The 230,686-nt window shown below is 35.5% G+C and carries 176 protein-coding genes and 2 other RNA genes (2 of these 178 only partly in view); 103 read left to right on the top strand and 75 right to left on the bottom strand.

The genetic code is table 11. The features are described from left to right. The 15 genes from CJ739_RS17855 to CJ739_RS17785 form a co-directional block, all read left to right on the top strand. A protein-coding gene (locus CJ739_RS17855) for an efflux RND transporter permease subunit (protein ID WP_117177787.1) crosses the window boundary here: on the top strand, nt 1-2,387 show its 3' portion. Its footprint begins 1,429 nt before the window's first position; the window shows 2,387 of its 3,816 coding nt (coding positions 1,430-3,816); the start codon falls outside the window, past its left edge; it ends in the stop codon at nt 2,385-2,387. Further along, on the top strand, nt 2,384-3,640 hold the full coding sequence (locus tag CJ739_RS17850) for a TolC family protein (protein WP_117177785.1): 1,257 nt from the start codon (nt 2,384-2,386) through the stop codon (nt 3,638-3,640). Before CJ739_RS17855 ends, CJ739_RS17850 begins: the two co-directional genes overlap by 4 nt. 1 nt (nt 3,641) lies before the next feature. Continuing rightward, a complete protein-coding gene (locus tag CJ739_RS17845; protein WP_117177783.1) occupies nt 3,642-4,949 on the top strand; it encodes an efflux RND transporter periplasmic adaptor subunit in 1,308 nt (435 codons plus the stop codon). Between the two features lie 150 nt (nt 4,950-5,099). After that, nucleotides 5,100-5,702 (top strand): DUF3347 domain-containing protein, encoded by a 603-nt coding sequence (locus tag CJ739_RS17840; protein WP_117177781.1) that lies wholly within the window; start codon nt 5,100-5,102, stop codon nt 5,700-5,702. Between the two features lie 227 nt (nt 5,703-5,929). Next, nucleotides 5,930-6,487: a helix-turn-helix domain-containing protein gene (locus CJ739_RS17835; protein WP_117177779.1), complete on the top strand. Its 558-nt coding sequence runs from the start codon at nt 5,930-5,932 to the stop codon at nt 6,485-6,487. A 166-nt stretch (nt 6,488-6,653) separates the two neighbouring features. After that, nucleotides 6,654-9,185 (top strand): heavy metal translocating P-type ATPase, encoded by a 2,532-nt coding sequence (locus tag CJ739_RS17830; protein ID WP_117177777.1) that lies wholly within the window; start codon nt 6,654-6,656, stop codon nt 9,183-9,185. A gap of 820 nt (nt 9,186-10,005) precedes the next feature. Beyond that, nucleotides 10,006-10,452: a hypothetical protein gene (locus CJ739_RS17825; RefSeq protein WP_117177775.1), complete on the top strand. Its 447-nt coding sequence runs from the start codon at nt 10,006-10,008 to the stop codon at nt 10,450-10,452. A 322-nt stretch (nt 10,453-10,774) separates the two neighbouring features. Continuing rightward, a complete protein-coding gene (locus tag CJ739_RS17820; protein ID WP_117177773.1) occupies nt 10,775-12,112 on the top strand; it encodes a beta-helix domain-containing protein in 1,338 nt (445 codons plus the stop codon). 213 nt (nt 12,113-12,325) lie between these two features. Further along, nucleotides 12,326-13,711 (top strand): T9SS type B sorting domain-containing protein, encoded by a 1,386-nt coding sequence (locus CJ739_RS17815; RefSeq protein ID WP_236951545.1) that lies wholly within the window; start codon nt 12,326-12,328, stop codon nt 13,709-13,711. A 1-nt stretch (nt 13,712) separates the two neighbouring features. Continuing rightward, nucleotides 13,713-16,403, top strand: a complete 2,691-nt coding sequence (locus CJ739_RS17810; RefSeq protein ID WP_117177770.1) for a PorP/SprF family type IX secretion system membrane protein — start codon at nt 13,713-13,715, stop codon at nt 16,401-16,403. A gap of 594 nt (nt 16,404-16,997) precedes the next feature. Continuing rightward, nucleotides 16,998-25,262 (top strand): T9SS type B sorting domain-containing protein, encoded by an 8,265-nt coding sequence (locus tag CJ739_RS17805; protein WP_236951544.1) that lies wholly within the window; start codon nt 16,998-17,000, stop codon nt 25,260-25,262. Between the two features lie 53 nt (nt 25,263-25,315). Next, complete coding sequence (locus CJ739_RS17800; protein ID WP_117177766.1) at nt 25,316-26,293, top strand: PorP/SprF family type IX secretion system membrane protein; 978 nt, start codon at nt 25,316-25,318, stop codon at nt 26,291-26,293. Nucleotides 26,294-26,906: 613 nt separating this feature from the next. Next, entirely contained in the window at nt 26,907-40,649 is a 13,743-nt protein-coding gene (locus CJ739_RS17795) for a T9SS type B sorting domain-containing protein (protein ID WP_117177768.1), read from the top strand. Nucleotides 40,650-40,702: 53 nt separating this feature from the next. Beyond that, nucleotides 40,703-41,680, top strand: coding sequence for a PorP/SprF family type IX secretion system membrane protein (locus CJ739_RS17790; protein ID WP_117177766.1), 978 nt, complete (start codon nt 40,703-40,705; stop codon nt 41,678-41,680). A 116-nt stretch (nt 41,681-41,796) separates the two neighbouring features. Continuing rightward, a complete protein-coding gene (locus tag CJ739_RS17785; RefSeq protein ID WP_117177764.1) occupies nt 41,797-42,939 on the top strand; it encodes an MFS transporter in 1,143 nt (380 codons plus the stop codon). Between the two features lie 91 nt (nt 42,940-43,030). Here the strand turns inward: CJ739_RS17785 and CJ739_RS17780 are convergent, their stop codons facing one another. From CJ739_RS17780 to CJ739_RS17770, 3 genes are all read right to left on the bottom strand, one after another. After that, nucleotides 43,031-43,336, bottom strand: a complete 306-nt coding sequence (locus CJ739_RS17780) for a type II toxin-antitoxin system RelE/ParE family toxin (protein WP_117177762.1) — start codon at nt 43,334-43,336, stop codon at nt 43,031-43,033. A gap of 3 nt (nt 43,337-43,339) precedes the next feature. Further along, complete coding sequence (locus tag CJ739_RS17775) at nt 43,340-43,558, bottom strand: hypothetical protein (RefSeq protein WP_117177760.1); 219 nt, start codon at nt 43,556-43,558, stop codon at nt 43,340-43,342. Between the two features lie 91 nt (nt 43,559-43,649). Continuing rightward, nucleotides 43,650-44,693 (bottom strand): glutaminyl-peptide cyclotransferase, encoded by a 1,044-nt coding sequence (locus tag CJ739_RS17770; RefSeq protein WP_117177758.1) that lies wholly within the window; start codon nt 44,691-44,693, stop codon nt 43,650-43,652. An 88-nt stretch (nt 44,694-44,781) separates the two neighbouring features. On the opposite strand from CJ739_RS17770, the gene ffs reads away from it, so the two are divergent. From ffs to CJ739_RS17755, 3 genes are all read left to right on the top strand, one after another. Beyond that, an RNA gene (gene ffs / locus CJ739_RS17765) (signal recognition particle sRNA small type) lies at nt 44,782-44,880 on the top strand. 243 nt (nt 44,881-45,123) lie between these two features. Next, complete coding sequence (locus CJ739_RS17760; protein WP_117177756.1) at nt 45,124-45,915, top strand: 3-keto-disaccharide hydrolase; 792 nt, start codon at nt 45,124-45,126, stop codon at nt 45,913-45,915. A 128-nt stretch (nt 45,916-46,043) separates the two neighbouring features. Beyond that, entirely contained in the window at nt 46,044-46,847 is an 804-nt protein-coding gene (locus CJ739_RS17755; RefSeq protein WP_117177754.1) for an SDR family oxidoreductase, read from the top strand. A gap of 2 nt (nt 46,848-46,849) precedes the next feature. Here the strand turns inward: CJ739_RS17755 and CJ739_RS17750 are convergent, their stop codons facing one another. Next, entirely contained in the window at nt 46,850-48,274 is a 1,425-nt protein-coding gene (locus tag CJ739_RS17750) for a TlpA family protein disulfide reductase (protein WP_117177752.1), read from the bottom strand. A gap of 223 nt (nt 48,275-48,497) precedes the next feature. Between CJ739_RS17750 and CJ739_RS17745 the strand changes: the two genes are divergently transcribed. Beyond that, nucleotides 48,498-50,129 carry an ABC-F family ATP-binding cassette domain-containing protein gene (locus CJ739_RS17745; RefSeq protein ID WP_117177750.1) on the top strand — a complete coding sequence of 544 codons (1,632 nt, stop codon included), beginning with the start codon at nt 48,498-48,500 and terminating at the stop codon, nt 50,127-50,129. Nucleotides 50,130-50,202: 73 nt separating this feature from the next. Here the strand turns inward: CJ739_RS17745 and CJ739_RS17740 are convergent, their stop codons facing one another. From CJ739_RS17740 to CJ739_RS17685, 13 genes are all read right to left on the bottom strand, one after another. Further along, nucleotides 50,203-50,442, bottom strand: coding sequence for a putative signal transducing protein (locus CJ739_RS17740; protein WP_117177748.1), 240 nt, complete (start codon nt 50,440-50,442; stop codon nt 50,203-50,205). Between the two features lie 181 nt (nt 50,443-50,623). Next, nucleotides 50,624-53,050 carry a phenylalanine--tRNA ligase subunit beta gene (gene pheT, locus CJ739_RS17735; protein ID WP_117177746.1) on the bottom strand — a complete coding sequence of 809 codons (2,427 nt, stop codon included), beginning with the start codon at nt 53,048-53,050 and terminating at the stop codon, nt 50,624-50,626. A 453-nt stretch (nt 53,051-53,503) separates the two neighbouring features. Next, nucleotides 53,504-54,055 (bottom strand): DinB family protein, encoded by a 552-nt coding sequence (locus CJ739_RS17730; RefSeq protein WP_117177744.1) that lies wholly within the window; start codon nt 54,053-54,055, stop codon nt 53,504-53,506. A gap of 58 nt (nt 54,056-54,113) precedes the next feature. Next, complete coding sequence (locus CJ739_RS17725) at nt 54,114-54,620, bottom strand: Crp/Fnr family transcriptional regulator (protein ID WP_117177742.1); 507 nt, start codon at nt 54,618-54,620, stop codon at nt 54,114-54,116. 30 nt (nt 54,621-54,650) lie between these two features. Further along, nucleotides 54,651-54,761, bottom strand: a complete 111-nt coding sequence (locus CJ739_RS20800; protein ID WP_503553229.1) for a lipoprotein — start codon at nt 54,759-54,761, stop codon at nt 54,651-54,653. A gap of 31 nt (nt 54,762-54,792) precedes the next feature. Further along, the gene (locus CJ739_RS17720; protein WP_117177740.1) at nt 54,793-55,263 is read right to left on the bottom strand and encodes a hypothetical protein; all 471 of its coding nucleotides are present in this window, start codon (nt 55,261-55,263) and stop codon (nt 54,793-54,795) included. Nucleotides 55,264-55,269: 6 nt separating this feature from the next. Then, nucleotides 55,270-55,650, bottom strand: coding sequence for a DoxX family protein (locus CJ739_RS17715; RefSeq protein ID WP_117177738.1), 381 nt, complete (start codon nt 55,648-55,650; stop codon nt 55,270-55,272). A gap of 26 nt (nt 55,651-55,676) precedes the next feature. Continuing rightward, complete coding sequence (locus CJ739_RS17710; RefSeq protein WP_117177736.1) at nt 55,677-58,088, bottom strand: alpha-ketoacid dehydrogenase subunit alpha/beta; 2,412 nt, start codon at nt 58,086-58,088, stop codon at nt 55,677-55,679. A 172-nt stretch (nt 58,089-58,260) separates the two neighbouring features. After that, entirely contained in the window at nt 58,261-61,092 is a 2,832-nt protein-coding gene (locus CJ739_RS17705; RefSeq protein ID WP_117177734.1) for a gluzincin family metallopeptidase, read from the bottom strand. A gap of 100 nt (nt 61,093-61,192) precedes the next feature. Next, nucleotides 61,193-61,882 (bottom strand): LOG family protein, encoded by a 690-nt coding sequence (locus tag CJ739_RS17700; protein ID WP_117177732.1) that lies wholly within the window; start codon nt 61,880-61,882, stop codon nt 61,193-61,195. Nucleotides 61,883-61,948: 66 nt separating this feature from the next. Then, a complete protein-coding gene (gene uvrA / locus CJ739_RS17695; protein ID WP_117177729.1) occupies nt 61,949-64,798 on the bottom strand; it encodes an excinuclease ABC subunit UvrA in 2,850 nt (949 codons plus the stop codon). Nucleotides 64,799-65,017: 219 nt separating this feature from the next. Further along, entirely contained in the window at nt 65,018-65,491 is a 474-nt protein-coding gene (locus CJ739_RS17690; protein ID WP_117177727.1) for a septal ring lytic transglycosylase RlpA family protein, read from the bottom strand. Between the two features lie 143 nt (nt 65,492-65,634). Then, a complete protein-coding gene (locus tag CJ739_RS17685; protein ID WP_117177725.1) occupies nt 65,635-66,009 on the bottom strand; it encodes a hypothetical protein in 375 nt (124 codons plus the stop codon). 429 nt (nt 66,010-66,438) lie between these two features. On the opposite strand from CJ739_RS17685, the gene CJ739_RS17680 reads away from it, so the two are divergent. Then, a complete protein-coding gene (locus tag CJ739_RS17680) occupies nt 66,439-66,963 on the top strand; it encodes a DUF8685 domain-containing protein (RefSeq protein ID WP_117179105.1) in 525 nt (174 codons plus the stop codon). Here CJ739_RS17680 and CJ739_RS17675 read toward each other — a convergent pair. Together CJ739_RS17675 and CJ739_RS17670 are read right to left on the bottom strand one after the other, a co-directional pair. After that, complete coding sequence (locus tag CJ739_RS17675) at nt 66,960-67,682, bottom strand: hypothetical protein (RefSeq protein WP_117177723.1); 723 nt, start codon at nt 67,680-67,682, stop codon at nt 66,960-66,962. The genes CJ739_RS17680 and CJ739_RS17675 overlap by 4 nt on opposite strands. A gap of 243 nt (nt 67,683-67,925) precedes the next feature. After that, entirely contained in the window at nt 67,926-68,525 is a 600-nt protein-coding gene (locus tag CJ739_RS17670) for an acyl carrier protein phosphodiesterase (protein ID WP_117177721.1), read from the bottom strand. Nucleotides 68,526-68,618: 93 nt separating this feature from the next. On the opposite strand from CJ739_RS17670, the gene glmM reads away from it, so the two are divergent. From glmM to CJ739_RS17655, 3 genes are all read left to right on the top strand, one after another. Further along, entirely contained in the window at nt 68,619-70,010 is a 1,392-nt protein-coding gene (glmM, locus tag CJ739_RS17665; protein WP_117177719.1) for a phosphoglucosamine mutase, read from the top strand. A gap of 47 nt (nt 70,011-70,057) precedes the next feature. Then, nucleotides 70,058-70,567, top strand: a complete 510-nt coding sequence (locus CJ739_RS17660; RefSeq protein ID WP_117177717.1) for a DUF3124 domain-containing protein — start codon at nt 70,058-70,060, stop codon at nt 70,565-70,567. Between the two features lie 103 nt (nt 70,568-70,670). Further along, the gene (locus CJ739_RS17655; RefSeq protein ID WP_117177715.1) at nt 70,671-71,234 is read left to right on the top strand and encodes a DUF4256 domain-containing protein; all 564 of its coding nucleotides are present in this window, start codon (nt 70,671-70,673) and stop codon (nt 71,232-71,234) included. A 24-nt stretch (nt 71,235-71,258) separates the two neighbouring features. Here the strand turns inward: CJ739_RS17655 and CJ739_RS17650 are convergent, their stop codons facing one another. Continuing rightward, nucleotides 71,259-72,146 (bottom strand): lysophospholipid acyltransferase family protein, encoded by an 888-nt coding sequence (locus tag CJ739_RS17650; protein WP_117177713.1) that lies wholly within the window; start codon nt 72,144-72,146, stop codon nt 71,259-71,261. A 63-nt stretch (nt 72,147-72,209) separates the two neighbouring features. Between CJ739_RS17650 and CJ739_RS17645 the strand changes: the two genes are divergently transcribed. Further along, the gene (locus CJ739_RS17645) at nt 72,210-72,860 is read left to right on the top strand and encodes a rhomboid family intramembrane serine protease (protein WP_117177711.1); all 651 of its coding nucleotides are present in this window, start codon (nt 72,210-72,212) and stop codon (nt 72,858-72,860) included. Nucleotides 72,861-72,935: 75 nt separating this feature from the next. On the opposite strand, the gene CJ739_RS17640 is transcribed toward CJ739_RS17645, so the two are convergent. Further along, nucleotides 72,936-73,871, bottom strand: a complete 936-nt coding sequence (locus tag CJ739_RS17640) for a hypothetical protein (protein WP_117177709.1) — start codon at nt 73,869-73,871, stop codon at nt 72,936-72,938. Nucleotides 73,872-74,122: 251 nt separating this feature from the next. Here CJ739_RS17640 and lon point away from each other — a divergent pair, with 251 nt between their 5' ends. The 8 genes from lon to CJ739_RS17600 all read left to right on the top strand — a co-directional run bounded on the left by lon (nt 74,123) and on the right by CJ739_RS17600 (nt 84,124). Then, a complete protein-coding gene (gene lon / locus CJ739_RS17635; RefSeq protein WP_117177706.1) occupies nt 74,123-76,573 on the top strand; it encodes an endopeptidase La in 2,451 nt (816 codons plus the stop codon). Between the two features lie 182 nt (nt 76,574-76,755). After that, nucleotides 76,756-77,775, top strand: a complete 1,020-nt coding sequence (porQ, locus tag CJ739_RS17630; RefSeq protein WP_117177704.1) for a type IX secretion system protein PorQ — start codon at nt 76,756-76,758, stop codon at nt 77,773-77,775. A gap of 128 nt (nt 77,776-77,903) precedes the next feature. Then, complete coding sequence (gene cmk, locus CJ739_RS17625; protein WP_117177702.1) at nt 77,904-78,596, top strand: (d)CMP kinase; 693 nt, start codon at nt 77,904-77,906, stop codon at nt 78,594-78,596. A 370-nt stretch (nt 78,597-78,966) separates the two neighbouring features. Next, nucleotides 78,967-80,835 (top strand): 30S ribosomal protein S1, encoded by a 1,869-nt coding sequence (gene rpsA / locus CJ739_RS17620; RefSeq protein ID WP_117177700.1) that lies wholly within the window; start codon nt 78,967-78,969, stop codon nt 80,833-80,835. 374 nt (nt 80,836-81,209) lie between these two features. Continuing rightward, complete coding sequence (gene pyrR / locus CJ739_RS17615) at nt 81,210-81,749, top strand: bifunctional pyr operon transcriptional regulator/uracil phosphoribosyltransferase PyrR (protein WP_117177698.1); 540 nt, start codon at nt 81,210-81,212, stop codon at nt 81,747-81,749. Between the two features lie 118 nt (nt 81,750-81,867). Further along, the gene (locus CJ739_RS17610; RefSeq protein ID WP_117177696.1) at nt 81,868-82,797 is read left to right on the top strand and encodes an aspartate carbamoyltransferase catalytic subunit; all 930 of its coding nucleotides are present in this window, start codon (nt 81,868-81,870) and stop codon (nt 82,795-82,797) included. A 3-nt stretch (nt 82,798-82,800) separates the two neighbouring features. After that, the gene (locus CJ739_RS17605; RefSeq protein WP_117177694.1) at nt 82,801-83,133 is read left to right on the top strand and encodes a ribonuclease Z; all 333 of its coding nucleotides are present in this window, start codon (nt 82,801-82,803) and stop codon (nt 83,131-83,133) included. Nucleotides 83,134-83,218: 85 nt separating this feature from the next. After that, a complete protein-coding gene (locus tag CJ739_RS17600; RefSeq protein ID WP_117177692.1) occupies nt 83,219-84,124 on the top strand; it encodes a ribonuclease Z in 906 nt (301 codons plus the stop codon). Here CJ739_RS17600 and CJ739_RS17595 read toward each other — a convergent pair. Together CJ739_RS17595 and CJ739_RS17590 are read right to left on the bottom strand one after the other, a co-directional pair. Further along, entirely contained in the window at nt 84,114-84,530 is a 417-nt protein-coding gene (locus tag CJ739_RS17595) for a hypothetical protein (protein ID WP_117177690.1), read from the bottom strand. The two genes, CJ739_RS17600 and CJ739_RS17595, sit on opposite strands and share 11 nt — an antisense overlap. Before the next feature lie 373 nt (nt 84,531-84,903). Beyond that, nucleotides 84,904-85,320 carry a hypothetical protein gene (locus CJ739_RS17590; protein ID WP_117177688.1) on the bottom strand — a complete coding sequence of 139 codons (417 nt, stop codon included), beginning with the start codon at nt 85,318-85,320 and terminating at the stop codon, nt 84,904-84,906. A gap of 89 nt (nt 85,321-85,409) precedes the next feature. Between CJ739_RS17590 and pdxH the strand changes: the two genes are divergently transcribed. Together pdxH and CJ739_RS17580 are read left to right on the top strand one after the other, a co-directional pair. Next, entirely contained in the window at nt 85,410-86,057 is a 648-nt protein-coding gene (pdxH, locus tag CJ739_RS17585; RefSeq protein ID WP_117177686.1) for a pyridoxamine 5'-phosphate oxidase, read from the top strand. 166 nt (nt 86,058-86,223) lie between these two features. Continuing rightward, a complete protein-coding gene (locus CJ739_RS17580) occupies nt 86,224-86,718 on the top strand; it encodes a CAP domain-containing protein (RefSeq protein ID WP_117177684.1) in 495 nt (164 codons plus the stop codon). Nucleotides 86,719-87,033: 315 nt separating this feature from the next. On the opposite strand, the gene CJ739_RS17575 is transcribed toward CJ739_RS17580, so the two are convergent. The 5 genes from CJ739_RS17575 to CJ739_RS17555 all read right to left on the bottom strand — a co-directional run bounded on the left by CJ739_RS17575 (nt 87,034) and on the right by CJ739_RS17555 (nt 104,440). After that, on the bottom strand, nt 87,034-87,933 hold the full coding sequence (locus tag CJ739_RS17575; RefSeq protein ID WP_117177682.1) for a thioredoxin family protein: 900 nt from the start codon (nt 87,931-87,933) through the stop codon (nt 87,034-87,036). Nucleotides 87,934-88,282: 349 nt separating this feature from the next. Then, the gene (locus CJ739_RS17570) at nt 88,283-90,196 is read right to left on the bottom strand and encodes an OmpA family protein (RefSeq protein WP_117177680.1); all 1,914 of its coding nucleotides are present in this window, start codon (nt 90,194-90,196) and stop codon (nt 88,283-88,285) included. Between the two features lie 74 nt (nt 90,197-90,270). Continuing rightward, complete coding sequence (locus CJ739_RS17565) at nt 90,271-92,187, bottom strand: OmpA family protein (protein WP_236951543.1); 1,917 nt, start codon at nt 92,185-92,187, stop codon at nt 90,271-90,273. 102 nt (nt 92,188-92,289) lie between these two features. Then, a complete protein-coding gene (locus CJ739_RS17560) occupies nt 92,290-93,210 on the bottom strand; it encodes a PorP/SprF family type IX secretion system membrane protein (protein ID WP_117177676.1) in 921 nt (306 codons plus the stop codon). A gap of 10 nt (nt 93,211-93,220) precedes the next feature. Continuing rightward, nucleotides 93,221-104,440 (bottom strand): T9SS type B sorting domain-containing protein, encoded by an 11,220-nt coding sequence (locus CJ739_RS17555; protein ID WP_117177674.1) that lies wholly within the window; start codon nt 104,438-104,440, stop codon nt 93,221-93,223. Nucleotides 104,441-105,294: 854 nt separating this feature from the next. Between CJ739_RS17555 and CJ739_RS17550 the strand changes: the two genes are divergently transcribed. The 4 genes from CJ739_RS17550 (at nt 105,295) to CJ739_RS17535 (ending at nt 109,769) form a co-directional block, all read left to right on the top strand. Beyond that, nucleotides 105,295-105,783, top strand: coding sequence for a SixA phosphatase family protein (locus tag CJ739_RS17550; RefSeq protein ID WP_117177672.1), 489 nt, complete (start codon nt 105,295-105,297; stop codon nt 105,781-105,783). A 285-nt stretch (nt 105,784-106,068) separates the two neighbouring features. Then, entirely contained in the window at nt 106,069-108,132 is a 2,064-nt protein-coding gene (ppk1, locus tag CJ739_RS17545; RefSeq protein WP_117179103.1) for a polyphosphate kinase 1, read from the top strand. Between the two features lies 1 nt (nt 108,133). Continuing rightward, nucleotides 108,134-109,039: a Ppx/GppA phosphatase family protein gene (locus CJ739_RS17540; protein ID WP_117177670.1), complete on the top strand. Its 906-nt coding sequence runs from the start codon at nt 108,134-108,136 to the stop codon at nt 109,037-109,039. A 205-nt stretch (nt 109,040-109,244) separates the two neighbouring features. Next, nucleotides 109,245-109,769 carry a porin family protein gene (locus tag CJ739_RS17535; protein ID WP_117177668.1) on the top strand — a complete coding sequence of 175 codons (525 nt, stop codon included), beginning with the start codon at nt 109,245-109,247 and terminating at the stop codon, nt 109,767-109,769. Between the two features lie 45 nt (nt 109,770-109,814). Here CJ739_RS17535 and CJ739_RS17530 read toward each other — a convergent pair whose 3' ends face one another. The 3 genes from CJ739_RS17530 to dnaX form a co-directional block, all read right to left on the bottom strand. Next, nucleotides 109,815-110,396, bottom strand: a complete 582-nt coding sequence (locus CJ739_RS17530; protein ID WP_117177666.1) for a MiaE family protein — start codon at nt 110,394-110,396, stop codon at nt 109,815-109,817. A 6-nt stretch (nt 110,397-110,402) separates the two neighbouring features. Beyond that, complete coding sequence (locus CJ739_RS17525; RefSeq protein WP_117177664.1) at nt 110,403-110,966, bottom strand: hypothetical protein; 564 nt, start codon at nt 110,964-110,966, stop codon at nt 110,403-110,405. Between the two features lie 65 nt (nt 110,967-111,031). Further along, nucleotides 111,032-112,777 carry a DNA polymerase III subunit gamma/tau gene (dnaX, locus tag CJ739_RS17520; protein WP_117177661.1) on the bottom strand — a complete coding sequence of 582 codons (1,746 nt, stop codon included), beginning with the start codon at nt 112,775-112,777 and terminating at the stop codon, nt 111,032-111,034. 311 nt (nt 112,778-113,088) lie between these two features. Between dnaX and CJ739_RS17515 the strand changes: the two genes are divergently transcribed. Both CJ739_RS17515 and rnpB read left to right on the top strand, forming a co-directional pair. After that, a complete protein-coding gene (locus CJ739_RS17515) occupies nt 113,089-114,270 on the top strand; it encodes a baeRF7 domain-containing protein (RefSeq protein WP_236951542.1) in 1,182 nt (393 codons plus the stop codon). Between the two features lie 129 nt (nt 114,271-114,399). Next, an RNA gene (gene rnpB, locus CJ739_RS17510) (RNase P RNA component class A) lies at nt 114,400-114,742 on the top strand. Nucleotides 114,743-114,802: 60 nt separating this feature from the next. On the opposite strand, the gene CJ739_RS17505 is transcribed toward rnpB, so the two are convergent. From CJ739_RS17505 to CJ739_RS17485, 5 genes are all read right to left on the bottom strand, one after another. Continuing rightward, nucleotides 114,803-115,549: a hypothetical protein gene (locus CJ739_RS17505; protein WP_117177659.1), complete on the bottom strand. Its 747-nt coding sequence runs from the start codon at nt 115,547-115,549 to the stop codon at nt 114,803-114,805. Nucleotides 115,550-115,579: 30 nt separating this feature from the next. Continuing rightward, nucleotides 115,580-116,098 (bottom strand): nuclear transport factor 2 family protein, encoded by a 519-nt coding sequence (locus CJ739_RS17500; RefSeq protein ID WP_117177657.1) that lies wholly within the window; start codon nt 116,096-116,098, stop codon nt 115,580-115,582. A gap of 441 nt (nt 116,099-116,539) precedes the next feature. After that, nucleotides 116,540-117,085 carry a 16S rRNA (guanine(966)-N(2))-methyltransferase RsmD gene (gene rsmD, locus CJ739_RS17495; protein ID WP_117177655.1) on the bottom strand — a complete coding sequence of 182 codons (546 nt, stop codon included), beginning with the start codon at nt 117,083-117,085 and terminating at the stop codon, nt 116,540-116,542. Next, nucleotides 117,085-117,906: a DUF3822 family protein gene (locus CJ739_RS17490; RefSeq protein WP_117177653.1), complete on the bottom strand. Its 822-nt coding sequence runs from the start codon at nt 117,904-117,906 to the stop codon at nt 117,085-117,087. The genes rsmD and CJ739_RS17490 overlap by 1 nt, the downstream gene beginning before the upstream one ends. Continuing rightward, entirely contained in the window at nt 117,890-118,630 is a 741-nt protein-coding gene (locus CJ739_RS17485; protein WP_117177651.1) for a hypothetical protein, read from the bottom strand. The genes CJ739_RS17490 and CJ739_RS17485 overlap by 17 nt, the downstream gene beginning before the upstream one ends. A 128-nt stretch (nt 118,631-118,758) precedes the next feature. Between CJ739_RS17485 and CJ739_RS17480 the strand changes: the two genes are divergently transcribed. The 4 genes from CJ739_RS17480 (at nt 118,759) to CJ739_RS17465 (ending at nt 122,999) form a co-directional block, all read left to right on the top strand. After that, complete coding sequence (locus CJ739_RS17480) at nt 118,759-120,186, top strand: ATP-dependent DNA helicase (protein WP_117177649.1); 1,428 nt, start codon at nt 118,759-118,761, stop codon at nt 120,184-120,186. Between the two features lie 249 nt (nt 120,187-120,435). Beyond that, nucleotides 120,436-121,164 (top strand): 3-deoxy-manno-octulosonate cytidylyltransferase, encoded by a 729-nt coding sequence (gene kdsB / locus CJ739_RS17475; protein ID WP_117177647.1) that lies wholly within the window; start codon nt 120,436-120,438, stop codon nt 121,162-121,164. Beyond that, on the top strand, nt 121,155-121,859 hold the full coding sequence (locus CJ739_RS17470; RefSeq protein ID WP_117177645.1) for an HAD family hydrolase: 705 nt from the start codon (nt 121,155-121,157) through the stop codon (nt 121,857-121,859). Before kdsB ends, CJ739_RS17470 begins: the two co-directional genes overlap by 10 nt. Nucleotides 121,860-121,916: 57 nt before the next feature. Beyond that, nucleotides 121,917-122,999, top strand: a complete 1,083-nt coding sequence (locus CJ739_RS17465) for an iron-containing alcohol dehydrogenase family protein (protein WP_236951541.1) — start codon at nt 121,917-121,919, stop codon at nt 122,997-122,999. A gap of 384 nt (nt 123,000-123,383) precedes the next feature. Here the strand turns inward: CJ739_RS17465 and CJ739_RS17460 are convergent, their stop codons facing one another. The 10 genes from CJ739_RS17460 to thrA all read right to left on the bottom strand — a co-directional run bounded on the left by CJ739_RS17460 (nt 123,384) and on the right by thrA (nt 136,053). Next, on the bottom strand, nt 123,384-125,978 hold the full coding sequence (locus CJ739_RS17460; RefSeq protein WP_117177643.1) for a zinc-dependent metalloprotease: 2,595 nt from the start codon (nt 125,976-125,978) through the stop codon (nt 123,384-123,386). Between the two features lie 170 nt (nt 125,979-126,148). Beyond that, nucleotides 126,149-127,132: a Gfo/Idh/MocA family protein gene (locus CJ739_RS17455; RefSeq protein ID WP_117177641.1), complete on the bottom strand. Its 984-nt coding sequence runs from the start codon at nt 127,130-127,132 to the stop codon at nt 126,149-126,151. A 58-nt stretch (nt 127,133-127,190) separates the two neighbouring features. Continuing rightward, complete coding sequence (locus tag CJ739_RS17450) at nt 127,191-127,910, bottom strand: YebC/PmpR family DNA-binding transcriptional regulator (RefSeq protein WP_117177639.1); 720 nt, start codon at nt 127,908-127,910, stop codon at nt 127,191-127,193. A gap of 144 nt (nt 127,911-128,054) precedes the next feature. Further along, nucleotides 128,055-128,351 carry a 4a-hydroxytetrahydrobiopterin dehydratase gene (locus CJ739_RS17445; RefSeq protein ID WP_117177637.1) on the bottom strand — a complete coding sequence of 99 codons (297 nt, stop codon included), beginning with the start codon at nt 128,349-128,351 and terminating at the stop codon, nt 128,055-128,057. 207 nt (nt 128,352-128,558) lie between these two features. Next, a complete protein-coding gene (locus CJ739_RS17440; RefSeq protein ID WP_117177635.1) occupies nt 128,559-129,395 on the bottom strand; it encodes a sugar nucleotide-binding protein in 837 nt (278 codons plus the stop codon). A 9-nt stretch (nt 129,396-129,404) separates the two neighbouring features. Further along, nucleotides 129,405-130,493 carry a glycine cleavage system aminomethyltransferase GcvT gene (gene gcvT / locus CJ739_RS17435; protein ID WP_117177633.1) on the bottom strand — a complete coding sequence of 363 codons (1,089 nt, stop codon included), beginning with the start codon at nt 130,491-130,493 and terminating at the stop codon, nt 129,405-129,407. Nucleotides 130,494-130,763: 270 nt separating this feature from the next. Beyond that, nucleotides 130,764-132,056 (bottom strand): threonine synthase, encoded by a 1,293-nt coding sequence (gene thrC, locus CJ739_RS17430; protein WP_117177631.1) that lies wholly within the window; start codon nt 132,054-132,056, stop codon nt 130,764-130,766. Between the two features lie 174 nt (nt 132,057-132,230). After that, nucleotides 132,231-132,587 (bottom strand): four helix bundle protein, encoded by a 357-nt coding sequence (locus CJ739_RS17425; RefSeq protein WP_117177629.1) that lies wholly within the window; start codon nt 132,585-132,587, stop codon nt 132,231-132,233. 50 nt (nt 132,588-132,637) lie between these two features. Next, entirely contained in the window at nt 132,638-133,558 is a 921-nt protein-coding gene (locus tag CJ739_RS17420) for a homoserine kinase (protein ID WP_117179096.1), read from the bottom strand. Nucleotides 133,559-133,608: 50 nt separating this feature from the next. Continuing rightward, entirely contained in the window at nt 133,609-136,053 is a 2,445-nt protein-coding gene (gene thrA, locus CJ739_RS17415) for a bifunctional aspartate kinase/homoserine dehydrogenase I (protein WP_117177627.1), read from the bottom strand. A gap of 664 nt (nt 136,054-136,717) precedes the next feature. Here thrA and CJ739_RS17410 point away from each other — a divergent pair. The 6 genes from CJ739_RS17410 (at nt 136,718) to CJ739_RS17385 (ending at nt 143,142) form a co-directional block, all read left to right on the top strand. Next, entirely contained in the window at nt 136,718-137,377 is a 660-nt protein-coding gene (locus CJ739_RS17410; protein WP_117177625.1) for a T9SS type A sorting domain-containing protein, read from the top strand. A gap of 420 nt (nt 137,378-137,797) precedes the next feature. Further along, the gene (locus CJ739_RS17405) at nt 137,798-139,354 is read left to right on the top strand and encodes an NAD(P)H-hydrate dehydratase (protein WP_117177623.1); all 1,557 of its coding nucleotides are present in this window, start codon (nt 137,798-137,800) and stop codon (nt 139,352-139,354) included. A 174-nt stretch (nt 139,355-139,528) separates the two neighbouring features. Then, on the top strand, nt 139,529-139,822 hold the full coding sequence (locus CJ739_RS17400; protein ID WP_162880260.1) for a DUF418 domain-containing protein: 294 nt from the start codon (nt 139,529-139,531) through the stop codon (nt 139,820-139,822). 8 nt (nt 139,823-139,830) lie between these two features. Further along, nucleotides 139,831-140,550 carry a CPBP family intramembrane glutamic endopeptidase gene (locus CJ739_RS17395; protein WP_117177619.1) on the top strand — a complete coding sequence of 240 codons (720 nt, stop codon included), beginning with the start codon at nt 139,831-139,833 and terminating at the stop codon, nt 140,548-140,550. Nucleotides 140,551-140,699: 149 nt separating this feature from the next. Continuing rightward, the gene (locus tag CJ739_RS17390; RefSeq protein ID WP_236951540.1) at nt 140,700-142,037 is read left to right on the top strand and encodes a serine hydrolase domain-containing protein; all 1,338 of its coding nucleotides are present in this window, start codon (nt 140,700-140,702) and stop codon (nt 142,035-142,037) included. Between the two features lie 10 nt (nt 142,038-142,047). After that, nucleotides 142,048-143,142 (top strand): serine hydrolase domain-containing protein, encoded by a 1,095-nt coding sequence (locus tag CJ739_RS17385; protein ID WP_236951539.1) that lies wholly within the window; start codon nt 142,048-142,050, stop codon nt 143,140-143,142. A 100-nt stretch (nt 143,143-143,242) separates the two neighbouring features. Here CJ739_RS17385 and CJ739_RS17380 read toward each other — a convergent pair whose 3' ends face one another. From CJ739_RS17380 to CJ739_RS17355, 6 genes are all read right to left on the bottom strand, one after another. Further along, nucleotides 143,243-144,274, bottom strand: coding sequence for a TlpA family protein disulfide reductase (locus CJ739_RS17380; RefSeq protein WP_117177614.1), 1,032 nt, complete (start codon nt 144,272-144,274; stop codon nt 143,243-143,245). 134 nt (nt 144,275-144,408) lie between these two features. Further along, the gene (locus CJ739_RS17375) at nt 144,409-145,263 is read right to left on the bottom strand and encodes a substrate-binding domain-containing protein (protein ID WP_117177612.1); all 855 of its coding nucleotides are present in this window, start codon (nt 145,261-145,263) and stop codon (nt 144,409-144,411) included. A 15-nt stretch (nt 145,264-145,278) separates the two neighbouring features. Further along, a complete protein-coding gene (locus tag CJ739_RS17370; protein WP_117177609.1) occupies nt 145,279-146,145 on the bottom strand; it encodes a nucleoside phosphorylase in 867 nt (288 codons plus the stop codon). Beyond that, the gene (locus CJ739_RS17365; protein WP_117177607.1) at nt 146,135-147,076 is read right to left on the bottom strand and encodes a DUF1835 domain-containing protein; all 942 of its coding nucleotides are present in this window, start codon (nt 147,074-147,076) and stop codon (nt 146,135-146,137) included. Before CJ739_RS17365 ends, CJ739_RS17370 begins: the two co-directional genes overlap by 11 nt. A 3-nt stretch (nt 147,077-147,079) precedes the next feature. Next, a complete protein-coding gene (locus tag CJ739_RS17360) occupies nt 147,080-147,409 on the bottom strand; it encodes a translation initiation factor (RefSeq protein WP_117177605.1) in 330 nt (109 codons plus the stop codon). Between the two features lie 78 nt (nt 147,410-147,487). Further along, nucleotides 147,488-148,438: an isopenicillin N synthase family dioxygenase gene (locus tag CJ739_RS17355; RefSeq protein WP_117177603.1), complete on the bottom strand. Its 951-nt coding sequence runs from the start codon at nt 148,436-148,438 to the stop codon at nt 147,488-147,490. Between the two features lie 503 nt (nt 148,439-148,941). Here CJ739_RS17355 and CJ739_RS17345 point away from each other — a divergent pair. The 3 genes from CJ739_RS17345 to CJ739_RS17335 all read left to right on the top strand — a co-directional run bounded on the left by CJ739_RS17345 (nt 148,942) and on the right by CJ739_RS17335 (nt 152,094). Further along, complete coding sequence (locus CJ739_RS17345; RefSeq protein ID WP_117177599.1) at nt 148,942-150,945, top strand: alpha-ketoacid dehydrogenase subunit alpha/beta; 2,004 nt, start codon at nt 148,942-148,944, stop codon at nt 150,943-150,945. Between the two features lie 155 nt (nt 150,946-151,100). Next, entirely contained in the window at nt 151,101-151,580 is a 480-nt protein-coding gene (locus tag CJ739_RS17340) for an Hsp20/alpha crystallin family protein (protein WP_117177597.1), read from the top strand. Between the two features lie 85 nt (nt 151,581-151,665). Further along, the gene (locus CJ739_RS17335; protein ID WP_236951538.1) at nt 151,666-152,094 is read left to right on the top strand and encodes a 3D domain-containing protein; all 429 of its coding nucleotides are present in this window, start codon (nt 151,666-151,668) and stop codon (nt 152,092-152,094) included. 157 nt (nt 152,095-152,251) lie between these two features. Here the strand turns inward: CJ739_RS17335 and CJ739_RS17330 are convergent, their stop codons facing one another. The 4 genes from CJ739_RS17330 to CJ739_RS17315 form a co-directional block, all read right to left on the bottom strand. Next, a complete protein-coding gene (locus CJ739_RS17330) occupies nt 152,252-152,809 on the bottom strand; it encodes an ExbD/TolR family protein (protein WP_117179092.1) in 558 nt (185 codons plus the stop codon). Nucleotides 152,810-153,078: 269 nt separating this feature from the next. Next, complete coding sequence (locus tag CJ739_RS17325; RefSeq protein ID WP_117177595.1) at nt 153,079-155,115, bottom strand: outer membrane beta-barrel protein; 2,037 nt, start codon at nt 155,113-155,115, stop codon at nt 153,079-153,081. 14 nt (nt 155,116-155,129) lie between these two features. Further along, a complete protein-coding gene (locus CJ739_RS17320; RefSeq protein ID WP_117177593.1) occupies nt 155,130-156,854 on the bottom strand; it encodes an Ig-like domain-containing protein in 1,725 nt (574 codons plus the stop codon). Between the two features lie 301 nt (nt 156,855-157,155). After that, complete coding sequence (locus CJ739_RS17315; protein ID WP_117177591.1) at nt 157,156-157,716, bottom strand: helix-turn-helix domain-containing protein; 561 nt, start codon at nt 157,714-157,716, stop codon at nt 157,156-157,158. A 445-nt stretch (nt 157,717-158,161) separates the two neighbouring features. Here CJ739_RS17315 and CJ739_RS17310 point away from each other — a divergent pair, with 445 nt between their 5' ends. Beyond that, the gene (locus tag CJ739_RS17310; RefSeq protein WP_236951537.1) at nt 158,162-158,842 is read left to right on the top strand and encodes a hypothetical protein; all 681 of its coding nucleotides are present in this window, start codon (nt 158,162-158,164) and stop codon (nt 158,840-158,842) included. Nucleotides 158,843-158,995: 153 nt separating this feature from the next. Here the strand turns inward: CJ739_RS17310 and mgrA are convergent, their stop codons facing one another. Then, nucleotides 158,996-160,009, bottom strand: a complete 1,014-nt coding sequence (gene mgrA / locus CJ739_RS17305) for an L-glyceraldehyde 3-phosphate reductase (RefSeq protein ID WP_117177587.1) — start codon at nt 160,007-160,009, stop codon at nt 158,996-158,998. Nucleotides 160,010-160,117: 108 nt separating this feature from the next. After that, nucleotides 160,118-162,424 (bottom strand): S9 family peptidase, encoded by a 2,307-nt coding sequence (locus tag CJ739_RS17300; RefSeq protein ID WP_117177585.1) that lies wholly within the window; start codon nt 162,422-162,424, stop codon nt 160,118-160,120. Nucleotides 162,425-162,640: 216 nt separating this feature from the next. Between CJ739_RS17300 and CJ739_RS17295 the strand changes: the two genes are divergently transcribed. The 7 genes from CJ739_RS17295 to CJ739_RS17265 all read left to right on the top strand — a co-directional run bounded on the left by CJ739_RS17295 (nt 162,641) and on the right by CJ739_RS17265 (nt 170,879). After that, nucleotides 162,641-164,194 carry a DEAD/DEAH box helicase gene (locus tag CJ739_RS17295; protein ID WP_117179090.1) on the top strand — a complete coding sequence of 518 codons (1,554 nt, stop codon included), beginning with the start codon at nt 162,641-162,643 and terminating at the stop codon, nt 164,192-164,194. A 501-nt stretch (nt 164,195-164,695) separates the two neighbouring features. Continuing rightward, on the top strand, nt 164,696-165,814 hold the full coding sequence (locus CJ739_RS17290; RefSeq protein WP_117177583.1) for a DEAD/DEAH box helicase: 1,119 nt from the start codon (nt 164,696-164,698) through the stop codon (nt 165,812-165,814). 26 nt (nt 165,815-165,840) lie between these two features. Further along, nucleotides 165,841-166,293, top strand: coding sequence for a cold-shock protein (locus CJ739_RS17285; protein WP_117177581.1), 453 nt, complete (start codon nt 165,841-165,843; stop codon nt 166,291-166,293). 36 nt (nt 166,294-166,329) lie between these two features. After that, nucleotides 166,330-167,244 carry a DMT family transporter gene (locus tag CJ739_RS17280; RefSeq protein WP_117177578.1) on the top strand — a complete coding sequence of 305 codons (915 nt, stop codon included), beginning with the start codon at nt 166,330-166,332 and terminating at the stop codon, nt 167,242-167,244. Continuing rightward, entirely contained in the window at nt 167,234-168,079 is an 846-nt protein-coding gene (locus CJ739_RS17275) for a DMT family transporter (protein WP_117177576.1), read from the top strand. The genes CJ739_RS17280 and CJ739_RS17275 overlap by 11 nt, the downstream gene beginning before the upstream one ends. A gap of 490 nt (nt 168,080-168,569) precedes the next feature. Beyond that, a complete protein-coding gene (locus tag CJ739_RS17270) occupies nt 168,570-169,619 on the top strand; it encodes a glycosyltransferase family 9 protein (protein WP_117177574.1) in 1,050 nt (349 codons plus the stop codon). Between the two features lie 708 nt (nt 169,620-170,327). Then, nucleotides 170,328-170,879 carry a DUF4251 domain-containing protein gene (locus tag CJ739_RS17265; protein ID WP_117177572.1) on the top strand — a complete coding sequence of 184 codons (552 nt, stop codon included), beginning with the start codon at nt 170,328-170,330 and terminating at the stop codon, nt 170,877-170,879. A 636-nt stretch (nt 170,880-171,515) separates the two neighbouring features. Here CJ739_RS17265 and CJ739_RS17260 read toward each other — a convergent pair. Then, complete coding sequence (locus CJ739_RS17260) at nt 171,516-173,489, bottom strand: T9SS type A sorting domain-containing protein (RefSeq protein ID WP_162880259.1); 1,974 nt, start codon at nt 173,487-173,489, stop codon at nt 171,516-171,518. A 233-nt stretch (nt 173,490-173,722) separates the two neighbouring features. Here CJ739_RS17260 and CJ739_RS17255 point away from each other — a divergent pair, with 233 nt between their 5' ends. Continuing rightward, nucleotides 173,723-174,352 (top strand): dioxygenase family protein, encoded by a 630-nt coding sequence (locus tag CJ739_RS17255; protein ID WP_117177570.1) that lies wholly within the window; start codon nt 173,723-173,725, stop codon nt 174,350-174,352. 785 nt (nt 174,353-175,137) lie between these two features. Here the strand turns inward: CJ739_RS17255 and CJ739_RS17250 are convergent. Next, nucleotides 175,138-176,535, bottom strand: a complete 1,398-nt coding sequence (locus tag CJ739_RS17250) for a right-handed parallel beta-helix repeat-containing protein (RefSeq protein ID WP_117177568.1) — start codon at nt 176,533-176,535, stop codon at nt 175,138-175,140. A gap of 437 nt (nt 176,536-176,972) precedes the next feature. Next, nucleotides 176,973-179,345 carry a TonB-dependent receptor gene (locus CJ739_RS17245; protein ID WP_117177566.1) on the bottom strand — a complete coding sequence of 791 codons (2,373 nt, stop codon included), beginning with the start codon at nt 179,343-179,345 and terminating at the stop codon, nt 176,973-176,975. Between the two features lie 251 nt (nt 179,346-179,596). Here CJ739_RS17245 and CJ739_RS17240 point away from each other — a divergent pair, with 251 nt between their 5' ends. The 6 genes from CJ739_RS17240 to CJ739_RS17215 all read left to right on the top strand — a co-directional run bounded on the left by CJ739_RS17240 (nt 179,597) and on the right by CJ739_RS17215 (nt 184,402). Beyond that, nucleotides 179,597-180,193 (top strand): Crp/Fnr family transcriptional regulator, encoded by a 597-nt coding sequence (locus tag CJ739_RS17240; RefSeq protein ID WP_117177564.1) that lies wholly within the window; start codon nt 179,597-179,599, stop codon nt 180,191-180,193. 194 nt (nt 180,194-180,387) lie between these two features. Next, nucleotides 180,388-180,861 carry a hypothetical protein gene (locus CJ739_RS17235; RefSeq protein WP_162880258.1) on the top strand — a complete coding sequence of 158 codons (474 nt, stop codon included), beginning with the start codon at nt 180,388-180,390 and terminating at the stop codon, nt 180,859-180,861. Between the two features lie 104 nt (nt 180,862-180,965). After that, nucleotides 180,966-181,838: a pirin family protein gene (locus CJ739_RS17230; protein ID WP_117177560.1), complete on the top strand. Its 873-nt coding sequence runs from the start codon at nt 180,966-180,968 to the stop codon at nt 181,836-181,838. A 55-nt stretch (nt 181,839-181,893) separates the two neighbouring features. After that, nucleotides 181,894-182,211 carry a GNAT family N-acetyltransferase gene (locus CJ739_RS17225; RefSeq protein WP_117177558.1) on the top strand — a complete coding sequence of 106 codons (318 nt, stop codon included), beginning with the start codon at nt 181,894-181,896 and terminating at the stop codon, nt 182,209-182,211. A gap of 3 nt (nt 182,212-182,214) precedes the next feature. Further along, on the top strand, nt 182,215-183,102 hold the full coding sequence (locus CJ739_RS17220) for a pirin family protein (protein WP_117177556.1): 888 nt from the start codon (nt 182,215-182,217) through the stop codon (nt 183,100-183,102). 295 nt (nt 183,103-183,397) lie between these two features. Next, a complete protein-coding gene (locus tag CJ739_RS17215; RefSeq protein WP_117177554.1) occupies nt 183,398-184,402 on the top strand; it encodes an LLM class flavin-dependent oxidoreductase in 1,005 nt (334 codons plus the stop codon). Between the two features lie 268 nt (nt 184,403-184,670). Here CJ739_RS17215 and CJ739_RS17210 read toward each other — a convergent pair whose 3' ends face one another. The 4 genes from CJ739_RS17210 to CJ739_RS17195 all read right to left on the bottom strand — a co-directional run bounded on the left by CJ739_RS17210 (nt 184,671) and on the right by CJ739_RS17195 (nt 189,136). Then, nucleotides 184,671-184,931: a hypothetical protein gene (locus tag CJ739_RS17210; RefSeq protein WP_117177553.1), complete on the bottom strand. Its 261-nt coding sequence runs from the start codon at nt 184,929-184,931 to the stop codon at nt 184,671-184,673. Nucleotides 184,932-185,193: 262 nt separating this feature from the next. Next, the gene (locus CJ739_RS17205) at nt 185,194-185,994 is read right to left on the bottom strand and encodes an HNH endonuclease (RefSeq protein ID WP_117177551.1); all 801 of its coding nucleotides are present in this window, start codon (nt 185,992-185,994) and stop codon (nt 185,194-185,196) included. Between the two features lies 1 nt (nt 185,995). Continuing rightward, the gene (locus tag CJ739_RS17200; RefSeq protein WP_117177549.1) at nt 185,996-188,329 is read right to left on the bottom strand and encodes an AAA family ATPase; all 2,334 of its coding nucleotides are present in this window, start codon (nt 188,327-188,329) and stop codon (nt 185,996-185,998) included. Nucleotides 188,330-188,944: 615 nt separating this feature from the next. Beyond that, a complete protein-coding gene (locus CJ739_RS17195) occupies nt 188,945-189,136 on the bottom strand; it encodes a hypothetical protein (protein ID WP_117177547.1) in 192 nt (63 codons plus the stop codon). 193 nt (nt 189,137-189,329) lie between these two features. Between CJ739_RS17195 and CJ739_RS17190 the strand changes: the two genes are divergently transcribed. The 5 genes from CJ739_RS17190 (at nt 189,330) to CJ739_RS17170 (ending at nt 193,476) form a co-directional block, all read left to right on the top strand. Beyond that, on the top strand, nt 189,330-189,539 hold the full coding sequence (locus tag CJ739_RS17190; protein WP_117177545.1) for a helix-turn-helix transcriptional regulator: 210 nt from the start codon (nt 189,330-189,332) through the stop codon (nt 189,537-189,539). A gap of 231 nt (nt 189,540-189,770) precedes the next feature. Further along, the gene (locus CJ739_RS17185; protein ID WP_117177543.1) at nt 189,771-190,247 is read left to right on the top strand and encodes a hypothetical protein; all 477 of its coding nucleotides are present in this window, start codon (nt 189,771-189,773) and stop codon (nt 190,245-190,247) included. A 310-nt stretch (nt 190,248-190,557) separates the two neighbouring features. After that, complete coding sequence (locus CJ739_RS17180) at nt 190,558-192,342, top strand: patatin-like phospholipase family protein (protein ID WP_117177542.1); 1,785 nt, start codon at nt 190,558-190,560, stop codon at nt 192,340-192,342. Nucleotides 192,343-192,558: 216 nt separating this feature from the next. Beyond that, nucleotides 192,559-193,122 (top strand): hypothetical protein, encoded by a 564-nt coding sequence (locus CJ739_RS17175; RefSeq protein ID WP_117177540.1) that lies wholly within the window; start codon nt 192,559-192,561, stop codon nt 193,120-193,122. A gap of 84 nt (nt 193,123-193,206) precedes the next feature. Further along, nucleotides 193,207-193,476 (top strand): hypothetical protein, encoded by a 270-nt coding sequence (locus CJ739_RS17170; RefSeq protein ID WP_117177538.1) that lies wholly within the window; start codon nt 193,207-193,209, stop codon nt 193,474-193,476. Nucleotides 193,477-193,570: 94 nt separating this feature from the next. Here CJ739_RS17170 and CJ739_RS17165 read toward each other — a convergent pair whose 3' ends face one another. The 3 genes from CJ739_RS17165 to CJ739_RS17155 form a co-directional block, all read right to left on the bottom strand. Beyond that, complete coding sequence (locus CJ739_RS17165; RefSeq protein WP_162880257.1) at nt 193,571-194,167, bottom strand: sugar transferase; 597 nt, start codon at nt 194,165-194,167, stop codon at nt 193,571-193,573. Beyond that, nucleotides 194,167-194,541: a hypothetical protein gene (locus CJ739_RS17160; RefSeq protein WP_117177536.1), complete on the bottom strand. Its 375-nt coding sequence runs from the start codon at nt 194,539-194,541 to the stop codon at nt 194,167-194,169. The genes CJ739_RS17165 and CJ739_RS17160 overlap by 1 nt, the downstream gene beginning before the upstream one ends. A gap of 198 nt (nt 194,542-194,739) precedes the next feature. Beyond that, a complete protein-coding gene (locus CJ739_RS17155; protein WP_117177534.1) occupies nt 194,740-195,939 on the bottom strand; it encodes an alanine dehydrogenase in 1,200 nt (399 codons plus the stop codon). A gap of 592 nt (nt 195,940-196,531) precedes the next feature. On the opposite strand from CJ739_RS17155, the gene CJ739_RS17150 reads away from it, so the two are divergent. Further along, nucleotides 196,532-198,964: an outer membrane beta-barrel family protein gene (locus tag CJ739_RS17150; protein WP_117177532.1), complete on the top strand. Its 2,433-nt coding sequence runs from the start codon at nt 196,532-196,534 to the stop codon at nt 198,962-198,964. On the opposite strand, the gene CJ739_RS17145 is transcribed toward CJ739_RS17150, so the two are convergent. The 4 genes from CJ739_RS17145 to porX form a co-directional block, all read right to left on the bottom strand. After that, nucleotides 198,961-199,494: a hypothetical protein gene (locus CJ739_RS17145; RefSeq protein ID WP_117177530.1), complete on the bottom strand. Its 534-nt coding sequence runs from the start codon at nt 199,492-199,494 to the stop codon at nt 198,961-198,963. The genes CJ739_RS17150 and CJ739_RS17145 overlap by 4 nt on opposite strands. After that, nucleotides 199,457-199,600, bottom strand: a complete 144-nt coding sequence (locus CJ739_RS20415) for a hypothetical protein (RefSeq protein ID WP_162880256.1) — start codon at nt 199,598-199,600, stop codon at nt 199,457-199,459. The genes CJ739_RS17145 and CJ739_RS20415 overlap by 38 nt, the downstream gene beginning before the upstream one ends. Nucleotides 199,601-199,795: 195 nt before the next feature. Next, nucleotides 199,796-200,209: a tRNA (adenosine(37)-N6)-threonylcarbamoyltransferase complex ATPase subunit type 1 TsaE gene (tsaE, locus tag CJ739_RS17140; RefSeq protein ID WP_442914936.1), complete on the bottom strand. Its 414-nt coding sequence runs from the start codon at nt 200,207-200,209 to the stop codon at nt 199,796-199,798. Nucleotides 200,210-200,294: 85 nt separating this feature from the next. Further along, entirely contained in the window at nt 200,295-201,848 is a 1,554-nt protein-coding gene (porX, locus tag CJ739_RS17135; protein ID WP_117177526.1) for a T9SS response regulator signal transducer PorX, read from the bottom strand. A 97-nt stretch (nt 201,849-201,945) separates the two neighbouring features. Here porX and CJ739_RS17130 point away from each other — a divergent pair, with 97 nt between their 5' ends. From CJ739_RS17130 to hisIE, 21 genes are all read left to right on the top strand, one after another. Next, nucleotides 201,946-203,172, top strand: coding sequence for an HD domain-containing protein (locus CJ739_RS17130; RefSeq protein ID WP_117177524.1), 1,227 nt, complete (start codon nt 201,946-201,948; stop codon nt 203,170-203,172). 301 nt (nt 203,173-203,473) lie between these two features. Further along, nucleotides 203,474-204,496: a UDP-3-O-(3-hydroxymyristoyl)glucosamine N-acyltransferase gene (gene lpxD, locus CJ739_RS17125; protein WP_117177522.1), complete on the top strand. Its 1,023-nt coding sequence runs from the start codon at nt 203,474-203,476 to the stop codon at nt 204,494-204,496. After that, nucleotides 204,487-205,893 (top strand): bifunctional UDP-3-O-[3-hydroxymyristoyl] N-acetylglucosamine deacetylase/3-hydroxyacyl-ACP dehydratase, encoded by a 1,407-nt coding sequence (locus CJ739_RS17120; protein ID WP_117177520.1) that lies wholly within the window; start codon nt 204,487-204,489, stop codon nt 205,891-205,893. Before lpxD ends, CJ739_RS17120 begins: the two co-directional genes overlap by 10 nt. A 38-nt stretch (nt 205,894-205,931) precedes the next feature. Beyond that, on the top strand, nt 205,932-206,717 hold the full coding sequence (gene lpxA, locus CJ739_RS17115) for an acyl-ACP--UDP-N-acetylglucosamine O-acyltransferase (RefSeq protein ID WP_117177518.1): 786 nt from the start codon (nt 205,932-205,934) through the stop codon (nt 206,715-206,717). 128 nt (nt 206,718-206,845) lie between these two features. Continuing rightward, nucleotides 206,846-207,412 carry an elongation factor P gene (efp, locus tag CJ739_RS17110; protein ID WP_117177516.1) on the top strand — a complete coding sequence of 189 codons (567 nt, stop codon included), beginning with the start codon at nt 206,846-206,848 and terminating at the stop codon, nt 207,410-207,412. Between the two features lie 66 nt (nt 207,413-207,478). Beyond that, nucleotides 207,479-208,417 carry a UDP-3-O-(3-hydroxymyristoyl)glucosamine N-acyltransferase gene (locus CJ739_RS17105; protein WP_117177514.1) on the top strand — a complete coding sequence of 313 codons (939 nt, stop codon included), beginning with the start codon at nt 207,479-207,481 and terminating at the stop codon, nt 208,415-208,417. 73 nt (nt 208,418-208,490) lie between these two features. Continuing rightward, nucleotides 208,491-209,363, top strand: coding sequence for a succinate--CoA ligase subunit alpha (gene sucD, locus CJ739_RS17100; protein ID WP_117177513.1), 873 nt, complete (start codon nt 208,491-208,493; stop codon nt 209,361-209,363). 151 nt (nt 209,364-209,514) lie between these two features. Continuing rightward, the gene (fabG, locus tag CJ739_RS17095; RefSeq protein ID WP_117177511.1) at nt 209,515-210,261 is read left to right on the top strand and encodes a 3-oxoacyl-[acyl-carrier-protein] reductase; all 747 of its coding nucleotides are present in this window, start codon (nt 209,515-209,517) and stop codon (nt 210,259-210,261) included. A gap of 51 nt (nt 210,262-210,312) precedes the next feature. Beyond that, nucleotides 210,313-212,346: a VWA domain-containing protein gene (locus CJ739_RS17090; protein WP_117177509.1), complete on the top strand. Its 2,034-nt coding sequence runs from the start codon at nt 210,313-210,315 to the stop codon at nt 212,344-212,346. After that, nucleotides 212,347-213,117 carry an SDR family NAD(P)-dependent oxidoreductase gene (locus CJ739_RS17085; RefSeq protein WP_117177507.1) on the top strand — a complete coding sequence of 257 codons (771 nt, stop codon included), beginning with the start codon at nt 212,347-212,349 and terminating at the stop codon, nt 213,115-213,117. It abuts the gene before it with no gap. 78 nt (nt 213,118-213,195) lie between these two features. Then, nucleotides 213,196-214,011, top strand: a complete 816-nt coding sequence (locus tag CJ739_RS17080) for a prohibitin family protein (protein WP_117177505.1) — start codon at nt 213,196-213,198, stop codon at nt 214,009-214,011. Between the two features lie 326 nt (nt 214,012-214,337). Further along, nucleotides 214,338-215,195 (top strand): ATP phosphoribosyltransferase, encoded by an 858-nt coding sequence (hisG, locus tag CJ739_RS17075; protein WP_117177503.1) that lies wholly within the window; start codon nt 214,338-214,340, stop codon nt 215,193-215,195. A gap of 70 nt (nt 215,196-215,265) precedes the next feature. Continuing rightward, nucleotides 215,266-216,549: a histidinol dehydrogenase gene (hisD, locus tag CJ739_RS17070; RefSeq protein WP_117177501.1), complete on the top strand. Its 1,284-nt coding sequence runs from the start codon at nt 215,266-215,268 to the stop codon at nt 216,547-216,549. 51 nt (nt 216,550-216,600) lie between these two features. Further along, nucleotides 216,601-217,656 (top strand): histidinol-phosphate transaminase, encoded by a 1,056-nt coding sequence (hisC, locus tag CJ739_RS17065; RefSeq protein ID WP_117177499.1) that lies wholly within the window; start codon nt 216,601-216,603, stop codon nt 217,654-217,656. A gap of 24 nt (nt 217,657-217,680) precedes the next feature. Beyond that, the gene (locus CJ739_RS17060) at nt 217,681-217,962 is read left to right on the top strand and encodes a GIY-YIG nuclease family protein (protein ID WP_117177497.1); all 282 of its coding nucleotides are present in this window, start codon (nt 217,681-217,683) and stop codon (nt 217,960-217,962) included. A 124-nt stretch (nt 217,963-218,086) separates the two neighbouring features. After that, entirely contained in the window at nt 218,087-219,223 is a 1,137-nt protein-coding gene (gene hisB / locus CJ739_RS17055) for a bifunctional histidinol-phosphatase/imidazoleglycerol-phosphate dehydratase HisB (RefSeq protein WP_117177494.1), read from the top strand. Between the two features lie 72 nt (nt 219,224-219,295). After that, nucleotides 219,296-219,892 carry an imidazole glycerol phosphate synthase subunit HisH gene (gene hisH / locus CJ739_RS17050; RefSeq protein ID WP_117177492.1) on the top strand — a complete coding sequence of 199 codons (597 nt, stop codon included), beginning with the start codon at nt 219,296-219,298 and terminating at the stop codon, nt 219,890-219,892. Beyond that, nucleotides 219,892-220,248 carry a four helix bundle protein gene (locus CJ739_RS17045; protein ID WP_117177490.1) on the top strand — a complete coding sequence of 119 codons (357 nt, stop codon included), beginning with the start codon at nt 219,892-219,894 and terminating at the stop codon, nt 220,246-220,248. The genes hisH and CJ739_RS17045 overlap by 1 nt, the downstream gene beginning before the upstream one ends. A gap of 126 nt (nt 220,249-220,374) precedes the next feature. After that, nucleotides 220,375-221,109, top strand: a complete 735-nt coding sequence (gene hisA / locus CJ739_RS17040; protein WP_117177488.1) for a 1-(5-phosphoribosyl)-5-[(5-phosphoribosylamino)methylideneamino]imidazole-4-carboxamide isomerase — start codon at nt 220,375-220,377, stop codon at nt 221,107-221,109. A gap of 90 nt (nt 221,110-221,199) precedes the next feature. After that, nucleotides 221,200-221,955, top strand: coding sequence for an imidazole glycerol phosphate synthase subunit HisF (hisF, locus tag CJ739_RS17035; RefSeq protein WP_117177486.1), 756 nt, complete (start codon nt 221,200-221,202; stop codon nt 221,953-221,955). 41 nt (nt 221,956-221,996) lie between these two features. After that, nucleotides 221,997-222,623, top strand: a complete 627-nt coding sequence (hisIE, locus tag CJ739_RS17030) for a bifunctional phosphoribosyl-AMP cyclohydrolase/phosphoribosyl-ATP diphosphatase HisIE (RefSeq protein ID WP_117177484.1) — start codon at nt 221,997-221,999, stop codon at nt 222,621-222,623. A gap of 402 nt (nt 222,624-223,025) precedes the next feature. On the opposite strand, the gene CJ739_RS17025 is transcribed toward hisIE, so the two are convergent. Beyond that, the gene (locus tag CJ739_RS17025; protein ID WP_117177482.1) at nt 223,026-223,442 is read right to left on the bottom strand and encodes a hypothetical protein; all 417 of its coding nucleotides are present in this window, start codon (nt 223,440-223,442) and stop codon (nt 223,026-223,028) included. A gap of 94 nt (nt 223,443-223,536) precedes the next feature. Between CJ739_RS17025 and CJ739_RS17020 the strand changes: the two genes are divergently transcribed. From CJ739_RS17020 to CJ739_RS17005, 4 genes are all read left to right on the top strand, one after another. After that, nucleotides 223,537-224,313, top strand: coding sequence for a tRNA pseudouridine synthase A (locus CJ739_RS17020; protein ID WP_117177480.1), 777 nt, complete (start codon nt 223,537-223,539; stop codon nt 224,311-224,313). A gap of 316 nt (nt 224,314-224,629) precedes the next feature. Next, the gene (locus CJ739_RS17015; protein WP_117177478.1) at nt 224,630-224,794 is read left to right on the top strand and encodes a DUF1328 domain-containing protein; all 165 of its coding nucleotides are present in this window, start codon (nt 224,630-224,632) and stop codon (nt 224,792-224,794) included. Between the two features lie 57 nt (nt 224,795-224,851). Then, nucleotides 224,852-225,403 carry a hypothetical protein gene (locus tag CJ739_RS17010; RefSeq protein ID WP_117177476.1) on the top strand — a complete coding sequence of 184 codons (552 nt, stop codon included), beginning with the start codon at nt 224,852-224,854 and terminating at the stop codon, nt 225,401-225,403. A 90-nt stretch (nt 225,404-225,493) separates the two neighbouring features. Continuing rightward, the gene (locus CJ739_RS17005) at nt 225,494-226,171 is read left to right on the top strand and encodes a DUF2461 domain-containing protein (RefSeq protein WP_117177474.1); all 678 of its coding nucleotides are present in this window, start codon (nt 225,494-225,496) and stop codon (nt 226,169-226,171) included. Here CJ739_RS17005 and CJ739_RS17000 read toward each other — a convergent pair. Both CJ739_RS17000 and CJ739_RS16995 read right to left on the bottom strand, forming a co-directional pair. Then, nucleotides 226,164-226,610: a hypothetical protein gene (locus CJ739_RS17000; protein ID WP_117177472.1), complete on the bottom strand. Its 447-nt coding sequence runs from the start codon at nt 226,608-226,610 to the stop codon at nt 226,164-226,166. The two genes, CJ739_RS17005 and CJ739_RS17000, sit on opposite strands and share 8 nt — an antisense overlap. Nucleotides 226,611-226,618: 8 nt before the next feature. Then, the gene (locus tag CJ739_RS16995; RefSeq protein WP_117177470.1) at nt 226,619-227,035 is read right to left on the bottom strand and encodes a glyoxalase; all 417 of its coding nucleotides are present in this window, start codon (nt 227,033-227,035) and stop codon (nt 226,619-226,621) included. Between the two features lie 121 nt (nt 227,036-227,156). On the opposite strand from CJ739_RS16995, the gene CJ739_RS16990 reads away from it, so the two are divergent. The 4 genes from CJ739_RS16990 to leuD all read left to right on the top strand — a co-directional run. Then, nucleotides 227,157-228,050, top strand: coding sequence for a DUF72 domain-containing protein (locus tag CJ739_RS16990; protein ID WP_117177468.1), 894 nt, complete (start codon nt 227,157-227,159; stop codon nt 228,048-228,050). A gap of 8 nt (nt 228,051-228,058) precedes the next feature. Continuing rightward, nucleotides 228,059-228,445: an acyl-CoA thioesterase gene (locus CJ739_RS16985; protein WP_117177466.1), complete on the top strand. Its 387-nt coding sequence runs from the start codon at nt 228,059-228,061 to the stop codon at nt 228,443-228,445. 232 nt (nt 228,446-228,677) lie between these two features. After that, nucleotides 228,678-230,072: a 3-isopropylmalate dehydratase large subunit gene (gene leuC, locus CJ739_RS16980; RefSeq protein ID WP_117177464.1), complete on the top strand. Its 1,395-nt coding sequence runs from the start codon at nt 228,678-228,680 to the stop codon at nt 230,070-230,072. An 86-nt stretch (nt 230,073-230,158) separates the two neighbouring features. Then, nucleotides 230,159-230,686, top strand: the 5' portion of a protein-coding gene (gene leuD / locus CJ739_RS16975) for a 3-isopropylmalate dehydratase small subunit (RefSeq protein ID WP_117177462.1). The gene runs 69 nt beyond the window's last position; only the first 528 of its 597 coding nucleotides appear in the window; it begins with the start codon at nt 230,159-230,161; its stop codon lies beyond the right edge, outside the window.

Below are 230,686 nucleotides of genomic sequence, written 5' to 3'. Positions count from 1 at the left end.
CAACAGTAGTAAGTTTTATTCCTGTTTTCGCCATGATTGGGGCCGAGGGAAAATTATTCAGACCGCTAGCGTTTACAAAAACATTTGCCTTATTGGGATCTTTCGTTTTAGGCATTGTTGTATTACCAGCTTTAGCGCATTTTGTTTTTGGTATCAATTACGATAAAAAGAAGGTTAAAAGAACTTGGGGTATTATATTAATTGTTGGTGGATTGCTATTGGCAATTTATATGCACATTTGGCTACCATTGGTATTGTGTGTTTTAGGGTTCAATTCACTATTTGAACATAAACTGCCACTTAAATTTAACAAGTATTCTAACTACATTAATGTTGGGTTGGTCTTATTTATTGCCACATTTTTCTTGGCTGAAGAATGGATGCCATTAGGACCACAAAATCACCTCATTGTAAATTATGTGTTTGTACTGGTATTACTTGGAGTCATTTTAGGAATGCTGTTAGCCATTGTCCATTTTTATGAACCTGTTCTAAAATGGTGTTTGAACAATAAAGGCAAGTTCATGTTGATTCCGCTTTTTACCCTGTTGTTTGGCGTTTTTATTTGGCTGGGATTTGATAACATTTTCGGATTCGCTTCCAAAGGATTTGAAAAAATGGGATGGAACATCAAGGAAACAAAAGTCTGGTCTTCAATTTCCAAAACATTTCCAGGTATTGGATCCGAATTTATGCCAACCTTGAACGAAGGGTCATTTTTGTTAATGCCTTCCGCCATGCCACATACCGGATTGGAAGAAAGTAAGAACACCGTTCAGAAATTGGATATGTTGTTGGCCAATATTCCAGAGGTTGACATTGCTGTTGGTAAGTTGGGAAGAGTGGAAAGTGCCATTGATCCTGCGCCTATTTCCATGTTTGAAAATATTATCAATTATAAACCGGAATTTATAGAAACCTATAATGGAAAACCTATTCGTTTTAGAATAAATAAAGATGATAAGTTTATTCTAAAAAACGGAAAAGAATTAACAAACGATGAAGCACTACTTCAAAGTGTCACTGAAAAAGATCTAGTTCTTGATGATAATGGTGAATTTTTTAGAAACTGGCGTTCTCACATAAAAAGCTCTGATGATATTTGGAAAGAAATAATCAAGGTTTCAAATCTCCCAGGAGTAACATCAGCACCCAAATTACAGCCGATAGAAACACGTTTGGTCATGTTGCAAACCGGTATGCGTGCTCCAATGGGAATTAAGGTGTATGGCCCCGATTTGAAGACCATTCAAGATTTTGGTTTGGAGTTGGAAGGTATATTAAAACACGTACCTTCCGTAAAATCCGAAGCCGTTTTTGCTGATAGAATTGTGGGGAAACCCTATTTACAAATAAATATCAATCGTTCTGCCATTGCCCGTTACGGCCTAAGTATAGAAAAGGTTCAGCAAGTTATAGAAACAGCTGTTGGAGGTATGAAAATCACATCAACGGTTGAAGGCAGGGAACGTTACCCTGTTAGGGTGAGATATCCAAGGGAATTGCGGGATGACCCAGAGAAAATCAAAAAAATATTGGTACCAACACCCACGGGTGTGCAAGTGCCGTTAGGTGAACTGGTTAGTTTGGAATTTGTTCGCGGTCCCCAAATGATAAAGAGTGAAGAAACCTTTTTGGTGGGTTATGTATTATTCGACAAAAAAGAAACATTCGCCGAAGTTGATGTGGTGAATGATGCCCAAAAGTTGATTGAAGATAAGATTGATGCTGGAGAATTGTTAGTTCCAAAAGGCGTGAGTTATAAGTTTTCTGGTAGTTATGAAAATCAAATTCGAGCAGTTAAAAAACTGTCTATTGTTATCCCAATAAGTTTGGTCATCATATTTCTGCTATTGTACTTTCAGTTTAAAACGGTCATTGCATCATCCATCCATTTTTCTGGCGTATTTGTTGCTTTTGCGGGTGGTTTTATTATGTTATGGCTCTACGGACAAGACTGGTTCTTGAATTTCTCCATAGCCGATGTCAACATGCGGCATTTATTTCAGATTCATCCAATCAATTTAAGTGTTGCCGTTTGGGTCGGGTTTATCGCTCTATTCGGAATAGCAACGGATGATGGCGTTATTATGGGAACCTACATCCATCAAGTTTTTGAAGAGCGACAACCTGAAACAATAGTAGGTGTGAGAGAAGCCGTTTTAGTTGCTGGTAAAAAACGGGTGAGACCCGCAATGATGACCGCTGCCGTTACCATTATCGCTTTACTTCCTATACTCACCTCAACAGGTAAAGGCTCAGATATTATGATCCCAATGGCCATACCTGTATTTGGAGGGATGATTATTCAGCTCATGACCATGTTTGTCGTACCCGTTTTACAGGCTTTTTGGAGAGAATCAGTAATTAAACGCAATCAACAATGAAGATAATTGGTGAATATAAGGTATTGAAATTAAGATATTTAGCTTTTGTTGTAGTTCTTTATTCAATAAGTAGTAATGGTCAAACATTAACGGATTATTTAAGCATAGCGTCTCAAAATAATCCTGAGATACAATCTGCTTATAAAGAATTTGAAGCTGCTTTGCAAAAAGCACCACAGGTGAGTTCGTTGCCAGATCCAAGTTTGACCATGAGTGCTTTTGGCCGCATGATTGAAACTAGGGTAGGAGCCCAAGAAGCCCGATTTAGTCTGATGCAAATGTTTCCTTGGTTTGGCACGCTTGAAGCTAAAAAACATGCTGCCAATTTAATGGCTGAAGCTACTTTTCAAAAGTATTTGGATTCAAAAAATGACGTCTATTTAAAGATTAAAAAATCCTATGCAGAACTTTATGAAATCAATACAATGATTCAGCTCGAAGAGGAAAACCTTCAAATATTGAATAGCTATAGAGAGTTGGCCTTGAGTAAATTTAAAAGTGGTAAAGGCGCCATGGTGAACGTTGTGAGAATTGATATAAAAAGAAACGAAAGTGAAACCAAAATCCAATTATTGAAGGATCAAAACCTACCACTACAAATCGAATTTAATAGTTTGTTGAATAGGGATTTGGATGAAATGATTACGATTCCGGATTCCTTACCACTGGTTGAAAATGATGTGCCCTTAGAAAGAGATAGTTTATTTGTTTCCAACCCTAAATTAATGGGATTGGACAAAAAGATAGCATCTTTTGAAGCACAAAAAAAGGTGGTCAAAAAAGAAGGGTATCCCATGATAGGACTCGGTTTGGATTATTCCATTATTTCAAAACGGGATGTTCCTGATCTGGAAATGAACGGACAAGATGCCATTATGCCCATGCTTTCGGTGACACTGCCCATTTTCAGAAAAAAATACAGTGCGGAGCAAAAAGAAGTCGACTTCATGTTACAAGCAACTCATTATGAAAAACAAGCAGTAAAAAACAATTTGCAAACGTCGTATAGTATGGCCAATTATAATGTTTCGAAAGCTAAAACTTTAAAAGAACTATATAAAAAGCAAACTGAAAGTATAAAGCAGGCCATTTCGTTATTAATAGCGGCTTATAGTAATTCAGGAACTGATTTTGAGGAAATTTTAAGGATGAACCAAGATTTGTTAATGCTTCAAACGGCAATGGTTTCAGCAAATAAAGATCAATTTATATCACAATCAACAAGAGATTATTTAATTTCTAAACAGGAATAAGATGAACACAAAAAATAAAAATATATTAAAAATGGTAGGTATCCTATTTGTTGGGGTTCTACTTGGATGGTTGGTTTTTGGAGGAAATGATGCTCCAAAATCTGAAAATGAACATAATCACGTAGAAGGCACGGAAACCATTTGGACCTGTTCTATGCATCCGCAAATACAGATGAAAGAACCCGGTCAGTGCCCATTATGCGGTATGGATTTAATCCCTTTGGAATCGAACGATTCTGCAATAGACCCCAATGCGCTTCAGATGACCGAGGATGCTATGAAATTGGCCAATATTCAAACGATGGTCGTAGGAGGAAGTAAGAAAACCAACAAAAAGCTGACACTGAATGGTAAAGTGCAAATTGATGAGCGTAAACTATACACGCAATCATCCCATATTCCGGGGAGAATTGAAAAATTGAACATTAATTTTACTGGGGAAAAGGTAAATCGAGGGCAAACATTGGCGATGGTCTATTCTCCTGATTTGGTGACAGCCCAAGAAGAATTACTGCAAGCTTATCGCATCAAAGAGACACAACCAGAATTATTTGAAGCTGCTAAACAAAAACTAAATAATTGGAAAATAGGCGAGGGCACAATAAATAAAATAATAAGCACCAATAAGCCCATCCAACAATTTCCAATTACTGCAGATGTTTCAGGTATTATCACTGCTAAAAAAGTCGATTTAGGAGATTATGTGAGTCAAGGCATGCCCATCTATGAGATAGCAGATCTATCATCACTTTGGGTGCTTTTTGATGTCTATGAAAGCGATATGCCTTGGGTAAAGGTTGGTGACAAAATAAATTATACCATCCAATCGTTGCCAGGAGAATCCTTTGAAGGGGTCATTACCTTTATAGATCCTTTGATAAACCCAGAAACAAGGGTCGCATCGGCACGAGTTGAGGTGAAAAACCCTGAAAATAAACTAAAACCTGAAATGTTTGTATCTGGTGTTGTAAGTAGGAATGTTAATACTTCAGCGTCCAAAGACATCGTGATTCCAAAATCGGCAGTGATGTGGACTGGGGAGCGTTCGGTTGTTTACATCAAAAGTATCGTTTCCAATAAGGTAAACTTCAAATTTAGAGAAGTCACATTGGGCGCTTCCCTTGGCGATGCTTATATTATAAAAGAAGGACTTTCAGAAGGAGAAGACATTGTAGTTAATGGTACATTTACAGTAGATGCAGCTTCACAATTGGCAGGTAAACCAAGTATGATGAATCCGGAGGGCGAAAAAGAAGTAACAGGACATGAAGGCATGGATATGGGAGAGGACGACATGAAACGACCATGACTTTGTACACCCAAGGAAATGATTATTAGGGATATGGAATAGAGTAATAGAAAATAGAATCAAGAATCAAGAGCCAAGAATCATCCTTTACAACTTTGAAACTTTACAATCAATAAATAGAACATAATTAATAATTTAAAAACAAAAACGATGAAAAATTTAAAAACGACCATGGGAATTTTAGCAATGGCTTTTATAGCTTTTACAACACTTTCGTGTAAGAACGAAACAAAAAAGACAGACACAGATGAAAATATGCACGTTACGGATGTAAATCATCATGATGATGGATCTATGAATCATGAATCGGAGGACTATCAAAAAAATCCAGCAACAACACCCATTATAGAAGCTTATATTCAAATTAAAAACGGGTTGGTTGATGATAGTAAAGAGAAAGCTTCCAATGGAGCAGAGGCATTGTTAAAAGCTTTTGCGGCATTTGACATGTCCCAATTAACTACAGAAACCCATAAAGAGTACATGGGAATATTGGAAAGTGCCAAAGAGCATACAGAGCATATTGTTAAAGGTACAATTGATAACCAAAGAGAACATTTTGAGCCTTTAAGCACAAACATAAGTGACATGATAGCTTTGCTTGGGACTGAAAAAACGCTTTACAAAGATTTTTGTCCGATGGCAAACAACAATAAAGGTGCCTATTGGTTAAGTGAAGTTAAAGACATTAAAAACCCATATTTCGGGTCAAAAATGTTGAAATGTGGTAGTGTAAAAGAACAAATAAATTAGTTGAAAACATCCGTGATTAATTTTTAAACACTCAGGGGCATGATTATTTAGATGTCCTATGTGACCTCTGAAAATAATAAAAATGACACATGAAAATTATAAAATTCATAGTGATGATTTAGTGCATTGTGTTTGTTGGTATTCAATTTATACCCACAAACACAACTAAATTAATGTGATTATGGATTGGTTTCAAAAACTAATGGATAGTATATAAAACGGTAAAAATGAAAAAAAAGATTCTCATAAAAAACATGGTTTGTAACCGTTGTAAATCCACCATCTATACCGAACTGAAAAAAGCAGGTTTTGATATAGACTCCATTGAATTGGGTCAAGTCATATTAAATGCCTATACGTCTGATGATGATCCGATTGTGGAATCCCTTTTGAAGCACCATGGCTTTGAAATCATAAAAGATGAAACCGATGCGTTGATAGAACATCTAAAAATGTCACTCATCAAAAAAATAGAATCAAACGAAATCAATAATTTATCGACTTTTCTGAGCAAACATTTTAACAAATCATATTCTGCCTTAAGTAAGCTATTCAGTAAAAAAGAAGGGATAACTATAGAGAAATACTTGATCAATCTTAAAATAGAACGTGTTAAGGAACTTATTCAATTAGGACAATTAAACTTTTCAGAAATAGCTTATGCTCTCAATTACAATAACAGCAGTCATTTATCCCGTCAATTTAAAACCGTAACAGGTATGTCCATGAGTTCATACAGATTATTACAAAATTGGGATAGAAAAACGTTGGACCAAATTATATAAATTTTTTCCAAAATTGTGTACATCGCACGTAACTTTAGATGGTAATTTTGGTCAATAAATTAAAATCTTAATGCCATGAAACACCCTTGAGAATAGTATTCATACATATGAGGATGGTTATTCAGGGTGTTCCATCTGACAGTTAAAAAACAATAAAAATAAACAGATGACACACACATATCATATACACGGAATGACTTGCATGGGTTGCCGCAGCCATGTGGAGGAAACGCTTTCAAAAGTTAAAGGTGTTTTAAATGCAACGGTCAATTTAGAAAAAGCAGAAGCCGTTATAGAAATGGAGACTCATATTCCCATTGAAACATTTCAAAAGGCTTTAAAAAGTGAGGGATCTAGATATAGTATCCATAATTTAGGAGAAAAGCCCCACCTAACCTCCCCAAAGGGGAAGAATTCATTGAAACACAATAAAGAAGACGCACAAATCTCCAATAATGGAAGGGAGCAAGGGGGAGTCTATTATTGTCCCATGCATTGTGAAGGGGATAAGACCTATGATAAACCTGGAGATTGTCCTGTTTGTGGGATGGACTTGGTAGAAGAAAGGACGGTTGCATCAACAGGCACGCAGTTCACTTGCCCTATGCACCCTGAAATTGTAAAAGACGAACCAGGTTCGTGCCCTATTTGTGGAATGGATTTAGTACCCATGGAAGCAGATACTTCCGAAGAAGACAAAACCTATAAAAAGCTATTGAAAAAGTTCTGGATTTCAGTAGCATTTACAATTCCTATTTTTCTATTGGCCATGTCTGAAATGTTAGACCATAATCCTATGTATGACCTTTTAGAGCAAAAATATTGGAACTGGATTCAGTTTGCATTGTCAATTCCCGTGGTGTTTTATGCTACTTGGATGTTTTTTGAACGGGCTTACAAATCTATTGTCACTTGGAATCTCAATATGTTTACACTCATAGGGATTGGGTCTGGTATTGCTTGGGTATTTAGTGTATTTGCCTTGTTGTTCCCTAATATATTTCCAGACGACTTTAAAACTGCAGATGGAAACGTATTTGTCTATTTTGAAGCGACCACGGTCATTTTAACTCTGGTGTTGTTGGGACAATTATTGGAAGCCAAGGCGCATAGTCAAACAAGCGGTGCCATTAAGGAATTATTAAAATTAGTTCCGTCAACAGCTACTTTAGTTGAAGATGGTCAAGATAAGGTCATAGCCATTGATAAAATTCAACAAGGTAATTTACTACGGGTAAAACCCGGAGAAAAAATTCCCGTAGACGGTATTATTGTAGAAGGCCATAGTAGTATAGATGAATCGATGATTACAGGAGAACCAATTCCCGTTGATAAGGAGGTTGATGATAATGTAAGTTCAGGAACAATTAATGGGACAAAATCATTCATTATGAAAGCTGAAAAAGTGGGTTCAGAAACCTTGCTTTCCCAAATCATCCATATGGTGAACACTGCAAGCCGGTCTAAAGCACCTATTCAAAAGTTAGCGGATAGAATCTCTAAATACTTTGTGCCCATTGTTATTGGCGTTTCGGTGATTACGTTTGTAGCTTGGGCTATTTATGGTCCAGAACCCGCTTATGTATTCGCACTTGTAAATGCCATAGCTGTATTAATCATAGCATGTCCATGTGCATTAGGTTTGGCAACACCTATGTCTGTAATGGTTGGTGTTGGCAGAGGCGCGCAATCTGGAGTATTGATAAAAAATGCGGAAGCTTTAGAGAAAATGGATAAAGTGAATACATTAATTATTGATAAAACGGGAACGATTACCGAAGGAAAGCCATCTGTTGAAAAAGTCATTTCCACAAGTGAACTCAAAGAAGAAACTTTAGTTGAGTTTATGACGTCATTAAATCAATATAGTGAGCACCCTTTAGCAGAAGCTGTTGTGAGCTATGGCAAATTGAAAAATGTTTCGGTTATTAAAGTGAATGATTTTGAAGCTGTTGCTGGAAAAGGCGTTATAGGAACCGTTGGAATGAAAAAAATAGCTTTAGGGAATGCAAAACTTTTAGAGCAATTATCAATTTCTATCCCAGAAGATTTAACAAATAAAGTAGTGAGCGAACAAGAACAAGGAAAAACAGTATCATATATTGCAGTGGCTGATGAAGCCGTTGGCTATATAACCATTTTTGATGCTATTAAACCAACCAGTAAAAATGCCATTAAAGAACTCCAACATTTAGGAGTGGATGTGATCATGCTTACTGGAGACAATAAAAATACTGCTAAAGCGGTGGCAGAACAGTTAAATTTAAAACACTACAAAGCAGAATGTCTTCCAGAGGATAAGTTAAACGAAATTAAAGTACTTCAAGAACAAGGAAAAATAGTCGCTATGGCAGGCGATGGAATTAATGATGCACCTGCATTAGCACAATCTGATGTTGGTGTAGCGATGGGAACTGGAACCGATGTAGCTATTGAAAGTGCTTCAATGACGCTTGTAAAGGGAGATTTGCAAGGTATTGTTAAAGCTAAAAAGCTTAGCCACGGCGTTGTTAAAAATATTAAGCAGAACCTGTTTTTCGCATTTGTTTACAATGTGTTAGGTGTACCTATTGCTGCGGGCGTTTTATATCCATTTTTTGGATTGTTATTATCACCCATGATTGCGGCATTAGCAATGAGTTTTAGCTCTGTATCGGTTATAGCGAATGCTTTACGGTTAAGGAAAATTAACATATAAACGAGTTCATTGTTTTTTAAATGCTTTTGTTACGGATTTTCAGTATCTATTGGTGTCTCAATTTTTTTGTCATTTTGACAGCGTAAGGTACGTGCAACCTTTAGGTTCTGCGTAAGCTAAATCTTGTACTTATGGGATTCATCCTCATTCTTCATTCGGGATGACAACAATTTTTATTATTAAAACTTAACTAACTGATGAGAGTGATTATTATGTCAAACTCACGTTAATAATTAACTCGATTTATCCTTATCTGAAAATCAATCATTTGTATTAACACTGTCTGGTCGAGCCTTTCGTCTTCGCTCAAGATAAACTAAAGTCGAGACCTTATTTAAAGGTATCAAAGTCTAAAAACCTCTCGTAAGCTGCGCTTTTATCTTCAAATAAAAATGTATTTTCATTTTCAATAATGCTCGAGGTGACAGAAATACTATTTTTTAATCATATAATAATCAAAAATTTGCATATCGTTTTATATCGAACTTACGTTAATTAATTGTTTAATGATTATTAAAACAGACATACAAAAAGACATTTGAATACCAATTTGTTGTCATTTAGTCTATTTTCGTATGTCTATATTCTTTATTCTATTTTCTTTTAAAGAGTCTTAAATCTTTAATCGAACGCCAATGACATCAAAACTATCTCATGCTAATAAATTCAATGATTAGCACAACTTATTGCATCTAAAAACTAGCTGTTTATATCAGCTAAAATCATAAAATGTAAAAAACATAATAAAAAATTCGATAAAACGCTTGTTTTTAACGATTAATTACATAGATTTGTTTTTTTTAATCCCTAAATCGTAGATATGAAAACAAAAATTATTCTATTTAGTGTCGTTTTATTTTTAATGGCAGGTGTAAGTTTTGCACAAAGTAAGAACGAACCAAAAAGTATTATTAGTGCAAAAGTAGCTATAAAGAAGTATCATAAAAAGGAAGAATTAGAACGTATGCATAAAGGCGAGTTATTGGACCTTTATATAGAACGCATAGAAGTTTTAACAAAAACATTACCTTATATAGCCTTTGCTACCAAGCCAGGTGTCACAATGGTTACTTTAGGAATCCCTAATGATAATGATAACAGAAAGATATTGGATAATCAGTTTACTTCTACAGATGAGTATATGGAGGCTACCACTGTATTTCATAGAAAAATATTGCCGTATTCAGATACTAGTAAATTGATTTCTGCTATCATATTCTATGAAGAGATTATGAAATCGTTGCATGAGTATAGTGCCTATCATTAAAAATTTCAACACAACTATCTAAATTATATAAAACTAATAATTAATTACCGTATACAAGTGAATCTTGGTTTTCAAGATTCGCTTTTTATCAACTTATAATAAAAATTTCAATTAAACTGGTTTTAATAAACAATATAACTATTTTGCAAGAAAATCTGTTTTTAGTCTATAATATGTGTATTTCATCGATTATTTTAAAAATAAATTTATTTATTTTGTGTATTTCAACGAAATATTTGGTATTTCGTGGAATATTTTATAGATTTGATCATTAATTCGTCGAAAAATCTTATTTAGTTTTTGTAATATAAAAAATGTAACTATGAAAAACTTCACTAAAATAACATTTATATTTCTTCTTATGTTAGGGAATATTTATGCTCAACAGGAAAAAGGGATTATAGGATCCAATAATTGGTTGTACAACTGGACGGAGTTTAAGCCTAGCCAAAAACAGTATGACGAACCCACGCAAATATTGGCGGGAAATATTGATAAAGACACAAAACTACTTAAAAGAGAGACCTACATGTTGTTAGGAAGTGTTTTTGTTACAAACAATGCAACACTTACTATAGAACCAGGAACGGTTATTATTGGCGATTTTGCATCAAAGGCATCTTTAACAATTACTAAAGGAGCAAAAATTATTGCAGATGGTCTGGAAACTGACCCTATTATTTTTACTTCTAATAGAGGTATTAAAAGATCGGGTGATTGGGGCGGATTAGTTATTTTAGGGGATGCTCCAACAAATAAATTTGGTAATGGTTCGGTGGCATCTTTATATAGCGATTTGTCTCAATCTGCATACAGTAGCACCAATTATGGAGGCGAAAATGTAGAAAGTAATTCAGGGATTTTAAGATATGTTAGAATTGAATTTGCAGGAAAAAGAATTAGAAACGATGATTATTTTAGTGGTTTGTTGTTAGCCTGTGTTGGAAATAAAACCATTGTAGAAAATATCATGGTAAGCTATTCGGCAGGTAACTCTTTTGAAGCATGGGGAGGCGATATTTGTTTAAATAAATTAGTATCATACAGATCGAACAGTAATGATTTTAAATTTAATTATGGCGTGCAATGTAAAATAGATAATTCTTTAGCTATTAGATCTCCTTATGTATCTAGCAGTACTGCTGCCAGATGTTTACAAGTGGCATCTTATAATAATAGGGAAGAAGTAGATTTTGCTAAAAAAGCAACCGTAGTAAATGCAAATAATTTGACATTTTTAAATGATAGCGAAAATTTAAAATCGGATATAGAAAAAGGCTTGGTTAAAGAAGCTGTTTATATAGGTCAGAACGCTAAGTTAGATATGAATAAAAGCGTTATTTCTGGTTTTAATCCAGCAGTTATATTAGAAAGTACCATTAATATTAATCAAGAAAGTTTAGAGAAAATCAAGTTTGCCAATATGTATTTCAATAATTGTAAAGGAAATATTTTTGTTGAAAACGATTCTAATAATGAAGATTTAGAAAATTGGTATGGTAATAGCGCCTTTTTTAATGTGTATTCCAGAAGCAATAATGCCGAAACATTTATTGATTTTTCAAATGAGAAAAGACCAGACTTTAGATTGCGTATCAATAAAATAATTGCATCAAAAGATGCTGTCTATGCAAAAGAAGATTTAGGAATAGGTAATTGAATTAATAACTAAATTATAATGAAGTTGATAAAACGCTAGTTCTTTATCTTTCCTGTTACGCTTTGAATTATTTAAAAAAATCTTTTCTAGCCAAGGTTTGCTAGAACGATTAAAGTTTCTAGGAGTTTTATTTACAAAAGAAAACAATATAACATGAAGAACTTTACTTTTATTAACATTCTTGTTTTTTTTGTATTCTTTTTAACTGAAACTATGAGTGCACAAGTAATAATAGGCAAACCCAGTTTGGGTTTTAGTCAAGCTTGTGCGAGTACTTCATTTAATACCTATAACACCACCTTTACTTTTTCACCAGATACAGCCTTAGGAGCAACCAATCAGTTTATTGTAGAACTATCAGATAATACCGGTAGTTTTACAAATGCTACTGTTATTTACACATCAACTCAAGGAGCCGTTACAACTTCACCGGCAACTTTAAGTTTTTCTTTGCCAGATACAACGGCAGGAGAATCCTATAAAATTAGAATTAAAAGCACTGCTCCGGCAGCAACCAGTACGGGTTCAGATGCTTTTGCAGCATATTATAAAATACAGGATACCCCATTTACTATTAATGATTTGATTTCAACAGGTGCTTATTGTGCCGGAGGAAGCTATTTATTAACTATCGACAATCCTGGAACTGGTGATAATGATTCCCCTTTAAAATATCCATCGTTAACTTTCAATTGGTATAAAGTTAATGAAGCTAATCCAACAACATCGATATTTGTAACTTCTGGAGAAACATTATCTGTAAATACTCCAGGAACTTATTTTGCTAGAACAAATTATGGCACTTGTACATCTGAGTCCTATTCAAATCGTGTCACAATTAGTGAAGCAACTTCAGGCGGAACTTCAACAATCACTTCTAGTTTAGGAAATCCATATTGCTCAAGTGAAGGTGCCACAACATTAAGCGCTATTAATGGAAATAGTTATAAATGGTTTAAAGATGGTACCGAAATACAAGGAGCGACCAATCAAACGTATGTAACTAATGAGACTGGAACTTATACTGTATCTGTTAATTTGGGCAATTGTACAACAACAGCAACAATAGATTTAGATAATAGTGGATTCACAAGTAACATAAATGTTCCGGAATTTAATACTTTAGGAACAGACGGAACCTTAGTTGTTACTGTAACAACAGATGCAAGCAATCCAGAATTTGAATGGTATTTTAATGAAACTATTATACCAACTGCTACCAGTAGTAGTTATGAAGCGTCTCAACCGGGTAATTATAAAGTAGCTGTTACACAAACAGATGGTTGTGTGGCGACAAGAGAACACCACTTTTCAATATCTGAGCCATTTCCAGATGTGGAAAACATTCCTAATTTAATTAGCCCGAATAATGATGGCATTAATGACACTTGGGTGATTCCTCAAGTATATGTGGCAGGCACCAATACACAAGTGGTCATATTAAGTTCTCAAGGAAAAGTGATGCTTCAAACCAATAATTATCAAAACAATTGGCCAGAAAACCAAATAGACTTCAATGCTGTAAATCCTGTTTACTACTACATTATTACAACAGCGACCAACAAAACTAAAAAAGGCTCTATAACGGTTGTAAAATAACATGCAAAAACACCTACTGTATATAGTCATTTTTTTGTGTTTATCACAAACGCTTCATGCGCAAGAAAACGGTGTTGTTGCTTTTGCATTGCCTGTTAGAAACTCTTTAAAGTTTAACAAATACACCATAAATCCCACATTTAGTTTTGTCAGGGAACAAAATAAATACCTTAGTTTTACCAATAAACGCCAATGGGTTCAGTTTGATAATGCGCCTCAAGCGTATCTGTTTAGTTATTCAGGAAGGTTTGCCGAAAATTCAGGAGCTAGTATTGGCTTGTTTCAACAAAATTATGGTGTGTTAACCACTTTTGGAGGTGTGTTAAATTATGCCTACAATGTTGTTTTGGATAGAGATAGCAATTTAACTTTTGGTTTGAATTTGGGCTTTTATAAAAGTGGCATCAATGAAGGCAACGTTATTACAAATTTCTCAGATCCCTCGTTAGAAAATGTACCTTCAAACATGCTTGGTACGATCAATCCAGGTATAAACTATGGTACTGCTTTTTTTGATTTTGGCGTGTCTCTAAACAATCTTGTTTCCTATAATTTCAAAACATCTCAAGTTATCGAAGAAAACCCTGAGCAAAGCGTTCAAGCACATGTAATGTACACGGGCTATGTAGATAGTCGCGGTTTTTTTGATAGTAGCAAATTTTCAAGTTTAGTGCGGTCGGAATTCAAAAAAGACCAAACCGTCCTTTCAGGAATTATGATGCTAACAACAGCAAAAGGCATTTGGGGGCAAGCGGGTTATAATACTTTATATGGATTATCCGCAGGAATTGGACTTAATATAACCAGTCAAATTGCCATAGAGTATAATTATGAAAAGGAAATGGGCGACATGGCCACTTTTGGAAATTCACACGAAGTTACTTTGGCATATAAATTCACAAAACGGGAACGCTACAATTATAGTGATGATGATGAAGAAGGCGCATTAATTTCTCCAGTGAAAAAATCAAGAAACGCTTTAGCAAAACGTCATACGACAACAGGAGGTAAAGTAGATAGAAAAGCCATTGCAGAAGCCAAAGCACAGGCTAGGGCAGAGGCACTGGCCAAATTAGAAGAGAAAAAAGCCGCCCGACTTAAATTGATTGAAGAATCTAAACAAGCACAAGAAGCCAAGGCAGAAGAATCAGCTAGGGTTAAACTAGCCCAGGAAGCTCAAGCCAAAGCCGAAGAAGCAGCTAGAATTAAACTAGCTCAGGAAGCTCAAGCCAAAGCCGAAGAAGCAGCTAGGGTTAAACTAGCTCAGGAAGCCAAAGCCAAGGCAGAAGAATCAGCTAGGGTTAAACTAGCCCAGGAAGCTCAAACTAAAGCTGAAGAAGCAGCTAGAATTAAACTAGCTCAGGAAGCTCAAGCCAAAGCCGAAGAAGCAGCTAGTAAACTAGCCCAGGAAGCCAAAGCCAAGGCAGAAGAAGCGGCTAGGATTAAACTAGCCCAGGAAGCCAAAGCCAAGGCAGAAGAAGCGGCTAGGATTAAACTAGCCAAGGAAGCCAAAGCCAAGGCAGAAGAAGCAGCTAGGATTAAACTAGACCAGGAAGCCAAAGCCAAGGCAGAAGAAGCAGCTAGGATTAAACTAGCCCAGGAAGCCAAAGCCAAAGCAGAAGAAGCAGCTAGGGTTAAACTAGCCCAGGAAGCCAAAGCCAAGGCAGAAGAAGCAGCTAGGGTTAAACTAGCTCAGGAAGCTCAAGCCAAAGCCGAAGAAGCAGCTAGGATTAAACAAGCACAGGAAGCTCAAGCTAAAGCCGAAGAAGAAGCTAGGATTAAACAAGAAGAATTAGATGCTGCTTTAATCTCAGTTCCAAAAGATGCCACTGGTATAGCTATGCAAAATTTAACAAAATTAGCTTCAGATTCTAAAATCGAACAAGCCGAATTAATAATCAAATTGAACGAAACCGTAGCTAGTAGGAAAAAAGATCTTCAAGATTTAAAACAAGAAAATGATTTAAGCGAACAAGGTATTTATACAGAACCTAAACCTTTTAAAAGTGTATCAGCTGAAAATGCTGCTTTAGAATCTTTAAAAGTTCAGATTGATGATGTTATAAAAGCCCAAGATATAAAAATCAAGGAATTGGAAGACCTGTATAAAGAGAGACTTAAAAAGGTTCCTAATGCACAGGATAAAATTAACATGATTTATCTGAATGAAATTTCAGTACTAAAAGAAGCCCAAGCGAAAGCGAAACGCTCAAAAGAAACTTTAGTCTCAGAATTGGAAAGTATTAAAATAGCAACCGAAATAGAGCGCAAACGACGTATAAAACGTGCCGCGTATGATAATGAACAAGATCGATATAACAAAGACCGAGAAACACTGAATCAAATAAAACAATTTACAGAAGCAAGTGCTGTGCCGCTTAAGGAGTCAGATTTCGATTTTGGAGAAGAACGGAGCGATAATATTCAAATTATTAAGGGTGTTAGAAATGTAGAAAGCGGGTATTATCTTGTAATTGCAGTGCATAGTGATGTTGCTAAGAGAGATGAATTTTTAAGAAAAGCAGTAGCGGCAGGTCAAAACAATATCAACTTCTTTTACGATGCAGCTACCAGTAAATATTATATTTATTATGATAAATTTGATTATATTGAAGGCGCTAGAAATGCCATGAAATCAAAAGGAAGCACGCCTTATAATGGTAAAATGTCTATGGTGAAGATTGAAAACTAATTAAAAAACTACCAAATTAATCTAATCTAAGTAATTCCCCGATGGCTCTGCCTCGGGGTTTTTGCTTCGCCAGTTTGTTTCACTCATGCCTAATTCACCTTTCCTTTAGAGTGGTCTGAACCATCCAAAAAGGCAGTTCTAGGTGAGGTAAATTAACCCCCTGATCAAAATGAAATAGGCTAAGTACTTGTGTGGCTCTGCCTCGATAGTCTGTTTTAAGAAATTTTTTATTTGTATATTCATAAAAATTAATGTTGACTTCCTGTATATGAATGTTTTGGTTGCTTGTTGATTTTCTCTAATAACATTTTTTGTAATAAATATATTGTTACATTTCAATAATGTGTTTTATATTTAAAATACTACAAAAATAATCATTAATCGAGTTTAAAGTATTATTTAATCGATAAAATGCGTTATTTATGATTTTAATCTACTATTGTTTCAAAATAATTTACGATATTTATATCGTTTAAAAACAATTAATTAGGACAAAATGTTTCAATTGTAGGAATAAAATTGTTCTTAAGTAATTGTTAGCAGTGATTAACATTTCTTTTTACCCCAAAAAAGAGAAATAATAAAAAGTTGTCTATGAAAAAAACTACTTTAACTAACCTACTTGTTTTATTTTTTTTAGCATGCTTTAGCAGTATGTTTGGTCAAAACCTTGTTCCGTTTAATCCAAGATATGATGAAGCCATTAAAGGAGATATGCTTTTAATTGGTAATAGTAACATGGGAGTTCATAGAACAAACCCTTATTCTGGAACCAATAATAATGAAAGTAGTACTAATAGAGACAATATGGTGTATGTTGACATTGATAATGATAACAATACCTTTAACTCTAGTAGTGCTGATTTAGATGTACCCAACGATGTTAGTTGTTATAAAATTGTTTATGCTGGATTGTACTGGAGTTCCGTAGTAAAAGGGGATACACCAATGGCAAATATTAAATTTCAAACTCCGGAAAGTGGGGGGTATATAGATATTACAGGAACAGAGGTTTATTATCAAAACTCTTCGGATAATAGAAACTCCAATACCTATGCTTACTATAGAGATGTAACAAATATATTAACAGCTTTAAGTAATCCTGAAGGAACGTATACAGTCGCTAATATATCATCCACAACATCTGCAATGATGAATAGTGGTACTGGACGTAATACAGAAGGTCTATCAGCTGGATGGTCACTTTTTGTAATTTATGAAGACCCATTGCTGCCAAGTAAATATATCACATCTTTTGATGGGTTTACAAAAATAGATAATCAAGCCCCTAACGATGAGCAAACCTTTCCTATAGATGGATTTCAAACGATACCAATAGGTCCCGTTCGAGCAAAATACGCATTTAGTGCTTTGGAAGGCGATAGAGGATGGACAGAAGATTATTTAGAAATTAATGGCACAAAAATTAGTGCTACAAATGCAAGCGGTACAACCATACGTCCGAATAATAACTTTTTTAATAGTACCGTATCTATTATAGACCCTAATACGAATTCTCCAATGACTTTCACTGACAGAAATCCTACTAGTTCAAATACGTTGGGTTTTGATGCAGGTATTATAAACATTCCCAATGCGGGAAATAGTTTAATAGCAAATGGTGATACCTCAGCCACTATTAGATTAGGTACAAATACAGATATTTATTATTTCTATTTTAGTGCGTTTGCTATTGAAATTATCGCACCAAATATTGTATTGACCAAAATTGTTGAAGATGTGTTTGGAAATGATATAGGTGGGCAAGTTGTAGATTTAGGCGATGAATTATACTATACCATCGGTTTTCAGAATACAGGAAACGATGATGCAACCGATTTAACCATTAGGGATATTCTTCCAACAAATGTTGTTTTTAATTATCCAGCAGATATTGGGGTTTTGCCAACAGGAGTTAGCGTTCAAAGTTATAACCCAACTACCAGAGAACTTATTTTTAGTATCGACCCATCGGTGGTGGAAGAAAACGACCCCGTTTCCGAAATTCAATTTAAGGTAACAGTTGTTGCAACCTGTAGTTTATTAAGCGATGCTTGTTCTAATAATATTGACAACCAAGCCTATGCAACGTATAAAGGAACAATAAATCCTGATTTTACTATTTCTGACGACCCCAGTTTTAGTAGTAATACAGGTTGTTTATTAACTCCGGGTGCTACTAATTTTTTAGCCGATTTAAACGATTGTATTTTTGAAGAGGAAGTCATACTTTGTGGAGCTAGTACGGAATTAACTGCCGGTAGCGGTTATGATGCTTATTCTTGGACAAATGATTCAGGTACTGTAATAGGAACAACCCAATCTATTACAGTTACAGCACCTGGCACCTACTATGTACATAATACAGCAATAGCGCCTTGTCAATCAACCGACCAAGTATTCAATGTGGTTACTTTTGGAGTAGGAGTTACAAATCCTGTTATTCCTTTTGCAGATGAAGTGGTCACTTGTCCGAACGATGGTAAACAATTGCCTAATATTTTCCTTTGTGGTGCTAATGATTCTAGATTTATTCAAACCAATATCACCGATACGTCATCCATTATTTGGGAAAAGTTAGATGAAACTAGTTGTACAGCAGTAACCGAAGAAGATTGTGCTAACGAAAACCCGGACTGTACTTGGAATCAAGTAGGGACTGGACCCAATTTTATGGTGGATACTCATGGGCAATATCGATTGACATTAAACTATACTGGTGGATGTTTTAATCAGTTTTATTTCAACGTATATGAAAACTTATTAGTTCCAACAGTTACTTCAAGAGATATTTATTGTACTACACCTGGTGAAATCACCGTTGGCGGTGTACCAAGTGGTTATGAGTTTAGTATTGATGGTACAAACTACCAAACAAGCAATGTGTTTTCAATTAACACTCCTAATCTTTATTCCGTTTATATAAGACAAATTGGCGTAACACCAAATCCGTGTATATTTACAGTACCCGATGTTCAAATAAGACAAAGGGATTTTACTGTTTCAACAATTATCACGCAACCCTATTGTAATGGAGAAAAAGGAAGCGTCGTATTGGCGGCTAACGATGTACGACCACAGTATTTCTATTCCATTTACCAAGGTGGCACATTAATAAATAGTGTAGGGCCTATAAACGCTAGTGATTACACATTTACTAATCTAAATCCTGGAATATATACTGCAACGGTATCTACAGAGGATGGTTGTACGGAAACTGTGGATATCGAAATTATTGATCCGCCATTGTTAACAGCCACTTCGGCACTTACAACCCCATTAACCTGTACCGATGGTGAAATTACAGTGTACCCAATAGGAGGGACGCCACCGTATTATTATTTTGTAAACAGTACAACGGAATTCCAATCTACACCACAAATTGCGGTAACAGCTCCAGGTGTATATGATATAATCGTTATGGATTCCAATAACTGTCCAGCAGAAACTTCAATAACGGTAGATGCCACTCCTGCACCAGATTTCAATGTTACAAAAACAGATATTTTATGTTCTGATGCAGATGATGCAGGTGCTATTGCTGTTAATGTCACCAATGCCAATGGAAACAGTTTAATGTACAGTATAGACAATGGCGTGACGTTCTTCAACTCGCCAGTATTTACAGGGTTGGCAGCAGGTAATTACGATGTCGTAGTTCAATATGCCATAGGAACAGATGTGTGTGTGACGACACCAGAACCCATAACTATTACAACGGCAACTGCCATTAACGGAACAGCAACATTAACAACACCTTATACTTGTACTACCAATGGTGTTATTACTGTTTCAGATGTTTCGGGAGGGACAGCTCCTTATACCTATAGTATCGATGGGGTAAATTTCCAAACAGGACTTACCTTTTCAGGTCTGGTAAATGGAACCTACACTGTAACCATAAAAGATGCTAATGATTGTACATTTGCAACAGCGCCAATAACCATCGATCCACTAAACCCTCCAACAGATTTAAGTTTTAGCAATACACCTTTAAGCTGTCCGTCAATGACTTCCGATGTAACGGTAACAGCAACAGGTGGTGTTGGTACTTTAGAATATCAAATTATTGCACCAGCAGCATCTGCAACGGCTTATCAAACTTCAAATGTGTTTTCAGGTTTAGTACCAAATACCTATACCTTTAGAGTAAGGGATGCTAATGAATGTGTTTACACGGAATCCTTCACCATTGCTCCCTTGGTTCCAATAACAATGAATACTGTTTTAACTAAAGACTTAGATTGTACGGCTTCACCTGATGCTATCATAACTGGTACATTTTCAGGAGGCGTTGCACCCTTTACTTATGCGGTTTCCATAAATGGAACTGCGTATAGTTTTTTAGGTACAACAGGGTCACCATTCAATTACTCAACTCCAAATAATGGCACATACCAATTCCAAGTAACGGATGCGAATGGTTGTACTGCTGAATCTAGTGTGCAAACCGTTAATGCTATTTCGCTTCCTAATATCATTTCTGTGGTTCAAACACAACAAATTTTGTGTAATGGCGATGATTCAGCTGCTATTCAAATTACAATAGACAATACAGTAGGGACACCACCTTTTGTTATTAATGTGAATAATGATACCACAGGGACTAATTATGGTACACAAACATCTGGTTTAACAGCAGGTACTTATACTATTACTCTAACCGATTCAAAATCCTGTACAGATACAGAAACTATTGTAATAGGAGAACCAGCACCAATTGATGTACTGCATCATCCCGTAGATATTAGCTGTGATCCCATTTTTGGGGTTTCAAAAGGATCCGTTATTATAGATGCTGTTACAGGTGGCACAGCCCCTTACAATTATTACGTAACAGGAACTAATGGATACTCAGCTTCAGAACTTAATTCATCTGGTACAACCTCTGTGACATTTGATGTGGTCGATTTTGGACTGTATCAAATAAACGTCGTTGATGCCAACGGGTGCTCTATGTTAGTTCAAGACGTTTTAGTGGCATCTCCTCCAAATAATTTAGATATTTCGATAAACACAACGGCAGACTGTCTCAACGGTGGAGAAGCAGAGGTAAGTATTGGTACAGCGTTAGCTAGTGCAGGCCCTTTCTTTTTCAGTATTTATCACGGCCCTACTTCTGTATATCCTAATCCACTAGGAACCTGGTTACCAGAAGATGCATTAGGCAGTAAAAAAGCAACGTTTACGGGGTTGGTTCCTGGGGTTACCTATACGTTTATTGTTTATGATGATGCGACTAATTGTAGTTATTACCAAACAGCAACAGCCCCCATTCCAACAAACTCAACATTAACAACCACCGCTTTAACTTCTAATAATATTACTTGTGTTGGAAGTGCCGATGGCAATGTGTCATTTACAATCAATAGTGTCTATGGCGTATCTACTACTGTAAATTATGAAATATGGAATTCCTTATCAACAACAGCAACGGGAATAAATGGGGTTGGTGTGGTACCTGCTGGTGGATCATTGCCCATAACTAATTTGGGATCATTGCCTTTTGGAACTTATTTTGTGTTGATAAGAGAAACTACAGGCCCTAACGCAGGATGTAGTATAGCAACAGTTCCTTTTAATATTACAGAATCGACAATTGATTTAAGTATCAGTGCTACGGTTAATAAAAACGCCAATTGTAATGCCAACTCAGGAGTTATAAGTGCCATTGCCAAAGATGGAACAGCACCCTATGTATATCAATTAACCACATCAGCTACACCGCCTTTAGCAACCGATCCATCATGGGCGTCTACTAATACATTCAACAGGGATGCGGGTAATTATTATGTACATGTTAAAGATGCGTATGGTTGTATAAAAACGACTTCGGTATTAGTATTGCCATCAGACCCAACTCCAGTGATTTCAGCCACATTAAACAATCAATGTACGGCGGTAGAAGGAAGTTTTGTTATAGATGTTGCATTAACAACAGCAGGTATTGCCCCTTATGCTTATAGTATTGATGGTGGTGCTTTTCAAACTAAAACAGCGCCATTTACCATATCAAATTTAGCTTCAGGAAGTCATACGGTAGAGATAAGGGATGCCAATGGTTGTGGTAATTTAGTAACTGTAGATATCATAGAACCGGTAAATTTATCACCAACTGTTACCACTTTACCAACATGTAACGATGATGATGGCGTATTGACCATAACAGGTTCTGGAGGTACAGGTTCTTACACATATAGTATAAGTCCAAGTCCAGCATCTGCCAGCATTAGTGGTAATGTTATTTCAGGATTGCCTTCGGGAAGTTACACCGTTACTATAACAGATGCCATTACTTTATGTACCGAAGATGTTGAGGTATTTTTACCATCAACAACACTTCCAACAATAACTTTAAGTACGCCAACGGCAATTACTTGTTTTGGCGAGACAAATGGTACTTTTGAAATTAATGTAAGTGGGTATACAGGTTCTTATACTTTTGAAGTTTTTAATAGTTCCGGAGCCTCTATAAATGGTGTTGTATCGGCTAATACATCAACCAATCCGTTATTAGTAACAGGCATTCCAGCAGGGAATTACACGGTTGTAATTACGGAAACAGCAAGTCCGTTTTGTTCGGCGACTTCAAATGTGGTTACAATTAACTCACCTTTAAATCCGTTAGCATTAGTAGTGTCTGAAACATCAAATGTTACTTGTGATGATGATAAAGGCACCATTACTGCCATAGCTACTGGAGGTTATGGTACATATGTATACGAATTGACAGGTTCGGCTTCCGTAGCTTACTCACCTAATGGAATTTTTAGAGATTTATCGGCAGGAATGTATACGGTTAACGTAAGAGATGCAGGAGGATGTATTGTATCAGATGATGTAACGTTAACCATTCCTACTCCAATAAATGCCACGGTAACGGCAACACCAACTTTATTGTCTTGCTTTGGAGATAAAAACGCAACAATAACCGTAGGCAATGTAACGGGCGGACAGGGCAGTAATTACACGTACACCCTTAATATGGTGCTGCCAACGGTAACATCGTCGGGTCCACAGACAACGCCGATATTTAGCGGACTGGGAGCGGGAACGTACAATGTTACAGTTACCGATGGCTATAATTGCGAGTTTACAACAACCGATGTGACCATATCAGAGCCATCACAAATTGTTGCCAGTTTAGTAAAGGCAACGTCCCAAACCTGTGAGATACAAGCAACGCTAACATTAAGTGCTACGGGAGGCACGGGAACTTATGAGTACAGCGATGATGCAGCGTTTGGTTCGGTCATCGGTTCGTTTACATCAGAAATAACATTCTCCGTACCGGAAGGTGCTTATAGATATTATGTAAGAGACGCCAATGGTTGTATAGCCGTGGTTTCAAACGATATCATTATAGATCCGCTACCGGAATTAGTTGTGAATTTAGATATTACCAATGCCACTATTAACTGTGCAGGAGATACCACAGGTGTTATCATAGCCGAAGCTGAAGGTGGTTTAGGTAATTATGTGTACACCTTGCAAGACGGTTCTGGAACTAATATACCGGGGGCAACCCAAAACAGCCCCGGAGTATTTACGGAGCTATCAATAGGCACCTACCAAGTACGTGTGGACAGTGGAGATTGTTTGACCACAAGCGCCCAAGTAACAATTACGGAACCGACAGCAGCATTAACGGCCAGTTTTGTTGCGACCGACATCACATGTCCTGGTACTAACAACGGCCGTTTGGAAATTACGGCATCGGGCGGGACCGGTACCATAAAATATGCCATTTCTCCACGATTGGACCAATTCTTTGAAACACCAATATTTGAAGACCTGTCCCCGGGAACCTATCAGGCCATTGCACAGGACGAGCTGGGATGTTATGTGGTTCATGATTTTGTTATAGAAGAACCATTGCCAGTGGTACTTACCATTGTGCCCAACTCCATCATTCCCGAGGCTTGCCAGGGCGATATGGACGGCGAGTTCAGTATTGAAATTTCTGGAGGGACTGCACCTTACAGTGTTGTTTTGGATGATATTAACGGAAGCTATGTTCAGGGCGACCCAGCACAGACACAATTCACGTTCTCTAATTTAGGAGGAGGCGACCATATCGTGTATGTGCGCGATGCCCAGGGCTGCGAGACCGAATGGAACATCACCTTCCCGGAATCGGTACTTATTGAACCCGAGGTTACCGTAGAGTTTGGCTGTACTAATAACACATCAACAAATACGGTTACCGTTACCGTTGACGAAACATTGGTAGACCCGGCCGATCTGGATTACTCATTGAACAACGGCCCTTACCAACCTGGTAATGTGTTCGTTGATGTACCCGCAGGAACGGGCCATACCGTTACGGTCAGGCATACCAATGGCTGTGAAAAACAAACACTGCCATTTGATATCCAGCAGTACGATCCGCTGGCGCTGACAATAGACATGCCCTCGGGAGGAATGTTGAACGAGATCGTGGCCACAGCTACGGGCGGTTCCGGTGATTATGAGTTCACTCTTAATGGCGAATCTTATGGAAGCGACAATACGTTCCTGATTTACGAATCGGGCACCTATACGGTCACGGTGACCGACAGTTACGGCTGTTTTGCAACGGCTTCCGGATACTTTGAGTACGTGGACGTGTGCATCCCGAACTATTTTACGCCGGCCACCGAGGGCTGGGGCCCTGGGTGCGCTTCCCAGTACGGCCGTTTAACGGTGGATATCTTTGACAGGTACGGCCGTAAGGTAGCGACCCTCCGGGTAGGCGATAAGTGGGACGGGAACTATAACGGCAAAGAGCTTCCGACCGGGGATTACTGGTACGTGGTGAGGCTGAACGACCCCAAGGACGACCGTGACTTTGTGGGGCACTTTACACTCTATAGATAATGGAATGGGCCATAGCGGAGTGGCCCTCTAAAACAACAAGAACAATAAGATAGATGCGAAAATTAATTATATACCTACTGTTAGCGGTCCTGGGCAAAAGCCATGGTCAGGAGCTCAACCTGCCCGTCTTTACGCAATACCTGGCGGACAACAATTTTGTGGTCTCACCGACCTATGCGGGCATAGGTGACAACCTCAAGCTGAGGGCCAACGGTCTGACGCAGTGGGTCGGCATCAAGGACGCCCCGGACAACCAATCGTTCTATGCGGACTTCAGGATCGCTGACCGCAGCGGGGTTGGGCTGTCGTTCTACAACGACAAGAACGGGAACACCCTGCAGAAAGGGGCCAAGTTCTCTTTTGCGCACCACCTTATCCTGGACTACTATTCCAAGCAGTACCTATCGCTTGGGATCTCCTATAACATAAACAACTTTAGGATCGATACCAGTCAGTTCACGGACGGCACCGACCAGCCACCGGTCTCAAATCCGGTGATAACGGACGATAGGTCCACGACCAACAACAATTTCGATGTGGGCGTACTGTACAGGAACAAAGGGTTCTTTGCCAGTTTCAACGCCAACAACATCCTGGAAAAGAAGATCGACGAGGACATTCGGGTCTCCGAGCCCAACCTGCTGCTGAACTACCAGATCTATTCCGGTTATACCTTTAGGGGCCCGAAGAAGAGCGGCCTGGAGTTTGAGCCATCGGTGTATTACCAGATGTTCAGCAGTGACAAGCGGAGCAGTACCGACATTAACTTCAAGTTCAGGAAATACAACAGGAAGGAGGACTATTATTGGGCGGGGATCTCGTACCGCTATCTGAACGACCAGTTCCTGAAGCCCCTGAACATCGGCCCGATGGTAGGCTTCAAAAAGGACATATTCTATTTTGGGTATGCCTACCAGGTGACCATGAACGACCTGTCGGGCTATAATTCCGGTACGCACGTCATTACCATAGGGCTGGAGTTTCTGCAGGGCATCAGCAATTGCCCCTGTACGCAGAGCCCCGTGCATTAATTTGTTTTTAATCTAAAGAATTCCTCGGGGCTTGCCCCGGGGTTTGCTTCTCCAGTTCGCTTTGCTCGTATCTGCTTCAACCTCACCTTGAGGAGAGGTCAAAACTGTCAGGCAATTTTGGGAGAGGTGTCATAACTAAATTTTGGTTTTTGTGTCTTTAGGACATAATGAAACGAGCAAAAATACCCCTATGGTTTTGTCTCTGAGATTGTTCGTTTCAAGAAATTTGTTTATTCAAAAAGAATTTTCCGAGGCTCTACTCTGTGAGTAAAAAGGAAAATTTAAAAACCTAAGGTTTTCATCAAACTAAAAATAAACTCTTTTCTGTTGAATACTCCGGTGGCTCTGTCGGGGATTATTTTTTGTATAAAAATACTACATAATTAATTAACATTTAAGGTCTAAAGCATTATTTTGTCGATAAAATACTTTATTTATAGGATTGATTTATTAATGTTCCAAAATAATTTACGATATTTATGCCGTTTAAAAACGATTATTTAAGATAAAATGTTTCAAGTGTAGGAATAAAATTTATGAAGTGGTTTGAAACACTTTTCTAAGTAATTTTTTAACATCCCAACCAAAAACAACCAACCAAAATTACCTGCTTATGAAAAAAATTACATATCTAAAAACAGGATTGCGTATTTTATTATTTTTACTAAGTATGCAGCTGTTTGCACAAACTTACAAGCCTTTTACCGTAAGGGAAAATGTAGAAGTTAAGGGTAGTATGCTTGTAATTGGAAATAATATTCTTGGTAAAGATAATCTGCCTTTTAATGATACATCAAAGGATAACCAAGATATATCAATGCAATATATAGATGTTGACTCTGATGCTTCAACATTTAGTTCCAGTGCTGCAGACCTTTTATTATCCGATCATGAAGATGGAAGTGCAACAACATGTTACAGAGTTGCTTATGCAGCCTTGTATTGGGGTGCAGTACTTCAAAGTGGTAGTAGAACAAATATCAATCAAGTAAAGTTTAAGTTACCCGGTAGCTCAACCTATAATGATATAACAGGTGAAGTTATTTATGATGCAATTGTTAGTCCTATTATTGCAGCAACCAATGAACAAGGAAATACACCTTATGCATGTTATGCAGATGTCACTAATTTGTTATCTGGTTTATCGGATATTGAAGGAACCTATACAGTGGCAAATGTAACGTCTAGTTTGGGTTTTAATAATTCAACAGGATTATCTGCAGGTTGGACACTTTTTGTGATTTATGAAGATCCAAGCCTTCATACTAAATCATTTACCACATTTGATGGATTTAGTCATATTTATGATGGCCATCAAGAAACAGTTCCAGTTACAGGGTTTACAACGCCTCCAAGTCCATCCCACATAGATTTACAATTTGCTTATGCAACATTAGATGGTGATAGAACACGACGGGCTACAAAATTAGAGATTAATGGAAAAGAAGTAACAACACCATTAAGATCTGCCAATAAATTTTTTGGTTCTGTAATAGAAAACACAAATGGTGTTTCAAACCCAAGAAACCCCATGAGTAGTAACACATTGGGTTATGATACTGGTTTTTTGGAACTATTAGATGCTGAACCAGAGTTTATTAAGAACAATGAGTCTTCTGCTGATTTCAGGTTACAAGTAGCTCAAGGTCAGGCAGATCCCATTTTTGCTTTTTTTAGTGCCTTTGCTGTTGATATTATTGCGCCGGATATTGACCTCACTAAAGTCGTATTAGACACTTCTGGAAATGATATTGATGGAGCAGATGTAACCTTAGGGCAAAATTTATTTTATGAAATTACCTATCAAAGTGTAGGCAATGATAATGTTACGCAATTCACCATAAAGGATGTGCTTCCTGATAACATTGTTTTTGATCCTAATACTGATATCGATTACAGTAATGCAGGAGGTGCTACATTGCAATCTTACGATCCAGTTACCAGAACGCTTATTTTTAATATTCCGGATACTTCTGTAGAGGTTAATGACCCGAGTTTTGTAATACGTATAGCTGTTCAAGTGGTACCTAATTGTTATGACCTGAGCCAGGCTTGTTCTAATGAAATAAAAAATCAGGCTTTTGCAACTTATAGAGGTGTAGTTAATCCTACTGTAATTCAAGACGAAGGAAGTTTTGCAACAACAGAATGTTTAGGTGTTCCAGGCTCCACTAATTTTCTGGTAAACATTTCAAATTGTAGCTTCGAAAGAAATGAAGTGCTTTGTGGCACCAGTGTCCTTTTAACAGCGGCTGCTGGTTATGATAGTTATTCTTGGTCTACAAGTCCAACTGGTTCACCAGTCATAGGTACAGGTCAGACCTATACTGCAACAGATACAGGTACTTATTATGTAACCGATACAACATCTTCAACTTGTACATCTATTCAAGAAGAGATAACGGTTATTCCCTATGGAAATACCATTAACAATCCAATAATTCCTTATGCAGATCTACTACCAATCTGTCCTAATGATGGTAAGGTATTGCCATATATTTTCTTGTGTGGTGCCAATGATACTAGAGCTATTACCACAGGTATTAGTGATGCTGTATCAATTATTTGGGAAAAGTTAGATGAAACCAGTTGTGCCGCAATGACAATTGATGATTGTGCCAATGAAAATCCAGCATGTACATGGAATCAAGTAGCTACAGGACCTAATTATGTAGCTGATACTTCTGGGCAGTTCAGGATTGTTATAAATTATCCTGGTGGATGTTTTAGTATTTTCTATTTTAATGTTTATAAAAACTTATTAAGCCCTACTGTTACAGCTAAAGACATTATTTGTACAACACCAGGTGAAATAACAGTTGGAGGCGTTCCTAGTGGATATGAATATAGTTTAGACCCTACGGGTCCATATCAATTATCTAATGTGTTTACTATCAATACACCTAATTATTATACTGTATATATAAGACAAATAGAGGTAGATTCTAACCCATGTATTTTTGAAACACCAAGTATTTATGTTAGACAAAGGGATGTTAGTGTTTCGGAATTTGTTACCCAACCAAATTGTAATGGTGATACTGGAAGTATAAAATTAGCAGTCAATGATGCGCTTCCACAATATTACTATAGCATCTCCCAGGGTGGAACATTAGTTAATAGTGTTGGTCCCATTTTAGAAAGTGATTATACGTTTCCTAATCTTAATCCAGGAATTTACACATATACGGTATCAACGGATGATGGCTGTACTTTTACAGATGATATTGAAATCATCAACCCACCAGTGTTAACAGCGACCTCTGCAGTTACAAAACCGATAACCTGTACTGATGGTGAAATAACAGTTTATCCTAATGGAGGCACACCACCTTATTTATATTATGTAAATGGTTCCACAGATTTTCAAGACACTCCTGTAATAATAGCACCTACCTCTGGAGACTACACCATTTTGGTTGTAGATTCCAATAACTGTAGTGCAACAACAACCCAATATATCGAAAGCATACCAGAGCCAGTTTATACGATGGGCTCTACAGATATATTATGTTATGGAGATAATATAGGAGTCATACAGTTTGATGTAACCAATGCTAATGGATATGCTATCACATATAGTATCGATGGTGGAACGACTTATAGTGCCAACCCAACGTTCTTAAACCTTAGTGCAGGTACTTATTCTACAAGTATTAAATATTCACTAGATGGAATGGATTGTTTTACTGAAACCCAAGAAATCACTATAACACAGCCTGATACAGCTTTAACAGCTTCGGCAGGTGTGTCGGAATTAGCTGGATGTGGTCCTAATGGTGAAGGTAAAGTACGCATTACAAATCCGCAAGGTGGCACACCTCCTTACGAATATAGTTTTGATAATCAAGCGACTTGGATAACCTCCAATGAAGCTTATGTGTTTCCAGGAACTTATACACTGTATATAAGAGATGCCAACGCTTGTATTTATCCTATGCCAGGTGTTGTATTAGACCCTGAACCGGTTGCGCCCACTATAGATGTTTCGGATCCTGATTATAATTGTGATGGCACTGCTGATGCTACTGTAACCGTAACAAATTCAGGAAGCAATACCTATAGCTATACCTATTTATTAGATGGTGTAGAAAATACGAATACTGCCGACCCCCAAACATTTTTAGATGTTCCAGAAGGAAACCATACCATAAGTGTTACTTATAAATTGGAAACTGTACCAACTTTTAGTAATTTATTGTTTGAGGATTTTGGTTATGGAGGCGATGTGACATCACCAGGAGTGAATCCTAATTTTTGTTTTGAAAGACAGGTTGAAGCTACAAAATGTAATGGCAACAGACTTTTTGGTAATGGAGAATATACCGTTACCAATGAACTTAGAAATAATCCTTATAATGGTTGGTGGAGTCCGAGAGACCATACCTCTGGTAGTATTCCCGGTAGGTTTTTAGCCGTTGATGCCGGATATGCCATACCAAACAATGCGGTAGTTTATAGAAAACAGATTAATGATATTATTCCAAACCAACCTATTCAAGTACGCTTTTTTGCTACTAATTTACTACGAGTAGGGAATACACAACCTGATGCTTCACTTACTGTAGAGTTACAGGATAGTAATGGTGTCGCTTTATCTTCGGAATCTACTGGTGGGATACCAAAAACCAATGGTTGGGTAGAGTATAACAAAACGATTAATCCAGGAAACAATACGACTTTGGACTTTGTTTTAAGGTTAGAAATAGCACAAGTAAATGGAATTGATTTTGCAGTTGATGATATTGAGGTATATCAACTTCCAACAACGTGTATATCTCAAGAAGACTTTCCTTTTATTATACCATCGGGTCAAGCGTTTACGGCAGATATAACGGGAGCTTCCAACGTAAACTGCTCTGGGGGAGCCGATGGAACCATAACCATTGCCGTTCAAAATTTCGATGCCACAAATGGGTTCCAGTATTCTATGGATAATGGTACAACCTGGAACACTCAAATAACATCACCTTACACGATTACTGGATTGGCAGCGGGTAGCTATACCATTCAAGTACGTTATGAAGATGCAGCAGATACCTGTAGTTTTACGCTAGCTCAAGACATTACGGAACCAACTCCTTTGACTGTATCAGCCTCTGGAACACCGGTAACCTGTCTTGACGGATCGACTGTTACGGCAACAGCAACAGGAGGTTCTCCAGCTTATGCTTATGAATTGTTGGATGCCTCATTAAATTTAGTGGCTAATTTTCCTAGTAATGGTATTTTAACCAACGTAGCTGCGGGAGATTATACTATTAGAGCGACTGATGCTAATGGATGTCCAGCGACTACCACACTTAGCTTAGTAGCACCGAATGCACCAACTGCTTTAATGATCAATACCGATTATTGCTATGATGCTATGAATGGCGCAACCTTGGAAGTTACTGCGTCAGATGGTCAAGCACCTTATGAATACAGTATTAACGGTGGTGCATTCCAATCGAATAATGTTTTTTCTAATTTAACACCAGGAACTTATAATATAACTGTAAGGGACGCTTATGGATGTGAGGTTGTTTTACCTACTGAAACCATAGCTAATCAAGTAACGGTAAGTGCCGTGTTAACTAAAGAATTGGATTGTACAACATCACCAGATGCTGTTATTTCAGGAAGCATTTCAGAAGGATATCCACCTTATACAGTAAGTTTAATTCAAGGAACAGGAACAGTTAACCTGTCAGGAAGCACCTTTACTTTAACAACAGGAACAGATGGCGCTTACCAATTTCAGGTAACAGATGCCAATGGTTGTCAGGCGGTTTCAAATGTCATTACAGTAAACCCCATTATAGATCCAACAGCCACTACAACAACGGTAAACCCAAGTTGTAATGGGGGTACGGATGGCTCGGTACAAATAATTCCAGCCGATGGCGTTGGTCCTTATATTTATAGTTTTAATGGAAGTTCTTTTTCTTCAACATCATTGTACACAGGGTTAGGAGCAGGTATTTATACTTATGAAGTACAAGACGCCAACGCATGTATTTTCAGCGATACCGTAACTTTAACAGAGCCAACAGCTTTAGTTGTTACGGCAGATGCAACAGCATTCAGTTGTAGTGCTACCAATACAAAACAATCAGCGGTCGTGACCATTGATGTTCCAACAACAGGAACGGCTCCGTATTTGTACAGTTTCAACGGATCTGGTTATAGCTCAAATAATACATTAACAGTAAATGATAATGGTACAGACCAAGTTATTACGTTTTCTGTACAAGATGCCAATGGTTGTACGGATAGTGGTTCTATTACCATATTACAATTAGACCCACCAACAGATTTATCTTTTTCAGCTACACCAATAACTTGTATCGATACAACTTCTGATGTAACACTAACGGCTACAGATGGAGTAGGTGCATTAACTTACCAAATTATTTCACCAGCAAGTGCTATTGGAAACACAACAGGCACTACAACAGGTATATTTACAGGTTTAGCACCAGATACTTATGTGTTTAGAGTTACTGATGCCAATGGTTGTTACTATACAGAGTCTTTCCCAATTAATCCCGTTACGCCTATTGTAGTAACAGGATTGAAATTAAGTGATGTGTTATGTAATGGTGGTACTACGGGAGCCATTCAATTTACGGTTTCCGGTAATTCTGGAACCTATACAAGTTCTTTGTCCCCTAATACAGGAACTTTAAGTCAATCTGGAAATACTATAGATGTAACAGGTTTAGTAGCGGGAAGTTATACTTTAGAAGTAACCGATACAACAACAGGATGTACTGCCAATGAAACAATTACCATTGAAGAGCCTGCAGCACTTAGTATTGAATCTGCTACAGCTACTAATGTACATTGTAATAATTACGAATCTCAAATTACAGTGACAGCAACAGGAGGCACGCCAAATTATACTTATGCAGCAGTTGTAACGGGTGCACCAGCACCAACGGCACTTGATTATAATAGTAGTAATGTCATAACTGTAGACACCAATAGTGCATCGGATTTAGTTTGGGATGTATATGTAAAAGATGCTAATGGCTGTCCTGAGATGACTACTGTTACTATTATTGAAGATGCCTTGCCAACGGTAACCGCACCAACGGTATCAAACCAGTGTACTGCTACTTCTGGATTTACTTTTACCGTTTCGGGATCAGGCACTGCGCCACTTTCATATAGTATAAATGGTGGGGCATCATACCAAACAAGTCCAACCTTTACAGTAAACGCAGCAGGAAGTTATACGATTACTATAAGAGATGGAAATGGTTGTACAGCAACTAGTGCCACACAAACAGAGGTTTTTGCACCCATTACAGCTAGTGCTGTTTTAACAAAGGATTTAACATGTTCCCTACCAACTGATGCAGCCATCGATGTAACGGTTTCTGGAGGAAATGCACCTTATACTTATAGAGTTAAAATAGGAGCAGGAGCTTATGGTACTTCAACAGCATTTGCAGGAACGTCATTTACTTATAATACGTCTGCTGCAGATACTTATCAATTTGAAATTATCGATGCGAATGGGTGTACTCAAGAAACGAATGTGATAACAACAAATGCTATTGTTTCTGTAACAGTATCAACATCAACTGTCGACCCAACTTGTAATGGAAGTTCTGATGGCTCCATTAGATTAACTCCATTAACAGGGGAGTCTCCTTTTACTTATAGTATGGATGGAGGTTCTACTTTTACGTCTTCAAATATATTTGGAGGATTGGTTGCCGGCAATTATGATTATGTAGTAAGGGATAGTAAGGGATGTGAAGTATCAGGAACTATTAATTTAACAGATCCATTGCCTATAGATGTATCAATAGTTAGAAACGCCATACAATGTAATGCCAATGTACCTGGTAGTTTAGATATTACCATTAATTCTGGAGGAATTTCTCCTTTTACATATACGCTATATGATAACACCTATACTCAAATAGGTGCTAGTGTTAGCACAGCATCAACAGCACACACATTTTCAGGTTTGTCATTTGGGGATTATTATGTTACCATTGTTGATTCAAAAGGGTGCGAATACCGCAGTGGTAAACTAAGAATAGAAACGCCACCAAATATTCAATTAGATGCTGTTACCTCTACAGGATCTTGTGCTACAGGAGCTACTGTAGACATTTCTGTTATTACTGGAGCTGCCCCATTTACGTATTCAATATATGGACAGCCAGCAACTTCTTTTGGACCTACAGCAGCAAGTTCTCATACATTTACGGGGTTAAATCATGGTGTAACGTATTTATTTCAAGTTATTGATGCAGGTGGATGTTATTCTATTATAGAAGTTACAACCCCAGTTTTATCAGCTATTGATATTAACCCTATTACTACAACTAATGTAAATTGTAATGGCGATAATGACGGTAGTGTAAGTTTTACTATTTTAGATTATGACCCATCTGTGACATCACTATATTATGAAGTTCAAGATGAATTAACAAATTTACCTATAATTCCAGCACAAAATGGCACATTCCTAGGTCTAACAGGCTCTCCAGTTAATGGTGTTATTAATGGATTGCCAGCAGGTAATTACACATTATTTGTTCAAGAAGTAGATGGAACTTTATGTACCGTTTCAAAACCATTCCAAATTACACAACCAATTCAGCCACTTTTATCAGCAATTACAGATGAAGTTAATGCAAATTGTAATACAGGAGCGCAAATAACAGTTACTACAACAGGTGGTACTGGACCTTACCAGTATGCAGCTGGAGCACCAGGTTTTATACCTGCTGTTGGTGATTTTGGATCAAGCAACGTGCTAAATTTAGATCCTTCAATAAGAACAAATTGGGATATAGTTGTAGTAGATTCTAATGGATGTTCTATTACTCTTAACGAGACAATAGCATCAGACCCAGACCCAACTATAAACCCAGTTGCTGAACAATGTTTTGATGGCACACCGTTCAATATAACATTAACAGGAACTGGTACGGCACCTTTAACCTATAGTATAGGTGGTACATATCAATCAAGTCCTAACTTTACAATTAATGCATCAGGAACTTATACCATAAGTATAAAAGATGCTAATGGCTGTATAGCATCAGATACTTTTGTGGTGCAACCACCATTGTTATTAGATGCCGATTTGACCCAAGATTTGACATGTACTGTGGATGCAAGTATTACCATAACACCAACAGGGGGAACAGGAAGTTATACTACCTATGAAGTTAGTTTTAATGGAGGTGTTTATACTGCTATTGTCGGAACAACTTATACGACTACTTTAGATGGAACTTATCAGTTTAGGGTAACAGATTCTCAAGGATGTCAAGCAGAATCAAATACCATTACAGTAACACCTAATACAACACCAACATTTACACCTACACCAACTCATGTAAGTTGTAACGGTGGAGCAGACGGTCGTATCGTTATTACTGCTGCAAATGGTATTGCACCATATCAATATAGTATTGATAATGGCGTAACGTTCCAAGCATCCAATCTCTTTACAGGATTATCTGCTGGACCATATGATGTGGTTGTAAGAGATAGTAAGAATTGTGATTCTGCACCAACAACAGTAACCATTACTGATCCAACACCGGTAGATGGAACTGGAACCTTAACACAAGGGCTTACTTGTGGCACAGGAAATGCAACCCAACCAGCTATAGTAACCATTACAGGTGGTGGAGGTACAGCACCTTATACCTATAGTTTTAATGCTGGTGTAAATTATACATCAACCAATACCTATACAACATATAATGCAGGAACTGTAACGGCTTATATTAAAGATGCTAATGGCTGTATTATTGTAACGCCAATAGATGTTATTATACCAGCTTTAGATGAACCAACAGATTTGGATTTTGTTTCTACACCAGTAACATGTTTAGCTGTGACAAGTGATGTCACATTAACGGCAACAGATGGTGTTGGCCCATTAACGTATGAAATCATTTCGCCTGCAAGTGCAATAGGAAATACTACGGGAGCTTCAAATGGTATATTTACTGGTTTAGCACCAGACACCTATGTGTTTACCGTTACCGATGCTAATGGTTGTTATTATACAGAATCTTATTCAGTTGCTCCTGTAACCAATATTACCGTTTCAGGACAATTGGTCAGCGATGTTAATTGTAGCACTGAAGCCAATGGTGAGGTAGTCTTTACCGTATCAAATTTCGCATCTACTTATAGCTACACAATTAATGGCAGTCCAGCGATAGTTGGGCAAACAAACCCAACAATTTCGTTACCAGGATTAACGTTTGGAGATCAAACCATTGTAGTAACAGATGAAACCACAGACTGTACAGCGACTGCTACGGTAACTGTCAGTGAGCCTCCAGTATTAACACTTGCTGAAGCAAGTAATGTGAATGCGAATTGTAATTTCGGAGCCCAAGTAACGGTTGGAGCTACAGGAGGCACATCGCCTTATCAATATGCATTTATTGTATCTGGGGCAGCAGTTGATTCTGATTATTCAAATAGTAATTCAGCTGTTTTAGATCCAGCAATAAGTACAACTTGGGTAGCTTGGGTACGAGATGCGAATGGTTGTATCGATGATATTAATATAACTATTGATACAGATCCACTACCAACAGTAACGGTTCCAAGTATTTCTGATAATCAATGTAATTTAAATGGAGATCCATTTACATTTACTGTGACAAATCCAACAGGAATAGCACCATTTAGTTATTCTATTGGAGGTGGATTCCAAACCAGTTCTACATTTACGGTTTCTACTCCAGGAACCTATACAGTAACTATAAAAGATGGCAACGGGTGTACTGCTGATAGTACAACACCTATAACTATCTATCCTGCTTTAGACTTAAATGCAGTCATAACTACTTTACCAAGCTGTACCGATGATGACGGCGTAATTACAGTAGCAGGTTCTGGTGGCTCAGGAAACTATGCTTATGCTATTAGTCCGAATGTAGGGTCTATATCAGGAAACGTGATTTCAGGTGTGCCTTCAGGTACATATACCGTTACCATAACCGATACAACAACAAATTGTACAAAAGATATAGATGTCACATTGGAAGCTCCAACACCGGTAACTTTTACAACGATGCCAACAGATGTTAGCTGTAATGGTGGTAGTGATGGCAGTATTACAGTAAACTTACCTGCAAGTAATGATAATCCGATTTATACTTATAGCTTAGACAACGGTGTAACTACACAAACGTCCAATGTATTTACAGGATTAGCACCAGGAACTTATAATATAACAGTGACTTCTGGAAGAAACTGTAGTTTAACACAGCAAGAAACGGTAAGGGAACCAGATCTTATAGATGTTCCAGCTCCAGTTGTTGATGATTACGACTGTACTTCAGGTACCAATGCCACAAATTTTGCAACAATAACGGTAGGTGGTGTTATAGGTGGTTCAGGTAATTATACCATTTATGAGTTTATAAGAGGGACCTCAGTTGTTCAATCGGGTTCAAATAATGTATATACTGAAGCTGATTTATTAGGTGGAGCATACACTATCAATGTGTATGATGATAATGGGTGTCAAGGAACAACTTCAGCAACTATAAATCCATTTATAGGTTTAGAAGATATTAATGTAAATATTGATAATGCCATCACCTGTACCAATGATGAAGATATAACCGTTTTGGTAACCAGTTCTGGAGGCACGCCAACCAATCTGCAATTTACAGTAGAAGATGTTGATGGCAGCGTAACAGGAGGTATTTACAGTCAGACAAATGCTACCGGTGTTTTCACTGGATTACCAATTGGTAATTACATAATAACCGTTACCAATTTAGATACAGATTGTAGTTTGCAAACGGCTCATTATGTTAATGATCCTAATACGTTTGATCTTACTATTGATTCTGTTGTTGATGTCACGTGTTTTAGTGATTCTGATGGTAGTGTGAATGTGACGTTTATAGATAGAGTCCCTACACCTACAGATGAGTCCGGTGCTTTTAGTTACAATGTTGTTGATGCTTTAGGAACACCTATAACTTCAGGAACAATAGCCAATGCTGGTCCGATAACAATTCCAGGCTTAGCTTCAGGGACCTATACAATAACCGCTACGTTAACTAATGCACCGTATTGTACAGTAAGTAAAAACTTTACCATTACGGCACCAACGGCTGCTTTAGACATCACTGAAACCCATACGGAAATCACCTGTGTAAGTGGTAATAATGATGGTTCTATTTCTGCTAGCGCTACAGGTGGATGGCCAGGTGGTTATGAATATCAATTGGAAATCACTGGAGGTACAGTAGTTGTTCCTTACAGTTCAGTATCAAATTTCACAGGATTAACTGCTGGTGATTATATTGTAAAAGTTAAGGATAGCAAAGATTGCGAAGCATCAGTGCCCGTAACACTGGTAGTACCAACCCCAATAAATGCCACGGTAACGGGAACACCAACTTTATTGTCTTGCTTTGGAGATAAAAACGCAACAATAACCGTAAGCAATGTAACGGGCGGACAGGGCAGTAATTACACGTACACCCTTAATATGGTGCTGCCAACGGTAACATCGTCGGGTCCACAGACATCGCCGGTATTTAGCGGACTGGGAGCGGGAACGTACAATGTTACGGTTACCGATGGCTATAATTGTGAGTTTACAACAACCGATGTTATTATATCGGAACCAGAGCAAATAGTAGCCAGTTTAGTAAAGGCAACGTCCCAAACCTGTGAGACACAAGCAACGCTAACATTAAGTGCTACGGGAGGAACAGGGATTTATGAATATAGTGATGATGTATCTTTTACTAACGTTATAGGATCCTTTACTTCAAATGTTACTTTTTCTGTAGCACCAGGAACTTATGCATATTATGTTAGAGATGCCAATGCCTGTACAGCCAATGTATCCAACGGGATAACCATTGATCCATTGCCAATATTGGCGGTTACTTTGGATACGACCAATGCCACCATTAACTGTGCAGGAGATGCCACAGGTGTTATCATAGCCGAAGCTGAAGGAGGTTTAGGTAATTATGTGTACACCTTACAGGACGGTTCGGGAACCGATATACCGGGGGCAACCCAAAACAGCCCCGGAGTATTTACGGAGCTACCGATAGGCACCTACCAAGTACGTGTGGACAGTGGAGATTGTTTGACCACAAGCGCCCAAGTAACAATTACGGAACCTGATTTGCCATTAGAGGTTCAACATACGGTAACTAATGTGCTGTGTAATGGAAATAACGATGGTGTCATAGAGATTGTTGCTACTGGTGGTACTGGTATTATTAAGTATGCTATTTCACCACAGTTAAACCAATTCTTTGATGAACCAATTTTTGATAATTTGGCTCCTGGCGATTACCAAGCCATCGCACAGGATGAGCTGGGATGTTATGTGCTAATCGATTTTACAGTAGAGCAACCAGACCCACAATTTATAACTATTGTACCAAATTCACTTATCCCTGAGATGTGTGAGGGCGATATGGACGGCGAGTTCAGTATTGAAGTTTCTGGAGGGACTGCACCTTACAGTGTTGCTTTGGATGATATTAACGGAAGCTATGTTCAGGGCGACCCAGCGCAGACACAATTCACGTTCTCTAATTTAGGAGGAGGCGACCATATCGTGTATGTGCGCGATGCCCAGGGCTGCGAGACCGAATGGAACATCACCTTCCCGGAATCGGTAACGATAAACCCCGAAGCCGTAGTGGTATTTGGCTGTACCAACAACGTATCGACCAACACGGTTACGGTTACCGTAGATACCAGTACAGATCCTGCCGACCTGGACTATTCACTGGACAATGGTCCGTACCAAACAAGCAATCAGTTTGAGAACGTACCGGCAGGTCTGGGACATTATATAGACGTAAGACATACCAATGGGTGTATCCAAAGAACGGAAGCGTTTGATATTGAAGAGTACGGTCCACTGGCACTCGTGCTGGAAGAAGGCGGGTTTAACGAGATCGTGGCCACAGCTACTGGCGGTTCCGGCGATTATGAGTTCACCCTGAACGGCGAACCGTATGGCAGCACCAATACCTTCCTGATCTACGAATCGGGCACCTATACGGTCACGGTGACCGACAGTTACGGCTGTTTTGCAACGGCTTCCGGATACTTTGAGTACGTGGACGTGTGCATCCCGAACTATTTTACGCCGGCCACCGAGGGCTGGGGCCCTGGGTGCGCTTCCCAGTACGGCCGTTTAACGGTGGATATCTTTGACAGGTACGGCCGTAAGGTAGCGACCCTCCGGGTAGGCGATAAGTGGGACGGGAACTATAACGGCAAAGAGCTTCCGACCGGGGATTACTGGTACGTGGTGAGGCTGAACGACCCCAAGGACGACCGTGACTTTGTGGGGCACTTTACACTCTATAGATAATGGAATGGGCCATATCGGAGTGGCCCTCTAAAACAACAAGAACAATAAGATAGATGCGAAAATTAATTATATACCTACTGTTAGCGGTCCTGGGCAAAAGCCATGGTCAGGAGCTCAACCTGCCCGTCTTTACGCAATACCTGGCGGACAACAATTTTGTGGTCTCACCGACCTATGCGGGCATAGGTGACAACCTCAAGCTGAGGGCCAACGGTCTGACGCAGTGGGTCGGCATCAAGGACGCCCCGGACAACCAATCGTTCTATGCCGATTTCAGGATCGCTGACCGCAGCGGGGTTGGGCTGTCGTTCTACAACGACAAGAACGGGAACACCCTGCAGAAAGGGGCCAAGTTCTCTTTTGCGCACCACCTTATCCTGGACTACTATTCCAAGCAGTACCTATCGCTTGGGATCTCCTATAACATAAACAACTTTAGGATCGATACCAGTCAGTTCACGGACGGCACCGACCAGCCACCGGTCTCAAATCCGGTGATAACGGACGATAGGTCCACGACCAACAACAATTTCGATGTGGGCGTACTGTACAGGAACAAGGGGTTCTTTGCCAGTTTCAACGCCAACAACATCCTGGAAAAGAAGATCGACGAGGACATTCGGGTCTCCGAGCCCAACCTGCTGCTGAACTACCAGATCTATTCCGGTTATACCTTTAGGGGCCCGAAGAAGAGCGGCCTGGAGTTTGAGCCATCGGTGTATTACCAGATGTTCAGCAGTGACAAGCGGAGCAGTACCGACATTAACTTCAAGTTCAGGAAATACAACAGGAAGGAGGACTATTATTGGGCGGGGATCTCGTACCGCTATCTGAACGACCAGTTCCTGAAGCCCCTGAACATCGGCCCGATGGTAGGCTTCAAAAAGGACATATTCTATTTTGGGTATGCCTACCAGGTGACCATGAACGACCTGTCGGGCTATAATTCCGGTACGCACGTCATTACCATAGGGCTGGAGTTTCTGCAGGGCATCAGCAATTGCCCCTGTACGCAGAGCCCCGTGCATTAATTTGTTTTATATTAGAAAAACCAAAATGTTATGCTATTTTTGCAGCTTGAAAGACCAAGCTAGTTGAGTCTTTCGGAAAGTTATGCCATAGGTATTAAATTATATAGCTAACAATAATGGAATTAAAGAGCAAACAACGCATAGCGCTAAGTGTCTATTTTTTCTTGTCGGGTATTTGCTTTGCATCGTGGGCATCTCGTATTCCTACCATAAAAGATTTTTTTAATTTGAATGAAGCCGAACTTGGTACCATTCTTTTGGCAATGCCTATAAGTTCTTTAATTGGGCTACCTATTTCTGGTTGGTTGGTATCAAAATTTGATAGTCGTGTACCGCTTATTGTATCGTTTGTTTTCTTTTCTATTGCTTTAACGTGTATTGGTTTTGCAACAACACCATTATTGTTAGTATTATCGGTTTGTTTGTTTTCGTTTTGTATGCGAATTTTAAATATATCGGTAAACACACAATCTATAACCTTGCAAAGAAAGTTTGAAAAACGTGTAGTGGGTGCTTTTCATGGGCTGTGGAGTACGGGTGGTTTAGTAGGTGTTGCCTTTTCCACTTTAATGGTAAAAATGGGAATTTCAATTCAAATTCACTTGTTAAGTATCTCCATAATTGGATTGATAATTGCTTTAGTAACCTATCGATTTACTATAAAAGGGGATAAATCGCCTACCGGAAATAAACTAATAATAGGAAAACCAGACCCGTTTATTTTGTACTTGGGTGTGTTGATATTTTTTGGAGCTATTTGTGAAGGCGGTATGTTCGATTGGAGTGGGGTTTATTTTAAAGATGTTGTAAAAGAAGAAATTTTCACCTATGGTTACCTCATGTTTATGACCACTATGGCTCTTTCAAGGTTTTTTTGCGATAGGCTAGTCAATGAATTTGGCTTGCAAAAAATGTACATTTTAAGTTCGGTATTGATAGCCTTGGGGATTGCAATAGCTGTGATATTCCCATTTTTTTGGCCTGCGTTATTAGGCTTCTGTTTTGTAGGTTTTGGTACGGCAGCTATTTTCCCTGTAACATTATCGCTGGCTGGAACCTCAAAAAAATATTCACCAGGCATGGCAATATCCATAATTACTACTTATGCTATTTTTGGGATGCTAATTGGGCCACCGCTAATAGGCTATTTGGCACAGGCATTTAACTTAAAAAATGCTTTTATTGTTTTTATAATCATTGGGTTGATGTTTATTCCTGTGTCGCATGCATTTTTTAAGTTTCAGGCAAAAAATCAATAGATATCTTTCAGGGTGTTATTTAAAGTACGTTTTCTTAGCTAGTATTTTTGTGGATTTTAGTAATTTGGGATTACACAGCTTTCGTGCTTTTTTATTTTATATCCTTCTTTAGTTTTTCAGGATGTTGCCTTGTGTCAAAAATCGTTATTATCTCTATTTCTTGTTGTTCAGCCAATATTCTATAATAAAAAGTAGTATGTTTTGTCACGACACATTTGTAAAGACCTTCAATTTCAGATGATTTTGTGCAGCTTTTTGGTTGGGAAGATACTAGGTTAACCTTTTCAGTCAGTTTTGCAATGAATTTATCTCTTGTTTTTAAGTCCCAATTTTCTAATAGATATTCGGAAAGTTTTAAAAGTTTAGATTCAGCAAGTTCAGATAAAAAGATTTTCATTCACTAAGAGATTTTCTTCAAAAAAGATTCATAAGAAACCCTCTTTCCGTTATCTAATTCCTCAATACCTTTTTTAATTTCTTTTTGTTCGGAAGGGCGTAATTCATTCCAAAAATCAGTTTTTTCTCTTTTGACAAAATCAGCTACTCGTTGGATAAATTCAGAATTTTCATTTTCCAAGATGGTTTTTAGTAATTCGAGTTTTGTTGTTTGAATATCCATTTTTTAAATTCTTTACGATTAAACAAATTTACAAAAAATATCGTTCATTTTAATATTTCCTAAAAACAACACTCATTGTAAACAGGTTGATTTAATTAAACTTACTTTCAACAATTTCAACCTCAAACAATTTGTCCCAACGTTTTCCTGTAACAAAAATGGTTTTGGTTTCAGGGTTATAGGCAATACCGTTTAATACATCCAACCCTTGATGTTGTGTTACTAACTTTTTTAATGGAGAAAAATCAATTACGCCAATAACAGCACCGTTTGTAGGGTTTATTAAAGCAACTCCATCTTTTTGATAGCGGTTGGCATATATAACACCATGAATCCACTCCATTTCATTAATCCCAATAATTTTCCCTTTGTTGGTATATACTTGAATGTGGTCTTCTTCAATCAAGGTCTCGGGGTTTAAAAGCCAAATATTCTCGGTGCCGTCGCTTTTATAAAGTTTATTAGAATCGTTACATATGCCCCAACCTTCCTTACTATTTCCGTATTTAAAGCTATTTATTTTTTCAAATGTATTGACATCGTACACAAAACCAGTACCCGATTGCCATGTAAGCTGGTAAATTTTATCGTTAAGTATGGTTAGTCCTTCTCCAAAATAAGCATCTGCTAAATTGATGTTTTTCACAACTTCACCAGTTTTATAATCAACCTGTCTTAATTTCGATTCTTTGAGTTGCCCAGTACTTTCATATAAATTGCCATTATAAAATTCAAGCCCTTGGGTGTATGAGGTAATATCGTGTGGATATTCATTAATAATTTTATAAGTATATACTTTTGGCGCTTCACTATTTAAAATGGTAATAGTTGTAGCGGCTGTTTGTTTTTCATTATTAAAATATATTGTGGCATTGATCGTATGTTTTCCTAATTTAAAGGTTTTTAAATCGGACTTATCACTGATCTTTTTATCATTGAGTATATAGCTTACAGAATCGATCGGATGGTTTTTTTTGTTTTCAATAGAAAGATTTAAGGTCTCATTATTAGAAATATCGCCCTTTACGGCATTGGTTTTTATGCTGAAATCATTTTTATTTTGACCTGTATTGGAACCACAAGAAATAATTATGGTGTTTAACGAAATGATTAATAAGTATTTAAGAGTATTCATTTGAAAAATTAAATTTTGGGCAAGATATTTATTTAAAATCAGTTTAAAAAATCATTGTGAAAATTTTAAAAGGTTGTATCTTTGCAGCGGGCAAGTCCTACACAACCAGCTCCTGTTGAATCCTCCAGGGCGGGAACGCAGCAAAGGTAAATGGTCGTAGCGGTGTGATGTAGGTAGCTTGCCTTTTTTTTATTCATTCCCACGAAAGTGGGAATCTCATAAAAGAAGCCTAAAATATCATCTTTTTCTGAGTTGCCCGTTTGCTGGCTACCGATTTTGTTTGCACCAATTCGCTTCACCCATGCCCTTCGGAAAATCCTCCCTCACAAAACCGCAGTATTATATATAAACGTTGGTTTCTATTCAATAGAATATTATTTTTATTCTTTTTAAATACAAAAAGTAGAAATTTTAATTAATTCACCAAACTATGGAATCAAAAACAATTTATCTCTGCGCCATATTAATGGGGTATTTTGCTTTTCATGCTAAAGCGCAAGAAGGTTACCAGAGCTTACCTCCCAAAACATCTCCTATGCCCATGAAACCAGAAATGACAGAAATATGGGAACCGGAAGTGAAAGTAGTAACCCCAGCAAATAAGCAGGGTGATGCCCCTTCAGATGCGATTATTTTGTTTGATGGTAAAAATCTTGACCAATGGGTTAGTCAAAATGATGTTACGAAACCGGCTCCATGGAAAATTATTGGCACTACTTACATGGAAGTAGTGCCCGGTTCAGGTAACATTCAAACTAAAATGCCATTTGGGGATTGCCAGTTGCATCTTGAATTCAGTGCACCTGACGAGGTAGAAAGTGGAGGACAAGGTCGAGGTAATAGTGGTGTCTTTTTTCAGAACAGGTATGAACTTCAAATATTAGATTCTTATAATAATCGCACTTATCGTAACGGACAGGCAGCAAGCATTTATAAAGATCATGCTCCTTTGGTTAATGTTATGAAGAATCCGATGGAGTGGAACTCCTATGATGTAATCTATACAGCTCCTCGATTTAAAGCAGATGGTTCATTAGATGCTCCAGCAAGAATCACTGTACTGCATAACGGTGTACTTGTTCAAAATAATGTTACTATTAGTGGGATCACATATTACATTGGATTACATAATTACCCTGAAGCCCATGGTGATGATGTGATTTCTCTTCAAGATCATGGCAATAAAACCCAGTTCAGGAATATTTGGATTCGAAAACTTTAAAATGAGTTCATTATTCACACAAGTTTTTCTTCTCAAATCCACTCAATTTTTTTCTTTTTAACCGCCATTGTCAAATTCATTGTTAATTTTACATTATCAATTATCAATTATCAATTATCAATTGAACTATGTCTAAAGTTGTATTAATTACAGGAGGTTCTTCTGGAATAGGAAAATCGGTAGGCGAATATCTAACCGAAAAGGGGTTTATAGTATATGGGACCAGTAGAAATCCAAAAAAATATAAAGAAAGCAGGTTTCCTATTTTAGAGTTAGATGTTAAGAATATTGAAACCATTCAACAAACCATAAAAGTAATTATTGATAAAGAGGGTAGGATAGATGTCGTTATAAACAATGCAGGAGCGGGTATTACAGGAGCTATTGAAGAAATACCTGAAGCTGAGATTAAAGCAAATTTTGATACTAATTTTTTTGGACCTATTAACGTTATTAAAACGGTTTTACCACAAATGCGCCAACAACATTCTGGATTAATAATTAATATTACATCTATCGCAGGATACATGGGTTTACCGTACCGAGGTATTTATAGTGCCAGTAAAGGTGCTCTAGAACTTGTTACGGAGGCTTTTAGGATGGAATTGAAGGATTTCAACATAAAAATGACCAACATAGCACCTGGCGATTTTGCAACCAATATTGCTTCAGGAAGATACCATGCACCACTTTTAGATAATTCGCCATACAAAAAACCGTATGGTGATACTTTAAACTTAATGAATGCACATGTTGATAATGGCAGCGACCCTAATATGATGGCGCAAGCGGTTTTAAAAGTTATAAATACTAAAAACCCAAAAGGACATTACAAAGTAGGTGAGTTTATGCAGAAATTCTCAATTGTTTTAAAACGTATCTTACCAGACAGGGTTTATGAAAAAATGTTGATGAAGCATTATAAATTATAGGCTTACTTCCTATTAATAGCCCCCAAAAGTTGCTCTTCAAAATTCATTGAAAAAATATTGGCATTACTATACACTATTTTTTGATGCTTATCTACAACAATCGTTTTTGTCATAGGTTGGATGGCCAATACTTCTATAGATTCTTTTGGATTTTTAAACTGGTATTCATCTTTAAAATTAAATCTGTTTTCTTTTAATGAAGTTTTAGGTTTATCCGACCCGAAATCGTCAATATTAATGACTATAAATCTTACCTCAGGATATTTAACTTTAAGTTCGTTAAGTTTATAATGACTTTCTCTAAAATGATTGTAGAATGCGTTAGACCAAAAACATATTACAGTGGGCGTTTTAATTAATGAGTTGATATCAAATTCAGCATTTTTATAATCAACAATTTTGATATTAGGAAAATGACCACCTTCTTTTAAATTATTTAAAGATGTAGCAAAACGTTTTATTTCGTTTTTATCTGTTTCGTCACTGCTTTTACTTAAATAAGCACTTAAAAGGGCATCACTCTTTTCGGTATTGGTACTTTTTGATAAATAGTTTGCCGTAAAGTAATAAAGGAGTTTGTTTTTAAGAGTTTCATTGTCAATTAAGCTGTCTATAAGCTTAAGTCTATCTAAATTGTAGCACAACGAGCTTCTTCTAAACGTGTCATTGTCACTGTGGACTGTATGGTTTTCTAGAGCTAAATTATTAAGGCTATATTTTAAAAAAGAGTTGTAGGAGTAATGCTCTTTTAAGAAACTGTCATTGTAATTGATGGTTTTTCTATAGTTGTAAAAATCTTCAGGAAGCGATTTTAAAATGTTTCCTTTGTTGTTTCCATGATGTACAAACGGGTAAACTTCTTTACTGGAGAAATAACTATAATCTATATTGGCTTTTGCTATTTTATTAAATAAAGGAGACGGGTTGTATCTGGCTTTAAATGTGTTTAATTTATTTGTTTTAAATGCTTTTAAAGAGTCTATTCTGTTTTCGTAAGCCTCTGGTTTTAATTGACAGAACTTAAAAATCTTTTTTTCTTGAATTTCATTTTCAAGAAATTCATTGATTAGATAATTGTTCTTTTTATCGCCTGTACCGGTAAAAACCAACGACTCATCAAACTCAAGTGTATTCAATCTAAATAGTAAACTGTCCTTAGGTTCTAGTAAAACCATTTGTATCTCACCACCATGGTAAAATGTATATAAGCCTTCTTTTAGGTCGTTGACTTTATAAAGAAACCTGTTTTTGTTATCGAGTTTTATGGTATCGATTACCACATCATGTTTTAATAAGACAACAAAATCACTATTAGGATTAATAATCTCACCTCCTAAATACGCATAATTACCTTCTGAATTATTGCCATCGTTTTTGCAATTAAACAGTAGTAAAATAATTAACAAATTTATAAAGTGTAATTTCATAATCCCTCCTCAAAGTGTTTAAAGTAAACACAATTATAAGTACAAATGTATGTGTTGTGTTTATAAACTGCTGTTAATGCGTTGTTAAATGTTATGAGGTACTAATTCATTCAAAAATGCACATTTTTTTTGAATCTCCAAGTATTACTTTTAAAATTAAGCAACTAAGTTTCGACTTACGGTTTGAATTTTTTACTTTTGCAGCAAAAATAAAATACCCACTATGTTATCAGTATCAAACCTTTCGGTTCAATTTGGCAAACGCATTCTTTTTGATGAAGTAAACACAACGTTTAATACAGGAAATTGCTACGGGATTATTGGTGCAAATGGTGCTGGAAAATCAACTTTTTTAAAGATAATTTCTGGTAAACAAGACCCAACTTCTGGACATGTCCATTTAGAAGCAGGAAAGCGTATGTCTGTTTTAGAACAAGACCATAATTTATATGATGCACATACCGTTTTAGACACTATTTTAATGGGAAATAAACCATTATATAAAATTAAGACGGAAATGGATGCACTTTATGCTGATTATTCAGATAAAAATGCCGACAGAATAGGAGAACTTCAAGTACTTTTTGAAGAAATGAATGGTTGGAATGCCGATAGTGATGCCGCTGCCATGTTATCGAATTTAGGAATAAAGGAAGAGTTTCATTATACATTGATGGGCGATTTGGATGGAAAACAAAAAGTACGTGTGCTTTTGGCGCAGGCATTATTTGGAAATCCAGATGTGTTAATCATGGATGAGCCTACCAACGATTTGGATTATGAAACCATCTCTTGGCTCGAAAACTTTTTAGCTAATTACGAAAACTGTGTGATTGTGGTATCTCACGACCGACACTTTTTAGATGCCGTTTGTACACATATTTCAGATATCGACTTTGGAAAAATCAATCATTATTCAGGTAATTATACTTTTTGGTATGAGTCGTCTCAATTAGCAGCACGCCAACGTTCACAGCAGAACAAAAAAGCCGAAGAAAAGAAAAAGGAATTAGAAGAATTTATCCGTCGTTTCTCTGCCAATGTTGCTAAAAGTAAACAAGCAACCAGTAGAAAAAAGATGATTGATAAACTTAATATTTCAGATATAAGACCCACCAGTCGTCGTTACCCTGCCATTATTTTTGAACGCGATAGGGAAGCAGGTGATCAAATTTTAAATATCCAAGGGTTAACCGCATCAAGTAATGAAGATGGTGATATTTTATTCAAGAACATTGATTTAAACCTTGCTAAAGGCGATAAAGTAGTTGTGTTTTCAAAAGATTCTAGGGCAACCACCGCTTTTTACCAAATACTAAATAATAAGGAAAAGGCAGATGCAGGTACGTTTGATTGGGGTGTAACAACAACACAAGCATACTTGCCATTAGATAATAGCGAGTTTTTTAATAACGATTTAACGTTGGTTGATTGGTTACGCCAATGGGCACAAACCGAAGAAGAACGCGAAGAAGTAAACATTCGTGGGTTTTTAGGGAAAATGATTTTTAGTGGCGAAGAAGCTTTAAAAAAATCGAATGTGCTTTCTGGAGGTGAAAAAGTACGCTGTATGTTAAGTAGAATGATGATGGTAAGAGCCAATGTATTGATGCTGGACGAACCGACAAACCATTTAGATTTAGAAAGTATAACAGCGTTTAACAACTCGCTTACCAATTTTAAAGGCACCATGTTGTTTACAACGCACGATCACGAGTTTGCACAAACAATTGCCAATAGAGTCGTAGAGCTAACGCCTAATGGTGTTATCGATAGATATACCACGTTCGATGAGTATATGCAAGATCCAAAAATTAAAGAGTTGCGTAATAAAATGTATGCAGTTACAGCATAAATAAACACCAAATTCAATAAAAAAGAGCAATTTTAATTTAAAAACCGCTCTTTTTTATTGGGATAATTTTTAATTAGGATTTTAATTCTTTTGTTACCTTATTAATAATTTCAGTAGCTCTTTCAAGTTCATCTTCATGTACAAACACTTCTTGAAAGTCGGGAGCTAATGTTCCACCAAAACCACCTAATATAGCAGATTCCGATTGATCCTTAATGATGGGATTAATGTCCAAAGCATTTAATTCTATTGCAATTCGCTTAACGACAGCAAAATTTCCTGTGTATACCTTTATAAAATTAGAATCTGTCATAATTTCAAGTTATTGAGTTTACTTAAAGATACAAAATATATGTTGAAAGTTTAAAAGTTTAAAAGTTTAAAGTTTCAACCCAACAACCATCAACCAACAACCATCAACCATCAACCAACAACCATCAACCATTAACCATTAACCATCAACCATTAACCAACAACCAAGAACCATCAACCAACTATCTCAGCTCAGCACCCAATTGTGTTTCAAATTGTGTTTGTAGCGTTTTCATGATTTTATCAATTTGCTTATCGGTAAGTGTTTTGTTTTCGTCTTGTAATGTAAAACTAACGGCATAACTTTTTTTACCTGCTGGTAAGTTTTTGCCTTGATACACATCAAAAAGATTCACATCTTTTAATAATTGCTTTTCACTTTGTTTGGCTATTTTGTGAATCGACTCGAAAGTAACGCTATCATCTAACAACAACGCAAAATCACGACGCACCTCAGGATATTTAGGGATTGCCTTAAATGAAATGTTGTTGCGCTTAACAATATTTAGGATGGTATCCCAATAAAAATTGGCATACAGCACATCTTGCGAAATATCAAAATGCTTTAAAATAGGTTTTTTTATCAATCCGAAATCAATCAATTTCATTTTACCTAAACTAAAACTTAAACCCTCACTAAACAAATCGCTTTCAATAGGTAATTCGTTATACCTTGAAATTCCCAAACGTTCCAATAGGCTTATAATATTTCCTTTAAGGAAAAAGAAATCACTTTTTTTATTGGTGGAATTCCAATTTTCAGCATTTTGATTGCCCGTTACAAATACCGATAAATGCTTAAATTCTTCATGCTTGCCGTTGTAACCATGATAGGTTTTTCCAAATTCAAACAGTTTTAAATCGGAACGTCTTCTGTTAATGTTAAACGAAATAGCTTCCAGTCCGGAAAATAGTAATGACTGTCTTAAAACAGATAAATCACCACTTAAAGGATTCAAAATACTGATATTATGTTCCTCTTTTAATTGGTCGCTTAACGCCGCATAATTAGGCGTGGTAAGTGAGTTTGAAAGTATTTCGAAAAAGCCTTGGGATGCCAATTGATTTCCAACCAAGTTCTGTATCTTATGATCTTCAAAACGTGTTGAATTAGAAATAGATGCATTTAGCTTTTCAGTCGTTTTAATATTGTTATAACCGTAAACACGCAGTATTTCTTCAATAATATCGGCTTCACGGGTTACATCGTTTCTGTAAGCAGGTACCATCAAGCCTAAACCTGTTTCGGTAACACTGTTTACCTTAATTTCCAATGAGGTTAAAATACGTTTAATAATTTCCTTCGGGATTTCCTCACCAATTAACTTCTTCGCATTTTCAAAACTTAATCGTACCTGAAAATCCTCAATTTTATTAGGATAAATATCAACAATATCGCTTGTAATTTCGCCACCAGCAACTTCTTGAATTAACAAAGCAGCACGTTTTAAAGCATATTCAGTAATGTTAGGGTCGATACCTCGTTCAAATCTAAATGATGCATCTGTATTTAAACCATGGCGTTTAGCTGATTTACGAACGCTCACTGGGTCAAAATAAGCACTTTCTAAGAAAATACTGGTTGTTCCTTCTGTAACTCCCGAATGTATTCCGCCAAAAACACCTGCAATACACATTGGTTTTTCGGCATCACAAATCATTAAATCGTCTTCATGTAAAGTACGTTCTACACCATCTAAGGTTACAAATTTAGTACCAGCGGCTAAGGTTTTAACGGCCACTTTATTACCGGAAATTTTAGCAGCATCAAACGCATGTAGCGGTTGCCCCAAATCGTGAAGTACATAATTGGTAGCATCCACGATATTGTTAATCGGATTTAAACCAATGGCTTTTAGGCGGTGCTGCAACCAAACAGGCGATTCTTTTACCTTAATGCCACTTATGGTAAGTCCGCAGTAGCGCGGTGCCAATTCTTTATTTTTAACATCCACATCAATTCGCAATGTGCGGTTATCTACATGAAACGCACTTACCGATGGGGTTATAAACTCTAAAGTTGTTTCCTTTTGTATCAATCCAGCTTTTAGGTCGCGGGCAGTACCCAAATGACTCATGGCATCGGCACGGTTTGGTGTTAAGCCAATTTCAAAAACATGATCGTTTTCAACCTCAAAAATAGCAGCAGCAGGTGTTCCCACTTTAATATCGGCATCTAAGACCATAATACCATCGTGTGATTTTCCTAAACCAAGTTCGTCTTCGGCGCAAATCATGCCATGGCTTTCTTCACCACGAATTTTACCTTTTTTAATGGTCCACGCTTCGCCAGTTTCGGTGTATAAAGTCGTACCAATCGTAGCCACAGGTACTTTTTGTCCAGCAGCCACGTTGGGTGCGCCACACACAATTTGCAAAGGGGCATCGTCGCCAATATTTACAGTGGTAATCTTTAATTTATCGGCATTTGGGTGTTGCACACAAGTTAAAACTTCGCCAACAACCACGCCTTCCAATCCGCCCTTAACTGATTGATAGGCCTCAATGCCTTCTACTTCCAAACCTAAATCTGTTAGTAATTCGCTGGTTTGTTCTGGTGTCCAATCAATTTTAATAAATTGTTTTAACCAATTGTATGAAATTTTCATCTGTAATTTTTTATTTTTTTAGTGACCATGCTTCGACAACGCTCAGCACGGGGTTGCAATGCCTTTTTAAGAGTGCAAACCTACATATTTTTTTTCATTTTTCCTTTGAAAATAGCTCCCGAAAGTCGACAAACGACCACTAATTTATAAACAATAAAGAGCGTATGTAAACAGAATGGATTGCTTTTATTTTAGGCGTTACCTAAAGGTTGGGTTAGGAGTTTATCTTGAGCCTTTCGGCTGTGCTCAAGATAAACTAAAGTCGAAAGGTTACAAGTTCTCTCTCCTGCGTCGCTGTGGGCTTTTCACTGCAAATGTGAAACATTCACGATTTCTAATTGATAAAATAGAGTGCATGAATAATCCCTAACGCTGGTTTAATTTGGGAGGAAGTTTTCTAGTTTGTTAGAGTTCGTTATTATAGCTCGAAATTACAAATTTCGTAGCGTGCTGTCAGTCCTTTTTTGTCAGGGCCTTAATTCTATCAATTTGGTTTAAATGTCTAATATTATGGTTTATATAAAACTGATACGTGTCCCCCAATTTAAGTCTAATCAAGCTTGAAATTGAAATCGCTATTTTTATTTTGTTCAAACTCACGTTTCTTGATTGATTCAGTAGGTCTATAAGGTTTATTTGTTGGTTTATAAATTTACCAAGTACACTTTTATCAAGTTTGGCATGCAATGGATTTTTGTCTTTAAAAGTTTTCATTTTATTCAGTTTTTCTTTCGGCAACATACTTTTTGCAAAATAACCTCCCAAAAATCCACTTTTGAATTCTGCTTCACTGTAAGCGGTAGAATTTTTGATTTTCCTTTCAATTTCAGGTAAATAAAAGTCGCCATACAAATTCAAGTGTTCTATACATTCTAAAATATTCCATGAAGTTTTATTTTCTCTCCATGTCAAAGTATTCAAATCATAATTCTTCAGTTTTTCAACTTGGTTAATGATTTGTCGGGTCTGTTCAATAAGCGAGTGTATTAAATTTTCTGATTGCATATCATTTGATATTTTATGCAAAGGTCAAAAATGTATTTTTCATAAACCTTGATTGAGGTCAAGATTTTTTTAGTCGGGACAAAGTTTCGGCACTCATTCTTAAATAGTTAGCAATATACTTGTTAGGAATTTCCTGAAAAAGTTGAGGGCTTCTCTTTAAAACCCTTTGGTACCTTTCTTTTGGCGAATTAGTAAGAATATCAATCTCACGTTCCATCTGTTGAATAACTAGGTTTTCTAAAATTTTCGTCCACAAAACTCGGTTGGTTTCGGTTTTTAAGAAATGGTCAATTTGTGGCTTAGTTATAACTTTTATTACGGTCTTTTTAATAGCCTGAATAAATAGATCGGAAGGTTGGCCTGTTAAAAATGAATCTAAGGAGGCAATCAAATTTTCTTTGTAGCCAAATCTAATGGTTTGTTCTTCATAGTTGTCCAAAACGAAAACCCTTAAACTGCCACTTTCAACATAATATACATTGGTGTCAATACTTCCTTTGACTTTCAGAAATTCGTTTCTGTCTATTGTGATTGTCTTGTCTGAAAGATCGATAATTTCTCTCATTGTTGTTATGTGTCGTTATGATAACTAGTACTAAAACGGCTGGGGCAAACTTTTAGATTTAAAATCTTTAAAGGCTTGTTTTTTTGATATGCAACCAGTAAGCATAATTAAGATTGCCCATAAAATGAATATTCTTTTCATTGCGGTGATTTCGATTTGCTATTTCAGCAAATTACAAATCTTCCAGCATTAAATTATAATCATACTGCAAATCTTCGTGAAGTGTCGAAATTATCTTTTTGATTAATAGCGTCTGGCGATTGTACATATTTAGCAATTGTGTGCTATATTTTATACTAGGAGAGAAATTTTTTAGTTTTTGACAAAAATAGAGAAGGAGTGCCACTTCGGTTTCTTTGTTTTGTGAATACCGAATAAACTTTTTGGTGTTAGTTAAAATTTTACGCGCACTTTTACGAATGTAGAAATAGCTGGCCGTATTTATCAATTCGAATTGCTCGTCTATATAACTTTTAACCGATTCTATATAGCCTTCTTCGTTATGGGATTCGAAAAGTAAATAGGTAAGGAGCTCTTTGTTTTCTTTCTTGAATTTTGCAAGGCGTAAACAAAGCTCTGCCAATTCGTCGTAAGATTTATGACTTAATTCTTTTTTGATCTCAACAATGGAAGCACCTTTCAATTATTTTTATTTTTTATACCCATCTATGGAATATTTACCTGCACCTGTTAAGAAAATAACCAAAAAGGCAACTAAATATAGTATGGCTTTTTCTTTAACATCCATGGGGTCGCTAGCATGTATAACAAAGACAGCAACAAACATGGTGATGATACTCGGTATGGTGGCTAATTTAGTTTTAAATCCTATCAAAATTAAAATAGGGGCAACCACTTCACCTATTAATGCCAAAATTAAAGTGGTGGTTTCACCAACACCAATGGGGTCGGCAAACTTAATAGGGCTTTCAAACAATAAATTTATTTTTGGAATACCGTGCGTAAGCAACATACCAGCAAAACCAATTCTTAGAATTAATAAGCCTAAATCTGTAACGTTTTTATTCATTTTAAATATGGGTTATTTAGTTAAATCTATCGTAATTTTGGAAAAATACTTGGGTTTACTTCGTGCATCACCCCGTAAACAGCTTCAAAAATATCATCTGCTGATGGTTTTGAAAAATAATCACCATCATTACCATACGCAGGTCTATGGGCTTTTGCGGTGAGTGTTTTTGGCTGACTATCTAAATACTGATAGGCATTTTGGACATTTAAAATTTCATTCAAAATATATGCTGACGCCCCGCCCGGAACATCTTCATCAATCACCATAAGTCGGTTGGTTTTTTTGATGCTTTTAACGATGTCGTGATTCAAATCGAAAGGTAATAAGGATTGGACGTCAATTACTTCGGCATCAATACCGAGAGCCATTAAATCCTTAGCTACTTGTTCTACAATACGCAAGGTAGAACCGTAAGATACTAAGGTAATATCTGCACCTTCCTTTACAGTTTCAACAACACCTATGGGCGTTTGGATAGCATTTAGATTGTTTGGTTTTCTTTCTTTTAGTCGATACCCGTTAAGACATTCTACCACAATGGCAGGATCATCACCTTTTAAAAGGGTGTTATAAAAACCTGCGGCTTTGGTCATGCTCCTTGGTACTAACACATTTACACCTCTAACTAAATTCAAAATACCACCCATTTGTGAACCTGAATGCCAAATACCTTCTAAACGGTGGCCTCGTGTTCTAATAATTAATGGGGCTTTTTGTTTTCCTTTGGTTCTGTAGTGTGTTGTAGCTAGGTCGTCACTGATAATTTGAATCGCATAAAGTATGTAGTCTAAATACTGAATTTCGGCAATAGGCCTTAATCCGCGTAAGGACATGCCAATACCTTGGCCAACAATGGTGGCTTCTCTTATGCCTACATCGGCAACCCTTAGTTCACCGTATTTTTCTTGTAAACCTTCCAAACCTTGATTAACATCGCCTATATTTCCGGTGTCCTCACCAAAAATAAGTGCTTCAGGATAGTTGCTAAAAATACTATCGAAATTATCTCGAAGAATAATACGACCATCAACTAATTCTGCATTCTCATCATAAGTAGGTTTTACTTCTTTTATAAGGATATTAGATCGATTGGTTTCAGAATATAAATGGGAACTAAAATTAGGTTGAATGTTTTCGAAGGCTTTGTTAATCCAATTGCTAAGTAATTCTTTTTCTGGAAAAGATTCTTTAATAATATGTACTAAGGTTTTTCTTGCGCTTGATAAAATATCTTTTCGCGTAGGTTCATCAATGGCAGCTAAATTATCTTTTATTTTTTCTATAAAAATACCGTTAGCGCTTTGAGGTGCTACTTGTTTTAAAATGGAAACTAATTCGCCTTGTTCTTTTAGTACGGGTTTTAAAAAGGTATTCCAAGCATTTTTTTTAGCCTCTCGTACCTCGCGCTTTATGGTTCTTTCAATTTCTAAAAGGGATTCGTTGGTTGCAATGCCGCTTTCAATAATCCATTCACGCATTTTGGCGTTGCAATCGTGGTTGGCTTCCCAAGCTAATCGCTCAGCATTTTTATAACGCTCGTGCGAACCAGACGTAGAGTGCCCTTGGGGTTGTGTTAATTCTAGAACATGTATTAAAACGGGCACATGTTCTTCTCGAGCTATAACAGCAGCTTCTTGGTAGGTTTCTACTAGATTGGCATAATTCCAACCTTTAACCCGTAATATTTCAAAACCTTTTTGTTTATCATTTCTTTGAAAACCTTTTAGAATTTCTGAAATATTTTCTTTAGTTGTTTGATGCTTGGCATGTACCGAAATACCGTATTCATCGTCCCAAATACTAATAATTAAAGGGACTTGTAAAACACCTGCTGCATTTATGGTTTCAAAAAACAATCCTTCGCTAGTACTTGCATTTCCGATGGTACCCCAAGCGACTTCGTTTCCATTAATTGAAAAGTTAGAAGCATTAATACCTTCTACTTGCCTGAAAACTTTAGAAGCTTGTGCCAGCCCTAATAAACGAGGCATTTGAGCAGAAGTAGGGGATATATCGGCACTAGAGTTGTATTGTTTTGCTAAGTTTTTCCAACTACCATCGCTGTTTAGACTATGGGTTGCAAAATGTCCGCCCATTTGCCTGCCAGCAGACATAGGCTCTAATTCTAAATCTGTATTGGCATATAAACCAGCAAAAAACTGTTCGATAGTAAGTTCGCCTAAAGCCATCATAAATGTTTGGTCTCGGTAATATCCCGAGCGCCAATCACCTTTTTTAAAGGCTTTTGCCATGGCTAATTGAGGCACTTCTTTTCCGTCTCCAAAAATCCCAAATTTAGCCTTACCTGTTAATACTTCACGGCGACCTAATAAACTACATTCACGACTTTTTACAGCGATTTCATAATCGTTTAAAACTTCTGTTTTAAAATCTTCAAATGATATATTGTTTTTTAAGTCTGGAATAGTGTGCATAAGTGAAATGCTTTAACTTCTGCAAAAGTAGTTAAAGTTTGCGGGTTTTACAATTAAAATATCAAAGCAATTAATTATGAAATTCTTAAAAATTTTAAATTTTCAAATTTTAAATCATCAATTATTCAATAGAATTTCAAATAAACTAATTATTATATAATGGTTTTAACATTTAGTACCAACGACGTCTAAATAAACCTAAAAGTGATTGAGGGTCTACGGTAAATTTAAATCGTATTTTCTGGTCGTAATTTGGTTGACCTATTTCCCAACCTAAGTTTGAGTATAGTGGTAGGTAAATTTCAAAATAATCGGTCACTAAATTAATCCTAATGCCAGAGTCATAAACAAAACGTGTATTATCAAATTTGTTTTTAACCAATCCCACATCGCCATATAGTAAAACATATTTCCATAAGGTGGTGCTTGTGTTTAAGGATGTCATCCATTGATTGGCAAAAGGTGTATTTAATTTTGATTTAAAGCCCCCTTCGGCATCAATATATTGCTGGCTGAAGATACCTGAAGCTTCCGATCTTCCTAAATAGGGGTATTCAAATAAATAATCGGTTGGCCTATCTAATGCAAAACTAAAATAGTTGGAATTAGGGTCGTTATTGTTTTTTAAAAATGTACCGGCAAAGAAGCGCAGGTTTAATTGTCGATTGCTTTCAAACAAGCGGCGGTATTCATAATTAAAAGAAACTTTGCTAAAGTTTTTTGCAATTTGTAAATCGGTATACCACTTATTAAAATTAATTAAATTGTCATTTGAATCAATATAACGTGCATTAAACACTCCGTAATTAGGTTCGTTTGATGTTAAAATATTATTGACATCTTTATCTCTGTGAATGTCCACATACCTTAGTGTGAGGGATTCCTTTTTGTTTGAACGGAAATCGTCTTTTCTTCTGAACAAGAACATTAATGAAGGTGATAGTTGCCTAACGAATAAATTTTCGGCATAAGATACATAGCCACCACTCATGCCATAACTAATGGCATACAAATCGGTGTTTTCCAAATAATGCGTCATAGACACAAACGCCGACCCGGTAACTGTTCTGGATTTTAAAGAATATTGAGGTTCAATACGGTAATTGAATAGTTTTCTTAAAACAGTTTTATTATAAATTCTTAAACCAAGTGTAAAACCGTCGTAAATATTATTAAATTCCGCTATGGGCATAAAAAATACTTGGTTGTAGTATGGATCTTCAATGTCTTGGAAAAGCCTAAACTGTAATGGTTTATTATTAAAAAAGAAGCCTTTTAATGATTTCCAATTATTACGTGCATTAATTTCAGGAATTATACTGTTGTAATTTAAAACCAGTTTGTTTGCGTCGTTTCTAGGAATGGTAATAGTTTTATTTTCTTTAATATTTTCTATCCATGTTTTTGATATGATGCTATCATTGTTTAGAGCGTATAGCGAAACAGGCATGCTGTTATCTTGCTTGTTTGTAATGGTTAATGTAATGGAATCTTCAGTTTTGAGAACCTTTTTTATTTTGAAATCTAATTTTTTTCGAGTCTTTAAATAATCGGTAAAAAACCAATCGATGTCTTTATCGGTTTTAGATTTTATATAAGCTTCAAAATCTTTTGTGGTTACAGGTTTTAACTTATTTTTAATAACAAAAGAAGACAAGCTGTTTTCGACAATATCATGATTTATAAAATCGTCTAAATATTTCAAACCTACACCAGCTTTGTATTTATTGGCAATACTATTATTAAACTTTAGCAAGGAGTCTTTTGGCATTGTTAGGGGCTGATCTCTATTGGTTCGAGCCATTAACATGTATGCTAAATTATATTTATCATTAAATTTCATGTCGGCTGCATGAAATGATCGAATTCCCCAAAAGTCTGCTAAACTTCCTAAAAATTTCATGTTTGGGTAATGCGTATCCACATAATCCATTAAATAATAAATTTGAATACCATCGAGCAACCACTGGTCGGTTCTTGGGTTTATCAAAAGGGTGTTTTCCAAGTAATTGCGTAGAGCAACTTTTAAGAGCTTTAGTTCATACTGAAAGTGGGTGGGATATGGCTTAATAAAGCCTGGTAAAAAATTTAAACCATAAATAGGATCCTTATTATAGTCAATCTTAGTTAAAAGAAGTTGTTTGTGCGGATAATCTTTAAGTTTTTCTTGAATAAAGGTTGTTACTCTTTCAGTAATTAAAACTTTGTCAATTATTTCTAAACCTTCATCATCGATATTTGTGATAAGGGAAAAATCACCTTTTTGTATCGTGTTGAATGTTGAAGTTTTATTTAAGAATAATTTATTACTTACTATATTTGTTCCTTCTAGTATAATTGATTGTTTGTTAGGTAATTGAGTCCAGTTTCCTGCATTTAATTCTGAAGTTAATTTGTACCCCAAAGGATATTCTATTTCAAGACGTACATCAGCAGCGGGAATGTATAAGTCGTCTAAATCCTTATTGCTATAATACTGCCATTGCCCGTTGTAAATCGCGGGTGTAATATACCAATATCTTAAGTTTACATCGCCCGTACTTGTTATGCCGTAGCTAGTAAATTTATCGCTTGGTATTTGCACTAAATATTCCAATTGGATATTATAGAATTCATTAGGCTTTAATGGGGTTTTCAATTCAACTTTAACAATGTCTATTTGATTTTTTAATTGCTGAAAAACCAAATCTTCATTATTCTGTTTGATGGAAGTGATGACCGAATAACCTCTTTCTTCATTTTTAGCTAAATGGAATACGTTTTTGTACTCGTCTGCTATTCTCTGTGCAAGTGGTGTTTTTTTTGTTGAATAACTATTGTTCCAATCGTTTAAATAAATGGTTTGAAGCTCGTCTTGTGTTGTGTTTTGGTACTGAATAGTTTGTGATATTTTTATTTGCTTTTTTTCAATATCAAAAGCAGCTTTCAAGTCAATTTTGTTTTGACCAAAGCTTGCATTACATACTAAAGCAAATAGAACACAACTGAAAAGGCGTAATTTCAATTTAATTTTAAACGTTTTAAGGTTAATAAATCATAAGGCGCTGCAAGATAGTAAAATATACGTGCCAAGTAAGTTTATATGCAGATTCGTTATTAAAGAATTAGAAATTAGGACTTAATCCCGATTCATTATAGAAAGCATCGAGAATGGCTACTACTTCGTCTTCGTTATCAACAAGATGAACTAAATCTAAATCTTTAGCACTTATATTTTCAAAAGATTCTAAAAGTGTGGTTTTTATCCATGCTAATAACCCTTCCCAGAATGTCGTTCCTACTAAAATAATAGGAAACTTTTCAATCTTATGCGTCTGAATTAAAGTAATAGCTTCAAAAAGCTCATCTAAAGTACCAAAACCACCTGGCATGACAACAAAGCCCTGTGAGTACTTTACAAACATTACTTTACGTACAAAAAAGTAGTCGAAATCCAAACTTTTATCGGCATCGATATATGGGTTGTCGTGCTGTTCAAAAGGAAGTTCTATGTTTAAACCCACCGAAGTACCGCCACCTAAATGCGCGCCTTTATTACCTGCTTCCATAATACCGGGACCACCACCTGTAATGACACCATAACCAGATTCCACAATACGTTTTGCTATTTTTTCTGCAAGTAGATAATAGGGTTTTTCCGGTTTTGTTCTAGCAGAACCAAATATGGACACACACGGACCGATTTTACTAAGTTTTTCATAACCATTAACAAACTCTCCCATGATTTTAAAAATGGCCCACGAATCGTTTGTTTTTATTTCGTTCCAAGCTTTACTGTGTTTTTCTAATCGCATAGTATGTTGATGTATTTATTCGTTGATTTCTTTAACTCATAACTCATAACTCATAACCCATAACTCTTAACTTTTAATCGTCAATTGTGCCAGTTCTTTTTTAAGAAATTTAGCAGTGTAGCTCTTTTTGTGGTTCGCTACCTCTTCGGGTGTGCCTTCAACTATTATTTCTCCGCCATCTTTTCCGCCTTCGTACCCAATATCAATAATATGGTCTACGGTTTTAATAACGTCTAAATTATGCTCAATAATTAATACCGTATTGCCCTTATCTGCCAGTTTGTTTAACACAATCATTAACACTCGAATATCTTCAAAATGCAGTCCTGTTGTGGGTTCATCTAAAATATAAAAAGTATTTCCTGTATCGCGTTTACTTAATTCTGTAGCTAGTTTTATGCGTTGCGCTTCACCACCAGAAAGCGTGGTACTTTGTTGTCCTAAGGTTATATAGCCCAAACCGACATCTTTAATGGTTTTGAGTTTATTATGAATTTTAGGAATGTGCTCAAAAAAAGGAACTGCTTCGTTAATAGTCATATTCAACACATCGCTAATACTTTTTCCTTTATAGCGAATTTCTAAAGTTTCACGATTAAAACGCTTGCCTTGGCAAGTTTCGCACTCCACATATACATCGGGAAGAAAATTCATTTCAATAACCCTTAAACCACCACCTTGACAGGTTTCACAGCGTCCGCCTGCAACATTAAAGCTAAAACGACCTGCTTTATAGCCACGAATCATAGCTTCTGGGATTTTAGCAAATAAGCTACGGATTTCGTCGAAGGTTTTAGTATAAGTTGCTGGGTTGCTTCGTGGTGTCCTTCCTATCGGCGATTGGTTAATATCAATGACTTTATCGATGTGTTCCAAGCCTTTAATGCTTTTATAAGGCATTGCTTTTTTTACACCATTAAAATAATAGGCGTTAAGAATAGGGTATAGGGTTTCGTTGATTAAAGTCGATTTTCCGCTGCCTGAAACACCTGTAACACCAATCATTTTTCCTAAAGGAAATTTAACCGAAACGTTTTTTAGATTATTACCGGTACAGCCCTTAAGCTCCAGAAAATGCCCATTGCCTTCGCGACGTTTTTTTGGGATTTCAATTTGTTTAGTGCCGTTTAAATAATCGGCCGTTAAGGTATGGTGCGTTAAAAGTTCTTTAGGTGATCCAATGCTGATTATTTCACCACCATATTTTCCTGCTTTGGGACCAATATCAATCACATAATCAGCCCGTTCTATCATGTCTTTATCGTGTTCAACCACAATGACCGAATTTCCAATATCACGAAGTGAAATTAACGAATTTATTAGTTTTTCGTTATCGCGCTGATGCAACCCAATGCTTGGTTCATCTAAAATATAAAGCACACCCACCAATTGCGAGCCAATTTGAGTAGCTAACCGAATGCGTTGCGCTTCCCCGCCCGATAAGGATTTTGAGCTTCTGTTTAGCGCTAAATAGTCTAAGCCCACATCCAATAAAAACTGTAACCTGGCTTTTATTTCTTTAAGAACTTCTTCAGCAATTTTAAATTGTTTTTCAGAGAGGTGGTTAGGTAAATCATTAAACCAAGTGGTTAATTCTACAATATCGGCATTGGCAAGCTCTGCGATGTTTTTATTGTTTATTTTGAAATAAAGGGATTCTTTTTTAAGACGCGACCCTTCACAATCTGGACATGTCACTTTATCCATATAGTCTTTTGCCCAACGTTTTAACGATGTAGATTCGGCAGTTTTGTATTGGTTTTCAATAAAATTTGCTACGCCTTCAAAATCTATTTTATAATCGCGGGTAACACCCAACGTTTTGCTTTCAACCGAAAATTTTTCATTCCCTCCATATAAAATCATCTGTTTTGCTTCTTCGGGAATATCTTTGTAAGCATCGGTTAATTTAAAGTTAAAGCGTTGTGCAATGGTTTCAAACTGTTTAAAAATCCAACTGTTTTTTTCGGGTCCGTGCGGTGCTAAGGCGCCTGCTTTGATAGAAATACTATTGTCTGGAACGATCTTTTTTTCATTTACTTGGTACAATGTTCCAATCCCGTTGCAGGTTTCGCAAGCTCCTTTTGGCGAGTTGAATGAAAAATTATTAGGTTCGGGGTTGGGATATGAAATTCCTGAAGTCGGACACATTAAATTTCGACTAAAATAGCGTGTTTCATTGGTGTCTTGATCTAAAATCATCAACACATCATCGCCATGGTGCATGGCTGTGTTTATGGTTTCTGTAAGGCGTTTATCGTTGTCAACAGAATCATCAATCACCAATCTGTCTATAACAATTTCAATATCGTGCATTTTATAACGGTCTAGCATCATGCCTTTGGTCAGATCTTTTATTTCGCCATCGGCTCTAACCTTTACAAAACCTTGCTTTGCTATTTGTTCAAATAGTTCGCGGTAATGTCCTTTACGCGAGCGAATTACCGGCGCTAAAATATTAATACGCTTTCCTTTAAAATCGCTGACAATGAGTTCTTTAATTTGCTCATCACTATAACTAACCATTTTTTCGCCTGTATTGTAACTATAAGCGTCACTGGCACGGGCATACAATAGGCGTAGAAAATCGTAAATTTCGGTAATGGTACCAACCGTAGAACGGGGTGATTTACTAGTTGTTTTTTGCTCGATGGCAATTACGGGACTCAAACCATCAATTTTATCAACATCAGGGCGTTCCAATCCACCTAAAAACTGCCGTGCATATGCCGAAAATGTTTCGATATAGCGGCGTTGGCCTTCAGCATAAATAGTGTCAAAAGCTAAAGATGATTTTCCGCTACCAGACAAGCCCGTAATAACTACAAGTTTCTCTCGAGGAATGGATACATCTATGTTTTTAAGATTGTGAACTCTAGCTCCTTTAACTTCAATAAAATCGTTGAATTGGCTCATATATTGACAAAAGCGCAAAGGTACTGATTCTATAATGAAAAAAGAAGTGAAGTTTATTTAGAGTTTTGTTAAAAAATAAGGTTGTAAACTTGATTTTGAAGTGGGTTAAGTATAAGCTTAAGGGGTGATTTATACAATGTAACAGTCTTCGACAAGTTCAAACTGGCGAATGCTGGATGTTTATTTTAGGTTCTTAGAGACTGTTTAAGTTTTTGAAATTTATAGAGGTTCTTCCAGTATTTCAATATTAACAATTAAAAAGCCCCGGTGTTTGTATTTAGCAATTTCCATAAACGCTTTTTTTGATAGATCAATTTCTCTACCCTTTACAAATGGTCCTCTATCGTTAATGGTTACTATAACAGACGAGTCGTTTACGATATTTGTAACTTTAACTTTTGTACCAAATTTTAGGGTTTTATGAGCTGCAGTATATAAATCATTATTAAATTTATCGCCACTTGCAGTTTTCCTACCATTAAACTTATCGTGGTAATACGAGGCATGTACACTTTCTTTATACGGTATGTAGGTTGTTAAAGAAGAATCTAAATGAATGGTGTCGCTTAAAATAGAATCTTTATATTTATTATTTAAAATGACTGTTTTACAAGCTGCTTTTTTTGAAGTGGTAAAACTACTTATTAAAATCAGTAGTGCTATAAAACTTGTAATTTTGGTGGCTAAACTCATATAATAATCTATTCTGTTGCTTAATAACGAAACAATTTACCTTTAATTATACGTATAATATAATTGTTTGGTCTTTTTTGTATAATAGAAAAGGAGCTATCTAAAAAATAGTAGCTCCCATCAAAATGATCATTTAAGCAATATTAAGATTTTACTTTAGATATTTCACCCGATGAAAGTGACTGATCATAATTGGCTTCAACCTGTTTTAAAAATCCAAAAAATTTGCTGTTATCTTTACTTTCTAAAATAATGCGCTTACTGCCATCTTCATTGATAATAACTTCTTTAATAACAACGTGTTTTCCATATACACTTTTATAGTTGGCAATACCACCACGTTTTACAATAAAATTTAATCTAGGAAAGTCTATATGATTGTATGTGTTTCCTTTTGGTGAATTGATGATTAAAACATCTCCAACTTTTGGATCACTTTGTTGTAATTCTAAAGGTTGCTGGTTATTGGCGAAAGTTAAACCGAATACAAATAACAATAAAAAGGGAATTTTTTTCATAACTAAAATTTTAAAGGTCTATTAATGTTCCGCACGAAAATAGTAACTAGAAAAAAGAGGTGACGAATGCTTTTGGAAACATTTAACTTTTAGAAAATTTGAATTAAAAAACACCAACCTATGCTTTAAAGGGGGTGATTGGAAGCGTAGGTGGTAGTTGATTTTTTGAAGGTATTCTTTTTGACGCTAAAACTCTTTATGGAGGTGTTTTTTATGTTAATAGCCCTGTTTTAATATGGGGTAAATAAAACAGTTCATTTTTTTGACTTTAACAAAACTTTAAGATTTATATGTATTTGAATAGTCCTTAAAAATTTAAACGCGTTCAGTAATTAATTCTTAAGGATATTGGGTTTAATGTTTGTTAAGTTTTATTATAATTGCATAACAGATTTAATAATACGTATAAATAACAACAAAATTTGTTTTATGAAATTATTAGGAATAGGCTCAAGAATCAATCATTCTGAATACGGAAAAGGTGTAATAACCAACGTAACATCGCAGCATTATTGGGTTACGTTTATAGAAAATGGATTGGAAACCATTGATTTGGATAGTGAATTTGAAGTTATTGAAGCAGCTGATGGCGATGTGGATACCGTTAGCTTTTTTGATGTTGAAAGTAGCCTTGTAAATATTTTAAAAAAATGGAGTGATGCAAGCGAAATTGTACCTATAGCCGATAAATACAAAGGCGGTAAGCTTATTTTAGAACCGGGAGATACCAGTTTAAAGTCGTACGAATTACCAATTGACACCTTTTTTCATAAAATAACCATGGTGCGTGACCGCTTACGTGTTATGGAACAACGCATCAATGCCAGTGAATTAGACGAACAAGGAAAAATAGATTTGCAACAATATATTACCAGAATTTATGGCAGCTTAACCAGTTTTAATATTTTGTTTAAATCGAAAAGCCACCATTTTGTGGGGCAGAAGGGGAGTTAGTATTTAGTTCCTTTAATATGAGTAATTTCTAAACCAAATACACCAAATTTGTGAAAGTTTGGTAGTTGCGCACCACTTTCGGTGGTAACCCAATCGCTCCAGGTAGCTTTTAAACCATCAATTGGCAAAATATCAACCCACATTTGAAAACTTGTGGGTTTTCCATCATTATCTAAATGCCATAAATAGGAATCTCCAGGCGTAGTGCCACCAGATGTATAGGTTACTAAAAGTGCTTTTTTGTTGTTTTCTAAATTCACCAATCGACGTTCTGTCCCTTTGTCAAATACTTTGTAGGGTGCTACCAACCAAAACGAATCGTTGTTAAAGTATTTAGTGGCTTTTTCAATAAGCTGGTTAGATAACTTAGTATCCATTACTTTAAAACTGTGCACAAACGCTTTGTTTTGCGAAGCATCATTTAAATCGAGACTTACTTTATATTCTTTCCAGTAAACATCACAAGTATTTTTATTTTTTCTCCATTTATAGTAATGTTTTTTTTTAAAAGTCCACTCTATATAATTTGTGTTTTCAAAAGCTTCATAGTTTAAGGCTTCCAGCATTTTATAAGCTAGTTCATCGGCTTCTTTTCCTTTAATACCTTTGGGCAATTCTTCGTTATATTTAAAGTATAAAAAACCAAAAAGCAGTAAACTGGGTAGTGTTAAAAATACTAGAATACCAGTTGTTATTTTTGCTATTTTTTTTGATTTCATCTGTTTACATTTATTATTTTAGTTTGGTCAGATGGAACACCCTAAATAATCATCTTCATGTGTGAATGCCGTTTTCTTGTGCGTTTCATTTAAAAATACTTTAATGAATTTATGGCTAATTTATTAATTGCGAATATATTAATCAAAGAAAATGTTTTAAATCCGACAGCGGTATGGTCTATTCGATAACATGTAGTGCTTATTACACTTAATCTTTAAAATTAGAGTTCTATCGACTTCACTTTATTTTAAATTGATAGAATGCTCTTCAAGTTTTATTTTAGAATAGCGAATAAGTTCCTCAAAGAAAGTAGAAAATTCGGTTTCAAAATCAGAATAAAACAGCTCCAACTCGGTTACAGCTTCATTCATGCCAGAACGGTTTTTAGTGCGCCTGTTCATGCCTTCTAAAGCTTTTGAAATGCCATCAATAGACGCATAATTTACTAGCCAATTGTCGGTCATCATATAAGGCATCATTTTTTGAATTCTTAACGGCAATAATTCGTAGTGGGTCTCCAATAAATCATAAAAATGTTCAACATAACTATTTAAAGGCACATCGCAATAGTTGCTCCAGTTTTTAGCTAAAAAATGGTCATAAAGAATATCGACAATGATACCAGAATAATGCCCGTATTTTTCGTGTAAACGCTTCGTGCTTTGTCTAACAACCTCGTGTGCATCGGTAAACGCATCAATATTTCTATGAAGCAAAATGCCTATTTGGATCTCTTTAGGGTATTCTTTATATGATTTACCTTTGATGCCATCGGCAATAAAATTCCCTATGGTAACCAAATCGTTATCTCCAGAAAGGTAAATATGTGCTAAATAATTCATTTGTGAAATTTACGAATTACGAATTTAGAATTGCAGTTTTGAAATAGTATATTTGCTAATTAACTTGAAAAAACAAAACTTGAAAAAAATAATATGACACTTATAAAATCAATTTCAGGAATTAGAGGAACTATTGGCGGAAACGTTGGCGATAATTTAACACCAATAGATGCCGTAAAATTTGCAGCAGCTTACGGGGTTTGGTTAAAACAACAACGTGATAAAGATAATCACAAAGTAGTTGTTGGTAGAGATGCGCGCATTTCGGGAGCCATGATTCAAAATTTGGTAATGAATACGCTGGTTGGTTTAGGTATCGATGTGGTCGATTTAGGCTTGTCCACAACCCCAACAGTTGAAATGGCTGTACCTATGGAGCATGCTGATGGCGGCATTATTTTAACGGCAAGCCATAACCCAAAACAATGGAATGCCTTAAAATTGTTAAATGCAAAAGGGGAGTTTCTTGATGATGTCGAAGGCGCCAAAATTTTAGAAATAGCAGAAAGTGACACGATGCGTTTTGCAGACGTTGATAGTTTGGGTAAAATCACAAAAAACAAAGCTTATATCGATTTACACATTATTGAGGTTTTAGATTTACCACTGGTAACGGTGCCTGCCATTGAAGAAGCCCGATTTAAAGTCGTGGTAGATGGTGTGAATTCTACCGGAGGTATTGCTGTCCCATTACTTTTAGAACGTTTAGGTGTAGAGGTGGTTAAATTGTATTGTGAACCAAACGGACAGTTTCCGCACAATCCAGAACCATTAAAGGAACATTTAACCGATTTATCTGAAGCCGTAAGAAAACATCATGCTGATTTTGGCATTGTAGTCGATCCAGATGTAGATAGGTTAGCGTTTATGGACGAAAATGGTGAGATGTTTGGAGAAGAATACACTTTAGTTGCTTGTGCCGATTATGTGTTGAGCAAAACTCCTGGAAATACGGTAAGCAATATGAGTTCTACCAGGGCATTGCGCGATGTGACCGAAAAACATGGCGGTACTTATGAAGCTAGCGCCGTAGGTGAGGTGAATGTGGTAAAATTAATGAAGAAAAATAAGGTTGTTATTGGTGGTGAAGGTAATGGAGGTATTATATATCCAGAATCGCATTATGGTCGTGATGCTTTAGTTGGAATCGCATTATTTTTAAGTTTATTGGCTGAAAAAGGTATTTCGGTAAGTAAACTTAGAAATACCTATCCAAACTACTTTATGAGTAAAAAGAAAATAGAATTAACACCTGGTTTGGATGTTGATGGCATTTTAAAAACGATAGAAAACCGTTACCAAAACGAACAATTAACCACTATTGATGGGGTTAAAATAGATTTCCCTGAAAGTTGGGTACATTTGCGTAAAAGCAATACAGAGCCTATTATAAGAATTTACACGGAAGCTAAATCACAACAAGAAGCGGATACCTTAGCAGATAAGTTTATTGAAGAAATTGGTGCGATTGCAAAGTTGAAGTAATTTTAGAAAATAGAAAAAGTCAAGATGAGTTCAATAAATATAAACAGATGAAAAGGCTATTATTGGTATTTATTACAGTTATATTTATTCTGTCATGCAAAAACAAGAAGGTTGAACATTCTCCCCATCGTGAAAATTGGGGAAAAAGAACGGTTGACAAAATGCTGCTTGATTCTTTAATAAATGGGAAAACCTATTTATCTGTTTATTCGCAAATTTACAGTCAAACCGAACATCGCGTACATAATTTAACGGCAACAGTAAGTATTAGAAATATAAATACAAACGATACTATTTATATAGGTAAAGCAACGTATTATAATACTCATGGTGAAGCTATAAGAACTTATTTTGATAAGCCAATATATGTAGCACCTATGGAAACCGTAGAAATTGTCATTGATGAATTTGATGAAGAAGGTGGTACAGGCGCTAATTTTTTATTTAATTGGCACATAAAACCAAATTCAAACGCTCCTTATTTTGAGAGTGTGATGATTTCTACATCTGGTCAGCAGGGTATTTCATTTACAACTCAAGGGAAAAATATACATTAAGACACCTGAAATTATAAGTAAAATTCTTTGAACTCATCTTGATTTTTTTGTTTTTAACCATTTTCAGGAAATAGAAAAAGTCAAAAAGAGCTCTTTTATAGCAATGAAAATTAAAATGGAATTGTTACCTGAACAACAAGAGGAACTACTTAAAGTATTAAAGGCTAGGTTTGATAAAAACAGTAAACGACATAAAGACATTAAGTGGACAGATGTACAAACAAAGTTAGAAGCTAATTCGGAAAAACTATGGTCGCTTAATGAAATGGAAACAACTGGAGGCGAACCAGATGTTGTTGGTTATGATACAAGTGCAAATGAGTTCATATTTTACGATTGTTCTACAGAAAGCCCAGCGGGCAGAAGAAGTGTATGTTTTGATCCAGAAGCTTTAGAATCTCGAAAGCAACATAAACCCAAAGATAGTGCGATTGGTATGGCCGCTATGATGGGAGTTGAACTTTTAACGGAGTCACAATACAGAGAATTACAAAAACTAGGGGATTTTGACAAGAAAACCTCTAGTTGGATACAAACACCAGCTGAAATTAGAAAACTAGGAGGCGCTCTTTTTGCCGATTTTCGTTACAATAATGTATTTATTTATCACAATGGAGCAGAATCGTATTATGCAGCCAGAGGATTTCGTAGTTCGTTAAGAGTATAAAATTAAAAGATACTAAGTATAAAATTAAAAGATACTATTCGTTTTCTTCCTATGCTTCCAGCGTTTATGCGTCCAGAAATAGTATTCTGGTGCTTCATGAATTTGCTTTTCAACTTCACGCAGAAACATATCGGTTAATTCGTAATCTTTGTAAGCATTAGGTGTTTCGGTTAGTGTCTTAATCTCAGCTTCATAATGCCCCCGTTTTACTTTGCTTACTTTTAAATACGCAATGGTTAAATTTAGTTTTTTAGCTAATCGTTCAGCTCCTGTAAAACATGGGGTCTCTATACCCATAAACTCACCCCAATACACATCTTTTGAGAGTCGTGGCGATTGGTCACTTAAAAAACCAATAATGCTTTTAATGCCTTTGGTTTCATTTTCATTTATGACTTGAATGGTTTCTTTAGTGCTAATTAAGTCGGTATTGAATTTAGACCGAATGTCTCTAATCAACTTATCAAAATATCTATTTGCCAATTTTTTATAAACAGCCAATCCTTTAAAATTGATATAGTTTTGTAAAACAATAGACCATTCCCAACTGGCGTAATGTCCAAAAATCAAAATAATACTTTTGTTTAAATGTTCTAAACGTTGAAACTCCTCTGGATTAATAATGTGAAAACGCTTTTTCAATTCTTTTTCAGAAATGGTCATGGTTTTAGCCATTTCCAAAAACATATCACATAAATGTTTGTAGAATTTTTTTTGTATTTGCGTTAGTTCCTTTTCAGGTTTTTCAGGAAAAACAAGTTTTAAATTGTTGTAAACTACCTTTTTGCGATAACCAATGATATAATAAAGCAATATATATAAACCATCGGAAACCAAGTATAGCAATCTAAACGGAAGTATGGAAATTATCCATAGAAGTGGATAAATAAGAATATATGCTAAAAGTTGCATGAATTAATTTTAGATTTGTAGCAGCAAATATATGCTAATTTTGAACTTAAACCTTTACACTTTATGAGCAATTTGGATTTAGTGACTATCATTATCATAGCAGCAAATATTATTATATCTTATAAAGGCTTTGGGGATTATGCGTTCTTTGAAAGGTATAAATTTAATGTAGGTGGCGTGCAAAGAGGCGAAAAAATACGCATGTTCAGTAGTGGATTTTTACATATAGATACCCAGCATTTATTGTTTAACATGCTAACATTATACTTTTTCGCAGGTACAGTCATTGATTATGTTGCCCCCATTGGTTTTATCATTATATATATTGTAAGTCTTGTTGCAGGAAGTTTGCTGTCATTATATTTTCATAAAAACGAGTACCACTACAGTGCCGTTGGTGCAAGTGGTGCTGTAACAGGTATTTTATACGCCGCTATATTATTACAACCCGGTATGAAGCTTATATTTTTTTTCATACCAATTCCCATTCCTGCATATTTATTTGGTATCGGGTATTTGCTGTATTCTATTTACGGGATGAAAACCCGAATAGGCAACATTGGTCATGACGCCCATTTTGGTGGTGCTATAGGTGGTTTTGTGACAGCACTTATTTTAGCGCCTTATTTATTCCAAACCAATTTGCTTATGATTGGGTTGTTGGCAATCCCTATTGTATTGTTGTTTGTTTTGAAGAAAATGGGGAAGATGTAGAGGATTTTATAAAAAACAGAAAAGAGCTGCTTCATAAATTAAAAACAGCTCTTTTGCTTAACGTTTAATAAGAATTTAAAACTTCAAATATGGATTTGGTGTTTGATATGAAATAGATTCAGGATAGAGTAATATAAAGCTATTACCAATACCTTCTTCGTATGTGTAAGTTATTTTATCTGTGTCAGTTTCAAAAAAATAGTCATCATACAAATGACTTTCGGAAGTTTTATTCCCAAAATCTATATAAGATTCTTCGATAAGATAACCATCAGAATCATATAAATAGCTAAATTCACTAGCCTTTTCCCAGTCATTTAAATTATTATCACTTATACTTAATATAGATTTTGATATTAAATTATTAGAATACTGATGCTCTACCTTTTCGTCTTGGTACTCTATAATTTCATATATCCAGCCTGTTAATAAATCCCCTGTATAATTAAAATTAGTTGAAGTATATTCTGTGTAAGTGGTGTCAAAATAGTTGTTGTGTTCCTCATTAATTGTTACAACTTTGCCATTTTCGTTAATACAGTTCGATTTATAATTATAAAGTTCAGTCGAGCTTGAACCTTCGTAAAAAGTATAAGTGCTTATTTTATCATTAGTAAATGTTATATCCTTATAACCTGACGAATTATCATTTTCATAAAATTCAGAAATTGATATAATGTTGCCATTGTTAGTAGCATATAAATTATATGACCCTGAGTCACTCCCTATATAGTTTCCTGTAATTGAATTTCCATTATATGCTAATTGATATGTGCTTACTTCAACCCAATTACCATTTTCTTTTTTGTATTCAACAACGCTAACTAATTTATCGTCTGAATAATTATAAATCATTTTAGCAATTTCAATATTGTTGCTATATCCAATTGCTTCTTTTACCCTTTTAGATGTTGTGGAGATTTCTTCTTCATCAGGATTATTGGTAGGTTCTGTGCTGCAAGAAAAAAAGGCAATAAAAATTCCAAATAGTAAAATGTGTTTTAAATTCATATATTTATATAATAAGTTAATAAGTGCAAACTTAATGTTTTAATATGAAAAAACTTATAGAAGTTATGGGTTTATTATAAATTAAGAATTTTGGATGATTACATTTTATGGCACAACTATTGAAAATATAATACTAATAAAAGTTCTATTGTCATTATAACTTTCTGATAATTAATACTTTTATGTTTTTATATTAATTAACATTATAAATAGATTGGTTTGTTTTAATGACAGATTGACTTAAATATTATATGAAAAAATCTAATTTTATATCACTAGACAGTTTGTCATTACAGGATTTTGATGAGAATTCAGAATTAATCCCGTTAATGACACCTGAAGATGAAGCAGAAATAAATAATGAAAAACTACCTGAAACACTACCAATTCTGTCTTTGCGGAATACAGTATTATTTCCGGGTGTGGTTATTCCTATTACAGCGGGTCGCGATAAATCCATTCGCCTAATAAACGATGCCAATAAAGGTAATAAAGTGATTGGCGTGGTGGCACAAAAAGACGAATCGGTCGAAAACCCTACGGCAAAAGAAATTCACGAAATTGGTACTGTTGCTAAAATTTTACGTGTTTTAAAAATGCCCGATGGTAATGTTACTGTTATCATTCAAGGAAAAAAACGTTTTAAAGTCGCCGAGGTTCTTACGGAAGACCCGTATATGAACGCAACTGTTAGGGAAATTCCAGAAGCAAGACCTGCTAAAAAGAATAAGGAGTTTTTGGCTATTATTGAGTCGATTAAAGATTTGGCACTTAACATCATTAAGGAAAGTCCAAACATTCCAAGCGAAGCATCTTTTGCCATTAAAAATATTGAAAGCGATTCATTTTTAATCAATTTTGTGTCGTCAAACATGAATCTAACAGTTGCCGAAAAACAAGCACTTTTAGAAATTGATGACCTAAAAAAACGTGCGCTTGCAACACTTAGGTTTATGAGTGTTGAGTTTCAGAAATTGGAACTTAAAAACGATATCCAATCTAAAGTGCAGATGGATATGAGTCAGCAACAACGTGAATATTTCCTGCATCAACAAATGAAAACCATTCAAGAGGAGTTGGGTGGTGTCAATCATGAAGAAGAGATTGATGAAATGCGTCTGCGTGCCGATGAAAAAATTTGGGACGAAAAAGTAGAAAAGCATTTTGAAAAAGAACTTGCCAAAATGCAACGCATGAATCCGCAAGTGGCTGAATATTCCATACAACGTAATTATCTAGAATTGTTTTTAGATTTACCTTGGAACGAGTATAGTAAAGATAAATTCGATTTAAAGCGTGCTATGAGGATTCTAGACCGCGACCATTTTGGTTTAGAAGATGTAAAACGTCGTATTATTGAATATCTAGCGGTTTTAAAATTACGTAATGATATGAAATCGCCTATTTTATGTTTGTACGGGCCTCCAGGTGTTGGTAAAACATCTTTAGGAAAATCGATAGCCGAAGCTTTAGGTAGAGAATATGTGCGTATTTCGTTAGGCGGTTTACGTGATGAAGCCGAAATACGCGGACATAGAAAAACCTATATTGGAGCGATGCCTGGGCGTATTATTCAAAGTTTAAAAAAAGCTGGCACGTCAAATCCTGTATTTGTTTTAGATGAAATTGATAAGCTTTCAAATTCGAATCAAGGTGATCCGTCATCTGCCATGTTGGAAGTATTGGATCCAGAACAAAACAGCGAATTCTACGATAACTTTTTAGAAATGGGTTACGACCTTTCTAAAGTCATGTTTATTGCAACTTCAAATAGCTTGTCAACCATTCAGCCAGCATTGAGGGACCGTATGGAAATCATTAATGTAACAGGCTATACTATTGAAGAAAAGGTAGAAATTGGCAAACGTCATTTACTTCCAAAACAACTAAAAGAACATGGTTTAACCGATGCGCATCTTAAAATAGGGAAAGCCCAACTTGAAAAAATTGTAGAGGGCTATACACGTGAATCTGGCGTTCGTGGATTGGAAAAGCAAATCGCAAAAATGGTCCGTCATGCAGCCAAAAATATTGCGATGGAAGAGGATTACAACATAAAAGTAACCGACGAAGATGTTATTGAGGTATTAGGCAGTCCAAAATTAGAACGAGATAAATATGAAAATAATAACGTTGCTGGTGTTGTTACCGGGTTGGCTTGGACAAGCGTTGGTGGTGATATCTTATTTATAGAGTCTATTTTGTCAAAAGGAAAAGGCACATTAAGCATTACGGGTAATTTAGGTACAGTAATGAAAGAATCTGCAACCATAGCTATGGAATATATTAAATCGAATGCCGATGAATTTGGAATTGATTCGGAGGTTTTCGAAAAGTACAATGTGCATATTCATGTTCCAGAAGGTGCCACCCCTAAAGATGGTCCAAGTGCTGGTGTTACCATGCTAACCTCATTAGTGTCTTTATTCACCCAAAGAAAAGTAAAGAAAAGTTTAGCCATGACAGGTGAAATTACACTTCGTGGAAAAGTACTTCCTGTTGGTGGGATAAAAGAAAAAATTCTAGCTGCAAAACGCGCAAGAATTAAAGAAATTTTACTTTGTGAAGAAAACCGTCGCGATATTGAAGAAATAAAGCCAGATTACCTAAAAGGATTAACGTTTCATTATATAACCGATATGAGCGATGTTATTAAAATAGCACTTACAAATCAAAAGGTTGTTAACGCAAAAACGTTATAGAAGCTAAGATATATCATGCCCGTTCGAGTGCAGTCAAGAATTATTTATTTATAGAATTTAAAAAACATCTCGATTGCGCTCGATAGGACTTAACAAATCTGTCCTGTCTCTTTTTACTTCATTTAAAATAAAAGATACATGCTGCCGTTTTAAGATAGATTTGCTTACTTTGTATCGTAAATATGCTAAAAAAAATTATCACGCCTTTTTGTTTGCTTTTTAGTGTCTTAGCCTATGCTCAGGTTGGGGGGGAATCTACCTACCAATTTCTGAATTTGGTGTCGTCACCACGTCAAGCAGCTTTAGGAGGAAAAGTGCTTACCATTGTAGATTACGATGTAACGCAAGGACTTTATAATCCAGCAACTATAAATGTTGATATGGATAATCAATTGGCATTAAACTACACCAGTTATTTAGGAGGTATTGGTTATGGTACGGCATCTTATGCTTATACGGTTGACAGACGCACGCGAACATTTCACGCAGGAATTACTTATATTAACTACGGAAGTTTTGATGGTTATGATGAAGAAGGAAATTCAACAGGTACGTTTACTGGAAACGAAACGGCCTTGTCTTTTGGTTATGCCACGCAATTAGGGTATTCCGATTTTTATTTAGGGGCGAATGCAAAACTTATTACATCTAAACTGGAACAATACAGCTCTTTTGGAGCAGCGGTAGATTTTGGGTTGTTATACATCAATGAAGCTATAGATTTTCATGCAGCCTTAGCCGTTAGAAATTTCGGAACTCAAATCACAACATATGCGGGCCTTAAAGAAAAACTGCCTTTTGAGGTCGATTTTGGGATGTCGCAAAGTTTAGAAAACGTACCCATTCGTTGGCATATTACTTTGGAAAATTTACAAGAATGGCCTATAGCAAGACCAAACCCCGCAAGAAGTACCAGTGATTTAAGCGGTAACCAAACCGATGAGAAAATCGGGTTTTTGGGACAGGTAATGCGGCACAGCATTTTTGGAGTAGAAGTTTTTCCTGAAAGGGGATTCAATATTCGTTTAGGCTATAACTTCCGAAGAGCCGAAGAATTACGAATTTTAGAACAGCGAAATTTTTCAGGATTATCGGCAGGTTTTTCAATAAAAATGAATAAAATGCGCTTTAGTTATACACATGCCAAATATACAAGTGCTGCTAATGCGAACTTTTTTGGGCTACAGATAGATTTACAATAAAAAGTATTTAAAGTGTACTAAAGTTTAAAGTGCGCTAAAGTTAAAAGTGTGCTAAAGTTAAAAGTACTTCAAGTTTTTAGTTTTCACTTAAGGCATTTTAAGTACTTTAGACGCTTCAAACTTTCAAAATGAAAAAAATAACCATAGCCATAGATGGATTTTCATCAACAGGAAAAAGTACGGTTGCAAAACGGATTGCAAAACATTTGGGATATGTATATGTAGATTCTGGAGCGATGTATAGAGCAGTTACCTATTATGCTATGCAGCATGGTTTTATAGATAGTAATCATTTCAATATTGAAGGTTTAGTGGCTAATTTAAAAGCTATTACAATTAGTTTTAAGTTTAACAATACGCTTGGTTTTGCCGAAGTATATTTAAATGGTGTTAATATTGAAAATGATATCCGCACTTTAGAAGTCTCAAGTTTTGTTAGTAAAGTTGCCGAAATATCCGAAGTACGCCAGAAACTTGTAGAACAACAACAGCAATTGGGAAAAGATGGTGGCGTCGTTATGGACGGTCGCGATATCGGTACCGTTGTATTTCCCGATGCCGAACTTAAATTATTTTTAACGGCAAGTGCTAAAAATAGGGCAAAAAGACGTTTTGATGAACTCATTAAAAGAGGTGATAGGGTCTTGTATGACGAGGTGTTAAAAAATGTTGAAGAGCGTGATTATATAGATTCACACAGAAAAGATTCTCCGTTGGTTAAAGCTGAAGATGCTATAGAAATCGATAATTCCAATATGTCGAAAGAAGAACAATTCCATATTGTTTTAGAATTAGTAGATAAAAGGATTAATAGTATTTAGAAGAATTTAGTTAGGTCTCGACTGCGCTCGACCTGATATTAGTGCTTGTGTTTATTATAATCAAATAGGCATAAACAACGGTTAGGATTAGAATATCTTTTATAAATATAAAACATATCGGATTTTGAATTTTAGAAATATAATTACATTGTATATAAAAATTACTTTCTAGATTATGTTAATTCATTCAAATTGTGTATTTTTGCACTCCTTTTAGCAAATCATAAGGAAGATAGAAGGAACTAAGAAACAAAAAAATAATAACACTTCTGTGTGTTTATTGCTTATATCTTCCAAAATATACAGAATACAAAACTAGTGTAGTGGCGTTTTTACTAAGTAAAAATAAAATTGCATAATTATCTTTTAAATGGCTGAAAAAGCAAATCAAGTTGATGTTGAAGCAACTAACGCTCCAATAGTAGAGACTCCAAATGTAGAAGCTCCAGTAGTATCTGAAGCTAAAGCAAACCCTGAAAAATTCTTAAAAGACTTTAACTGGCACAATTACCAAGAAGGTATTGATGAAGTTGATGAAAAGCAATTACAAGAATTTGAAAAATTAGTAGCAGAGAATTTCGTTGACACACTTAACGATGAAGTTGTTGAAGGTACAGTAGTACACATTTCTGATAGAGATGCTATTATTGATATCAATGCAAAATCTGAAGGTGTTATCTCTTTAAACGAATTCCGTTACAATCCTAACTTAGCAGTTGGTGACAAAGTAGAAGTATTAATTGATGTACGTGAAGATGCAACAGGGCAATTAGTATTATCTCACAGAAAAGCTCGTGTAATTAAAGCATGGGACCGAGTTATTAAAGCTAACGAAACTGGTGAAATCGTTAATGGTTTTGTTAAATGTAGAACTAAAGGTGGTATGATTGTGGATGTATTCGGTATCGAAGCATTCTTACCAGGTTCTCAAATTGACGTGAAACCAATTAGGGATTACGATCAGTACGTAAATAAAACTATGGAATTCAAAGTTGTTAAAATCAACCACGAATTTAAAAACGTAGTAGTATCTCATAAAGCGCTTATTGAAGCTGATATTGAAGTACAGAAAAAAGAAATTATTGGTCAATTAGAAAAAGGTCAAGTATTAGAAGGTATTGTTAAAAACATTACTTCTTACGGTGTATTCATCGATCTTGGTGGTGTAGATGGTCTAATCCACATTACCGATTTATCTTGGTCTAGAATCAACCATCCTAACGAGATTGTTGAATTAGATCAAAAACTTAACGTGGTTATCCTTGATTTTGATGAAAACAAATCAAGAATCCAATTAGGTTTAAAACAATTAAGCAAACACCCATGGGAAGCTCTTGCAGATACTGTAGCTGTTGGTGATAAAGTAAAAGGTAAAGTAGTTGTTATTGCAGATTACGGTGCGTTTATTGAAGTTGCTGATGGTGTTGAAGGATTAATTCACGTTTCTGAAATGTCATGGTCTACACACTTACGTTCTGCTCAAGATTTCGTTTCTGTAGGCGACGAAGTGGAAGCAGTTATCTTAACTTTAGATAGAGAAGATCGTAAAATGTCCTTAGGTATCAAACAATTAACGTCTGATCCTTGGACTGACATTACTTCTAAATATCCATTAGGTTCTAAACACACAGGAATCGTTCGTAACTTTACAAACTTTGGCGTTTTTGTTGAATTAGAAGAAGGTATTGATGGGTTAATTTACATCTCAGATTTATCTTGGACTAAGAAAATCAAACACCCATCTGAGTTTTGTACAGCTGGTGATAAATTAGAAGTTATCGTATTGGAATTGGATGTTGAAGGACGTAAATTATCTTTAGGTCACAAACAAACAACTGTAAATCCTTGGGATGCTTACGAAACTGACTTTGCTTTAGAAACTGTTCACACAGGTGAAATATCTGAGATAGTTGATAAAGGAGCTACTGTAGAATTTAACGAAGATATCGTAGCATTTATTCCAACACGTCACCTTGAAAAAGAAGATGGAAGCAAACTTAAAAAAGGCGATTCTGCCGAATTTAAGATTATTGAGTTCAATAAAGAGTTTAAACGCGTAGTTGCATCACATACTGCTATTTTTAAAGCAGAAGAAATTGCAAACGTAAAAGCTGCTGCTAAGAAAATAGAAGCACAAGCTGCTGAAGCAAAACCAACTTTAGGTGATGCCAACGAAGCTTTACAAGCTCTTAAAGATAAAATGGACGGTAAACCAGCAAAAAGTAAAGCAAAAAAATAATTTTGCAATCCTTTTAAGTTGGGAATCTCTTTACAAACTAAAGCCTTCAAGAAATTGAAGGCTTTTTTTATGGAAATGATAATGAGATTTGACGTGCTTTTGGAATAATTGGCTATTTAGCGATTAATAAATAATCTCTGGGGCAAGTCTAGAGGAATGGTAATGAACAAAATAGAAATAAAAAATATTCATTTAAATATCAATTTGTTATCATTTTGCCTATGTTCTATTTTCTTTTAGCGAAGCGGTCTTGAGTCTTGAATGTTTTTTCAGCAAAGCGGTCTTGAATCTTTAATCGGACACTAATGATTATTTATATTTCAATTTCTAATATTTTACATTACATTTGTATTCCGAATACGTTTGGATAATCTATGAGTCAAAAAGTTTTACTTAACGCGAAAGAGGTAAACATCATTCTTCACCGATTGGCTTGCCAACTTATTGAAAAACATAACGACTTCTCAAATACCGTTTTAATTGGTTTGCAGCCTCGTGGTGTGTTTCTAGCCAATAGAATAGCTAAAATATTGCGAGAGGATTACAAAGTTAAAAACATTCAATTAGGTCATTTAGATATTACATTTTTTAGAGATGATTTTAGAAGAGGGGAAAAGCCTTTAGAAGCAAACACAACGCAGATTAATTTTTTAGTTGAAGATAAAAATGTTGTTTTTATAGACGATGTATTATATACAGGTAGAAGTATCCGAGCTGCTTTAACAGCAATCCAATCGTTTGGAAGACCTAATGAAATTGAGCTTTTAACGCTTATTGATAGGCGTTTTAGCAGACATTTACCCATACAACCCAATTACCGAGGGCGTCAAGTAGATGTTATAAATAACGAAAAGGTAAAAGTAAACTGGAAGGAACATGATCATGAAGATTCCGTTTACTTAATAGAGAAATAAAGACAATTAACAATTGGTAATTGTCAATTAACAATTAAAAATGAATAACCAAAGTTTAAGTTTTAGATACGCATACGAGTAACTTTTAACTTTTAACTTTTAACTTTTAACTTTGACAATGAGCGAATTAAGTGTCAATCACTTATTAGGAATCAAATATCTAAACAAACAAGATATTCAACTTATTTTTGAAACTGCCGATCATTTTAAAGAAGTGATAAACAGACCCATTAAAAAGGTGCCTTCGCTAAGAGATATTACCATAGCAAATCTGTTTTTCGAAAATTCAACCAGAACCAAATTGTCTTTTGAACTGGCCGAAAAACGTTTATCAGCCGATGTGCTTAATTTTTCATCATCACAATCCTCAGTAAAAAAAGGAGAAACTTTAATAGACACCGTAAATAACATTCTGTCTATGAAAGTAGACATGGTGGTAATGAGGCACCCTAACCCTGGTGCTGGTGTATTTTTGTCAAAGCATGTCAAAGCAAGTATTATTAACGCAGGTGATGGTGCGCATGAGCACCCAACACAGGCTTTATTGGATTCTTATTCCATACGGGAAAAATTAGGGGAAGTAGGAGGAAAAAAAGTCGTTATTGTTGGAGATATTCTACATAGCAGGGTAGCACTTTCAAACATATTTGCATTGCAACTTCAAGGGGCAGAGGTTATGGTTTGTGGCCCTAAAACACTACTTCCAAAATACATAAACACACTTGGAGTAAAGGTTGAAACAAATTTACTCAAAGCATTGAATTGGTGTGATGTAGCAAATATGTTACGTGTGCAAAACGAACGTATGGATATTAATTATTTTCCATCAACAAGAGAATATACACAACAATTTGGAGTTAATAAAGAGTTACTTGACTCTTTAGACAAGGAAATAACCATTATGCATCCCGGGCCCATCAATAGAGGTGTTGAGATAACCAGTGATGTTGCCGATTCTAAACAATCTATTATTTTGGATCAAGTTCAAAACGGGGTTGCTATTAGAATGGCAGTTATTTATTTATTAGCATCAAAAATAAAACAGTAAATCATGATTATAGATCAAGACGGAACCATTTCAATTATCACTCAGGAAAAAGCAACTATTGTTGAGTTAGTTAAGAAAATACAAGCTTTATATCCTAAATTCAAGAATAATAACATCATTGTCGCTTTATCTTATTTGAATAAGTTAGGTTTGCAGGATATTGTTGAATTTCTAGAGCTATCCAATACACACAGAGCCACAAAACATTCTTTTATAATTGTTACGGATAAAATAGATTTAGATATAGTTCCAGACGAAATAGTTGTTGTACCGACCATTCAAGAAGCTTACGATATTATTGAAATGGAAGAAATGGAACGTGATTTGGAGTTTTAAAAAATGTTTATTAGGTTATGTGTTTATAGTTTATTTGATTAGAACATAAACTCATAAACCTATAAACCTACAAACTAATAATTAAATGAAACTTACCATATTAGGTTGTTATAGTGCCACACCAAGAGCTTTAACAAATACCACCTCACAAGTGTTGGAAATAAACAATCATATGTTTTTAATAGATTGTGGTGAAGGTACGCAGGTAGAGTTACGCAAGCATAAAATTAAATTCAACCGTATCAAGCATATCTTTATTTCACATTTACATGGAGACCATTTTTTTGGATTAGTAGGCTTAATTTCTACATTTAGACTGCTTACACGCGAAGCCGATTTGCATATTTATGGTCCTAAAGGCATCAAAGAAGTGGTGACGCTTCAAATGAAATTAGCCGATTCTTGGACAAATTACAGTCTTATTTTTCATGAATTGACTTCAGAGAATTCAGAATTGATTTTTGAAGATGAAGAAGTTGAAGTGCATACCATTCCTTTAAATCACCGTATTTATACCAATGGGTATCTTTTCAAAGAAAAAGAAGGCAACCGTAAATTAGATATGGGCTTGGTTGAAGACGCTAATATTAATATCGCTTACTACAGAAAGTTAGCACAAGGTTTTGATGTTGTAAATGATGATGGTGAACTTATTAAAAACGAAACGGTTACTAAACCTGGTTTAAAACCCAAAAGTTATGCTTTTTGTAGCGACACAATGTATAAAGAAGACATTGTGCCTATAATTAAAAATGCAGATGTATTGTACCATGAATCTACTTTTTTAGAAATGCATGCACATTTAGCACCAAAAACAAAGCATTCTACAGCAAGAGAAGCAGCGAGCATAGCTAAACAAGCCAATGTAGGTACCTTGTTGCTAGGTCATTATTCTACGCGTTACGACGGCCTAAATTCATTTAAGGAAGAAGCACAACAAGTTTTTGAAAATGTAGAATTATGTGAAGACGGAAAAACGTTTAATTTTTAATTTCTTCGGAACTTAAAACCCAATGAATAGCTTCCTCTAAAGATTCGCAAAGCTTCACGTTGTTTTTTAAAAACATCTTTTCTAAGGTAGCACTCATAAAACCAGCATTATTGTACCAAATAATAGCTGTTGATTCAATAAAATCGTACTCTTTACTAAATGTTACCCAAACAAATGGGTCTATAGAATACGAATTCACTTTATTGGATATAAATCCAATCTTTTTTGAAGTCCCATATTGCTCAATAATCATATGGGCGATTTTTTGAATAGTCAACCAATCCACATGAATTTCTTGGTTTAATTCAGCCACTACAAAATCTTCACAAATAAAAAACCTTCCGAAAGGAAGCTGTATTTTTTTATGAACAAACTCTATTATATTTTTAGACTCTTCAAACTTCATTGAGTAGTAATATACAACTTTTTTTAAATAAATTGTTTACTTAAAGTTAAGTTTTATATAAAATAAAGTACAAAGCCGTGAGCTTTCTTGTTAAAAAAACTTTGGTTTAGACGTGTTTAACCTAAATAATTCCCCGAAGGCTCAGCCTCGGGGTGTCCAATTCACCTTTGGAGGAGAGGTCAGAACTGCCTTTTCGGGCAGTTCTGGGTGAGGTAAAATACAAAATTTCGGTTTTTGGCCCTGAGGTCAAAATGAAACAGGCAAAACCTGTACTGAGCTTAGTCGAAGTATACCTCTATGGCTTTGCCTCGAGGATAGTCTGTTTCAAGAAATTTTTTATTTAGGAAGTTTGTAAGCTAAAAAAAGACTCGTTTCAAATGTTTTTCAATTCTTTTAAGTTAGAAATCCATTCTATGGCTTCGTCTAAAGAAAGACATCTTTTTATACTTTTTTTGTAAAATTGCTTTTCAAGGGTGGCATTCATAAAAGTCATGGTATTGTAAGTTACAATAGCTCCAGCTACAATAACACCGTACTCTTTATCAACTTTATTCCAAGTTTGTGGGTCTATTGAATATGAATTGGTTCTATTTGAGATATAACCAATTTGGGAATCTAAACCATAAAAGATGATTACTTCATCCATAACACTTTTTATCATTTCCCAATCAAAATGAACACCTTCATTTAATTCGGAAACAAAAAAATTTTCTAATAAATAAAAATCACCAAAGGGTCTTTCTATTTGGTAGTGCTTTAATTTATAATATTTAGAATCTTTAAATTTCATGTATGCTATTTAGGGCAGCACTAATTTATAAAGTTTAGCGACACAAAAAATCAAAATAGACTAATAAATTTTTCGTTATTTTGTCTATTATGGAAAAAGACTTAAGTAACTACCGAAAATCTTATGAAAAGAGTGAGCTTCTCCTAAAAGATGTTCCTGAAAACCCTATAGAGTTATTCCAAAAATGGTTTTATGAGGTTGACAAGTTTTTTGTTGAAGATGAAACAAATGCCATGACCATTTCTACTATTGGCTTGGACGGATTTCCGAAAAATAGGGTAGTGCTATTAAAACGATTTACCCATGAAGGTTTTATTTTTTACACCAGTTACAATAGTGATAAAGGTAAAGCCATTGCCAAAAACCCCAATGTATGCTTATCTTTTTTTTGGCATGGTGCCGAACGCCAAATAATTATTAAAGGTATAGCCGAAAAAATAGCTGAAAATTTAAGCGATGGTTATTTTGAGTCGAGACCACGCGGAAGTCAATTAGGAGCTTTAGTTTCTAACCAAAGTGAGGTTGTTGCTAGTAGGGCATATTTGGAACAAAAGTTATTGGATTTAGAAAAAACCTTTGAAGGTAAAGAAATACCCCGACCGGCACATTGGGGTGGCTATATTGTAAAACCGATTGAGATGGAATTTTGGCAAGGACGCCCCAATAGACTGCATGATAGAATACGATACCAACTTCAACCAGATTACAATTGGGAAATTAATCGACTATCTCCCTAATTCACATGATGAAATGCATAAAAATCGCTTTTGAATCTGCATTTCATCGATGTAATACAATAAATACCGATGTATTACGTGTCTTTAATCGATTTTAACATTTTTTTAACATTTACTTCGGATTAGGTGGTTAATTTTATAGAACCAAATCTAAAATTACCTACTTATGAAGTTATTTATGAAACTGCCTTTACTGGCATTGTTGGCTATTCTGAGCTTTTCCTGCACTACAGATAGCCTTGATGATAAAGCAGATGCTATAGAGCTAAGCCTTATTACCCCAGAAACAAAAACCATAGAAGTAGAAATACTTGAACTTATTAACAACCATAGACTGTCAATGGGTTTAACTGCTCTTTCTGATATGACAGTAGTTAAATCGGTAGCATTTACCCATACCGATTATATGGTAGATAACAATGAAGTATCCCATGCTAACTTTTACAAAAGAAGCGATTATTTAAAAGCAAATGCAGGTGCTACTAAAGTGTCTGAAAATGTAGCTTATGGGTACAGTTCTGCGGAATCGGTTGTAAGAGCTTGGTTAAAAAGCGACGGACACCGTGCAAACATTGAAGGTGATTTTACAAACTTCGATTTAGCGGCCGAACAAAATGCCGAAGGGAAGTGGTATTACACCAATATTTTTATAAAAAAATAGAGTTGTTTAAAAACGACTACGACATAACCTTATTAATGACTGTTTAGTAGCAAACTAAGTGTTGCATGTAATGTGCCACATTATAGAATTTAATAGGTTATTTTAATAACTTCATAGTTATTGAATTTAGCTTTTGGTATAAAATCCTCCTTTTTTGGGAGGATTTTTTTGGGGTTGGTTAGGACGAAAATAGGCGCTTAAGATAGTTTACTTTTTAACTTATTTCTTAGTTGGTATATGTTCCTAATAAAATTCAAATGAAGATGTAATTATTCCATAAGCAATTCGGGTATTTTAAAAGACAGTGCCGTTTTTTTATTTGCTCTCAAATAATTCAATAAGCTTTTTAGACATTGCTTTTGCTTTTGTTTTATTTTGAGATACTTTCATGTGTTCAGCTATGCTTTTATCTAAAAGTTCTCGATTATTAGTTTCAATTGCATAATGAGAACTATTAAAAATAATACTGAGTGAAGCTTTATACATTTCATAATCAATTTGAGAATTTTTAGCTTTGCCTTTGGACATTGCTACTATTTTTCGGTTATCAGGGTTAGATATTATACTATATCCCTTTCCTTCAACACTATTTTCATTATTAATTATTGTGTAAATAATGCTTTCACTTAAATAATCTGTTTCAGGAATTAATTTAAGATAGTCATCTAAAACATAGCTTTTTTTATCACCTATTTGGCAATTAAGTAACATATACTTAATTAGAAAGTCTTCATTAGTTTTCATTAGTGAGTATTGCTGATCCATCTGTTTGATTTTCTCAGGGGTATCTCTTAAATTAAGTGATTTTTTAGCTATTAAAATAAAATTTTTTGCGTCAATAAGACTAGTTTCCTTTAGAATTATATTACCGTTAGAATCTAAAAAGTAGTGTGTTGGAACACCTGAAGTAATACTTTTTAGTCTTTCAGATAGTGAATCTTGATATGTAGAATCCCTGTCAATATATATTTTTTTGCTTAAAAAATTGCTGGAGATAAATCTAGTTACAGAACTATCTATAAAAGTAGTTTTTTCCATTTCTTTACAGGGCCCACACCAAGTAGCAGTCATATTTACAAAAATCAACTTATCAAGTTTCTTTGCTTTTTTCATTAACAGGGATAATTCTATATTATGAAATTTAATAGAACTACTTTGTGAATTTAATTTAGAGAATCCTATAAGCAAAAGGAATATTGCAATTAAGTACTTCATTAATGATTTGTCTATTTAATTAGTTAGATTTAATTAGCTACTAATATAGTATAAATCTAACGAGTATAGTTGTTATCCATGAATTTTTGTAGGAGAATAGGTAATTTCCATTCTAGTAAAAACCAAAAAACCATCAAAGAAAGCTTCTCTGATGGTTTTAAATATTATTGAACTAAGCTTCAATTATTCCATTTTAATTATGAACTCATTTAAAGTTTTTCAATTTGCTAAAAAATTGCTGATTTCAGCTCTGTTTTTGCCTTTTCTTCCTTCCGTAGCGCTGCTATGCAACTCAAAAAAGCCTTCAACAGAACTAAAATCCCCTAATTTTCGCTTAATTTCAAAAACTTTAAATGAGTTCTATAATAAATTGTGTGCGTCTGTTTAATTGATGTTGTGCTTCTGTACATGGTATGGTGCCGTTACACGGGTTGGTTAATTTTTGTTCGCCATAGCCTTTGTATTCGGTTATTCTGGCAGAATCTACACCCTTATTTATTAAATAGTTATAAGTGGCTTTTGCTCTTTCTTCCGATAAAATATCGTTATATTCTGATGTGCCTCTAGAATCGGTGTGCGATTCAATTTTAATAACCATATTCGGATAGGTCGTCATCATTAAGTTTACAATTCTGTCTAATTCAACGGTACTATCGCGTCTTATATCATATTTATCAAAGTCGAAGTAAATAGGTTGTAGCTCTGTAATAGGCGTTACTTTTTTATCTGGATTTAACGATACATTTGCGCTAATGCTTGTTATGTTTCTATCAATACCTTTTGAGCTTACCGCTAAAGTGTTATCTATATAATCATCGTTTTTAACATGGATATAGTAATCTGCATCTCTATCTATATTAATGTCATAATGTCCATTTTCATCTGTTCGTAAGGAAGCAATGGGGCTACTGTTACCGTCGAGCAAGTTTACTGTAGCATTTGCTATAGGGGCATTTGTTTTAGCATCGGTTACGGTACCTTCAATTTTTAATAGAGGCACGCTGTTGTAGGCATAAATATCATCGCTACCCATACCACCATCTCTGTTAGATGCAAAATATCCAGATAAGCCATCTTCATTCATAAAGAAAGAGAAATCGTCTTTATTTGAGTTTACAGGAATACCTAAATTAATAACGCTAACAATTTTATTGGTTTCATCTGTAACCGTTCCAAAAATATCAAGTAAACCCAATCCTAAATGTCCATCGGAAGCCAAAAAAAGAGTTCCTTCATTATTTATAAAAGGAAAGCTTTCATTTTTATTGGTGTTAACGGGACTCCCTAAGTTTTGAGGTGTGCCATAACCATTACTGTTTATAGCTACATAATAAATATCGACACCTCCTAAACCTCCTGGCATATCGGAACTAAAGTATAGTTTTGTTTCATCGCTATTTAAAGCTGGGTGGGAAATGGAGTAGGTGTCGCTATTAAAAGGTAACTCTTCAATATTTTCCCATTTGCCATCAACTAATGTCGCTTTGTAAATTTTAAGGTTTGTAAGGCCTTTATCTGTTCTTCCTAAAACTTGTTCGTTGAAATCGTTTCTTGAAAAATACATGGTTTTACCATCTTTTGAAATGGTTAAAGGTCCTTCGTGATATACTGTGTTAACATCACCTTTTAATTTAGATTTATTGTCTGGAATACTGTCGGTACCAGATTTAGCTTTTACATAAATATCTAAAAAGGGCTCTTCGTTCCAACCATATATATGTTTTGATGATACGCCTTCATCTCTTGAAGAAACAAAATAAATGTATTCATCTTTTTCGTAAGCACTAAAATCGCTGTACTTCGAATTGAAATCAAAATCCTTTAAAAAATACTGTGGTTTTGCATTAAAAATATTGTTTATAAAATCGCCATCTTTTAAAAATTTAGATTCTTTAATGTTTCCACCAGTTTCTTCAAAGCGTTTTAACCACACACGTGATTCTTTATAATCTTTAACACCACGTAAGGCTTGTGCATAATTATAGTAATATTGATTTGGTATGTTAGGTTGCTCAATAACTTTTTTATAGTAAACCACCGCACTATCTGGGTTACGCATATAGGCATAACAATCGGCTAGTTGTCTCGTTGCATAATCTGCATTGTATTTTTTTGAGATAAGTTCTTTATACACATTGGCAGCATCAACAAATGAAAACTTGTTGAATAGGGTATCTGCTTTTTTTTGTAAACCAGACTGCGAAAAAGCAGCCATACTTAATGTCAAAACAATACCGGTTAATATGTAGTTTTTTAATCTCATGGGGTCTTTGTTCCTAACTAAAAAATCTAATAAAAGAGTTTTTATTTATTGAAACACACATTAGTCTATATATTTTATTCCATTTTAACAACTATAAATTGTGTACGTCTGTTTAATTGATGTGCCTCTTCTTCACATTTTGCACCATTTTCACAGCCATTTGTTAATCTACGTTCACCATAACCTTTGTGTTCTGTAATTCTAGCAGGATCTATGCCTTTAGAAATTAAGTAGTCGTAGGTCGAATTGGCTCTGTCTATAGATAATTTATCGTTATATGAAAGGGCGCCTCTAGAATCGGTATGCGACTCAATGCGGATTACCATTTCTGGATAATCGTTTGTCATTAAATTGACAATCTTGTCTAATTCTAAAGCTGCATCTTCCCTTATGTTGTGTTTATCATAATCGAAGTAAATGGTGTTTAATTCAGCTAGTTTTATAACATCAGGTAAAGGATTCAATAATAAATTGGCTGTTATTGTTGTAAGCTCAGTTTGAATGTTCTTAGATGTAAATGTTCTATAGTCATCTATGTATTTTTTCTGACTAGCGACAATTTTATAGTCTTTATTTCTATCTATATTTATTTGATAAAAACCATTTTCATCGGTTTCCATGTAGGCTATTTGATTATTCTTATCATCAAATAATGTAATTATGGATTTCGGAATAGGTTTTGTATTAATAGCATCAGTTACAACACCTTCAACTTGTAATGTTGGTACTCTATGGAATGCATAAATATCATCGTCACCACGCCCTCCAGGTCTGTTAGATGCAAAATAACCTGTAACGCCATTTGGGCTCATGGTAAACGAAAAGTCATCTTTATTGGAATTTACAGGAACACCTAAGTTAATAACATCAATAATCTCGTCATTCTCACCTTTAATAGTTCCAAATATATCTAACAAGCCTAAGCCTGTGTGTCCGTCGGAAGAAAAGAACAATGTACCTTCATTATTTATAAAGGGAAACCCTTCAGCACTTTCTGTGTTTACTACTTCTCCAATATTTTGAGGGTCTGTTAGTGTGCCATCTGAATGGATGTCAACTACCCAAATATCAGAACCACCGTAACCTCCAGGTCTGTCTGAAGTGAAGTATAATTTGGTGTCATCGCTATTTAAAGCCGCATGTTGTGTTGAAAATTCGTCACTATTTATTGATAGGTCTTCAATGTCTGTCCATATGCTATCTCTTAAAGTAGCTCTATAGATTTTCATATTGGTAAGTCCTTTTTTGTCTTTTACTTCAACATTATCTTTATAATTATTTCTAGAAAAATACATGGTTCTGCCATCCTTTGTAATAGTAACAGGACCATCATGGTAAATGGAGTTTATGTCTCCTTTTGCTTTTGCGGTATGGTCTACATTTCTTTTGGCACCTACTTCGGTAATGTAAACATCCAAAAAGGGTTGTTCGTTCCATCCGTATAAACGTTTTACGGCAACACCTTCATCTCTAGATGAAGCAAAGTAAATTTTCCCATTGTGTTCAAAAGCTCCAAAATCGCTAAACTTGGAATTGAACTGAACTTTGTCTAAAAAGTATTGTTGTTTAGCACCAAAAACACTTGTTATAAAGTTGATGTCTTTAGAAAAATCGTTAGCATTAACAACACCACCAGAATCTTTGTAGCGTTGTAGCCACTCTTGGGATTCGTCGTACTTTTTCATACCTCTTAGCGACTGCGCATATTTATAGTAATATTCTATAGGTACATTTTCTTGTTTAACAACGGTTTTATAGTATCTAGATGCGCTGTTTGGGTCTCTTAAAAAGGCATAACAATCGGCAAGTTGCCTAGTAGCATAGTCTTTATTGTAATTATTGTCAATAAGCTCTTTATAAACTTCGGCAGCTTTAACAAAAGAGAATTTATTGAATAAGGTATCTGCTCGTTTTTGCTTTCCTTGTTGTGAAAACATGGAGATACTAAGCATTAATGCGATACAAACTAATATGTAATTTTTAACTTTCATACGAAGAAAATATTTGTTTTTAGTGACATATGGTATCGCCATTTTCATAGGTGTTTTTCTGCGACAAATTTGATGTTAATAGCGATTTCATAAAAAATAGTATTAGAAATATCTTGGTGATTTTAATTTAGAACTCAAGAACTTGAATTCATACATAAGTAATATTTCGTGGGTTCCAGTAGTATAGCGGGCAATTTCTGAGATTGGTTTTTCGTAAGCATACCCAACACGTAATTGTCTGGATATTTGAAAATCTACAATACCACCTATGGCTGCGGTTTTTTCATTAATTCTATACGAGCCACCTAACCAAAACTTTTCGTTGTACAAGAAATTGGCCGTTAAATCGTAAGAAAGAGGAGCTCCATTAGTAGCTTTAACTAAAAATGCTGGTTTTAGCTTAAAACTTTGACTTAGGTCTACAACGACACCACCTGTAAAATAGTAACTTAATCTATCTAAGGCTTCAAAGCCTTCTTCGGTATTTTTATCGGTGTTTAATACTCTAGGTGTTGATAAACCAAAATAGACTCTGTTAGTACTCCAATAGATTCCAAGACCAACATTAGGTGTCCAACGGTCTTCTATACCATAGATAGAAGGGTCAAAACTTTCCGTTTCGCGAAAATCGGGATCCAAACTATATTGGGTAAAACCACCTTTAATACCAAAAGCAAGTTTTCCAGTTCTTCCTGTTGGAATAGCATATGAGAAATCTCCATATAAATAGGTGAAATTCTCAGGGCCTAAATCATCTTCAATAAAAGATAATCCAACACCAACTCTATCGTTTCTTAGAGGTGTGTGTATAGACAGTGTTTGTGTTATTGGACCACCTTTAAAACCAACCCATTGGCTTCGGTGCAATCCAACAATACTTAAAGCTTCTCTACTACCTGCATACGCTGGGTTAATAGAGATTGTATTGTACATATACTGTGTGAACTGCGGTAACTGTTGTGCAACTCCAACCGTACAGCTTAACAATGCAATAGCGACTATATTATGTTTAATAAATTTCATAGGTCAAGTTTTATTTGGTTCCTAAGTAAACAGGTCCTGTAAATGGTGCCAATCCACTATCTTTTAAAGTTACTATGTAATAATAAGTTCCATTTGGTACTGTACTAGCTGCACCAATAGATTTTTTACTGGCGGAACCTTTCCATTCCCCCATGTTTTCTCCAACGGTATAACTATTAGATTCAAAAATTAATGCGCCCCAACGGTTAAATATCTTAACATCGGCAGTGAATCCGCATAATTCAATACCTGTAATATCAAAGGATTCATTGTAAGCATCCCCATTAGGTGTTACTGCTTTAGATATTGCAACGTCGTTTTCGCCACAAGGTAATACCACACAATCGGCATTTATATTCATGGTTACTTCGGTAATGCTTATGCAACCATTATCTGTTGTTGTGTACCAGAATTTATAATCCATACCACCACTATCTGGAAGGAAATCGTCACCAAGTTCAAGCGTTGTTGGGTTGAAAATACTACCAGTTAGTGTTGCTGCTGGGTTGCCTTCAATTAGTTCCCAAGTTCCATTTGTATTTAATGTACTAGGAACAAAATCGTTTAGATTCACAATACCATCATCAAAACATTTTTTCCCAGCGTCTACATATGTTTCTCTTTGATCAAGAGTCACGATAAGAATTTGTTTGTATACTGCTTCATTGCCACATGCGTCTCTAACGGTCCATGTTCTAACAATTTCATAATCGTTATAAACATTATCTTGAAAGGTATTTGTTTCATTAAATACCACGACAATATTAGCCGAAGACGAACAATTATCGGTAAACGTTAGCGCAGGGGCTTGTGGGATGTTGGTACAACTCACATTTAAAACCTCGTCGAACGTAGCGGTAGGCACTGGTGCTTGGGTGTCTTGTACGGTTATAATTTGCGTGTGTTTAGTTATTAAACCACACTCATCAGTAGCTGTCCAAGTACGGGCAATGATATAATTATTAGGACAATCACCATTTGTTACAGCGTCGATTATTGATACCGTAGCCGTTCCACAATTATCGGTAGCAGTTAATGTTTCAGCAGTAGGTATTGCATCACACGCCACGGTAATATTGGTTGGAAGGGTTGTTTGCACAAATTGTGGTGCCTTCGTGTCTTGAACAGTTATAATTTGTGTATGTTTTGTTGTATTGCCACATTCATCAGTAGCAGTCCAAGTACGAGTAAGTGTATAGTTCTTTGGGCAACTTCCATTTGTTCTTGCATCGTTAACAGAAACCGTTGCAGAACCACAGTTATCGGTAGCTGTTAAAGTTTCTGCTACAGGTACAGCATCACATTCTACGACTAAATTTGTAGGAGGTAATGTTTCAACAAAAGTCGGAGGCGTTGTATCTTGAACTGTTATCGTTTGAATATGCGTTTTTGTTAGTCCACATTCGTCCGTCGCAATCCAAGTACGTGTGATGGTATAGTTATTAACACAATTTCCGTCAGCTCTAACATCATTCACTGTTACAGTAGCAGTTCCACAATTATCTGTAGCCGTCAATGTTTCGGCAGCAGGTACTGCGGTACACTCAACAGTGACATTTCCTGGAAGGTTTGTTTCTACGAATTCAGGAGCTGTCGTATCAGAAATTGAAATAACCTGGTCTGCAGTAGCCTCATTGCCACAAGCATCGGTCGCCTTCCAAGTACGGGTTATAGTGTAAGTACCGGAACAAGCACCATCCGTTCTTTTATCTTCATAGCTTATAGCAGGATTATCATCGCAATTATCGGTAGCTGTTGCGCTTCCAAAGGCAATTGGAGATAAGTCGTCACTACATTCGGCACTGACATTAACTGGTAATGAAAGTACTGGAGGCGTTGTATCCTGCACAGTAATAGTTTGAGTATGTTCTACAGAAGAACCACAGATATCTGTTGCTTTCCATGTTCTTACTAATTCATAATAGGAAGCACATTCCCCATTTATTCTTGTTTCATTATAGATAACATTTACTTCTCCACAGTTTGTTGAAGCAGTAAGTACATCTGCATTTGGTATGTTGTCACATTCAACTGTAATATTGCTAGGAAGATTTTGTTGATCTAAAGCAACTGGAGTAGGTTTAGTATATGTATATGTAGCGGTAGAAGTGCTAATTCCACATAAATCTTGTACTTGCCATGTAATAGTTAATGAACCACCAGTACAAAAATCAATGGATTGTGAAGCAAAATCATTTGTAACTATAGGAGAACATCCTCCTTCTAAACTAGTATTAATAATAGAAGTTTGATTGTTGACCCAAGCAGTGATATCTGCATTAAGACTTGATTGCGCTATAATAGCATCATATAGGTCAAATTCACATGCCGTAGACGAGTCGTCTTCAGGCGCGGTATAAGTGATGGCCGTAGGCGCTGTCAGGTTAAAATCGGCGGACACTTCAATGGTCTCGCATAAATCGGAGATGGTCCATTTTACGGTAGCTGTTCCACCGGTACATAGCTCGGGAACCGTCACCGACGCACTGTCATTGTCCAGTACAGGCGAGCATCCGTTGGCGATGGCAAAGGCATTGGTCTGGGCGGTAACCCATGTGCTGAATGCCGTGTTCACTTCCGTTTGGTCTGCATAGTCACAAGACTGTAGGTCGGCGTCTTCAGGCGCGGTATATGTGATGGCCGTAGGCGCGTTAATCGTATAGGTTGCAGATCTATTGATAGTTTCACAAATATCCTCAATGGTCCAGTTGACAGTGATACTGCCTCCATCGCATAAAGCAATGGATTGGTCTGTATGGTCATGGCTTACCGTCGGCGAACCTCCGGTAAGGCTGTTTGTGATAATGTCAGTTTGAGCACTTACCCATGCAGCAATATCGGCATCGAGATTGGTTTGTGCCAGTGCGGGGCTGTCATTGTCAAAATCACAAGCATCTGCTACTTTACTGGAAGGGTCGGTAAAAGCGATGCCTTCCGGTTGGGTAAAGGTATAGGTTGCGGTAATGGAATTGATAGTCTCGCATAAATCGGTAATTGTCCATGTAATGGCAATACTTCCAGAATTACAAAAGGTAATGGATTGGTTTGTATAGTCATTGGTTACAACAGGATCACATCCACCTGATACACTATTGGTAATGGCAGTGTTTTGAGCTGTTATCCAGGCTGCAATATCAGCATCAAGATTGGCTTGGGCAACAGCAGCATCTGGGTCATCAAACTCAGAAGCAACGGACGTGTCGTTTGAAGGCGCGTTATAAGTGATTGCCACAGGCGCTGTCAGGTTAAAATCAGCGGACACTTCAATGGTCTCGCACAAATCGGAGATGGTCCATTTTACGGTAGCTGTTCCACCGGTACATAGTTCTGGAACCGTCACCGACGCACTGTCATTGGTCAGTACGGGCGCACATCCGTTAGCGATGGCAAAGGCATTGGTCTGGGCGGTAACCCATGTGCTGAATGCCGTGTTCACTTCCGTTTGGTCTGCATAGTCACAAGACTGTAGGTCAGTTCCAACAGGTGCGTTATAAGTAATGGCCGTAGGCGCTGTCAAGTTGAAATCGGCGGACACTTCAATGGTCTCGCACAAATCGGAGATGGTCCATTTTACGGTAGCTGTCCCACCGGTACATAGTTCTGGAACCGTCACCGACGCACTGTCATTGGTCAGTACGGGCGCACATCCGTTGGCGATGGCAAAGGCATTGGTCTGGGCGGTAACCCATGTGCTGAATGCCGTGTTCACTTCCGTTTGGTCTGCATAGTCACAAGACTGTAGGTCAGTTCCAACAGGTGCGTTATAAGTAATGGCCGTAGGCGCTGTCAGGTTAAAATCGGCGGACACTTCTATGGTCTCGCACAAATCGGAGATGGTCCATTTTACGGTAGCTGTTCCACCGGTACATAGCTCGGGAACCGTCACCGATGCACTGTCATTGTCCAGTACAGGCGAGCATCCGTTGGCGATGGCAAAGGCATTGGTCTGGGCGGTAACCCATGTGCTGAATGCCGTGTTCACTTCCGTTTGGTCTGCATAGTCACAAGACTGTAGGTCAGTTCCAACAGGTGCGTTATAAGTAATGGCCGTAGGCGCTGTCAGGTTAAAATCGGCGGACACTTCAATGGTCTCGCATAAATCGGAGATGGTCCATTTTACGGTAGCTGTTCCACCGGTACATAGCTCGGGAACCGTCACCGACGCACTGTCATTGTCCAGTACAGGCGAGCATCCGTTGGCGATGGCAAAGGCATTGGTCTGGGCGGTAACCCATGTGCTGAATGCCGTGTTCACTTCCGTTTGGTCTGCGTAGTCACAAGACTGTAGGTCGGCGTCTTCAGGCGCGGTATATGTGATGGCCGTAGGCGCGTTCAGCGTATAGGTTGCAGATCTATTGATAGTTTCACAAATATCCTCAATAATCCAGTTGACAGTGATACTGCCTCCATCGCATAAAGCAATGGATTGGTCTGTATGGTCATGGCTTACCGTCGGCGAACCTCCAGTAAGGCTGTTTGTAATAATGTCAGTTTGTGCACTTACCCATGCAGCAATATCGGCATCGAGATTGGTTTGTGCCAGTGCGGGGCTGTCATTGTCAAAATCACAAGCATCTGCTACTTTACTGGAAGGGTCCGTAAAAGCGATGCCTTCCGGTTGGGTAAAGGTATAGGTTGCGGTAATGGAATTGATAGTCTCGCATAAATCGGTAATTGTCCATGTAATGGCAATACTTCCGGAATTACAAAAAGTAATGGATTGGTTTGTATAGTCATTGGTTACAACAGGATCACACCCACCGGATACACTATTGGTAATGGTAGCGTTTTGAGCGGTTATCCAGGCTGCAATATCATCATCAAGATTGGCTTGGGCAACAGCAGTATCTGGGTCATCAAACTCAGAAGCAACGGACGTGTAGTTTGAAGGTGCGTTATAAGTGATTGCCACAGGCGCTGTCAGGTTAAAATCAGCGGACACTTCAATGGTCTCGCACAAATCGGAGATGGTCCATTTTACGGTAGCTGTTCCACCGGTACATAGCTCGGGAACCGTCACCGACGCACTGTCATTGGTCAGTATGGGCGCACATCCGTTGGCGATGGCAAAGGCATTGGTCTGGGCGGTAACCCATGTGCTGAATGCCGTGTTCACTTCCGTTTGGTCTGCATAGTCACAAGACTGTAGGTCAGTTCCAACAGGTGCGTTATAAGTAATGGCCGTAGGCGCTGTCAAGTTGAAATCGGCGGACACTTCAATGGTCTCGCACAAATCGGAGATGGTCCATTTTACTGTAGTGGTCCCACCGGTACATAGTTCTGGAACCGTCACCGACGCACTGTCATTGGTCAGTACGGGCGCGCATCCGTTGGCGATGGCAAAGGCATTGGTCTGGGCGGTAACCCATGTGCTGAATGCCGTGTTCACTTCCGTTTGGTCTGCATAGTCACAAGACTGTAGGTCAGTTCCAACAGGTGCGTTATAAGTAATGGCCGCAGGTGCAGTCAGGTTAAAATCGGCGGACACTTCAATGGTCTCGCATAAATCGGAGATGGTCCATTTTACGGTAGCGGTCCCACCGGTACATAACTCGGGAACCGTCACCGACGCACTGTCATTGGTCAGTACGGGCGCGCATCCGTTGGCGATGGCAAAGGCATTGGTCTGGGCGGTAACCCATGTGCTGAATGCCGTGTTCACTTCCGTTTGGTCTGCATAGTCACAAGACTGTAGGTCAGTTCCAACAGGTGCGTTATAAGTAATGGCCGTAGGCGCTGTCAGGTTAAAATCGGCGGACACTTCAATGGTCTCGCACAAATCGGAGATGGTCCATTTTACGGTAGCTGTTCCACCGGTACATAGCTCGGGAACCGTCACCGACGCACTGTCATTGTCCAGTACGGGAGAGCATCCGTTGGCGATGGCAAAGGCATTGGTCTGGGCGGTAACCCATGTGCTGAATGCCGAGCTCACTTCCGTTTGGTCTGCGTAGTCACAAGACTGTAGGTCGGCGTCTTCAGGCGCGGTATATGTGATGGCCGTAGGCGCGTTAATCGTATAGGTTGCAGATCTATTGATAGTTTCACAAATATCCTCAATGGTCCAGTTGACAGTGATACTGCCTCCATCGCATAAAGCAATGGATTGGTCTGTATGGTCATGGCTTACCGTCGGCGAACCTCCGGTAAGGCTGTTTGTAATAATGTCAGTTTGTGCACTTACCCATGCAGCAATATCGGCATCTAGATTGGTTTGTGCCAGTGCGGGGCTGTCATTGTCAAAATCACAAGCATCTGCTACTTTACTGGAAGGGTCCGTAAAAGCGATGCCTTCCGGTTGGGTAAAGGTATAGGTTGCGGTAATGGAATTGATAGTCTCGCATAAATCGGTAATTGTCCATGTAATGGCAATACTTCCGGAATTACAAAAAGTAATGGATTGGTTTGTATAGTCATTGGTTACAACAGGATCACACCCACCGGATACACTATTGGTAATGGTAGCGTTTTGAGCGGTTATCCAGGCTGCAATATCAGCATCAAGATTGGCTTGGGCAACAGCAGCATCTGGATCGTCAAACTCAGAAGCAACGGACGTGTCGTTAGAAGGCGCGTTATAAGTGATGGCCACAGGCGCTGTCAGGTTAAAATCGGCGGACACTTCAATGGTCTCGCACAAATCGGAGATGGTCCATTTTACTGTAGCTGTTCCACCGTTACATAGCTCGGGAACCGTCACCGACGCACTGTCATTGGTCAGTACGGGCGCGCATCCGTTGGCGATGGCAAAGGCATTGGTCTGGGCGGTAACCCATGTGCTGAATGCTGTGTTCACTTCCGTTTGGTTTGTATAATCACAAGACTGTAGGTCGGCGTCTTCAGGTGCCGTATAGGTTATGGCCGGAGGTGCCGTTAGTGTATATGTAGTTGTATGTGTATGGTTTACTTCACATTTATCGTTAGTAAGCCAAGTTATTATGATTTCACCACCAGTACATATATCTATGGTTTGGTTTGTAAAGTTGTGGGTAGTAAAAGGAGCGCATCCTCCTTCATAGCTATCATCCATTTTTATTATTTCAGCATCAACCCATTCAGCAAATTTAGTGTCAAAATCTTCTTGATTTTCAAAATCACAAGCACTTACTGTAACAGGATCAGGAAAGTAATGATTAATTCCAGCTGGTTTAGTTAAGGTATATGTAGCAGCAACAGTTGATTCTGTACAATTGTCTTTTATTGTCCAATTAATAGTAAGAGAGCCGCCAGTACACATATCAATAGATTGGCTTGTAAAATCATTAGTTATATTAGGAGAACAACCGCCAGTTAAGTTATTGGTAATAGTAGCTGTTTGGCTGTTTACCCAATTAGCAATATCATTATCAATAGCGTTTTGATCTGTGAAATCACAAGACTGAAGATCTGCATCCATTGGGGTATTATAAGTGATAGTAACAGGAGCCGTAGCTTTGAAGCTAGCGGTTACAGAATCGGAAGTACAACCATCGTCAGCAGAATAGGTTAAAGAAATATCAACGTTAGAACAAATACTTAATGTACTGGCTAAAACGGGAGCCGTAGTGAAATCACCATCGCTACCACAACCATTCTCAACAGTAGAGAAAGTGCTTAACCAAGCAGTATAGGCATTTTGTAAAGCAGTGTCATCAGCATAGAAACATGCAGCGGTATCAACATCGCCAGGGCCAGTTACATCAACCGTAGGAGCCGCCGTAGCTTTGAAGCTGGCGGTTACAGAATCGGAAGTACAACCATCGTCAGCAGAATAGGTTAAAGAAATATCAACGTTAGAACAAATACTTAATGTACTGGCTAAAACGGGAGCCGTAGTGAAATCACCATCGCTACCACAACCGTTCTCAACAGTAGAGAAAGTGCTTAACCAAGCAGTATAGGCATTTTGTAAAGCAGTGTCATCAGCATAGAAACATGCAGCGGTATCGACATCGCCAGGGCCAGTCACATCAACCGTAGGAGCCGCCGTAGCTTTGAAGCTGGCGGTTACAGAATCGGAAGTACAACCATCGTCAGCAGAATAGGTTAAAGAAACATCAACGTTAGAACAAATACTTAATGTACTGGCTAAAACGGGAGCCGTAGTGAAATCACCATCGCTACCACAACCATTCTCAACAGTAGAGAAAGTGCTTAACCAAGCAGTATAGGCATTTTGTAAAGCTGTGTCATCAGCATAGAAACATGCAGCAGTATCAACATCGCCAGGGCCAGTCACATCAACCGTAGGAGCCGCCGTAGCTTTGAAGCTGGCGGTTACAGAATCGGAAGTACAACCATCGTCAGCAGAATAGGTTAAAGAAACATCAACGTTAGAACAAATACTTAATGTACTGGCTAAAACGGGAGCCGTAGTGAAATCACCATCGCTACCACAACCATTCTCAACAGTAGAGAAAGTGCTTAACCAAGCAGTATAAGCATTTTGTAAAGCAGTGTCATCAGCATAGAAACATGCAGCAGTATCAACATCGCCAGGGCCAGTTACATCAACCGTAGGAGCCGCCGTAGCTTTGAAGCTGGCGGTTACAGAATCGGAAGTACAACCATCGTCAGCAGAATAGGTTAAAGAAATATCAACGTTAGAACAAATACTTAATGTACTGGCTAAAACGGGAGCCGTAGTGAAATCACCATCGCTACCACAACCATTCTCAACAGTAGAGAAAGTGCTTAACCAAGCAGTATAAGCATTTTGTAAAGCAGTGTCATCAGCATAGAAACATGCAGCGGTATCAACATCGCCAGGGCCAGTCACATCAACCGTAGGAGCCGCCGTAGCTTTGAAGCTAGCGGTTACAGAATCGGAAGTACAACCATCGTCAGCAGAATAGGTTAAAGAAACATCAACGTTAGAACAAATACTTAATGTACTGGCTAAAACGGGAGCCGTAGTGAAATCACCATCGCTACCACAACCATTCTCAACAGTAGAGAAAGTGCTTAACCAAGCAGTATAGGCATTTTGTAAAGCAGTGTCATCAGCATAGAAACATGCAGCGGTATCGACATTGCCGGGACCAGTCACATCAACCGTAGGAGCCGCCGTAGCTTTGAAGCTGGCGGTTACAGAATCGGAAGTACAACCATCGTCAGCAGAATAGGTTAAAGAAACATCAACGTTAGAACAAATACTTAATGTACTGGCTAAAACGGGAGCCGTAGTGAAATCACCATCGCTACCACAACCATTCTCAACAGTAGAGAAAGTGCTTAACCAAGCAGTATAGGCATTTTGTAAAGCAGTGTCATCAGCATAGAAACAAGCAGCGGTATCAACATCGCCAGGGCCAGTTACATCAACCGTAGGAGCCGCCGTAGCTTTGAAGCTGGCGGTTACAGAATCGGAAGTACAACCATCGTCAGCAGAATAGGTTAAAGAAATATCAACGTTAGAACAAATACTTAATGTACTGGCTAAAACGGGAGCCGTAGTGAAATCACCATCGCTACCACAACCATTCTCAACAGTAGAGAAAGTGTTTAACCAAGCAGTATAAGCATTTTGTAAAGCAGTGTCATCAGCATAGAAACATGCAGCGGTATCGACATTGCCGGGACCAGTTACATCAACAGCGGGTGAAGCAACTACTTTAAAAGTTGATAGTCCCGATTCTGAACTGCCACAATTTGTAGCCGTAAGTGTAAAACTTAAATCTGCACCATTACAAGCAACATCGGCAGGAAGTTCTGGGAAACTAGCCATATTATCAGTTGGGCTACATCCTCCAGAAACTGTGAATCCATTTTTCCATGTATTGTAAGCAGTAAGAATATCTGCTTCTGAAGTACAAGCAACTAAATTAACTGCTGATGGCGCTGTTACATTAATAACTGGAGTGTTAATATTTATTGTTTGAACAGCAGTTGCAGTTTTCCCACAGTCATCTGTTATAGTAAATGTTCTAGTTACTATTATTGGACAACTAGCATTGGTTATAACATCTATATAGGTAATACTAGCAATAGTTCCATCATCAGAAGCTGTGTAATCACCATTGACATAGGTATCTTTTATATCATTTGATCCGTCTGAATCATAAAGAAATCGCGCTGTGCCCACTGTAATTGCAGATACATCACAACCTTCTATATTTAAAGGTGTAGGGGCTGTAATGGTTGGATTGTTATCAGTAATAACGACTTCTTTGTCTACAGTTACAACATTACAAGGTGGAAGACCATCGGGGTCAGTAACCGTTAATGATACATTATATGTGTCACTTGTAGCATATGTATGTGAAGGATTTTGTAAAGAACTAGTAGCACTACCATCACCAAAATCCCATGAATAAGTTAGATTAGCACCTCCATTAGTTGTTGAAGCTGTGAAATCAACATTTAAATTACATGTTTCTCCAGCTCCAGGGCTTATTGCCATGGTAGTTGCACTTAAACCCTCTAAAAAAACAATCTCTATATCTGCGTTAACAGTCACAAATTTATTAATACATTCATCACTTAATGACACTGTAACTTCAATATTAAATACATAAGTGCCTGGTTCAGATACAGTAACAATTGGGTCTTCTACTGTGTTATTTGGATCGAAATTAACTGTTGCACCTATAGGGGCCGATTTAACCGTCCATAAATAAGTCGGGTTTCCTTCAACAAATCCATTTAATTGAACATCAATTGAAGTAGGGACAAAACAAACTTGGTTATCGGTTCCAGAAATAACTGCAAAGTCTGGATCTATTTGAATGGTACCGCCAGCAGCTATTACATCACTAAAAATAATACATACATTACCTTCACCTGTACATGCTGAATACTCAAAACCACCGATATCGATTCTTCTATTGTTATTACATGGACCACTAGAAGATATTGCTCCAGCACCTCCATGGGAAGTATTCTGTTCAGTGGTGTTTTCAATGACTATAGCAGAATTGGGAGCTAATGTTAAAGTTACATTGGCATACCACATAATTTGTCCACCATCTTCAATAATTAATCTATCAATAGTGCTAGGAATAGTAATATTGGTGTAAAGTTGTATTTGAACACCGTCTGAAATAGTGATAGTACCAGTACAGTTATTAGTATTTATATAGGCTACTAATTCTGCGCCTGTCATTACATTGTCACCACCAGTTGCAGCGGTATCAATAATACAGTCTGCATTGACTTGTAAAAGTCCTATAAATAGAAAAACAATGGCAAACAAATAATGCTTTATTTGTATACTTGTTTTTAATAACAGATTAAATGTAGTTGTTTTCATAGGCCGAAAAATTAAGTAACAAATATTACTTTAGTTTTAATTGAGATGATTATTGAATTACAGTATTACAATTTTTTATTGCAATCTAATTTAATTCCTGTAAAGTAGTGAGGGAAGAGTATCTGGTTAGGTTAATCGATACTAAAACTTAATAGAGAAATTAGATTTGGGATCATAATTTTATATTTATAAACAAAAGAACATACACATATCTATCTTTTCAAAAAAAAATGTTAAAAACCTTAAAAAAACGACAAAGGGAATAATACAAACACTTAATCGGTTTTAAATGATTATTCAACGACGGGCAAATTTTTTAAATTGGTTATTATTAGTTAATTTAGGTTAATAGCTATGTTAAAAATTAAATTGACATGTATTTTTACATTATTTTAAAAAGCAAATAAAATGAATTACATCGATAAAAACAACTTTTTATCGATAATATTTACATTTAATCGAATATTATGAAATCGCCATTAACAAAAAGTTTGTATAAACAAGCACCGATGAAAGGTAAAGAAAGGGTTAAGGATTAATAAATAAACGAATAAACAGTTAAACACCCTCCCCTTAGAACCCTGTATGAGGTTCCCCTTGGAGGTTAGGGAGTTAAATATAAAAAGAGAAAAAAGAAAAGCAAGAGTCAAGAGCCAAGACAATAGAGAAATACAGGCAAGAAAAACTCTAAAGCTTAGAAACTTTGCAACTTAAAAAAAAACATATAAAATGTACATTGAAGTTTTAATTAAACAAGAAAAAGAGAAAATTGAGAAGCAAGAAACTTTGAAACTCTACAACTTCATAACTCAGAAACTTTGCAACTTTGCAACTTTGAAACTTAAAAAAAGCATATGAAAAATCTAATCTTAGTTAGACACGCAAAATCTTCATGGGAACATCATGTTATTGACCACGAAAGGCCTTTAAACGAAAAGGGCATTAATGATGCGAATAGTATATCCATGTATCTGAATTCAAATAACTTGAATATTGATGGTGTTTTTTCCAGTGATTCCGTAAGAACCAAAACAACTGCCAATATCTTTTTTGAAAATCTTAAAATAGATAGGTCCATGCTGCAATTAAATCATGATTTATACGATTTTTCAGGAAGCAATCTCATTAGTGTTATTAAGGAATGCCCTAATGATATACATACTTTAATGGTTTTTGGTCATAACCATGCCATAACAGCTTTCGTAAATACTTATGGTGATATTTTTATTGATAATGTTCCTACCTGTGGTGTGGTTCAAATTGAATTTGACATTACTGATTGGAAAGATTTAAACAAAGGAAAAACTGTAAGTACTTTATTTCCAAGAGATTTAAGAAAGTGATTTTTTATTAAATACTTTTTTGAATCGGTACATAGCAAATCGATACATTATTAATACGTAAAAGTATGCTTAATCATTAGCTTTAAAGCTAATTATTTAGCTTAAATAGAATATATTTGTGAAAGCATTTTAGTACTTGACAAAATTTAAATATATTCAGATGTCAGTCTGAGTACAGTCGAAGACATTGGAAATATCGTTTTTAATAGCATTTCGACTGTGCTCAATATGACACGCTTCATTTTTTTCATGTCTAAAGAAAGCATTACATCATTATTACCAAGTATGACAAAACCAGAAATCCATTCAAATAGTTATATAAATAGAGAAATAAGTTGGTTACAATTTAATGCAAGGGTTTTGCAAGAAGCTTCAGATGAACGCGTACCATTAATTGAAAGATTACGTTTTTTAGGTATATTTTCTAATAATCTAGACGAGTTTTTTAAGGTTAGATATGCTACTGTAAAGCGAATAGTTGATGCAGGAAAAGGAGGGAAAAGTGAACTAGGAGGTATTAAGGCCAATGAATTACTTGAAATTATTACTCAAATAGTAATAAAACAACAAAGTGAAAGCTTAGAAGTTTTAGGTACTATCCATAAACGCTTAGAGGACGAAAATATCTATATAATTGATGAAAATCAAATAGATAGCTCCCAGCATGATTTCATAAAAAGATATTTTATTAGAAAAGTAAGTCCAGCATTGGTTACCATTATATTAAATGACCTAGTAGTACTACCTAATTTAAAAGATAGTGCAGCATATTTGGCAGTAAGAATGGTAATGATGGACAATAAAAAGCAATTCGCTCTTATTGAAATACCAAAATCCATTAATCGTTTTGTTGAATTACCGAAGCAAGGTGATAAAAGTTTTATAATATTGATTGACGATTTATTACGTCATTGTTTAGGGTATATTTTCAACATTTTTGACTATAAAACAGTTTCTGCCCACATGATTAAAATTACACGTGATGGTGAGCTGGATTTTGAAAGCGATTTAAGTAAAAGCTTTATTGAAAAAATCTCCGATAGTGTAAAACACAGGCAAATTGGTGACCCTGTTCGTTTTGTTTACGATAAAACTATCGATAAAGAAACCTTAGAATTTTTAATGTCTAAAATGGGTATTGATGATACCGATAGTATCATCCCTGGTGGTCGTTATCATAACAGACGTGATTACATGAATTTTCCAAGTTTAGGAAGAACAGATTTACTTTACCATAAAATAGAGGCGTTACCAATAAAACACCTTAGTTTGGAATCTAGTATTTTTGAAGCCATAGAGCATAAAGATTATTTGCTTCATGCACCTTACCAAACATTTTCATACATCGTTAAGTTTTTAAGAGAAGCGGCGCTAGACCCAAAAGTAAAAACCCTAAGAATCACTATTTATCGTTTAGCACAAATTTCGCATATTGCCAGTTCACTTATTAATGCTGCTATTAATGGAAAATCGGTAACGGTGTCTATAGAGCTTCAAGCACGATTTGATGAACAAGCCAATATAGATTATGCGCAACAAATGGAAGAAGAAGGCATTAACTTGGTTTTTGGTGTAAAGGGATTGAAAGTGCATAGTAAAATGTGTGTTATTGAGCGCGAGGAAGGTAAAAAATTAAAACGTTATGGCTTTATAAGTACAGGGAACTTTAACGAATCTACAGCAAAAATATATACAGATTACACGCTTTTCACTGCAGATCAGCGCATTTTGAAAGATGTTATTAAAATTTTCAATTTTTTTGAAACCAACTATAAGATTTTCAGATATAAACACTTAATCACATCGCCACATTATACTAAAAAAGCCATATTTAAATTGATTGATGCTGAAATTCAGAATATAAAGAATGGTGGAGAAGGTCTTATTAGATTGAAAATGAATAGTATTTCTAGCTATGATATGGTCGATAAACTTTATGAAGCTAGCAATGCAGGAGTTAAAATTCAAATGATTGTTCGAGGTATTTGCTGTTTAATACCAGGCATACCGGGCATGAGTGAGAATATTGAAGTGATTAGTGTTATAGACAAGTTTTTAGAACATTCCCGAATTTATTATTTTGAAAATAATGGCCATCCTAAGGTTTATATTTCATCGGCCGATTGGATGACCAGAAATATTGAAAACAGAGTAGAAGTAAGTTGCCCTATTTATGATGAAGACATAAAACAGGAAATTATAGAAACCTTTAATATTTGTTGGAGCGATAATGTAAAGGCACGTGTATTAAATGCTTCACAAGATAATGAGTATAAAATAGACAATAAAGAAGAAGTAAGGTCTCAGTTTGCTACGTATGATTATTATTTAAAAAAATTAGAAAATTAATATGCTCTCAATAAAAAAATATGCAGCAATCGATATTGGTTCTAATGCCGTTAGGTTGCTTATTTCAAACATTATAGAACAAAAAGGAAAACCTGTTCAATTTAAAAAGAATTCGTTGGTTCGTGTGCCTATTCGTTTGGGATCAGATGTTTTCATCCATAATAAAATTTCAAAGGAAAATACACAGCGTATTTTAGATACCATGTTGGCATTTAAGTTATTAATGAAATCACATAAAGTGGTAAAGTATAAAGCCTGTGCAACTTCTGCTATGCGAGAATCCACCAATGGTAAACAGGTTGTTGATTTAGTTTTAAAAAATTCTGGTATAAGCATTGATATTATTGAAGGTGAAGAAGAAGCAGCCATCATTGCCGCCACCGATTTAAATTCTTATATCGATAAAAGCAAAACATATTTATATGTAGATGTTGGTGGCGGTAGTACTGAGTTTACCGTTATTCATGAAGGTATTCCGGCAGCGTCAAGATCGTTTAAAATAGGTACGGTACGGTTACTTAATGATATGGTTTCTAAAGAAGCATGGCAAGAATTGGAGGAATGGATAAAAGTGCATACAAGCGCTTATGATAAGATATCTGTTTTGGGTTCTGGAGGAAACATTAACAAAATATTCAAAATATCGGGAAAAGCTTTAGGTAAACCGCTAACATATTTCTATTTAACATCGTATTATCAACTGCTTCAAAGCTATTCTTATGAAGAACGTATAACCGAACTGGACTTAAATCAAGATAGGGCAGACGTTATTATTCCCGCTATGCGTATTTACCTATCTTCCATGAAATGGAGTGGTGCCAAAAACATATATGTTCCAAAAATAGGATTGGCAGATGGGATTATAAAAAGTATTTATTATCAGACCGTTTCAAGCAATACACAGTAAAATTTTGCACTTTACCTTTTAAAATTGTAGCATTGTATTTTTATAGCATATATTCGTACATAATAAATTGCTAAAAATTTAAACGACTTCATTTATAGCCCAAATCTATTAACTTATGAAATGAGTTTAACTAAAATTTAATTTTTTCTATTGATTTTATAATGCGAATTGCATAAGACTTATTAATAACAATAAATAGTTAGTTATGAAAAAAACAGTATTAATAATACTCCTTAGTTTTTCATTTTATGGATTTACTCAAGATGTAAAATATGGTGTAAGAGGTGGTTACAATATTTCAAATTTAGATTTTGAAGGGACATCTACCATGGAAAACAAACACCGAAACAGTATTTATATTGGTTTTTTTGGAGATATCCGTTTTTCTAAAACAGTTTCTTTAGTGCCTGAATTACAGTTTTCGGCTGAAGGAGCCAAAGTTGAAGCATATCATTTAGACTATATTCAAGCGCCCATTTTATTTAAATTTAGATTGAGTGAAAAAATCCGTTTTGCACTTGGTCCGCAAGTTGGATTGAAAATTAATAAAGTGGACGATGTCGCTAAAAACATGGGGTATTCGGGTATTGCGGGCATAGAATATAAATTATCACATATGCTTTTTGCAGATTTAAGATACACATATGGTATTACAAATGTGTTTGACGATTATTTACCATTTGAAGCTAAAAATACGAATATTCAAATTGGTGTTGGTTACAAATTTTAACTCAGATTTCAGGTCGTAATAAATTTTCTATTACATAATCTGGGTTTAACCGTGTACCGTTTCTTTTTTTCCTAAATCAGACATTATTTTTGCTTCATATTCAAGAAGTTGTTGCCATTTGGTATCTACTTCTTTTTTTTCGCCATATTGTCTGGCAAAACCTAAAAACATGGTATAATGGTTGGCTTCACTTACCATAAGATTTTTGTAAAAAGCAGCTAATTCTTTGTCTTTTAAAGTTTCCGACAGCAATCTAAAGCGTTCACAACTACGTGCTTCAATTAAAGCTGCATATAATAATCTATGCACCAACTGTGTGGTTCTGCTGCCGCCTTTTGGAAAAAACTTAAGCAATTCGATAACATAATCATCACGTCTGTCGCGCCCTAAAACCCAACCACGTTCAATAATTTTATCGTGCACCATTTTAAAATGGCTGATTTCTTCTTTTACCAAAGCAGTCATCTCTTGTACCAGTTCGGTATATTCAGGAAAGCTTACAATCAAAGAAATAGCTGTACTGGTTGCTTTTTGCTCACAAAACGCATGATCTGTTAATATTTCTTCTATATTTTTTTCAACAATATTAACCCATCGCGGGTCTGTTGGTAATTTAAGTCCTAGCATAATTAATTAAGTTTTTTCAGTAATTTCATGTATAAAAACCTCTCCATTGCCATCAACTATCATTTCATTTAAATAGTAGTAATCAGTTTCTGGTTTACAAAACATAATAAAAATACTTATTTTATCTTTATCAAGAGACTCCTTCTCGTTAAGCCAAACACCAGATAGATTGGCTATTTCAAAATAGTCTTTTAATTCGTTATCACGTTTTAAAAAAAATGATTTGTCAATTTTTTGAGATACAATTTGAATATCATTCTTAAAAATAGTTATTTCTGCTATGGCATCTCTATAATAATGTTTATATACAATAGTATCTTGTTTAAACATATTTAAAACACTATGTTCCATATCTGTAAACGTTTTAATTTTTACTTTAAAACCGTTGCTTAATATCGTGTCTGTTATGGTTTCTGAATATGCTTCTGGAATATATTTTTCAATTTCAAGCGTTCCTATGGAATCTTTAAATTTCTCCACGGATGTTTTTAAAGCATCTTTTTTTGTTTTTCCGCCGTTGCAACTTACAAAAGCTAAAATTATCACTAAGATGTAAATTAATTTATTCATATATCTAAATTTTGCCTCATTTCGACATGATAACGTTTTTCTTTTTTAGTCATGACACAAACTCATTATATATCTAAATCAAAAATTTTTCTTAAAACATCTATATTGGGATTTTTTGCTTTAAGCTTTTCAAACTTTTCAAAAGGGGTATAGGCATACTGCTTTTCCATTTCTTCATTGACACTAATTGATAAATTAATATCAAAATTGTTTAAAGTCTTTCTTATGTACAATAAAAGCTCGTATTGATTACGCTCTAATTCCACTTTATTGGTAGCATTTGGGAATTCCAAATAAACAACGGTATCTTTTACTTTTGGTGTATCAATAGATAAAATAGAGGCTAGATTGTGTTTTCCATCATTTTGAAGTAGCGCTACATAATCTTTCCAGGCTTGTATTAAAGCAGCTTCGGTAAATGGTTCTTTTGGTAGGTTTTCTTCGTCTATTACAACATCCATTTGTTTAATGAGATGTTCTTTTTTAACCTTTAAACTTTTTAAAGACAATCCGGAAGCACGCTTTAAATCTTGTTTTAATTCAATTTTTTCAGGTTGGTTCACCTGAAATTTATTTACAGTATTAGGTGTGTTATTAGAAGGCGTTTCCTTGTTTTGGGTTTCAGTTATTTTTTGTTCAACTGGTACTGGGTCATTTTTTTCTTTATTTGGAATGGTAACCAAAACGGGTTTGATACCTTTTTTTTCGAAGAATGAAGGTGGAATTATGAAATGCCTAGAATTTTTTTTTTCTCCATCAAAATTGATAGAGGCAAGCTGCATAAGGCATAACTCGATGAGCAGGCGTTGGTTTTTACTGCTTTTGTATTTGAGGTCGCAATCGTTAGCGAGATTGATACCTTGAAGCAAAAACTCTTGCGATGCTTTTTGTGATTGTTCTAAGTATTTTTTTTTGGTTTCGTCGCCAACTTCAAGAAGCTCTATGGTTTGCGGCGTTTTACTCACCAGTAAATCCCTAAAATGCGACGCTAAGCCTGCAATGTAATGGTGTCCATCAAAACCTTTGGAAAGTGTATTGTTAAATTGAAGTAATAATTCAGGAATTTTGTTTTCTAAAATAAGATCGGTACTTTCAAAATAGGTTTCGTAATCAAGTACATTTAAGTTTTCGGTAACGGCTTGTCTGGTTAAATTTTTTCCAGAAAAGCTAACCACACGGTCGAAAATTGACAAAGCGTCACGCATGGCACCATCTGCCTTTTGAGCGATGATATGCAATGCATCGTCTTCTGCTTCAATACCTTGTTCTTCAGCAATATATTTTAAATATTCCTTGGCGTCTTTTACCGTAATACGTTTAAAATCGAATATTTGACAACGTGATAAAATCGTTGGGATTATTTTATGTTTTTCGGTAGTTGCAAGGATAAAAATACAGTGTTTTGGAGGTTCTTCCAATGTTTTCAAAAAAGCATTAAAAGCTGCTTGTGATAGCATATGAACCTCATCAATAATATACACTTTATATTTACCAACCTGTGGAGGGATTCGCACTTGGTCGGTTAAGCTTCTTATATCATCAACCGAGTTGTTTGAAGCCGCATCGAGCTCGAAAATATTGAAGGCAAAATCTTCGTCACCAGTTTCTGTGCCGTCACTGTTAATCATTTTAGCCAAAATACGTGCGCAAGTTGTTTTACCAACACCACGTGGTCCTGTAAATAATAGGGCTTGTGCTAAATGATTGTTTTCAATGGCATTTAATAGCGTGTTTGTAATGGCCTGCTGACCCACAACGTCTTTAAACGTTTGGGGCCTGTATTTTCTAGCCGATACTATAAAGTGCTCCATCGAAATTCTTAAAGTAACAAAGTTAAAAATTCAATTCAGAATTATGAATTATGAATAGAGAATTTAAAATGAGTTATTAACAAAACAAATTTCATAAAATGACGGGTTTAGTTGATTTTGTAGAAAAAATCAACTAACTTTATGGCAAGGGTGAAATCTGCAAAAGCAGACTTAGTTACCCAAGTCCCAGATTATTCGCCTCATCTAATAAAGGAAGTTTTGAAGCAGCCGTTTCGGAAACCATCAGGGATTTAGAAATACAGCTTGAAAAGCGTAAAAGAGAACAATTTTTAAACAGCAAAATTAAAATCATGGAAAACTATAATGTAGATGAACAGAAAATGATAACCAAGCGGGAGTTCTTGGAATTAGCCGAGGTACATAGCACGCATTGTGTATCGATATTTATACCAACCCATCGTTACGGTGAAGCTACTTTTAATGGAAAAGATTCTTTAAATCTTAAAAACCAATTAAAAGAAATCAAATCAAAACTAGGAGTTAAAGGCATGAGTGTCAATGACATTGATACCTTTGTGAAACCCATTAATGATTTAATTAAGGATAGTGTATTTTGGCAGTATCAGTCGGATGGGTTGGCCATTTTTTTATCTGATAGTATATTTCATAAATACACGATACCAGTTTATTTTGAAGAATTTAATTACCTGTCAAATGAATTTTATTTAAAGCCGATCATCCCGCTATTTAATGGCGACGGGTTGTTTTATTTGCTCACTTTAAAAATGGATGAAGTTAAATTTTATGAAGGTACCAGACATAGCATCACTGAAATTATAATTAATGATTTGATTCCCGCACAATTAGAAGATAGAGTTGGTTATGATTTCGAGGAAAAAAGTTTACAATTCAGAACGCAACAAGGTAACAAAGGTGCTGGTTCGTTTCATGGGCATGGGGACAATGATTCCAATAAGAAAATGGAGCTGATGCAATATTTTAGAGCTATTGATAAAGGATTAATGACCATACTACATGATGACCAGAAACCTCCTTTAATAATTTGTTCTTTAGATTTTCATTTTCCAATTTATCAGGAAGTAAACACTTATAAAAATTTATTTCCAGAATATATTTCGGGCAATCCAGCTGATAAGGATATTATTTCATTGCATGAAGAAGCCTGGGAATTAATACAGCCGTACTTTGATGAAGCACGTCAGGATAAACTTGATAAGTTTGCTTCATTAATTGGAACAGGAAAAGCATCATCTGAAATTAAAGACATATTCCCTGCCGCTTTTGAAGGAAGGGTGGACACACTTTTTTTAGAAAACAGAGCAGATATATTCGGCACTTTCAATCCATCAACACAGGAAGTAAAAGTAGAGGATGCCTATAGCTACACGAATGTTTCTTTAATGAATCTCTTAGCAATGAAGGTTTTAAAAGCCGGGGGAATAGTTTATTTATTGGATAAAGAAAGAATGCCATTGAAATTATCAAAGGTAAACGCATTATTCAGATATTAAGGCTAAACCCAAAATATTATTTATTTTTTATTAGTTGGAAATTATCTATTAAGTGTCGTACTTTTGCAGTAAGTAAATCGCCTTATCGCTAAATACCCAATTTGATTGGGGTCTTCTGTTGTAAATCGAAAGGTTTATAAACGAGATTTCCGCTTTTGCGAGGATTTAGAGGAAAGTCCGAACACCGTAGTGCAATATAGTGGTTAATGGCCACCAGCCGTGAGGCTAGGACAAGTGCAACAGAAAGTATGTACAGGTTATGCTGTAGTGAAACCAGGTAAACTCTATATGGTGCAATGCTATGTAAACCAGCGTTTGAAGGCTGCACGCTTGATGCTGGAGGGTAAGCAGCTAAAGTGTATTGGTAACAATGCACTCAGATAAATGATAAGGGTGTTTTGAATTTTTGTTTAGAGATTTCTTTAAACGGGTTTAAGGCATACAGAATTCGGCTTATAGATTTACTTAAATATAAACAGGCCCTTCTTTATAATTTAAAGAAGGGCCTGTTCACTTATATAAATAGATTGGTTTATTTAGGAGCATAGGCTAAATCTGGTCTCATTTCTCCTGAATATTCTTCAAATCGGCTGGCATAATTCATAACCTTGCTAAAAGTATCCCAACTGTCTGGACCTAAAACAGCATCGTTTTCTTTAGATTTGGTGGCACCATCTATCTCGTCTTTTGCAGAAACAGCTACTAAGTAAAAATCTTCAGATGTGCCAAAACCATTTCTGTAAACACGATAAAATTCTTTAGAGCCCTTGGTTGTATAAAGATCTTTTACCGCTTTCATGCCCTCGCGTACTTTGGCTGCATTTGAAGGTGTGAAATAAATATAGAACCATTTGCGGTAATTTTGTCCGTCTTGGGTCATGGAGATACCTTCTGGCATATAAGTTAAGTCTTCAACTAAATGTATTACATAGCTTCTGTGTGAATTATAGCATTTATCAAAATCCTCAAACATTTTAGTCCATTTATCACCCATTTTTTTAGCCATGTCGGCAAAAGGTTGTTTGTCCAAATCTGCCATGTTTTCAATAGGCGATATATACAAATATTTCATGTCGTTAGTAACTGCTGTAACCCAACTTGTTTGTGGTTTATGCTCGTTACATGCATCGTTAAACTCTTTAGCTACTTTCTCGTATTGCATCACCATAGAAGGATTTACATTGTCTTGGTGTATTTGATACGATTTTTGTGCTTGTGAAAAATTAATGGTCAAACATAAGGCAAGCCCCAGTAAAAAAGTTAGTTTAATTGTTTTCATCTGTTTATTATAATTTGGTTAATATATAGTTTATTCATTTTCCGAAGCCGTTTCCGTAGTCATTTTAGCAGCTTCTATTTCTGCAATAGTGGCACTTATACCAGATGTGTCATAATAAGCGTATTCTTGGGCGATTTTACCATTAACAAATTGCATTGTTATGTGCACAGGTACAATTAGTTCTTTATTTGTTAGTTTTGCTTTGCCTTTCCATGTATTCCAACAGTTTACCCAAGTATCTCCATCTTTATCAATTATCATTTCATATTCTGCACCTTTATCATTGAAGCTATATGACGAAAAATTTGACAGCATTTGTTTCATGCCAACCATGATTTCGTCTGGTGAAGATGCTTTATTTGTATTGTGATAAATTTTTGCTGTATCAGCAAAATTGGCTTTCCATGTATCCCAATCTTGGGCTTCATAAGCTTTAATGCCTAATTTTGTAGTTTCAATTTCGGCAGATTCTTCAAAATATCGTTGTGGTTTGTTGTTGCAGGCTATAAATAGAATTAAAGCTAGCACAAGTAAAAAAAGTTTTTTCATTGGTTTATGTTTTAAAGGTTAGTAATTCACATTAAACCATAAAAAAGAGACAAGAAAAGAAATACTTTTTTGCTGCGAGTAGTAAAGCATGCATAGAGCCTGGGGCTCTTAAGGAGGAATCTAATTTACTGAAAAAAAATCAATTACATTATATTTTTTTTTCGAATTTAACTGATGAGCTCGTTTAAGCTTTTTTGATTGAAGCGAAAATGTAACCCTACGCTAGCTGGCTCGTTCGCTAAAATAACCCACTGGGTTATTTTTAACACTCCGCCCAGTAATTGATTGGAGGCTTTTTTTGAGTTAGGGTTGAGCGTAAAGAAAAGGTTTAGTAAATCTTTTTAGCGAAGGATCCAGCTTGTCGCGTTGGAAAAGCTACGAAAGGAAAAAAAGGCAAAAAGCGAGTGCAAAAGGACAATTTTTCAGTCAATTATGAAAAGTTTAAATTAGCTCAATTTCAAAAAAACTAAACATATTGCCTCCATAGCTTTTAGAATAGCTATAATTCATTAAGTTTGATAAATCGGTGTGTTTTGAATGTTCTATAATAAGTAAACCATCTTCAAGTAACAAATTGTTTTTAAATACTAATTCTGGAATTTTAGCAAATACGTCGTCTGTGAAGTTGTAGGGTGGGTCTGCAAAAATAATATTTGCCTGTATTGTTGTTTTCTCTAAAAATGTAAACACATCACTTTTAATGGTCTGTATTGGCATTTTAAAAGTTGCAGCGGTTTCATTAATAAATTTTATACATCCAAAATCTTGATCGACACAAGTAATTTGTTCGGTGCCTCTTGAGGCAAATTCGTAGCTTATGTTACCAGTTCCGGCAAAAAGATCCAGCACAATCAGTTCGTCAAAATAAAACGTGTTATTTATAATATTAAATAGCGATTCCTTTGCCATATCGGTAGTTGGTCTCACCGGTAAGTTTTTGGGTGCTACAATTTTTCTGCTTTTGTAAATTCCTGAAATAATGCGCATTAAAAACTTTTTATTAAAGTGAAATTGGAATGGTTATACTTTGGTGCTTCCATATATTTATAAGCGTCATTTCTATTGCCAAAACTTACGTTTCTAATGTATTTATATGCTATTGTATATAGAGCATCTTCTTTAGAAACATCACCTATAAAAATTAAATTAAATGTTTCAGGGTTAAGATTTAGTTGCTCGGTTGCAAATAAAATGTAATAGATAAAATCTTCAGGGGTATTATACTCGAATGTATTATATAATATAAGTTTAGCATTGTCAACTATAACCGTTTCAAAATGGTTTTCACTAATATTTGCATATACTTTTGGTTTGCTGGTATTTTTTTCAATATGTAAAATTTCTTCAATTAAAACGGTAGATACGTGCTTAAATGTAAATGCACCAAACTGATCATAAATAAAGTTGTTAATGTTTATATAGGGCACATACACGTTAATACTATCATTTACAACGACTTCGTCGTAAGCAATAAAATCGGATACCAGAATCTTAGAATTGAATTTTAAGTAATCGGCCATACAATCTTCATTAAATAGCGGTTTTGGCACTAATGTAGAAAGTTCGTTATCATGTATAATGGTTATGGCACTATATGTATTTTGGGTAACGCTTTCAGTATTAAAAAGATGCTTTAAATGATCTAGAACTTCTAATGGATTTAATTTTTTTTGAAAATTAATTTCTTTTAAGCTACTAATAGTATTCGTATCTCTTTGCAGGATACAAAAAGAAAGTCCACTCAAACTTATTTGAATGGACAGTTCTAGATTAGTTAGTTTGTTTGAAGTTTTATTCGTTTGCGCCATAAGTTTTTGGCCAGTTTCCAGAGGTTGTAACTTCGTTCATTGATCCTACTTTTATAGCATCTCCTGGTACACCTACAACAGTTGAGCTAACTTGTTTTTCTGCATTAATTAAATCTTCGTCTTTACCGTAAAATAGAACATCTTTACTAACAGAAGCCTCAAATACAGGAATATTTATATCGTTTTGTCTTAAAAAGCCAGCTTGTAATTTAAACTTTTCTCCAGGTTTTCCAACAGGGACGTTCATCATGGTTTTGTATCGTGTTGAATTTTTAAATAAGGAGTCTTTTACTGGTACATAGCCTAAAGTATCTATAATAACTATTTCTTTTGTAGTGTCTACCCCATAACGTTTAGTTAATTCTTTGTCAATAACAACAGAGTCACGACGTTGCGTAATAGTAAATTTAGCTGTCTCAATAAATTTAATTAATTCATCAAAACTATCTGTAAACTTACCGTTTACTTGTTTGTAAGCTAATTCAGAATTTCGTATATCAATTAAATTCTTAATTACTTTTGCGTAACGCTTATCCTTTTCTTGGTTAAATAAAATGGGTGTATAAATAGACATGTATGTTTGGTAGCCTAGAAACGCTATTAAAACCCAAAGCGCTATATTTAATACAGGCTTGTATTTAGAAGGAATGTATTTATCAACTAACTTAACCAAGCCAATTGTAAGCAGAATAGCTGCAACAGCAATAAGAATAAATCTTAACATAATCGTTTTTTAATTTAAATAGTTTATTAAAGGTCTTTCGCAAATCTACAATTTTTTTTTAATCGTAAAAACCTATTATCGGTAAAAATCATTTCTATCTTTGAATAATTTATAATTTGTAGGCATTAATGACTTCATCCGAATTTTATTCCCTTATAAAACAGCAGTTTCCATTTCAACCCACTATAAAGCAAAATATTGTTTTACAGCAATTATCAGAATTTATTTTTAGCAAAGCTCCCAATACACTTTATGTGCTAAAAGGGTATGCCGGTACCGGTAAAACCACTATTGTAGGTACTATAGTTAACAATTTATGGAAAGCAAAAAAATCTTCGGTGTTAATGGCTCCAACGGGTAGAGCTGCTAAAGTAATTTCTAACTATTCTGGAAAGGAAGCATTTACCATTCATAAAAAAATATATTTTCCTAAAAAAGAAAAGGGTGGTGGCGTTTCTTTTGTGTTGCAGCCAAACAAACATAAGAACACCATCTTTATTGTTGATGAAGCATCTATGATACCTGACTCACCTGGAGACTCTAAGTTGTTTGAAAATGGTTCGCTTTTAGACGATTTAATGCAATACGTGTATTCTGGGCATGAATGTAAACTTCTTTTAATAGGCGATACGGCACAATTACCACCAGTAAAGTTGGATTTAAGTCCGGCTTTAGACGAAAATACGTTGGCGTTAAATTACAATAAAGAAGTCACCAGAATGGAGTTGGATGAAGTCGTTAGGCAAGAGCAAGATTCTGGAATTTTAGCAAATGCCACCGTGCTTCGTGAAGCGTTATCAAATGGTGTAAATGACGCATTTAAATTTGATTTGGCAGATTATAAAGACATTATCAGGCTTATTGATGGGCACGACATTATGGATGCCATAAATGATGCATATAGCAGTTTAGGAAACGAAGAAACCGCCATTATTGTCAGAAGTAACAAACGGGCTAATTTGTACAACCAGCAAATAAGGAATCGCATCTTATTTAATGAAAGTGAATTGTCTTCGGGCGATTATTTGATGGTCGTTAAGAATAATTATTTTTGGATTAAACCAACCACCGAAGCAGGATTTATAGCCAATGGCGATATTATTGAAGTTTTAGAAATTTTCAGTATTACAGAACTTTATGGTTTCCATTTTGCGGAAGTTAAAGTTAGAATGGTTGATTATCCCAAAATGCCGCCTTTTGAAACTGTTTTATTATTAGATACCATTGAATCTGAAACACCTTCATTGTCTTATGACGATTCGAATAGGTTATACCAAGAAGTGATGAAAGACTTTGAAAACGAAACGAGCAATTACCGAAAGTTTTTAAAAGTAAAAACAAGCAAACATTTTAATGCATTGCAGGTTAAGTTTTCGTATGCTATAACTTGTCATAAATCGCAAGGTGGACAATGGAATACCGTTTTTGTAGAACAGCCTTATTTACCTAACGGCATCGATAAAGAGTATTTGCGGTGGCTTTACACAGCCGTAACAAGAGCTAAAGAGAAATTGTATCTTATTGGGTTTAAAGATGATTTTTTTGAAGAAGCTTAGACTTGGTTTTAGTCTCAGTCGCAGTTTCAGTTTTAGAATTCTAGAGGAGTTCAGTAAAATGCTTAACGAGAAAATAATAATTATCTTTGAGATTATATTTCAAAATAGTAAACAGTCATCGCTATGGAAACCTTAATTGGTATATGTTATAAATATCATATTATATTTTAAGCTATAGAAAAAGTTTGCATCCAGTAACATTAAAAACCATTAAATTTTATTCTATTTTTGACACAGAATTTAAAGAAGATGAAAATAATTTCAATGATTCCGGCACGTTATAGTGCCTCGCGCTTTCCTGGAAAACTCATGCAAGATTTGGGTGGTAAAACGGTTATTTTGCGTACCTACGAAGCTACTGTTAATACCAATTTGTTTGATGATGTTTTAGTAGTTACCGATAGCGATATTATTTATAATGAAATTGTAAATAATGGTGGTAAAGCCATGATGAGCAAAAAAGAACACGAATGTGGTAGCGATAGAATAGCCGAAGCCGTTGAGTTTTTAGATATTGATATTGTTATAAATGTGCAAGGTGATGAGCCTTTTACGGATAGGGAATCTTTAGAAAAGCTCATAGCAGTATTTAAAGACGACCACAATAAAAGCATCGATTTAGCCTCATTAATGGTGCATATTAGCAACGAGGATGAGATAAATAATCCCAACACGGTAAAAGTAATTGTAGATCAATCAAACTTTGCGTTGTATTTCTCCAGAAGCCCAATTCCATATCCAAGAGATAAAAACGTAGGTGTAAGGTATTTTAAACACAAAGGCGTTTATGCTTTTAGAAAAGAAGCTATTTTAGATTTTTACAGATTACCGATGTTGCCTTTAGAGGCTTCAGAAAAAATTGAATGCATCCGTTATTTAGAATATGGTAAACGTATTAAAATGGTAGAAACTTCCACCGAAGGTGTGGAAATTGATACGCCAGAAGATTTAGAACGCGCCAAAAAAGCATGGAAATAGATTATAAAAACATAAAAGTTATTGGTTTTGATGCCGATGATACACTTTGGGTCAACGAAACCTATTTTCGTGATGCCGAAATTGAGTTTGGTAAATTATTGTCGGAATACGAAACTTTAAACAAGATAGACCAAGAGCTATTTAAAAAAGAAATTGATAATTTGCCACTATATGGTTATGGTATTAAGGCGTTTGTATTATCGATGGTTGAAAGTGCCTTAATACAATCTAATTATAATATTTCAACAAAAAGTATTGAAGCTATTTTAAATATTGGAAAAGATATGCTTAATAAACCTGTTGAATTACTTGATGGGGTTGAAGATGTTTTAAAACATTTATCAAAAAAATACCGAATCATATTAGCGACTAAAGGCGATTTGTTAGACCAAGAGCGTAAACTTGAAAAATCGGGGTTAACAAAATATTTTCATCACATAGAAGTTTTAAGCGATAAGCAAGAAGCTAATTACTCAAAATTATTAAACCATCTTGATATAAAACCGTCCGAGTTTTTAATGATTGGCAATTCGCTAAAATCGGATGTGTTACCTTTGGTAAACATAAAAGCACATGCCATTCATGTTCCGTTTCATACTACTTGGGCACATGAACAAGTTACAGAGCTAGAAACCAATGGCAAAGCCTATAAAACCATCAATAGTTTAAGAGATTTACTGAAATTATTAAATTAATAACCAAGTAAAATCAAAATAGTACTATTTTTACTTTTGAAAAAGAAAACATATTAAATGAGTTACAAAAACTTTCCAATGGTGTCAAAAGTTATTTTTGGCAGAGGTAGTTTCAATCAGTTAAGTGAAATTTTAGCCCCAAAACGCTTAAACATGAACGCCCCATTTATTTATTTAATAGATGATGTGTTTAAAAACGATCCTTGGCTAACATCGCGAATTCCGTTAGCCTACGATGATAAAATACTATTCATTTCAACTGAAGAAGAACCAAAAACATCCCAAGTAGATGATTTGGTAGATGATATAATTTTGACCACAAAAGAATTACCATCAGGTATTATAGGCATTGGTGGTGGCTCAGTTTTAGACTTAGCAAAAGCCGTATCTATTATGCTTACCAACGAAGGAGAGGCTAAAGATTATCAGGGCTGGGATTTAGTAAAGCATGCCGCTTTATATCATGTTGGTATTCCAACTATATCAGGTACTGGTGCCGAGGTTTCTAGAACAACTGTTCTTATTGGTCCCGAAAAAAAATTAGGCATCAATTCAGATTTCACCCCTTTTGATCAAGTTATTTTAGACTCAGAACTTACTAAAGATGTGCCAATAGACCAATGGTTTTACACAGGTATGGATTGTTATATTCATTGCATAGAATCTTTAAAAGGTACATACTTAAATACTTTTAGTGAAACGTATGGCACAATGGCTTTGGAGTTGTGTAAAGAAGTATTTTTAGATAATAATTTAACAGCTATTGAATCCCAAGAAAAACTCATGATGGCTTCATGGCATGGTGGTATGAGTATTGCCTATTCCCAAGTGGGTGTAGCGCATGCCATGAGTTATCCATTGGCCTATTTACTAGGCATAAAGCATGGTGTTGGAAATTGTATTGTTTTTGATCACTTAGAAGAGTTTTATCCAGAAGGAGTTGAACTTTTTAAAGCTATGAAGAAAAAACATAATATTGCCTTACCTCAAAACATTTGTGCCGATTTAAGTGATGAAGATTTTGATAAAATGATCAGCATTGCTTTAAATTTGGTACCCCTTTGGGAAAACGCTTTAGGTAAAAATTGGAAACAAATTGTAACCCCTAAAAAGTTAAAAGAACTTTATAAAAAAATGTAAAAAGCGATTTTTTACAGTAGTAAAACATTAGTGTCCAATTAAAGAAACAAGGCTTCGTTAAAAGAAAATAGAATAAAGAGCCTTCGGGGAATTATTCAGATTAATTATTAAAAAAAGCTAGGCCACAAATCAGTAATCTCTTTAATAAGCCATTATCACTGTGTTTACAGTGAATTGTAAAAGTTTTATCGGATAACACTGGTAGTAAAAGGAAAATTACCTGAATAATCTTAGTATGGCACGGAAATTGAATTATATTTACTGTGTTAGAAAATGAAACATAAAGTAAACAAAACATTTGTTCCTAAAAAGAAACATGACTAACCCACAAAAACAAAGCTACTTCCATTTGAAAGTAGCTTTTTTCTTTTCACATAATTAACCTTATTTAACTTCTTCTAAAGCATTGTCTATAAGTGTTCTTAAATGCTGTTTATGTGCTATTGAAGCCACATCGCCAGATATACCAGCCATTGCTTTTATTTTCTTTAAATTATATAGAGCCATAGACTTAGCATTGCTAGTATAACTACCACTTTGTTTTCCTGTTAGCATACCTATAAGCATATGAGTATATTCTAACTGCAAGTTTTGTCTAAACGAGTTCACATTACCATAAATATCCGCTTTAAAAATAGCATTATTTAAATCGGTCATAAAAGAAGCTAATTGATATTCATTTCCGTATAATTCAGAATCAGAAATACGTTGTAGTGTATTATAATGCAAAAGATGATTCAATACATTTTTTTGATAGGTTAAAACTTGATTGTGAATTTTTGGATCTTCAGGAGTTTTAAAATTAAAACCACGACGTTGTATTGCTAAATAATTGTACAAATCATTTGGTGCATCAAAAGCATTTGGTGCAAAAACATACTTGCTTAAAGCAGCCATAGCACGTTTTTGATCTTTTAGACTTACTGGTGTGTAAGACTGTGTGCCACCTTCTTGTCCTGCCATAGCTCTGTCAACATACACACCACCAATAAATCTTGATATGGTGTTTCCAGCGGTTGCTTTCTGTGAACTTAATAAATAATATACGCGTCTTAATTCCTCATACGATTCACCTGATTTTGTAAACTTTGTTTTTACATCTTTCATTAAGTTGTTAGACAATTCTATTCTGTCTATAGACCATGTAATTTGATCATTTGATTGATCGGACACATTCACTCGTGGGTCAATTGCTTTTCCTGGTGCACGCATGTCATCAGCATCATTTCCAAAAATATGTTCTGGTTTTGTAGATTCATTTAATAATGCTTGGTGCTCAGCTTCAGATGCAAATGGTTGATAACCTAGCTGTATGGCCCAAATATCGTAAGGACCAACAGTAACGTCATCATATTGTCCTTGTTTGCTTCGGTCTTTGGTAATGTTTAAGGCAGCATAGTCCATAACTGAAGCCGTTAAACATTTCCCTTCAATAAATTCGGCATCATTTAACTGTTCTGGAGAAAATAACTGACTCGCTTTCATATTATGATTTAAACCTAAAGTATGCCCAATTTCATGCATAATTAAAGCCGTCATAGATTCCTTTTTAATACGATCCATTTCAAAATCAGAATTTGTATAAGCCGCTGCGGCGGCACTTGCAAACATAACTTCTTCTTGTAGTTTATGTCCTAATGTGCAATGCATATGGTTTGGTTCGTTATGTTCAGGTGCTTCAAAAGGCGTGTCTAAAGTTGCTAAACTATACACTTTATCATAAAAAACCCGGTTGGTAAAATGTGCAAATTCCAGCATAATATCGGCACCTAATATTTGTCCTGTTTTTGGGTTTACAAAACTTGGACCATATCCACCAAACGGAGGTTTGGGTGATGATGTCCAACGCAAGACATTGTATTTAATGTCTCCAGCATCCCAAGTGGCATCGTCAGGTTGTACTTTTACAGCGATGGCATTTTTAAATCCTGCTTTTTCAAAAGCAACATTCCATTGTAAAACAGCATTGGTAATGGTTTCTCGCCATTCTAGAGGTGTAGAGTTTTCTATCCACCAAGTAATAGGCTCAACAGGTTCAGAAATAGCGGCATTGGGGTCTTTCTTTTCTAAATGCCATCTATGAATCAAATCTCTATACGCTATGCTCTTGGTAGTCGTTTTATCATCAACTTGAGTAATGAAATAGCCCACTCTTGGATCGTCGTATCTAACTTCATAATTATTTTCTGGCATGGCCATTAAACTTTGAAACACTTTTATACTCACGTTTCTGCCATCAGCAATAGCATTAGAACCATTATTTAATACAGCAGGGGAGGAATACACATATTCTACTTCTATATTTGTGTTTTCTGAATAGTTTTTTATAGAATTAATTTTAGTTTTCGATTTGTTTAAACTACCGAGTTTAAAAGCTGTTGGCGATTTTCCAGGAGAACCAGGGCTTTTAACTTGAGTAAAAGTTTCATTTAAAAAAAGTTCATCGGCTTTAATTAAATAGAGTCCATTCTTTTTATCATGTGCTTCAATTTGTAAACTAGCCAAATTAGCATTGGTTATATTGGCTTCTTTAGATTTAGAAAGTGGATTTTTCGGATCAAAATAAAACGATGTATTTTGAGCTACAAACTCTATTTTATTAAAATATTTTTCAATTTTAACAACTTTAGAACCTAGGTATGAACCTCTGATTGTTCTGCCAGCATCTACAACACCATCGGCTATTTGACTGAAACAGATAAATTCCTTATCTATTTGGTTGTCTGATATAATCATTTGTAATGATCCCGTAATGGTATCCTGATAGATAGGAAATAACCCTTCAATTGTTTTGCTGGATTTTACTAGTTCTACAATTGTTTTTTCTTTTTTAGTAGGTCGAGCAGGTGCTTCTGTAGTGTCTCCTTTTTTATTTTTCTTTTTTTTGTTTTGGGACTCTATATTTTGAAAAGATAAGAGTGCAAACAGGGCCCATGCGATATAGGCGTAACGGACTGCGTGTAATTTGGTGTGTCTCATAGTACATTTAGTGGTGCTAACAGGAAGTTAACTTTTAATTGTTTTTGAATTAGTCGAGCTAAAAATACTACATAATAAATTATTTTTTCTAATAATAATGTTAAAACACACTATAAATGTGCACATTAACTAAAATTGTTTAGAAAAAATCAAGACAAATAGACAAATAATTAAAGTGCACCAAGAATTTTATCCATAACCCAATTGGCATGAAGTGCAGACAGCCCCGTAGAAGGATGGGTGAAATTTTTATGAATTAACATATCGCGCATACCTTCCACATGATATATTTGAATATGTTTTGGATTATCAATAAAAAGTGACTCTTTTTTTGTTTTGCTTTCTAATACTATGGCGTTTTCATGAAATATGGAAAACTCAATCTTTCCGTCACTTCCGTAAATAGTTACTTTATCTAAAGAATCATGGCAATCAAAATTCCAAGTGCCAGAACCTGTCACATTGTTTTGATGTAACCAACATGCTGTAATAGCATCTTTTGCGGTATAGTTTTTTTGCTGATTTAAACTAATACCATGAGCTTCTTTAATATCGCCCAAAAGAAAATTAAACAAATCTAGCCCATGACTTGCTAAATCATCAAAATAACCAGCAGGAGCTATTTTTGCATCGGTACGCCAGTTGTAAGTACCAGATTTATCTAAATCGCTTGCTGGTTTACTAAAATGCCAGTTAATGTGCCTCACCTCGCCAATATATTGGTGCTTTAGCCATTCATTAATTTTAGTAAATCGGGGCAAAGAACGTCTGTAATAGGCAACAAATAACGGCAGTTGTTTTTCTTTAAATAGATTATAAACTTCTAAACTTTCAGCATAACTGGGTGTCATTGGTTTTTCAATGCAGCACATTTTACCTGCTTCGGCAACCTTTAAAGCATAAAGTTTATGTGTGTCTGGAGGGGTTGCAATATAAATTGCGTCTACTTCATCATCATTAATTAAGTCATCAGCATTGGTGTAGTATTTTTTAATACCATGTCGGTTGGCATAATCTTGAGCTTTTTCAGTATCTCGCCTCATGACTGCTACAAGCTCAAAACCTTCGGTGTTTTTATATGCAGGACCACTTTTAACTTCGGTAACGTTGCCACAGCCAATAATACCCCATTTGATTGTTTTTTTATCTTCCATGTGCTATTCTAAAAATAAAAAGAGAGCCTTTAGACTCTCTTTAATAAACTTACAAATATTAATCCTCACTTTCTTCCATCGTGTGATATACATTTTGCACGTCGTCGTCGTCGTCTAATTTTTCTAAAAGCTTTTCAACATCGGCAGCTTGCTCTGGAGTCAATTTTTTTGTTACCTGTGGAATACGTTCAAAACCAGACGATAATATTTCAATACCTTTTTCTTCTAAAGCTGCTTGAATAGCACCAAAACTTTCAAAAGGCGCGTAAATTAAAATGCCATCTTCATCGGCAAAAACTTCTTCGGCACCGTAGTCTATAAATTCCAACTCAATTTCTTCGGCGTCTAAACCTTCGGCATTGATTCTAAAATTACAGGTGTGGTCGAACATAAATACTACCGAACCCGAAGTACCTAAACTACCATCACATTTATTAAAATAACTACGCACATTCGCTACGGTTCTGGTATTGTTATCGGTTGCGGTTTCAACTAAAACAGCAATTCCATGGGGTGCGTAGCCTTCAAAAATAACTTCTTTATAATCTCCTTGACCTTTTTCGCTTGCTTTTTTTATAGCCCGTTCTACGTTGTCTTTAGGCATATTTACCGCCTTGGCATTTTGCATCACAGCTCTTAACCTAGCGTTACTTGCCGGATCTGGACCGCCTTCTTTTACGGCCATTACAATGTCTTTTCCAATGCGTGTAAATGCCTTACTCATAGCAGACCAACGCTTCATTTTACGTGCTTTTCTAAATTCAAAAGCTCTTCCCATACTAAAGTTTAAAGTTTAAAGGTTTAAGGTCAAAAGTTTTTTCAACCGATGCAAATTTAAAAAAATCTACGAATTGAAATAACGGATATTAATTTTTATAGTGTGATATACAGAAAACTGTTACTGAACACTGATTACTTGGTTTTAATCTTCATCATCCGGTTCTACAATAGCCTCAATAGCTTTTGCTAGTTTGAAATCTTTTTCGGTGACACCATTTTCAGAGTGAGTTGATAATGAAATGGTTAGTACATTATATACGTTGGACCAGTCGGGATGATGGTTTAATGCTTCACACTCGAAAGCGATCCTACTCATGGCGCTAAAGCAGTCTTTAAAATTTTCGAATTCAAATTCGGCATGAATGGCATCGTCATAATAATCCCACTCAGGTAAATTTAATAATCTTTTTTCTATGTCTTCGGCAGAAAGTTTGCTCATAATAATGGATTTATTAATTAATATTAAATTTTTACTAATTTACTAATTTCAAATGAATAATGTTTTGTTATTCTAGGTTAAACTATGCAGGATTGCTGTTGTATGGCTGGGACACCCGCGTTAGGGGTTGTACTGGAAAGCCCACAGCGACGGAGGAGCGAGGACTTGTAAGGAAAAACCCGACCCGATAGGGAACGCCCGAATGCCTTATACTTCTAGTTCGGTGATGATGTCTTGGCTTATTATTTGGAGGTCTATTGGTAATAAATTGTATTTTGGTAATACGGCCAAATACCGGTCATCATTAGTGGTATAGACTTGCTTGTATATGGCGTTTTTAAGACCTAGGGATTTTGTAAGGTCTTTTATGAATTCGTCGTGATGTACTAAATCGGTACTGCCTAAGTGAAAAATGCCTGATTTATTTCGGTTAATAATGTAGTGAATTTGTAGGGCTACCTTGCTATCTGTTGTGACATTCATTATTAAATTAGGAAACACTTCAACGGGTATATCTTCGCTTATATTTCGAGCAATTTCTTGAACTCTGGGAGATTGTTTGCCAAAAACCATGGGAAGCCTTAAAATGGCGACTTGGTTTTTTGGTAGGCGTAGCAGCATGTTTTCAATTTTAATTTTGAAATGTCCGTACACACTGTTGCTTAATGTTTTGTCTTCTTCGTAGCTCGGGTACTTGCTATAGGCATCAAAAACATTGGACGATGATAAAAAGATGATTTTTGTTTTTTTTGAAAATACATACTCTGCAACATGTTTATGAGCTATAAATTGGGTTGCAAAATCACCGCGAAGTGCCGAAATAATGATGGTAGGTTTTACAATATTGAGTATTTCGTAAACATCATCTTCTTCAAAATTGTATTGAAAAAAATGCTTGTTTTTTTCTAATTGAATATTTGATGTGTTGTAGGTTCCGAAAGTTTTAAAATAAGAGCAGAGTTCTCTATAAATGGCATTCCCTAAAAAACCACTGGCACCTAAAATTAATATGCGATGTTTACTTTCTTTCCCCTGTGCTTTCATTAACCTGATTTAGGTTTGCTCTTTATAAAACGGTAATTTGACAACCGTTGCTGGTATGGCATTTTTACGTATTTGGATGTAGATTTTACTTCCAACTTGGGAAAAATCAGTAGGCACATAACCTAAACCAATACCCTTGCCCAAACTTGGAGACATGGTCCCCGAGGTTACTAGGCCTATTTTGTTGCCGTTACTGTCTACAATATCGTAGTCGTGACGCGGAATACCACGTTCGTCTAGCTCAAAAGCGACTAATTTGCGTTCTGGACCTTGTTCTTTTTCTTTTTTCAAAGCTTCGGAATTTGTAAAGTCTTTGGTGAATTTTGTTATCCAGCCCAAACCAGCTTCAATAGGTGAGGTGCTGTCATTAATATCGTTTCCGTAAAGGCAATAACCCATTTCTAAACGTAGGGTATCGCGGGCCGCCAACCCAATAGGTTTGATACCAAAATCTTTTCCTGCTTCAAATACTTTATCCCAAATTTGTTTGACTTCGCTGTTCTTGCAGTAAATTTCGAAACCGCCACTACCTGTGTAACCTGTTGCCGAAATAATAACATGTTCAATACCTGCAAAATCACCCACTATAAAGTTGTAAAAATTGATAGCCGATAAATCGTGACTGGTTAAACTTTGCATCGCTTCAACCGCTTTGGGTCCTTGAATGGCTAGTAACGAATAATCGTCACTTAAATTGCGCATGGTAGCCCCCATGTTATTTTGAGACTGAATCCAGTTCCAATCTTTTTCAATGTTGCTGGCATTCACCACCAGTAAATAGGTTTGTTCTTTAATTTGGTATATAATTAAATCGTCTACAATGCCACCCGTTTCGTTTGGCATGCAGCTATATTGTGCTTTACCAATGCTTAATTTTGAAGCATCGTTACTTGATACTTTTTGTATAAGCGCCAAAGCATGTTCGCCTTCAATTAAAAACTCGCCCATATGTGATACATCAAAAACGCCAACGGCTTTTCTAACGGTTTCGTGTTCTATAGTAACACCTTCGTATTGTACAGGCATGTTAAAACCTGCAAAGGGTACTAATTTAGCGCCAAGGGATTCATGGGTTTTTGTTAAGGCTGTATTTTTCATTGATAGACTCTTTAATTTTACGAATGCAAATGTATTGAAATTTTATAGATAGACGTTTTTATTAAAAGTTAAAACCTGGATAGGTTAGGGGAAATGGAAAACATGTTTTTTTGTAAACGCTACTATTTTTATGGAGTTAAATGTGTTATAATGGTTGAGCTATGGTTTTGGTCTCGCTATCATTAAGCAGGAGCTTAGAGATAGCGGATAAATAAAAAAGGTTTAGATGTAACAACACACCTAAACCTTATATAATTTCTTTGTTAAAAATTATTTCAGCAAAAAAGCTTTCAAATCTTCATAAGTTGAAATAACTACCGATTCTTTTTCTTTCCCCATAACCGATTGAATTTGTTCTGGTAAGGGTTGCTCTTCTTTAATTACGGCTTCAACAACATCTAAAAACTTGGTAGGATGTGCGGTTTCTAAAAACACACAGTGTGCGTTAGCATTTTCTTTTAAATAAGCCTTGCAACCTAAATAGCCAACGGCACCATGTGGATCGGCTACGTAGTTGTAATTATCAAATATTTCCAGCATGGCAGCTTTAGTTTCTTCATCTGAAAAACTATAAGACGATAGATTTTCTTTTAAACTGCTAAAATTGTTTTTGTAGATTTCTTGAATACGGACAAAGTTACTTGGCGCTCCAACATCCATAGCATTACTAATGGTTTGTACCGATGGTTTAGGCTCGTATAATTGGGATATTAAATAACGTGTTACTACATTATTAGCATTGTTTGATGCTACAAAATGGTTAATAGGTAGCCCTAATTGTTGTGCCATCATGCCAGCGCATATATTTCCAAAATTGCCACTTGGTACCGAGAAAACGATGTCTTTATATTCTTTATGCAACTGTTTGTAAGCAAACATAAAATAAAATAACTGAGGCAACCAACGTGCTACGTTTATAGAGTTTGCAGAGGTTAACTGCATATTGTTGGTTATAGACTCATCTAAAAAAGCGGTTTTCACCATGTCCTGACAATCGTCGAAGGTACCATTAACTTCCAAGGCTTTAATGTTTTGCCCAAGTGTCGTGAGTTGCATTTCTTGAATATCGCTTACTTTTCCGCTAGGGTATAGGATTACCACATTAACACCCTTAACGCCTAAAAACCCGTTGGCTACGGCGCCACCGGTATCACCAGAAGTTGCCACCAAAACAGTGACTTCCCTGTCATTATCTTGGTTAAAATACCCTAAACAACGCGCCATAAAACGTGCGCCGACATCTTTAAAAGCCATGGTTGGTCCATGAAACAGCTCTAAGGTAGATATGCTATCGCTAAGTTTCACTACAGGAAAATCAAACGATAAAGTTTCTTCAACAATCGTTTTTAAAATGGCTTCAGGAATTTCTGGAGACACAAATTGTTTAATGGCTTCAAAAGCAATTTCTGAATACGATAAGTCATCAATAGTATCAAAAAACGCTTTAGGAAGCGGTGTAATGCTTTCTGGAAAATACAACCCCTTATCGGGCGCAATACCTTTAATAACGGCGTTTTTAAAAGTTGAATTTGCTGCTTTATGGTTTAGTGAGTAATAGTTCATTTTGTTTTGAAAATTGACCGAAGACGGAAGACGGATGACCGAAAGCCGAAAGCGGGTAGTTTATTTTATGTTCTTGCGAAAAGCGCTCATCATGTTTATAAGATGAATAGTTTATGTTTTTTGAAAATTGACCGAAGACGGAAGACAGATGACTGAAAGCCGAAAGTGGGCAATTTATTTAATGTTCTTGCGAAAAGCACTCATCATGTTTATAAGATGATATGCTTCTTCATATAATTTAATAAATTCATTTTCGGCAATGTAGTTCCTTCTTTTTGCTTTAAATAAACAGGTTACAACTTCAGCTAAAGAACGAATGGAATAGCCAATGAATCTTTTTTGTTCAGGATTTGATTGACCGATAGAACCTTCAGTAATATTTAAAGCTATGGAATCTGCTGCTCTACAAATTTGAGAAGCTAGATTAAATTTTTCTCTATCGGGAAAATTCATGGAAACTTGATCTATAATTTCACCAAAGTCCATTGCTTTTTGCCAAATAATAAGTTTTTCAAATTTGAATTTATTCATTTTATAATTTTACGCCTTAAACACCTGTCTTCTGTCTTCGGTCATCAGTCTTAAAGAATCTTAACCCCTTCCACATTAATCTTCGACACATGAATATCGAAATCTATTCCTGTTTTAGAATAAACATATTTCATGCTATCTGCTACTTTTTCAGCTGTTTCACTTCCCTTATTTAAAGTGAAAATAGAAGGTCCGGAACCTGAAATACCTGCACCCAAAGCGCCTGCTTTTAAGGCTTCGGCCTTAACGTCGTTGTAATGTGGAATCAGCTGACTTCTATATGGTTCTACAATAACATCGTGTAGTGATCTTTGAATTAGATTATAATCGTTCGTATGCAACGCATGAATTAAACTTCCAAAATTAGCCCACTGCGCTATGGCATGGCTTAACGAAACTTCTTTAGGAAGGATGGCTCTAGCTTCGGATGTTTTTACTTCAATTTGTGGATGAATAATGGTGGCGTATAAATCGTCTGGACAAGGAATTTCTAATATTTCCAACGGATTGATACTTTTTACTAAGGTGAAACCACCGAATAGGGCAGGGGCAAGGTTATCGGCATGTTCACATTTACTAGCCAACGCTTCGCCTTTAATAGCAAATTCGGTTAATTGGGTTTTGTTATAGGGTCTTCCCAAAAGTTCGTTCATACCATAAACACTACCCACAGCACTGGCGGCACTGCTTCCAATACCACTACCGGGTTTTATGTTTTTATAGATTTCGATTTCAAATCCGCATTCGGGTTTAGCAGCTTCATACATCGCCAATGCCGAAACTCCAGCTACATTCAGCTCTGCTTCATAAGGTAAATCGAAGCCTTCAATTTTTGTAATATAAATTCCTTTTTTAGCGATTTTTCTAATCACCATTTCGTCACCAACACTGTCTAAGCAAAACCCTAATACATCAAAACCACAAGCTACATTGGCTACGGTTGCAGGTGAAAATATTTTTATTTCGTTCATTTTTTTGTCAATAGTCATTAGGCAATAGCCATTAGTCAATAGTCAATTTTTTAATCATTTCCAATTCTAATAATATCGGCGAATAAGCCAGAAGCGGTTACTTCGGCACCAGCACCAGCACCTTTAATAATCATAGGCTGTTCTGGGTAGCGTTGTGTGTAAAACATCACGATATTATCTTTTCCTTGTAGGTTGTAAAAAGGGTGATCGCTTGGTATTTCCTGTAAACCAACACTTGCCTTGCCATTATTAAATTGCGCTACATATTTTAACTGACAGTTTTTCGCTTTCGCGGAAGCATATAAGGCTTGATAATGTGCTTCGTCTGTAATTAATGTTTGATAAAAATCATCAACAGAATCGCTTTTTACACCCAAATCGGATAAAAAGGAGGTATTATCAATGTCTTCCAAATTCATTTCAACACCGCTTTCTCTTGCAAGGATTAATATTTTTCTAGCAACGTCTACACCACTTAAATCGATTCTTGGGTCTGGTTCGGTGTAACCTTCGGCAGCAGCTTGTTTTACTACATCATAAAATTTAGTGGTATCGTTAAAATTGTTGAATACAAAATTCAAACTCCCAGACAACACGGCATGAATGGAAGTAATTTTGTCTCCTGAAGCTATTAAATTGTTTAACGTATCGATAATAGGTAAACCAGCGCCCACATTGGTTTCAAATAAATAGGGTGCATTGTATTTTAATGATAAACGCTTTAATAATTTGTAGTTTTCATAGTCGCTAGAACATGCAATTTTATTACACGCTACAACACCAATACTTTGTCGTAAATATTTTTCGTATAAACCTGCCACATCTTTATTTGCAGTAACATCTACAAAAATACTGTTACGGAGATTCAATGATTTTGTATTTTCAAAAAAGCCCTCTAAAGTAGCGGTTTCGCCGGTTTCTAATTGCTCTTTCCAATGGGTTAAATCGATGCCATCTTCACTAAAAATCATTTTTCTGGAATTGGATAATCCAGCAATACGTAAGTTGATTTTCAGGTTTTCTTTTAGGTATTTTCGTTGCTGTTTTATTTGTTCTACCAATTTTTCGCCAACATTTCCAACACCCGTAATAAACACATTGAGCTGTTTGGTTTTGCTTTCAAAAAACTGCTCGTGTAACGTGTTAAGTGCTTTTTTAACATCATTTTGCAAAATAACTGCAGAAATATTTTTCTCTGAAGCACCTTGTGCAATGGCTCTAATATTGATGTTGTTTTTACCCAATGTACTAAACATTTTTCCGCTAATACCTTGGTGGTTTTTCATGTTATCGCCTACTAAAGCAATAATTGATAAGTCTTTTTCAACAATAATTGGATCGATTTTATGTAAAGCGATTTCGTTTTCGAACGTTGCATCAATAGCAGTTTTGGCTAATTCCGCATCATTTTCATCAATTCCTAAGCAAATAGAGTGCTCAGATGATGCTTGTGTGATTAAAATGACATTAATCTTTTCTTGGGAAAGTGTTTCAAACAAACGTTTAGAAAACCCAGGAATGCCAATCATACCACTTCCTTGAAGTGTTAGTAAAGCGATATTTCCAATATTGCTAATACCTTTTACAGGTGATGTAGAAATAGTTTCTTCGTTGGAAATAACAGTACCGGCAGCTTCTGGCTCTAAAGTGTTTTTAATGTGAATAGGGATATTCAAATCCAAAACCGGCTGTACTGTTGGCGGAAACAACACTTTTGCCCCAAAATGAGACAATTCCATAGCCTCTTGGTACGATATTTTTTCGATAGGGTAGGCTTGTTTTACCAGTTTTGGGTTGGAAGTAAACATACCACTAACATCTGTCCAAATCTCTAACTGTTCTACCTTTAGCGCTGCGGCAACAATAGCTGCAGTAAAATCAGAGCCACCACGCCCCAAAGTAGTTTGTTCGCCTATTTTAGATTTTGATATAAACCCAGGCAGTATCGTGATTTGTTGTGATGCCGTATTGAAATAGGCTTGAATATTTTTGTTGGTTATAGTATAATCGACTTCAGCTTTAGTGAAGTTGGAATTTGTAATGATTAGTTCTTGCGAATTTTTACTTTCGGCTGATAAACCGCGATTCTTCATGGTTTCAGCAATAATGAATGACGAAAGCATTTCTCCATAACTCACCAACTTATCGGATGTTTTTGGAGATAATTCATTTATTAAAAAGATACCGTCCAGCAGACTTTTAAGGGCATTTAGTTTTTCATCAATAAAAGCTATTATAGGAGTGCTTTTTTCAAGATTAAGCTCATTAACAATATTAAAATGAATGTCTTGTATTAAATTAAATGTATCAATATATATTTTGTCTTTGTTTTGCGCTTGCTTACCTGCTAAAAGTAATTTGTCTGTAATACCGCCTACAGCAGACACTACACATATTACTTTATCTTTTTTTGTATAATTATCTAAAATGTTAATAACGTTATTTATGTTTTTTGACGAACCTACAGAAGTTCCTCCGAATTTTAAAACTTTCATGTTTATATTATTTAGTTCACTAAGTTGATATTTGTTAACTGTGTTCACTGATATGCTTCGTAGTTGTTTTTCAATGGTCACATGCAATTTTTACATATACATTCTTTATGCTAGCAAGAACAAGTTTTGGAAATTTCATGTTTTAATGAATTGATGATTTAAAAAAAATATTAAAGATGTTGTAATTGTAAAAATCACAAGGATAGCCTGAAGAATATATAATTAGCAACCCCAAGGGGTTGTAATAATGGTAGTTGTTCCAAAAGTAAAAGCGTTCCTTCTTGTTGAAAAAGGAAGCATCATGCTCGTATTTTGGTTTGAATGATTCATTATATCTATAATAATAGAACCCAAAAATATCACATTTAACCTTATAAAAAAATTAAAAATTCTTTTTTGCAGTATTCTTATATTCAAACAGCTTTCATTTAAGAAAAACAACTATTTAAAAATAGAATTGAAAAATCTATAATAATTGTTAACTGCCCTTAAAAAGTCATAAAACCTATTCTTATTTAATTAACCAACATTATGCTAAAATTATAGATGATTTTTAACAATATATTTTAATTAATATCGTTTAAATACTAAAATATTCGATAAAATGTTGTTTTTATAAAAATTTTCGTATATTTGTAACGTTAATCCATAAAAAACCTACAAAATGAAACTCCAAACACTCTCAAAAGGAATTCTAATAGCTCCATGTTTATTATTCGCGTTATTTACGCAAGCCCAAGGAACTTCAAAACTTGCTCAGGAAAAATCTACTATTGTAAAAACCGACATACCAGATGTTATTGGTAGTGCCGGTTTAAATAACACTGCCAAAGAGATAGATATGACGGGGGAAGTTATAGATGATAAAGATACTATTGTTATAGAAAGAGGCTTTGTTTACAGTACTTCTGAAAAGCTTCCAACGGTTTCAGACACCAAGGTCATTGCGAAAAGTAGCGAAGGAACTTTTAGTAATAAATTATCAGAGGTATCAACAAACACAATTTATTATATTAGACCTTATGCGACAACCGAAAAAGGTACCTATTATGGAAGTTTAAGTATTATAGATACCAGTACACAATCCAATATTGATGTTAATTCAAAAGTGAGACTTAAAACCTATCCCAATCCATCAACCAATTATATTAGTCTTTCGGGTTTAATGGAAACCAAAAACTATATTATTTATAATATGACGGGAAAAGAATTAGCAAGAGGTAGTGTCTCTTACAATAACAAAATAGATGTTAGGTTTTTAGATAATGGATTATATCTTTTAAAATTAGATGACTTTGAAATAATTAGGTTTGTAAAAGAGTAAATACTACTTACAGTTAAAAAAATCACCAATAAATCCTTGACCAATTTTTAGTTGAGGATTTTTTTATTGAACTCATCTTGACTTTTGGTTTTTAACCGAAAATGAGATAAAACTTGTACAGATGAGGCGCTTTTTGCAAGACATAGCATCGCTACGCATAAAAAAGTAACGAAATATGGTTAAGGTTTAGCCATTCCTGCCTGCCGGCAGGCAGGTTTTAGGAAATAGAAAAAGTAGAGATATGTTCATTATATAAAAGCTATTATATAAAGCAACGGCTTGATTTAAAATATAAAAATGCGTAATATTAATGTTGATTAGAAACACATTTATTACATGAGGCCCATGGGAATGGCATTCACAGGGGGATGATTATTCAGGTTATTCCTCTGACCAAATAAAAACAATAAATAAAAGCAGATGAAGATATTATCTAAAGAACAAATTTATCAAGGAGATACATTAACCATAGAACGTCAAAATATTTCATCTACATATTTAATGGAACGCGCTGGTTCAAAAGTTTTTAACTGTATGCATGTGCGTTTACAAGGCGCTCAAGTGCCAATTCACATATTTTGTGGTATTGGTAATAACGGTGGTGATGGGTTGGTTTTGGCAAGACATCTAATTTTAGAGGGCTATAATGTTAAAATATATATTGTTAATTATAGTGATAAACGGTCGAAAGATTTTTTAATTAATTATGATAGAATTAAAAGTATCACAACAGATTGGCCAACTCTTTTAAATAATAAGGAAGATTTTCCCGAAATAAATGCAGAAGATATTATTGTTGACGCTATTTTTGGTATAGGTCTAAACAAGCCTGTCGATAATTGGATTAAGGATTTATTTGTTCATTTTAAGAAAGCCAAGGCATTTACATTATCTATTGATATTCCTTCAGGATTAAGTACCGATAATGTACCCAAAGATGAAAATGCTGTTGTTTGGGCAAGTTATACCTTAAGTTTTGTAACGCCCAAATTAGTGTTCTTTTTACCCGAAACGGCAAAATATACTACGCAGTGGGAAGTTTTGGATATTGATTTGGACGTCGATTTTTTATATGAAACTGTTGCTGAAGCCGAATTAATAGGAAAGCATGAAGTCTTGCCTCTCTATATGCCAAGAGACAAATTTTCGCATAAGGGCCAATTTGGACACAGCTTAATTATTGGGGGGAGTTATGGTAAAATTGGTGCCGTTATTTTAGCCAGTAGGGCAGCTTTGTCTTCTGGAGCAGGTTTGGTGTCTGCTTATGTGCCGAAATGTGGTTGTGTACCCTTGCAATCCGCTTTTCCAGAGGCGATGGTTATCACGGATATAGATGAGGAAAAAATAACCAAGATTGATTTCGACATCATACCTACAGTCATTGGATTTGGAGTAGGCGTGGGAACCGATGCTAAAACGATACAAGCTTTTGAAGATTTTTTAAAAAAGAATACAGCGCCACTTGTTATCGATGCCGACGGTATTAACCTATTAGCGCAAAAGAAAGCATTATTAAAATTAGTACCAAAACAAACGGTTCTAACACCACATCCCAAAGAATTAGAGCGTTTAATAGGTAAGTGGACAGACGATTTTGATAAATTAGATAAGGTAAAAGTCTTTTCGAAAAAACACAATCTAATAGTTGTAATTAAAGGCGCCAATACCATTACCGTGTTTCAAGAAAAGTTATATGTGAATTCGACAGGAAACCCCGGTCTTGCAACCGCAGGAAGTGGTGATGTGCTAACAGGAATCATTACGGGTTTAATATCACAAGGGTACCATCCATTAAACGCAAGTATTTTTGGGGTTTATTTGCATGGAAAATCGGCAGACATTGCTGTTGAAGATTATGGTTATCAAAGTTTGATAGCAAGTCATGTCATTGATTATTTAGGTGAAGCTTATAAGGATTTATTTAAACTGCCAGAACAACCAGAAGTAAGGGAAGCGGAAGATGAAGGTGAGAAGTAGAGGCTTTAAATCTGCCAGCCCGATTAAAAGAGTACCCATTTTTTGAATTTGCAGCCTTCTCTTAGATAGTTTGTTAAATTAACATATAGGGTGTGGAAATATTTTCAACATGCTAACGGTTTGTTAGCGTTTTAATAAAACCGTGTTTTAAATAGTACTATCGGTTATTTAAATTTGTCTAGAGAAAGAGCAAAAAATAATTTTATTGCATTCTTCAAGGTGCTTTCAAAAATAGGGAGAACAGCCTTATCAAATTACATTTTCCAAAGCATCATTTTAGGAATTTTATTTTATGGCTATGGTTTTGGAATGTTTAATGGCTTTTCAAGATTTGAATTGTTAGCTATTGTTGTGGCAATTTGGACTATTCAAATCACATGTACCTATCTCTGGTTAAAGTATCACAAACAAGGGCCGTTAGAACTTCTTTGGAGAAAGCTAACCTATAATTCTTTTAATAAAAACTAATACATGCCATGGCAGAAAACAATTTAGCTAAAGTGAGTAAAACAAAGACTCTAATTGTTTTTATTCTAACCATCATTTTAGGGTATGCACTTTTTATAATTCCTGACCTATTCTTCGGGATAACAAAAATCAACGGTGGAAAAAAGGGCATTAATTTATTGTTTATGGCTTTGTTCCAGTTTTTCTCTATTACAGTTCTACTATATGTTTCACTTAAACTTTTAAAAAAAGACTTTAAGTATATCGGACTTCGATTCGTAAACCTCAAAAAGGACACGCTTTTAGGTATCGGTTTTGGCGCCTTATGGACCCTATTGCAGTTTACCTTATTAATACCAAATACTGGTGGGGCAGATCGTCTGGATATCAAAGGCATGTTGGATATGTACGATGGCAGTATAACAGGGCTTCTTTCCTTTATTGCCCTTGGCGTTATTGGTGGCGGTATCACTGAAGAGCTTTTTAACAGGGGCTATTTTATAAATGTTCTCAAAGATGTATTTAAAAATCCAAAAACCGGACTGTGGTTTTCGGCAATTTTATCCATCTTACTTTTTGCGCTAGGGCATATGCCTGTTAGTGCATTGGATTGGCTTGATATTTTGGTGCCTACAATTATGTATACGTTATTGTTTATTTCAACCAAAAGAGTAACAGCCTCTATAGTGGCACATGGTATTTATAATATGTCAGCAATTATTCTAACATATTATATGTATGCTATTTAGTATTAATCAATCAAATAATCAAAAATGAAAAAGCACTTCTAATCACTCTAATTATTTTTTCCGCTTGCAAACAGAAGAAGCGTTCGCAAAACACATCAACAGATTTAAATAACGATTCTATAGTACAAATAGAACGTATTGAAAAAAAATTGGTTCCAGTACATTACCTAAAGGATAAGGACCATAAAAAGTCAATACCCCAACTCATGCAGGAAGATAGAATCGCAGGAGTAAGTATCGCATTTTTTGATAATGGGAAAATAGCTTGGCAAAAAACATATGGGTATTCCAATCTTGCGGATTCCACAAAGGTTACCCCCAACACAGTCTTTAACGGTGCCTCTTTAAGCAAATCTGTGACCGCAATGGCTGCTTTAAATTTAGTGGATCAAGGGGTTTTAACCTTGAATGAAGACATCAACAAGTATCTTGAAGGCTGGAAAGTGCCTGACAATAAATTCACTGTACATGAAAAAGTAACCCTCAAACGACTTATTGGTCATACTGCAGGTTTTGAAAGATATGTACAGTCATCCTTTTTTCCCAATGAAGAACTTCCAACCATAGACCAGATGTTGACAGGAGAAAAACCTTCCGTTGATCCAGCTGTTTCCGTAGTATCTGTTCCCGGACAAAAACAAGTATATTCAAATCCGGGGTATTCCGTTATTGAAAAACTCATAGAAGATGTCACTGACAAAGAGTTTAATGCCGCCATCACTGAACTGATATTTGAACCATGTGATATGACCCATAGTTCATTTGAACAGCCAGTCCCGAACCACCTTTCACAGCAAATGGCTACTGGATATTCCAATGCATTGGAGCCGTACCCTTATAAATTGTTTCCGTTTAAAGCGGCCGGGGGCATTTGGACGACCCCTACCGATTTAGCAAAATTTTTATTGACAGTATTGGAAGACCATCATTCAGGTACTAATGCCATCCTGTCAAAAAGCATAACAGACAGTATATTTACTAAAACACCCACAAGATTAGGGTTTGCAAAGATTTACAACGATGAAAGCCAAGATATACTCTTTGAACACTGGGGGAGTAATTCGGGATTTACCTGCTATATGGTGACGTCACTTAATAACAAGCAAGGTGTGGTCATTATGACCAACAGCGATAACGGGATGTCCCTGATGAGTTATATCGCCAGGGCAGTCGCAGTAGCATATGATTGGGACTTTTTACAACCAACAGTGTTTGATCGCATTGCAATGGACGGGGTAGAAATGAACAAGTTCACAGGAAAATTTAAAGGAGGAAACGAAGTGTTGGAATTTGAGGTTGCTGAGGGGACCCTTCACTTTTTAAGTGCAACAGATACTACCTCAAAACTTGTTCCTGTGGCAGGGAATAAATTCATACAGTCAAATGACAACACACTTTATGAGTTCTTAAAGAATAAAGAAGGCGTAGTGAAGTATGTCCGTATGACAAAGGCAGATGGGTATAATAGCGATTACCTTAAACAATAAAAATATACAGATGAAAAGGAGGTTTTTAATTTTTGTCCTATTGCTATGGGGGGGATCGCTTGTTTCTTGTCAAGATCAAAGCAATGGCATTTCGACGATTAAAGGCCATGAGGTATCTCCCACTGATTTAGATAATTTCATTCAAAATCAAATAGATTCACTTAAAGTTGCAGGCCTGTCCGTTGCAATTATCCGTGATAACAAAATGGTTTACAACAACGCATTTGGTTTTAAAAGCCTTGCCACAAAAGAAAAATGCACTCCCGAAACACTATTTGAGGCCTGTTCGCTCTCAAAACCGGTGTTTGCATATTTTGTAATGTTACAAGTAAAAAAAGGTATCATAGATTTGGATAAACCTCTTTATGAATATTTACCAAATGACGATTTAGCAGACGATGGACGCTATAAAACAATAACTGCTCGTATGGCGTTGTGCCATGCTTCAGGTTTACCAAATTGGCGAGAAAACACCAATGGCCAACTAAAAATATTATTTCAACCTGGAGCTGAGTTCGGCTATTCGGGAGAAGGATATCAATATTTAAAAGATGTCTTAAGTCATCTTTTAAAAGTGGACGATAGGGGTCTCGATAAACTTATTCAAAACGATGTTGTCGCCCCGCTTGGTATAGACTTTATGAAATTCACTTGGGAAGATACGTATAGCTCAAAAAAAGCTTTCGGTCATAGAAACGGCGTGCCTACAGATAATGGTCCGGTTTTATTGAATGATAGAGATGATACCTTTGGAGCAGGTTATAGCCTACATACAACTTCTAGCGACTATGCTAAATTTTTGATTGGTATGATGGAACCTCATTTGCAACAAAGAAAATTTGTTGATGAAGCACTCGTGTCTCAAAACGGTATGCCTAACGAAGCAGGTGAATTACACAGAAGTATGGCTTTTCCTATCAAAAAGGTTGGAGAAAGATTGAGGTATTATCATTCTGGTAACAATGGTGATTTTAGAGCCTATTGCCATTTTTATAAAGAAAAAGGATACGGAATTGTAATGTTGAGCAATAGCGACAATTTTTTGTCATCGCGATGTGCCCAAAGAATTATAGAGTATTTGGAAGATGTGTGGTTTTATGTGTAAATAAGTAAGCCAATAAAATAAGATAACAAAAATAGCTTGGGTGGTGGCCCAAGCTATTTTTTAACTTATACGGTTTTAAGATACTGCCTCCGCAACCACCTTAAATATTCAATGACGTAAACAGTTCCGTTAATTCAGGACTAGAAGGTCTGGGTGCATCGGGGGTTACTATATTACCATTGGGATCTATTAAAATAAACCTAGGAATCCCTTTGATTTTATAATCCAAAACAAATTGCGATTGCCATCCGTTTGGTGCTAATAACTGTACGCCGCTTAGTTCTTTATCAGCTATCATAGCTTTCCAATCTTCACGGGCTTTATCCCACGAACCGCCGTGACTTCTATCGTCATCAATAGATAAGCTAACAAATTGAATATTTTTATCGTGATATTGTTTCTCTAAAGCTTTTAAGGAAGGAATCTCAGCCTTACAAGGACCACACCAAGTTGCCCAAACATCTATATAAACATATTTTCCTTTTAAATCGGACAAGGAGGTTGTGCCACCATTATAGTTTTCGTATGCCTCAAAAGTAGGCGATGGTGCGCCTTTTGGTAATTCCGTTTTTAGCGCTATAGACTCTGCTAAATACCCTTTATAATAATTTAGCATAGGGTCTATGTTTTTTGATAAACTATTAATGATAGAGGTGTCTATATCTTTATTAGCGTTGTAAAACTCGGTTAATTCGGTTTTTATTTTGCCAAACTTTGATTCTAATTCAGCCATATCCAAACGACCTAATGCGTCTAAATCTAAAAGTTCTTCCTGCATTAAGTTGTTTTCAGCCAAAAAGTTACTGTGTTCTGCACCAGTTCCTGAGTATTTTACAGATTCATCAAATTCTTTTGTATCTAAAGTCACGGTAATGTCGAAACCATTTTTTAGAAATAGGTTTGTAGATTCTTTGCCATCATAAAAGTTATAAACGCCTGTTTCGACTTTTAAGGTATCACTAAAAGTGCCATCGTCATTTACTTTAATGGTTTTAGAAAATGTACGCGATCTTACTACAACCGAATCACTGTTTTTATCAATGATTTTACCCGATAGAGCAACGTAATCTTTAGGTTCTTGCTTACATGCTATTATGGCAATGGCAGCAGTTAATAAAAGTAGTTTTTGCATGTGTTTGTCTTAAGTATTTAATGAACCCATTTTGATTTTTTTCGCTTCAATCCAAAAAGACAAGACGAGTTCAATCTCAAAAATAAATATTTAATAATTTTTAAGCCTTATTTTTGTTAAACATTAACATTTCCCTAAAGTTTATAAGTCAGTTTTTCATAAGAAACAATTTCAGGAATAATATTTAATGCATGTAATTCCTTTTGAATGGTAGTAACCGTTTTTTTGTCGATTAAACTTTGGGACCATTCGGTAATGCCTAACCATTCCTGCACATCTTGCAATTGCTGTCCGTAACGATTTGCAATGGTTCTGTCAATACTCGGGATGTCCTTAAATTCTATAGTGGTGTTATTTATAATTCTTAAAATGGTTTTTAAATCTTCCTTGTTTGATTCAATAAAATCTTCCCTAACAGCTATTACAAAACAAGGCCACGGTGTTGGGCAGTTGCCTATGCTTCTAAACGTGCCGTTATCGACCAATGGTTTGGTGGTGAATTTCTCCCACATAAAATAATCGGCAGTGCCATTAGTTAATGCTTCAACAGCACCGTTTAAATCGTTAACGACTTCAAAATTTAGATGTTTTTTTAAATCCCAACCATGGTTTTCAGCATTAATATAGGCCATTAAATGTGACCCCGAACCATATCTGCTTATAGCCGCTTTTTTTCCTTTTAAATCTTCAATGGTTTTATATGGTGCATTTTTACCAACATGAATTCCCCAATTTAAAGGTGTTTGCACAAAAGTTTGTACTATTTTGCTAGGGTTTCCGTCTATAATGTCTTTAATAATTCCTTCAGTAAGTATCACGGCAATATCGATATCTTTATTGCGGAGTGCTTTACACATAGCACCCGTGCCTTCTGGACAATCTTGCCAACGCAAATGGATACCTTCGTCTTTATATTCTCCGTTTTTTAAGGTTAAATACCAAGCCAAATTAAAATGTTCCGGTACGCCACCAATAGTTATTTGCTTCATGAAACGAATGGGTTATTAAAAGATTTTATTCAGGGTGTAAGTTATGAGATTTTCTACGGATTTTAATGGATTCTCACTAAAAGTACCATGGGCTCTATTAGCAATAATGGCATTTAACGATAGGGCATGATGGCCTAAAAGTTTTGATAGTCCATAAATAGCAGATGTTTCCATTTCTAGGTTTGTAATGCGGATGCCTTTAAAATTGAAACTATCCATCTTGCTATTTAAATCGGCATCCTGTAAAGGCAAGCGTAATATACGCCCTTGAGGGCCGTAAAAACCACCTGCCGTTGCTGTTAGCCCTTTGAAAATGGCAGCGCTTTCTAATTTGCTTTCCAATAATTTGCTGTTATTAATAACAATGGGGCGTGATTTGTTTACAGGCCAATGGCAGTGCTTAATAAAAGCATCTTCAATATCAGGATTGCCTATGCCGTTTATTTGATATGCATGCAGCATGCCATTAAGATCTAAAGCATGTGTGCTTAAAAGAAATGAATCTACTGGAATGTCTTTTTGTAAAGAACCCGACGTACCAATTCTAATAATATTAAGACTGGTAAGGACTTCTTTTGGGCTTCTTGTTTTAAGGTCTATATTGAAAAGGGCGTCTAATTCGTTTAAAACAATATCAATATTATCTGGCCCGATACCCGTTGATATCACCGAAATACGGTTGCCTTTAAAAGTTCCTGTATGGGTTTTAAACTCGCGCTTTTGTGTTTTAAACTCAATATGGTCAAAGTGTTTTGAAACTTGCCCAACCCTGTCCTGGTCACCTACAAAAATGATGGTTTTGGCAACATGTTCTGGCTTTAAATTTAAATGGTACACACTACCATCTGGATTTAGTATAAGTTCCGAAGCTTTAATTGGCATTATAAACGGTTTTTATTAATTTATTTTCCTTTTTATTGAATTGAAAATCGAACTTACTAATGCCACCAAACACCATATTGTTATCAATTTCTTTAGAAAAATTATGTTGTCCAAGCAATGCCTCATGTCCCTTTCTGTTTAATTTAATAAGGTTTTCTTCTTCTGTAAAAAAGAGGCTAAGCTTCTCTATAATTCTAGAAACCTGTAAATCACCATAGCCGTAATACCCTTGATAATTAAGCGCATAGCCTAATAGGTGGTGTCTGGATTTTATGGCAGTATTTTTAACGATTTCCAAAATATTGCGTTCCATAACATTGAGCCCGTCCTTGGTTTCGGGAAACCGCTCTACATGTGCTTTTAAACAATTACTTAAATACTTGAAAGACGACTTTTTCACAATATACGGCTTAAGTAAATTATGGTCTTTGCCACAGTAAATATGCCACACCGTAGTCGCTATATCAATATCTTCTGGCATCAGTTTAACTTTATCCCTATAATGCTTTAATAACTGACCAGCATTAAGTTCGGCTAAACCTTTTAAATTTTTGTTTCTTTCCACTTTACCGCTGCAAACCAGATAGAGTGGGAGTTTGATCTTTTTTTGTTGAATCAGGCTTATTACAGCGATCATATTGATGTGGCAAAACAAATCGTATTCAAACCATAGGATTATTTCTGAATAATTTTCTGAATGGTTCAGCTTATCCAACTCCTGTTTAATTTCAGATATTACTAAATCAATATCATAAAAAGTACTGAAAAAGTTTTTCCTAAGTTTTGAAAATTCATCTGAATATACCTGTTCTACAGTAGGGCCTTCACAAAGCATTTCTTGCCAAGTAAGTATCTCCCCTTCAATATTTAGCTCATTGAGGCGGTTGGTTAAAACGGAACCATTGGAAATATGAAGTGGAAGCTTGCCCATAAATTAGCCGCCAACACGTTTTACGTTAAACCCTTTGTCTTTTAGCATTTTCATGATTTTATCGCGATAATCGCCTTGAATAATGATTTTATCGTCCTTAAAACTACCACCAACACTTAGTTTGGTTTTTATTTCTTTTGCTAAAATTTTAAAATCTTCGGTAGCACCTGTGTAACCTTCTAAAATGGTTATGGGTTTGCCTTTGCGCTTTTCGTATTTACAAATAATAGGATCGTCTTGCATCCATATTTTTGATGTGTCCTCAGCGTCTTCTATAGGTTTTTCCTGGATATGATCCGGGAATAGGTTTCTTAATTGATCTTGTAAATCCATTTTATTGATTTATTTGTCTGTTCGAGCGCAGTCGAGAACTATCAAAACATCTCGACTGCGCTCGATGGGACAAATTAATTATTTTTTAATAAGTCCTAATTCTACCAAGCGCTCATTTAAAAATTCGCCTGCTGTAATATCGTCAAATGCTTTCGGATGGTTCTCGTCTATACAACCTTCTAAAACATCCAATTTCATAGCGCTAATAGGGTGCATGAAAAAAGGAATGGAGTAACGTGACGTTCCCCAAAGTTCACGAGGCGGATTAATAACACGGTGTATGGTAGATTTTAGCTTGTTGTTCGTGTGCCGCGATAGCATATCGCCTACATTAATCATCAATTCATCGGGTTCTGCAATGGCATCAATCCATTCGCCTTTATGGTTTTGCACCTGCAAGCCACGACCTTGCGCCCCCATGAGTAGGGTAATTAAGTTGATGTCGCCATGGGCTGCTGCACGAACCGCTTCTTTAGGTTCTTCGGTGATTGGTGGATAATGTATGGGTCTTAATATCGAATTACCGTTGTGTATGTAATCATCAAAATAGGTTTCTTTCAAACCTAGATGTAAAGCCAAAGCACGTAATACATATTTGGCCGTTTTCTCAAGCATTTTATAAGCTTCCTTGCCTACTTTGTTAAATTCAGGAAGTTCCTCAACGATGACGTTTGCAGGATAGTCTGCTGCTAATTTTGGATTATCTTCAACATACTGTCCAAAGTGCCAAAACTCCTTTAAATCGCCTTCTTTTTTGCCTTTTGCACTCTCTTTTCCAAACGACACATAGCCACGTTGACCGCCAATACCCGGGATTTCATATTTCTGTTTCGTTTCAACAGGTAAATTGAAAAAATTCTTTACTTCACTATATAATGTATCAACTAAAGTATCATTTAAAAAATGGCCTTTTAGTGCTACAAACCCAATGTCTTCATAGGCTTTCCCTATGGCATCTACAAATTTTTGTTTTCTAACAGCGTCTCCCGATGTAAAATCACTTAAATCGACACTTGGTATTATATTCATGAGGAATTATTTTAATTTGTTCTATAACAAATGTACAAAAACATTGTAAAGATTTACGCAATGAACTCCTCTTGACTTTTTGTTTTTAACCGAAAATGATATAAAATTTGTACAGATGAGGCGTTTTTTGAAAGGCATAGCAGAACTCAATGCCATTAAGTTAAGGGGAAGCGGGTCAGATTGAGCGCAGTCGAAACCTCTTTCAAGTCCTTTTTTGTTAAGCATTTCGCAAGCTGCGCTTCTATCTTCAAATAAAAATATATTTTCATTTTCGATAATGCTCAATGTGACAATTTAGAATAAACAGGCTTAACTCTTAATAACATTGAGCAGAGCTAAGGATAAAAAAGAAACGAACTATGGACGAATTTTAGCCATTCCTGCCTGCCGGTAGGCAGGTTTTAGGAAATAGAAAAAGTCAAGATGAGTTCAATGTCATTCAGATTACTTTATAAATCAATTGGTCTTTTTATGGTATATTTGATTCTATAAATACCTGATTTATGAGTAATACATCTGCTTCAAATAATATCATTTTCACTACGGATCATCTCGATACCAATATATTATTGGATTTGTACAAAGCTATTTTAAGACCCAGATTGATAGAGGAGAAGATGCTCGTTTTATTACGCCAAGGAAAAATAAGTAAATGGTTTTCTGGGATTGGGCAAGAAGCCATTGCTGTTGGTGTCACTTTAGCTTTAAATAATGATGAGTATATTCTACCCATGCACAGGAACTTAGGGGTGTTTACTACTCGAAACATCCCATTGTATAGATTGTTTGCACAATGGCAAGGTAAAGCTTCGGGGTTTACAAAAGGCAGGGATCGATCGTTTCATTTTGGAACCCAGGAATATAAAATTGTGGGGATGATTTCCCATTTAGGCCCGCAATTAGGCGTTGCCGATGGGATTGCTTTAGCTTCAAAATTAAAGAATAGCAATCAGGTTACGGCTGTTTTTACAGGTGAAGGAGGTACGAGTGAGGGCGATTTCCATGAAGCCTTAAACGTCGCTTCGGTATGGCAATTACCGGTTTTGTTTTGCGTGGAGAATAATGGCTACGGACTCTCAACACCCACAAATGAGCAGTATAATTGCCAACACATTGCCGACAAAGGCATTGGTTACGGCATGGAATCACATATTATTGACGGCAATAATATTGTAGAGGTTTATACAAAAGTTAGCGATATTGCCAACAGCGTCCGCAACAACCCCAGACCCGTTTTGTTGGAATTCAAAACTTTTAGAATGCGTGGGCACGAAGAAGCGAGTGGTACTAAGTACGTACCGCAGGAGTTGATGGACGCTTGGGCTTTAAAAGACCCTGTTGCAAATTTTGAAACATTTTTGAAGGCAGAAGGTATTTTAACCGAAACCGAAGAAGCATCAATAAAGGACGCTTTTTTAAATGAAATTAACGAACATCTACATATTGCTTTTGCGGAAGAAGCTATCATTCCTTATGAAACTATTGAATTAAATGATGTTTATCAAGAGTTTAACTATCAGAATGTTACAAATTATTCAGAATTAAAGGAAATTCGATTTATTGATGCCATTTCCGAAAGTTTAAAACAAAGTATGACACGGCATCAAGACTTGATACTTATGGGTCAAGATATCGCCGAATATGGCGGTGCTTTTAAAATAACCGAAGGTTTTGTAGAGCAATTTGGAAAAGAACGGGTGCGAAATACACCCATTTGTGAGTCGGCAATTATCGAAGCCGCTATGGGACTATCTATTGCAGGCATGAAAAGCGTGGTTGAAATGCAATTTGCAGATTTTATTTCCTCGGGTTTCAATCCTGTGGTGAATTATTTGTCAAAATCACATTACCGTTGGGGGCAAAATGCGCAGGTGGTTTTAAGAATGCCCTGCGGTGGTGGCGTTGCTGCAGGCCCGTTTCACTCACAAACAAATGAAGCTTGGTTTACCAAAACACCAGGCTTAAAGGTGGTGTATCCGGCGTTCCCCTATGACGCAAAAGGCTTATTAAACACTGCCATTAATGACCCCAATCCTGTACTGTTTTTTGAGCATAAAGCCCTGTACAGAAGCATTCGTCAAGAAGTGCCGACCGATTATTACACCTTACCTTTTGGAGAAGCGTCGTTAATTCGAGAAGGCAACGATATTACCATCATAAGCTATGGTGCCGCTGTGCATTGGGTTTTGGAAACGCTAGACAATAATGCCCATATCCAAGCAGATGTTATTGATTTACGTACACTTCAACCCTTAGATACCGAAACTATTTATGCGTCAGTCAAGAAAACAGGAAAAGCCATTATTTTGCACGAAGACACTTTGTTTGGGGGTATTGCAAGCGATATTTCCGCTTTAATAATGGAACACTGTTTTGAGTATTTGGATGCTCCCGTAAAACGTGTTGGAAGCCTAGAGACACCTGTTCCTTTTGCCCCGCAATTAGAAACGCAATACTTACCTAAGAATAGATTTGACATAGCATTAAACGAACTCATCAACTATTGAACTAGTTTGTTAACTAAATGTTAACTAAATGACTGATTGAATGCGGTTTAAAGTGAAAAAGTGTCAGTTTTTCTGAAATTTTTTCAGTTTATTTCGCTTGGCATTTTATTTGTTTTATAGTTGTAAAATTATTGTTTAACTTAAAATATTTAATTATGAGTACTTTAATTCCAACAGTAAAAAATGACACTAAAAGGTCAGCAGAAACTAATTTTAATTTGTTACCAAGTTTACCGTCTTGGTTTGATGATATACTTGGTAAAGGGTTAGGAACCGAATTTATGTCTAACTTTAATACAGGCATCACTTTGCCAGCAGTAAATGTTATTAATTCTGATAATGAATTTATAATAGATATGGCGGTTCCCGGACTGAAAAAATCTGACTTTGAAATCAATATCGATAACAATGTGTTATCCATAGGTGTGGAAGCCAAAACAGAAAATAACGAAAAAAGTGAAAACTACACCCGTAGAGAATTTGGATACTCTTCATTTAAGAGAACTTTTACCATTCCAGATTCTGTAAACGCAGATAAAATTTCAGCAGATTATACAGATGGTATTTTAAAAGTCCATCTCCCAAAAAGAGATGAAGCCAAGAGGAAACCTGTGAAACAAATTAAAATTTCTTAAGAGAAAGAGGGCTTTAAGCCCTCTTTTTTTATTGATATACTCGGATTCGTAGCTAATTTGTATCTTTAAAACCTAAAATGGTCGTATGCGCAAAAAGATGTCCATAATCTTGTTTTTGCTTTTTTTACTAAGTTGTAAAAAAGCAGAAATACCTTTTGAAGAATATTACACCTGGCACAAGCTTAAGGTTACGGCATCGGCATATAATTCATTAAAAAACCAAACCGACTCCAATCCACATATTACCGCATTTGGAGATAGTTTAAAACCCGGTCTGAATTATATAGCTGTTTCCAGGGATTTGTATAGAAAAGGCTTAAAACATAACACGCCCGTAAAAATAAAAGGATTCGACAGTATCTTTTTTGTAAAAGACCGTATGCACCCACGCTGGAAAAACAAAATTGATATTTATATGGGTGTCGATGTCAAAGCAGCAAAACAATGGGGCAGAAAAAAGGTATCCATTTCCTATGGCGTATTGAAACCTCTTGATAGTGTTAGTAGGCGGTAGGCAGTAAGCAGTAGACAGTGGGCAGTGGGCAGTGGGTCGTAGAAGGTAGGCTGCTATGTAAAATTTGAAACATCGCATTATATTATGACACAAAAAAAGCTATAATTAATTTTACTTAAATATAGCTTCTTTTATTTACTACTTTTATTATGCTGTGTTATTTTGTTTCAGCTTCTATAAGCGTAAAAGGATAGGCTTCCCTAACTTTTTTTATTTCTTCATTCGATAAGTTATCTGATGGCTTTTTGAGTATGTTTTCTGAATATGTATTTCTTAGTTCGTAATAGGCTTTTGTCAATTCGTTTTGTACAGCAATAAATTGCCTGTAAGAGGTCTGTGGTCCGTTTTGTAAAGAAACAACAGCCACTTTCGGATTGTTTGATGCATCCAAGGATTGCTCGCCCGCACAATAGGCACAACTGCCATCTCCATTATTGTCTATAAAGTTTTTGGTCAGGTCTTTTAAGGCTTCAATTGAAACGATGTCATTTTCAACCATAATCTCATCATCATTGTTAATGACAATCCGCAAAATATTCCGTTCGTTAACAGGACTTGTGCAATCTATTCCTGGCGGACAGGCTTCGGGCATCACCCGACTAATTCCTTCGTCTGAAGAAATGGTCGCAGTAACCAAAAAGAAGATGAGTAATAAAAATGCAATGTCTGCCATAGAACCTGCATTTACTTCGGGCATTAATTTTGAATGTCTCATGTGTATGGATTTAGATGTTAATGTCATGAATGCCTCACAAAAACAATACCATAAGTATTACATTGCTAGAATTTTGAATGATGTAGTTGAGAATAAGTGATTGAAAATAGAGAATAGACAATAAAGAATGAAAAGAAATGGCAGCCATATCTAAGGGTGGTTTGTAACAAATTAGAAAAACTTCAAACTTTGTAAATTGTGGTTTTAATAAAATAATAAAAGGGCTATCTAAATTTAGATAGCCCTTTACTCACTACTCAATTTATAATTTATTTACGAGGAATAATATCGATTATTACCGTTCTGTTGTAAAAACGTTCCTCAGGGTGTTTGTTATTGAACTGTGACAGGTTTGGCTCTTCACCAAATCCATGCACTTCAAAAGTCACATCTGTTCTGCCTGTTTTTGCCAAGGCTTGCTTGATAATTGCATGCACGTCATTTGCGCGTGCTACAGACAATTTTTGGTTGTAAGCGGCATCGCCTATCACATCTGTATGGCCGTGGATAATTACTTTTCCGCTGGTTGGTATCTTTGGTGTAACCACTTCCGTAAGATACGTATTATACATCGCTATTGATTCGGAATCATTGAAGTTATAAGGCACGCTAAAACGCATGGCTTCTTCATTTTTAGAAGGCGTCCAAAGAACCATTTTGGTTGAGGTTTCTTTAACGACAGTTAAGCCTTCTTTTGTAATTCCTGTCATTTTCACGTTGTAAACACCTTCAGGTCGTGTGCCCATTATTGTTTTACCGGGAATAGTCACCACATCTTGTGTATAAGGTCCAAAGTTTTGTTTTTTACCATTATCATCTTCTATTTCCAATGTCCACGATGTAAAAGCATCTGCTCCACCTTCATTTTTAAAGGAAACATAACTTTCAACAGGTGCTTCCTGTACGTTTACAATTTTTACCGGTTTCAACGGGGCATCTGGGCCACTATGGAACTCTATTAACAATGCAGGTGAATTACTTTCTATCGAAACCCTTCGGTCTCCCTGACGTAGTAATTCAAGTTCTTCAGTAGCGCCCGGTTGTTCTGATGGGATTTTTGGTTTATTGCGACCTTCTGTAGTTATTCTGGAACCAGCAATAGCGAAAACATCGGTTAAATAACCCTTTACGGATTCAGCCATTGTTTTTGCATCATCAATTCCTTTTTCAGAAGAACCAACAAGTTTTATATTGGTGCCGGGATTTTTTACCATACGGTCACCAAGTATATTCAATATATTATAATATACAACCATTTGCCTTTCAGATCTTCCTGAAAGATTCGCAGGAGTGAATAATTGAACATTTTCTTCCTTAAAATCCTTTACGTCTTCCTTTTTCAATAGCACATAACGGTTCGGGATCTCTGTAGAGCCTAAATCGAAGAATACATAATTAATTACTGGAAACGTTTCTACTACAGTACGCTCTGAAGGAATATTTTCCGGGGCATTAACAGTAAAATTAACTTTTGAATCTATAATTTCCACATCATCTTCCTCTTCTTCGATAGTTGTATTTTTGCCTATTCCAAACTTAAGAATAGCACCTGCCCTGATGGTTGTGATATTCCAAGTTTCCGTAGATCTTGGTGACTGACCAAAATAGGGGTGGAATGCAACAAAAGGAGAAAGTACAAATTGAGTTTTGTTGTTTTGGGATGAAAGCGGGATGTCATATCCAGCACCAATTTGCATGGATATAATGGTGTTTTTTACTTCGCTAAAATCTCCTGTTTCTTCTGGTAACATTACCTGTTCAGGGAAAGCTGGGTTTGGATGCAACTGATAGGTAAACGATTTATCCATATTGAAAGCCAAACGTGGGCCGGCATATAAATAAAAATCATTTCTAAAAGGAGTAAAACGCAAACTTGGCTCTATAGTTAAGTAGCTGAGGTTGGTTGACAGGTCCATTGGGCAATTACATACAGATAATGTCTCGTCAAATTCCCCTTTTCGGCTGTCTAAGCCAAACTGTAACATCATACCCCATAAAGAACCAGGACGATAATATTCAATAGAAGGAGCAAGAAAAAGTCCTACACCAAAACCGTCACCAAACGCTGCAGGTACAGTTAAGTCAGCATTCAATTGCTGTGTACTACCTTGGTAGAAGTTGAAATTGGCTCCTGCAGCAACACCAAACCACCATGATGGTTTGGTAAATGTATCTTGTTCCTGTGCCTGTAGCGGCGCTTGAATCATGGCTATTATAAACGTAATTAAAACAGCGCTTTTTAGATTTAGTGTATAAGTGGACCAAACGTTGCCTAATCCCTTTTTTATATTATATTTTGTTTTCATGTTTCTAGGTAGTATTAAGGTCTGTAAATAAAGTTTGTACTAGTCAAAGTCACTGCTCCATTGCTGCAAAGCATTCTTCCCACAGCTTGTGAATAAGCATTCATGGTAACTGAAGTCAATGCAAGAACATTACCTTTAAATGACGTATAATCGCCTATTACAGCTGAGCTTCCCACTTGCCAAATAATATTTTTTGCCTGTGCACCACCTATTAGGATAACGTTACCACCGGCCGGTGATGGATATGGAGAACCTCCTACTGTAGTAAAATCACTTGCTATCTGGAAAATCCATTCTGCATTAGGATCACCTTGCCCATCAAGGGTTAGATTTCCATTTTGTATCATCAATGTTGAATTTGATTTGTAAATACCAGGAGGCAGTGTTTGACCACCTAAATCTCCTGCTACAGTAGCTGGTGCAGGTGAAGTTGCTCCCTCTGCAGCCAGATAGGCTGCGGTAAGGTCATCTTTAGCTTGTAATAACATAGCAGGTACGGGGTCTGCATCATCAGCTGCATAAAAATCACCATTGAATATAAGTCCTGGACCACCATCTACATCAAAAAAGCCTGTTATTGAAGATCTAGCACCGGGATATATACCTATATCCAAATCATGTATTTCACTTGGTCCTGCATTATTGCTTACAGCTACTCCAGAGATTATACCAAAACGTTCTACAGAGCCTAAATCAATCGTTGGTTCAAAGGGTGTTCCAGCTGTAGTAAATTCCCATTCATAATTATTTGCTAACGGAATACCTGCTACATTGGTGGCTCCCGTTGTAATAGTAGCCTTGTATAAAGTACCTGGCAAAAGATCAACTGAAGGAACAAAAGAGGCCGTTAAAGCGTTATAACTTATTGTACCTGTTATAAAATTTGTCCCTTCCTGTAAAGTGAAAGTGGTTTCATCTATAGTGGCCAGATCCATTGGCTCGCTAAACGTTGCTGTGATTGTTTTATCAAGTGCTACGTCTATTTCATTGTCTTCAGGATCTGTGGAAATCACCATAGGTGATATCAAGGTTCCTGTGGTGAAGCTCCACTCATAATTGTTTTCCAAGGATATACCTGTGGTATTGGTTGCATCTGTAGTTATTGTTACAGAATATAGCGTATTTGCATCAAGGTTTGCCGAAGGGGTAAAAGTAGCTGTAACATCATTATAGGTTACTACTCCAGTTATAGCTGTAGAACCGTCCATTAAAATAAAACTTGTTTCATTTATAGTGAGTGGATCCATTTGCTGGCTAAATGTTGCGGTGATTATCGTATTTATTACAACATCTGTTTCATTATCTTCAGGATTAGTGGAGATGACCATTGGTGAGACAGTTGCACCAGTACTGAATGTCCAAACATACTCTTCCTGTAGGGCATTGCCATTAAGATCCTTTACTGAAGTTTTTATCCTTCCGGTGTATGTTGTGCTTATTTCCAGAGGAGCTGCTGGTGTAAAGGTTGCAGTAAATCCATTATACGTTACAGTACCTGTAATAGCTGCTCCCGACTCAATAATAAAAGATGCCTCTGTTATAGTTGTGGGGTTCATTTCCACATTGAAGGTCACTGTTATAACCTGGGAAAGCGGTACATTAGTAGCATCATTTTCCGGATTGGTTGCTATAACCAGAGGGCATATTCCAATGGTTTCTATAAAATCGTCTTTCTCGCAAGCTGCAAAAAGGACAAGCATTATTAATGTGAAAATTGATAATGGTTTAAATGTTTTCATTTATTAATGGGATTTAAAAGCATCCGTAGTAAACGGAATAGGCTTGGGGTTATTTATGGGGCAAAGGTGATTTTTTAAAACAGTAAAAGAGTTACATAATTAAAAGTAAAGATTGCAATATTCATACATTTAATATGACTGGAGATCCTATAACGCATTGTTATATGTACGGTGTCTATCTTCATACATCATGTATGGTGATAATACCTTAAACGAATTATTTTGAGTGGAATGAAGTGGTAGAAAGAGGAAAACAGTAAAAAAAACTACTGTATCGATTACTAAGTGAACTGATAGAATATTAAAGGTCTTCAATATTTTCCTTGCGTTTTTCTTTTAGTTTTTTGTAAAAACTAGGAGTAAGCCCGGTTACTTTTTTGAACTGATTAGAAAGAGCACCCACACTGCTATAATTGAGCTTCTGGGAAATTTCAGTAAGGTTTAGCTCGTCATAGATAATCAGTTCTTTGACCCTTTCAATTTTATGGAGGAGAATGAATTGTTCGATAGTGATTCCTTGATTTTCTGAAAAAGTATTAGCGAGATACGTGTAATTGTAATCCAGTTTTTCACTTAGGTAATTGGAGAATTTAATTTTTAGAATTTCATCTGAATGATGAATCATTGTAATGATTACATTTTTTATTTTTTCAATAAGCATGGCTCGCTTGTCATCCATTAATAAAAGCCCTGATTTCAATAACAAAGATTTTAGTTGCTCTCGCTGCCTGTCAGATATCTCCTCTAGAATATTCACTTCCCCTAGATCTACTGTTACATAATTCAAACCGAGGGCTTTTAACTTCTCTTTCACTATCATCTTGCAGCGATTACTAACCATGTATTTAATATATAATTTCATTCAGGGCATTTAATGAAAGCTAATATAAACAAGTTTTTTTAATCTCAATCACTCCAGATATTACAGGTGATTTTTTAAAGTAATTAGTTTTAAAAGAGAAGACGTTCGATAAGATAAATTCTTTTTATAATTGTAGGTTTTAGTTGGCTTTTTGTTTATTTAATCAAATATAGATAGACAATAGATAATAAAAAATAGGAGGATAGAGAGATAGACAAGAAAGTACGCTTCCTCTTGCCGTCACAAAGCCGAGCCTAGCCGTAGTCATACGTTAGTGGGCAATAAACAATAATCAATAAAAAATAAACAATAGAGAACGGAACGGTTTTTGTTAAATGATTGTAAAATATAGTGGCATATAAAGGTGTTTTTAAGATAAAAAAATATCTTTGATAAATAATTAAGCCATTAATTAGTATAAACCCAAAACTATTTTATAAAACTGATGAAGTTATTTTTATCATTTTTTATGTTATTAACGGCCACGTTTTTTGCTAACGCCCAAATAGATAGTAAAAATAAATCTACAGCTATTCCTGCGGTTGAAAGTAAAAAGGAAACCGATGACACCCCTAAAATAGCGCCTTCACAACCCAATACCACAAACAATACGACTTTTGGGAGTTTAAATGTACCCAATTTATCAACGGGCATGGAAACACCTAAAAAAGAGTTTTCATTGTTTGGCGAGAAATTCGGGAATCCTGGCGAACTTTACCAAAAGCAACTGGATGAACAGTTAGCAAACACCAAGTTAAGTCCTGAAGAAGTCGAACAACGTAACGGTAGTTTAACCGACCAATACTTTGGTGATTTTAAAAGTAAAGCAAAATTTGTTAATGTTGCATACCGTGATCACGGCTATGTAGATGGCGATTTAATACAGGTATTAGTCAATGACGATGTGGTACAAGCTAGGGTCTTTTTAAACGGAGGCTTTAGTGGCTTTAAACTCGATTTACAAAAAGGCTTTAATAAAATAGACTTTTTAGCCTTAAACCAAGGAGAATCTGGACCAAACACCGCAGAATTTAAAGTGGTTGATGATATGGGTAATTTGGTTTCGGCAAACCGCTGGAATCTTGCTACCGGTGTAAAAGCTACCATTATTATTGTGAAGGAATGAAGCTAAAAAGTAAACTGTAATGTCAGTTTGAGCGCAGTCGAAAACCTTATTAGTCAGATTGCCAAAGCATTTAGCAAGCTGCGCTTTTTCTTCAAATAAAAAATATATTTTCGTTTTCGATAATGCTCAATATATTTACTTCTAAATAACTTCTTAAGAAACTATCTTATCAATCAACCGCAATTCATCCTCGGTAAAACTCAAGTTGTCCAACACTTTTACATTTTCTTTTAATTGATTGGCAGAACTGGCTCCAATTAAAACCGATGCAACCTGTGGCTGTCTTAAAATCCAAGCAATAGCCATTTGTGATAGTTTTTGACCTCGCTCTTGTGCGATAGCATCCAAAAGCTGTACTTTCTCCAAGTTACTGGTTACGGTATCGATATTCAAATAGGTTAAATTCCTAGCGGCTCTGGAATCTGTGGGTATGCCTTTTAAATATTTATCGGTAAGCATGCCTTGCGCCAATGGTGAAAAGGCGATGCATCCTACACCATTTTGTTCCAAAGTATTTAAAAGACCATCTTCAACCCATCTATCAAACATCGAATAGCGAGCCTGGTGGAGTATAAACGGCACATTTAAACGCTTTAAAATAGCGGCAGCTTCTTGGGTGTCTTTAGGTTGGTAATTGGAAATACCCACATATAAGGCTTTTCCTTGATGTACTATATCTGCCAACGCACCCATGGTTTCTTCTAAAGGTGTATTAGGGTCTGGTCTGTGGTGGTAAAAAATATCTACATAGTCCAAGCCCATACGTTTCAGGCTTTGGTCCAAGCTCGATATTAAATATTTTCTGGAACCCCAATTACCATAAGGTCCGGGCCACATATCGTAACCTGCTTTGCTGGCTATAAACAATTCATCTCTATAACTTTTGAAATCTTTTTTAAAGATGGTTCCAAAATTTTCTTCCGCAGAACCATACGGAGGGCCATAATTATTTGCCAAATCAAAATGGGTAATCCCCAAATCGAAAGCACATCTTAAGATCGCTCTGCCATTTTGGATGCTATCAACAAATCCGAAATTATGCCATAATCCAAGTGATAGGGCAGGTAAAAGCACGCCGCTTTTTCCGGCTCTATTGTAGGTCATGGTTTCATAGCGTTGTGAATCGGCTAAATATTCTTTTGCTTCAGATTTATCGTTGATTTGCATAGTTTGAAAAATTACAGATGGCAAATGTATCAATTAGTTTTAACTAATAAAAAAGAGAAAGCCTTTTGGATCTAATTCCAAAAGGCTTTACTAAATAAAAGGCGTTATTTATTTTTTTATAGGTTGCTTTATCTCTGGTTTTAAATGTTTGGCAAAAAATCCCATCATGGTTTTATATAAAGCAATCGAGTTTTCTTCTTTAGCAAATCCATGGCCTTCATCGTATCTTACCATGTAAGGCACATCAAACCCTTTTTCACGCAAACTGCTCACAATTTGATCGGACTCATCGATGTTTACTCGAGGATCGTTAGCACCTTGAACTACAAACAGCGGTTTTTTAATTTTATCAACGTGAAACACAGGAGACACTTCTTCCATAATAACTTTTTCCTCTGGAATATCAGAATCGTACCATATTTCTTTTACAATCTCAGTGTAAGGTTTCCAATATTCTGGAAACGAATTAAAAAAAGTAAAGATATTTGAAACTCCCACATAATCTACACCGCATGCATATAAATCGGGTGTTTTTGTTAAACCACGCAATACGGCATAACCACCGTGACTACCACCATAAATAGCGGCGTTGTTTTTATCTACCCAACCTTGTTCAGCTACGTATTTTAAACCATCTTCAACATCATCCATCGCTTTTCTGCCTATTTGCTTGAAGCCTGATTCTAAAAAAGCTTTTCCGTAACCACCGGAGATTCTAAAATTAACTTGAAGTGTTGCATACCCACGGCTCGCAAACAATTGAGCTTCTGGGTTAAAACCCCAAGAATCCCTAATACCTTGAGGACCTCCATGTGGATTTACAATTACAGGAACTTTTTTGCCGTTAAGTGCTTCTTTTGGCAATGTTATGTAACCATGAATTGTTTTTCCATCTCTACTTTTAAAGGTAATTGGACGCATTTCTGCCATATCTTTTTCAATAAGATTTGGCATTAAATTGTACAGCAATTTGAATTCCCCTTTTTTTACATCGTATGAATAATAAGTGCCGTATAATTTATCACTTTGAATGAAAATTAAATATTTACTTTCGTCATCGGTAACATCAGCAATGGAATAGTTGTAGTTAGGGAATTTAGTGGTTATTTTCTTGTGAAGTTTTTTATAATAATCGCTTACAGGTACCACCACTCTTTTTTCTCCTTCGTAAACAAAATAATCCAATTCATAATTTCTGTTTCTAGATAAACTCATTCCCGAAACATCATAATCATCATTTGAAAATAATTTTTTAATAGCCTTATCCTCTTTAAGATCATACAAATAAATTTGGGTTTTATCGCTATCCAAATTTGAAATAACATAGGCTTCATGCGGATTTTTAGATGCATAGTTGAAAGATGAAATGCTAAAATTATCCTTCCAATTCAATTGTTTTTTTACCTCATAATTTTCTCCATCTATTGTGTAATACAGGTCTACATTTACCCCGTTACGCATTTTGGAAAAACCTCGTAGTTTACCATCTTTATCAAATTCGTAACCATTTATGGGATTTGCAGGATCTTCGTTTTTATATAATTGCACAAGATCCCCGGTTATGATATTGATTTTGTAAGGCTCGAATATTTGAGGGTTATTTTTATTCATAGAAATAATCATATGATCTTTATCCTCTTTTAAACCTTCCAATATTTCAACCTTAACACCCTCATAAGGCGTGAGTTCTTTTTGGTTGGTTCCATCAATATCTACAGCAAATAGATGATAATTCTCGTTGCCGCCTTTATCCATGACGTATATTAATCTATTGTCGTTGGCCCAGCCAAAGCCACGTATAAGTTCTTCTTTTTCTTCAATAACTCTTTTAACCTCATTAGTTTCAAGGTTTTTTACGTATACATGGTTTTTTGCATTTTCGTCTTTCTCTCTATAAGATAAATAGGTTCCATTAGGAGAAAAACTAAAGGATCTTGCTTTTGGTCTAGCAAAATAATCTTCAACAGCATATTTATAATTTGTAGGATTCCAATTTGATAATTTTTCTAATTCGGCTTCAGAAGTTGGGAGTGAGGGATTGCCTGGCACTGTTTTTACTGTTTTTGATAGGGATAATGGAAATTCGGCGCCACCTTGATAAAATGTTCCTGTAATGGTAGCTTCTTTTAAAATACCGACATATTTTATACCTGCCTGGTTAAATTTAATGGTTAATGTATTATCGTCAAAAAGCGTTTCATCCATGGGGATGCCCATAGCGCCCTGGGTTGGACTGTCCATTTGGGAGCTATAACCTTCATTTTCACTTTTCACATCGAATACCAGGGGGATTTCAGTTCCTTGAACCAATAATTTTCCTTCCCACGATCCAACAATGTCTTGGGCTTTTACTTGAGTTACCATGCATAAAAACAGCATTAAAGCAACATTTAATTTAAAAATTGTAGTTTTCATGTTAACTAGTTATGATTAAGAAATAAGGATGTTAATTAATAATAATATATCTCTTACAAGATAATACTATTTCATTAGATGTTAAAAATTAAGTTTTGTTACAAAAATCAATTAAAAAAATAAGGAATGTTAAAATTCATTTGAAATTTTATAGCAATCATGCGTCATAAACCCTTTAAAGGTATTATTTTTGCACGCCTTATATTAAGAGATACGATGTCTATATCAAAAACAGAATTAGAAGAAAGAAAAGCGGGTAAAGATTTATACAGCTACCAAAGGGGCGCTATCAATAAAATTTTTAAAGCTTTTGAGGAATCTCCTGATGATTACCATTTGCTATATCAATTACCGACAGGTGGGGGAAAAACGGTCATATTTTCAGAAATTGTAAGACAGTACCTTAAACACCACAAAAAGAAGGTGTTGGTCATGACGCACCGTATCGAGTTGTGCAAGCAAACTTCGACCATGCTTACCGAGTTTGAAGTTGTAAATAAGGTCATTGATAGTAAAGCCGATTTAAGCGACCAAGGCAATTACAGTTGCTTTGTTGCTATGGTTGAAACCTTAAACAATAGGCTAAACGACGATAAACTGGATATTTCCGATATAGGTTTGGTTATCATTGATGAGGCACATTACAATTCATTTACCAAACTATTTAAGTTTTTCAGTCAGTCGTTTATTTTAGGGGTGACCGCAACACCTTTAAGTTCGAGTATCGAATTACCTATGACCGATAATTACGATGAGTTGATTGTTGGGGAAAGTATCGAGTCGCTTATTGAAAACGGGTTTTTGGCACGGGCCGAAATGTTTACCTATAACGTGGGTTTAACCTCGTTGGTGGTTGGTGCGAACGGTGATTATACAGTTAAATCATCGGAAGACCTGTATACCGATAACGATATGCTTACCAAACTATTACATGCTTACGAAGAACGTTCGAAGGGTAAAAAGACCCTGATTTTTAATAATGGTATCAATACCTCTTTACACGTTTACGACACCTTTAGAAGGGCAGGGTATCCTGTGGCGCATCTTGACAATACCAATACCAAGAAAGAGCGCGCCATGATTCTTAAATGGTTTAAGAAAACACCAGATGCGGTATTAACATCGGTGAGTATTTTAACCACTGGTTTTGATGAACCTACGGTAGAGAGTATTATTTTAAACCGTGCGACCAAATCGTTAACCCTTTACTACCAAATGATTGGTCGTGGTTCCCGTATCTTAAAAAATAAAAAGACCTTTAGTGTTATCGATTTAGGAAACAACTTTCACCGTTTCGGTCCTTGGGGCGACAATTTAGATTGGCAACGCATCTTTAAATCGCCCAATTATTATCTGGATTCCATATTGAGTGACGAAGACCTTGAAAGCAACTTTAGGTATGAAATGCCCGATGAATTGCGTGCCGAGTTTTCAAAATCAAAGGAAGTGTATTTCGATATTCAAAAAACCTATGTGGATTCCATTAGAAATGGTGAAACTTCAAAAGTGGTTTTAGAGCGTTCCATTGAGCAGCATGCCAAAATCTGTGTAGAAAATAGCGAAGATGTGTATGATGCTTTAGGTTTGGCCAAAATGCTGGGGGATGATATTGATTTTAGAATTCAGCGTTACACCAAATGCATTAGCAAAAGCACTTTTAATTTTGTTGAATGGCTGAAGGATGATTACAGAAAAAAACTAAACTCGTATTTACGTGCCAATTTCGACGCTGTTTTTGAAAGTATTCATGGGTACCCGCCGGAGGATTAGAAATAGGAGTTGAGGAGTTTAGTAGTGAAGTAGTTAAGTAGTTTAGGAGTGGAGGAGTTTAGTAGTGTAGGAGTTTAGGAGTGGAGGAGTTCATCTCGAACAACTCATAACTCTAAACTCATAACTTTAGGCACTTTAAATACTTTAGACACTCTAGGCACTTTATACAAGATATTTTTGAAAGCATTCATGAATATCCCCTGGAAGATTAGATGTTTTTTGAGTGATGAGTTTAGAGTTTGTTTGAAATGGGAGTGAAAATAATAATAGCTCAATTACCCACCTCTTAAACTACTTCACTCCTCAAAAAGGAAGTGTAAATAGCTAAAAGTGCTTTCGATTCTTTTATTATTTTACATATACAGTATCTTTTTAAACGCAACTACTGCACTACTCAGCTCCTAAACTCCTCAACTCCTCAACTTCATAACAATAATAACCACAATATAATTACCCCATCCTTAAAATAAGGCGTATCTTTGCAAAATCGTAAAAAAAAGTATGCCAACATTTTCAGATTTAGGGGTTCAAAAGGACTTTATAAAAGCTCTTAAAGAATTAGATATTAAAACTCCGACCGATATACAGGAACAAGCCATCCCTGTATTATTAGAAGCTCCAACCGATTTTATAGGATTAGCACAAACTGGCACAGGTAAAACGGCTGCGTATGGTTTACCGATCCTGCATCACATAGACACATCTGTTAACCATGTGCAAGCGTTGATATTAGCGCCGACACGCGAATTGGTTCAGCAAATAAAGAAGCAGCTTTTTAAGTTTACTAAATATTCCGAAGACAACATATTTGCGGAGGGCGTTTACGGTGGCGAAAAGATAGATAAACAAATTTCAGCTTTAAGAAGAACGACCCATATCGTTATTGCAACCCCGGGACGTTTATTGGATTTAATAGAACGCGACTGCGTTAACATCAAACATGTTAAAACCCTGGTGTTGGATGAAGCTGACGACATGCTGAGTATGGGTTTTAAAGAAGATTTAAATAAAATACTCAAATACAACACAGGCCAACGCCAAACATGGTTATTTTCTGCAACGATGCCTGAGGAAATTCAGCGGATTATTAAAACCTATATGTCGCCAAAAGCGGTTAGGGTAGAAGTAAACAAAGAGGATTTGGTAAACGCCAACATCACCCATCAGTATATTTCAACAAATATTAAAGAAAAATTCAATATCTTAGTAACATTGTTAGGTAGAAGAAAGGGCGAACGTGGTATTATTTTTTGCAGAACAAAAGCGGGCACTAAAGATTTAACCGAAAAACTGCAAGACGAAGGCTTTTCAGTGGGTGCATTGGAAGGCGATATGCAACAAAAGGAACGCGACAAGGCCATGCGTGCCTTTAAAAATGGTTCGTTACAGATTCTAATTTCTACCGATGTATCTGCAAGAGGTATTGATGTCGATAATTTATCATTTGTTATTCACCACCAACTTCCAGAACAATTAGAATATTACACACACCGCAGTGGCAGAACGGCACGAGCAGGAAAAAAGGGGTATTCCATAGCATTGATAATCCCTGGAGAATTACAAAAAATACACGATATTCAAAAAGCTTTGAATATTCAAATAAAAGAAATAATCATATAATTAATTTAAACCCGTTAACATAAACAATGGCAAAATCACAAGTAACTTTTAATAAGATTGAAAAAGAAAAGAAGCGCTTAAAAAAACGAGAAGATAAGCAAAAGAAAAAAGAGGCTCGTAAAGCAGAGGCAAAAGATAACCCACAAGGTATTCAGTTTGCTTATGTAGATTATAATGGTAATTTAACCGATACACCACCAGACCCTAATTTAAAGGTTAAGGTAGATGCTGAAAGTATTGAACTGGGGATTCCAAAGAAAGAGGATAGAGGCGAAGAGGAACCAACAGGAAAAGAAGGTAAAGTGTCATTTTTTGATACCTCAAAAGGCTTCGGATTTATTCTTGACAGTATCAATCAAGAGAAATATTTCGTGCACGTAAGTGGTCTATTGGAACCTATTAAGGAAAACGATCGGGTATCTTACGAACTGGAACGCGGACAAAAAGGCATGAATGCGGTTCGGGTAAAAAAGATTTAACTGATTTCATCATCATATAGTATATCTTAAGAATTTATGAGTGTACCTCGTAAAACTATACTCATTGTATTGGCTTTTTTTGCCATTTATGTTATTTGGGGTTCTACCTATTTGCTTAATAAAATTGTGGTTACGGAAGTAGCACCATTATATTTGGCGTCCATTCGTTTTACTACAGCATCCATTCTCATATTCAGCATTGCCAAAGCCATGAAGCTTCAATTGGCCATTAGCAAGCGGCAATTTTTAAACAATGTCTTTGCGGGGTTTTTATTCCTTGTGTATGGCAATGGGGTATTCGTATGGGCTCTTAAATATGTGGATAGCGGTTTTGGAGCCTTGGAAGCCTCCATTCAGCCATTGATGGTTTTAGTGATGATGCGTATGGTCGATGGGAAGAAAATCCAAAGAAAGTCCATAATAGGTATTACACTGGGTATTATAGGCATGTACTTGTTGGTGAGCCAAGACCAAATCGTCTTTCAAGAGCATAGTTTAATAGGGATCATCATGATATTTACTTGTGTGATTAGTTGGAGTTGGGGCAGCTTGTTTGTAGCCAGAGCTGAATTAGCGCCCAATTACTTTGTAAACACGGCTTACCAAATGCTAAGTTCTGGCATACTGCTTTCCTTAATTAGTTTGTCACTTGGCGAAGTGTGGTTGTCTCCTGTACATTGGAGCCCTTCTGCACAAGTGTCTATGGCGCTTCTTATCATCTTTGGAAGTGTCATCGCGTTTACCGCTTTTAATTACTTGCTTAAAGAAGTCTCTACCGAAAAAGTCTCTACATCGGCATATGTAAATCCCGTCATCGCTCTAATTTTAGGTTGGTATGTGTTGGACGAGCATATTACGGGGCAATCTATAGTGGCTGCTATTATTTTACTAACAGGTGTGTATTTTATAAACTCAAAACGTATCATCAGACCGCGGTTATATGGACGCTAAGCAGGCTATAAAATTCATGATTTTAAGTACCATGGCGTTTGCGTGTATGAATGTTATCGTGAAGTACCTCGATAACGTGAACACCTACCAAATCGTGTTTTTCAGATCGTTAGGCTCGCTTTTTTTTACTTTCGGATACCTTATAAAAAACAAAATCCCTTTTATTGGCAATAAGAATAAACTTTTAATATTAAGATCGTTAGTAGGTGCCACTTCTATGATATTCTTCTTCATGTCCGTGAAGTATTTATCGGTTGGTACCGCTGTGTCATTACGCTATACAGCGCCTATTTTCGCTGCCATTTTTGCCATTTTTATTCTTAAGGAACAAGTCAAACCCGTTCAATGGGTGTTTTTTATTGTATCCTTTATTGGGGTTTTGGTTTTAAAAGGGCTCGATAGTCAGATCGACACGTTTGGTTTATTACTGGTTTTAATTGCAGCCATACTGAGTGGTTTGGTTTATATCATGATTAACCAAATAGGGCAGAGCGAACATCCCGTGGTGGTGGTTAATTATTTTATGTTTACCGCCATGGTTTTGGGTGCCGTGCTTTCCATAGGGAATTGGGTCACACCAACCGGCGTGGAATGGCCTTTGCTGCTTAGCCTTGGGGTCTTTGGTTATTTTGGACAGATCTATATGACGAAAGCCTTCCAAACGGCATCAACGACTATTATTGCACCTTTAAAATACGTAGAAGTTATTTTTTCATTATTGCTAGGTGTCGCTTTATTTAATGAAATCTATACTTTTTGGAGCTTGTTTGGTATGGTTTTAATTATAAGTGGCTTGGTTTTAAATGTGTGGTATAAAGGCCGATTAAAGCAGTGAAAGCGATTAGTGATTAATGATTAATGATTAGTTGATGGTTGTTGGTTGATGGTTGTTAGTTGATGGTTTTTGGTTGTTGGTTGATGGTCAAACAAATAGACAAATCAATAGTAAATAGAAAATAATCAATAACATAACTAATGTCAGTCTGAGCGCAGTCGAAGACCTGGTAAATCCAGTAGACAGTATGCAGTATGCAGTAGACAGTAGGCAGTAGAAAAAACGATTCGAATTAAGAATTATGAATTAGAAGCTGTTCAAAGTTCAACAAACGAATAAACAAATCAACGAATAAACAATAACAAACCCAATGTCAGTCTGAGCTTGTCGAAGACCTAGTAGTAGCCATTAGTCATTAGTTGGTTGCTTTTTTTAGAATAAAAATGACCTCTCAATGTGACACGCTTCATTTTTATCATGTACTAAAAAATTAAGCATTAAAATTTGTAATTTGCGGGCCGTAAAAAATCAGTTAAATTCAAAGTGAACTATGGGGTTTAAAAAAAGCATCAATCGTGTAAGAAGACGATTCATGCACCAGATAACCAAAAGTGTTGGCAGTTCTTATGCAGAGCCAAACATCAAACCAGGACAAGTAATAGACATTAAAAAAATATTGATTATCCGCCCTAATCACAGGTTGGGCAACCAATTATTGCTAACGCCATTGGTACAGGAGGTTATAAACACCTTTCCGGATTGCAAAATTGACTTATTCGTAAAAGGCGGCGTTGCATATCCTGTGTTTGAAAACTACCAGCAGATTAACAAGATCATTCAATTACCCAGAAAACCTTTCAGTAATTTATTAAAGTATGTGGGTGTGTGGGTGTCCATTAAAAGCAAAAAGTACGATTTAGTCATTAATGGCGATAAAAACTCATCTTCAGGACGTTTATTGACACAAATAGCCAATGCGCCATTTAAAGTGTTTGGCGATGTTAATGAAATCATTCAAAAGCAGTATCCTGATCACAAGCACATTTCAAAATCCCCCATTTATAATTTACGTCACTATTTAACAAAACTGGGGGTTCCCAAGAACGACCGTCCCGTGCCTGTGTTGGATATTAAACTGCGTGATGCTGAAATATCCCAAGGCAAGAAGATTTTAGACGGTATTATTAAAAACGACCAAAAAACCATATGTATTTATACCAATGCTACGGGTAATAAATGTTATTCCGAAACATGGTGGGAGGCCTTTTATGCCCGTTTACAAACGGCCTATCCAAATTATAATATTATAGAAATGTTGCCTATAGAGAACATCTCAAAAATCAACTTTAAAGCGCCTCATTTTTACAGTAAGGATATACGCGAAATGGCGGCCATTATAAAAAACACTGCGGTGTTTATTGCCGCGGATAATGGCGTCATGCATTTAGCTAGTGCATCGCTTACACCAACAGTGGGCTTCTTTTCGGTGACAAACCCGGATATTTATGAACCTTATGGCAATGGCAGTTTTGCTTTAAATACCAATAAGACTACTTTGGAAGATTGGATAAAAGCGATTGATACTTTGATTAGTGATTAGTGATTAATGATTAATGATTAATAAAATAAAACAATATAAGTAACCAATAGCCAGAAGTCAATAGTTGGTAATCAACAATCAATTAAACGCTTCAACGATTAAACAATATAAACTAGCCACTAGTAAATAGCCAATAGCCAATAATACCCTCCAATGTCAGTCTGAGCTTGTCGAAGACCTAGTAGTAGCCAATAGTCATTAGTCATTAGTAAATAGCCAATAGCCAATAATACCCTCCAATGTCAGTCTGAGCTTGTCGAAGACCTAGTAGTGGTCATTAGTCATTAGTCATTAGTAAATAGCCAATAGTAAATAGCCAATAGCCAATAATACCCTCCAATGTCAGTCTGAGCTTGTCGAAGACCTAGTAGTGGCCATTATTCAATAGTCATTAGTCAGTAGCCAAATAAACAATATCAGGATAATCAAAACTTTTTAACGTTTTGTTATTAGCCAGATTTATAAGTATTTAGTACCTTAGAGCATGATGGTGATTTACGATTAACGATTTACGATTAAACAAATAATCAACAATGTTGGTAATAGGGCTTCGACTGCGCTCAGCCTGACATAATCGATTAATGATTAATGATTAATGATTAGTGATTGACGATTAAACGAATAAATGATATAAATAGCCACTAGTCAATAGTTCATGGTCACTAAACGATTAAACAATTCAACAATTCAACGATTAAACAATAAGCAATGAAACCCATTTATTTACTCATAGGGCTACTCATCATAGCGACCACATCTTGTAAGTCGTCCAAATCCGTTGCAAGTCAGGCAGAGATAGACGCATTGCATACAATGGTAACAAACAAACAATTCCGTATCGTGTCCGATTGGGCCTACCCTCAGGTCACAAACGCTATGCAACAGGTGTTGAGCTCCGGATTGCTACAGCCCGGTAGTGCCGGAGGTGGTATTAATTTAATCGGGAATACCAACTTTTTACGTGTGTCGGGAGACAGTATCACATCCTACCTGCCTTATTATGGCGAGCGTCAAATGCAAGTAGCCTATGGTGGTGGCGATAGTGCTATTGAATTTAAAGGTTTGGTTGAAAACTATAAGGCGGTACAAAACGAAGACCATAGTTATACCATAAGCTTTGAAGCAAAAAGCAACTCCGAAAGCTTTAATGTTTACATCCAGCTAAGTCCTAATTTGAATAGCTATATGACCGTTAACGGTACGTCTCGACATACCATAAGATATTCTGGTGAGGTAAAACCAATCAAGCCTTTAAAATGATGAATGATGATTGATTAATAATGAATGATTAAATTAGGTAGCTAGTGGTCAAATAAACAATATAAAAAAGTTGATGGTTGATGGTTGATGGTTGATGGAGTGTTAACGATTCAACAATTAAACGAATTAACAATAGTCATTAGTCATTAGCCAATAGTTCATGGTCAATAACTAATTCAATAGCTTCGACAGGCTCAGCTTGACAAAAAGGTTTACTATAGGCTTTTAATTAATATAGTCATTGGTCATTAGCCAATAGTTCATGGTTAACAACCAATTCAATAGCTTCGACAGGCTCAGCTTGACAAAAAGGTTTACTATAGGCTTTTAATTAATATAGTCATTGGTCAATAGTCACTAGTCATTAGCCAATAATAAATAGCCAATAACAATCCCGAATGTCAGTCTGAGCTTGTCGAAGACCTTACCAATAGCAAATGATTAATGATGAATGATTAACGATTAAACAATTCAACAATAGTTCATGGTCAATAATTAATTCAATAGCTTCGACAGGCTCAGCTTGACAAAAAGGTTTACTATAGGCTTTTAATCAATATAGTCACTAGCCATTAGTCACTAGCCATTAGTCATTAGTCAATTCAACAAATAACCACATCTCCTTATTTGACAACATTATTTCTTTATAAATTTAAATAGACTCGATTGGTTCGCTATTTCAACTTTCAAAAGATACAACCCTGCTTTGTAATGTTCCATAGGGATTCGTAGGTTGCCATCAATAACTTGGGATGCTTTGGCATCAAAAGTTGCTAACTGACTTCCTAAAATGTTATAAATAGACACTTTGGCTTCTCCACTAAAGTGATTTCCTAAATGAACAAACAACTCTGTAGTTACAGGATTGGGAGAATAGGTCAACTCCAAACCGCCTTGGGTTTCAAAATCATCAACTCCCAAGGTGCTATCCGTTTGGCTGTTGCTAATGGAGGCTACCAAGCTATTGATATACACTTCCACATTGGTGTAATTAGGATCTAGGGTATAGGTGGTGCCATCTGAAGCGCTATTGCTGTTTAAACCATTGGAAGCTTCCCAAGTATCGGGCATGCCATCATTATCGGTATCCGTAGGCGCCGTACTGCTGTTGTAGGTTGGCCACCCACCCACATCACTTTGGGTATCTATAAGTCCGTTGGTGCTGCCATTTGAACCTGTATATGTATAGGTGCCATTTAGGGTTTCGCTGACAATTCTCGTATCAACGGCATCCCTAACCAAACTCGCACCTGCATAATTCAATACTTTATCGTATGCCACCGTAGCGAGACTGGTACTTATAGAACCTGCATTAAACTCCGTATCGGACTTTAATTCGCTTTTACTTTTGGAAGAAGGGTTTGGATGCATACCCACCCAGTTATCATTAGTAACGGTTGTACTGCCATTCATGTAATTACCGCTCACATAAAATGTTCCCCAAACGCCTGCAGGCTGTGCATTGCTGCCATTATCGGCATTGGGTGAAAATATACGGGCACTCACACCCGATTTTGTTGCAGGTCCTGGTTTGTAATAATTATTGACCATATCGTATCTACCACCTTCACCGGCATAGCCACTATTGGAACCCCAATTATAAAGCACATTATTACGGAAATCTATAAGTTCTAAATCGGGTTGGTTGGAATAACGACTCCCACAAAAACGTGGGTTGCGGCTATCGTGATGCGCCAATAGGTTGTGATGGAAACTAGCGCCTTTACCGCCCCAAATACCCCCATAACCATGCGTGCCTTTTTCATGAACGGATACTCTTAAGCTTTCTGATAACACGCACCATTGCATGGTGAAATTGGTATTGTCATAAAAAGACGCACACTCATCGGTACTCCAGCTCATCGAGCAGTGGTCTATAATAATGTTACTCTTGTTTCTACCGTTTATAGCATCATTTTCATTGATAGCTTCATCGCCCATTCGGAAGCGCATATACCTAATAATGACATTATTGGCATTGACGACCACCGTATAGTTTTTTATGCAAATCCCATCACCGGGTGCTGTTTGTCCAGCGATGGTGATGTTGTCGTTATTGATACTCAAATTGGAATTAAGTGCTATAATACCGGATACTTTAAATAGAACGGTTCTGGGGCCACTAGCCGCCACAGCTGCTCTTAAACTACCGGCTCCGGAATCGTTAAGGTTGGTGACGTATATAATTTGACCGCCTCGACCGCCTGTCACGTATTTGCCATGGCCTTCAGCCGTAGGAAAGGCTAGGGAAGGCGCTGCAAAAGACAGCTTATTGACGGTGATGGTACCGCTTGTACGCGTATTCAATTGGCCATCGGTGGTTGAAATGGTATATGGAAAGGTACCAGCTTCCATGGGGGTGCCACTAAAAGTAACTTCACTTTGGCTCTCATTAATAACTACAGAAATACCCATGGGCATTCCCGTTACCGTGACGTTGCCTGCATGTTCCCAAGTGTAATAAAAACTTTGGATGGGGGTTCCCAAATTTACAGTTTGTGAGGCACTACCAGAGCCGTGTTTTACTAAAACAGCTTTGGCTACTATGGGGTCTGCTTGGGCACTGAGCCAAAAAAGAGATACAAAAATAAAGGGTAAAAGTTTTTTCATTTTATGGGTTTAATATGGAACTCGTTTAAATGAATCCATTATGTTCGGGCTAAATGTAAATAAATAAAACCATGTGAAAAGTATCGGTGAAATAGTTTTCTTTTGAAATAATAAACAACGTGTATTTCATCGGTATTTTGTCATTTTAACGAGAATTTTTATAGTTCACATGATTTTTTAGGTAGCACTTGTATAATTATATAGTTTTGAACCGATTAAATAATACCACACCCATGAAAAATCTAATAACCTATTTTTGTTTTATTGCTCTTGTAAGTTCGTTTCAAATACTTACGGCACAGGAATTTGCGAGTATTTTAGATGATGTTCCCCAAAACCATAAGAAACAAAATCCTATTTATAATTTTTCTGAAACGGAATTAACAAATACGGCGACTGTTCCGGATTTCGATACCAAGCCTAATAAACTAAAAATTTCGGGGACTATTTTTCATGCTGATGGCAAAACACCTGCAAAGGATGTGGTGCTTTTTATTTACCAACCCGATGAGGATGGGAATTATGAAATTAAAAAAGATAGCAACCGCAACCGCTATGTACACCACCGCGCTTGGATAAAAACCGATGCCGATGGACGTTACACCTTTTATACCTTTATGCCGGGTAAATATATACGAGCTAAAGAATTAAAACAAATCCACCGTGTGATTAAAGAACCGGGGAAAGCAGAACAGGATTTGGCATCCTTCTTTTTTAACGACGATCCGTTGATACCGGACCTGACGTTGGCATGTCGTGCCAAAGCGGTACAAAGCATGCTGAGATTAGAAAAGGAAGGCGATATGTATGTTGCGACCAAGGATATTAAACTGACCAAAGACTTGCCTGTTTACGAACAATAAATTACGGTTGGGGGCAGACTTCTTAGATTTTTAGACTTCTTAGATTTTTAGACTTTTTAGATTGTTGGATTGGGGGGGGTGGTTGTTGATTAAGAATTCAGGATTAAGGATTTTTGATTAACGATTAACGATTGATGATTTTTAGTTTGGGTTCTCGATACAATGTTCTCATACTTCGAAAATCACTCGAACTGACAGTTGGGTTCAAGGTTTTGGGTGCTAGGTGTTTGGTTGGGTTCGTAATAGGTTTAACTCATAACTTTTATTTTCAGGTTCAAGGTTTTCAACTCATAAACTCATAAACCAATAAACTAAATATATTATAGGACTTCGACAACTCAGTCTGACCGAGGAACATATTAGGTGTTGGGTGTTGGGTTGTGAAGCGTGAAAGGTGATACGGGTTGGGTTCTGTTTTTTTTTGTACTCTTAACTCATAACTTTTATTTTTGGCTTCTAGGTTTTTCAATAAATCAACGAAGATTAACGATTAACGATTTTTGATTAACGATTGATGATTTTTAGTTTGGGTTCTCGATACAATGTTCTCATACTTCGAAAATCACTCGAACTGACGAGCTGGGTTCTGTTTTTTTGTACTCTTAACTCATAACTTTTATTTTCAGGTTCAAAGTTTTTCAACTCATAAACTCATAAACCAAATACATTACAGGACTTCGACTGCGCTCAGTCTGACAGGGGAACATAATAGATGTTAGGTATTGAGTTCTAGGTTCAAGGTTTGTCAACTAATAAACCCATAAACAAATAAACCCATAAACATCTTACCAACCATCTAGCACGCATTGCATGGTGTAAGGCGTACTTTCAGACAGCGGTAACTCTTCCAAAGTGTCTCCTATATAGTTTCCACTAGCATAACCCGTAGCATTTTTAAAACGATACGACCAGCAAAATCTTAGTTCAGGATGTGCGTCTGAATACGTCAGCAAGTTATCCACCAACGTCACATTCCTAAAATCGCTAAAGGCTACAAAGTACCCTAGAAACTTGTTGCGGCGTACATCGGCATCCGAACTCTTGTACATGTACATCCCACAATTATTAAATACATTTTCATGCACATAGGTTATTTTATTATGTCCTTTATCGCCTCCGCGGGAATACTGTATATAGCCTAATCTTCCATTTACCGAACCTGAAGTCATGGTGACGGTGTTTTTTGCTATGATGTTGTGGGTTTTATGCCAACTGACTATCGGCCCATCTATATAGGTGTTTTCAGCGCCTTGTTCCATGGTGTTATCTAAAATATAGACATTCTCGCCCGTAGCATTTACAATATCACCACCCCTGTTATGATGAAAATAATTGCTATGAATCAAAATATCCTCATCCACACGCCCCGGACCTTCAATGTCAATTCCAAATTGCGGACTCGTGCCGTTGATATGATGGATTTCATTATCAGCAATTTTAATACGTACACCGCCCACTATAGAGATCCCTTGGCGTCTGTTGTTGTAAATGGTATTGTTTGTAAACGTCACATCCTTAGAATCCAGCACTAAAGAGCCATCGCCAGTTACGTCATATATCTGCATGTTATCAATGAGCACCTTATTATTATCCCACACGCAAATACCATGGCCTTCATCATGCGCTGTGCCGCTATCACTATGGGGTGTGTAACTATGCGTATCGCGGTCGCCCTTAATAACACCGTTTCTAACAATTATATTATCACCAGTCAATTTTAGGACGCAATAGTTCCATTTATCATTGGTTGCAATTTCCAGAACAGCCCCTGCACTAAATACAAACTCGGTATTACCATGAATCTCAATACCGCCTTGGTACGCATCGTTTACATCTTCACCCACCAAATAATGCCCCTCAGGCAATGTAACACGGGTATAACCTTCGCTATGCGCCCAATCTATGGCTGCTTGTAAGTTAGTCGTGGTTTTAATGGCGTTGGTGCTATTATTAGGGATATCCCACTCGTTGACATCAATGGTGTAGGCTTTTGTATTGGCAACACTAGGCAATTGCACATCAAAAAGCATTTCCGGTAATCCTTCTAAGTCTAAATCTTCGGTGTTGGTGCCAGTATCGGTATCGATGATGGGGGCATCTATATCTTCATTTAAATCTTCATTGTTGCAAGCGCTAAACGTAAAAAGCACCAAAAGGAGGAGGTAATAAGGGTATGTTTTCATAGATGTATTAAACACGTTTTTTTTATTTTTAAAAAAAGCTTTATAGTTATTATACGAGATATTGGGGGATTTGGTTTAGGGCAGACTTCTTAGACTTCTTAGATTGTTGGATTTTTAGACTTTTTAGATTGTTGGATTGGGGGGGAGCTGGTTGTTGATTTACGATTTGGTTGTGAAAGGAGATACGGGGTTGAGTTCTGTTTTTTTTGAACTCATAACTCATAACTATAATTTTCAAGTTCAAGGTTTTTCAACCCATAAACAAATCAACGAAGATTAACGATTTGGTGGCGAAAGGTGATACGGGTTGGGTTCTGTTTTTTTTGTACTTTTAACTCATAACTCATAACTCATAACTTTAATTTTCAGGTTCTAGGTTTTTCAACAAATAAACAAATAAACAAATAAACGAAGATTAACGATTAACGATTTTTGATTTATCTTTGCCCAGAAAACTCCATGGCTTCGCCTTTGCCAAATGCATAGCTAATACCAAAAACAACAAACCTGCCTCGTTTGTAACTGTTCGAGGTGTAATAGCTGGGTTGTGAAACAATACGTTCATCAACACGGGTTGCAAATACATCGCGAATGCTTAAATTAAGAATGAATTTTCCTTTTAATATCTTCTTTCTTACACCCATATCAGCAAAAAAGTTATCTGATATTTCGCCTTGTAAACTAACAAACTTAGAGTTGTAATTACCAGATATTTCTAAATCGAACTCTTTAGGCAATTTAAATTTTGACGTCATGCTTGTGGTCCATCGGTTGCCTTTAAAGCCGAAAGTTTGTGTTTCAAATGCACCTTTTCTATTAAAATAATTGATGTTAAAATCGCTTGTTAATGTAAACCATTTATAAAAATTGTATTTACTATTAAACTCAAAACCCATGGTGTTGCTGGTACCAATGTTTTCGGGTTGCGAAGTGCTTACGCTATTTTCAAAGCTTATAATGTTTTCAATAACATCGGTGGTATATCTGTTATAAAGGCTGAAATTTAACGATGCTTTTTCTAATTTATGGATACTTGTTAATTCATAAGAATCTGTGTATTCTGGTTGCAAATCGGGGTTTCCTCTAGATATGCTATAATTATTTCTAATATTATTAAAAGGGTTTAACTGCCTTAATCCGGGTCTGTTAATGCGTTTGGAATAGCCCAACTGTAACGAAAAGTTTTCATTTATGTTATACGATGTATGCACACTGGGGAAAAAATTACCATAAGATTTCTCATTAAGCACCTTGGTAGTTTGTAATTCTGTCGTTAAGTCGGTATTTTCAAGTCGTAGCCCTAGTTTTAAACCCCAAATATCATCTTCATAAGCCAGCGTAGTATATAGGGCAAATACTTTTTGATTAAAATTAAAAACATTGGTTAAATCAGGATTGCTTATCCATTGATTATCTGTAAAGTCACGCACTTCAAAATCGTTGGACACGCTATTGATGTCGTATTGTGAACCGGTTTCCAACGTGTATTTTTCTAAAAACGGATGCGTATAATCTAGTTTAAACGTAAAATCTTCCAATTTATAATCCGTTCTTGTTTCTTGTAATGAATTGGGCTCATCTCCAAAAGATGTGGTGTTAGTATAAACCGATTTTTGGTCTTTGGCAAAACTATTCCCTAAAGCACTAAACAATAAATCCTGGTCTTCATGCCGCTTAAAATCCTTTTTATATTGCAATTCGTATCTAATTTTCGGATTGGTAGCTTCGGTATTATCTTGTCGTAACCAACTATCGGTTAAGGTTGTTTCATTATAAACTTTATCAAAAAAGGATTTAGCCAATTGGTCTTCAATTTCAAAAGCATAGGTTCCGGAAAGAGTCAATACATTTCGGTCGTTTATATGGAAATCTGTACCTAAAAGCAAACTGCCAAATTTTTCATCAAATGTACTTTTCCCATTGCTTATTATCGTAGAATCGTTAACGAAATCTTTGTTTAAAGACTTACTCTTGGTTTTAAAGGTTCTTTTGCCAAACCCGAGTTGGGTAAATAAATTAAACCTATCCGTACGTTTGTTTAAACTTAAACCAAAACTATTGCTGTTGGGCACACCTGCATTTAAGGACATAGAACCGTTAAGCCCTCTTTTCTCTGAACTTTTTATCACAATATTTATAATACCCGCTGTACCTGATGCATTATATTTAGCCGACGGATTTGTAATAACTTCAATTCTTTCAATCATATCTGCTGTAATAGTTCCCAATGCATTCCCATCGGCAGCAGCTAAAACGGATGGTTTCCCATTAATTAATACTTGCACCCCTTGACTCCCTCGCAAACTAATAACGCCTTCAATAGACACATTCACGGAAGGCACACTGTTAAGCACCTCTAAAGAACTCGCACCCGTTGAACTGATATCAGACCCCACAATAAACACACGCTTATCCAGTTTAAATTCAGTTTGCGATTTTTCCGCACGTACCAAAACTTCCCCTAAAGTATTTAGGTCTTCGGCTAATGAAATAACACCTAAATCAATCTTATTTTTATTTATCTTAAACGCTTTGATTATTTGGGTAGCATACCCCATAAAATTAACCTCAATATAAAAATCGGTAGCATTGGTTTCTACCGAAAAAAGCCCTTTACTATCAGATATCGACCCCGTAATAGGTGTTTTTGTAGCATTTTGCATAACAGCAATGGTTGCATATTCTATAGGTTGATTGCTTGTGGCTTCAATAACTTTCCCAGTGATTTTTGTAGAGGCATTTTGAGCATAACCATGAGTAATGAGTAGACTTAAAAAGAAAATAAAAATATAGGGAAAATGAAATTTCATAAATTTATTATGGTAATTTGTAGGCTAATATACTGAACTCATCTTGAATTTTTGAGTTTAACCGAAAATGAGATAAAATTTGTACAGATACAGCACTTTTTGAAAAGCATAGCATCGTTAAGCCTAAAATAAGTAACGAAATATGGGCGAATTTTTGCCATTTTATAGGGCAGGGAATAAGTCAAGAAGGGTTCACTGTCAATAAAAGTAAAAATTTAAATTATACTGTGAATTAACACTTCAATACATACATGTCGTTTCCCAATTTTAAAAAGCATCTTATTGAAAAAGGAGGTTTGTCTGAACAAGATGTTGCTCGCATTGCCCCTTTCATAAAAACAAAAACGGTTTCTAAAAACGAATTTTTATTAAAGCAAGGTGCTATCTGTTCGCATTTCTTTTTTGTTGAACAAGGTTTGTTGCGCTTTTATAACTTAAACGAAGATGGCAAAGAAAACATTTTACAGTTTGCTACCGAAAATTGGCTAGTGAGTGACCGAGGAAGTGTTTATTTTCAAGAACCTTCAACTTATTATATTGATGCCTTTGAAGACTCTATAGTGATAATGATTGATGAACATTTTGTAGACCAAGTTTCCCTAGTAAACCCCAATTACAGAAAGCATAACGAGCGCCTCCTACAAAACCACATTCGCCATTTATACAAACGCATTAGCCAATTGTTGGGTGCTTCGGCAAGAACCCGTTATTTAGAGTTTGTTAAAATGTATCCAGATATTATGCTGCGCGTGCCACAGTGGATGATTGCTTCCTACTTGGGCATCACTCCTGAAAGCTTAAGTCGTGTACGCAAAGCTTTGGCAGATGAGAACTTCAAACCATATTAGTTCCCATGTCTAGCCATTAATCCACTTCTTACCATAGGTCAATGCATAGCGCTTTTAGTTCCTGTAATTTTACAGTAATAAAAAATTTCTTGAAATAGACTATCCACAAGGCAGAGCCATAGAAGTATACTTCGACTAGGCTTAGTACAGGTTTCGCCTGTTTCATTTTGACCTCAGTGTCAAAAACCGAAATTTTGTATTTTACCTCACCCAGAACTGCCCGAAAAGGCAGTTCTGACCTCTCCTCCAAAGGAGAGGTGAATTGGATACCCCGAGGCAGAGCCGTCGGGGAATTATTTAGATTAAAAGAAAGGACCTATAGTATGAAACATTCAGAAGTATTAGTTGTTACTGAAAACACAACAACTCCAAAAATTTTAAATTGGAAAGTTTCCACAGTAAATAATGTCGAAACTGCCATCGAAAAATTACAGAATCAATCCTTTAAAGTGGTTGCTATTTCAACAAACATGAGCCAAATAGACAAAAATAAGCTGCAGCAAATGGTAGCCATTTTATCTACCAATGTGGTGTATGTTGAATATCCAGACGAAGAAAGAATAGCCCATATAGTTAACGCTGCCTATTGGGCTAAAAACAAACCAAATTTTAAGCGTCGTTATTTAGATAATTCGTTTGAAATAAAGTTAGCATATAGTTTAAATTAACCCGTTGTCAGTCTGAGCCTGTCGAAGACACTAGAAGATACATTTCGACAAGCTCAATGTGACAATTTATATAAAAATTAGTTCAATATAAAAAGATAAAAAAAATGAGCACAAGAAGCATAGAAAAAGTAACAAAACCAGGAACGCCACACTTTGTAGGCGATGGTTTTAGGGTACATAACTTTATTCCGGGAACCTCTACCATGAAACGTATGGATCCGTTTATCATGTTAGACTATAATTCAAAATACAATTTCCCGCCTACCAATATACCTAAAGGTGTTGGCGTACATCCACACCGTGGGTTCGAAACGGTTACCATTGCCTACAAAGGGCGTGTGGAACATGGCGATAGTTCTGGTGGTGGCGGTATTATTGGTGAAGGTGATGTACAATGGATGACTGCCGCTTCCGGCATATTGCACAAAGAATTTCATGAAACCGAATGGAGCAAAACAGGAGGCGAATTTCAAATGGTACAATTGTGGGTAAATCTTCCAGCAAAAGATAAAATGAGTCCACCAAAATACCAAGCCATTTCGAATGCACAAATGAATAAAGTAGCACTACCCAATAATGCAGGCGAGGTAGAAGTCATTGCAGGAAGCTATGATGAACACAAAGGGCCAGCCGCTACATTTTCACCCATTCACATGTATAATGTGAGGTTGAAAAAAGGCGCAAAAACCCAACTATCGTTTCCCAAAAACTATACAACGGCTTTGTTGATGGTTGAAGGGGATGCTAACGTGAACGGACATACCGAAGCACCACAAGACCACTTCGTCATGTTTAGCAACGATGGCACCAGTTTTGCCCTTGAAGCCTTAAGCGATACCGTAATATTGGTGTTGAGCGGCGCGCCCATTAATGAACCCATTGCAGCACATGGCCCGTTTGTAATGAATACGCATGATGAAATCATTGAAGCGTTTCAAGATTTCAATACGGGTAAATTTGGATATTTAGAAGATTAATAAGTTAACCTAAAAGCAGTTCATTTTTTTGAGCTGCTTTTTTTATATTTAAAGCATGAATGATACCTTTAAAAACAGTCCGCTTCATAAAAATGAGGAGACAAAGCGTTTTGAAATAGAAATAGATGGCCATTTTGCGTTTATTAATTATGGCGAAATGGGTAGCCAAATAGCCTTGGTACACACTGAAGTAGACCCCGCATTAAATGGTTTGGGGGCTGCCAGTGCTGTTGTTGAAAAAACCTTAAACTATATAGAGCAATCGGGCAAAACACTCTTGCCGTTTTGCCCTTATGTATTTGCCTATATTAAAAAACACCCCGAATGGAAACGCCTTGTAGATACGCGTTTTAACGGATACGATAAACTATAAACCATGTCTAACACCAAATTAATTATAGAAGAACGTGCCGCCAACATCGGTAACTTTATGGTTGGACGTTTGTTGCCATTTCGTCAAAAACGTATGGTGGGGCCTTTTATTTTTATAGACCATATGGGGCCGGCTTGTATGAGCGACCAAGAAAACATGGATATTGCCATGCATCCACATATTGGTTTATCAACGCTAACATTTTTATTTGAAGGTGCCCTTATGCATCGTGATAGTTTGGGGACAGCGGTAGAAATCACTCCAGGTGCTGTTAATTGGATGACTGCCGGCAAAGGTGTTGTACATACCGAAAGAACCCCAGAACACTTACGTCAATCAAAAAAAATGATGCATGGGTTGCAAATTTGGGTGGCTTTACCCATAGAGGAGGAGCAATGCGAACCCGCTTTTACACATGTTGAAGCCCATGATATCCCGAGTTGGGAAACGGATGGTGTTCAATTTAAACTTATTGCAGGTAGGGCTTTTGGAAAACAATCACCAGTACCCGTGTATAGTCCTTTATACTTTATAGAAATAAAAGCATCTGAAAACCAAACCCTATCTATTGGCGACCATTTGTTTGGCGAAAGTGCCTTATATATTTTAGAAGGCAGCATCATGAGCGATGGCCATACCTACACACCAAAACAACTGTTGGTAGCCAAAGACAGCACGTTGTGTTCTTTTGAAATAGCAGCCAACTCCACCATTTATATTTTTGGTGGTGAACCTTTTAAGGAAGAGCGTTTTATTGAGTGGAACTTTGTAGCATCAAATAAAGCCCTGATAGAACAAGCCAAAACCAATTGGCAAAACAATAAATTTCCGGAGGTACCTAATGAAACAGAGCGCATCCCTTTACCACCACCAAGGCGTTTTGGAGGGTAGGAACGTGAGTTCGATTTAAATTTATTGTTTTTAATTACAAAATGTTAATAAAACAAGTGAATGTCTCCTCGAGCACAGTCGAGAGGTTTTTAGACTTTGATACCTTTAAATGAGGTCTCGACTGCGCTCGACCAGACAGTGTTAATACCAATAATTGATTATCAGACAAGAATAAATCGAACTCAGGTTATTTTATATATTTGGAGAAGACAGAAAAATAAAGACAAACGTTAGGTTTTAGCATTTCCATCGTCATAACAAACACAGTACCGTTAAATAGTATCTTTAAATATCCATGAAAACCCAACATACCGCTTATTCCATTTTAGACCTCGCTTTGGTTTCCCAGGGCCATTCACTTAAACAAACCTTTAATAATGTTCTTAAACTGGCACAACAGGCCGAAACCTTTGGTTATACACGCTATTGGTTGGCAGAACACCACAATGCCCCAAATATTGGCAGTAGTGCCACGGCAGTATTAATTGGTTATGTTGCTCAAGGTACAAACACGCTTCGCATAGGCTCTGGTGGTATTATGCTGCCCAACCATTCGCCATTAATTATTGCAGAACAGTTTGGCACCTTAGCCTCTTTATACCCAAACCGCATTGATCTGGGCTTGGGTAGGGCACCAGGAACAGATAGGGAAACAGCCGAAGCCATACGTTCCGATTTTATGCATGCGGCACATAATTTTCCGGATGAACTTGAAAAGTTGGAAACCTACTTCACTTTAGAAAATGCAACCTCAAAAGTGCGTGCCACCGTAGCCGAAGGCGTAGAGGTGCCCATTTATATTTTGGGTTCTAGTACAGATAGCGCCCATTTGGCAGCAAAAAAGGGATTGCCCTATGCCTTTGCCAGCCATTTTGCAACAACCCATTTAATGGAGGCGCTAAACATATACCGTAACGAATTCCAACCCTCCGAACATTTAAAAGCACCCTATGTTATGGCTGGGGTTAACACTGTTATTGCAGATACCGATGCAGAAGCTAACCAGTTATCCACATCCTTATACCGTATGATTATTGGTATTTTTACAGGCAAGCGCGATTATGTACAGCCACCAACAGCCATGACCGATGACCTTAAAGAACTTATAAAGCATCCACAAGTACAGCAAATGCTAAAGTATGCGTTTGTAGGCAGTAAAGCCACTGTTAAGGCACAGATAAAAGCGTTTATAGAACAAACACAAGCCAACGAGCTTATAGCGGTTACCAATATTTATGATATTGAAGACAAAATACAATCCTATAAATTGTTTGCCGATATTATGAAAGAATTACATTAACATGAAACCTTTAGGCAAATTAAATGAGCTATTTTATTTGCTATTTCTTGATAAGAGTTTCTCTACCATAATGAAACTGAATTTATGTATTTTATAAGGTATTATTCATAAAATTAGAGAGGAGCGATTAAACATTTTTTATGGGAAACGGTCATAGGCGCTTAGTGGAATGTGTGTAGAATGGTGTTTCAGCAAAAACTTAATATTATAATCCCTGTTTTAAATAGGGTTGTATATTTTCTGGAGGAGGAAGAAAAACAAGTAGTTATCACTTCTTTTTTTTGACATATTCTGTATCCAGTACTATATTTTCAATAGGTTCCTTTTTTGGGCTTTTGTCTTGCTTCATTTTATCACCTTGATGCCTATCATTAGTTAATGGTCTTGCTGCTCTGGCACCAGGAATGTCTAAGTTTTCTTTAGCTTCATCAGGTTCATTAGCACCTTTTTTTACCAATTTATTAGAATCTACATTTTTGTTTAAATCCTTCGTATTTTTTTCTGTATTCTTTTTAATTGAATGTGTCATGATTTTCAAGTTTTAAGTCTATCATCTAAACTTAATCATAAGATATTCATGCAATTAACTCATATCGTAAAAATTTTGATGCTTTTTATTAGAAATTATTAGAAAAGTAATTTGAGCTTTGGTAATAGCGAAAGGTTAATACTTAATTTTCTCTATTTTTTCTTCTCAAAAGTTTCTTCTACAATGCAAATGGAACACTCTTTTTACGAAACGACGATAGGAGCGTAGTGGAATGTGTGTGGAATGGGAAATATATTAAAGTTTAAGTGAAGTATTCGAAATTATAAGGAATAGAATATGAACTTTTATATAGATTAAAAATGTATCTTTTTAATGCTAAATAATTTCCTTCATTTATAAATTCTCTAAACTCATTTTCTTCATTCAATAAACTTTTTTGTATTAAATCAAATTCAGGAGTGTTTTCAACTAACAAAGGTAGTAATTTATAATATGTCTTAAGCATTTGCATATGCTGGTTTAGCATTTGTTTATAAATTAATCTTCTTGAATTTGGTCTTTTTTTACCATTAATAAACGTATAAATGACTGTTAGTTCATATTTTTCAATTATATCGGCAGATACCGAGGCCTCTAAATTAATATCATAATTCCCTGTAGTTGGTGAAAAAATTATACAACCCATTTCATGCTTTTGGCAAGGATCTAATAACGGTGAGTGATTCCTCTTTTTGTTATTACAGGAATGACATGACCATACATAATTATCCCATAAATATATTTTTTCAGCTTTTTCGTCTAATTCTTTTGGGAAATGATGGTCGACTTCTCCATCATTATTTTTATCACAATAAATACCACAATAACCACAGTTGCTTTCAAAAAAAGTAATTAAAGGCAATCGAATACTATCACTATTCCAATAATTTGAGGGCATTTTTACCTGGTCAGGCTTTATTATCGTTTTTGGGTTATCTCTATATTCTTGATTTTCTTTAATGTAAGATTTGTATAAAAGCCACTTTGGTTGTTCTTTTTTATTTAATTCTTCAAGTTCTTTGGTAGGCGAACCTACAAATAAATTCCTATTAAAAAAATGCATATTAAGTATTTGATTTTAAATTTTTTATTAATGCATTTAATTCATTTTGCTTTTCTTTCAGAGAATCTTCATATTTTTTAATTGATTCATTGAAAGAAGAGCTTTCTTTTAAAGTGTCTATATTTTCTAGTATTATTTTTCTCGTTTCAAAATCCTCTTTAGGAGTATTCTCAAGTAATTTGTTTAATTGGTCAAGATTATAAAGTGGTGGCAATTCAACAGTATTAAAAAGTTTATGTAAAATATCATTATAAGATAAGGACCAAGTGTCTGTTTGATTTGCTAGAAGGTTTATCTCATTATTATCACTAACTTCAAACTCTAGTATTTGTTCCTTATTTAGTCTTGAAATAATTAAAGGAGAATGAGTTGTGAAAATAAATTGAGTTTTAGTAAAATTCTTTCTTAAAATATTAATAAATTCTGATTGCCATTTTGGGTGTATTGAAGTGTCTATTTCATCTAGAATTAATATTGCATTTTGAGTAATAGCTTCATTTGTACCCAAAGCAGGAAAGGATGTAATCATTCTTTCCAAATAATAACCTACCCAACTCATAATAATTTTAAACCCTTGACTTACCATGCTTAATGGCACTCCTTTGGGTGAATCAAATGTAGAAACCCATACGTCGGGTGGCGAAGCACTTTTTACTTTAATATATTTTATGTCATGTTTGGTAATTTCAGATATGATTTCAAATACTTTATCAACGATGGCTCGCTTATTATTAATTTTTTCTTTTCCTTGTTGTAGACCTTCCACATCTAAATTAACAATCCAACTAATAAAAGAATTCAACCTATTATCTTCTTCATTAGAATAAATCAATGGAATTAAATCATTTACATGAGCTTGAGTGACCTTGTTCGTTTTCTGAATACTACTTTCAATTATTTCACTCCTTAATTGAGGAAAACCAACTATCAACGATTTCAAATTAAATCTCCCAGATAAAATTTCAGAATCAGTAGTGCCATTAACGTTAAAATCTCGACCATCATCTATAGGCTGAAATGTAATCTCATTTTTAAAGATCTCACCATCGATGGAGTACTCTAATTCAATCAATCCATTTTCATAAATAGTATTTCCATTTGAATCAATTCCAGAAATTCTTAAAAAAGGTTGAAGTTTTTTCTTGTCTAAACTAGGATGCTTACCACCTATAGCTCCTAACGCTAATGCTCTCAAAATTGTACTTTTCCCTGTTCCATTTTCTCCTACTAAGCAAGTGATATTTTCATCAAATCTTAAAATTTTATTTTTAAAATGTCCAATGTTAGTAAGAACTAACTTATTTAATCTAATTTTAGGAGAGTGTTGAGTTAGTGCTGAAAATATATTCCCTTTTAATTCATCATATGAACTAAAATCTAGTATTCTGCCCTTGTACTTTTTTTGAATATCTAGTCTATTTGATTCAATTAAATTACCAACTTCCAAATTGATAAAATTAATATTTGTTTCAATAACACTACTTTGAAGCAGTATATAATAATTCAATTTAAGTTTTTGACATTTTTCAAGTAATTGATGTACTAATTTTTTGTCAGAATGTGAATCGTAAGTGATTAGAAAAAATATAATACTAATTGATTTGCTAATTTGATCTATAGAATTAATATTTTTAAAATTCACATCAATTTCTTGAGAATATGAATCTATAACTTCTTTAAATTTAGATTCAATAATTTGCTTCTGAATGTTTTTGAAAATATAGGCATTTGTAAAGGATATGATAGGTTCATCAGCATCAATTTGATTTTCTAAGACATACTTGATTGTGTTCTCTGGTGTTTGGGGTGTATAATTTGGTGGAATAGGTAATTTTGTACCATGTATGCTTAAAAGGGCTAATTTTTTTAAATCTTTTATTGAATGTGGCAGAAATTCTATGGGATTATTGTCCAAATAAAGATGTGTTAAATTCGACAACTGTCCAATTTCTTTTGACAAAGAATTTATTGAATTATCTTGAAGATGTAATTGCGTAAGCATTTTTAAATTACTTATCTCACTCGGAATTTTAGTAATGAGATTCTTTCCTAGAATTAGTATGGCTAAATTTTTGATACCATATATTACATTAGGTATATCTAACAATTTATTGCTATGAAGACGCAGATCTTGAAAGGCTGGAAGCAGTAATATCTTATCTGATACTTTTGTAATATTATTACCATCAGCAATAATTCGAGTAAGTCCTTTAAGTTTTTCAATAGAATCTGGTATCTCCGTGCATTTGTTGTTCTGAATCCTAATATCAGTAATATTATTTGGGATTTCAGGCCATTGAACTAAATTCTTATTTGCTAGATTAATTTGTGCCATCTTATTGAATTTTAATTAAAGCCATTATGTCAGATTAAATATATAAATAATATGCTTTGCAATATACTAAATCTTTTATGCAGATAAAGAACATTTTACTATTAGACTATACAAATACAATTACCCCTAAGAATAATACAATTATAAAATGAACAGGATAGGACTTTAAATTGTAGATTTATGTTTCTTCTTGTTCTATGTTAAGAAATTGAACTAAACCATATAAACCTTTAAAACTACATCAGAGAGTATTTCATAGTCTCATTCGATTAAGAGTATTTAATATATTCCTTATAACTCCTTCAATTTTAAAATCTAGATTAGCAATAAACGGTTTGTATTTAACAGAATTTATTGAATGAAGGATTACTTACTTGTCATTATTTAAAGTATGTTTTAATTATTGCTACTTCTTGATTCACACATACTATAATATCTCCATTTATGCTGTCGATTTTCTTTGTGCAATAATGTAATCTCCTTGTTTAATTTCAGGTTCCATAGATGTAGGCGACCCACAAAACACCAACCAAAACAATAGGAGCGAAGCACCACCCTTTTTAAAAAACACAAATCAAAATAAGACCACTTCCCAATAATACTAAATAACAATTCTCATTTTGTATCCCCATGATCAACCCGCATCTTAAAGTCACTAATTTCATCTTTTAATCGCTTGTTTGCATTTTCAATTAATTCGTTTTGAATTTTCATAATGCGTAATAAGTCGTGGATAGCATTTAAATTTTCTAATTGCGTATATACGATTTTCTCAAGATCGGCTTTGGTGTATTTAGGATAAGGCATAAAATTTGGAATAAAGTTATTAACAATAAATAATTAAGTAAAGATTATGTTTATATAATTTAAACTTATACAAAGTTAATTCAAACTTATAAATAAAAACTCAAAAACACAAGTTTATATTAAAAAAAAATAATTTAAACTTATATTTTAATAAGTATGTGCTATATATTTAAGGTAGAATACATCAATAATTATGGCAGTAGAGAGAATAAATAGAATAAAAGAAGTTTTAGTCATTCAAGGAAAATCACAAGTTTGGCTTGCGGAAGCACTTGGAAAAAGTACGACTTCAGTAACGGCATTTTGCAATAATAAATCACAACCACATTTAAAAGATTTAAAAAAGATAGCAGAAATCTTAGATGTGGATATTAGAATGTTATTGGTTTCAACGAAAGAATAACATGGTTATATTTTACATTAAAATATAGCCGCTATATAGGCGCTCCCACAAAACTCCAGCCAAAAATAGGAGCGAAGCACCACCTCTTTTTAAGAAAATACAAACCAAATCACGGTTATTTTTTTACAAAATATTGGTTTGTTATTATAAATTCTCACTTTTTATTTCGATATTTGGTATAGGGACTCCTAGAAGTCTTTTAAAGTATTCAAACATCGAAACCAACAAACCATGAAAAAAATCATCCTTATTCTTGTTGCCAGTATGGTTCTGGCTTGCCAGGTCTCTTTGGCACAAAACTTTAGTGAATTAGCCAATTATGAATTTAAAACCCCGGAAAGCTATAAAACTGGCGAAAGTCAGGTACTCTTATGTGCCAATTATTTGTTTAGCCATCCCGCTAATGCCGCTGAATTAGACCGATTAAACGCCACAAAATACATTTTGAATTGGATGATGGGCACACCGGATTACACGTTCGCTATTGGAGCAAACGCAACAGAATTAACCAAAGGAAGTGATGAGTTATTTGGGCTTTATATGGCGGCTCTGTCTAAAGTGGTGCTAGAACACACTGGTGACGCATTGCCTGATGGCGACATCCATAACCATGCAGAAAAACTGCTGGTTGACTATTGCGCTGTTGCCGACAACCACATAAAACCTTCTAAGAGGATTAAAAAGATATTGAAGGAACGTGAGGGGTAGGTAATGGTTCAAGATTCAGGATTCAAGACTGCTAAAAAGAAAATAGAGAATAGAAAATAGAATATAGACTAATGTAGAATATGCGATTTTAAATAGAGCAAAAAGATATTAGTATATCAGCAAAATGCTTTGATAGGCTCGGCATGACGACGAGTTAATAATATGAGTGTTGTCTGTCTGAGCTTGTCGAAGACACTTATATGAGCCCATGTTATAGTGTTGGAGAAATGAAAAAAATAAACGCTTTATCATACACCATAATGGAAGCAGTACTAAACACTCTTTTTGGATACAAACTACCTATCGACCCATGAGTAAAAAGTCAAAATCCAACACATTTCATTTAGGTCTAACCATGGCTGGTGCTGTTTCTGCCGGCGCTTATACTGCCGGGTTTATGGACTATATACTAGAGGCACTATCTGCATGGGAAGATGCTAAAAAGCAAAATGAAACGAATCCGAAGAGCCCCATTCCCAATCACGATGTTATTATTGATGCCATAGGAGGTGCTTCGGCAGGAGGAATGGTGAGTATGATTACAACGTTGGCACTTTGTTCAGGGAAAATTAAACCCGTAAGAGCCGTTTCAAACACCAAAACCGGTAATATTCTTTATGACAGTTGGGTGTTTCTTGATGATGATGACAGCCTGTATGATGGTAGAGGAACAGGAAAAACGACCTTTGAAAAGATGCTTTCCAATGACGACCTCCATGATAACAAATCGGCACCGTCATTATTGAATTCAAAACCAATCGACAGGATTGCCGAACAGGTTTTTGAGTTGCTTCCCGAAGATGCTTCTGTTAATAATCTTCCCAATTACATATCCAAAGACCTTAGGGTGTTACTGACGGTTACAAGCTTGCGTCCTTTGGATTATAAAGTGAACTTCAGCAAAATAAAATCAAAGTTCCTGGATTCAACGCCTGGGCATCATATCAGCAATCACGATATTGTGGCGCATTTCAAATTAAAATATGATGAGATAGCAGATAAAAACAAGTTTTTACCATTTCGTCCATTTACCAAAAACCCGGTGAATGCCTCTGGTAAAGCATTAAAATCAAATCGCGATTTTTTAATCAAAGTCACAAAAGCGACTGGCGCTTTTCCTGTAGGACTCGCACCGCGTTACTTTGATGTGGGATTTCCTACGGCATACGTTCGTAATAGTTTAAAAGAACGGAAGGCTTTTAACGCTCAAATGGATATTGAATTGAAGTTGGGTACGGAAAGAAATTTTCAGTTTACGGCTGTAGATGGTGGTGTCATTAATAACGAACCTTTTGATGAAGTTTTAAGATGTCTGGTGGCAAATCATGGTACTGAAGATCCTGTCAATCCAAAATACGGCACGCTCTTAATCGATCCTTTTCCAAACTTCGAAAATGAGATCTTGTATGATACCCCTAACTACCAAAAAAACACGATCATGGATGTTATTGGTGGTTTAATCCCGACGATTCTTAACCAAGCTCGTAACAAGCATCATGACACCTATGGGATAGGATTATTTAAGCTTATGGCATTTCCTAGAAAATTAAAATTAGGGAAGCTTGAAGAGGTCGATCATCCACCTTTGGCTACCGGTGGGATTGGCGGTTTTGGTGGTTTTATAGATATAGAGTTCAGGAAGCATGATTTTTTTCTCGGACGTAAAAACGCAAAGAATTTTTTGAGAGGTATTCTATTCATGGAATATGATAAAGAGGATCCAAACAATCTATTTTATAATGTGAGTAAAGAGGCGGTTAAAAAGTTTAGAAAAATAGTTAAACAAGAGGACGGTACAAAAAAAATATTCATGCCCATTATCCCTGATGTGACTAAATTGGATCCTAATGATGATGCAAATCCTTCAAGTTACGAGGTTCCAGATTTTCCTAAATTAGATAAAAAAGCCTTCGGGAGATTAGAGAAACCAATAAGAAATCGCGTGAAAGCCATTTTAAAGGCTGAATTGAATGATAAATTATCAGGTTGGTTGTGGGGTTTAGTCAAAGGTCTTGTTATTAGTAAGCTTTCAAAAAAAATAACCAAGTGGGCCATGACAACTATTGAAAAAGATTTTGCAAAACGCGGGATGTGAGGACTATTGACTATTGTTTAATGATTATTGACTAATGGCTATTGGCGAGTGTAGATATTTTGTTTATTTTTTAGGAAAAATCACACTTTATTTTTATATTTACTAACAACTGATGTCAGGTTGAGCGCAGTCGAAACCTATTAAATATTGATTTTAACAACCTCCATTAATTAATAGTGGAGCTTATCGAACGCATGTTAATTTAATTCAAACTTCATGAAGAAAATAATTTTTAGCCTTTTTATTCTTGCAGTAACTTCCAGTTGTGTTTCAATACCACCAGAAATCACAAAGGTTCATTTAAAGGAATTAGAAATAATAGAATCACTTAAAGTTTCACATTTAGCTATGGTAGATGCGTATGTAGATCAGAAAATTTTAGTGTTTGAATCTTTCTTTTTTAATGAGTATGGTCTTGTGTATCGTACGAATTGGATGGCGTCTTTTAAAGAATTAAATGGTAGGGATTATAACCAGGAAAATGATTTCCCTAAGTTGTACAATGATTTAGTAGCGGAATACCAAGAGCAGATTTTGCCCATTGAAAAAATCAGATTTGATTTAAAAACATCAATCATCTTAGAATACAAAAATGCCATTGACTTACATAGAACCACGGGGAATTGGATTGATAGCCTCAAGAAATTAAATGATTCCCAACGTAAAACAATAGATACCATGCTAAGTTCAATAAAGCCTGGTTTGTCATTGGATGCCATTGATGATGCACTTGAGAATGCTAAGAGCAAATTGAAAAACAAATTAGAAAACTTTAATTGATATTCTTAGAGACTGTTTAAAGGCACATAAAAGCGCCAAAGGATAAAACTTAAACAGTCTCTTAACAAATATAACTTTTATAAAATGGCTAAAAAATCGAATGTAGGTAAACTTGCAAGTGACAAAACCAAAAAAGCGTTTGCAGATGAGATATCAAGTTTAACCATATTGACATCTGAAGAGGTACAAACTTTATTTCCTAAAAAAGCTGATAGAGTTGAACTCGAAGAATTATTAAAAATAATCAACCTTGATATTGATGATAAAGAAAAAAAGATAAAGCTTATTGAAAATATTGAGAAAGTGGGTGGCGCTATCATCAAGATAGGCAAAAAAATTCTATCAATAGTATAATCATTTTTAATAAAAAGGGTTTATCATAAAGTTAAGCGATGGCTAATTTAAAATGCTTCGACAAGCTCAGTATGACATCCAACACGCGAAAGCGTTATTTGGTCACCACCTTGATAATGGTTATGAAGATGAGCTTTAAATCGAAGAAGAAGTTTCTCTTCTTAATATATTCTTTGTTGAATTTTAACTTATCTGGAATGATGGTCTTTATAAAGAATTCTTCAGGATTTTCGGCAGCTTTTAAAAGTTCTACCTCGTTTCTGTACTTTAATGAGGCTAGTCCCGTTATGCCTGGACGCACCTCAAAAATTTTCATATCGTCTTCACTATAAAAATTTACATAATAGCGAAGTTCTGGCCGGGGCCCTACAAAGCTCATGTCTCCTTTTAGAATATTTATGAGCTGTGGGAATTCGTCAATTTTATAGCGGCGCAACACATAGCCTACTTTGGTGATTCTGGAATCGTGGTTTCCTAAAGTCAGCAATCCTTTGCTTTCCGATTGGATACGCATGGTTCTAAACTTATAAATATTAAAATCTCTATTGTTTTTTCCAACACGCCCTTGTATGAATAGAATAGGGCCTTTGGAATCTAATTTAATAAGTATGGAAATGAGTAATAAAAAAGGAGCCAGTATTATTAAACCAATAATAGCGCATATTACATCAAACAAACGTTTAGCTATCATTAATTGGCTATTCTAAGATTTGTTATAGTGGCAATGCTATCGCAGTTTTCAACGGTTAATATTAGTTCCTTTTCATTGTAATCGCCTTCCACCGTATAAACGCCACAGGGTTCTTGTCTAGCATTGCTTTCGGAAAAGTTAATGTTTCCTTTTCTTAGCACATAATTCACCGCAACGGAATCTAAATTATTGTTGTGCAATTGAGATTGCGTGTTATCTAAATATTCAATTTTTTTTAATCGAATATTTTTTAATACGCGTGCATCGGGTCCGTAGCTACACGATGTTTTTTTACCGTTTAAAAAGAATGCTAATATGATTAATCCTAGGGAAAAACCTCCCAGATAATAACCAATACGCTGAATTAATTTCATCTGTATACTTTACTTGTTTTTTAATGGTCAGATGGTGCATCCATAATCATGATCCGTGTGCTAAATGTATTTTTAGTATGGATGTTTCATCTGTGTATATTACTTGTTTTTTAATGGTCAGATGGTACATCCATAATCATGCCCTAGAGCTATGGATGTTTCATTTAAAATAATAGAAATGTTATAGAGGTGGCTTGTTTAAAAAATAATCAAATTAATATCGCTGTAATTTAAACCAAACCATGCACCAACAGATTTACTAGTTAAAATTCCGTGGTAAAAGTACAACCCATTTTTTAAACCTCTATCAAATCGAAGGGAATTTTCCAAACCACCATCTTCAGCAATTTTTAATAAGTAAGGCGTAAAAATATTACTGATTGATACTGAGGCTGTACGAGAATATCTGGCAGGAATATTTGGCACACAATAATGTACCACACCATGTTTTATGAAGGTGGGCTGTTTGTGGGTTGTGACCTCACTGGTTTCAAAACAGCCTCCGGTGTCAATACTCACATCGATGATAATAGCTCCTTTTTTCATGGATTGTACCATAGCCTCAGAAACGACAATAGGTGATCTGTTATTTCCTCTTACGGCACCGATAACCACATCACAGCGTTTTAAAGCTTTATTTAAATTTTTTGGTTGCATGGTGGAAGTGAAAAGCGGTCGTCCCAGATGGGTTTGGATCCGTCTTAATTTGGTAATGGAATTATCGAATATTTTTATATTGGCGCCCAAACCAATAGCGCTTCTTGATGCAAACTCACCGACGGTTCCTGCGCCTAAAATAACCACTTCTAATGGCGGTACACCGCTAATGTTCCCAAACATTAAGCCATTGCCTCCTTTGGTGTCTGATAATAATTCAGCGGCAATGAGTACCGATGCCGTACCTGCAATTTCACTTAAGGATTTTACTGCAGGATAGGTGCCATCTGAATCCCTAATAAATTCAAACGCCAATGCTGTAATCCGTTTGGAAGCTAGGGCTTCAAAGTAACTTTTTGTTTGGGTTTTAATCTGGAGTGCAGAAATTAAAATGGTCTGCGGATTGATAAGTTTTATTTGCTCTAGACTTGGTGGTTCTACTTTAAGTATCATGGGGCAAGCATAAACCTTTGCGGTGTCGTTGGTGATTTCGGCACCAGCCTCGCTATAGTCCTTATCGCTAAAGTTGGCCCCATCACCAGCACCAGATTCCAATAACACCCTATGCCCATTACTAACAATGGCATAAACGGCATCGGGGGTTAAACAAACACGTTTTTCCTGAAAAGCCGTTTCTTTAGGAATTCCTATAAATAATTCTCCCTTACGTTTAAATATTTCAAGGGTTTCTTCTTGTGGTAAGAGTTGTTGTTTCGTAAAAGGAGACAATTGTTTTGCCATGGTTATTTATTTTAAAAATAATCAAATTACAAATAAATTTTTTATTGCATTGACACAATCCAAAAATAATTATTTTAGACTTTATACGATACTTAATTTATGTATTTAATTACATTAGTGTGTTTAAACGAAAAAGCACTAACTATTGACTATTTATTATTGAATAATGACTATTGTTTATTTGTTTAATCGTTGAACCGTATAATTGGTTGTTGACCACTAACTAGTGACTATTTGTTATTGAATAATGACTATTCTATATTGTTTATTCGTTGAACCATTTCATTGTTTATTTGGTTCTTGACTAATGACTACTGGCTAATAACAAACCTTTTTGTCAAGCTTGTCGAAGCTATTTTTACAACGTACAACGGTCTATATTCTATTTTCTTTACTCTATTTTCTTTTTATATCGTTTATTCATCATTGAAAGGTCTTCGACTGCGCTCAGACTGACATTAATTATTCATTATTCATTATTAATCTTATTACGTTTTAATTTTTGTTGTGTACTTAACTAAAAAGCTTAAAAACCCATGTAGTTGATAGATAATTAGTATAAATTTATACTTTTGCAAACAGATACAAGTTTATGTTCAAAAATTTATTCACCTGTTTCCTATATCTATCGCCCTTATTAGTCTTTACACAAGATATTATTTTAACAGGTCGTGTTGTAGATCAAAGCAATTTACCTGTTCCGTTTGCAAATGTTGTTTTATATAGTGAAGATACTACTACTTTTATTGATGGCACAACAACCAATGAAGAGGGTGTTTTTCAATTTAAAAATTTAAAACCTAATCATTGCACTATAACAATAAGTTATTTAGGTTTTGAAGAAAGTAAAAGCACGTTCAATGTCGATAAAACCTTGGATTTGGGCGTCATCATTCTTAAGGAAAAAATCCAAACGTTGGATGGTGTTACGGTGGTTGCCAAAAGACCAACTGTTAAACGTATGGTAGATCGTTTGGTTTTTAACGTCGAAAACTCAACACTTTCCAACAATAACGTATTGGATGTTTTAAAACACACCCCAGGCGTATTGGTACATGATGGAGCCATTACTATAAAACATTCAACTCCAACAATTTATATAAATGACAGAAAAGTGCATTTATCAGCCAATGAAATCCAACAACTTTTAGAAGGCACATCGGCCAATAATATAAAGTCCATTGAAGTCATTACAAACCCACCTGCAAAATATGAGGCAGAAGGAGGTGCGGTACTGAATATAATAACCAGTAAAAATATTATAGCAGGCTATAACGGGAGTGTTTTTGGGAATTACAAACAGGGTAGTGAATATCCTAAATACGCCTTTGGCACCAGTCATTTTTTTAAAACAAAAAAACTAAATACTTATATAGGTTACAATAATAGCCCACGAAAGGATTATAGACATAACAGCGAGTTTATTAACTTTATAGAAAACAACCAAACAACGTCCAGCTGGGAAACCGATTTTAAAAGAACACGGGAAACATCCAATCACAATATAAATGCTACTATTGATTATGAACTTAATGATAACAATAGCTTAGGGTTTTCAACAACTATGTTACTAGCTCCAAGAGAACACACAAAGACATTTGTTAATTCTTTGACAGAAGTTTATAATGCAAACCATGTTTTAGACTCCACTTTTAACACTATAAACAGATTGGTTGATGAAACTATTAACATGGCATTTACGTTAGATTATGTTCATAAATTCAAAAAAGAAGGAGAAAAACTAGTAGTTGGTACGCATCACACCAATTATGATTTTTCGAGTTTTCAGGATGTGAAAACAGGATATTTTTTACCAAATGACCCTGTGGCGTTTAGAAACAATAATTTTCAAACATTTTCCAGCCAAAAAATAAAATTATATACAGGACAATTAGATTATGAACTGCCTATCAATAGCTCAGCTCAATTTGAAGCAGGCGCTAAAATTTCCAATATAAATTCTGAAAGCCTTTTAACCCAATATATTTTTGAAGATGGGGAAAAAGTAGTGGATTTGCAGAATTCCGATACGTTTTTGTATGAAGAAGTTAATTATGCGGCGTACAGCAGTTACTCAAAAGATTGGCAAAACTGGAGTTTAAAATCGGGCGTTCGTATTGAATACACAGATATTACAGGAAACTCTTTATCTACCAACACCATAAACCATAAAGATTATATAAAGCTTTTTCCATCGTTTTATCTACTGCATCGATTGAATGAACATAATGACGTTTATTTTAGTTACAACAAACGGATTTATCGCCCACGATATAGTAAATTAAACCCTTTTAAATATTTTTTAAATGATAAAACGTATATAACTGGAGACCCCAATTTGAAGCCTCAAGTAGACGATATTTTTACTTTAGGCTATACGTTTAACAAAGATTATACTTTTGAGCTTTATTACAGGTATGAAAACGATCCCACTTTGGAAATAATATTTCAAGATAATGATGAAAATGTTATTAAATACATCAATACAAATATAGACAACAGTATATCGTACGGACTAGATTTTACAACCTATACAAAATTAGCTAATCGTTGGAATTTATATGTATTGGCTTCCGTTTTTTATTATGAAAATCAGTTTTTTGCATTAGAAAGCGGTAACCAATTAACAAAAATAGACAAGTGGTCTTTGTATGGTAATGTAGTTAATTATTTCACTTTGTTAAAAGACAAGAGTTTCACTTTGGATGTCGCTTATTTGTACATATCGCCATTATTGGATGGTCCAATAAATGTAAGTAGCAGACATGGGCTTGATTTAAGCTTAAGAAAAACATTATGGAAAGATAAAGCCTCCATAAGTATTGGTTATACTGATGTGTTTAATACACAAAACTTTAATACAACAACTAAATATTTAAATCAAGATGCTTATTTAATTTCCAGATTAGAAAACCGATTATTTACTTTGGGTTTTAATTATAAATTTGGAAATTCCCATCTCAAAAACAACCAAAAACAAATTGATTTAGATGAGCGCGACCGATTAAATTCCAATAGCAATTAAAAATACTGTTTAATTTTTTCCCAAAAGTTTTTAGGTGATACTCTAAATTCTTCTTCTAACTCCTCAAGAGATTTATTAACATCGTTAATCTTGTTAAATATTCTAGCTCTAATCAAGTAAATAGACGGAATTATTATTGCCATAACAGGAACCATATAAATTAATTGAAATTCATCTATATAAGTTAAGTTTTCATTAAAAATACCAAATATTTGATACACATACATGGCTATCGGTACTAATAAGACGTGATACCACCAGTGTCTACATGTAAAGAACCATATCAATAATAAAAAAACAGGAATAGCTTTACTTGTAAGAACCCACATAGCAAGATTAGCAGAACCATAACCTTTACTATCGTAAGTAAATAAAAAAGTGCTCCATACTTGCTCGTTTGGAACACTTTCATATAAATAAAATAAATAGGGTGTAATTGCTATAAATGTAGCAATTACACTACCTATAATTAAAGATTTGACATACGAATTATTATCCCTTTGCTGGAATTTGGATTTCGTTTTTTTCAACTTTTGCTGTGTGTTGTCCATCTTGATTAAATGCATTTGCTGCACAAACAGTAAACAACATTCCTCCGAAAATCGCCATAGCGATTAAATACTTTTTAGTTTTCATTTTTTTAGGGATTTAATTAATTAATTACCCAAATGTAAATAAAGACTAATCTGAAGAATGTATTAAAATGTTAAAAAAATGTTAAAATCAGGTTTTTTTGAATTTTGCGTTGTGGGTTTCCCGTAATGACATAAAATTCAATATGTTCTGTCGTTTTTTAACTGGATTGTTTATGGCTTTTTGCTTGGTTTTTAGTTAATTCTTTATAGTTAATTTTCTACTATTTTTAGAGCATAACTCTAAATATATCATGTCAAAATCATTGTTTAAAATAGGTTTTACCACATCTGGCCATTCTATTAAAATCCAATGATTGGAATCTAAATAATCTTCAATACCAAAATTATAGGCTTCTTCTAAATTTTTAATCCGATACAAATCAAAATGAAAGATTTTATCATTTTTTAATTCATATTCATTAACAATAGAAAACGTTGGACTACTCACCTCATCATGACTCCCTAATTCTTTTACTAATTTCTTTATTAAAGTCGTTTTTCCAACACCCATATCACCATATAATAAGATGGTTTTGGTTTTTAACTTTTTTAATAGTTGTTTTACAACAGTATCTAAATCAATTAGTTGATAATCTATTTCCAACGTCACGTAATTTTGTCAGCAATATTACGAATAAAAACTATTAAAAACTAATAAAAAGCGTATTTTATCGGTGTTTTTGGTATTACATGGATTATCTTGGATTGAAAACAGCAAATGGAATGATCATTTCTTCTAAGGAAACACCACCGTGCTGATAGGTGTTTCTAAAGTAACTTACATAATGATTATAGTTGTTAGGGTAGGCAAAGAACAGGTCGCTTTTTGCAAAAATATAAGAGCTGCTCATGTTTATTGAAGGTAAATGTACTTCTTTAGGGTCTTTAAAAACCAAAACGTCTTTACTTTCATAGGTGAGGCTACGACCGGTTTTGTAACGCAGGTTTAAACTGGTGTCTCTATCTCCAATAACTTTTGAAGGGTTTTTGACGTTGATAGTGCCATGGTCTGTAGTGAGTATCAACTTAAAACCTAATTGTTGTGCCTGTTGAATCATTTCCAATAAGGGCGAGTTTTTAAACCAACTTAACGTTAACGAGCGGTATGCTTTATCATTAGATGCTAATTCCTTTACGACTTCCATTTCGGTTTTCGAGTGTGAAAGCATGTCTACAAAGTTATAGACAATAACGGTTAAATCGTTATTCTTTAAGGTTTTGAAGTTTTCAACCAATCTTTTTCCTGATTTTAAATTGGTTATTTTATGAAACTCATAAGTTAAATGGTTTAATCCCAGGCGCTTGGTTTGTGTTTTTAGAAAATCTTCTTCATGTAAATTTTTCCCCCCTTCATCAGTGTCATTTTTCCAATATTGAGGAAAAAGCTTTTCCATCTCACTAGGCATGAGTCCGGAAAAAATAGCATTTCTAGCGTATTGCGTTGCTGTTGGTAAAATACTAAAAAAGGCTTCTTCTTTTTCCTTTTTGTAATGGTTGTTTATGATGGGTTCAAAGACTTTCCACTGGTCGTACCTTAAATTATCTACAACAACCAATAGGGTAGGCTGGTCTTTACTTAGCTCTGGCACCACTTTTTCTTTAAAAAGTGTATGCGACATAATGGGCGCCTCCGTGTTTTTCTGAAACCATTTCGCATAGTTTTTCTCGATATACTTACCAAAATGAATGTTTGCTTCATTTTTTTGGGATTCCAGAATCTCAAACATGCCTGCATCTTCAATATTTTCAAGTTGGAGTTCCCAATAAATCAACTTTTGGTAAAGACTTACCCATTCTTCATAAGAATTAACCATGGCTAAATCCATGGCTATTTTTCTAAACTCTTGTTGGTAGTTGGATGTTGTTTTCTCTGAAACAAGTCTCGAATGGTCTAAATTCTTCTTGATACTTAAAAGAATTTGGTTTGGATTTACGGGTTTTATTAGGTAATCGGCTATTTTGTTGCCAATTGCTTCTTCCATAATATATTCTTCCTCACTTTTTGTGATCATTACAACAGGCAGGTTGTCTTGTTTCTCCTTTATTTCGTTTAAAGTTTCAAGACCTGTAAGTCCCGGCATATTTTCATCTAAAAAAACAATATCAAAATTTTCGCTTTCAAGGGTTTCGATAGCTTCCGTACCACTTTTGCAGGTCGTAACGGTATAGTTTCGTTGTTGCAGGAATAATATATGGGGTTTCAATAAATCAATTTCATCATCTACCCAAAGTATTTTTATTGTATTCATTTATATATTTTAATAAGTATTAATTTTAATTTGTTCGTAGTATAGTCTTTATTATATATAATTATATTTGTGTCTATTAAACCTTAACTTTTAAAGTTTGAACAAACTTAAAATATTAAACGACCCAATTTACGGATTTATTACGATTCCTAATTCCCTTATTTTCGATTTAATACAACATAAATATTTTCAGCGTCTAAGAAGAATTACGCAAATGGGGATGTCTTATTTAGTATATCCAGGGGCGCATCATACCCGGTTTCATCATGCCATTGGCTGTGTGTATTTAATGCAAAGAACCGTTAATGTACTTCGTTTTAAGGGAGTAGCCATTTCCAACGAAGAAGAAACGGGTTTATATGCCGCTATTTTATTGCACGATATTGGCCATGGTCCTTTCTCCCACGCCATGGAACATAGTATTGTTGAAACCGTATCCCATGAGCAAATTTCCTTGCTTTTTATGGAACGTTTAAATGAAGAATTTAACGGAAGTTTAACGCTTGCCATTAAAATTTTTAAAGGAGAATACCCCAGAAAGTTTATGTGTCAACTTATTTCAGGGCAGTTTGACATGGATAGAGCCGATTATTTAAAACGTGATAGTTTTTACACAGGTGTTGCAGAAGGCAATGTGAATAGCGAACGATTAATTACCATGTTACATGTAGTGAACGATGAATTAGTGGTGGAAGAGAAAGGCATTTACAGTGTAGAGAAATTCCTTATAGCCAGACGTTTTATGTATTGGCAAGTATATTTGCACAAAACAGCATTGGCTGCCGAACAATTATTAATTCGCGTGTTACAACGCGCCAAAGAGCTACACAACAATCACCATACATTGGAAGCAAGCAAACCTTTGTTATATTTTTTGGAAAATAAAATTTCCATAGATGATTTTAATGAAAAAACACTCGCTATTTTTTCCCAATTGGATGATTTTGATATTATTTCTGCCATGAAGCATTGGCAATTTGATTCCGATTTTGTGTTGAGTCACTTATGTGAAATGATAATCAACAGAAATTTGCTTACTATTAAATTAAAGAACAAACCTGTCAAAGAAAAAGATTTACAAAAGCATCTGGATAAGTTGGTTTCAAAATACGGCATTACAGAAAGCGAAGCCGCCTATTTTGTGTTTAAGGGCAGTATTTCAAACCAGGCATACCAAAACAACCATAAAGGCATCAATATATTGCATAAATCAGGTAAGGTTCAAGATATCGTTAAAGTATCCGATCAGCTTAATTTAAAGGCTTTGTCAAAACCCGTAACGAAATACTATATATGTTACCCAAAAGAGGTAATAGCCAATTGAATTTATTAACAATTATTTACTTTGTATTTTAAGCAATTGTTATTCAGCCGTTAACAATAAGAAGGTCAATTGAAAAAGTTTAGGACATTTTTCCTATTTTTGCCAAACAAAACTAAGAGCCTATCTAAATTTTGTTTTTGGAATGTTTTATAATGTATTTTTTCGTTAGGCGAAGGTATTTTGTGGTTCATAGCCATAGTTACGGACCGAAAAATAGCTGAAATATGGCGGAACAAGACACATAAAAGAACCAAAGGATAAAGCTTAGACAGTCTCTAAATAATACAATAAACTTTAAAGTGTGAAATTTACAGCACAACAAATAGCAGGGATTTTAGATGGTGATGTTGTAGGAAATCCAAATGCTGAAGTATCAAAACTTTCTAAAATTGAAGAAGGTTTTGAAGGTTCTTTAACGTTTTTGGCAAACCCGAAATACACCCCCCATATATATAGTACCAAAGCTTCAATTACTATTGTAAACAAAACCTTTGTTCCTGAAAATGCCCTTAAAACAACCTTAATTAAAGTTGATGATGCGTATTTAGCCTTTTCAAAGATTCTTGAATATTACAATTCTATAAAACTTAGTAAAGTGGGTATTGAGCAACCTTCTTATATTTCAGAGTCTGCCCATTATGGCGACGCAGTTTATATTGGGGCCTTTTCATATATAAGCGATCATGTTAAAATAGGAAATCATGTTAAGATATTTCCAAATACGTATATTGGAGAAAATGTGGTTATTGGTGATAACACCATCATTTTTTCTGGAGCAAAAATTTACTCAGAAACCATTATAGGTCATACCTGTGTTATAAATTCCGGTGTTATTATTGGATCGGATGGTTTTGGTTTTGCACCAAATGAAAAAGGAGGCTACAACAAAATTCCACAAACAGGGAATGTTATTATTGAGGATTATGTCGATATTGGCGCTGTAACAACTATTGATAGAGCGACTATGGGGTCCACGATTATCCGGGAAGGTGCCAAGTTAGATAATCATATTCAAATTGCACACAATGTTGAAATTGGTAAAAACACTGTAATTGCAGCGCAATCGGGTGTTGCTGGCTCCACTAAAATTGGGAATAACTGTCAAATTGGGGGGCAAGTGGGTATCGCCGGACATGTCACTATTGGTAATAATGTAAAAATCCAAGCGCAATCTGGCATTGCAAGAAATGTAAAAGATAACGAAGTGCTTCAAGGCTCTCCGGCACTTGCATTAGCTGACTATAATAAATCGTACGTTCACTTTAAGAACTTACCTAAGATTGTTAGAAATATTAATGATTTAGAGAAAAATAAATGGGAATAGTAACTACTGAAATAAAACAAAAAACCATAAAAAAAGAAGTTTCTTTAACAGGTGTTGGTTTACATACAGGAAAAAATGTAACATTAACATTTAAACCTGCGGAAGCCAATACAGGATTAGCTTTTAAGCGTATTGATTTAGAGGGTATGCCTCTTATTGAAGCAGATGCCAATTATGTAACAAATACACAACGTGGTACTTGCTTAGAGAAGAATGGGGTTGTTATACAAACTTCTGAGCATGTATTGGCAGCTTTGGTTGGTTTGGATATTGATAATGCTATTGTAGAACTTAATGCTTCCGAACCTCCAATAATGGATGGGTCATCTAAATTTTTTGTTGAAGCTATAGAAAAAGCCGAAGTTGTAGAACTTGATGCTTGTAGAGAAGAATACGTAATAACAGATATTGTTTCATATACTGATGAAGAATCAGGCAGTGAAATATTAGTGATGCCTTCAAAAGAATACCAAATTACGACTATGGTAGATTTTGGCACGAAGGTTTTAGGGACCCAAAACGCGACCCTCAATCAACTTTCAGATTTTAAAGATGAAATTTCCAATGCACGTACCTTTAGCTTTTTGCACGAAATTGAAATGCTTCTTCAACATGGATTGATTAAAGGAGGTGATTTAAATAACGCCATCGTTTATGTTGATAAACCATTATCAACCGAAACCATGGAAAAACTTAAAGTAGCCTTTAAAAAAGACACTATTGCCGTAAAATCAAACGGCATATTGGACAATCTAACATTACATTACCCAAACGAAGCAGCTAGGCATAAACTTTTGGATGTTTTAGGAGATTTAGCTCTTATAGGTACCAGGATACGAGGCAAAGTGATAGCCAATAAACCGGGGCATTTTGTAAACACACAATTTGCTAAAAAACTTTCAAAACTTATAAAGAACGACCGTCGCAATAATGTGCCAAATATCGATTTGAACCAAACGCCTTTAATGGATGTAAACCAAATTATGGCCATGTTGCCACACCGCCAACCATTTTTGCTGATAGATAAAGTTTTCGAACTTACAGATACTTATGTCACTGCTCAAAAAAATGTGACCATGAACGAATCATTTTTCGCCGGTCATTTTCCTGGGGCTCCTGTAATGCCGGGGGTTTTAATTGTAGAAGCTATGGCGCAAACGGGTGGTATTTTAGTTTTAAATACCGTTCCAGATCCAGAAAATTATCTGACGTTTTTCATGAAAATGGACAATGTTAAGTTCAAACAAAAAGTAGTACCGGGCGATACTTTAATTTTTAAATGTTCGTTAATAACACCAATTCGCCGAGGTATTTGCCATATGCAAGGTTATGCATACGCGAATGGTAAACTTTGTGCAGAGGCAGAACTTATGGCACAAATATCTAAAGTAAAATAATTAATCTTTTTTTTATTTATTAAAATAAAAACCAATAAATGAATCAACCACTCGCTTACGTGCATCCAGGTGCTAAAATTGCAAAAAATGTTGTAATAGAGCCTTTCACCACCATATATAATAACGTAACTATAGGTGAAGGCACTTGGATAGGTAGCAATGTTACCATTATGGAAGGTGCTCGCATAGGTAAAAATTGCAGTATTTTCCCTGGTTCAGTCATTTCAGCTGTTCCACAAGACTTAAAATATAACGATGAAGAAACGACTGTAGAAATAGGTGACAATGTAACTATTAGAGAATGCGTTACTATTAACAGAGGTACGGCAGATAGAATGAAAACAGTTATTGGCAACAATTGTTTAATTATGGCGTATTGCCATATTGCGCACGATTGTATCGTCGGTAATAACTGTATTTTCTCTAATAACAGCACACTCGCAGGACATATAACCATTGGCGATTATGTGGTTTTAGCTGGTATGACAGCTGTTCACCAATTTGTATCGGTGGGAAACCACGCCTTTGTAACAGGTGGGTCTTTGGTTCGTAAAGATGTACCGCCTTTTGTTAAAGCTGCTAGAGAACCTTTATCCTATGTTGGTATAAATTCTGTTGGGTTAAGACGACGTGGCTATTCAACTGAAAAGATTAGGGAAATTCAGAATATATATAGAATTCTATACCAAAAAAATTACAACAATACACAAGCGACCGAAATCATGGAGGCCGAAATGGAAGCCACTCCAGAGCGTGATGAAATCCTTCAATTTATAAAAGACTCGCAACGTGGTATTATGAAAGGGTATTTTAAATCCAATTAAATTAAATAGATAAAAGAAGTTAGACATCTATAGTTCATGGAACTTTACTTATTTTAAAATTTTTCATATAAAATTAACCTTTCAACTTTTAACCTTTTAAACATTACAACTTTATAATAAACAATATAATGGCAAATACAAGTGATATTAGAAACGGATTATGTATTAGGTATAATAACGACATCTATAAAATCATAGAATTTTTACATGTAAAACCAGGTAAAGGCCCTGCGTTTGTGAGAACAAAAATGAAAAGTGTTACCAACGGAAAAGTGCTGGACAACACCTTTTCTGCTGGACATAAATTAGAGGATGTACGTGTTGAAACCCACAAATTTCAATTTTTATACAATGATGGTGAATATTATCATTTTATGAATACGGAAGATTACACGCAAATTCAACTTCGAGAATCTGCTTTAGATAGTCCGGGCTTAATGAAAGAAGGTGAGATAGTTACCGTAATCATAAACGCCGAAGATAATATGCCGCTTTCTGTAGAAATGCCCGCAAGTGTTATTTTAGAAGTAACAGCTACCGAGCCAGGTGTTAAAGGTAATACCGCTACCAATGCAACAAAACCAGCAACGGTTGAAACAGGCGCTATTGTTAACGTACCATTATTTATTAACGAAGGCGATAAAATTAAGGTAGAAACTGAAAAAGGAACTTACAAAGAACGCGTAAAAGAGTAATGATGTTTATTTGTTGATTTGTTTATTTATTTAAACAACGCAACGGCTAAACGGCTAAACGAACAAATGAAGTTTCCCAACCCCCATACCTTAAAACAAATTGCTCAATTAATTGATTGCAGTTTTGTTGGTAGCGATAACTTCCCTGTATTGGGAATGAACGAAATCCATGTTGTAGAACCTGGTGATATTGTGTTTGTCGATCATCCCAAGTATTACGATAAAGCGTTGAATTCTGCAGCTACTATTGTCTTAATTAATAAAGAAGTAGATTGTCCTGACGGAAAAGCATTATTAATTAGCGATGATCCTTTTAGGGATTTCAATAAACTTTCCGACCATTTTAAACCATTCAATATTGCTACTAGCAATATTTCCGATTCTGCCATCATTGGAGCTAATTCAGTAATACAGCCCAATTGTTTTATTGGACATCATGTGGTCATTGGAGAGGGGTGCACTATACATTCCAACGTGAGTATTTACGATGATGCTGTTATTGGTAATCATGTGACTATTCATTCAGGAACTGTTTTAGGTGCCAATGCTTTTTATTACAAAAAAAGACCAGAAGGTTTTGATCGGTTAAAATCTTGCGGACGTGTAGTTATTGAAGACCATGTCGATATTGGCGCTAATTGTACCATTGATAGAGGTGTTACAGGCGATACGACCATAAAAGAAGGTTCTAAATTAGATAATCAAATACAAATTGGGCACGATACCGTTATAGGTAAAAAGTGTTTAATCGCGTCACAAGTTGGCATTGCCGGCTGTGTTGTTGTAGAGGATGAAGTGACCATTTGGGGGCAAGTAGGCTGCACAAGTGGTGTAACCATTGGCAAAAAAGCGGTAGTTCATGCACAAACAGGTATTAGTAAATCATTGGAGGGTCATAAAACCTATTGGGGAACACCAGCACAAGAAGCTAGAGCTGAAATGAAAGAGATGGCAAACATCAAACAAATACCCGATATATTACAGTTTATAAAATCTAAAAAATAAATATAAAATGCTGCTAAAAGTATGAGCAAAAAAAGTATTTTTGTGCAGCTTTATTCAAAATAAAAAATATAAAATGAGTGTTTTAGTAAACAAAAATTCAAAAATAATAGTTCAAGGATTTACAGGTAGTGAAGGAACGTTTCATGCAAGTCAAATGATTGAATACGGAACGAACGTTGTAGGTGGCGTTACACCGGGAAAAGGTGGTCAAACACATTTAGATAAGCCTGTATTCGATACAGTAAAAGATGCTGTAGAGCAAGTTGGGGCAGATACAACCATTATATTTGTACCACCTGCTTTTGCTGCCGATGCTATTATGGAAGCTGCTGATGCAGGTATTAAAGTGATCATCACAATTACTGAAGGTATTCCAGTTGCCGACATGATAACAGCTTCAAATTATATAAAAAATAAAGAGTGTCGTTTAATTGGACCAAACTGTCCGGGAGTTATCACGCCAGGTGAAGCCAAAGTTGGTATTATGCCAGGGTTTGTTTTCAAAAAAGGCACGGTAGGTATCGTTTCTAAATCAGGAACGTTAACTTATGAAGCGGCAGACCAAGTTGTAAAACAAGGCTTAGGAATCACAACGGCTATTGGTATTGGTGGCGATCCAATTATTGGAACGACGACTAAAGAAGCAGTAGAGCTGTTAATTAACGACCCAGAAACAGAAGTGGTTGTTATGATTGGTGAAATAGGAGGTCAGTTAGAGGCAGACGCTGCAAACTGGTATAAAGCAAGCGGTAGCAAAAAACCAATTGTAGGATTTATTGCTGGTGAAACGGCGCCTGCAGGACGTACCATGGGGCACGCCGGTGCTATTGTTGGCGGAAGTGACGATACGGCGCAAGCAAAAAAGAAAATTATGAGAGCTTGTGGTATCCACGTGGTAGATTCTCCTGCCGAAATAGGTAAAAAAGTAGCTGAAGTTTTAGCTTAAAATATTTTAAAATATTTGAAAGACCTCGCAATAATTTGTGAGGTTTTTTATTTGTTGCAAGGAACTCAAATATGTATTTGCTATATTTGAATTTAAGAAATAACCAACTATCCATATTAAGTGTTCAATAAAAAATTAAAATAAGTTATAGATGAAATTATTAGAAGGAAAAACGGCCATCATCACAGGAGCCAGTAGAGGTATTGGTAGAGGGATTGCACAAGTATTTGCTGCCCAAGGTGCTAATATTGCGTTTACATATAGTAGTTCTGTTGAGGCTGCTAACGAACTTGAAAAAGAATTAATAGCGCAAGGCGTAAAAGCTAAAGGCTATAAAAGTAATGCCGCTAGCTTTGATGAAGCTCAAAAATTAGCAGACGATGTCGTGGCGGAATTTGGTAGTATTGATGTATTGGTCAATAATGCCGGTATTACAAAAGATAACTTATTAATGCGTATTACCGAAGAAGATTTTGATACCGTTATTGAAGTCAACTTAAAATCGGTTTTCAATATGACCAAGGCAGTACAAAAAACCATGCTAAAACAGCGTAAAGGCTCTATTATTAATATGAGTTCGGTTGTTGGTGTAAAAGGAAATGCAGGACAGACCAATTATGCAGCGTCTAAAGCGGGTATTATAGGGTTTTCAAAATCAGTAGCCTTAGAATTGGGTTCCAGAAACATAAGAAGCAACGTGGTTGCTCCAGGTTTTATTGAAACCGAAATGACAGCAAAACTTGATGAAGAAACCATAAAAGGATGGCGTGCAGGAATCCCATTAAAACGTGGTGGTACACCGGAAGATGTTGCTAATGCATGCGTGTTTTTAGCAAGCGACATGAGTGCCTATGTTACAGGACAAACGCTTCATGTTGACGGAGGCATGTTAACCTAATCTGTTTCCTGCGAAAGCAGGAATCTCATCTATTTAAACCAAAGTTATATAATGAGTTCAGAAACTCTATTATACATCATATTAGCAGGAATCATTGCTTTGTTATTAGCAGGATTTCAGTATAAATTCAACAAAAAAAGCATGACTAAACTAAGCATGCTTTTTTTGTTTTTAAGATTTCTTACGATCTTCTCAGTGTTATTATTGCTTATCAATCCAAAGTTTGAGCAAATAACGCTTTCTACCATAAAACCTAATTTGGTTATTGCTGTCGATAATTCAAGCTCAATAAAGTATTTGAAACAAGATGCGAATGTCAACAGTTTAGTTGAAAAATTGACAACCGATAAAAGATTAACCGATAAATTTCATATTGAAACCTATACGTTTGGTGAAAAGTTAAGCCCTTCAAATGGTATTGAATTCGACGAAAAACAAACCAATATAAATGATGCCTTCAACCAACTGTCCCAAATTTATAAGCAATCGATTTCTCCAACCATTTTAATTTCCGATGGCAACCAAACCTACGGAAACAGCTATGAATTCGCTTATAATAATTACAAACAACCCATATATCCAGTTATTTTAGGCGATACGGTTAGGCATACCGATCTAAAAATTCAGCAATTAAGCGTAAACAAGTATGCCTATTTAAAAAATCAGTTTCCAGTAGAAACTATTCTGGTGTATAATGGTGATACTGCTATCAATTCTAAGTTTATTGTTACAAATGGGAATTCCGTAGTGTATTCTGAAATTGTAAACTTTACAAAACAGAATAACTCTAAGGTTATTAACTTCAAACTTCCAGCAAATACCGTTGGCGTACATGCTTACAAAGCGTTGTTGCAACCTTTGGAAAATGAAAAAAACACCACCAATAATTTTAAAAATTTCGCCATTGAAGTTATCGATCAAAAAACGAAAATTGCCTTGGTAAGCGATTTTATTCATCCCGATTTAGGTGCTTTAAAAAAGAGTATTGAAAGTAATGAACAGCGCTCGGTTTTGTTTTTAAACTCAAATAATGTTTTAACTCAAATAAATGATTTTCAATTAGTTATTTTGTATCAACCAAATAATAGGTTTAATAAATTATATGAGGTTTTAAATTCAGAAAACAAGAACCGATTCACAGTAATTGGTACTAAAACAGATTTGAATTTTCTAAACAATATCAATAAAACGTTTACCCACGAAATAACAAATCAAACAGAAACTTATCAAGCTGAATTAAACAAAAACTATGCGCCATTTATTATTGAAGATATTAATTTTGAATCGTTTCCTCCACTTAATACACATTACGGTGCTGTATCATTTTCGCTTCCTTTTGAAACTATTTTAAATAAAACCATTCATGGTATTTCAACAAAAGCCCCATTGCTTGCTACTTTTGAAACAAATGGTAGGCGAGAAGCGGTTTTGTTTGGTGAAAATATATGGCAGTGGCGTGCACAAAGTTACATAAACGACAAATCGTTTAATTCTTTTGATGATTTTATAGGGAAGCTTATTCAATATACAGCTTCGAACAAACAAAAAAGCAGATTGAATGTAGCATACGAATCGTTTTATAACGGCAATACAAATGTTATTATAAAAGCTGAATTTTTCGATAAGAATTATGTGTTCGATACGCGTGAAACACTTCATATTACTGTGAAAAATTTGGTTACTAACGAAACTAAAACCTTTCCGCTTATTTTAAACAATACCAACTATCAAGTAGATCTGAGTAGTTTGCCCGCATCCGATTATGAATTTACAATAAAGGCTTCAAAAGAAAACATCTCTAAATCGGGAAGCTTTAAAATTTTAGAATACAACGTTGAGCAACAATTTTTAAATGCCGATGTAACAAAACTCCAACAATTAGCGACGAACAGTCAAGGAAAAAGTTTTTTTGTAAACACTGCGGAAAACCTAGCAGAAACCCTTTTAAACGACAAGAGATTTGTTAGTATCCAAAAAAGCAATAAAAATAGCTTACCTTTGATAGATTGGAAATATCTACTCATTATAATCGCTTTAAGTTTGTCTCTAGAGTGGTTTTTAAGAAAATATAACGGATTAATTTAAATGAACAAAGAAACTAAAACTGCCATTATAACAGGCTCATCATCGGGAGTAGGTGCGGCTTCTTGTATTGAATTTGCTAAAAGAGGGTGGAATGTCGTCATTAATTATTCTCAAAATGAAAGTGGTGCTTACGAACTCGCTGAAATATGTAAAAACCTTGGAGTAGCTACTTTGGTATGTCAAGCAAATGTTGCTAATGAAGAAGATTGCCAAAGAATGGTAGACGAGACCATAAAAACTTTAGGGAGCATTGATGCATTGGTTAATAACGCTGGAACCACTAGATACTGTAATTATAATGATTTAGAAGGACTTAATAAAAAGGATTTCCAAGACATTTATGAAGTCAACGTTATTGGAGCCTACCAAATGGTAAAAATGGCAGCACCGTATCTAAAAAAGGTTCATGGTGCGATTGTTAATATATCTTCCATTAGTGCTATATCCGGTGTAGGAAGCTCCATTGCTTATGCGGCGTCTAAAGGCGCTTTGTCCACAATGACACTTTCACTTGCCCATGCGCTTGCCCCAGAGGTTAGAGTCAATGGCGTTTGCCCTGGTTTTATTCAGACGCGATGGACAAAAGGTTTTTTAGGAGACAGGTATGAGTCTGTCAAAGAAAATGTCGAAAAGGCTTCACTTATTAATAAAACATCATTGCCAGAAGATATTGCAAAAGGTATTATTTATTTAGCAATCGATGCCGTAACGACTTCTGGGCAGTTATTGACTATAGATGGGGGCCAATTAGTGAATCAAGGAAAAATGTAAGCGTTCAATAGCTTTAAATTTGTATTTAGAGTGGTTTTTAAGAAAATATAATAGATTAATTTAAATAAAATAAATAAAATGGAAAGATTACCAAAAGTAGCATTACCTATAATCATTGTAGCAATCATTTTAATTGTATTACTAACTAAATCCGCAGTAACTATAGGCTCTGGAGAAGCAGGCGTACTTTATAAAACGTTTGATAATGGTGTCGTAACCGATGAGCCTCCTTTAGGAGAAGGGTTTCATATTGTAGCACCTTGGAATAAAGTCATCATTTATGAAGTACGTCAACAAGAACTTTTTGAAAAAATGAAAGTACTATCTTCTAATGGGCTAGAAATTCAAATAGATGGGTCTGCATGGTATGAACCTGTTTATAATGACCTAGGAAATCTTCATCAATCTTTAGGAGAAAATTATTTACAACGTGTTATCCAGCCAGCAATTAGAAGTGCTGCTCGTAGTGTTGTTGGCCGCTATACACCCGAACAATTATATTCTAGCAAACGTGATGCGATTCAAGATGAAATATTTGTTGAAACTAAAAAAATACTAGAAAAGCAATATATACAACTCAATGAATTTTTAGTGCGTGATGTTACTTTGCCTGAAACAATTAAAGATGCTATTGAACGCAAACTAAGACAAGAGCAAGAATCCTTAGAATATGAGTTTAGATTGGTTACCGCAGCTAAAGAAGCTGAAAAAGTAATTATAGAGGCAGAAGGTAAAGCAGAATCAAACAGAATTTTAAGTGCCTCGTTAACCGATAAAATTTTACAAGATAAAGGTATAGATGCCACTATGAAATTAGCAGAATCGCCAAATAGCAAAGTCATTGTTATTGGTTCTGGTGATAGTGGCTTGCCTATTATTTTAGGAAACCAATAGAGAATTGAACAAAATAATTCAACTTTTTTTGAGATATTTTGAATATTAAATAATTAATATTAGCTATAAATAAGGAATACTTAATAGTCATAAGTTTTATTACTATTATTTGGAATAATTAACTTTAATTATAGATATTTGCAAAAGTAAAAACATAAAAATGAACTTTATTCAATCACATCACCACCATTTTCAAATTTGCTCTCAAGCGAAGTGAAGATGTATTGAATAAAATCAACATATTTTTATAAACCCGTTTGAGACAATCAAGCGGGTTTTTAATTTTAAGTCCAACTAGATTGTTTCAAACTCATAAAAACAAGAAAATGAGTACATTAAGAATTGCAGTACAAAAATCAGGTCGTTTACACGACGAATCTATGGAACTACTTAAGGATATAGGTATTTCTATTGATAATGGCATAGACCAATTAAAAGCATCAGCAAGAAATTTTCCTGTTGAAGTTTTCTATCTAAGAAATGGCGATATTCCCCAATATTTAAAAGATGGTGTCGTTGATGCGGCTATTATTGGTGAAAATGTGTTGATTGAAAAGGGTAGTGGTATTAATATAGCCGAAAAACTAGGGTTTTCTTCATGCCGCGTTTGTATTGCAGTGCCAAAAACAATGAATTATACGAGTATTAAAGATTTAGATGGCAAACGCATCGCAACATCATATCCAAACACCGTTCAAAATTATTTGGATGCACAAGGTATCACAGCAAATCTTCATATTATTAACGGATCCGTTGAAATAGCACCCAATATCGGGTTAGCAGATGCTATTGTTGATATTGTTTCAAGCGGAAGTACGTTGTTTAAAAACAATTTGAAAGAGGTTGAAATGATTTTAAAATCGGAGGCGGTTTTGGCAGTTTCACCAATTTTAGATGCTGAAAAACAAGCTATTTTAGATAAAATTCAATTCAGAATCAAATCGGTTTTAAAAGGAAGGGAATCTAAATACGTTTTATTGAATGCACCAAATGATAAAGTTCAAGATATCATAGATGTGTTACCGGGGATGAAGAGCCCAACGGTACTGCCTTTAGCAGAAGCGGGTTGGAGTTCCATACACTCGGTAATAAGCAAAAACGAATTTTGGGACGTTATTGACGATTTAAAAGCAAAAGGCGCCCAAGGTATTTTAGTGTGTCCTATTGAGAAAATGGTACTGTAATCAATTAATAATGAAAAATTAACAATTATAGATTTCCGCTTCCGCGGAAATAAAAAAAGAAAGGTTTTCAATGCAAATAATTAATAACCCACATAGAGATGAATGGTCCCAACTATTAAAAAGACCCACTCAAACCGTGAGCGATATTGAAACGGTTGTAAATCAGATTTTTGATGCTGTGCGTTTAAATGGCGATGCTGCCATTAATAAATACACACAACAGTTTGATGGCATTGCCTTAGAATCAAGTCTGGTAACGATGGGGGACATTCAAAAAGCCATAGCCCATGTGCCAGAAGCACTTCAAAATGCCATAAAAAAGGCAAAACAAAATATTGAAGCTTTTCACGCTGCACAAAAAACAAACAGGGTAGAAGTTGAAACCACTCAAGGTGTAAAATGTTGGCAAGAAAAGCGCCCGATTCAAAAAGTGGGGCTATATATCCCAGGAGGTACCGCCCCTTTGTTTTCAACGGTTTTAATGTTGGCAATTCCTGCGCAAATAGCAGGTTGTAAAGAAATTGTGCTTTGTTCGCCACCAAATAAACAAGGGGAGTTGGCACCAGAAATTTTGTTTGCAGCACAACTTTGTGGGGTTACTAAAATTATAAAAGTAGGAGGTATCCAAGCCATTGCAGGATTAACTTTTGGAACGGAAACCATACCACAGGTATATAAAATATTCGGACCCGGCAACCAGTTTGTTACCGTGGCTAAACAATTAGCAACCAAATTTGGTGTAGCTATCGATATGCCTGCAGGTCCCAGTGAATTGTTGGTCGTTGCCGATGCATCCGCAAATGCTTCATACATCGCATCCGATTTATTAAGTCAAGCGGAACATGGTACGGACAGCCAAGTTATTTTAGTTTCAACTTCGAATGCTTTAATCAATAAGGTTTCAGAAGAAATTGAAAAACAGCTTCGTGTGCTTCCGCGTAAAGCGATTGCAGAAAAAGCCATAGCAAATTCAAAACTTATTTATGTAGAAAATGATGAATTGGCGATGGAATTAATAAACGAATATGGCCCGGAACATTTTATTATCTGTACAGAAAATGAAGATTTTTACGTAGATAATATTGAAAATGCAGGCTCTGTGTTTATTGGCGACTATACACCGGAAAGCGCAGGCGATTATGCTTCTGGAACCAACCATACATTGCCTACTAACGGATTTTCGAAAGCCTATTCAGGTGTGAATTTAGATAGTTTTTCTAAAAGTATGACCTTTCAAAAGATATCGAAAGCAGGTCTTTTGAATATTGGTGAAACCATAGAACTTATGGCGGAAGCAGAAGGTTTACAGGCACATAAAAATGCCGTTTCCATTCGATTAAAGGATTTAAAATAATTTGTCATTCCTGTGAGGCAGGAATCTCAAGAACTCAGTTCTAATTTTTTTATGAAAACAAATTTTGATTTAAAAAATATAATACGTCCGACTATAAAAGCACTAAAACCGTATTCATCCGCACGTGATGAATTTCAAGGGGTAACCGACGATATGGTATTTTTAGATGCTAATGAAAATCCGTTTGAAAATGGTGTAAACCGTTACCCAGATCCACAACAGGGAAAGTTGAAGTCGGTTTTATCTGGAATTAAAGGGATTTCAACAAAACAAATCCTTTTAGGAAATGGAAGTGATGAAGTGCTGGACTTGATTTACAGGGCATTTTGCGAACCGAATCGAGATAATGTCGTTATTTTACCTCCAACATATGGTATGTATGAAGTGTTGGCTAACTTGAATGCGATTGGCATTAAAAAAGTGGATTTAGATGCAGATTTTCAGCCAAAAGTTGAAGACATTTTAAATGCTGCGGATGCTAATAGTAAGTTACTATTCATATGTTCACCAAACAATCCTTCAGGGAATAGTTTTTCTTCAGAAGCCATTGAAGCATTGGTTAGTAAATTTAAAGGCATTGTGGTTATTGATGAGGCTTATATCGATTTTTCAAATGAAGCAAGTTGGTTGACAAGATTAAATGAATTTCCTAATTTAATTGTGACGCAAACCTTGTCCAAAGCGTATGCCATGGCAGGTATTCGATTGGGGATTTGTTATGCTTCAGCTGAAATCATTACGGTTTTAAACACCATAAAACCTCCTTATAACATCAACGAATTAACACAAAATAAAGCTATTGAATTATTAAATATCAAAGATTTGGCTAGCAAACAAATTGCCGACATATTGAAAGAACGCAGTGCTTTAATTTCAGAATTAAAATCTATTGGTTATGTTTCAAAAATATATCCATCAGACGCTAATTTTGTATTGGTAAAAGTCGATGATGCCAATAAACGTTACAATCAACTTATTGAGAAAGGTATTGTAATTAGAAATAGAACAACACAGGCAGGTTGTGAAAACACATTGCGATTAACCGTTGGAACACCTGAAGAGAATGAGATATTGATAAAAACACTTTTATCAATATCGAAATCCTGAACTTGTTTCAGGAACTTTTAAATTATGTTGACGTATTATTGCTATATAACATCAAATAAAAATAGAACAGTATTATATATTGGTTATACAGATAACTTAAAACGAAGATTAGTTGAACATTCAAAAGGAATTGGGGCTGTATTTACAAAAAAGTACAAGGCAACAGATTTAGTTTATTTTGAAACATTTGACAATAAAAAGGAAGCTAAAAAAAGAGAAAGTCAATTAAAGAATTGGCATAAAGAATGGAAATGGAACTTGATAAAAAAATCAAATCCAAATTTAATAACCTTAGAAATTAATTAGACCCTGAAATAAATTCAGGGTTGCTTAATAAATTAAGCATGAAATCGCCATGATTTGGAAACCCAAATACCAATGAAAATAAAGCGATACCATGTGACCTTTAAAAAACAATAGATATTTACGCATGAAAAAAGTATTATTTATAGACCGCGACGGCACGTTGGTTTTGGAACCACCCATAGATTACCAATTAGATAGTTTGGAAAAATTGGAGTTTTATCCAAAAGTGTTTCAATACATGGCTAAAATAGCAAATGAGCTAGACTACGAATTGGTGATGGTCACAAATCAAGATGGTTTGGGTACGGATTCTTTTCCTGAAGATACGTTTTGGCCAGCGCAGAATAAAATCATCAGTGCCTTTGCTAAAGAAGGAGTCGAGTTCGCAGATATCCATATCGACAAAACCTTTCCGCATGAAAATGCACCCACTCGTAAGCCTAGAACCGGTTTGTTGACAAAGTATTTTTCAGAAGCCTACGATTTAGAAAATTCGTTTGTATTAGGTGATAGAATTACCGATATGGAACTGGCTAAAAACCTAGGAGCCAAAGGTATTTATCTTTCCGAAAATCCAAATTTAGGTGCAGACGAAATCGAAACGTCCAAACAAGATATTTTAAACGTCATAGCTTTAACAACAACCGACTGGAAAGAAATCTATGAGTTTTTGAAATTAGAAGACCGTGTTGCTGAAATTACTCGTAATACCAATGAAACCCAAATCTACATCAAGTTAAATTTGGATGGATCTGGTAAAAACGACATCAACACCGGTTTATCGTTTTTCGATCACATGTTAGATCAAATTGGTCGTCATGGTGCTATGGATTTAACCATCAAAGTAAATGGCGATTTAGAGGTTGATGAACACCACACCATTGAAGATACCATGATTGCCTTTGGGGAATTATTCCACAAAGCATTAGGCAATAAATTGGGTATAGAACGCTACGGGTTTTGTTTACCAATGGACGATTGTCTGGCTCAGGTAGCTGTCGATTTTGGTGGTAGAAATTGGTTGGAATGGGATGCTGAATTTAAACGTGAAAAAATAGGGGATATGCCAACCGAAATGTTTTACCACTTATTTAAATCCTTTACCGATGGTGCTAAGTGCAATTTAAATATAAAGGCCGAAGGGGTAAATGAACACCATAAAATAGAGGGGATTTTTAAAGCCTTTGCTAAAGCCATGAAAATGGCGGTAAAAAGAGACTCAAACAAGATGTTTTTGCCTTCAACAAAGGGCATATTGTAATAATTTAAGAATTCAGATTTACGATTTACGAGTGTTTAATTCGTAAATCGTAAATCATAAATCGTAAATCAATTGAAATTAGTTATCATAAATTACGGCGCAGGAAATATTAAAAGCATCCAATTTGCTTTTAAACGTTTGGGTGTTGATGCGGTTTTATCAAACAATCCAGAGGAAATCCTAGCAGCCGATAAAATTATTTTTCCAGGGGTAGGCGAAGCGAGTTCTGCTATGACCATGCTTAAAGAAACAGGTTTGGATACGCTCATTCCAAAATTAAAACAACCCGTTTTGGGTATTTGTTTAGGGATGCAATTGCTTTGTGAATTCACCGAAGAAGGCAATACCAAAGGCTTGGGTGTTTTTAAAACCACAGTAAAACGCTTTGATAATAACGTAAAAGTACCTCAAATGGGCTGGAATGTTATTAAAGATTTGAAATCGGAGTTGTTTAAAGGAATCAAAGAAAGTGAATACATGTATTTGGTACATAGTTATTATGCCGAGCATTGTGCGGAGACCATTGCAACTACCGATTATGGGATTAATTATGCTTCTGCACTAAAACATAATAACTTTTATGGTGTTCAATTTCACCCAGAAAAGAGTAGTTTAGCAGGAGAAAAAATATTGGAGAACTTTTTGAAGCTAGATATTAAAAGTTTTTAATGAAAAACGAATTAATTGAAAGAACAGAACGATTTGGAATAGACTGCTGGCATTTCTGTTTTAAAATCCCTAAATCTAGAGAATATAATGCTTTTGTCAATCAATTAATAAGAAGCTCTAGTTCTGTGGGAGCAAATTATAGAGCTTCCCAACGCGCCAAATCGACAGCCGATTTTATAAATAAATTAAAAATAGTTGAAGAAGAAGTAGATGAGAGCGTATATTGGTTGGAAATTTTTGAAGAAGTTCTTTCAGGTAATTCCGAGGAAATTTCAAACCTTCAAAAAGAAGGAAGAGAGTTATTAGCCATAACAGTCGCTTCTATTAATACAGCAAAAAGAAATAGTAATAAATAAGTAGTAAGTACAATTACTTTGAATTTCAAACTTCTAATATTAATAAATTGATAGCCAATATGCTGAATATTTTTAACATTTAACTTCTAATATTTAACTTTTAACTTTTAACATTTAATATTATACATGAGAATTATACCAGCCATAGATATTATAGACGGAAAATGTGTAAGACTGACCAAAGGTGATTACGATACCAAAAAAGTATATAATGAAAATCCACTTGAAGTGGCTAAAATGTTTGAAGATGCAGGCATTCAGTATCTACATTTAGTCGATTTGGATGGTGCCAAAGCACAACACATTGTAAACTATAAAGTACTGGAGCAAATTTCATCAAAAACCAATCTTAAAATTGACTTTGGTGGCGGTTTAAAAACCAATGAAGATTTACATATAGCATTCAATTCTGGCGCCAAACAAATAACTGGCGGTAGTATTGCCGTTAAAGACCCGCATACATTTGAAGGGTGGATTTCTAAATATGGCGCTGTTAAAATTATTTTAGGAGCCGATAGCGATAACGGAAAAGTGTCTATAAGTGGATGGATGGAGCAAAGTAAAGAAGATGTGATTCCATTTATAAAAGCATATCAAAAGAAAAGCATCCAGTACGTGATATGTACCGATATTTCAAAAGATGGTATGCTTGAAGGGCCTTCAGTAGATTTGTACAAGCAAATTATTTCAGAATGTACCAATAGCAGTAATGGACAATCTATAAAACTAATTGCTTCTGGAGGTCTTTCAACTATTGAAGAATTGCCGATTTTAAAAAAAATAGGTTGTGAAGGTGTTATTATAGGAAAGGCCATTTATGAAAATAGAATAACACTAAAGCAATTAGAAAAATTTGTATAAATTATAAGTACAATATTAAATAGTAGAAGTAAAAAGTCGAGAATAAAATTTACTTCTAACCTTTAATATTTAACTTCTAACTTAAAAAAGATGCTTACAAAACGAATTATACCGTGCTTAGACATTAAAAACGGACGCACTGTTAAAGGAGTGAACTTTGTCGATTTACGCGATGCCGGTGATCCTGTAGAGCTCGCTAAGCAATATGCGAATGTGGGTGCAGACGAATTGGTGTTTTTAGATATTTCTGCAACCTTAGAAGCGCGTGCTACAACTTTAGATATGGTCATGCATGTAGCAGAACAAGTCAATATTCCGTTTACAGTTGGGGGAGGTATTTCGTCTGTAGAACATGTAGATGCCTTATTAAAATGTGGTGCCGACAAAGTATCCATCAACTCATCGGCGGTGAAGCGTCCTGATTTGGTAAACGAACTTGCCAATAAATTTGGTAGTCAATGTGTCGTTGTCGCTATTGATGCTAAACAAATTGACGGCAATTGGAAAGTGCATTTAGCTGGAGGCAGTATCCCAACAGAAATCGATTTGTTTGAATGGGCAAAAGAAGTTGAGCAACGTGGTGCAGGTGAAATTTTATTTACCTCCATGGATCATGATGGCACAAAAAATGGATTTGCCAATGAAGCGTTAGCTAAATTATCGGAATTATTGAACATTCCAATTATTGCTTCGGGAGGCGCAGGAAATGTACAGCATTTTGTGGATACGTTTAAAGAAGGAAAAGCGGATGCAGCCTTGGCGGCAAGCGTATTTCATTTTGGTGAAATTCCTATTCCAGAATTGAAAAAAGAATTAAAAAAACACGATATAGAGGTACGACTTTAATCCCCTAACCCCAAAGGGGAAAATAAATTAAGAATTAGAATATGTCAAATAAAAAAAATACTCAGATCATTTCTCCCTCTTGGGGGGAGCTAGAGGGGAAATTAATTCCTGCCATTATTCAAGATGCTACAACAAAGAATGTGTTGATGTTGGGTTATATGAATGAGGAAGCATATCAAAAAACCTTGGAAACAAAACAAGTCACTTTTTTTAGCAGAAGTAAGCAACGCCTTTGGACAAAAGGTGAAGAAAGTGGTCATTTTTTAAACTTGGTGGATATTAAAAACGATTGTGATAACGATACACTTTTAATCCAAGTTCATCCAGTTGGCCCCACTTGTCATAAAGGCACAGACAATTGTTGGGGTGAAGAAAACAAATCCAATTATGGTTTCTTTTCAACTTTAGAAAACGTTATTGCAGAACGTATTGCAAACAAAGACACCAGCAAATCGTATGTAGCGAGTTTGTTTTCTAAAGGGATTAACAAAGTGGCTCAGAAAGTAGGAGAGGAGGCTGTTGAAACTGTTATTGAAGCCATGGACAACAATGATGAATTATTTCTCTACGAATCGGCAGATTTACTGTTTCATTATTTAATGCTGTTACAAGCTAAAGGCTTTACTTTAAAAGATATTGAAGCTGAATTAAAAGGTAGACATAAATAAACAAAAAGGGGCTGCTTAAAAAGACCTTTACATTTAATTTGTCAGGTTGAGCTTGTCGAAACCGATATTGATTACCAGAAAGTTAAAATATTTCGACAAAGCCTGTGCTGAGCTTGTCGAAGTGCTCAATATGACATAGAACTAGACTTTTCAGACAGTCTCTTTTTGTTCACAAAATTCTATTTAAGAGACTGTTTAAGTTTTATCCTTTGGTTCTTTTATGTGCCTTTTTCCGCCATACTTCAGCTATTTTTCGGTTCGTAGCTATGGCTATGAACCTCTCCCTCGCGGCAGCCTGGCTCCTTCGCTAAAAAGGTCTCCCCAGACCTTTTTTATACGCTCGGCCCTGTCTAACGAAAAAATACCCTATAAAACATTCCAAAAACAAAATTTAAACAATCTCTAAGAAATCCACCCTTTTGAAATCGATTTTTTAGAAAACCACACCCAAAAAATAGCGAATGCAATAATACTAATGGTCATGCCGATACCTTCAAAATAGCCTTGAATTAAAACATGCCCCATTTGTACAATGACCGCAATTAACGATAATAGAAATAACATGTAAGCCCATTTTTTTCTTAGTAAAAGCCCTAAAGAGCCTAAGAGCCCTGCAAAAACCGCAATAGCAAATGCGGCGGTTAACCAAGAAGGGAAGCTGGAAATCATTTCAAATTGTTCATCGGTAACGGCAGCGCGCCAACTTTCAGTTTGATAAGCTTGACCTAAATACTCTTTTACGCCCATAGCGTTCCATAATAGAGCAATAACGCTCACAATCCAAAACCAAACAGGTGGTTTTTCTTTTAAATTTGTCATATTAATTGGTTTTTAGTTATACAAGTTATTAAATTTTTGTCATAATTAATAAAAAACTTACTTTCCCCAATCGAACTTATCATTAGAAAAAACAATGAAGAAGTATTTTTACGTCATTACCATTCAATATTTAGGATACCGTTTCCATGGTTGGCAAAAACAACCCCATGTAAAAACCTTGCATTTAATGGTAGATAGAACGCTAAATTTTATATTGGAAGGAAAACCTTTTAAAAGTTTAAGCTCTGGAAGAACCGATGCGATGGTTTCGGCTGAATGTGCTGCTTTTGAATTGTTTTTAGAAGAACCCTTAGAAGACCAACATGCATTTTTAGATCTTTTTAATTATAATCTACCACAAGATATTCGGGCAATAAATATTAGGGAAGTTGATGCTAAATTCAATATCATCAACCATTCAAAAATTAAGGAGTATCTATACTTATTTACGTATGGTGAAAAATGCCATCCATTTTGCGCCCCAATTATGACAACCATTCTTGATGATTTAGATATTGATTTAATGAAGCAAGGCGCTAAACTTTTTGAAGGCACCCATTATTTTAAATCGTATTGCTTCAAACCTACAGACCATGGCGTTTATAATCGAGAAATCATAACATGTGAACTGGTTGAAAACACCATTTATACGGCTAATTACTTCCCCGAAAAAACATATATACTACGCGTTCGAGGTAAAGGCTTTATGCGCAATCAAATAAGACTCATGATGGGCGCGCTTATAGATTTAGGAAAAGGAAAACTAAGCCTAGAAACCATTTCAAAGAGTTTGGAGCAAGACTGCTTTATTAAAATGGAATATATCGCTCCAGCTTCTGGTTTAATTCTTAATAAGATAGAATTCTCTTAATTAGCATTATTGGTCACAGAAACAGTTAAAACTATGCGATGCACTTAAGCGCATTTCCCTTTTAGGTTCTAAAATTTTTTACCGATTAATTTCGCAAACTAACCTTGCAGATTAGTCTGCAAACAAAACTATGGACTTCAAGTCCATGGCTTATTTTGTTGATTGATTATCAAATACTTAATGTAGTATTCATGTGAATTATACAAATTATAGTAAAAAACATGTAACACATAAAACACTGTTAAATAGCATCTTTGTATTAATTAAAGGAAGATAAATCTTCAAAAATTAATATAAACCTTTAAAACTTGAAATTATGTTACGTTGGACAATCACATTTATAATTATAGCATTAATTGCTGGAGTGTTAGGTTTTTCCGGTATAGCAGGCGCATCAGCTGGTATCGCTAAAATATTTTTCTTCATATTTATTGTACTTGTCGTATTATCATTACTAAAAGGTGGTTTAAAAAAAAGTTAGAAACCTTGACACATACTTTTCAATAAAATATTTATTAACAATTAAAAACTTAAAAAAATGAAAAATATAATGTATGCTTGTTTATTCTTGTTTGTTGGTAGTATTTGGGCACAAGAAGAACCTAAAAATATTTCAGAAGAATCTACAATAAAAACTGTAAAAACGGATCATGGAACAGAAGTAGTTGAGAAAAAAATTAAAGTAACAACTCGGGAAGAGCAAGATATTGAATTCGCCGAAAAGGATAAAAACAAACGAGATAAGGACATTGTGAAGAGTCCTGTAAAAGTTAAGAAAACCATTGAAATTGATAACGATAGGGGCAATTCCTATGACGCTAAAACTGAAATTGGGTATTATGAATTTAATGGGAAACAATATGGTTTCAAGAAAGTAGATACTGGTTTTTCTGTATTGGAAAAAGACCATGAAACACCAATTAACTATGGTAACATTGTTAAATTCAACAGAGATAATCACTATTTGTTTCAGAATGGAAATGACACGGGTATTGGATATTTTAATGAAGATGGAAGCTTTACCATTGAATTTTATGATAAAGACACCAAAACCGTAACAAGCCAAGAATTTATTTTGGTAGAGAAATAATCAAAAAAACATTCATTAAAGATATCTTAAAAGTCCTGCTATAACAGGACTTTTTTGTATTTTGGGATTTTATAGAATTAATGAAATATTATGAATCCAAAAATTTCAAAAGAAACCTTAGACTTCTTTAAAGTATTAGAAAAAAACAATGATAGAGATTGGTTTAACGAGCATAAATCCGAATTCAAAAAAATAGAAAAGGATGTTAAAACTTTTTATAATGCGGTTTTAAAAAGCTTGAACGAACATGATGAAGTTGATAGACTTAAAATGTTTCGTATTTATCGCGATGTGCGTTTTTCAAAAGACAAATCACCTTACAAAACACATTTTGGTGGCTCATTCCATAGAACAAAACCCAAATTAAGAGGCGGCTATTATTTACATATTCAACCGAATAACGAAAGTTTTATTGCTACAGGTTTTTGGGAACCAGCTCCGGCCGATTTACTACGTATTCGTAAAGAGTTCGAAATGGACGATACCGAAATGCGGGCCATTTTAAACAATAGATCATTTAGCAATATTTGGGGAACCTTTGTTGGCGACGAGGTAAAATCAGCACCAAAAGGGTTTAGTAAAGATCATAAAGCCATCGATTTAATAAAAAAGAAACAGTACATCTTTATTAAAAAATATACCGATTCCCAAGTGTTAAGTGATGGTTTTATTGATGATGTAAACCAATCGTTTAAAGCCATTCGCCCGTATTTTAATTATATGAGTGATGTGCTAACGACCGATTTAAATGGTGTGTCCCTTATATAATTTCTGTAATAACATATTTATTTTGGTTAAACTCAAAACTAGTATTTACAGGTTTGTTTATTAACAGCTGCCCAATAGGTGAGTTTACCGAAATAGCATAAAAAACAGTACCGTCAAGTTCAATTTTGCCGATGCTGGTAGAAATGTAAAAATCCATTACATTTGTTTTTACAATACTGCCCAACATAGCTTCTTTGCTCTCTACATTCGTTTTTATATTGCTCAAATACTCTTTGGTTTTTTTGGCATCGTTTAGATAGGTCATGTTTTTTTCTAAATCATTCAATAATTTACCATGACCAGAATCATCATCTTCAGAACTTCCTTTGTCGTTACTGGCTATAGATTCTTTTATTAAATCAACTTCTTCTTTGTAATCATTGATGCGTTTGTCTACACGTTCATTACAAATTTGCAATAGTTTCTGTTTTGTTGTCATTAAATACCTTACACTGCTTTTAGCACTTCTGATTGTTCAAAAAGTTGCATATTACTAATTAATCGTTCTTTTACAATTTGCATCATGCGCTTATTTAAAGCCGAGGAATTTTGGATATATATGAGATATTCTTCCACAGTAAATAAACCTATCACAATGCCTTTTAGTGAGTTACGGAATTTTATATCTTTATTTACAGCGTTTTCAATGTATGATAAACGCTTCTCTAAAGGGTAACTGTAAAACACCATTTTATGCTTAGCAATATAGTTTTTAAAAACTTCAATAAACAAATCATTTTGTAACTTTATTATTGGGCGCAGTACTAAATTTTGAAAACGCTCGTCATTACTCATGTTATCATTAATTGTGGAACTAAGAATTTCAGGACGAATGCTTTTTAAGTTGAATTGTCGTGTGTTCATGGTTGCTAGGTTTTTATTAAAAATATAGAATATTAAAACTTGAAATGTTTTGGAACGTTATAGTTGTTAACGGGTTTATTAACAACAAAGAAATTTTTATCTTTAAACCAAAAAAAATGACATGAAGTTTGGAAGTGTAGATAACCCTCAAAATATAGATTTTTCCTTACCGCCAGATCATCCAGATACCCAACGTGTTTTAAATAAGTTTAAGGATGATAACATTCCCGAAATTTATGTGGGTTGTGCCAAATGGAACAAAGCGGACTTAAAAGGATTTTACCCTAGAGGCACCAAAGATGAATTGGTATATTATTCAAGCCAATTTAACGCCATAGAATTAAATGCGACATTTTATAGGATTTTCCCCGCGGAACAATTTGCTTCTTGGTATACTAAAACTCCCGATGGATTTAAGTTTTTTCCGAAGCTAAACCAAGAAATAAGCCATTGGAAGCGCTTACAGGAAACCAAAGAAGTCGTTGAGCATTACTTGTACAACGCCTCCAATTTAAAAGAAAAATTAGGAACCATCTTTTTACAGATGAATGATAATTTCTCGCCAAAAGACTTTGATCGCGTTATTAATTTTGTTGAAGAATGGCCTAAAGAAATACCATTAGCTATGGAGTTTAGACATACCAATTGGTACAACGATGCTTCAATAGCAAACGAATTATACCAACTTTTAGAAGCCAACAATATTTCAAATATTATTGTTGATTCCGCCGGAAGACGCGATATAATGCACATGCGCTTAACCAATGCAACTGCTTTTGTGCGTTATGTGGGTGCCAACCACCTAAGTGATTATAGCCGTTTAGACGATTGGATTGCACGGTTGAAAGATTGGAAACAACAAGGCGTTAAGGAAATAGACTTTTTTATTCACCAAAACATAGAAAAGGAATCGCCTTTACTTTCAGCCTATTTTATAAAAAAGCTGAATAAGGAATTGGGATATCATTTAGTTGTTCCTAATGATAATAATAGTGGACAACAAACATTGCTTTAAAAAATACTATGAGATTTCACACTAGAAAATGGGTAAAACCAGAAGATTTAAATGCCAACGGAACCCTATTTGGAGGCAGATTATTAGAATGGATAGACGAAGAAGCCGCTTTATATACCATTATACAACTTGAAAACCCCAAAGTGGTAACCAAGTACATTAGTGAAATAGATTTTAAGGCATCGGCTAAGCAAGGCGACATCATAGAAATAGGTATTGATGTCGTGAAATTTGGAAAAGCATCGCTAACCTTGAGTTGTGAAGTTAGAAATAAAATGACTAGAGAGACCATTATAACCATTTCTAACATTGTAATGGTTAATGTGGGGCCAGATGGAAAAGCCAAACCTCATGGAAAAACACAAATAGAATATGTAGAAAACAGATTGAAGTAATTTTTAATTAAAAACATGCTTTAAAATTTGCAACCAATAATACTATTCCATTAAAATATCATCGATTTTTTCAAGTTCCATTAATAATACTATAAAAATAAATAGTTGAGCATCTTAAATTTTGTGATAAGTCTAATAAAAATAGTAGTTTTTTCTAACTTTGTAAGCCTTTTTGCTAATCGGAAATCATTAGTGAAAAATTAACAAAGATTTAAATTTAACTAAATATAATATGAGCAAAACATTGTTTGATAAAGTATGGGATTCACATGTTGTAAGGAAAATTGAAGGTGGCCCTGATGTATTCTTTATAGACCGTCATTTTATTCACGAAGTTACAAGTCCTGTAGCATTTCTTGGATTAAAAAGTCGCGGTTTAAAAGTATTATATCCAGAACGCACCTTTGCAACTGCCGACCATAACACACCAACAATAAACCAACATTTACCAGTTGAAGATCCACTATCTGCTAACCAATTAAAAGCTTTAGAAGATAACTCAAATGAGTATGGTATTAGCCATTGGGGCCTTGGTCACCAAAAAAATGGTATTGTACACGTAGTAGGACCGGAAAATGGTATTACATTCCCAGGAGCCACTATTGTTTGTGGTGATTCGCATACATCTACTCACGGTGCTTTTGGTGCTATTGCCTTTGGTATTGGTACCTCGGAAGTTGAAATGGTGCTTTCTACACAATGTATCATGCAACCAAAACCTAAAAAAATGCGCATTAATGTTAATGGGCAATTAGGAAAAGGGGTGACGCCTAAAGATGTTGCTTTGTATATCATATCCAAATTAACCACTTCCGGAGCTACGGGCTATTTTGTAGAATATGCAGGTGATGTATTTGAAAACATGACTATGGAAGGCCGTATGACGGTTTGTAACTTATCTATCGAGATGGGTGCACGTGGTGGTATGATTGCGCCAGATGAAACAACATTCAATTACTTAAAAGATAAACCACTATCGCTTAAAGGTGATGCTTGGGATACAGCCGTAGCACATTGGAAAACCTTAAAAACCGATGCTGATGCGACGTTTGATAAAGAATTAACGTTTTTGGCAAGTGATATCGAGCCTATGATTACCTACGGAACCAATCCGGGTATGGGTATGGGTATTTCTAAAAACATTCCAAATGCAGAAGCTGTAGAAGGTGGTGTCGCAACTTATAAAAAGTCTTTGGAATATATGGGTTACCACGAAAACGATGCTATGATTGGCAAAAAAATCGACTATGTGTTTTTAGGAAGTTGTACCAATGGTAGAATTGAAGACTTTAGAGCCTTTGCATCTATTGTAAAAGGAAAGAAAAAAGCAGACCACGTTACCGCTTGGTTGGTACCTGGATCACATGAAGTGGAAGCTTTAATTAAAGAAGAGGGTATTTTAGATACCCTAACAGAAGCTGGGTTTGTATTAAGACAACCAGGTTGTTCTGCATGTTTAGCCATGAACGACGATAAAGTGCCTGCTGGAAAATACGCCGTAAGTACCTCAAACAGAAACTTTGAAGGTCGTCAAGGACCAGGTTCAAGAACATTATTAGCAAGCCCTTTAGTAGCTGCAGCAGCTGCGGTTACAGGCGTTGTTACAGACCCGAGAACTCTTTTGTAATTAATAATTAATAATGAATAGTTAAAAACAAAAGTAAAGATTTCAAAAACTTTTAACTTTTAACTTTTAACTTTTAACTTAAAATAATGGCATACGATAAATTCAATATATTAACAAGTACAGCGGTTCCATTACCATTGGAAAATGTGGATACCGATCAAATTATACCTGCTCGTTTCTTAAAAGCAACAAAACGTGAAGGTTTTGGTGATAACTTATTCCGTGATTGGAGATATAATAACGATAATTCACCAAAAGAAAGTTTCGTTCTAAACAATCCTATTTATTCAGGAAAAATATTGGTGGGAGGCAAAAACTTTGGTTCTGGTTCTTCTAGGGAACATGCTGCTTGGGCGGTTTACGATTACGGTTTCCGTTGTGTGGTATCAAGTTTCTTTGCAGATATTTTCAGAAATAACTGTTTAAATGTGGGTGTATTACCTGTTCAAGTAAGCCCTGAATTTTCAGAGCAAATTTTCAACGCTATTTACGACGATCCAAATACAGAGATTGAAGTAAACCTACCAAATCAAACCATTACCATTCTTTCAACAGGAGCGCAAGAATCTTTTGATATCAATAGCTATAAAAAAGAAAATATGTTGAATGGTTTT

It is taken from the genome of Mariniflexile sp. TRM1-10 (assembly GCF_003425985.1).
GTDB lineage: Bacteria > Bacteroidota > Bacteroidia > Flavobacteriales > Flavobacteriaceae > Mariniflexile.
The sequence above is the reverse complement of the archived record's forward strand: the minus strand, read 5'-3'. Positions and strand labels throughout refer to the sequence as shown.

Coding starts and splice junctions, on each gene's coding strand:
- CJ739_RS17485 (WP_117177651.1), bottom strand. CDS start 118,630: ATGTTAAGATTTATTCTTATTGCTGTTGCAGCTATTCTGCTTACAATT.
- CJ739_RS17185 (WP_117177543.1), top strand. CDS start 189,771: ATGAAAAAAATCATCCTTATTCTTGTTGCCAGTATGGTTCTGGCTTGC.
- CJ739_RS17525 (WP_117177664.1), bottom strand. CDS start 110,966: ATGAATAAATTAATTTACATCTTAGTGATAATTTTAGCTTTTGTAAGT.
- CJ739_RS17650 (WP_117177713.1), bottom strand. CDS start 72,146: ATGCAACTTTTAGCATATATTCTTATTTATCCACTTCTATGGATAATT.
- CJ739_RS17530 (WP_117177666.1), bottom strand. CDS start 110,396: ATGCTAGGACTTAAATTACCAACAGACCCGCGATGGGTTAATATTGTT.
- CJ739_RS17295 (WP_117179090.1), top strand. CDS start 162,641: ATGTCTATATCAAAAACAGAATTAGAAGAAAGAAAAGCGGGTAAAGAT.
- CJ739_RS17795 (WP_117177768.1), top strand. CDS start 26,907: ATGAAAAAAATTACATATCTAAAAACAGGATTGCGTATTTTATTATTT.
- CJ739_RS17245 (WP_117177566.1), bottom strand. CDS start 179,345: ATGAAATTTCATTTTCCCTATATTTTTATTTTCTTTTTAAGTCTACTC.
- CJ739_RS17365 (WP_117177607.1), bottom strand. CDS start 147,076: ATGGGCAAGCTTCCACTTCATATTTCCAATGGTTCCGTTTTAACCAAC.
- sucD (WP_117177513.1), top strand. CDS start 208,491: ATGAGTGTTTTAGTAAACAAAAATTCAAAAATAATAGTTCAAGGATTT.
- CJ739_RS17275 (WP_117177576.1), top strand. CDS start 167,234: ATGGACGCTAAGCAGGCTATAAAATTCATGATTTTAAGTACCATGGCG.
- CJ739_RS17230 (WP_117177560.1), top strand. CDS start 180,966: ATGAGCACAAGAAGCATAGAAAAAGTAACAAAACCAGGAACGCCACAC.
- CJ739_RS17515 (WP_236951542.1), top strand. CDS start 113,089: ATGGAAAACTATAATGTAGATGAACAGAAAATGATAACCAAGCGGGAG.
- CJ739_RS17750 (WP_117177752.1), bottom strand. CDS start 48,274: ATGAAATTACACTTTATAAATTTGTTAATTATTTTACTACTGTTTAAT.
- CJ739_RS17835 (WP_117177779.1), top strand. CDS start 5,930: ATGAAAAAAAAGATTCTCATAAAAAACATGGTTTGTAACCGTTGTAAA.
- CJ739_RS17535 (WP_117177668.1), top strand. CDS start 109,245: ATGAAAAAAACAGTATTAATAATACTCCTTAGTTTTTCATTTTATGGA.
- CJ739_RS17155 (WP_117177534.1), bottom strand. CDS start 195,939: ATGGCAAAACAATTGTCTCCTTTTACGAAACAACAACTCTTACCACAA.
- CJ739_RS17700 (WP_117177732.1), bottom strand. CDS start 61,882: ATGCGATTAGAAAAACACAGTAAAGCTTGGAACGAAATAAAAACAAAC.
- CJ739_RS17465 (WP_236951541.1), top strand. CDS start 121,917: ATGAGTTACAAAAACTTTCCAATGGTGTCAAAAGTTATTTTTGGCAGA.
- cmk (WP_117177702.1), top strand. CDS start 77,904: ATGAAAAAAATAACCATAGCCATAGATGGATTTTCATCAACAGGAAAA.
- dnaX (WP_117177661.1), bottom strand. CDS start 112,777: ATGGAGCACTTTATAGTATCGGCTAGAAAATACAGGCCCCAAACGTTT.
- CJ739_RS17440 (WP_117177635.1), bottom strand. CDS start 129,395: ATGAAAGCACAGGGGAAAGAAAGTAAACATCGCATATTAATTTTAGGT.
- gcvT (WP_117177633.1), bottom strand. CDS start 130,493: ATGAAAAATACAGCCTTAACAAAAACCCATGAATCCCTTGGCGCTAAA.
- CJ739_RS17160 (WP_117177536.1), bottom strand. CDS start 194,541: ATGAAATTAATTCAGCGTATTGGTTATTATCTGGGAGGTTTTTCCCTA.
- CJ739_RS17195 (WP_117177547.1), bottom strand. CDS start 189,136: ATGCCTTATCCTAAATACACCAAAGCCGATCTTGAGAAAATCGTATAT.
- CJ739_RS17800 (WP_117177766.1), top strand. CDS start 25,316: ATGCGAAAATTAATTATATACCTACTGTTAGCGGTCCTGGGCAAAAGC.
- CJ739_RS17190 (WP_117177545.1), top strand. CDS start 189,330: ATGGCAGTAGAGAGAATAAATAGAATAAAAGAAGTTTTAGTCATTCAA.
- CJ739_RS17000 (WP_117177472.1), bottom strand. CDS start 226,610: ATGACAACAAAACAGAAACTATTGCAAATTTGTAATGAACGTGTAGAC.
- CJ739_RS17645 (WP_117177711.1), top strand. CDS start 72,210: ATGAGCAATTTGGATTTAGTGACTATCATTATCATAGCAGCAAATATT.
- pdxH (WP_117177686.1), top strand. CDS start 85,410: ATGGAAAAAGACTTAAGTAACTACCGAAAATCTTATGAAAAGAGTGAG.
- hisF (WP_117177486.1), top strand. CDS start 221,200: ATGCTTACAAAACGAATTATACCGTGCTTAGACATTAAAAACGGACGC.
- CJ739_RS17605 (WP_117177694.1), top strand. CDS start 82,801: ATGATTATAGATCAAGACGGAACCATTTCAATTATCACTCAGGAAAAA.
- CJ739_RS17460 (WP_117177643.1), bottom strand. CDS start 125,978: ATGAGACACACCAAATTACACGCAGTCCGTTACGCCTATATCGCATGG.
- CJ739_RS17640 (WP_117177709.1), bottom strand. CDS start 73,871: ATGAATTTAAAACACATTTTACTATTTGGAATTTTTATTGCCTTTTTT.
- rsmD (WP_117177655.1), bottom strand. CDS start 117,085: ATGCGCATTATTTCAGGAATTTACAAAAGCAGAAAAATTGTAGCACCC.
- CJ739_RS17745 (WP_117177750.1), top strand. CDS start 48,498: ATGTTATCAGTATCAAACCTTTCGGTTCAATTTGGCAAACGCATTCTT.
- CJ739_RS17500 (WP_117177657.1), bottom strand. CDS start 116,098: ATGAAAAAACTTTTTTTACTTGTGCTAGCTTTAATTCTATTTATAGCC.
- CJ739_RS17820 (WP_117177773.1), top strand. CDS start 10,775: ATGAAAAACTTCACTAAAATAACATTTATATTTCTTCTTATGTTAGGG.
- CJ739_RS17210 (WP_117177553.1), bottom strand. CDS start 184,931: ATGACACATTCAATTAAAAAGAATACAGAAAAAAATACGAAGGATTTA.
- hisB (WP_117177494.1), top strand. CDS start 218,087: ATGAAAAAAGTATTATTTATAGACCGCGACGGCACGTTGGTTTTGGAA.
- hisA (WP_117177488.1), top strand. CDS start 220,375: ATGAGAATTATACCAGCCATAGATATTATAGACGGAAAATGTGTAAGA.
- CJ739_RS17175 (WP_117177540.1), top strand. CDS start 192,559: ATGAAGAAAATAATTTTTAGCCTTTTTATTCTTGCAGTAACTTCCAGT.
- kdsB (WP_117177647.1), top strand. CDS start 120,436: ATGAAAATAATTTCAATGATTCCGGCACGTTATAGTGCCTCGCGCTTT.
- CJ739_RS17810 (WP_117177770.1), top strand. CDS start 13,713: ATGCAAAAACACCTACTGTATATAGTCATTTTTTTGTGTTTATCACAA.
- CJ739_RS17300 (WP_117177585.1), bottom strand. CDS start 162,424: ATGAAAACTACAATTTTTAAATTAAATGTTGCTTTAATGCTGTTTTTA.
- CJ739_RS17370 (WP_117177609.1), bottom strand. CDS start 146,145: ATGCCAATTAAAGCTTCGGAACTTATACTAAATCCAGATGGTAGTGTG.
- leuC (WP_117177464.1), top strand. CDS start 228,678: ATGAGCAAAACATTGTTTGATAAAGTATGGGATTCACATGTTGTAAGG.
- CJ739_RS17425 (WP_117177629.1), bottom strand. CDS start 132,587: ATGAATAAATTCAAATTTGAAAAACTTATTATTTGGCAAAAAGCAATG.
- CJ739_RS17565 (WP_236951543.1), bottom strand. CDS start 92,187: ATGAAAGTTAAAAATTACATATTAGTTTGTATCGCATTAATGCTTAGT.
- CJ739_RS17215 (WP_117177554.1), top strand. CDS start 183,398: ATGAAAACCCAACATACCGCTTATTCCATTTTAGACCTCGCTTTGGTT.
- CJ739_RS17250 (WP_117177568.1), bottom strand. CDS start 176,535: ATGAAAACATACCCTTATTACCTCCTCCTTTTGGTGCTTTTTACGTTT.
- CJ739_RS17165 (WP_162880257.1), bottom strand. CDS start 194,167: ATGATAGCTAAACGTTTGTTTGATGTAATATGCGCTATTATTGGTTTA.
- CJ739_RS17610 (WP_117177696.1), top strand. CDS start 81,868: ATGAGCGAATTAAGTGTCAATCACTTATTAGGAATCAAATATCTAAAC.
- CJ739_RS17225 (WP_117177558.1), top strand. CDS start 181,894: ATGAATGATACCTTTAAAAACAGTCCGCTTCATAAAAATGAGGAGACA.
- CJ739_RS17770 (WP_117177758.1), bottom strand. CDS start 44,693: ATGAATACTCTTAAATACTTATTAATCATTTCGTTAAACACCATAATT.
- CJ739_RS17655 (WP_117177715.1), top strand. CDS start 70,671: ATGAAAATTAAAATGGAATTGTTACCTGAACAACAAGAGGAACTACTT.
- CJ739_RS17470 (WP_117177645.1), top strand. CDS start 121,155: ATGGAAATAGATTATAAAAACATAAAAGTTATTGGTTTTGATGCCGAT.
- CJ739_RS17090 (WP_117177509.1), top strand. CDS start 210,313: ATGAGTTCAGAAACTCTATTATACATCATATTAGCAGGAATCATTGCT.
- CJ739_RS16985 (WP_117177466.1), top strand. CDS start 228,059: ATGAGATTTCACACTAGAAAATGGGTAAAACCAGAAGATTTAAATGCC.
- CJ739_RS17755 (WP_117177754.1), top strand. CDS start 46,044: ATGTCTAAAGTTGTATTAATTACAGGAGGTTCTTCTGGAATAGGAAAA.
- CJ739_RS17540 (WP_117177670.1), top strand. CDS start 108,134: ATGCTCTCAATAAAAAAATATGCAGCAATCGATATTGGTTCTAATGCC.
- porQ (WP_117177704.1), top strand. CDS start 76,756: ATGCTAAAAAAAATTATCACGCCTTTTTGTTTGCTTTTTAGTGTCTTA.
- CJ739_RS17775 (WP_117177760.1), bottom strand. CDS start 43,558: ATGGATATTCAAACAACAAAACTCGAATTACTAAAAACCATCTTGGAA.
- CJ739_RS17805 (WP_236951544.1), top strand. CDS start 16,998: ATGAAAAAAACTACTTTAACTAACCTACTTGTTTTATTTTTTTTAGCA.
- CJ739_RS17200 (WP_117177549.1), bottom strand. CDS start 188,329: ATGGCACAAATTAATCTAGCAAATAAGAATTTAGTTCAATGGCCTGAA.
- CJ739_RS17555 (WP_117177674.1), bottom strand. CDS start 104,440: ATGAAAACAACTACATTTAATCTGTTATTAAAAACAAGTATACAAATA.
- CJ739_RS17490 (WP_117177653.1), bottom strand. CDS start 117,906: ATGGCGCAAACGAATAAAACTTCAAACAAACTAACTAATCTAGAACTG.
- CJ739_RS17120 (WP_117177520.1), top strand. CDS start 204,487: ATGGGAATAGTAACTACTGAAATAAAACAAAAAACCATAAAAAAAGAA.
- uvrA (WP_117177729.1), bottom strand. CDS start 64,798: ATGAGCCAATTCAACGATTTTATTGAAGTTAAAGGAGCTAGAGTTCAC.
- CJ739_RS17180 (WP_117177542.1), top strand. CDS start 190,558: ATGAGTAAAAAGTCAAAATCCAACACATTTCATTTAGGTCTAACCATG.
- CJ739_RS17320 (WP_117177593.1), bottom strand. CDS start 156,854: ATGAAAACATTTAAACCATTATCAATTTTCACATTAATAATGCTTGTC.
- CJ739_RS17260 (WP_162880259.1), bottom strand. CDS start 173,489: ATGAAAAAACTTTTACCCTTTATTTTTGTATCTCTTTTTTGGCTCAGT.
- CJ739_RS17505 (WP_117177659.1), bottom strand. CDS start 115,549: ATGAAAACAATTAAACTAACTTTTTTACTGGGGCTTGCCTTATGTTTG.
- CJ739_RS17170 (WP_117177538.1), top strand. CDS start 193,207: ATGGCTAAAAAATCGAATGTAGGTAAACTTGCAAGTGACAAAACCAAA.
- CJ739_RS17105 (WP_117177514.1), top strand. CDS start 207,479: ATGAAGTTTCCCAACCCCCATACCTTAAAACAAATTGCTCAATTAATT.
- CJ739_RS17045 (WP_117177490.1), top strand. CDS start 219,892: ATGAAAAACGAATTAATTGAAAGAACAGAACGATTTGGAATAGACTGC.
- CJ739_RS17405 (WP_117177623.1), top strand. CDS start 137,798: ATGAAGATATTATCTAAAGAACAAATTTATCAAGGAGATACATTAACC.
- CJ739_RS17395 (WP_117177619.1), top strand. CDS start 139,831: ATGGCAGAAAACAATTTAGCTAAAGTGAGTAAAACAAAGACTCTAATT.
- CJ739_RS17330 (WP_117179092.1), bottom strand. CDS start 152,809: ATGAGACATTCAAAATTAATGCCCGAAGTAAATGCAGGTTCTATGGCA.
- CJ739_RS17315 (WP_117177591.1), bottom strand. CDS start 157,716: ATGAAATTATATATTAAATACATGGTTAGTAATCGCTGCAAGATGATA.
- CJ739_RS17660 (WP_117177717.1), top strand. CDS start 70,058: ATGAAAAGGCTATTATTGGTATTTATTACAGTTATATTTATTCTGTCA.
- CJ739_RS17725 (WP_117177742.1), bottom strand. CDS start 54,620: ATGAGAGAAATTATCGATCTTTCAGACAAGACAATCACAATAGACAGA.
- CJ739_RS17005 (WP_117177474.1), top strand. CDS start 225,494: ATGAATCCAAAAATTTCAAAAGAAACCTTAGACTTCTTTAAAGTATTA.
- CJ739_RS17815 (WP_236951545.1), top strand. CDS start 12,326: ATGAGTGCACAAGTAATAATAGGCAAACCCAGTTTGGGTTTTAGTCAA.
- CJ739_RS17790 (WP_117177766.1), top strand. CDS start 40,703: ATGCGAAAATTAATTATATACCTACTGTTAGCGGTCCTGGGCAAAAGC.
- thrA (WP_117177627.1), bottom strand. CDS start 136,053: ATGAAAGTTTTAAAATTCGGAGGAACTTCTGTAGGTTCGTCAAAAAAC.
- ppk1 (WP_117179103.1), top strand. CDS start 106,069: ATGACAAAACCAGAAATCCATTCAAATAGTTATATAAATAGAGAAATA.
- CJ739_RS17010 (WP_117177476.1), top strand. CDS start 224,852: ATGAAAAATATAATGTATGCTTGTTTATTCTTGTTTGTTGGTAGTATT.
- CJ739_RS17325 (WP_117177595.1), bottom strand. CDS start 155,115: ATGAAAACAAAATATAATATAAAAAAGGGATTAGGCAACGTTTGGTCC.
- hisC (WP_117177499.1), top strand. CDS start 216,601: ATGAAAACAAATTTTGATTTAAAAAATATAATACGTCCGACTATAAAA.
- CJ739_RS17455 (WP_117177641.1), bottom strand. CDS start 127,132: ATGGAAGATAAAAAAACAATCAAATGGGGTATTATTGGCTGTGGCAAC.
- CJ739_RS17840 (WP_117177781.1), top strand. CDS start 5,100: ATGAAAAATTTAAAAACGACCATGGGAATTTTAGCAATGGCTTTTATA.
- CJ739_RS17780 (WP_117177762.1), bottom strand. CDS start 43,336: ATGAAAATCTTTTTATCTGAACTTGCTGAATCTAAACTTTTAAAACTT.
- CJ739_RS17285 (WP_117177581.1), top strand. CDS start 165,841: ATGGCAAAATCACAAGTAACTTTTAATAAGATTGAAAAAGAAAAGAAG.
- CJ739_RS17785 (WP_117177764.1), top strand. CDS start 41,797: ATGGAATTAAAGAGCAAACAACGCATAGCGCTAAGTGTCTATTTTTTC.
- CJ739_RS17355 (WP_117177603.1), bottom strand. CDS start 148,438: ATGAATATAATACCAAGTGTCGATTTAAGTGATTTTACATCGGGAGAC.
- pheT (WP_117177746.1), bottom strand. CDS start 53,050: ATGAAAATTTCATACAATTGGTTAAAACAATTTATTAAAATTGATTGG.
- CJ739_RS17710 (WP_117177736.1), bottom strand. CDS start 58,088: ATGCACACTATTCCAGACTTAAAAAACAATATATCATTTGAAGATTTT.
- CJ739_RS17445 (WP_117177637.1), bottom strand. CDS start 128,351: ATGAGCAAACTTTCTGCCGAAGACATAGAAAAAAGATTATTAAATTTA.
- CJ739_RS17580 (WP_117177684.1), top strand. CDS start 86,224: ATGAAGTTATTTATGAAACTGCCTTTACTGGCATTGTTGGCTATTCTG.
- hisD (WP_117177501.1), top strand. CDS start 215,266: ATGCAAATAATTAATAACCCACATAGAGATGAATGGTCCCAACTATTA.
- hisIE (WP_117177484.1), top strand. CDS start 221,997: ATGTCAAATAAAAAAAATACTCAGATCATTTCTCCCTCTTGGGGGGAG.
- CJ739_RS17265 (WP_117177572.1), top strand. CDS start 170,328: ATGAAACCCATTTATTTACTCATAGGGCTACTCATCATAGCGACCACA.
- CJ739_RS17015 (WP_117177478.1), top strand. CDS start 224,630: ATGTTACGTTGGACAATCACATTTATAATTATAGCATTAATTGCTGGA.
- CJ739_RS17025 (WP_117177482.1), bottom strand. CDS start 223,442: ATGACAAATTTAAAAGAAAAACCACCTGTTTGGTTTTGGATTGTGAGC.
- CJ739_RS17845 (WP_117177783.1), top strand. CDS start 3,642: ATGAACACAAAAAATAAAAATATATTAAAAATGGTAGGTATCCTATTT.
- mgrA (WP_117177587.1), bottom strand. CDS start 160,009: ATGCAAATCAACGATAAATCTGAAGCAAAAGAATATTTAGCCGATTCA.
- CJ739_RS17480 (WP_117177649.1), top strand. CDS start 118,759: ATGACTTCATCCGAATTTTATTCCCTTATAAAACAGCAGTTTCCATTT.
- CJ739_RS17385 (WP_236951539.1), top strand. CDS start 142,048: ATGAAAAGGAGGTTTTTAATTTTTGTCCTATTGCTATGGGGGGGATCG.
- CJ739_RS17240 (WP_117177564.1), top strand. CDS start 179,597: ATGTCGTTTCCCAATTTTAAAAAGCATCTTATTGAAAAAGGAGGTTTG.
- CJ739_RS17670 (WP_117177721.1), bottom strand. CDS start 68,525: ATGAATTATTTAGCACATATTTACCTTTCTGGAGATAACGATTTGGTT.
- CJ739_RS17850 (WP_117177785.1), top strand. CDS start 2,384: ATGAAGATAATTGGTGAATATAAGGTATTGAAATTAAGATATTTAGCT.
- CJ739_RS17220 (WP_117177556.1), top strand. CDS start 182,215: ATGTCTAACACCAAATTAATTATAGAAGAACGTGCCGCCAACATCGGT.
- CJ739_RS20415 (WP_162880256.1), bottom strand. CDS start 199,600: ATGAAAACTAAAAAGTATTTAATCGCTATGGCGATTTTCGGAGGAATG.
- CJ739_RS17375 (WP_117177612.1), bottom strand. CDS start 145,263: ATGAAGCAAATAACTATTGGTGGCGTACCGGAACATTTTAATTTGGCT.
- CJ739_RS17595 (WP_117177690.1), bottom strand. CDS start 84,530: ATGAAGTTTGAAGAGTCTAAAAATATAATAGAGTTTGTTCATAAAAAA.
- hisG (WP_117177503.1), top strand. CDS start 214,338: ATGAGTACATTAAGAATTGCAGTACAAAAATCAGGTCGTTTACACGAC.
- CJ739_RS17310 (WP_236951537.1), top strand. CDS start 158,162: ATGAAGTTATTTTTATCATTTTTTATGTTATTAACGGCCACGTTTTTT.
- CJ739_RS17740 (WP_117177748.1), bottom strand. CDS start 50,442: ATGACAGATTCTAATTTTATAAAGGTATACACAGGAAATTTTGCTGTC.
- CJ739_RS17410 (WP_117177625.1), top strand. CDS start 136,718: ATGAAACTCCAAACACTCTCAAAAGGAATTCTAATAGCTCCATGTTTA.
- CJ739_RS17205 (WP_117177551.1), bottom strand. CDS start 185,994: ATGCATTTTTTTAATAGGAATTTATTTGTAGGTTCGCCTACCAAAGAA.
- CJ739_RS17560 (WP_117177676.1), bottom strand. CDS start 93,210: ATGAAATTTATTAAACATAATATAGTCGCTATTGCATTGTTAAGCTGT.
- CJ739_RS17255 (WP_117177570.1), top strand. CDS start 173,723: ATGAAAAATCTAATAACCTATTTTTGTTTTATTGCTCTTGTAAGTTCG.
- CJ739_RS20800 (WP_503553229.1), bottom strand. CDS start 54,761: ATGAAAAGAATATTCATTTTATGGGCAATCTTAATTATGCTTACTGGT.
- CJ739_RS17290 (WP_117177583.1), top strand. CDS start 164,696: ATGCCAACATTTTCAGATTTAGGGGTTCAAAAGGACTTTATAAAAGCT.
- fabG (WP_117177511.1), top strand. CDS start 209,515: ATGAAATTATTAGAAGGAAAAACGGCCATCATCACAGGAGCCAGTAGA.
- CJ739_RS17675 (WP_117177723.1), bottom strand. CDS start 67,682: ATGAAATCAAAAAAAATAGCAAAAATAACAACTGGTATTCTAGTATTT.
- CJ739_RS16995 (WP_117177470.1), bottom strand. CDS start 227,035: ATGAACACACGACAATTCAACTTAAAAAGCATTCGTCCTGAAATTCTT.
- glmM (WP_117177719.1), top strand. CDS start 68,619: ATGACACTTATAAAATCAATTTCAGGAATTAGAGGAACTATTGGCGGA.
- thrC (WP_117177631.1), bottom strand. CDS start 132,056: ATGAACTATTACTCACTAAACCATAAAGCAGCAAATTCAACTTTTAAA.
- CJ739_RS17270 (WP_117177574.1), top strand. CDS start 168,570: ATGGGGTTTAAAAAAAGCATCAATCGTGTAAGAAGACGATTCATGCAC.
- CJ739_RS17080 (WP_117177505.1), top strand. CDS start 213,196: ATGGAAAGATTACCAAAAGTAGCATTACCTATAATCATTGTAGCAATC.
- CJ739_RS17420 (WP_117179096.1), bottom strand. CDS start 133,558: ATGAACGAAATAAAAATATTTTCACCTGCAACCGTAGCCAATGTAGCT.
- CJ739_RS17590 (WP_117177688.1), bottom strand. CDS start 85,320: ATGAAATTTAAAGATTCTAAATATTATAAATTAAAGCACTACCAAATA.
- CJ739_RS17280 (WP_117177578.1), top strand. CDS start 166,330: ATGAGTGTACCTCGTAAAACTATACTCATTGTATTGGCTTTTTTTGCC.
- CJ739_RS17450 (WP_117177639.1), bottom strand. CDS start 127,910: ATGGGAAGAGCTTTTGAATTTAGAAAAGCACGTAAAATGAAGCGTTGG.
- lon (WP_117177706.1), top strand. CDS start 74,123: ATGAAAAAATCTAATTTTATATCACTAGACAGTTTGTCATTACAGGAT.
- CJ739_RS17600 (WP_117177692.1), top strand. CDS start 83,219: ATGAAACTTACCATATTAGGTTGTTATAGTGCCACACCAAGAGCTTTA.
- pyrR (WP_117177698.1), top strand. CDS start 81,210: ATGAGTCAAAAAGTTTTACTTAACGCGAAAGAGGTAAACATCATTCTT.
- CJ739_RS17060 (WP_117177497.1), top strand. CDS start 217,681: ATGTTGACGTATTATTGCTATATAACATCAAATAAAAATAGAACAGTA.
- CJ739_RS17335 (WP_236951538.1), top strand. CDS start 151,666: ATGCGCAAAAAGATGTCCATAATCTTGTTTTTGCTTTTTTTACTAAGT.
- CJ739_RS17830 (WP_117177777.1), top strand. CDS start 6,654: ATGACACACACATATCATATACACGGAATGACTTGCATGGGTTGCCGC.
- CJ739_RS17685 (WP_117177725.1), bottom strand. CDS start 66,009: ATGAAAAAAATTCCCTTTTTATTGTTATTTGTATTCGGTTTAACTTTC.
- CJ739_RS17380 (WP_117177614.1), bottom strand. CDS start 144,274: ATGCAAAAACTACTTTTATTAACTGCTGCCATTGCCATAATAGCATGT.
- CJ739_RS17680 (WP_117179105.1), top strand. CDS start 66,439: ATGAAATTATTAGGAATAGGCTCAAGAATCAATCATTCTGAATACGGA.
- CJ739_RS17730 (WP_117177744.1), bottom strand. CDS start 54,055: ATGCAATCAGAAAATTTAATACACTCGCTTATTGAACAGACCCGACAA.
- CJ739_RS17690 (WP_117177727.1), bottom strand. CDS start 65,491: ATGAGTTTAGCCACCAAAATTACAAGTTTTATAGCACTACTGATTTTA.
- CJ739_RS17575 (WP_117177682.1), bottom strand. CDS start 87,933: ATGAAGTACTTAATTGCAATATTCCTTTTGCTTATAGGATTCTCTAAA.
- CJ739_RS17150 (WP_117177532.1), top strand. CDS start 196,532: ATGTTCAAAAATTTATTCACCTGTTTCCTATATCTATCGCCCTTATTA.
- porX (WP_117177526.1), bottom strand. CDS start 201,848: ATGAATACAATAAAAATACTTTGGGTAGATGATGAAATTGATTTATTG.
- CJ739_RS17085 (WP_117177507.1), top strand. CDS start 212,347: ATGAACAAAGAAACTAAAACTGCCATTATAACAGGCTCATCATCGGGA.
- lpxA (WP_117177518.1), top strand. CDS start 205,932: ATGAATCAACCACTCGCTTACGTGCATCCAGGTGCTAAAATTGCAAAA.
- CJ739_RS17825 (WP_117177775.1), top strand. CDS start 10,006: ATGAAAACAAAAATTATTCTATTTAGTGTCGTTTTATTTTTAATGGCA.
- CJ739_RS16990 (WP_117177468.1), top strand. CDS start 227,157: ATGAAGTTTGGAAGTGTAGATAACCCTCAAAATATAGATTTTTCCTTA.
- CJ739_RS17340 (WP_117177597.1), top strand. CDS start 151,101: ATGAGTACTTTAATTCCAACAGTAAAAAATGACACTAAAAGGTCAGCA.
- rpsA (WP_117177700.1), top strand. CDS start 78,967: ATGGCTGAAAAAGCAAATCAAGTTGATGTTGAAGCAACTAACGCTCCA.
- efp (WP_117177516.1), top strand. CDS start 206,846: ATGGCAAATACAAGTGATATTAGAAACGGATTATGTATTAGGTATAAT.
- CJ739_RS17360 (WP_117177605.1), bottom strand. CDS start 147,409: ATGGATTTACAAGATCAATTAAGAAACCTATTCCCGGATCATATCCAG.
- CJ739_RS17345 (WP_117177599.1), top strand. CDS start 148,942: ATGAGTAATACATCTGCTTCAAATAATATCATTTTCACTACGGATCAT.
- CJ739_RS17715 (WP_117177738.1), bottom strand. CDS start 55,650: ATGAATAAAAACGTTACAGATTTAGGCTTATTAATTCTAAGAATTGGT.
- CJ739_RS17550 (WP_117177672.1), top strand. CDS start 105,295: ATGAAAAATCTAATCTTAGTTAGACACGCAAAATCTTCATGGGAACAT.
- CJ739_RS17570 (WP_117177680.1), bottom strand. CDS start 90,196: ATGAGATTAAAAAACTACATATTAACCGGTATTGTTTTGACATTAAGT.
- CJ739_RS17020 (WP_117177480.1), top strand. CDS start 223,537: ATGAAGAAGTATTTTTACGTCATTACCATTCAATATTTAGGATACCGT.
- CJ739_RS17760 (WP_117177756.1), top strand. CDS start 45,124: ATGGAATCAAAAACAATTTATCTCTGCGCCATATTAATGGGGTATTTT.